This is a genomic window from Legionella nagasakiensis (assembly GCF_900639915.1).
In the GTDB taxonomy this organism is placed as follows: Bacteria; Pseudomonadota; Gammaproteobacteria; order Legionellales; family Legionellaceae; genus Legionella_A; species Legionella_A nagasakiensis.
Map to the genome: position 1 here is coordinate 115344 of NZ_CAAAID010000001.1, position 176747 is coordinate 292090.

Sequence of the window (176747 nt, forward strand, 5' to 3'; positions counted from 1 at the left end):
ATTTATATGCCATCATGGATGCGTTTTCGGTGGCAGATGAGCTATTAAAATTCCAACATCATGTGAGCTTAGCGGAAGAAGATCTTAGCCGTTTGAGGGAGTTGCTAAAATCACCGATGCTTATTCTTCCGGCAGCAAGCCGAGGCCATGCTATGTGCTTTGTGCGGTATCAGCAATGGTGGGCTAAAATTGACCGTGGTGAAAATAGCTTAAAAGAAGGAAGCGTTAACATTTATCGTATCACGCGTCCGGAGGTTTTAACGGTTAATTTTTTACAAGAATTTCTTTATAAGAAGCAATCTCGCCGCTATTTTCATCAAGTGATTAATCAACAATTGGGTCTAATGCCGATTGCAAAAATCCCGATGAGTTCTCAAGTTTCAGGGAATTGTTCATGGGCAAATGTTCAAGCTGTCATCCCGGCCGCGTATGCACTGCAACAGTTGACATCGATTGAACAGTTTTCTTATGAGGAAGCGCTTGAGACTTATCAAACGTGGGTGGAATGGGATAAAGACAGGGCACTGGATGAATGCATCCAACGATTTTACCTGGCGGGTCCAATACGTAAAGCAAGCTTTGCTTCAATGCTGGCAGCGGTGCTCTTTCAATCATGTGATTATAGTAATTTGCACGATGTAGAACGTGCCGAAAAGATATTGGCCATTCTGACACTGCCAGATTATTATTATATATTACAAAGTTATCTTGATATCTATTGCATCAAGCGCTTAACCAGAAAAGGCAACAATTTATTAAAATTGCTCGATGACTGTGGGGTTAATCCCAATATTGGAGTAACGCCAATTGCCACAGGACTACGCTCTCGCGAAGAACGTTAGTTCGGAAGCACATCAAAAACTTGGATATCGCACGAAAAACCAGGCATGACTTTCTGATGATTATGGTATATTCACTAGCCTGCCATGATCTTCTGGATCTTTACCTGGCATAAAGTCTAATTTATTTTTATAAACAAGAAATAAAGCAAATCCAAGCACGCTAAACAAAATGGCCGGTACTCCAAGTGGCAATGTACTGGCTACATCATTATGGATGATTGCCATGCCGGTGAGTGAAGCAAATAAAAAACGTAAGGTGCCACCGAGTGCTGCGGCGGCTCCAGTATGTTTGGCAAAAGGCCACATCAGTCCGCCATTGCCTGCACCCATGCAGAATGTTCCTCCAATGCCTATCAAAAGCATAGGATAGATAAATCCGTGTAATGTTAGATCGGAAGAAATATACCAACCCACCATCCAAAAGCCACCGATGAGTGTAATAAAAAAACCAAGAAGACAAGTACGGTAAACACCGAGCCGCTCAACAATTTGACTGCAGAGCACACTGCCAATAAAAAAGGATAACCCCATATAAAAGAAATAAAAACCATATTGAGATTCAGGAATATGCAGATCCCGAATGATTAAATAAGGGGATAGGGCACAAAACAAATAGAGATAAGATAAACCAAAACAGGTGGCGAGATTATAAATTGCAAAGACAGGATTTAAAAAAATCTCTTTATATTCTTTTAAAGTTTTGCCTAAGGAAAAATCAATTCTATTCTCTTTTGGCAGAGTTTCCGGCAAGAAAAAATGTAATGAAACCAATGAGAAAAATACAATGGAGAGCAAACTTAAAAACGTCATTTGCCAACCAAAATAAATATCCAAATGACTGCCGATAAAAGGAGCAAACATCGGTGAGAAAGAAATAATACCATTTAAATAGCTGTAGATGGTTGCGCTTTTATTTCCCTGGAAACAATCTCTTACAATTGCTAAACCAAGCACCATCATGCCACAACTTCCGACAGCCTGGATGATACGGCCAACAATAAGACATTTTGGACCTGAAGAAGCGGCACATAAAACACAACCAAGTGCAAATAACAAGGTGACAAGATAAGCGATTTTTTTTCGTCCAAAACGATCTGACAGAGGCCCGACAACCAATTGCATGATTCCTGCAGTAAACATGAAGACGTTTAAGGTTAACAGCATAATGCCATCGGAAACTTGAAACAGCTGAGTTAGTTTGGGGATGGCCGGTACATACACATCCATTGCTAAGGCTAAAGCCAGTACAAACGGAGCAAGAGAGAGTGTCAATGTTTGGGGAGAAAGAGTTGCCATGTTTATTTATTACTCAAAGATGGATGTTACAGTAGGCTTCTTACGAAGCTCTACTGTAGCACTATAGCCTATCTAGCCTAACTTAGGTTATGCAGTTTTTACTGTGCTGCATAACATAGGATCCTAACTGTTTATCTCAGGTTTCATTCGGCTCTTTGTTGCTGGGTGCTTTTTTTTTTGATAATTCTGCATTAAGTGGAATAATTTGGCCACTTGTTTTTTCTGCATGATGTTGTCCAGAACTTGAACGCTTACGATTGCCTCCAGAATTACGGTGTTGATAGTGGCTGCTTGAGCGCCGTTTATAACTTGACTGGCTGCTGCTTTGTTTTGTTCGCTTTGAAGTGGATTGATACGATGAATGCGTTTTCTGCGTTTTCTTCGATGAGTCGCTTTGTTTTTTCTCAGACTGAGGCGGCTCGTTTTTATCTGCTTCCGTGGTGTTTGCAAACAAAAAATTCCATAAGCGTTGCAATAACCCGGATTCTTTTGTGGTTGCCATTTGATGTTTGCCTTCGTAAGGTTTAACGATCGGTTGGTCCGGATTTGCACTTTGTTTTTCAGGGCGTGCTACATCAACTTCTGGTTGTTGTATAAGAGAATAACTTGGCTTTCTTGTTTTGCCGACGTTATCTTCCTTACGCCGCGTAATGCTGTAATGTGGTGATTGTAAGTAAGGGTTAGCAATAATAAGAACATTTACATCATGGCGTTTTTCGATATTGATGATGAAATCCCGCTTTTCATTCATGATGAAAGTGGCCATGTCCGGGGTAAGTTGTACCTGTACTTCTGCCGTTTTTTCTTTTAATGCTTCTTCTTCTATCAGTCGAATAATGGATAAGCTATGGGATTGAATATTGCGTACTGTACCTCGACCTTCGCAGCGAGGACAAACTTCTTGCGCTGATTCGCCCAGTGACAGTCGTAAACGCTGCCGCGACATTTCCAGTAAGCCAAATCGTGATATGCGGCCAACTTGAATTCTAGCTCTATCCGCTTTAAGAGCTTCTTTAAGTCGATTTTCCACATCGCGTTGGTTTTTACTTGAATTCATATCAATAAAATCAATAACGACCAGACCACCCAGATCGCGTAGTCGTAATTGCCGTGCTATTTCATCAGCGGCTTCAAGATTTGTATTGAGAGCGGTTGCTTCGATGTCTGAGCCACTGGTTGCTTTTGCCGAATTGATGTCGATGGAAACCAACGCTTCTGTGCGATCAATCACCAAAGCGCCGCCTGATGGTAAAAGGACCTCTCGTTGATATGCAGTTTCTATCTGGCTTTCAATTTGATAGAAATTAAATAATGGGATGGTGCTTTTATAAAGCTTGAGATTTGGTAGAAAATCAGGCTTGACTTGTTCAATATATTGCTTGGCTTTTACATAAGATACTTGATCATCAATGATGATTTCGCCAATTGATTTACGTAAATTATCCCGGATTGAACGGATGATTACATCGCCTTCCTGATGGATAAGGCAAGGGGAAAGCTGTGTATTGTATGCGTTTTTAATGGCTTGCCATTGATTGCGCAGCATATCAAGATCGGCCTGCAACTCTTCTTGACTTTTGCCTACGCCAGCGGTACGGATGATAAGTCCCATGTCTTCATCCATTTGCAAAGAATTTAGGGTTTCTTTCAACTCATTGCGATCGTCGCCTTCGATGCGGCGAGATATACCACCGGATCGTGGGCTGTTCGGCATTAAAACAAGATAACATCCAGCCAAGGTGATGAACGTGGTCAGCGCTGCTCCTTTACTGCCACGCTCTTCTTTATCCACTTGCACAAGCAATTCCTGTCCTTCACGAATCAGCGTGGTAATCGAAGGCTTCTCAGCGCCAAATTCATCCGGATGTTTACTTAGATATTCAGGAGCGATTTCTTTTAATGGCAGAAAACCTTGACGTTTAGCACCGTATTCAACAAATACCGCATCCAAACTTGGTTCACGGCGAGTTACGGTTGCTTTATAGATGTTCCCTTTTTTCTTTGTTTCTGTAGGACATTCAATGTCCAAGTCAAATAATAGATTGTCTCTTACCAAGGCAACACGCACTTCTTCAGTTTGTGTTGCATTTATTAGCATTTTTTCCATCTTAAACCCCATTGCATAGGGCGCTAGACACTCAAGTAAAGACAGTGAAAGGTTGTCGTTTTAAGCATGACCCAAAACCTTAAATAGTTATACAAATTCTGTCATGGATGATATTACTGGTTTATTTTTATGATTATTGCGCTTATGTTTTTTGGTAAGCAGCAATACGCTTCATAAAAATCATCCTGTTTGGAATAATCAGCCTGGCGAATTTGCAGATAAGCCTTACGTTTCTTCCTGTAATCCATTTAGGTACAACGCACGTGATGAACTGTTCTAACATGATGTTAAGAGTTGTTAAATAGAACGAGTGATTCGCCGCAAATGGAGGCTGTTTTAGTCTTGATGCTCCATTTTTTCGTGTAATAAAATAAGTTACAGGCATACTCTTAATGGCAGACCACACGCATATTACCTTCTTGTAATAAGGTACACGCTTCATATTGCTGCATGTTTGCCATGCGTGGGTATCTGATGAGTTTATGTTCAATTTGGCTCTGGTACTGGGTTGCTTCCTTATGTCATTACTTAAGGAAAGCGCGTCTTGTTTTCTTTAAAATAGCCGATAATGTTATTGTTTTATCAGCCGGTAAACTTTGTAGTTGTTTTGCATTATAATTCTGTCACAGAATATTTTTTTCTGTTCAATAGACAATAGTACCAAAAAAATTGCTAATAGAAAATAGAATGTATTGACAATTCGTGGTTATGTTGAATGAGAAGTTGAATGAATGAAGTTCGCTATACCGAAATAAGCGCAGAAGAAGAAGGACAACGGGTGGATAATTATCTGCTGCGATTGCTTAAGGGTGTGCCTAAAAGCCATATATACCGCCTTATTCGCAATGGAGAAGTACGTGTTAACAAAAAAAGAGTCAAAGCTTCTTCACGTCTTATGAAAGGCGACGCAGTACGCATTCCGCCTGTTCGTGTTTCCCATAAGAAAGATCTTTTTGTTGGCACAAAGCTTAGTCAATGTCTGGAAAAAAGTATTATTTTTGAAGATGCTCAATTGTTGATAGTTAATAAGCCGGCGGGATTAGCCGTGCATGGCGGCAGCGGTTTGAGTCTTGGTGTGATTGAGGTGTTACGAAAAACTCGTTCTGATTTGTCCTATCTTGAATTGGTCCATCGTCTGGATAAAGAGACTTCTGGATGCTTGTTACTTGCAAAAAAACGCAGTGTATTACGTGCTATCCAGGCCTTGCTTGCTGCCCGGGAAGTCCAAAAAATCTATTGGGCTTTGCTCATGCATCCATGGCAAGGGAAAAAAATGGTACGGGTTGATGCGGCACTTGAGAAAAATATTCTTAAGTCCGGTGAGCGCATGGTTACTGTCAGTGATGAAGGTAAATCATCACAGACGGAATTTAAATTGCTTGAGAATTTTCCAGCGGCTTGTTTCGTAGAGGTTTATCCTAAAACAGGCCGAACTCATCAGATTCGTGTTCATAGCGCCTATCTTGGGCATCCGATTGTCGGCGATCAAAAATACGGTGAAGTGATTTCTATTGCTGATCTGGAAAGAGAAAAATTGCGATTGCATTTACATGCCAGGGCAATACAATTTACTCTGAATGGCAAACCTTATTTCTTTCAGGCCGATTTGGATGAGAAATTTACTCAAACACTGGCCAAACTACGGTTAGGGAGCAAATAACTCAATGAGTAAGCCTTATCGTTTGGTTGTGTTCGACTGGGAAGGAACACTTGGAGATACTTTAGGGAAAATTATAAATATTTTGACCGTTGAAACTCAACGCATGTCTTTAGGTGAGTTTAGCGAATCACTTGCGCGGCAGCATTTGATGATGGGGCTGATTGTGACCATCAAGAAAATATTTCCTCATTTGTCTTCTGTGAAACAGCAACAATTGTTGCAGGCAGTACAAGCATCATTGGCATCGCGTTCTATGGACGTTTATTTGAATCCAGGAGCAAAGGCCATTGTAAAAAAAATACAAGAAGCAGGCATGGATTTGGCTATTGCAACCAATAAAGGACAGCATTCTTTGTTGCGGGATTTACAAGCTTCAGGTCTAGATGCTTATTTTACCGTCACGCGGTCTGCAAGCCAGGCTCCTGCAAAACCCTGCCCGCAAATGCTTGAAGAGATCATGGAAGCATGCAATGTAACGCCGTCACAAACATTGATGGTTGGTGATTCAGTAAGTGATGTTGTTATGGCAAGGGCTGTGAATGTGGACGCCGTAGGAGTCCAATTTTATCATCAACCAGAGTTGGCAGAAGAACTCTTTGCAGCGGGGGCATTGAATGTGTTTGATGATTATCAGCAATTGGCCAGTTATTTAAATTTAGATAGGCTAACAAGCTTTTAGAGGGAGATGAAGTGAGCTCAGTGAGTACGATAAACAGTTTGCCTAACTTATTAACTTTGATGCGCATTGTGCTCATTCCGGTTTTCGTTATGGTGTTTTATTTGCCCTTCACTTGGGCTCACGCTGCAGCCGCTTTTATTTTCGCAATGGCAAGTTTTACGGATTGGCTTGATGGCTATTTGGCACGGAAATTGAAGCAAATGTCACCCTTCGGTGCTTTTCTTGACCCAGTTGCCGATAAGTTGTTGGTTGCCTCGAGTCTTCTGCTGTTAGTCGGTGCCAAGGATGTGGATTATATAACCTTGCCGGCTATTATTATTGTAGGCCGGGAAATTGTTATTTCTGCCCTGAGAGAATGGATGGCAGAGATAGGAAGTAGGGCAAGTGTTGCTGTTAGCTACGTTGGTAAGATAAAAACTGTGATGCAAATGGTAGCATTGGTGCTATTGCTAGCATTTCATCCGGCAATGTCCTGGTGGGGAGCGCTTGGATTTATTTTGCTTTATTTGTCGGCAATCTTGACCATCTGGTCCATGGTTATTTATCTTATGATTGCTTGGCCATTGTTAACAACAAAAAATAATTAGTTTTCATTGTTGACAGAGTGCTTATTTCCGGTAAAATTCCAATCCGTAGGCGCGGGAATAGCTCAGTGGTAGAGCACAACCTTGCCAAGGTTGGGGTCGCGAGTTCGAGTCTCGTTTCCCGCTCCAGTTTAAGCGACAGCAGGTCGCTTTTTTTTTACCAAGGACTGGCTGTGTGGCAGAGTGGTTATGCAGCGGCCTGCAAAGCCGTGTACGCCGGTTCGATTCCGGCCTCAGCCTCCATGTTGTCTTAACATATGGGTGCAGAAGTGCACGCTCATGATCTGTTAGAATAAGCAGTAAATTGTACATTAGGTACAAGCCCAGGTGGCGAAACAGGTAGACGCAAGGGACTTAAAATCCCTCGGGAGTTAAATCCCGTGCCGGTTCGACTCCGGCCCTGGGCACCAATTAGACAATTTGCAACCATTCGCAAACGTCCAAATTAGTACGTAACTGATTGATAAATAATAAAATAACATTGACTTCTTCTTCTCAAATCCTTCTCAACTATTCGTAATTTTTCGCATATAACCGCGACCACTTTGGGTAAGATTTTGGGTAAGGTTTTTACCTCATCTTTCCAAGTCGTTGCATAGTTGAGGTAATGTACAATGTTGACTGACACTTATATCAAATCTCTAAAGGTTGGAGATAAAAAACGCCACACCGATCGTGATGGTTTAGTCCTAGAATTAAGACCAACTAAAAAGAAGCTCAATAAAGTATTCATCTTCCGCTTTCAATGGAATAAAAAGCCACAGACCATCACGATTGGAAACTATCCAAGCGTTTCTCTTTCAGAGGCACGCAGTATCACTTTGGGTTATCGAGATTTGGTGAATCAAGGAACTGACCCTAGAGAACAAAATGCCGATGATGAACAAACCAAAACAACCTTTGAGTTTGTGGCAGACCAGTGGTTTCAAAAATACCAAAGCTCGTGGAAAGAATTTGCACGCAACCGTCATTTAAAAAGTCTAAAGCGGGATATTTTGCCGTTTATTGGTAATAAACCAATAGATGAGGTAACAAAAGCAGATCTTTTGTCCATTATTAATCCACATGAAATGCAAGGTCATCATGACGTAGCACATCGATTGTTTGCAAGGCTACAAGCTATTTTCGAATTTGCTACGGGCGCATCACTTACAACAAACTATCCATTTATTGGCTTGAAGAAAGCTTTAATACCTAAACCAAAAGCCAAAAGTCAGCCAGCAATCGGTCCAACCGAAGCCCATGAGATGATGTTGGCACTAAGAAATACCCAATCCACCAATATTGTTAAGTTGTATATAGAATTATTAGCTCATTTATTCACAAGGCCAAAGGAGTTGCGTGAAGCAAAATGGAGCGAGTTTGATTTACAAGGTGCCGAATGGAATATTCCAGCAGAGCGAATGAAAATGGGGATGCCTCATTGGGTACCTCTGAGTTCACATGTCCTTGGCTTATTGAAAGAATTAAGACGAATGACAGGTTTTAAGCCATATCTGTTCGACTCACCAGCATTAAAAAAATCCCAGCCGATTAGTGAGGCAAGTGTTCGCAAGCTTTTACATAACGCTGGTTATAAAGACAAACATACAGCGCATGGTTTTCGTTCTTTGGCTTCAACTGTTTTGCATGAGCAAAGCCATTTTAGAACTGATGCTATTGAAGCTCAGCTTGCTCATAAAGTACAGGGTGTTAGAGGCGTTTACTTACGTGCTGATTTTAAACAGGAGAGACGGCAGCTAATGACGTGGTATAGCGAGTGGTTAGATAGCAATACAAAAACATTAGTACATGTTAATAGCAAAGGGGTAATCTAATGAGTTCAATTATTAAAAAATTTACATCACTAAGTGAAGCTGATGACGCCTTAGATAATACTGAATTTGGGCAGAAGATTTTACAAGGTATGTTACCTTATATAAAAGAATATTCTGATAAGAATGCGAGTATTCAAGAAAAACTTTCATCCCTTCTAGGAATCGGTTCACTTCCTGCTGAGATTGTAAATATCTTAATTAGACCATGGCATAGAGCCTTATCGTTATCTCGGTGGTGTATGCAATGTGATTTACCTGAGGAAAAAACAAGAGTTAAAGATAAAATTGAGGAAATAAAACAAATAAAAAAATCATTTAAAAATTGGCCAAAAACAAGTTTATCTTTCATGTGTTTTATGACGTCTAAATTGCCAGACATGGATAGGCTTTTATCTTATTTAGAAGAGCTGCAAGAATATCTTGAAGCGTTTAATGATATCAGTTTTAAAAGAGGTAGCGAATACTCTCCTGAATACTTCGAACGATATGCCATCAATAGTTTATTTTGGATTGGGAAGAAAATAGGACTTAAAGAAAATGGAAAACCAACCCAGTTAAGCAATTTTATCAAAATAATCACTGATCATGCTTATGGTAAAATAAATAGAAACCATTATATATTTAATGATGGCGACTTTGTTGACTTGTTTAATACGAATAAAAACACGGCACTGTCTTTCATTTTCGATCCTCATGATCCATCTATAAATGGCATTCTAAATTTAATAAACACTAGGGTTTCAAACGTTTAATCCAATCCATTCCTGACAGCCCCCTAATTATCAGCCTGTCAGGAATTTTTATCATGGCAGCCTTAATTCATAATGTTCCTTACGAGCCCTTGAGAAGGTTTGTAAAGAAGAGATCTAATTTTAAATTGGAGAAACATTATGAAACAAGAGCCACTATTTCTATATCCAAAGCAAGCCCAGAAATTTTTGGGTGTTGGAACTACTAAATTCTATGAACTAATTAAATTGCCTAATTTTCCCAAAGCAAGAAATCCACTTGGGAAACGGCCGATGTTTGTTCGGGAAGAATTAGAACTTTGGGCAATAAATCTTGCTGCACATTCTGCTTCTGATTCAGATGAGAAATAATTGGGGGATGTTATGGGTAGTTATAGAAAGGACGCTACTCGCAATAAAGGAATAAATATAAGCAAAAGCTTTATTGCGAGTAATAACGCCAGCAAAGGTATTATATTAGAAAACGATGATTTATTTAATAGGCATCAATTGTATTTGCTAGCAAAGCAAGTGGTTTGGGATTGTTACCTTTCATCAAAATCAGCTAAAGAAATAATCCATGATTTTTTAATCGGAATTGAAAGAATAAGAAATGGAGAGGCTAACCATGTATAGCCTTCATGACGTTGAATTATTTTTCAAACAGTCTCTTGAGTCTGTGGGACATCCATTTACTGGAAAAATAGTCTTTGACTCAGAATGGCAGCGCTTTCCTTGTCCAGAATCTAAAAATAGTAAAACTTCTGCTGGATATAAAGCTCATCCAGATGGTAGACCTACATTAAAATTTTGGTGTGGGAAATGTACATTAAGCCATAGTTTTTCATTTAGCGATAAGCTTTTGGAGGGAGACTTTCAAGGTTTACTTCAAGAGAAAGAAAAGAAGGAAAAATTAGCATCTGAACGCCATAAGGTGGCTTATGATGAGATGATAAAATTGTGGGAAATTGCAAAACCTTGTGCTGGTCATCCTTATATTCATTTAAAAAAAATGATGATTTCAGAAACAGATGGATTGCGGGTTGCTCCTAATGGCACTTTGCTGTGTCCGATGTATACAGTTGACGGTAACTTAATATCTTTGCAACGTATTTACTTTGACCAGTCAACAAAAAAGTTCGAAAAGCGCTTTTTTACAGGCCTTTTGAAGCAAAATAGTTTTCATGTGTTTGGTGAGCTAGAGTCTCAATCCCTTATTTATGTTGCTGAGGGCGTAGCCACTGCTCTTGCTATAAGAACTGCAACAAACAAACCCGTGATTTGTGTATATGGGAAAAACTTCGATTCGATTGCTCCAAGTATTCAAAGTAAATACAAAGATAAGCAGTTCGTGTTTTGTGCTGATGTTGAACAGCAGGAAAATGGAAAACAAATCACAAGTGAGCAAAACGCTAAAAAAGCGGCCTCAATTACTGGTGGTAGGATTTTGCTACCAGATTTTTCAGGAATATCAGCCAATACTGCTCCAGAAATAAAAAGAAGCGACTTCAACGACCTTTTTGTTCTTTTACTTGCAACCGGGTTTAGTAGAGCCGAAACCACTAATAAACTTAAGGAACAACTTACACGACAACCCACTTGTCACTCGAGCCTATTAAATGAGTTGGTTAAGAAAATAAATCCTATTAACTTTAGACAATTGGCTGAGGTGGAGGAAAATGAAAACCTTAAACAAAAACATTTTATTGTGCTTGCTATTGAACAAATATTAGCTCTTGCCGAAGCCAATGATTGGGGGATTTGCCGAAGTCATGAGTTCATTTATCTGTTTAATGGTGAATATTGGAATTTACTTGACGTAGAAGAGTTAAAAATTTTTTTAGGTCAAGCCGCAGAAGCGATGGGGGTTGATAAATTAAATGCCAGGCATTTTCAGTTTAGGGAGCATTTATATAAGCAGTTCTTGGCTGTTGCAAATTTACCTATACCGCCATTATCAAAAAACCAAGTTAGCATTAATCTTAGAAATGGTACATTTGATATAACTCCTGAGGGTACGAGGCTAAGGGAATTTAATCGCACTGATTTTATGAGTTATCAATTAGGTTTCGATTATGACCCCGAGGCAAAAGCACCTATGTTTCTTGCTTACTTAGATAAAGTTTTGCCTGATAAAAAAAAGCAACAAATACTATCAGAGTATTTGGGTTATATATTTGTTAGGCCATCTGTTCTAAAGCTAGAGAAAACACTATTGCTTTATGGAACAGGGGCGAATGGAAAATCAGTTTTTTATGAAATTGTCAGAAAATTGTTAGGCGATCATAATACCTCTGAATTTTCGCTTCAAAATCTTACAAATGATAATGGCTACTACCGAGCAATGATTGCCAATAAGCTGGTAAATTATGCCAGCGAAATTAATGGTAAGTTAGAAGCATCCGTTTTTAAACAATTGGTGAGTGGGGAGCCAGTTGAGGCAAGGTTGCCATATGGAAAGCCATTTACAGTTACTGAATACGCCAAAATGATATTTAACTGTAACGAACTGCCCAAAGATGTTGAGCAGACTGCGGCATATTTTAGAAGATTTTTGATTATACCCTTTGATGTAACCATACCTGAGGCTGAGCAAGATAAGCAGTTAGCACACAAGATCATTACAAATGAGCTATCTGGGGTGTTTAACTGGGTTTTGGAGGGATTAAGACGGATTCTAGAACAAAAACAATTTACTGATTGCGAGTCAGTACAACAAGCTCGCGACAAATATGAAAGAGAGTCAGATAGTGTAAAGCAATTTGTTCATGAGTCTAACTATGTGCCAAATGCAAATAACTATATACCGTTAAAAAGACTTTATCAGGAATATCGTGAATTTTGTATTAATGATGGCTTTAAACCAGTTAATAGCACTAATTTTAGAAGTCGCTTGGAAAGTATGAATATTGTTAGCGATCGAAAGAGCAATGGTAATGTTGTGTATGTATCAAAGTCTTACTCATGAAAAAAAGTATTATTCGGGCATACATTATTTACATTATCAGCATTCTTCAGAAATGAAAAAAATGTAAATAGTGCAGGTATAAACAAACATTTTATTTTACGGAAGAATTATTTTTCCTGCTAAATGCAGAGAAAATGCAGAGAACTAGGAGAAAAGATGGCCAAATATAAAAAAGGGCAGTCAGGGAATCCAACAGGCAAAAAAGTTGGAACACTTAACAAACGTACCAAATTGGCAAAACTACTGGAACCTCATGCAGAAAAGCTAGTTGATAAAACAGTGGAACTTGCTCTTGATGGTGATGTTAATGCTTTACGACTTTGTATTGAGCGCTTAATACCGAAGGCAACCAGCCAAAATATAGAGCTTGATATTAAAGATTTTAATATTGAGAGTCTTGATAACTTATCGGCGGTAGGTAAAGAAATAATTTTATCCATTGCATCTGGTGCTATATCACCAGATGATGCCAGACAATTGATGGGGGTTTTAGATGCACAACGTAAGCTTGTAGAGCATGTTGATATCGTCAGGAAGGTCGATGAACTAAGTGAGCATTATGAATCGACTAAAAGTCATATTTAATAAGCGATCAAACGATATTTTTGTAGAATTTCAAGCGTTTCTTGTGCAATGAAATTACTTTCTATTGTAATAGTTTCTGAGCTAGGTTTGAAAAGTAGACGTGCAATTAGTTCTGCCCTCATATCAAGAAATGAAATCAGTTCACTATGTATTAATACCCCTTTTTGTTTACTTGAAAATTCAGCATATTGAATATCGCTTGATACGAAATCATCAAGACATGCTCTTGGTAACATATTGGGGTTAATGCCGTAAGTTCTAAGTTGCTCTTGTAAACATAGTCTCCCAGACTTTTCAAGTGGAGTTAAATATCCAACCATTGGCTTAAGAATATAATTGAAGACCACATACATTGTGATAACGGTAAAAATGATAGTTAACATGTGACAACCCATTTAACAATATTTCAAAAGAAAATTAGGGCATCCATGTCTCTAACTGATGAATTGCTTTTTACGAAAAAGAATACAAATACTAAGGATTCCTAAGTAACATGTCAAGAAAAAAGCAAAAACATTTGTTATAGCCCAAAGAAGCAGTTTACATATATCAACTTAAAAAACGATAAAATCTAGTAGGAGGTTTTGTAGCTTAGGATCCCTAAGTATCGAAAACAATCAAAAACTTAGATTCTCTAAGTACGTTGGTTTGAGAAGATATTTACCTTAGATGGATTCACCAGTTCCTAAAAGACTTAAAGAGGCTAGATTAGCAGCAAATATATCCCAGAAAAAACTCGGTATTGCTGCTGGAATGGACGAGTTCTCTGCAAGTGCGAGAATGAATCATTATGAGTTGGGTAGGCATAGCCCTGACTATTCAATGTTGAGTCGAATAGCATTAGTATTGAATCTACCAGTAGCCTATTTTTATGCGGAATCAGATCAACTGGCAGAGGTTATTAGTGCTTTTAGTCAACTTAGCATGAAGGATAAGGAAGATTGGTTTAATAAATTAATGAAGTATAATCGCTAAAAAACTTCCTAACGGAGTGCCTTCAAATGAACGCGGTCATAATGCCCATAGAAAGGCTTATTTCAGAATGCGACAATTTATACTTTGAAAGTAAGAAATGTTGTTTTACAGGATGTTCTAGAGAATCAATTGTATCCCACACTATTGCTGAGAACTATCTAAGTAAATTGAATCAGCCACTAACTAAAGTGTTAACTTTTCAACCAAGGATCGGGAGAATAGTAAAAAAATATGCCCCTCAATATGTGATGAAAATCGATAAAAGCAGATTTTCAACTTTTAAGGGATTTTGTGAGTCTCATGATAATGATCTGTTTAAATTAATTGATAATTTTAACGGGGAAATGGATAAAGAAAAAGCTGCTTTGGTTCATTATAGAAATATTTGTTACGGAATTTATCACATAAAGACTCAACAACTTAGGGAGAAGCATTTAGCTCAACAAAATTATACATATGATGCTAGTGTTGACGAAGGAATCGCTATAAAAGAATTATTAGAAAAAGGTCATTTGAAGGCTAGGTTGGCTTATTGTTTACAAGAGCACTTATCTAGGAAAGCTCTCTTAGAAAAAATAATGAACTCAGGAAAGTTTGAGGAAGTTGAATTTATTGAAATCAAGGGCGATTTAAACAACAATCCTATTTTTTCTGGAAGATCTGGCTATTTACTACACAGAAAGCATAGATTATTTGACCATCTTGGTTATAGCTCTATGCCGTGGATTACTTACCAAACATTGTTAACGACTAATTGCAATCATTTAGTCTTTTGTTGGCTAAAAAAAGACCGCAACCACAGCAAATACTTTAAAAAAATTTTAAGAAATTTGAACTTTGAAAGTACTCTGGCTGCATTAGCATACAGTTGCAGCGACTCCTTAGCAGTAACAGAAGATCATTACAATACTCATATTGTTGCCATAGATACGTTAATTAAGGAATTTAGAGTCTATTAAATCTAAATTCGTCAAGCTTTGTTGACCTATAATAATCATATATTAAAAAAATAGGTAACATTATGACGACACCATCACATTATTTCCGTAGAAATTTAAGAAAATTATTGGGTAAAAATCAATATTACTTATATCACTGGACTAATATTGACTCTGCTATGAGTATTTTAAAAGACGGTTACATATTTTCAAAAGCCATGTTATTTGGTTTACATTATCATGATAATCCCCAAATATTAAAAAAATTAAAAAGAAATGATGTAATAGCAGAGGCTAAAAATGGATTTATAAACTATGTTTTTTTAGGAAATACGAATTGGCTAGACCAAGGCTCTTCTTTTTATGGTGATGTTTGTTTTGTAATAAGGCCAGAAGCTATCCTTCTTACTAGAGAATTTTTTGTATTTCCTTTTAACACTGGACGTTATTTTCTCTCTCATTCAGATGAGGATAAAACTTGTGATACTAGAACATTGATGGATGCCTTAAATCAAGAACATCCCTGCTTTGAGATCTTGGTGCGTAGGCGAATAAAAATAAACAACAAGAATATTTCTAAATTAATCTGCCCTGAAGAATATAGGGGCATTATTCAAAAGCATCTTCACAATGATAAATCGGACATTGTGGTTGAAAATTCTTATAGGGTAGATGATATGGACAAACAAGAATATATCGAGTTAATCGATCCATTAGATACTGCCAAAAATAAATTAATCCTTAATGGGGATCAGTATATGCGTCAATCTAATCACATATATGTTAAAACAAGCTTTTCTAATTGCCTATTGAAGCTAAGAATTAATGAGTCCAATGAACTTATTGATACTATTACAAACAAACAAGTAGGTAGAATTATTGATAAGCATGACACGCCGACTCCTTTGAGACCATTCCATGGCAATTAAAGAGTTGATAATAAACGCACAATATTTGGAATTATTGTATGGATAATAATCTTCCAGTTTTTAGAAATGAAAGTGGTAAATTAGTAAGGGTGCTAGGAGATAAACGAGATCCCAATAAACGGTATAAGATGGTATCTGATAACAATGCTGGATACCATTTAGAATTTACGGAAGAAGAAGAGCGGCAAAGAGACTTAGAAGAAAAAAAATGGGAAGATGATAGACCCAAACGAGAAGCTGAAGAACTGGATCGCCAAGAAAAGTTTAAGGATTTTTGTGAGTCTCTAGAATACGAAAAGCGTTTTGTAGCTTTTATTGACGTTCTTGGTTGGTCAGATTTAATTGAACAGTCAAAAAACAACCCAAACCTTGTTAAAGATTTAGGTGTTTGTGTTAATAATGCATTAATTATGAAAGAGTTTCATGAGAACTCTGGAAGAATAGGAGTTTCTGTAGGAAATGTGCAGTTTAGCCAATTCTCTGACTGTATTGTCGTATCAGCGTTGCCTCAATTTGGCTTCAATATTACATCTCTAGATATGTTTGTATCTAACATTTGGCCAATAGTTAGTATGTTTTTAAAGTTGGGTTATATTGTCAGAGGAGGGATTACCTGCGGAGATATTGTTCATAGAGGAAACATGGTTTATGGCCCCGCGCTTGTAGATGCATATTTACTTGAAAACCAAGATGCAAAAAATCCAAGAATTATTCTTGATAGGGACTTTGCTAACATGATGGGCTTAAACCAAATTATTACTGGTATTCAAGTTCAAGGATATGAGGGTTATAAAAAAACATTTAGAAAAGATGTTGACGATTATATGTTTTATGATTTTTTACAACCGTTTACAAATATGCCAGGTACACCCACGAATAAGAATCTGTTATTAAATAACCTATCAACACTAAAGCCGGTAATTGATTCTGGATTAAGCAAATATAAAGCAGACACAAGAAAATTAATGAAATATCAATGGCTAGGCCACTATTATAATTCCGTACTTGAAGAATATTCGAATCTTAGGCTTGGTTTGAATAAATACCCAATCAAAGATATGAAGTAATAATTTGTATTTTGAGAAATAACATAATATATGAGGCAGTAATTTTTTTAGTCATTCTTATCTTTTCGCAATACTTCGAATCTGATATCATACCCAAAGTTGGGTAAGATTTTGGGTAAAAATAGAGTCCTTATTATTAATATTATTTAAAATCAATCGGTTAGCATCAGGTTCGACTCCGGCCCTGGGCACCATATTTATTTTGATTTAGGAATTAATCATGCAACAAAAGGCAGAGAACCTACCAAAAGGCTCTTCTGTACTCTCTTTAGATGAGCTCCTTGGTGATGATATTGACAAAAGCAGTATAGAGCTGCTTTGTTCACAAGCGGTCTCGGCTATGCGATTATTAATGTTCCATAAACAAGCACAATATACTACTAAAATAAGTGACCTAGCTAAAACATCCGCTGATTTAATGAAGCAAGGAACAGCATTAACTACGGTCATTAACAAAATTGAAACGAGCATTGCAAATGCTCATGAACAAGCATTAGGACTTCTGGCTCGCGAAATTGGAATGGCAGACTTCCAATTAAAGCGTACTAAAATTGATACCGTGCCTGGACAAGCTTTAAGAAGTCATGTGAATGCGATGAAGGCCTACGCAAAAGCCTCTCTTTCAGAAATACAAAACGCCATCATAACGGATACTCTTGTTCAGGCAAGTAAATTAGGTGCAGATTTAGAGGGGTTCGATTTTATTAATTATAGGCCTACTCCCTCCTAATCATTAATAAGCAGTCTTCATTAAATATCTATAACAGATTTCCGAAACTGTCCTTTTCTCATGAGAGGGCCCTGCGTCAATATGCAAGCCCCGCCTTGCTTCTTCTTATGAAAAATGGATTCAGGTCTATGCAAATAAATGCGCTGTAAAAAGATCTATTTTTAACGCAGAATAAGTTGAAATAAGCCTGGAATGGAAGATGGGATATGTGTTTTAATAACGGCATTATTTAGTGAGGAAGGGGGTTGCTATGACGTTTGTGGTGACTGAAAATTGCATCAAATGCAAATACACCGATTGCGTGGAAGTTTGCCCGGTGGATTGTTTTTATGAAGGGCCTAATTTTCTGGTAATTCATCCGGATGAGTGCATAGATTGTGCTTTATGTGAGCCAGAATGCCCTGTTGAAGCGATTGTTTCGGAAGATGATTTAAGCGACGAACAACGGCCATTTTTAGAATTGAATGCTGAGCTTGCTAAAACTTGGCCGAATATTACTGCCAAAAAAGAAGCGCCAGCAGATGCTAAGGCTTGGGAAGGTGTTGAAAATAAATTGCAACATCTACAAAAAGAGTGGAAGGAATAAAAAGCATCACTCGTGATCTTGTCAGCCATTGCGAACATCTATTGGCCGCAAAAGGACGGCTATCCACAGCGATACCAGGTTATGTTGCTCGTCCTTCCCAAATTAAGCTTGCTGTGGCGATTGCACGTGCTATTTCTGATGCAACCGTCTTGGTTGCAGAAGCGGGAACAGGCACGGGTAAAACCTTTGCTTATTTGATTCCCAGCCTTTTATGTGGCAAGAAAATACTGATTACCACGGCAACTAAAACCCTGCAAGATCAATTATTTCATAAAGACTTACCAATGTTGACACGTGCTTTAGGTCTTGCCGTCCGCGTGCAAAATCTTAAAGGGCGAGCGAATTATCTCTGTCGTTACCGCATTGACCTTCATGCGGAAGAAGGACGATTTATCAGCGCTCAATGCGTTCATGAACTCTTGCATGTGCGTGAAAAATTGCCGCAACTGACGGCTGGTGAACGTGGTGAATTGCCTGAAATCAAGGAGGATTCTCCTGTATGGCCTTATGTAACCTCAACTGGGGACAATTGTTTAGGCAGTGAGTGTCCAAATCATCAAAACTGTTTTTTAGTCAAGGCACGCAAGCGGGCTTTGGAAGCAGATGTTGTTGTGATTAATCATCATTTGTATTTTGCGGATTCACGTTTAAAAGAAGAGGGTTTTGGTGAGCTATTACCAGGTATGGATGTGGTTATATTTGATGAGGCGCATCAATTGGCAGAGATTGCTTCTCATTTTTATGGAGAGCGGGTCAGTACACGTCAATGTCGCGATTTGATGGATGATGTGTTGCGAGAATGGCCGATTTTAGATTTGGCCAATCAGCCGTTAAAAGCATTGAGTTTTAAACTGGATCAATTAATCGAACAATTATTGCACTCTGTACCCGGGGAAGAAGAACGACTTGATTGGGAAAAAGTGGCTCATCATGCATTATTTATAAAGGCGTGGGAAGCCTTGCTGGGTTTCTTCGAGGAATTGATGGCTTGTTTTGAGGCGTTAGAGCTTGAAAAAAATTCAGGTCTTAGTCGTTGTAAACATCGTCTGCAAGCATTGCATCAGCTTTTACACTTGTTTATCACGAAAAAATCCGAACAAATTCGTTGGCTGGAACGATTCAGGCATACGTTGGTTTTTCATGCCACTCCTTTTGAGGTTGCTAAAGCCTTTCATGCTTTACTGACTCGGCAAAATGGCGCCTTTATTTTTACTTCAGCCACATTAACCACAGCATCTTCTTTTGATTGTTTCACGCGGGCATTGGGTCTTGAGCATGCACAGACTTTACAGCTTCCAAGTCCTTTTGATTTTACTCGCCAGGCATTGCTTTACTTGCCCAGAATGTTACCTGATCCTAAGGATGGGCGCTATTATGATGCACTGCTAGCAAAAGCACTGCCAGTGATCAATGCCTGTGGTGGGCGTTGTTTTTTCTTGTTTACCAGTCATTGGGCTTTGAAATTTGTTGCCGAACGATTGGTGGATCGATTGGATTTTCCACTGTTGATTCAAGGAGAAGAGGCAAAACCCATTCTTCTGCAGCGTTTTCGTGAGTTGGGTAATGCGGTACTTTTAGGCACCTCAACGTTTTGGGAAGGGGTGGACGTCAAAGGGGAGGCATTATCTTGTGTGATTATTGACAAATTACCGTTTGCAAGTCCCGCCGATCCTGTTATCCGTGGTAAAATGGCTTATTTTAAATCTCGAGGGTTATCGGGGTTTGATGAGTTGTCTTTACCCAATGCGATATTGGCTCTGAAGCAAGGGGTAGGACGATTAATTCGTGACGTTAACGATCGTGGGGTGCTGATGATTGCTGATCCACGTTTAACCGCAAGAGACTATGGCCGCCAAATTTTTGCCAGTCTTCCTTATATGCGAAAAACACGGGACGAGGAATGTGTTTTGGAGTTTATTAAGACATTGTTTATGAATGATTATTATCTGGCAGAGACATGAATTTACTGGCGATTGATACTTCTACCGAATTGGCAACGGTTGCCATTGCCTCTCATGGAAAAATCTACGAGGAAGAGCAACAGGCAATGCGGCAGCATGCTCAATGTTTGTTGCCTATGATCGATCAATTGCTTAAGATTTCCAACTTGGATTTTAAGCATTTGGATGGCATTGTATTTGGGCGTGGGCCTGGTAGTTTTACCGGATTGCGCATTGCCTGCAGTGTGGCAAAAGCCCTGGCCTATGCCCATGATTTGCCAGTTTACCCAGTCAGTGGACTGGCAGCGATTGCTTTTGAAGTGTTGCAAAGCGTGCATGATTTGCCCCCTGAAACGCAAATACTGGCCATGATTGATGCGCGCATGCACCAATTGTATTGGGGAAATTTTACGAATGGTTTTGCCGTGCTGGAGCAAGTCAGCAACGCGCAGGATATTGTTCTATTGCCGGATAGGCCGATTATGGTGGCTGGTGTGGGTCTTGAACCCTATATTTTGCAGTTGCCCCCAGTGATTCGGGCAAACATGGTTCGGCAACTTGAGGTGTTCCCGCGTGCACAAACCATGATTCATTTGGTACAATCTGGTCACTTTAAAGCCGTTAGTGCGGCGGAAGCACTGCCTGTTTATGTGCGTAATCAAGTCACGCAAGGAGAATCCCGTGGATAGAAAGCTGTTAGAGATTTTAGTGTGCCCATTGTGTAAGGGAAAATTATTGCTTAAACACGAAGAATTGATTTGTCGCTTTGACCGTCTGGCTTACCCCATTCGTGACGGCATTCCGGTCATGCTTGAAAATGAAGCACGCCTGATTTCTCTAGAAGAGAAAGATAAATTATGAGTATCAATTTTTATGTCATTATCCCGGCACGTTATCATTCCTCCCGCTTTCCAGGAAAATTGTTGATGGAATTGCAAGGCATGACGGTGATCGAGCGAGTTTATCGCCAGGCACTAAAGGCAAATCCCCAAAAAGTTATTATTGCGACCGATCATCAGGATTTGTATGATCATGCATGCCGCTTTGGCGCCGATGTGCGCATGACGGCCACTTCTCATCAATCAGGCACCGATCGTATTGCCGAAGTTGTGGCTAAAGGAGCGTTTTCCGCGGATGATATTATTGTCAATGTGCAGGGAGACGAGCCATTGATTGCACCGGCATTGATCACGCAAGTTGCCGAATGCCTGGCTGCTTCTGATGCTCCCATGGCGACCTTGTGCTGGCCGATAACAGACGTTGCAACACGTGATAATCCTAACGTGGTAAAAGTGGTGCGTGATGGTAACCATCATGCCCTATATTTTTCCAGAAGCGCTATCCCTGCCCATCGCGATGCTCTGGATGATTGCCGCTTGGTGTTTCGCCACATCGGCCTCTACGCTTATCGTGCTTCTTTCTTGCTTGAGGTAGTCCGTTGGCCGGTTTGTGAATTGGAATCTTTGGAAGCGCTTGAACAATTACGTGTCTTATGGTCTGGTCATAAGATCAAGGTGGAAGAAGCTCGTGTCCCTCCCTTACAAGACATCAATACCGCCGAAGATTTGGCCCAAGCACACCGTGAGCTTACCGCACAATAACCTTTCCCTTACTGACAAACAGTGTAACCTAGTTTGTCGTTTGTAGCCTGGTTACTTGCAACCAGGAATGACTTTGCAAAAAACTTCGCTAAGAAGATTTAACCAATGTTTTGTAATTGGCTGCTAAATTTATAATAATGCATGCATCTTTTTTATTGAGACAGACGTATTATGACCGCTTGGTTACAAGGCTTAAATGAACACCAACGCCATGCCGTGACGGCACCCTTGGGTAATCTGCTGGTGCTTGCCGGTGCCGGTAGTGGTAAAACACGTGTATTGGTTAATCGCATGGCCTGGTTGATTGAGCAAGAATCCATATCGCCACACGCTATTTTGGCCGTGACGTTTACCAATAAAGCAGCAGGGGAGATGAAGGCTCGCTTAAGCCATTTGCTTTCGTGCCCGGTGCAAGGGTTATGGGTGGGTACGTTTCACGGATTATGTCATCGTTTGTTAAGAAGGCATTATCAGGAAGCGAACTTGCCTGAGCAGTTTCATATTCTTGACAGTGATGACCAGGCGCGCTTGCTCAAACGCGTCATCAGCGCTTTAAATCTTGATGTGGAACAATGGCCGGTTAAACAGGCGCAATCGTTTATTAACAGTAAAAAAGATGAAGGATTGCGCCCACAGCATATACACGCGCCACAATATGGACCAGGCCGCACTCTAATTCGCATTTATTCGGCCTATGAGCAAGCGTGTCAGACGTCGGGCGTTATTGATTTTGCTGAATTGTTATTGCGATGCCATGAATTGCTTCGTGATCATGAAACGCTGCTTGCTCATTATCAGCAACGCTTTCGTGCGATTCTTGTCGATGAATTTCAAGATACCAATACCATTCAATACGCCTGGATTCGGCTTTTGGCAGGCAATCAGACGACCGTGATGGCGGTTGGTGACGATGATCAATCCATTTATGGCTGGCGAGGTGCAAAAATAGAAAACATTCAGCGTTTTTCTCATGATTTTGCGAACACCGTGGTGATTCGGCTTGAGCAAAATTACCGTTCGACCCGCACCATACTCGATGCAGCAAATGCGTTGATTACCCACAATGAAGCACGCATGGGGAAAAATTTATGGACGGCCGGGAGCGCTGGTGAAAAAATCGTGCTATACAGTGCATTCAATGAGCTTGAAGAAGCAAGATTTGTAAGCGAACGCATTGGTTTGGAAATAAGCCGCGGGCGTCGTGCCGATGAAGTGGCCGTTTTATATCGCTCTAATGCGCAGTCACGGTTATTAGAAGAATCTTTATTACGTGCGGGTATTCCCTATCGTATTTATGGTGGTGTGCGCTTTTTTGAGCGTGCCGAAGTAAAAGACACGCTTGCTTATTTACGGTTAGTTGCCAATCCTAACGATGATGCCTCTTTTGAACGAGTGGTTAATTTCCCAACGCGTGGTATTGGTGAAAAAACGCTTGATGATTTACGTGCCTGTGCTAAAGAAGAATCCTGTTCGCTTTGGCAGGCGGCTCAGCAATTACTCTCCTCGCAGCAGTTGCCGCAACGCGCCTCAACGGCGTTATCCAAATTTATTGATTTAATTCAACAAATGCAAGCAAATACCATGGCGCTGACTCTGGATGAGCAACTATGGACTATTATTCAAGATAGTGGTCTATATGGTCATTACGCCAAAGTAAAAGGAGAAAAAGCCGAATCGCGACTGGATAACTTGCAGGAATTAGTGAATGCTGCCAAGCAATTTCATTATGAACAGGATGAAGAAGAACTGCCATTGCTTGTGTCGTTTTTAGCCTATGCTTCCTTGGAGGCAGGGGAAATGCAAGGCGGTGATCATGAGCATTGTGTGCACTTGATGACCTTGCATGCCGCTAAAGGGCTTGAATTTCCTCTGGTCTTTCTTGTCGGGATGGAAGAAGGCTTATTTCCGGGAAAACAATCCATCGAGGAACCAGGCCGGCTTGAAGAGGAGCGCCGGCTTTGTTACGTTGGCATGACCAGAGCCATGGAAAAACTCATCATGACTTATGCCGAAATTCGTCGCCAATATGGCCGCGAAGAATACCATCGGCCCTCGCGGTTTATCAAAGAGTTGCCGCAGGAATTATTGGACGAAGTGCGTCCTAAAGCACATTATCAATTTCCCAAAGGAAAAAGTACCGTGCCTTCTGCCGCTGAAGAGGCTGGATTTAAGCTTGGTCAGTCGGTTCATCATGCAAAATTTGGACATGGCGTTGTATTGGCGGTGGAAGGCAGTGGTGTACATACACGAGTACAAGTTAAATTTGCCGAGCATGGCAGTAAATGGCTGGTGTTGGCCTATGCCAATCTAGCATGGTAAAAAATCTGTGTCGTGCCTTGAATTTAGTGTGCGCTGGTGCTAGGGTTCGTTACTGGGATTTAATTGGAAACTGGGGGGAAATGTGACGTTTAAAAAATTAATGACGGCAGGGGTATTGGCAACCGCTCTGACATCGCCGATGGTGATGGCGGCTGATACATTAACCGCAGATCAAAAAAAGGAAATTGAGCAATTGATCCACGATTATTTGGTGAATAATCCTGAAGTGTTGGTGGAGGCTTCTCAAGCTTTACAGCAGAAACAACAACAAAGCATGCAAGAGCAAGCGAAAGCGGCTATTTCAGACAATGCGGATCAGTTATTTACTGAACACTTGGCGGTTGCTGGTAATCCAAAAGGCAATGTGACCTTGGTAGAATTTTTTGATTACCAATGCATTCATTGTAAAAAAATGAGGCCAGTTATCGACGAACTTATTAAAAAAGATAAAAATTTGCGCGTTATCTATAAGGAATTTCCTATCTTTGGTAAAAGTTCCGAGCTTGCCTCACAAGCGGCTCTGGCCGCAGCGATGCAAGATAAGTATCAACAAATGCATGATGCATTACTGAGTCTTGATAAACGTTTGGATGAATCCGTTATTATGGATACTGCAAAATCCATTGGTTTAAACATCAATCAGTTGAAAAAAGACATGGAGAGTAAAAAAGTAACCGATGCGTTGGAAGAGAATCGTAAACTGGCCGAAAATATGCATTTAATGGGTACGCCAGCTTTTATCATTGCGGCAACGCCAGATGGCAAGTTTAAAACAGACAGTGAGCCTGCGTTTATTCCTGGTGCTGCCAGTGAAGAAGCATTGCAGGATTTGATTCAAAAAGCGGGCAGTTGAACGTCCATTCCTCTCCGCCTCCCTTTGCAAAGGGAGGCGTTAGGGTCTGTCTATGCCCTAAGGCATTCAAATTTTTTGATTAAAACAGCGTTAATTTTGAGAAATACATGACAAAACCGAGCACTTTTCAGGATATTATTCTGACTTTGCAGCAATTTTGGGCGGCTCAGGGATGTGTGATATTACAACCATTAGACATGGAAGTGGGGGCGGGCACATTTCATCCTGCAACCTTTTTACGCGCGATTGGACCTGAGCCTTGGTTTTCGGCTTATGTTCAACCTTCCAGAAGGCCAACTGATGGTCGCTATGGTGAAAATCCGAATCGTGTTCAGCATTATTATCAATTTCAAGTGGTTTTAAAGCCATCCCCTTTAGACATTCAGGACAAATACCTTCATTCGCTGCGTGCTTTAGGGGTTGATCCATTAACCGATGACATTCGCTTCGTTGAAGACAATTGGGAATCACCTACCTTGGGTGCGTGGGGACTTGGTTGGGAAGTGTGGCAAAATGGGATGGAAGTCTCTCAGTTCACTTATTTCCAACAAGTTGGCGGTTTGCCATGCAAACCTGTGACGGGTGAACTTACTTATGGGCTTGAGCGTTTGGCCATGTTTATTTTAGGGGTAGATAACTTATTTGATTTGCCTTGGAGTCAAACGGCAAAAGGGCTTGTGACTTATGGTGATGTGTTCCATCAAAATGAGGTAGAAATGTCTGCCTATAATTTTGAACACGCCAATGTGGAAGTATTGTTTAAACACTTTGATTATTACGAAATGGAAGCGCAGAAGTTGGTTGATCTGCAACTGCCTTTGCCGGCTTATGAAATGGTCATGAAAGCATCCCATACGTTTAATTTGCTTGATGCTCGTCATGCCATATCGGTCACGGAGCGGCAACGTTATATTCTGCGGGTTAGGCAATTATCCAGAGCAGTGGCGCTTGCTTATTATCAGGCGCGTGAAGCGTTAGGTTTTCCCATGCAAAAGGTGTGTGATGTCGAGTGATTTGTTGTTTGAATTAGGCACTGAAGAATTACCCTCTGGTGCTGTGTGGTCGTTGGCAGATGCTTTAGCGAGTAACATGGTAGCAACCCTTGGTAAAGCAGGGTTAAGACACGGGGAAGTGCGACAATTTGCTACACCTCGGCGCTTGGCTGTATGGATTCGTGATGTGCAGGAGAAGCAGCCGAACCAGAATATATCGCGACGAGGTCCAGCGTGTGTTGCAGCCTATGATGCCGATGGCAAGCCAACGGATGCTTTGCTAGGTTTTGCGCGATCTTGTGGTGTATCTCTGGAAGCGCTGACCACTGTGAAGAGCGATAAAGGGGAATGGTTGGTCTATGAATCAAGTAGCCCTGGAGCAGATACCCGTGATTTATTACCGGACATGGTCAATGAGGTCATTTCTGCTTTGCCAATGGTTAAACCAATGCGTTGGGGTGAGGGTGATGCGGAATTTGCCCGTCCAGTACATTGGGCTGTCTTATTGTTTGGCGACAAGGTGATTTCTGCCGACGTGCTTGGCATTAAGACTGGACGACAAAGTTATGGGCATCGTTTCCATCATCCACAAGCGGTAGACATTTCCAGCCCCCATCTTTATGAAGTGTTGTTAAAAGATGCGTTTGTAATTGCAGACTTTAATGTGCGTCGGCAGATGATTGTTGATCAAGTCACTCAGCTGGCAGAGCAACATGGGTTTCAGGCCATCATGCCAGAAAGTTTGGTTGATGAAGTGACTTCGATCGTAGAATGGCCGCAGGCGTTACTGGCCAATTTTGAGCAGGAATTTCTTGACGTGCCAGCAGAGGCTTTGATTGCTGCGATGCAATCTCATCAGAAATGTTTTGCGTTGCGTGACTCGCGAGGGCAGCTGCAGTCTCATTTTATTGCGGTGGCTAATATTGCCAGCCATTATCCTGAGCAAGTCATTGCTGGCAATGAAAAAGTCATGAGAGCGCGTTTAAGTGATGCTGCTTTTTTTTACCGACAAGATCAGAAACGTGCTCTGAGCGAGCATATTCCAGCGACTGCAAACGTCATCTTCCAAGCCCGCTTGGGCAGTTTGCAGGACAAGGCTATGCGCATTCAGGCGTTGATGAATTTTCTAATTCACCCCTTACAACTGAATGAGAAGCAAGCATGGCGTGCTGCCGAATTGTGTAAATGTGATCTAATGACCGGCATGGTAGGAGAATTTCCGGAGTTGCAAGGATTAATGGGGTATTATTATGCTCGCCATGATGGTGAAGATGATCGTGTTGCACAAGCATTAAATGAGCAATATAGGCCTCGTTTTGCTGCCGATGTGCTCCCTAAAACGGATTTAGGGCTTGCTTTATCGCTTGCTGACCGCCTGGATACTCTGGTTGGGATTTTCGCAATTGGTCAAAAACCAACAGGCGTAAAAGATCCATTTAAATTACGGCGACATGCACTGGCTGTTGTAAGGCTCCTGATGGCAACCTCAGCACCGCTTAACCTCTCAACGTTGATAGAGCAGGCATTGCATGGCTACAAAGATCGGTTGTCGCCGGCAAACGAGGTCGTTGTGGAATTACGCACGTTTATCCTTGAGCGGATGCAGTCGTTTTATCAAAGTCAGGGCATTGCCTCGGAATTGGTGTTGGCAGTGCGAGCGCGCCAGGATAATTGGCTTTATGACGTGGACAAACGGGTTAAGGCTTTATTGAATTTTATTCATTTGCCAGAAGCAATCCGTTTATCGGCCGCTTGTAAACGAGTGAATAACATTCTGCAACAGGCTTCTTTCGCGCCCAACGATACGGCAGTTGAACCGCAGCGCCTGGAAGAATCCGCTGAGAGATCCTTGTTTGATCATATTCAAACCATGGAGCAGGTTGTTGCGCCACTCTACAGTGAGGGGAATTATGCGCGGCTCCTTGAACAGCTAGCCAGCCTGCGAGAACCCGTCGATGCGTTTTTTGACCACGTTATGGTCATGGTTGATGATGACGCGGTTAAAATGAATCGGTTACGTTTGTTGTCCCGTTTACAAGCGCTGCTGCAAGGGGTTGCAGACATTTCTTTATTGTCGGTTTAATGAATCGGTTAACCGTAGGTTTTGCTCATGATGATTTGCAGGATGAGGCAAAATCATTGGCGCAACGTTTAGAACTTAACGTCGATAATCAGGCCTTGCCTCGCTTGAACGTTACCTCGGAAAGGCTTGAGCTTTTGCTTGCAGGTTGTGCTCCTTTATACGTTGATTTTACCACGAAGCGCTGGGAAAAGCGTCATGCAGCCGGTAAGAATCAGGGATTGATACGTGCCTGCAAACCTGTAAAAGGAATGCGTATTGTTGATGTGACGGCCGGCTGGGGACGAGATGCTGCAGTACTGGCGAGTTTTGGCGCGCAAGTTGTGATGATTGAACGCAATCCGGTGATGGCTGCTTTGCTTGCAGACGGTCTACGACGTCTTGACAGTCAATCACCGTTGGCTTCATGCTTGTCCTTGCAGCGGGTGGATGCAAGGCAATACTTGCAGGAGTTATCTCGCAAACAGGAGCCAGAAGTTATTTATATGGATCCCATGCACCCTCTTCGGCAAAAATCCGCTTTAGTCAAAAAAGACATGCAAGCACTGCAACAGTTGGTAGGGGTCGATCAAGATGCCTTAGAATTGCTTCATGTGGCTATATCACACGCACGCCAGCGCGTGGTTGTCAAATGGCCACAGCGCCTGCCAGCATTATGGACGCCAAGTGGCAGCATTGAAGGCAAGACTGTCAGATTTGATATTTACACCTGATCGCACCGCCGTCTTTTTTGCTAAGGCTAGCGGTTACGCAAACTCATTTAACTCTTCACGCAAGCGCTTTTCTTCTTCCAGCTCTTCAATGCGCCGCCGCCGCTCAAGCTTGGTGGTTAAATTGGTATGGTGGGTGCTGTCTTGAAAATCGAGTAATTCATCAACGCCAGCTTCAAAATCCTCAAATCGTCGCGCGCTCATGGCTATTCTCCTTTTGCGGCTTGTAAGTCCTTCATTCATCCTGACGGCACAGATTGATACTAGTTTTTTTAGAAAAAATTTAAAATATAGAAAGCCCGTTCACGATAAAAATACCAGATTTTCTTATAAAGGAACAGGATTATTTTTAAGAAGGAGAAGAACGACGAGCTGCAGTCGCTCTGTCATCATCGGCAGGCACGGCCGCTTCTCTCTCGCGGTGTGCTTTCAGCGCTTCTTTAAATTCACGCGCTGCACCGTCTGCTGCTCTACCCTCTAGTTTTGTGGTCATGCCTTCTCGTTGTTCATCATATTTTTCAACTTTGAGTTGGACGGCTTTTAATCTTGACGGAAAGTCCTTGTATAATCCTTTGACTTCTTCGGCAGACAATTGTTTCCCATTGACTTTAATGGTTATTTCGTCGTCTTTGTAACCGGCCTCCAGACAGGCTTCATAAGCTTTACGGGCCATCTCGTCCGCATGTTTGGGATCTTTATGATTTAACGACATGGTGATGGTTTCATAGCCTGACGCTTTAATCGCTAAAACCATACTCATCATGTCTGACTTCAATTTACTGTTCCAGCCGCCATAATAAAATGGGCTGCTTAGCCGGTTGGGAAATTCCATGCTGTAACCGTCTTTAATTTTATTCAACGGCCTGCCAGTAACGGTTTGAAGGTTTTCTATATCTCTTACGTTGATGCCTTTGAGGATGACTCGTTGTAATTGCTGGGCATTTTCTGAGGCTGAAAATTCGGCAGTGATGCCAGCAGTGCCTTTGGGTTTTCTGTTTTGTTCAGCCATCTCATTAATCACCCGCCGCATGGTTTCGTTGTTTTGGTATAAAGCCGCTAAAAAGTGAATGCGATCGCGTTCAAGTTGCGCTTCCTGATGCAGTTTAGTCAGGCGCTCATTCATGGTTTTATCAAAGGTTTCCAATTCCTTGTCATGCGATTCTTTAAGGGCTGCCTTCATGCTGTCATGCAGTTCATCGATCTGCTTCTCAGTCATCCCTATGGTTTGTAGATGTGTTCGAAATTCGCTAGGTGGGGTCTTCTTGAATTTGTCTTCGAGCTGGGCGTTTTCAGCCTTTTGTTGGGCTTCAATTGCTCGATGGGCATCATTCTTGATTTCATGCAATCGTGCGGCCAAGCCCGCTGGGTCATAGCGAAACTTGGGATCGGCGATGGCTCGATGTATGGCAGCAATTTCGTCTTTAAAGGCTTTTTGCGCGGTTGTAGTATCCTCCCGCACAGCAAGCACGGAGTCAATGTCTTCTTTTATTGCATCAACCGCATTTTTGTGATCGGCTTCTGCTTCCTGTAATAGGGTACCAAATGTTTTGTCATCGACTGCTTTGACTGCGGCAAATCCCTCGGCTCCTTTGGTGCGCCCATCCATATACGTCTGAAACGCTTCAGAGCCAGGCAGCCCTTTGCCGAATCCCATGCTTTCTGCATAGTCTTTAAGAAACTGTTCCTGATCTTTTGGCAAAACGCCTTTAGGGTCGCCAGCGACTTTACGTTTTATGGCAGCAACAACTTGCCCGGCTCCATATTGCAAACCTCCCAATCCAACTAAAAGACCAGCGCCTAACCATGACATAGCGTACCTGCGAATTAAGAGAAAACTTAAATAAAGTATAACATTAAATCATTAAGTGAGAATTAAGATTAAGAACCTGTCTTCATAGTCTAACTACGCAGGGCTAAAAGCCTCGATTTTCTGCGCTCCATTGCTCACATACTACTATGTATGCTGCGCTACGGTGCTCTAAAATCAAGGCTTTTAGCCTTAGCCTAGCGACTCTGAAGACAGGTTCTAAATAAGTTTACCTGGTGGGAGGATTTTTAAATACCACTTGTCTTGATAACCACGCCTCTTGGCCTTTACCATGCGGGAATGGCTGCATCGCCGAATAAATCCTTGGCTTTTTCTTTTACTTCCTGCGAGTTGAGCGCTTTAACCAATAATTCCAGCTGGGGTTTTTTGGTGCTGTTGCGACGAATCACGATCAAATTCGCGTAGGGGGAATCTTTGCCTTCTCTAAATAAGGTATCTTTTGTTGGATTGAGTCCTGCTGGTATGGCAAAGGAGGTGTTGATGACAGCGGCATCAACGTCTGCCAGTACTCTAGGCAATTGTGCGGCATCCAACTCTTTAAAACGAAGCTTTTTAGGATTGGTGGCAATGTCTTGCACGGTGGCGTTGCGCGTGTCTTTTAAAGTAATTAATCCTGCTTTTTGTAATAAGAGGAGAGCGCGTGCTTCATTGCTGGGATCATTCGGTATGGCAATAACCGCCTGATTAGGAAGACTGGCCAATGATTTGAATTTTTTGGAGTAAATGCCTGTAGGATAAACAAAGGTTTTGCCAATCACTTCCAAATCATAGCCGTGCGCTTGACTGGCTGCTTCCAAATAGGGCAAATGTTGGTAGACATTCGCATCAAGGCTGCCATCTTGCAATGCTTCGTTTGGCAAATTGTAGTCGCTAAATTCAATAATTTTTACAGTTAAGCCGTAACGATCCTTGGCCACTTTTTGGGCCGTTTCTACCAGTTCGGATTCTGGACCAGAAATCGTTCCCACCACGAGCGTGTTGGGAGAAGGTTTGCTGCAGGCAGTTAATAGTAAAAATAGAGCCAAAATACTTACAATACGCATTCAATAATCTCACTAATGATGTATAAATTGGCGTGCCAAGCGGTCGCCTCCCATTTGCAGCAGCTGCACAATGACAACTAGAATCAAAACAGTCGCCAGCATGACGGTTATATTAAATCGTTGATACCCATAACGAATGGCCAAGTCACCTAAACCGCCGCCCCCAACGGTGCCTGCCATGGCTGAATAATTAACCAGTGTGATGGCGGTTACGGTAATGGCATGAATCAATGGTGGGGTGGCTTCAGGCAATAAAATATGGCGAATCATTTGCCACGTATTGGCCCCCATGGCATGACCTGCTTCAATGAGCCCGCCTGATAAACTCTGATAAACGTTATCGACTAGACGGGCAAAAAAAGGTGTGGCGCCAATGGTTAATGGAACCATGGCCGCATGAATGCCAATCGAGGTTCCTATCAGCAGTCGAGTCAATGGAATTAATGCGACCAACAAGATAATAAATGGGATGGAACGGCTAAAATTGATTAAGCCGGCGATGCAACGGTTGACGAGGCCATTCGGTTTTACTTTTGCACTTGTAAACAAAAGAGTGCCTAACGGAAGGCCGAATAACACTGCAAATAGCGTGCTGATGAGTACCATGTATAAGGTTTCACCCGTGGCAACGAGAATATCAGAAAGCATCGTCAGAGACATAGCAACTCCAGATGGTTTTCCCAAGAGGAACTTAAATGCATCTTATTGTTTGCATGGGGTTTATACGACATAACCTAGAACCTCCACGGTTAGGCCAAACGTTTCACAACGGTTGATGAATTGTGTTAATAAGGGAGGATCGGCGGCCAGTTCCGCGACCAACACGCCACAAGTCACGGTATCAAAACGATCAATATTAGCCAACAAGATATTAATGTCTAGATGAAGATCACGGCTTGTTTGACTGATGAATGGCACGGTCGCGCCTTCACCTTCGAAAAACACGCGTACCAGCGGTCTATTATTTGTTTCTTTCGTAAGCTGGCTGCTTAAACACAAGGGCAGTTCAGGGCTTAACTGCGCATATAACATACTGCGCGCCAGACTGTTTTTATTGCGAAACACATTAGCAATCGCCGTGGTTTCGACGATTTGGCCTGATTCCATCACCGCAAGCCGATGACAAATTCGTTTAACGACATCCATCTCATGCGTGATGAGTACCATCGTGATGCCATAAAGGGCATTGATTTTTTTAAGCAGCGTTAAAATGGCATCGGTGGTTTCAGGATCAAGTGCTGATGTGGCTTCATCACACAATAAAATTTTGGGTGAGCAACTTAACGCCCTGGCAATGGCAACACGTTGTTTTTGGCCACCACTTAACTGCGCAGGGTAGGCGTGTATTTTATCGGTCAACTCGACCAGTGGCAGCAGTTCGTCAATTTTCGTTTTGATAGCAAGCTCATCGATGCCTTGAATGCGCATTGGCAAGGCGATGTTGTCATACACGGTTTTTGAGTCAAGCAAATTAAATTGCTGAAAAATCATTGCCATTTTATGGCGAGCTCGACGTAATGGCTGCCCGGTGAAGGTGGTAATATTTTCCCCGTCAACAATCACATCTCCTTGGTCAGGATGCTCTAATAGATTAATGCAACGCAGTAAAGTGGATTTGCCAGCACCGCTTTTGCCAATAATGCCAAAAATTTCACCTTCTTGAATGAATAAACGAATATTTTGTAGGGCAATATGGCCAGCATATGATTTTGTTAATCCAGAAAGTTCAATCATGTTGTTACCAGAGTGTATATAGCAGGCGGGGGTACTAAAGGGGCGCGTGTCCGCTTTAGCCGTATTTTTCAATGGCTGCAAATCGGTTAGAAAACCAGATCCGCTATCAAACCATTGAGCGCCCGCAAGCTGAGAATTCAAATCGGCGCTGCTGTGATTATACATGAGTTATATCGATTGACAACCTGTCTTTCATGCATCAGCCTTTCGTGCATCAGGCTACTCCTGTAATTCTTGTATGTTTTTAAAATGATCCAATGCTTGCGGGTTAGCCAATGATTGCAGGTTTTGCACGGTTTGTCCGTGAACAACCTGGCGCACTGCAAGTTCTACTACTTTTCCATTAATCGTGCGCGGAATATCAGCCACTTGCAGGATTTTTGCCGGAACATGCCGCGGTGAGGCATGGGTGCGGATGGTTTGGCGAATGGTCGATTTTAGTGTTTCATCCAATGGGTTCCCTTCGTGCAATTTTACAAATAATATGATTCGTACATCATCGTCCCAGTCTTGACTAATCACCACACTGTCCAATACTTCCGGAATTTTTTCAACTTGACGATAAATTTCGGCGGTTCCTATGCGTACCCCCCCGGGGTTGAGTACGGCATCGGAGCGACCATAAATAATCAAGCCATTGTGGGAGGTGATTTCAGCAAAATCACCATGCGCCCAAACGCCAGGAAAACGCTCAAAATAGGCATGTTTATACAATTGATTATCCGGATCTTGCCAAAATCCAATCGGCATGGATGGAAAAGGCTTGGTACAAACCAGCTCTCCGCGTGCCTCACGGATGGATTGTCCCTGTTCATTAAACACATCGACACTCATCCCTAAGCCGAAACATTGTAATTCGCCACGATAAACCGGCAGAATGGGATTGCCAAGAGCAAAACAGGAGACAATGTCGGTGCCTCCCGAAATAGAAGATAATTGGAGGTCTGGTTTAATTTGCTCATACACAAAATCATAATTTTTAGGCAAGAGCGGTGAGCCGGTTGAAAGAATGCATCGCAGCCGCTTCAGTGCGTAGTTATTTTTTGGCTGAACTCCTTCTTTTTCAACGGCAGAAAGAAATTTGGCGCTGGTACCAAAAACACTGATGTTTTCTTCATCAATTAATTTAAAAAGTCGATCGGCTGCAGGAAAAGTCGGTGATCCTTCATACAAGGTGAGGGTGGCGCCCAAGGCTAGTACAGAAACCATCCAATTCCACATCATCCAGCCACAAGTGGTGTAAAAAAATAAATTGTCTTCTGGTTTGAGATCTGTATGTAAACCCAATTCTTTAATGTGTTGCAACAAGGCGCCACCAGCGCTGTGGACGATGCATTTGGGCTTGCCCGTCGTTCCCGATGAAAAGAGTATATACAATGGATGAGCAAAAGGCAGCGATACAAACGGCAATTCATTCGTAGGTTGAATAAAATCGTTCCATAGAATGGTTTTGTCCGTTGCGTTTGCATGGATGGTGTTGTTCATCAAAGGACAGACCACCAAGTGCTGTAAGCTGGGTATCAGCGTGGTAAGTTCGTTTGCTTTTGCCAGATTGTCATGGGTTTTGCCATGATATTGATGCCCATCACAGAGAAATAAAATTTTAGGCGCTATCTGACCTAAACGGTCAACGGCGGCAGGGACACCAAAATCTGGGGAACAGGAAGACCAGATTGCGCCAATGGAGGCGGCTGCAAGAAAGATAATGATGGTATATGCGACGTTGGGCATGAAACCAGCGATGCGATCTCCTTTGCCGATGCCCAGTTTTTTTAAGCCGGCAGCGCACGAGGCTACCTGATGTCGAAGTTCACGGTACGTTAAAACCTCACGTGTTCCTTGTTCATTGATACAGATAAGGGCTATGCGCTCACCAGGTTGGGATAATAGCCTCTGGGCATAATTCAGTGTCGCACCGGTGAACCATCTGGCTTCCATCATATGTGAATAGTGATTTAAGACTTCAGTGGTGGGCTTATCAAAATGAATGGCAAAGAATTCACACAATGCCTGCCAAAAAAGAGCAGGCTGTTGCACAGACCAGGTATGTAGTTGTTGATAATCAACAAATTTCTGTTGGTGAATGTGTTCAACAAAACGCATGAATTGCCACATGCGACTTGCTTCAGGATGTTTGGGTTGCCATACCACCGTGCTCATAATGAATCCTTATGTCTTTAAAAGTCTTCCCCAACCGCTTTAGGTTGTTGCTGCGTAATGCAATGAATACCGCCGCCGCCGGCGAAAACATCCAAAGCCATGATTTGAGTTATCTTATGATCGGGAAATAATTTAATAAAGAGATCATAGGCGGCTTTATCCTGATGATCATGGCCAAAAGCTGGCATGACGATGCCATGATTGGCGCGATAAAAATTAATATAAGACAGGGTTAAGCGTTCGTGCTCTAAATAAGTGGCTGGTGGTTGTTCTACCGTATAAATCTCAAGCGTTCGGCCTTTTGCATCGCTTGCTGACTTTAAAATATCCAGATTTTCCTGAAGAATGTCATAGTTTACATCGGATTTATCTTCCGTAATTAAAGCAAGCACTTTGCCGGGCGCGATAAAACAAGCAATTTCATCCACATGGCCGTCTGTTTCATCACCGACAAGTCCACGGTTAATCCATATTATTTTTTCAGCGCCGAGAAAATCGAATAAGTATTGTTCGATTTTCTGTTGTGATAGCTGGGGATTGCGGTTTGCATTGAGTAAACATTCACGACTGGTTAAGATGGTTCCTTCACCATCCACATGAAATGCACCGCCTTCCATGACCAATGGGGCATGAAAATAGCGGGCATGCGTTTGCTTAATCACCGCTGCGGCAATTTGGTTATCCAGTTCACAAGGTTCATAATTCCCTCCCCATGCGTTGTGTATCCAATCTACGCCGGCCAATTCACCTTGAGCGTTCACTAAGAATGTGGGACCTGTATCGCGTGTCCATGAGTCATTGATGGCTAATGGCAGCAGACGGATTTCTTTTGCGCATAAATCGGCTGCTGAAGTCATGTCTTCAGGATTAACCAGCATCGTCACTGGTTCATATTGGGCAATGGCTTTAGCAATGTTAGCGAAGGCTAGGCGAGCACGTTGCAAGCCAATTTTTTCCCAGGTTGGCAAATGACAGGGCCATGCCATCCAGCAACCTTGATGTGGATACCATTCTGCAGGCATAAAATAGCCGGACTGTTTAGGGTTCATATTATCCTTTATTTGCTGTCAAGATAGGTTAATTGGGAAAAAATACTGCGTAACTCATTCAGATAAGTCTGAACGGTGTCATCAGGTAATTCACTGTTAATCAATTGTTTTTCATACGATTGCAGTAATCGTTTCGAATCAAAATGCGCATAATTCAATACATTAGTGACCGTATCGCCGCTCACCAGATCATTGATTTCAAATCTTCCTTCACCGGTTAACTTGACGTCCAGAGAATTGGTGTCACCAAATAAATTATGTAAATTACCAAGAATTTCCTGATAGGCACCCACGAGGAAGAAGCCAAGTAGATAGGGCTGATTCGCATCATAAGGGGGCAATAGTAATGTTTTGTTAATGCGGCTGCTGCCTGTATATTGCTTTAATGTGCCATCTGAATCGCAGGTCAAGTCTTGCAAAATGCTATGCATATCCGGTGTATGAGTTAATTGCGAAATGGGAGCCACGGGAAAAATCTGTCCAATCGCCCAGGCATCAGGCAAGGATTGGAAAAAAGAAATATTACAAAATACTTTAGTCGCCAATCGTTCATTGATTAAATCGATGAGTTCGCCGTCGCCTGGGTTGCCTTCGTCCAATCGTTGCTGAATGGCAAGACAAATCGTATGATAGAGTTGTTCAACTTTTGCCTTTTCAGTCAAACTGATGACCCCATGTTTGAACATGGAGTTCGCTTCATCCAGAGCATGGGCGGCGTAATGATAAATTTCTGTCGGCGAGCTCTCTGGAATGGCTTGATAGGTATCCCAAATATCATGGATGACGCGGGATTCGCTGGCTTCTATGCTGGGAAGCATCGAGTTGTTTCTTATCTTTTCCACGCCAGTAATATTGGTAACCAGCACTGCATGATGGGCTGTGAGCGCGCGGCCGGATTCGGAAATGATATTAGGTTCTGGCAATTGAGCTTCAAGACATAAATCACGTACAGCCAGGAGTATGTTGGTGGCGTATTCATGGAGACTGTAATTCATGGAGCAGCCAGTATTAGAACGCGTGCCTTCGTAATCAACGCCTAGGCCGCCGCCGACGTCAATGGTATTGATAGGCGCCTGCAGACGGCGCAATTCAACATAATAACGCGCAACTTCCAGCATACAGCTGCGAATATCACGGATGTTGGCAATTTGTGAGCCCAGATGACAGTGCATGAGTTGCAGACAATCCAGGGACTTGTGTGCGTTTAACTGATGAATAAGGTCTAAGACTTGTTCGGCATTTAGTCCAAACTTTGATTTAGCACCGCCTGTATTTTCCCATTTACCAGCGCCTTTAGTCACCAGCCGGATACGTACACCAATCCGTGGTTTTATTTGTAAACGTTCGGCCTCACGTAAAATAACATCAAGTTCTGAAAGTTTTTCAATGACGATGAAAACGGTGTGTCCAATTTGTTGTGCAATTAAGGCAATGCGAATGTAGCCACGGTCTTTATAACCATTGCAAACGATGGTTGATGGACGCTCTCCCAATAATCCTAAGACGGCCATTAATTCTGGCTTGCTGCCTGCTTCAAGACCTACGGCATAATCAGGGGCTTTGAGTAATTCACGCACCACGCATTGTTCCTGATTTACCTTGATAGGATAGACGAGTTGATAACTTCCATGATAATTGGTTTCTTCTATGGCTTGTGAAAATGCTTCATAAAGCCTCAAGACCCGATCATGCAATATATCAGTAAAACGAATCAGTAAGGGCAAGTGCAATCCTGCCCGACTGGCCGCATGAACAATGGCTTGTAATTCCACCCCTTTTTCTACAGGGTTTTTACTGATTTCCATATTACCCTGGGGATTGATGGTGAAATATCCTTCTCCCCAGGTGCTGATGTTATACAAATTTTCATCGGAAATGGCATTTTGATTCATGTTTAACCTTGCTGATGGACGTGGGGGCATTAAGGGCTGGGATGGAGTAATGCATGATAGGTCTCTGGCTGCCTTTGCTGGCTGAAAGGAAACAGGCGCCCCCATAAGGCACGTTGGTCAAAATCCAATTCAGCAACAAGTACGGCAGGTTCATGGCGTGGTGCTTGTGCTAATAGTTCACCCATGGGGGTTGCAATGAAACTGCTGCCATAAAATTCCAACCCATCTTCGCAACCCACTCGATTGACTGCGATGATAAAGGCATTACTCATAATGCCCTGGCCCATCATGACTTTTTGCCACATCGGTTGACTGTCAAATCCTGGTGCTGTTGGTTCATCACCAATTGCAGTAGGGTAGACTAAGACTTCAGCGCCTTTTAAGCCATAAATTCGAGAAAGCTCCGGAAACCATTGATCATAACAGGTTGGTAAACCAAACCGCCGGCCTGCAATGGAATGGATAGGATAATTGGAATCCCCTGGCTTGAAATAATAATCCTCATGGTATTTTTCCCCGCTGGGGATGTGTTGCTTACGGGTAAAACCAATCAATTTTCCCTGATTATCGTAGGCAATTGCTGTATTATAACCTGCCTGTTCAAATAAAGAGGCGGTGATGCAGACGTTTGCTTCTTGGGCGCAAGCACTTATAAAGTGTGCTGTAGGGCCTGAATACAAGTCTTCTTTATACAGCGTGCTGTCTGCGTTTGTGCGTGTGCAAAAATAAGGGGATAACGTCAACTCTTGCAGACAAACAAGTTGTGCTCCTTGTTGGGCTGCAGCAAAAATTCCGGCAGCAAGATGGTCTTGATGTTCTTTAGGATTCTCATACCATCGTTCCTGTACCAGAGCAACTTTTAGGGTGGGTTTCGTCATAAAAAGGCCTGCTAAGATCAAGGTTGTTTATTAATAAAAAGGAGTAATTCATATACGATGCAAAGAATTATATTATAACGGGATTGATTTGTTTATGCACATGAAACATGAGTGTGTTAACAAGGATTTGCAAGCAAAGCATTGGCTACTTTCGATTGATTTTTACGTCCCAGTACTTTACAGATCATTTCGCCGGCGGCAACCAGTTTAAAAATATCGACTCCCGTTTCAATACCCAGCCCATGCATCAAGTATAAGACATCTTCGGTGGCAACATTTCCAGTTGCGCCACGAGCATATGGGCAGCCACCAAGACCGGCCACTGAACTGTCAAAACGACTAATTCCGCATTGAAGGGCTGCATATATATTAGCAATGGCTTGTCCATAGGTATCGTGAAAATGCATGGCCATGTTTGATAAAGGCATACAAGAAGTAAGCGCATCAATTAATTCATGCGTTTGTTTTGGTGTGCCAACCCCAATGGTATCCCCAAAACTGATTTCATCGACCTCGAGCTCAAGTAGCTGGTGTGCGACCTTGATGACTTGCTCGGGCGTGATGTTTCCTTCATAAGGGCAGCCAAGAACGCAGGAAATATAAGCACGAACTCGGATCTTTTGCGCTTTTGCCAGCGACATGACAGGCATGAAGCGAGTAATGCTTTCCTTGATGGAACAATTGATGTTGCGTTGATTAAAGGATTCGCTGGCGGCTGTAAAAATAGCAATTTCCTGAACACCTGCCTCGATGGCTTTTAATAATCCCTGTTCATTAGGAACCAGGGCAGAAAAATGTATTCCTGCCGGTTTGTCGATGCCGTTGAATATGGCACTGCCATCTGCCAGTTGAGGAATTGCTTTTGGTGAGACAAAACTGGTGACTTCAATATGTTGCAATCCACTTTGACTCAGTAAATTGATTAGCTTAATCTTATTTTCTGTGGCAACGAACGAGGGTTCATTTTGTAAACCGTCGCGCGGCCCGACTTCGATAATCGTTACTTGCTGTGGATGATTCATTGCTGTCCTTACAGAAACGCGCGCTTTTCTAACTGGATTTTTCCATGGGATTAATTTCACTCTCTGCACGCATTGCAATTAATTCTGCGCCTTCATTGACCTGCGCACCAATATCATAAAAAATTTCCATCAATATTCCATCACTTGGTGCCTGGATAGTATGTTCCATTTTCATCGCTTCCAAAACCATGATTCGTTCACCTGCCTTAATTCGGTCCCCTTTATTTTTCAAGACGGCTACGACGGTGGCAGGCATGGGCGCGGTAAGTTGTGCTTTGGGGCTGCTGGGTGATACGGCTAAATGCTGCCAGTTAAAACGTTCTACCGTCATCAAGCCAGACTGGGTATAAAAAATCAGACGTTCTGGCAGCGTTTCTACCAAGACTCGCCAGTGTTCGGCACCATTATCAAACTGTAATTGATTACCCGCCAATGTCACTTGCACGTGGGTGGTTTCATCGCCAGATTGAATGATGAGTTGGTCAGAGGCACGTGGAATGACAGTGACGTCAAACGATTCATTTTCAATGAGATAACGAGAGCGCCATTGGCTTTTTAAATGCATTTGCCAAGAAAACGTGTCTTTCTGCAAACCATCTTTTTGTTGAGCGATATTCGCTGCGTAATCAAAAGCTGCTGCCAGGAGCAACGCCAATGGTTTATTAACCGTTGGTAATTGAATGGTTTCCTGGATTAAAAAATCCGTACACAGTTGAGCGTGCACGAATCGAGGGTGGCTGATAATCGCTTGTAAAAAAGCAATGTTTGTTTTTACCCCTCCTAGATGATAGTTCTTTAAACCTTGTTGTAGACGATGCAGAGCTTGCTCACGATCCTCTCCCCAAGCGATTAATTTAGCGATCATTGGATCATAGTGCCTGGTAATTGAGGAATGATAAGCAATGCCACTATCAATGCGTAAACCTTCGCCAGTCGGTTCTTTAAGAAAACGAATTTGGCCGATGGAGGGAAGGAAATTCTGAGTCGGATCTTCTGCATATATTCGACACTCAATGGCGTGCCCCTTGACTTTGAGTGCCTCCTGCTTACAGGGCAAGGATTCGCCAGCAGCAATCCGTAGCTGCCATTCCACTAAGTCCAGACCGGTTATCATTTCGGTGACTGGATGCTCTACCTGCAGCCGTGTATTCATTTCCATGAAATAAAAACACTCGTTTTCATCGACTAAGAATTCAACGGTTCCTGCACCGAGATATTCAATTTCACGGGCGACCGCGATCGCCGCTTCTGCTAGTCCTTGTCGCAAGGATTTTGATAAACCGGGGGCTGGCGCTTCTTCAATGATTTTTTGATGTCGGCGTTGAATCGAGCAGTCACGCTCGTATAAATGAACGATATGGCCATGACTATCGGCCATAATTTGAATTTCTACATGACGCGGATTATGGATAAGTTTTTCGATAAGCATGGTTTCATCGCCGAAACTGGCTTTGGCTTCACGCCGCGCCCCGGCCAGGGACTCAGAAAAATCGGCTTCTTCATAAACAGCACGCATGCCTTTCCCGCCCCCTCCGGCTGCAGCTTTGAGTAAGATTGGAAAGCCCAGGCGTTTGCATTCATCAAACAGGCGCGCGTCCGATTGATCGCTGCCATGATAGCCTGGCGTAAGCGGCACACCGGTTTTTTCAAGCAATTGCTTGGCTAATTGCTTGGAAGCCATGGCTTTCATCGCGGCAACCGTTGGACCAATAAAAATGATGCCTTCTTTTGCGCAGGCTTGTGCCAGATGTGGATTTTCCGATAAAAAACCATAGCCAGGATGAATGGCTTGTGCGCCAGCGGTTTGAGCGGCAGTGATGATGGCGTCGATATTTAAATAACTGGAAGAAGCAGGTGCCTGACCAATGCAAAACGCTTCACTCGCCTGGGATACATGCAGGCTGTTGCGATCGGCCGTAGAATAAACTGCGACCGTCTCAATGCCCATACGGCGTGCTGTTTTAATGATGCGACAAGCGATTTCACCGCGATTGGCAATTAAAATTTTACTAAACATAGATGTGCCTCTTCCTGCTTGGGTAGACAAATTCCGCCAACCCTTCATGCTCTTAATCCCAATTTGGTGTTTCCTTGTTCAAAAACGCTTGTAAACCGTACTGTCCTTCTGCAGATGTTCGTTTTTTGGCAATTAAACACGCTGTTTTATGCATTAATGCTTCATCGATGGATTTTGTGGCTACTTCCTGGACTAATGTTTTTGCTTCGCGAACGGCCAAGGGGGCCTGCTGAGACAATTGCTGAGCGTAGTTAAGAGTATAATCCGAAAGTTCAGCTTCAGGAACACAGTGTTGAACCAACTGCAATTCACGGGCACGTTTAGCATCAAACGTTTCGGCCGTCATAAATAGCCAGGAGGCTGCTCTGGGACCAATGGCTTTGATGACGTAAGGACTGATAACGGCTGGGATTAATCCTAATTTCACTTCAGAAAAGCAAAAACGCGCATTTTCGGCTGCAATGGCAATATCGCATGCAGCAACCAAGCCAGCCCCCCCACCATAGGCGGCACCTTGCACCATGGCAATGGTAGGTTTTGGACTATGATGTAAGGTAAACATGACGTTTGCTAAAACCTTCGCATCGGCCAGATTTTCTTCTTCACTAAAGTTCGTCATGCGTTTCATCCAGGCTAAATCAGCACCGGCAGAAAAATGACGACCATTTGCTTTTAAAACAATGACACGCGCTTTGGAATGTTGGTTCGCTTCATCCAAGAGGTGCTGTAAATTTGCCAGTAATTGATCATCAAAGGCATTGTGTTTACTGACTCGATTGAGAGTAATTATCAATACGTGGCCTTGCAATTCACTTAATACATCATTCACGTTATATCCTTGTGCTTACATGCGAAAAACGCCAAAAGACGTTGATTCTATCGGAGCATTCAATGCTGCTGACAGACTTAATCCAAGAATTTTACGGGTATCCTGAGGGGCAATAACGCCATCGTCCCATAACCTTGCGCTTGCATAATAAGGGTTTCCTTGTGTTTCGTACTGTTCGCGTAACGTTGCTTTAAATTGTTCTTCTTCCTCAAGAGGCCATTGAGTCCCTTGCTTGTTATGCTTGTCACGATTAATTTGCGCAAGTACATTTGCAGCTTGCTCTCCACCCATGACTGAAATACGTGCATTGGGCCAGGACCATACAAAACGCGGAGCATAAGCTCGTCCGCACATGGCGTAATTGCCAGCCCCGAAACTGCCGCCGACAATGATAGTGAATTTAGGCACTTTGGCATTCGCTACCGCTGTTACCATTTTGGCGCCGTGCTTGGCAATTCCTCCTGCTTCGTATTTGCTTCCTACCATAAAGCCGGTGATGTTTTGTAGAAACAATAATGGAATTTTTCGAGTGCAGCAGAGTTCAATAAAGTGTGTTCCTTTTAAGGCACTTTCAGCAAATAAGATGCCGTTGTTGGCGACTATACCAATAGGATATCCATATAAATGGGCAAATCCACAAACCAGTGTGGTGCCGTATAACGCTTTAAATTCCTCAAATTCTGAGCCGTCAACAAGACGTGCAATCACTTCACGGATGTCAAAAGGTTTCCGGCTGTCGGTTGGAATGACGCCATTCAATTCTGCAGGGTCATACGCCGGCTCATGGCTGGCAATACGAGTCAGGCATTCTGGCTTATGGCGGTTTAAGTGGCTGATAATGCGGCGGGCCAGATAAAGTGCATGTTCATCGTTTTCTGCATAATAATCGGCGACACCAGATTCTCGGCAATGGACCTCAGCACCACCCAATTTCTCAGCACTGATTATCTCACCGGTTGCTGCTTTAACGAGGGGAGGGCCGCCTAAAAAAATCGTGGCCTGATTGCGTACCATGATGGATTCGTCTGCCATGGCAGGTACATACGCGCCACCAGCGGTGCAAGAGCCCATGACCACGGCAATTTGCGGGATATTTTGCGCAGACAAGTTGGCCTGATTATAAAAAATTCTGCCGAAGTGATCGTGGTCAGGAAATACTTCATCTTGCAGTGGTAAAAAGGCACCACCTGAATCCACCAGATAAATGCAAGGAAGATGGTTGGCTTGCGCAATTTCCTGGGCGCGTAAATGTTTTTTTACGGTTAAAGGATAATAAGTTCCTCCTTTAACGGTGGCATCATTGATGACAATCATGCATTCCTGATTGGCAACACGGCCAATGCCCGTGATGAGACCTGCGGCCGGCAATTTATCTTCATAAACTTCGTAAGCGGCTAATTGGGATAATTCAAGAAAAGGACTGCCAGGGTCTAATAGTTGTTGCAAACGTTCTCGTGGCAACAGTTTTCCATGTTTTAAATGACGAGCCCGGGCCTTTTCATCTCCGCCTAAGGCAATGTTTGCAATGGTTTTTTCCAGTTGATCCACTAGACGCTGCATTGCCGTCTGATTTGCTTTGAATTCGGAGCTGGCTGGATTCAGTTGGCTGATAATTTTTGCCATGGTTGATCCTTATTGAATAAGTACTTTGCTAAGTACAACAATCAGCCATAATAGCCAAGTGATTTGGATAAAATAAGGCATATTTCGTCCTTTGATCAGTCGATAGGTGAGTGCAGGAATGGCTGCTATGGCCACGGGGATCATCACCAGCGAAAACACTTTACGAATCATGATACCTGCTTCACTTTGACTGAAAATGGGCGATAACTTCAAATTGACGTACATATAAAACATGTCGATATAGACGATCACTAAATGCGCATAGGCAGCAAAGACAACAACCAAAACACTTAAGAAAAGATATATCATACTTTGTCTGAGCATAAACTTCCTCAACATCAATGGGAGCAGGACTTATGCAGACTCCAATGTGTTGGAGAGCCTAAGTCCTAATCAGGTTTAAATCAGTTCCAGTGCAATGGCTGTTGCTTCACCGCCGCCAATGCAGAGAGAAGCAACACCTCGATGCTTGTTCTTTTGCTTTAGCGCATGAATCAGCGTTACCATAATTCTTGCGCCAGATGCGCCAATTGGGTGCCCTAAAGCGCATGCACCACCGTGGATATTCACCGTTTCAACATCCAATTCTAATTCTTTAATGGCAGCCATCGTTACAACGGCAAACGCTTCATTAATTTCATAAAGATCCACGTCACCAGGTTTCCAGCCGGCTTTATTCAAGACATGGCGGATGGCTGAAACTGGCGCAGTCGTGAACCATTCTGGTTCCTGAGCATGACTGGCATGAGCAACGATCCTGGCTAATGGTTGCAACCCGCGCTGTTGTGCATGTTCTGCTGTCATTAAAATCAAACTGGCAGCACCGTCGGAAATCGAACTTGAATTGGCTGCCGTGACGGTTCCATCTTTGGAAAATGCTGGGCGCAATTGTGTGATTTTTGTGATTTTTGCACGATCAGGACCCTCATCTCGGCTGATGATGACATCTTCTTTGCGTCCGTGTACGGTTATGGGCACAATTTCATGCTGGAAGCTGCCGTCTTCTTCTGCCTGCAATGCGCGTGTCATGGAGCGTATGGCATAGGCATCCTGGTCTTCCCGGCTAAAATGATAGCGTTTGGCCGTCGCTTCTGCAAAAACACCCATTAATTTACCACGATCATAGGCGTCTTCCAGACCATCAAGAAACATATGATCTTTTAATTCTCCATGGCCTAGACGATAACCAGCGCGCGCTTTGCTTAATAAATAAGGGGCATTACTCATGCTTTCCATGCCGCTTGCAAGGATCACCTGAGCGGAGCCTGCTTTAATCAGATCGTGTCCGAGCATGACTGCCTTCATTCCTGAGCCACACATTTTGTTAATGGTGGTTGCGCCTTTTGAATCGGGTACATCCGCCAGCTTGGCGGCTTGTCTTGCCGGAGCTTGACCAATACCGGCTTGCAGAACACAGCCACTAAGAACTTCATCAACCTCGGCAGGAGAAATGCCTGCTTGCTCAATGGCAGCACGGTGTGCTGCTGCACCTAATTCCGGGGCGGATAAAGAAGATAGAGTACCAAGCATGTTTCCTGTCGGTGTTCTTTTTGCTGCAACAATAACCACATCATCGTGTTTCATAGGACTGTTCCTTATCTGAGATGGAGATAGATTTATAGTCGTTATTTAGCAATAGGTAAAGTTGTTTGCTTTCTTTAAGTTCTCCCCTTTCTATAAGGGAAAGTTAGAGGGAACTTTGATTAGATCTCTGCATAGCTGATTAATAACGCTCTCTCTTTCAATTATAAGAAAATAAACAAACATAGGCTAATTGGCGGTCTCGTTGAATAGTTCTCTGCCAATTAACATGCGTCGAATTTCAGACGTTCCTGCACCAATTTCATACAATTTTGCGTCTCGCAACAGGCGGCCAGTTGGATATTCGTTAATGTAGCCATTACCTCCTAATGTCTGAATTGCCTGAAGGGCCATTTGAGTCGCTTTCTCAGCCGTATATAAAATAACACTGGCAGCATCCTTGCGACTGACCAGATTGCGATCACACGCTTGGGCAACGGCATAGAGATAGGAGCGAGAGGCATTCAGATCCGTATACATGTCTGCCAGTTTTCCTTGAATAAATTGAAATTCGCCGATCGGTTGTTTGAATTGCTTGCGCTCATGCACATAGGGAACGACAACATCCAGGCAGGCTTGCATAATACCAACGGGGCCTGCGGCAAGGATGGTTCGCTCGTAATCCAATCCGCTCATAAGCACTTGAACGCCTTGATTGAGTTCACCCAATAAGTTTTCAGCAGGTACTTCGCAGTCTTCAAAAACAAGTTCGCAGGTATTTGAGCCGCGCATACCTAGTTTATCGAGTTTCTGGGCGGTGCGAAAACCTGGAAAGCCTTTTTCAATGATAAAGGCACTGATCCCCCGACTACCAGCCTGTTTATCCGTTTTAGCATAGACCACCAACACATCCGCATCTGGTCCATTGGTAATCCACATTTTAGTGCCATTGAGAATAAAATAATTACCTTGTTGGCGAGCATTCATCTGCATGCTTACTACATCCGAACCAGAGTTTGCTTCACTCATGGCCAGCGCACCGATGTATTCACCACGTATCAATTTGGGCAAGTAGCGTTCTTTTTGCTGGGTATTCCCATTTAAATAAATCTGATTGACACACAGATTGGAATGAGCGCCATAGCTTAGGCCTACGGAAGCGGAAGCACGTGAGATTTCTTCCATGGCGATCGCATGAGCTAAATAGCCCATGCCAGCACCGCCATATTCTTCACTGACTGTAATACCGAGTAAACCCAAAGCGCCTAGTTTTTGCCAAAGATGATTAGGAAAAGCATTCTCTCTATCAATCTGTGCAGCAATTGGGGCAATTTCATGACTGGCGAACTGATAGACGCTATCGCGTAGTAAATCATAAGTTTCGCCCAGGTAATGTTTTAGGCCATGGTGCATAATGACTTCCTGAAGCTATCGCAAATACGTTAGACTATACCTGTCCTAGTTGTTGTTGTGAAGATATAAGGGAGAATAACCTGATGCGTGAATTGGTACTTTGGGGTCATCATGTGGATGAATACTCAGAAATGTTTGACCTATCTGAAAAAGATTTCAATGCCCGCTTGCTGGAATATGGCTGTGGACCGAGCGCAATCAATACAGAGCTGCATGAAGCAACGGATCATGTGGTGAGTTGTGATCCTTTGTTTGCTTTAGATAAGTCAACGCTTTCCACTAAGGTTTCTTTAATTTTCGAAGATATGGTTGATAAGGTAAAACAAGTGCAGGACAAATTTGATTTTACCCGATATGGCAGCCTGGATCATTTGATTGCTAAACGTCGAAAGGGAATGGCGGAATTTTTTGCAGATTATGAACGAGGGCGTGTGGAGAGACGTTATCTACCCGTGAATGATTATCATTTGCCTTTTGCGGATTTTTCATTTGATTTTGCTTTAAGCTCGCACTATTTATTTGCTGACTTGGAGGATCAGGATGTTGAATTTCACTTGAAAATCATTCGTGAGCTTGCTCGCGTCGCTAAAGAAGTGCGGATTTTTCCTTTAATTGACCGCCACAGTCAGCCTTCTCCGTTCTTGGGTCCGGTATTGTTGGGGTTGCAGGAAAATAATTATGGTGTGGAAGTGCGTAAGGTGGATTATCATTTACAATCTCAGGGAAATGCAATGCTGCGTGTCTGGGCACAACAGTGTGAGGTTTGAGATGTTGCCATGTATCAAGAAATAATCCGGCCATTGTTATTTCGTTTTGATGCGGAAACGATCCATGAATTGACTTTATTCCTTTTACAGTATCTTCCTAGGAAGTGTTTTGCTCAGCCATTCTCTAAACCGGTGCATGTGATGGGGCTTGAATTTCCTCATCCTATTGGTCTTGCGGCAGGGCTTGATAAGAATGGGGCATGTATAGATGCATTAGCCAAGTTAGGTTTTTCTTTTATTGAAGTAGGAACGGTAACCCCAAGACCGCAGCTTGGTAATCCAAAACCGCGTTTGTTTCGTTTACCACAAGCACAAGCACTTATTAACCGCATGGGTTTTAATAATCAAGGTGTGGATGTCTTGGTGGCCAATGTAAAGAAAGCCAAATACCAGGGAATCTTGGGCATTAATATTGGAAAAAATAAAGACACGCCATTGAGGGAGGCGACCAAGGATTATTTGTATTGCTTACGTCAAGTGTATCTACAAGCTTCTTATGTAACGATTAATATTTCTTCCCCCAATACCCCTGATTTGCGTCAGTTGCAGCAGCGTGACTATTTTAATGATTTGATAGGCCAGTTGAGAAAGGAACAGTTACAACTGATGGATCGCCATCAGCGTTATGTTCCTCTAGTGATTAAATTGTCTCCTGATGAAAGCGATGAAGCGTTGAAAGAAATGGCTGAGGTGATGATATCACATGGTATTGATGGCATTATTGCAACGAATACCACTTGTGCACGTGATGGTGTCAAAGACTTGTTACATGGGAATGAACAAGGCGGCTTGAGTGGCCAGCCTTTAGCATCACGGTCAACGCAATGCTTGCGTCTATTAAAACAAGTGGTTGGCGATGAAGTGACATTAATTGGTGCTGGCGGCATTGATTGCCCAATGGTGGCTAAGGATAAATTGAATGCTGGAGCCTCATTGTTGCAAGTATATACTGGCTTGATTTATCAAGGCCCTACCTTAGTAAAAACACTGGCTGACGGAGTTTGAACACAAGTTCTTAACCGGTTTGTCCGGGCATTATTCCTGGATATTGCTTCGCACTATCCAGGCTGTGATTGAGTGAATTGTAGCCTGGTTAACGCGTCAGCGGTAACCGGGGTTTATTGGAGATTATCCTTTTTGTGATCCAGATAGAAGATTTCTTTTTTTCTTAGCGTCATTGGCATTTACTCTATGCCATCACTCGAAAAAATAGGATATGATTTGCTTATCCAGAAACGCTTGATGGATCTATTTATGAATGCATTTTTTTTCAGGTTATTGGGCCAATTCTTTTTGTTGTTGCCTTTCATCGTTCATGCTTCAGAAAACCAGGTGCCCGCGATGTTAATGTACCAGGGAAAGCCATTGGATTCTTTATGTTTATTTGAAGCAGGAGAATCTGAAGGGATGGCTGATTTGACGCAATGTGGTCTGCATGCCGAGCCTGGAAGAAGCATTTCTGGCCAAAATAAGTTACTTACCACAAAGAAATTCATTGGCTATGATTATCACTGGAAAGTGGATGGTGCCGCTGAGATGCAGGGATATAGCTATTATAAACCATTTGGAACGGTTGCAGACTCTGCGATTGTTGAAACACTGAATAACAGCGGAGGCACGGGGCAGTTTTCATCCATTAGCCTGGTGACGCGTACAGGAAATAAGATAAAAGTGACTTCCTTGCACAGTGGCGATCGTTGTAACGGAGGCATTGTGAATGTTATCAGAAAAAAAAGTGGGGCAGAGGACTATTTGCAATACAGCGTTAACCTAACCTCTTATGACCTTTTATCGCTGGCCGGTGATGATTCTTTACCACTGAAAGCCTATGATGACTTGGAGGCTTGTGCCATATGTTGTAAAGCAATTGCCATTTTTCAACGCCCTATTAACGCTGATTTTTCCAAAGAAAAACTGCTTTACGTAGATTTATCCGCCTATCCTCAATCTGAGGAAAATACTTCAAATGCCAAATATCAAATGTGCTTTAATCAATTTTTACAAGCGTATCAGCGGAAAAATGCATCCAGGTTGGATATAAATGCGCTTCGACAATTTGTTCAGCAATTTAACGAGCAATGCGTCTTACATTCTGCTTCATGAGGTTACCCATGAAAAAGAAGAAGAGCCTTTTTATGGCTCTTCTGGTTCTTTAAGTTTTTCGTAAGTACTGATGATTATTAAATGCTCTCATTAAAGTTTAAAATAGCCCCTAGCCAGTCAGGGACTTCAAGCCATCCTCTGGCCAGTGTTTCGGATGCCTGTTTTTCCGCCTGTTCACCTGGTAAGAAAATTTCATCGAACCCTGGTAATGGCTCACTCGATTTAATCATGTGCTGTAATTGCTCCATTTGTTTCATAAAAAATTTTCGAGTAGATAACAATTCCGGGTCATAAGCATAAATAAGATTGCCCCAGTTGGTCTGAGCATTATTGCTTGTTGCAAAAGCTGCGCCAACTAATGGACCGGTCAGAACTTCAACTAAAAACGATAATGCAGAACTTTTGGGGTGCGCGGCAAAGGTTGTGAGGGTGCCGTTTTGCAATACCATTTCCGGATCTTGCGTTGGTTGTCCTAAATGATCGAAGGCAGCACCTTGCGGCAATAATTGATGTTGGATTTTTGTTGCCATCACTTGGAATAATGGCAAACTGGATGTAGCCATATCAATTACAATGGGGCTGTCTTTAACAGGTAAGCCGACAGCAATAGGGTTAGTCCCAAATAGTCGTTGCATACCCCCATGAGGGGCAACGATCTTTCCAGAGCCTGAAAATGCAAAGGCAATCAAGCCTTTTTCAGCAAGTTTTCTGACGTAATAGCCAATTGCAGCGGTTCCGGGCGGTGCACTTTTATAGCTGCCTGCGATAGCAAATCCATGTAATCCAGCTTTCCGCATGACTTGCTGCATCGATTTATACATCACCCAGATGCCAATATTGTCATTGCCATTAAGAACAATCGATAAACTGGTTTCTTTTCTAATTCGCACAGGACCTTGAGCATGGTATGTTGGCACACCGTTTGCTATTTGTATCAAGCTTTGTAAATTTCCTCGTAGTTGGGCGTATTTTAAGACATCAACAATGACAGGTAGTTGCTCTTCTGGATAACCGGCTTTCCGATAGGTATTTTCTGTAAGCTGCTGAATGTCATTAAGCATGATTTTCATTGAACCCTGCTCCTTCGATTTTTACTTATTTTGCTTATCGGACAATAAATGCAGCATGGCCTCAAGGGCCAGTAGATAACCATGCAGCCCAAATCCAGTAAGCATGCCAATGGCCGCATCAGATAAAACGCAATGAATTTTTCTCGTGGCAATATTGCTGATGTGAATTTCTACATAAGGTAAATTGGCGCCTTTAATACAATCTTTTAATGCATAACCGGCATAAGTAAAGCCAGCGGGGTTCATGACCAGTCCATCGAAACCTTTATCTGCTGCTTCGTATATTTTATTAATGGCTTCGCCTTCAAGATTGGTGTAAAAAATTTCTAGATAATATCCTTTATCCTTAGCATGTTGATGTAATGTTTGATTTAATTCTTCCGCAGTTGTTTTTCCATAAATTTCAGGTTCACGTTTACCCAGATAGTTTAAATTAGCACCTTGCACTAAGAGAATCTTTTCCATGATGTGCTCTCCTGATTTAATTTAAGAGAGGTTCTTTCAAATAAGAATGAATAAATAAAAACGATCTATCCTTAATAATATAAAATATAACGCGAATTCGATATCACTGCTTAAGGATTGAATTGTTCTATAATCTTGGTTCTTGATATTTAGCCGATTCTTCAGCAAATTTTTCCTTAATAAAAAGCGTGCGTCTTGCTAATGAGCCATTGAGGTTAACTAAATGAATTTTATCTAACTCAGAGACTAACGTGTCGTTATCCTTGATGCGACCCTCATCAATTTTTTTGACGATTTGGGCGACTTCTTGGACATGATGGCGATTCCAATGGCCGGTAAAAAAGCGTAGCCACCAGGAGTTGCCTTTGGTGTAATCATCCAATAAGGCGCGCGCACTTTGCAATGGGTCTTTTGATGTTTGATACAATCGATGATAAGACGCTGGTGCTGATAGAATGGCGTGGCTAAAAAACGATGCTCTGGTTCGTGATGGGCGCATTGTTTTAGGTTGCGAATGTTCCGTCTCTGGTTCGGATTCTGGCTTATTCACTGCTGGTTTTTTTGATGGTGTTTTGCTCTCAGGAATAGGCATTCCAGTGACGGCTGGAGCAATTCTTCTGGCAGGTTCAGGGAGATGTTCTGATAACCTTCCCTCAGTGCTTCTGACGCTTTCTACAAGACCAGAGTGTGAAACAGGTTGTGTGTGTCGAAGGGGAATAAACGATGAACTTGCTGTGAGAGGCTGCAGCCATGGATCATCCGGGCGCATTTGTCGCCCTTGTAAATAAGCGGCATAAAAAGGATTGCTGGGATCGGCGGATGCTCGCTGCAATTGTTCATCGTTGGCAAGAGCCATAAAATCATGCAACTTATCCAGTTCGGTGGTATAGTGATTGGCTAGCGGCTTGTTTGGAGTTTTTTGATTTTCTCCCCAAAAGCTTGGTTCTGCCAAACCATCGCTGTATTGCAAACCGGAATCAAAATACGAAGTATCGGTGTGCTCTCGAACAGGAAGCATCAAGCTATAACCTGCGCCAATGGCACGATAAACATCGGCAATTGCGCCTTCAACAATCTGTTGTTGCGTAGAGCTTTTGGACCATTGTTCCATGCTCGTTGTAGGTAAACTAAGAGTGGGATACCCTTTACTGCCAATGTTTTTTGAAGCGGTGGCAAGACCCCCGCCTCCTTTGATTGAAAATAAGGTGATGTTGTGACCATGATGAGTGGAATTGCCAGGAAACAGAAAGACCACTTTTTTTGGATCTAACTTTTGCTCGACGCAAGCTGTTTTGAATGAAGCTGCATCGATGTATCCCGCATAATAAATTATTTTCATAAGATATAACCGGTAATGACCCTGTTTTTAAATTATACATCTTAGGAGTCTCTCAGGACAAATGTTTTGCACACGACGCAGGCCGCTTAGAGCGGCTTAAAACCTATAATGTTATACATCCCTTTAAAATGAACAAGATTAGAAGTGATTTGTGCTTGTAAATCCGGTTTTATTTGCTTCGTATTAACGACTAAATAGGGGGTCGGGTGATTTGAAAATTTTGCAATGATTTTGTAATCATGTTGATTGGATATTTTTTTTTCAAAATGATAATCCCAGATGCCTATGGCAGCGGCTTTTTGCTCTTTCACAGCAGCCAATGCCTGTGTGATGTCGCTATATTGTACCCAGGTTGCATGAACTCCGGCTTTGGATAATTCTTCTTTTAAACGAGTGTAACCTGAGGAAGAGTAAGGGTCTGTGTAGGCAATGGTCTGGTTTTTCAGATCACGCAGTGAGGTAACTCTTGAGTTTTTTTCTACAATGACGTAGCTGCTGTAATTGGTCATTGGGTTACCAGTTTTAGGATTTTTTTCTATGACTTGCGCGATTGCTTTTAATGTTTTGTGATGTTCTATCATGGACTTATTTTTAACATAGGCGATGGTGATTTTGTCTTTCTTTAACGCATTCACTAAGGTGCCCTGATTATTGAAGGTTAATAGTTGTACACAATGCCCGCTTGCTTTTTCTAAGGCGCTGATGAACGTAGACCATTCTTTTTCTACAGCAGTATTTGTGTATTGGGGTTGGCTAATACCAAATTTGAGACAAGAGGTGTTTTTTGCAAAATTTGGTGCAGCCATCAACCCCAGTACAATGATTGAAATTATTTTTTTAAAACGTTCCATGTTGGATGCTCCTGGACGTATGCTATAGATTTTAGTATAACCCAAGATTGTCCGATAAACTGCTGGGTCGAGGTAAATGTTGGATAGGAGCGTTTTCAGGATCAATGTAGTTTCGCCCAATGATCTTACAAAGCTGTCTTTGTAACTGGTGTGGTAAATGGCTGGCAAGTGCTTCCAGAGGGTTGTAGTCGATATCCTCATCCATCTCAGATACATCCAGCTCACAAGGGTAGTCGTCGTTGATGGCTATTCCATCAACCATTGTCATGTAGAGTGCATTAAGAAACAGGCGTGCTTGTTGTATTTTTTTTAACAACTCAGCTTCATTTCTGCTACGAGGGACATTTAATAGCCACAAGGCATAACCTTTCCAGCCGCGAAGAGGGATGTCAGGTGGTTTAACTGTGGTTTTAGCAAACGCTTCATACAGGTTTTTTATGTGGGCCAGCAAGCCTTCCTTATAACGGTTGTATTTTTCATCGAGGGGAGCGTTAATAAATAGCCATTCTAGCGCTTGTAAGCGGCTTGCAGCGAGCTTTGCCTCATCCAGGTATTCTTCGGATAATACAAATTGCCTGCGAGTGGACTCAGAGAGGGCTTCAATTTCTTGTGGCGGTAAAGTCCAGTAGACTTTGACCTGCGGGTGATTGCCATCATGATAATAAACTTTTTGACCATCTCTTTTGCTATGAATGTTATAAGGTCCTTCACTATGCAGCAATATTTTTTCCATTTTGCCGCTAAAGCGAGGGACGGCTAAATGTTGTCCATTTTCGGTCAGTCTTGCCAGTTGTGTCGGTGTTAATATGTTTTGTAAAAGCCTCAATATTTGTGTTTTACATGTATGAGAATGATTTAAACTAGGGCCAAATAAGGTTAGATTTATATTAAAATCAAAAGGTTGAAGTCTAGGTTTACGGTGTTGTTCTAAAGCTTTTGCTTTTTCTATCTTAAAGATAGAGAGCGATAAGTGTTCATACGGATAAAGTTTTGATTCTGCTTTTGGTTCCCCTCTAAGAGAGGCAGCGGCTTCAGCAATGGCGGCGGTTTGTTCTTCTTCCATGGTTCTACAACGTTGCTGCAATTCAGAAAATTTGGTGTCTGTTAATTCAAACGTAACGCCATGGAGACCTTTGCCGCTATTAAGAAAACGTAATCCTTCTCGTTTTAACAAGCCGTGGTTATCATAAAAATCAATATCAAGGCCAATGAATCGCTTTAATCGTTGTTGCATTCCTGACGTTGAGGTTGTTGATGGTACACCGTAAAATCCCCAATATTCACATACTTCTAATTTGTCTTGTCCTTCTTCCAAATGAGATAGGAATAAAAATGCATGCCATAAAGGGTTTGCGCCGGTTTCTTCGTCCATGACGGCGTAAGTTACAAAATATTTCATGGTGAAAAGCAGGACTCAGTCAAAATGAGTGAATCATAACATGATGTTTGATCATTTTTTAGCCCATCTTATCTTGGTATTGCAGTCGCTTTAGGAATGGCAATATATGGATTGGAATAGCCTTCAGCAATGGCAACAGAGGCGGCCCATTTTTTTTCCCATTCGTCAGGGGGATATTGTTTGTTCCATTCTTCAAAAAGCTTGTGTTGAGCATTGCTTAATTTAATGTTGTATCGGTAAGCCATAAATAAATTGGCCCGAGCGACAATGCCTTTGGCGCGGTCGGAGGGTTCGAATTGACTCAAGGTGTTATCTAATTGAATATCACAACCCCAGAAAGTTTCGTTGCTACGAAGTTCCCCATATTGATAAGAGGTTCGTGCCTGCTTGACCAAACCTATAACGGGCCAGAGATTGTAAAGCTCGGCTTCGGCTTGTCTGAATAGTTCACTGATCTGCCGACAGCATTCCCGTCCTTGAAATGCGATGCCATCACGATGGCATAGAGGTTCCTGCCAGCAAGGAAATTCTTGTCCGATGAGTTCGATGGGCATGATGTGTTCCCATTCCACCATATGAGCTTCTTTAAAATGGCCAGATCCCTGCATGTTGCAGCTGGCTAAATCAACCTGATTAAAGCGCTCATAGTGGCAACCGCAATAAAGCGTTTGGCGGTGTGCATTGAAAATGGTTTCAGCGATTTTTTGGGCTTCAAGATAAGAGCGTGGTGAAGCAAAGGTTGTGGCAATGAACATAATGAAAACAGTGAATAGCCATGCCAGCTTGGCCATAGAACCGTTAACAGACCCTGGGAGGATTGGCATAATGATTGTTCTTTTAAGGTCATTTCTAAAAATTATGCCGGGAATTAAAATGCATGGCAAATGCCTGCAAGTCTATACATGGTGAGAGTGTACAGGAGGAAGTACCCATTTAATGAAACGTAAGGCCGCCCGATGGTGTTTCTTCTACTAGGGGTGGTGCGGACGGGAGAGGGAAAGCTCCTGGAGGATGTGGTACGTCAAAGAAAGCAGGTAAGGGATGGTCAACGGTGATGGTGGATGCTTTAGCCAGTGCCCTGGCGGCAGATTGTTCATGCATTGTTATTTCGTATTCAGCGGCGCGTATGGTGGTTTGTGTTTCACCTATTCTTGTATACAGTTGCGGTATTTCCACGCTGATAAGTGCCTGGATGTTACTGCTTTCCCGTTCCATGGTGGCGATATTATCGGTAATGGCTTGTTCATTGCGCGCTTTTTTTCTTGCATCAAGTATATTTTTGACGCCATAGATTGCCGCAGCTATAAATAAGCCCGCCATTGCTAAACCAGCTATTGCGGCCGGAATGAATAACAACGGAAATAGCGTCGTTGATGCAGGGGCGGTTATTAAAAGGGCTGGAACAGCAGCGAGCGCCAGCGTGAGTAGAAAACTAATCATGCCGCCTATGATGATGCGTTTGTTAAGTGCCCGCCGCTTTTGCATGGTTTGATCAAGCTGCTGGTTTTCTTGAGCCAACTGCGCGTTTTGCGACTGAAGTTGCGGAATGTTTGCCTGTAATTGCGCTCGCCGCTCTTGTTTTTGTTTTAACTCAAGTTCTAGTGTGGCAAGTTGATGCTGTAGAGTTGCTAAATGTATTCGTTCGCGTTGTTCAGCGTCTTTTTCCGATAAATATTGTTGCATGCATGCGATGATTTGCTCAAGGGCCTGATTGGCTTGCCATGGAAGGTAAGGCATAGTCGATAATTGCTGTTGAAGCTGTGTTAAATAAAGAGGATAGCACGCTTGCTCTGCCTGCCTTTTTAATTGCCGATATTGTTTATCCAGTGCCACGTGTTGTTCTGATATCTTTTTTTGCAGAATGCGACGATTATCAGCTGATAATTGGATAAAATCAGGATCAGCTTTTAGGCGAGCCTGGGCGCGAATAGCGCGTGCGCAAGCGCGTTCCTGGCGTTGTTTTTGTCTTTCAGGGAGCTGCTCTTTTATCTCGCGGCTGGCTTCCTCATATTCTTCTTGAAGTCGGGTTTTTCTAAGACGTTGCTCACTTAACTGAAGGCGTAATCGTGTAAGTTCTAAAGATAATGATGCATGTTGTCGATTGAGCGCTCTTATTGCTTCCTCTTCCTTCGTTGATGGGTGTGCGTGTGTATGGGTGGCAGCAGGATGGCTGTGATCATGGGTTGTACCATGATCTGGTATTGAATCAGGATGATGAGTTGTTGGGGTGCGTTGAGCTTCACGTCTTTTTCTGCGAACGTGTTGCTCAATCACTATAAGTTGTTGTTCCAAATATCCTATTCGTGACTCAATGTCGCGAATCTCGATGACGTAACTGGTCATTCCGCTTTGTTTTGTTCTCAAGGCGTTTAATAATATGCCTGTGCGGTGCTGGTCATCACGTTCTTGCTTTGTATCCGATGTTTCTTCTCGTTGATCATGTTCTAACTGGTTTCGGTATGCATCTTCTTCAAGCCGTTTTTGAGCTTGATGTTTATCGGCAGCAAGCACAATTTGTAAGGATTCATCTACTCGCTCCATAATCGGTTTGAGAAGAATTCGCGCCAGACAATGTTGCCGCAATGTTTCGTAGGCTGGAGTGGTGCTAAAATAATCCGAAATTTTTTGAGTAAGCAGCGCTTCAATGTGAACGTTTGCAAGAGACATAAAAAACCATTCAGAATCAATTTTGTGCATATTATTTATTTTTGTAAAATAATTCAACAATAATTTGCAGTCATTAAAAATAAGAGCCTGTTCAAAGTCTCCGATCTTTTTAAGACAGTAGGCAGGTTTCGCAGAACATGCAATAATTACTCTTTTTAATTAAAAAGAGTCAAATTTATGTATAAATTATTTACGTATTTATTAATTGCATTGCTGGCTTTTGGGCTGGTGGTGAATGAAGCCTCGGCCAAGCGTTTTGGCGGCGGGCGAAGTTTTGGCGTTCAGCGTTCAAAAAGCAGTCTTTTTTCATCGAATCACGCTAAGAATAGTAAATCTTTAGGGCAGCGTTCTCAGGCAAGCAAATGGGGCGGTGTGCTGGGCGGATTGTTAGTCGGTGGTTTATTAGCCAGCTTGTTTATGGGGCATGGCTTGGCGAATGGTTTAATATCCTGGTTAATTGTCGGTTCATTGATTTTCTTTATTGTAAGTTTCATGCGCAAGAGAATGCAGCCAGGTTTCCAGGCTGCTCATTCTGCTGGTTTTAGTCAAAACCGATTTAGTGATGCTGTAAATTTTTCTTCGGCAAGGGCGGATTATCAGGCGGCGGATTATCCTCATGGCTTTGAACAGGAATCGTTTCTTCGGGATGCTAAAGTCAAGTTTATCCGTTTACAAGCGGCTTATGATCAAAAAAACATGCAGGATTTAAGTGCTTTTACAGCCCCGGAAATATTTGCAGAAATCAAAATGCAGATAGAAGAACGTGGTGATGAGCCTAATACAACCGAAGTTGTCCAGCTTGAGACTGAATTGCTTGATGTTGCCAAACAAGCGGATGGTTGGGTAGCAACGGTGCGCTTTACCGGTTTTATTAAAGAAAACAGTGATCCTATGACCCAACTGGATGAGTTATGGCATTTCCGTCAATTTGCTCACAGCAACGATTGGGTGGTAGGTGGCATTCAGCAATAGTGTAAAGTAAAAAATTTATATCACCAGATTGTAGGTAGCCTGGTTATGATTTATATAACCAGGTTTTGCAAAACATCCCTCCTTTGAATACCCCATGCTCCGCATCGCTTTTATCATCATCAAGCATGGATGGTTAATCGTTCGTTAATGTCGTTTTTGTTATACTTACCATTAGAGTCGACTAATTGAGTAATGGCAATGGCAAGAGAGCACTCAGAAGTATATAAAACCGAAGGTTTAGTTCGTTCTGTCGAAGTAGGTGTACACACAGAGCAGCGCCTTAATAAAGATCAGTTGCATGCCTGGTTAAGAGCGGATGAGCCGCTTAGTTATGAGGCGATGGCGGACTTGTTGCGAGAAGTTAACGATGCGCAGTTTAATATCGTTTCCAAGGTGGTGGGCGACCAGTGGTTGCGGGATGCTACTCACGCTCTCCCTCTTGATCAACGCATGTCGCATGATAAGCCTGTCATTGAAGCCAACAACATGTTGTTGCGTACCTTATCACGTTTGCGACCCATTGACTTTGCCATTGATAAAAAACTGGGCGGTGAGGGTGCTGCCATACGTGGTGAAATGCGAATCAGGTTTGCCGAGTTGAGTAAAGAGATTTTAGCCATTGCGCAGGACCCTGCTAAAAGCAACGAGGTGAAATTAGAAGAAATTAAGGCGCACGAGAAGGTATTTAATACGTTTCTGGTTGAAAAACTGCATGACGCTAATTTGACCGAAGGTTGTAACAGTGCCAAGGACGCCAAAGAATTATTATTTCATTACCGCAATCTCTCGAGTGTTTTAACGCCGGCACGCACCATGGTGACGTTGACCTATGATAGGGACGCTGGGGTATTGCAGCGTGAGACGCAATACCCGGTGACTAAGAAAACCCCCGAGCAAAAAAGAGAACTTGCAAAATTAAAAGAAGTAACGCCTTATCCTGCACATGATGAAAAAAATGCCCATACTCATTTGAGCGTTGCTGAACAAGAAGCGGATAGCTTATTTGCCGAATTGATTGCCAGCGATGACACGGCATTGCCGGCACAGGCGAGGAACACGCACCTGGTAGGCGCAAAAAATGCATTTATTGTCAAAAACGAATTAATCCTCGTTGATGATCCATCCGTCATCGAGAGACCTGCGGATCTCGATGTTTTGAGCGCCGAGGAGGAAAACGTGCTGTGGTTAGCCCGTATGGGCTCGCCAGCTTATGTCGGCGAAGGGGAAAGCGCCGCACAGGTTCAGGTTCATACTCATGAAGCACTGGAGCAAGTCCGGGCAACGGCTAAAGAAAAAATGGGCCGAGAGGAGGCTGAGTTACACCTGCATGTGACGACGCTGAATACTTATACCTTTCTGAAAAGTCAGGCGACCATTGTGAGTAATATTGCTACGGTGACCAGAGGATCTGGCCGTGGAGATGATTATTCTTATTTACCTTCCAACGATGATGGAACATTTCGTGTTGTTGATGTTGCGGAAGGATTGGATTTTGGTGAAGAAAGTCGTCCGTGGGGGTCGGCACCAGGGGCAAAGGCAACCCGTCTTGATAGTGTTTCAAAAGTCATGCGTGCTGCGGCCAAAACATTTCTCAGTGTTGTCAATTGCGCCAGTGGCCAAGATAGAACCGGTACGGCTGTGGAGAAAACAACCCAGGATTGGACCAGAGAGCGTTACATCGCCTTAGGAAAAGACCCAGCCCACATTGAAGAAGTACGGGTACGGGGTGGCAATGCGGCTGAAATTACGACCCATCATGTGCATGGGTCACCTGGAATGAAAGACGATTCCATTGCTAACAACCGCATTGGCAGTGGCGAGACATTCAGTGAGGCCGCTACCCGGGAATTGTACCGTAAGAGTGCAGGGACTAATAAAGAAAATAAAGTCGGTAATGTGGCTTTTCTTAAGCGCCCCAGTGATCGTGCTATTGAGGAATACAGGGCTAAGTTAGGGGCCTTTGAAACAGCATTGAGCGCTCTTAAAGAAAAGCATCGTTCTGAAAAACATCAACAATTTCATGAAAAAGGGTGCGAATTATTAGCGTATGTGAGAAAAACTGCTGGTGATGATCTGAAGTCATTGAAACCAAATCATCTGGCTGATTTAACCCGAGTATTATCTTGTGCGACTCAAACGCTCAACGACGTTGATAATCCTGATAAGACCAAAGAAAACGTCAAAGATCTAGCGAAACTTTCTCAGCATGTTTCTGGAAGAAGTTCAGCCTGGAAAAACGTGGGCATTGGATTACTAGTGTTTGCTTGTGCTGCTTTAGTCTGTATTGGTATTTTGGCCGCTATTCCTTCAGGCGGTAGCAGTTTGCTGTTGACCGTAGCGGGTTCGGCAGGATTGAGTGTTGCAGCAACCGCAGGCATTACAGTCGGTGTTGCTGCCGGTGCACTAACAGGTGCAGGACTTTTTGCTCATGGTCAAGAAAAAGGGCTGGCAAAAGAAGTATCTAAGTTTAAAACGGCTTTACAAGAAATGACAAAAGAAGAAAGAACACCAGAAACTGATGAGGACAAGCCATTACTTTGAGGAACGCTAGGGTTTGTGAAAAATTTTGTTCACAGACCCTAGGTCTAATCTCTATTTTTCAGCGAATTTAAATAAAGCTCTGTGGTAGCTGTCTATAAGCCTATAGGTCCTATCTTGTCTAAAAAATCAAAAAAAATAGTCAGGTTACGATTAATACTGCCTTAATCTTTATGGATTAAACTGATGATAATTTTTATGACCGTAGTTAAATGATGAACTCCGCAAACAGTCAGAAAAATACTGAAGAGAAACATACACCATTCCTGCAGGCAATACCGCCAAAACCGCGTATTGAAACGACTGGATCTTCACCAACTGAAAGAATTGTCAATAAAGAGCAGGATGAGTTTTTTATTGCTTTAGCCAAAAAAGGCGTTCATACCTTTGTCATGCTTGGAGTGATGCAAGAGGGTAGGCCTGTTTTGTTAGCCCGGGTAGGCAAATTTGTGATTGATGATAATCAATCTTGCTGCAGGCTCGGGGGAAAATTACTGTTTACAGGTGCAAAAGCAGAATTACAACCTGAATCTTTACGTCTGGGGGGTGACATCAGTTATGGAGCTTACGTTATCAGTTACCGCCAGTATTTGCAATTTACAAAATTAATGAGTATGGCGCAAGGGTCTCAGTCCATACGTTGTTATTTACCTGAGCGTGAAGACGATACGACCGCTGTTTTAACCTTAAAGGAAATAAAAAAAAGTGAGTCAAGTGATGAAAACACCGAGCAAGAAAGGAAAATAATTGCAAGAACCCATCACACACAATTATCGAATACATGCAGGCATACGGCGATTGATTTAATTGAATACACACAAGGGATTCGTACTTTAACCACTAACGTGTCTCGCTTGTTTTTCCAGTCTTTGCCGTTACAAACCAAGTTTTCCTATGGCGTTGCGCAAGATCATTTTTATGTTTTTCCCCTACCTCCGGAAGCGTATCATGCAGAAAAAGAAAAAAGGGTTATCTTGACCAAAATTTATCGCAGAATGGAAAATCTCCTTAAAAAAGATCCTTACGGAGACAATACAATCGCTAAATTTTCAGCCTTAAAACGACTCTATGTTCAGCAGGCAGGGATTCCCATGGATGATGTAGAGCAGGCATTGGACAGTATTCGACAATGGAAAGCAACGTCTCAGCCGGTGATAGAGCATCTAAGAGCTCAAAGTTTTTTCGGCAAACTGTTTGTTTCTGTATCTTCGACAAAAGTGATGGCGGATGAAATAGAATCGATGTTGCAACACTGTATGAGGCATTCAACGCTCTATTGAATCAATTGGCACTTAAGCACAAGAAGGAGTACAATCTGTTATTTTTACTGCCAATTCCTTGCCATTTTTATGAAAAAAACACCTCATCTTAAAGCCTGGCCTTTATATTGCCGCTTGTTTACCTATGTCAAACCTTTTTGGCCTATTCTCCTTTTGGGCGTATTTGCTAACATTTTTTATTCGGCGATTGATGCTGGGTTCACTTACATGATGCGCCCTTTTTTGGATAAGGGGTTTATTGATATTGATATGTCCTTTGTCAAACAAATTCCCTTCATCGTACTTGTTGGGATTTCGATTCGGGGGCTTGTGAGCTCTCTCGGCAGCTATTGTATGACTTGGGTGGCTCGGTCAGTGGTGAAAGTGCTGCGACAGCGGGTTTTCGCTCATATCATTCGTTTGCCGGCGGATTATTACGATGAAGCCACATCGGGGCAATTATTATCTAAAATTCTTTATGATGTTGAGCAGGTTGCCCAAGTCAGTGCGGATGCCTTAACGGATTTGGTACAAAACATTTGTCTGGTGACTGGTTTACTGATTGTGATGATGGTCGTTTGTTGGCAACTCTCTTTGATGTTTTTACTGACGATTCCATTCGTTGGGTTACTCGTTAATTTTACGAATAAACGGGTGCGGCGAATTAGTCATAAAGTACAAAAAACCATGGGTGAGGTGACAGAAATTGCCGGAGAAGCCATAGAGGGTTATCGTGTTGTGCGCATTTTTGGTGGTGAACGCTATGAAGTGGGTAAATTCAATAAAGCCACGGAGATCTCACGGCAAAATGACATGAAGGTCGCAGTCAGCAAAGCAATTAACGTTTTTGGTGTGCAATTTATTATTGCTTTGGGCATTGCCTTAATTATTTTTGCGGCGATTCAGCTTGCAACGGTGATAACCATTACTGCTGGTTCTTTTCTGGCCATCATTGCCGCGATGCTGCAGCTCATTAAGCCAATGAAAACGTTAACGACATTGAATGCGACTATCCAGCGAGGCCTTGCTGGGGCGGAAAGTGTTTTTAAGTTGTTGGAGCAGCCAATAGAGTCTGAAACGGGCAAACGATCGATAGCAAACATTCGAGGTTCCATTCATTTTGATCGTGTTTCCTATGCTTATCGCCAAGGTCAACCCATATTACATGAAGTGAGTTTTAGCATCGAAGCGGGTGAAACCGTTGCATTAGTGGGACATTCTGGCAGTGGTAAAACAACAATTGCAAGCCTGTTACCTCGCTTTTATGAGCTCAATTGCGGCAAAATTACCCTTGATGGCATGCCAATCAACGAATTGGCTTTAAGTGAGCTTCGTGCCAACATTGCCTTGGTCAGCCAACAAGTCATCCTTTTTAATGATACCTTGGCGAATAATATTGCATATGGTCGTTTTGATATTAGCCGGGAGCGGATTATTGCCGCAGCAAAGCTTGCCTACGCGGATGAGTTTATTCAAAAATTACCACAAGGATACGACACGCGCATTGGAGAAAATGGCGTGCTTTTATCGGGGGGACAACGGCAGCGTCTGGCTATTGCGCGCGCCATTTTAAAGGATGCGCCGATCCTTATTCTTGATGAGGCAACGTCAGCGCTTGATAGTGAATCCGAACAATACATTCAAGCTGCCTTAGATCTGGTCATGCAAAATAGAACGACATTGGTTATTGCACATCGGTTGTCAACCATCCAGCGCGCGAATAAAATTATCGTCATGCATCAAGGACGGGTGGTGGAACAGGGAACTCATCAGCAATTATTGGCTTTGGATGGTCATTACGCTCAATTATATAAAGTACAGAAGTTAGGCATTAAAAACGAACAGGAAGCGGTGGCTTAATGTTATTCGTCAACATGGACAAGCTTTGGTACACACGTCATCCACTGCGTTGGTTCTTGTTGCCTTTTGCTTTATTGTATCAAGTGATTAGTGAATGTCGGCGCTTTTTTCTACAACGTTTTCGACAACCACCAATATCGATCCCAGTGATTGTGGTAGGTAATTTAACGGTGGGTGGCGTTGGTAAAACCCCCTTAGTCATTGCATTGGCAAACCAATTACGTGCTCGTGACGTGCGAGTAGGTATCGTCAGTCGCGGTTATGGTGCAAGGGTGCGTCATTTCCCCTATGAGGTGACCCTGAATTCGAAAACCGATGACGTTGGTGATGAGCCGTTGCTGCTGGCTCAAAAGACAGGGTGTCCAGTGGTGATTGCACCAAAACGAAGACAAGCCGTGCAATATCTTATGGACAACCATCAAAGTCAAATCATTCTTAGTGATGATGGTTTACAACATTACGCGATGGCGCGTGCGATGGAAATTGTTGTCATTGATGGAACACGCGGTTTGGGCAATGGGTGGTGCTTGCCGGCAGGACCTTTGCGAGAAAGTGCCAGGCGTTTAAAATCGGCTGATTTTGTAATTATTAATGGAGGCGAGTGGCCTGGTGCTCATCGTATGGATTTAATGCCTGGAAAACTCACCCGGCTTATTAGTGGCCAATCGCTGGAAGTGTCTAAATTGGAGGGTACTGTAGCGGCTGTGGCTGCCATTGGTAATCCCCAACGTTTTTTTACCACACTCACTAAACTTGGTGTGAAGTTTAATGCTTATCCATTTGCTGATCACCATCGTTTTCAGCTCAATGAATTGCAGTTTGCAGAAAAAGTGATAGTGATGACAGAAAAAGATGCGGTAAAATGCCGAGCGTTTGCTACAGAAACTATGTATTTTTTGCCTGTGGAAGCAAAGATTAGTGACGCATTCTGGAAAAATTTCTGGTCTCATAAACAATTACAGGATTATGTATAACATGGGTCTGATTCAATGGGGAAAACGTATTATTTGTTTTACATTGTTAATGAGTTGTGCGATTCATGCGGATGAAACGGAATCAAAAAGTGGCTTGCCAGAAGTCAGTCTTGAGGAGGCTGAATCAAAAAGTATTTTACCTACAGAAACGATCTACGCAGACTGGATATTTTCTGGCATTGTGAGGAATGAAAGTGGCGAACAGTATGGTTATTTTTTTCAGATGCAAAGAAATAACCATACCTTTCATGCTATTTCCGCGGTATTTGATGGTGAAAATAAGCAAATTCTTCTTTTTGATGAAAATACGGCGACGCTTAATGAATCTAAAACGAGTAACTGGCAGGTTGGTCGGGCTTTTCTAAGTTTTAATCCCATTAATGAAAGCTGGATTTTCGGATTTAAAACCAAGAATAAAGAAGGTTTTAATTTCAAAGTAGACATGTTAAGCCATCCTGAAAATACGCCTGTTATTCAAGATTTACGTCCAGGCATGGAATTGCTGATCAGCCAAACAGGACGTTTAAATGGTCATTTGCAACTTGGCCAAGATGGAAAAGAACTGTTTGTTATGGCAAAAAATGCCTGGTATCGTCATGTTTGGCTGACCAAAGATGAGGATACAATGCATCTTTTTTCCAGTTTATTATGTCGATTTAATGATGGTAGTGGGTTGTATTCAGTGAATATTCCTGAAGAAGATGCATTTCAGGGTGCGGTAGCAGGATTGTGTGATGCTCAGGGTACCTCCAGAGCCATGTCACAATTTATTAATGTCAAAGAAGATGCAAAAGAAGGAGTTTGGCATATCCGTGTTCCATCTCCTGCCCTGCATCTGATTTTATCTGAAGCAATGAAGCAAGGTTCTGTGGTTGCAGGGTTTATTTCCAAGGGAGAGAAAATGGGATTTTGTTTATTGAGCAAAGATAAACTTGGCGGGGTAGCATTAAACCAAACCAAGGATGAACATCAAAACGAAGGTATTCATGCCAGTGAAAACTCAACAGAGCCCAAAGTATAAAATGAATTATTATTAAAAACCCTCTGTGTGAGACTGGTCTCTTTTGTTACCTATGGGCCAGTCACGCAGGAGGTAAAGAACAAAAGCCATACTGAGCAGAATAGGTATTAGATGTTCACTATTAACTCATGGCATGTTGTTCTGTTTTCTATTTTCTCAGGAAGAAAAAGTACCAAAATACTCGCGGTTAGCAATGCCCCTGGGATGGTCAGTAGTGCATGTTGATAATTGCCAAGTGTGTATTGGCCTGTTTGATTAAAAACATCCAGTAGATAGCCAATAAGTGTTTGAAAAATAGGCACGGTGAGCATGGCAAGTGTGTTGGTGAAACCGGTGCATGTGGATAATAAGTTCGGTGGTGCTAATTCATTGGCGATGGTGAAAGCGAGCATGTAGGCACCACAACAACAGCCCATCACAAATAGGAGCAGGCTAATGATTACAGGATTTTGTAAAGGCAGATAAAGCAATATTAGAAATAAAACAGTCGTTGACAGACACGAGCTTAAAATCAATGGCTTTCGTCGTTCAAATTGATTGGAGAGTATGCCAAATAAGGGGCAACTCACGCCTGCACCAAGGAAAAAAAAGGCGACTAAAATGGTTGCTAGTTGCAAACTGGTGGAAAGTTTTATTTGAAGAAAAGGAATCGCCCATAATGCTCCAAAAACGGTGACAATAACAAAACTTAAACCGACAAACAAACCATTAATCCAGGCTTTGCCATTTTTAAGGATTTGTAGGATTTGCTGGCCATAATCAGAGAGTGGCTTTACGGAACGGGGACTGTCTGGAATGTTTGTCCAGCATAAAAACGAGATGAGTAAACCAACCATTCCTGCTGCAAAGATGAAATAACGCCATCCCCAAATGGCAATGAGTTTTCCCATGCTGATCATGCCAATCATCGTGACGATAAACGCCAATGTTTCTGAAAATCCAATCATGAAAGCAAATCGTTTTATAGGAAAATATTCTCGCAGAAGGTGAGAGAAGCCAACAAAGGCAAAGGCAGAGCCTGCACCAATTAAAAAACGTCCCAAAAATAATCCCGTCAGGCTTTCGCTTGAGGCAAATACCAAACATCCTAGACTGCAAAGAAAAGCATTGAAAGCCAATAAGAGACGACTGTTTTGCCGATCAAACAATATACCGACGGGTATCTGCAGACTGGTGTATACAAAATATAAGGAACTGCCAAGTAATCCTGCAGTCAGGGCCGAAAAGTGCATGGTTTGCATAATGGCGCCAATAACCACACCTGAAGAGAGTTGCATAAAAAACTGAAATAAAACAAAAGAAACACCGGCTGACCAAATACCGAAGCGAAACCTTGAAGGATACAAGCTGACTGTCATCATCGTTAAGCTACTTTATGAATTTTAATTAACATCCCTGCTTGCGGGTGATCAAGATAGTAAACAACATTGGGTTTCAGGCGCTGCTTTTGCGAAAATATAAAAGATGTATCATTGGTAGGAGAAGAAAAGAATAGTTCTGTGTCTAGTAAATAATAGTTGCTTTGCCTGACTCGCAGAGTGCCTTCTATATCCCAGCTGTTGCTATGAATAGCGGATAAGGCAACGGGCCGTTGATTATTGCCAGGTTGTAGCCATGTATAATGCAACAATATTCGATATTGCGATTTACGGTTCAAAGCCCAATATTCATTACGTAATTGTGAGGTAGAAACAGGTAAAAGATGATAGGGTGTCATCGCGTTATCCAGACTTCGCAGCGGGATTGCTGCATGTGTATCCGGAGGAATAAGAGGCGCTACCATGTGTTCAGTGTTTTCAGAGCCTTGTTGGTGAGTAAAAACAATCAAGTCAATTTGATAGAGGGTATGATTGCCGGCAAAACCAAGGCAGCAATTTGCTAGTAAACTGATCAGTAAGATAACTCGTAACATAATAAGGGCAATGGATATTCAGTAGCGATATTATACACACTTGGTCTGTTTTGTAATACTTTCGTTGGATGCAGGTAGGAAATAAGTATTCGAAGTAAGGATTGTTTGGTGTTTAAACAGATGGTAAAATGATCAAATTTTATTCTTGTCGACCTGTGAAAAATCCAACCATGCCATATTCACTCAGAAATACTTCTGCCAGAGCCCATGCAGGAAAAAAAAGACGGTCTCGAAACCTTCCAGAACGGTTCCGTGATTATGCACTCACCGATAATCCCTTTGCTTTTCAGTTTTCACTGAGTGACACAAGTCGCAAGCGTCACATCAAGTCAGATCATAAGAAAATCAAGAGAAGGCGTGCAGATGAAAGTAGGGCAATTGATGTAGAAAGCACCATGCATGCACTTGGAATCAGCAATATGGATGTTGCAGATTATCTTCCTTCGCCGTTGGATAAACCTCTTTTATGTGCAGTCAGACCCGTCAACCTTCTAAAAGCATTCGGTGGCTATGGATTGTATGCAACGGGAGATATACCTGCTGGAACTTGCATCGGTGAGTATACTGGAAGGGAATTTAGTATGGATGAGTTTGAACGCTATTTGCAAACAGAGCCTGGAGCGAATCCAAGTTATGCCATGGATATGGAACATAAAATTGTTGATGCAAGGGTAGCTGGAAATTTTACTCGGTTTATCAATTTTTCCGATAGTCAGGCTAATGTAGAATTTAGAGAGGCAAGACGAGGTCATAAAAAGGTAGTCACGGTCGTTACTACTAAACCCATTCATTCTGGCGAACAATTTTTAGTCGATTATAACAAATACGATGAACATGCCTCTAAAGATTATTATTTTTTAAATCCTCAAGACGGTTGGCAATCCACTTGGGAAATGTATGAAGAACATATTGATTGTTATAAGCGTGTCAGACATTCAGTCGTTCTTGATTGTTTCCATATCACGAAGGAAGATAAGTTGTATTCAACCCAAGTGGGCATGTTGGTTTTTGCAGGCATGCTTTTAGACGATTCCGTGGAAGAACATGCAGGCGAGGTGAATTTACCTTATCTAAAAATAGATGGTCATCGCAGGATTCTGGATGCTTGTGAAATGGATTTATTTACACCACTCATGGTGGCCTGTTTTCTAGGACAAGTTGCTAATGTCCAATGGCTCATTGAGCACGGTGCTTGCATCGATCAGCAACAAAATCACTCTGGGAATTGCCCACTTTTTTTTGCATTGGAAGGTTATCGTCATCATGAGAGCATGCGTCCAGCATTCATGGAAATCATCAGGCTGTTGATTTTGCACAAAGCAAATGCCACAGTTCATGATAGAGCGGATTTAACCTTTCTACATAAAGCGGTGTCCGTACTGACCGCGGATGATTTTGCTTCAGTGGTACAGGGGTTGCTGGATCAATCTCACAGTAATTTTATTAATTTATATGAATACCTTGATGATCAGGACAATGATATTATTTTGTATTGCCTAAAACATCATTATTTTGAGCAACTTGGCCTTTTATTGCGTGTTTATCCAACCTATTTTGAAGACAGCTATATTAAAGCCGACGAAGAGAATCAAGCATTCCATACCCAACAATTCAAAACAATCATTGAGACTTATTCTGAGACAGAAAAAGAAGATTTTCTTGAGTTTTTAACACGCATTGGCATTGAGTTGGAGGATGAACTTCGTGAAGCATTAGCATTGCCTTTTGCATCTGCAGCAATGACTCCATAGATTAGTTTAGGAGACTAGGCGTGGCTTGTTTTCTGATTTATCTTGGTTTGCGTGTAATGTGTAAGGTCTTATAAATGTCTGCAACAACCGCTCCTGTGGAATCCGTCACTTCAATATGAAATTCAGGTTCTGCTTTGGTGTCGTCAGCCAGTCGTTTAATATAACTAATCCGCTCTGGTGTAAGCTCGAAGCGCGCAAAGACCGTGCCTCTGGCGGGTTTTTTATAGCGAATTCTGGCAGATTTATCCCAAACGACATAATCGGAACCGAGGATTTTTATCAGCATCAACATATAAAAAGGGTCAGTCATCGTATATAAAGAACCGCCAAAATGCGTGCCGACGTAATTTTTATTCCAGAAGTGTGATTTCATTTGTACTAAAATATAAGAAAAATCTTCGCGATATTCTTTTACGTTGATTCCAGCCCCTAAAAATGGCGGCCAAAACCTCATGAGTTTCAATAATAGTGTGGGTTTCATGAGCATGCTAGAGTAAGGAATAGCCATTAATTGCTTTTATTGGCCTATGATACGCTTGTCTGACGTAAGTTACCATTTAATATAGCCATGCCTGAAGCGTACATATTGTCTTGAAGGATGCTTTTCATATTTTCTAATTCAATATAGACTGAAATAAGATAAGTGTTTCTTTTAATAAAGTAATTACGACATAATTCATTCTATAGAAGATAATATTGTGAAGCCGCATAGAACCTTAAATTGTTCTGGAAAAGCCTTAAAAAGATTTGAACGATGGGTGATATGGTTATTTTTTCTTCTTATTCAAGCCATGCCTGCTGTATTAGCAAGCGATTCAAATCAAATAAAAGATCCTTGGCCAAACAACGAGCAATTGCAAGTCATTGAACAAACCATCCAAAGCTATCCTCTGGAAAAACAGTTGGTTCAGCCACATCGTTATTTTCTTACCAACGCTCAGCCAGTCAATGTCGTAAAGCAAACATTTGATAAAACACAGGATTACAGTCAAACGACCTTTCAAGAGGAAGTGAGTTTTTTTCTGACTACCTTTAAGAAACCCGTTAAATTTATACTCGCTGTATTTATGAAAGACGTTATTTTTTCTAATGTCATGTCACAGACATTCATAAACTTTGAGTGGGCAGTTTTTAAGGAAAATGCGTCTTTTACCTATAATCAGTTTGATAATCAGACTAATTTTTATCAGGCTGTTTTTAAAAAAACAGTCAATTTTTACTCGTCAAAGTTTATGTATAGCAACTTTACTGATGTGAATTTTGACAATGATGCTATTTTTACTAAGGCAACCTTTAAAAAAACGACACTGTTTATTGACGCAAGTTTTGCTGGTCATGCTAATTTTAATGAAGCATCTTTTGCTGGTGAAGCAAATTTTGGTCGGACGATCTTTCAAGGTGATGTAACCTTCAATAGAGCAACGTTCAAAGAGTTTGCCAGTTTTTCCTACGCTCAGTTTCATGGGCATGTTTCATTCAATCACACGGAACTGCCAAAACATCTTGATTTTTCTTATGTTACAACGATTCGAAATATTATTAATTTCAATAATATCAATGAGTTATATAATTATAAAACAAAAATTAATCTTGTCGGTACGGATATCAGTAAATTAAAACTTGATTACAGTTTTTTTTCATTACACTTTCCAGAAGGCACGAGTGATGCTGATGTAAGAAATGTTTATGAAGATCTTATTAAGTTACAGGAGTATTATGGCTACGATGACGGTTATAAAAAAATAATGATTGAATACAATACGTATAATTATCTAAAGAATAAACAATACATTAAGTATTTTTTTGATAAATACATGTGGAACTTTGGATTTGATAAAACCAATCTGATTCTAATTGTTATTTATATTATTATTTTTTGGAGTTTAATAAATAACTTTTTTTATACTACTTTAGAGCAAGAAGTATATCATATTCCTTTTTTGAATATTCAATCAGAAAATAAAGTGATTGAAAATAATGTTTTCTTGCGTTACTTGTTTTATTTGCCACTCTCGTTGATATATACAGTACTGATTATAATGGGAGGATTTCTTTCTTTTCATACCTTTTTTCCGGCAATTAAGAAAAAAAATCTATTTCTTGCAATCTGTCTTTTGCTTATGGTGATAAGCGGAATAGTATCCATATTTTTGATATTGAAGTTTATTGTAAAGTAATACAATGGTTTCCTATGAAAATTAAAATAAAAAGTAGAACTATAGGATAATAATGACTAATAAATCAAAGAGGGTTCTTGCATCTCGTCACAATGACCTGCGAAAAACTCATAGAAAATTGGTGGTCTTATGGGGAGTCGTTCTTTTACTTGCGGTCTTAAATCTTGTATTAACCTTAGAGTTTATTAGCCAAAAAAATAAATTGATAACGTTGATTACTCAATCTGATGAAATGAATGTTAAAGTGATTAAGCTGAGCAAAAAGGTCGATTTGGTGCCGTTCTTGTTGGAAAAATATGTATTTACTTTAAATTCCTTATATCTTCAGAACTATTGGCAGCAATTGGAATTAGATTTTACAGTGGATACTTTGATTCGTGAATTGTCCAAATTTAATGAATTTAGAAGACAAGTTGAAGGCATAAAAGAGACGGATAAAAACTTAAGAGATGAGGAAGTGCTTGCCTTAAAATTGATGTTTTCAGCGTATCACATTCCTAAAGAAGTGATTAATGATAAAATTGAAGCCTATCAGCTTTCCGAACAGCAACAAATGTTATCGGATGCAGAAAAGTTGCAACAAAGTCACGATATTTTATTTGACATCAATCGTCAAAAAAAACTGGTTATGATTCAAAATTCCATTGAAGCATTACGTGAGAAATTAAAACAAAAATTTGCCGATGAAATTCAAGCCGTACAAGAAACAATAGGTTGGCTTGAAGCGTTACTGATTATTTCTTCCATCTTATTGATTTTATGTGTTATTTCTATTGTATGGCTGCGTTTAATTAACAAGTTAATTGTCTTAAGGCTAGATGCATTCAAATTAACAACGCCTTCCAAAAAATAAATCAGGACTTACGAAAAACTCCAATCTCTGAGTTAAAAAGAAATTTTGATGAGTCCATATAAGACACTGGGAATTCTACTCACCTGCGTAAGTTGGGCGACGTGAAGGTTCTCTGAAGGGCATCATTGCGATGCGTCATATTTCCTTAATATTTGCTTGATATGCTTTGGCTATTAACCATTGCCAAGAAGAATTTTATCATGCCAACCAGAAGAACAACGGATGACTATTTTCGCATCATCAAACAAAATCATAAGCGATATCTTGATGATAACATGATTACCCACCTTGAGCTTAGTGGCGGGATCGGGCAAGCGCAGTTGATTGAAAAATATGCAGACAAAATCAAGCTTTACCGTTCTACAAAAGAGCGATATTTGAATCATGCTATTCAACAGATATCTTTAGCATCCAGAATTGGCCATGGTGCTTTAGCAGCCTTGTTAGGGATTGGTGTTGGTGGGCTGGCCTATTATGCGCAAAAAGACAGTACACTTTCTGAGGCATTAAACCCTCTGTCAGGCGCCAAAAATATAGCCGCTGGAGCCTTCAGTGCCGTCATTGGAGCCGGTGTCAGTTATCTTGCTTATCAAGCTTGGCTAAAAAGCGCTAAACATCCAGCGACGGATGATTTCGCACAATTTCAAGAGGCAATGAAGAAGGCAGGTTTTACGGATGAAAAATACGCGCAGCTTTCAGCGGATTTAGTCAAACTGTTTCATTTCAGAGAATGCGTGCTTCTGGGGTTAAAGGATGGCAGTGGTACGGACATGCGGGAAGAGTTTAAGAGAAAATACTCCCCTGATGACGAACCATTTGATGACAAAGCGCTTAATATCGCCATTGAAGCGTACTTTCTCGACCAACTGAATCATTTATTTGACCGTGCTTTTAGAGATATTTACGCCATGCAAGACCATGAAATTCTTGCAGAAGAAGCACAAAACCCAATCATTACCTGGTTAAAAAGCTTTTTTGAAAACCCGGAAGAAAGGCAAAAATTCACGCAACAATTACAAATCCAATTCATGGAACAATGTTTAAATTATCTCGAAGCCGAGATGGCAGAACCCAGTTTTATGGCGAAGCACCCTTATGCCACAACAAGCGTCATTGGGTTAGCCGCGGGTCTGGGGGTATTGACGGTGGCTGCAATGGTTTTAGGAGGGCCCGTTACTATAGGCATCGTTGCAATGGCCTTAATTGCCACGGCGGTAAGTGCTGCAGTCTCTTACTGGGCTGTCCATAACGTCGAAGCATTGCAATACAAACGCAGTAAAGAAAATCGTGATGCTATTCGCCAAACCGTGGATCACGTGACGATGGAATGTACACGTTTGGAGCGCTTAATCAAACAAGTGGTTGAAACAACCCCTGAGGATATTAAGCAGCTAGAAAAATATCGTGAAAATCCTGAGAGAAGATCTTTTTTGGAACACTTCACAACCTTGTTTGATGCTCATGAAGAAGTGGCTATGGGGGCCGGAAAGGCTTGGATAAGAGAACATGCTTCTCGTTATCGTCACAGCAAAGCCATAGAAATTGATTTATCCACAGAACATCGGCAACTCATTGAAAAAGGGGAAGCGCAAACCGCAGTGATGCAGGGCCATTTAAAAACGATGATGGGCGCTGAACGGGCCATGGCCATGCCAGAACCCTTGCAACGCTATATGAACGATACTAAAGCGTATTTGAGTAAACCGGAACATCATGAGTTTATCAAAAAGTTTGAATTGGTTGAAAAAATCCGACAACAAGTGCTGGATATTGTGGCAGCGGTTCCCTTAAACACACCACAAAAACAGTTACCTCAGACATTGATTGATTTTTATACTTTTCCCATTGAAAAAGGTGGACTTGGTGGGATGTCTTATGACTTAGAGCAAGTACGGGCATTAGCTCCGGTCTTGCCTGAACATATAACCGCTGTCAATCAAGACCATCCCTATTACCCACTTCTGGTTACCGCTCAACAGGTTAATTTTGCTTTATCGCGCAATAAGAATCGGGCGTTTATATTCATTGGCGATGCTGATTATCGGGAAATGCTTGGATTACGGGTGGATGCTCCCAGTGAACGAATTGAAAAGAAACTGCATGCAGGAAACATCAGGCAATACTTGCAAGCCTCCTTTGATTTTTTATATTCCCTGAATCAAAGAGATTCATCGGATGCAAGTGATAGCCTGGATAAGCCATTTGAAAACAGCAAGGAATTTACCTTATATCGCATGTTGTTGATTAAGCAGTTGGCTTGCCTTGCTGATCCTAATAATCTGCGAATCGATGAATCGATACGGCGTGAAATCTATAAATTTGCTCAGGAACGATTGCAAATTGACCCAGCCGTTGTTTTTGACGATGTGTTGAATCAGTCCTTGTTTATTCAGCGAGAAACCGATGGGCCAAGCATTCAAGATCCTTTGATGTTTGACCGTTCAATTGCAGGTTTAGAACACGTCGCCGAGGCCATTCGCGTTGATATGGCCTATGCATCAAAACCGCTTACGCCTCGCTTATTAATTGCGATGGAAGCAAACGACTTTTTAACGCAAAAAAGAGATGCCGAGAAGACAATATTTTGTCATGGTCATTCCAAGACGATTTTGATTCCCGAAGCCTCGGAGGCCTATGTTGAAACAGTGAGAAACACCATCGTGGCCACGCGTGCCTTTATCGCTGAAATGGCGAGCCGCGATGTCTTAAAAAAATCCGGTGCATTGGACAGTTATCTGCGTGATTCAATTCAGGAAGTTTTTGCATTGCGCCAAGCGATTGTAAGCCTGGATCAAATGATCGGCGGTGAAGATACCAGAAAACTTAATTCTCCGGAGTTGCGTGCTTCTGCAGATTTATTAAAGCAATACCAGGAAGAGTTGGAGCTTCGATTGGTTGAGCCTGCAGTGTCTGCTGAAGCGACTCCACTTAAAAGAGACCACTCTTTTTTATTCAATTTTTTCAGGAAAAGCCCGAGCCATACAGAGCCTCGTGGAAGTCATACAGACGCTTTGAACGCAGATGGGATGAAATTGCAATAATATAGCCTGGATAGTGCGAAGCAATATCCGGGAAAAATCTCCAACAAAACCTGGTTACCGCTGGCGCGTTAACCAGGCTACAATTCACTCAATCGTAATGGGGATGTGCTGATTTTGCCGCGGAATTACCAAAAGAATCCCAGAATAATGAATAAAATGATGCTCAGCGCAATGAAAAACAATATCATGGCTAAGCGTTTTTGTTGGTGTTCTTTCTTAACCCATGACTCAAATTTGAGATTCAAGCCTAAAAAATCATTGATTGCTTTTGCTATCTTAAGTTTAGGATTTAATTGTGAGTCATAGACATCGGTTAATGGGACTTCAGTGTTATCGTCAAGAATCAGGGCGACGCGATAGCAGGGTTGCCCCTTACTGGTAGTACTTTGTTGAATCACGATGTCATGAATTTTATTCAAAGAATAATGTTCTTCTGATTGGTTAAGCAGGTTTTTACGCAAAATTTTAAGTTGATTGGCGGTTTTATTAAAATTCAGCAGCACCGTTTTTGTCAACAGCAGCATCAGTAACCCAACAGTAGGAAAAATCAGAAGAAACAGCTGCAACCATAACGGATGAAGAGAGGCAAGGTGTAGCGATTGATTTTTGCATTGTTGCAAAAAGGCATTGATTTGATTCACAGCCTCTTGACTGTGAGTGTAACTCGAAGTGTTAATGGAACTTAAATACACTTGTTGATTCGATGTAAGTAATGCAACATTATACGTAAAGTTTCCTTTTGATGTTTGATGAGTGGTTAGTTTTGCTTTTTGCAAATTATTCAGCAAGGTTGTTTTTGAAGAAAAAAATATCTGTTTGGTGATGAACTGACATTGATTGGACGGTTCTTCCGGGTGACATTGGCATTGTAACTCATAAGATTGCATTGTGAACCAGGCCATGCTGCCACCAATCAAAATAAATAACAGCCCTATCAACCGCATCAGCTGCTGAGGTAAGTAGATAAGCAGCTGATTTGGGCGTACATTGATTTTCATGGTCTTTTGCATCCTGGAATAAAAGACTATATAGACAGTATAGACTTCAACAAGGAATGGAATGATGACAACCAAAGAATGGCCTGCTGATGATTATTCGATTGGCTCTTACATACAAGCAACGGTTGCAGAACCTTATCTTGCTGATCTTGTGATTAAACCCAGTGATGCTGTACTGGACATTGGTTGTGGCAACGGTGCGTTTAGTTTAAAAATCATTAAACAGTTTCCCCTGGCCTCCTTTTTAGGAATCGATGCTTCTGAAAATATGTTGGCGCTTGCAAAAAGAGAACTGGCGGGATATACCCATGCTTCTTTGCAGAAAGCGGATGTAGAGACAATGGGATTTAATAATCAGTTCGACTGGATTGTGTCTTTCTGGTGTCTGCAATGGGTGCATGATGTAAAGACCGCGTTTGCCAATATTTACCGCGCCTTAAAATCCGGTGGGCGATTTTTAGCGATCTTTCCAACAGGCGATGATCCTTTTATGACAACGTTTAAAGCAATAAAACAATCGGGTCGCTTTAAAGTTTTGGATAATTTTCACCCTCCCGTCGACTATCAGAAATTTAAACGTTTGGAAGACACGCTTCGTTTTTTGCCGTTTAAAGAACTAAAGGTCGAACGTGTATCACAATCATTACTTCTGCCTTCACTCGATGTTTTCCGTAAGTTTGTCAATGGTATTGCTTTTTATCACGGTCAAGTGCCTGCCGAGCAGATTAAAGACATTAATGAAGCCATGGTTGTGGCGTTTGCTGAGCAATGTGAGCAAACCCATCAAGGGACGTTGTCTTTTGATTTCACTATTTTTTACCTGACAGGTAAAAAATAATATGAATCCAGTACCTCTCAAACGATCGCTGTCTAAATTACTCATTACTTTTTATGGATTGGGAACGATTTTAGGCGCTGGTATTTATGTTCTAGTGGGTAAAGTGGCCACTCATGCAGGCATTTATACCCCACTGGCTTTTTTATTGGCGTCTTCTATTGCCTTATTTACCGCTGTTTCCTATGCCGAATTAAGTTCACGTTTTCCCAAAAGTGCGGGCGAAGCATTTTACGTGCAAAAAGCATTTCAAAAACAATGGCTGTCTGCGTTCATTGGGTGGCTGGTTGTTTTTACGGGTTTAGTCTCTGCTGCCGCAATTACTCGCGGATTTGTTGGGTATTTTCAGCTGTTTATTGATGTACCATCATGGGTTGCTATCGTATTTCTGGTTGTTTTTATGGGAATTATTGCCATCTGGGGAATTAAGGAATCAGCAATGATGGTTATGCTTATTACCTTAATTGAGGTAGGCGGCTTAGTCATCATTATTTTTCTTGCAAGCGACAGCTGGCATCGGTTACCCGGCTTATGGCATGCAGCGCCATCGATGAGTACGCTTGAATGGACAGGCATTTTTTCCGGAGCCTTTCTGGCATTTTACGCCTACATTGGTTTTGAAGACATGGTCAATGTGGCCGAAGAAATAAAAAATCCTGAAAAAAATCTACCTCCTGCAATTTTTTGGGCATTGGGTATTGCCACTTTACTGTATCTATTGGTGGCGTTAGCAATGATTCTGGCCCTGCCTATGGATGAGTTGGCTAAAAGCGATGCGCCACTTGCGACTTTTATTGCAGCGAAAGGATTTTCCCCGAATCTAATTGCCCTGATTAGTTTGGTGGCCATCATTAATGGCGCATTGGTGCAGGTCATTATGGCCTCGCGCGTTATTTATGGTATGGCAAACCAACAAAATGCCCCGCAATGTCTAGCCACTGTCCATCCGCGTACGCAAACGCCTGTGGTGGCTACCCTTTTGGTTGTAACGATTATTTTAATACTGGCTCTATGGTTTAATATTGAAGCCTTGGCAAAATTAACAAGTACCATCATTTTATGTGTGTTTATGATGATTCATTTGGCATTGATTCGGATAAAATGGCAGAAAAAAGTGAGTAGGAACGCTGTGAGCTATTCGGTTTTTTTCCCTATTGCCGGATTTGTTTTATCCACGGGATTTTTATTCGGTCAGTTATTGTTTTGAATGGAGGAGTAAACCAGGAACCGTGCTGTTGCCTGACTCTGGCGGACAAATCACAAGAGCCAGGAATGAAGCCTAACTTAGCCATTGATGCGCTGAAAGCAATAAAAGGTGTTTTCCTCGTTGCAGGGTACTTGTTGGAAAGAGGTCCATTCATCAGTACTGAACCCGCGTCTGCCAATGGTGCCGGAGACTGCACCATCACCATTACTGCTTTGCCAGTTATTGCAAGTATTACCATCAGTGACGCCAGAAGTAGTTGTTGCTGTCCATCCATCTTCGTTAGTGCCATCGATGGAAGCCCCGATGGTAGAGGAAAGAATAGTACTGAACTCGGGGGTAAGCAAGTTACCGGTCGCCCCTATCACAACACCAGTACCTGCTCTGAAATAAATGGTATTAGGCTGCAAAGCATGATCGCGTGCATTGGAGGTGTTTGTCGACAGCCATGCTCGCCAACGAGAGCCAGGGGCTACTGCTTGGCCTTCAAAATTGCAAATTTCATCCGCGCAAGCACGTCCGATACCAGTGCATTGAAATCCGGGACTAGGGTTTACAATGCCAACGGAAATATTGCCGGTTGCTTTCATTCTTGAGCCAAATACCCCACATCGCCTATCTGCTGCGGTGCATGGCGTTGGCGTAGAGCCAGATACTGCAGCGAGATTATCGATTTGTGACTGCAGCAGGGTTTTAAGTTTCAATATTTCATCATCCACGTATTTTTGTGAGGCTGGATTGGTGGCAAATCCCGTACCAGCCAAAGCAAAAGTCGCAAACAGCGCAATAATGCGTCGTTCTGCTACCGTTGACTTACCTCGCAAACACTTCATAAGACTATCCTTATCTGTTTAATTAAATCTAACTGATTCTATAAGGCAACAAAACGATAAGCAACAGGTGTGATAAATTGCTGATCGAGAGGGACGTGAAGTTTAATGAGTCACTAAATATCGGTTGCCTGATTTATTCCATGATTTGATTTTCTTTAGAGCAACCGGCGATTTAGAAAAAGAATCGTTTAATTTCTTATTTGACCATTGCCGCGAATAATCCATTTGTAAGAAGTCAATGCTTCCAGAGCCATAGGGCCGCGGGCATGCAGTTTTTGCGTACTGATACCAATTTCAGCGCCCATGCCAAATTGGCCGCCATCGGTAAAGGCCGTTGAGGCGTTGACGTAGACCGCGGCAGCATCGACATGCTGGAGAAAATAAGCGGCAGCCATGTCATCTTCTGTAATGATGGCTTCACTATGACCAGATGTGTAGGTCATAATATGAGCGACTGCCTTTTCCAGCGAAGGTACTGTTTTGATAGACATTTTATAAGATAGAAATTCGTGGCCAAAATCAGTCGGGCTTGCCTTATGGAGTAAGGTTTGCGGATAAGAGGAGGCAAGCAGCGGATAACTTGTTTCATCGGCAAAGAGTTCAACCTGATTTTCTGCAAGTAGGTCAACCAGTCGATTTAAATCAGCCAGTCTTTGTTCATGAATGATTAAGGTATCCAAGGCGTTACAAACGCTGACTCGCCTCGTTTTGGCATTATTAATGATCAAACGTCCTTTATCCAAATCGCCGCTTTTATCGAAATAAGTATGCACTATGCCGGCGCCTGTTTCGATACATGGTATTTTGGCGTGTTCGCGGACAAAGTTTATTAAGGATTGACTTCCTCTGGGGATGCAAACATCCACCAAATCAATGGCGCCTAGAAGCACGTGCATCGCTTCACGTTCAGGAGGCAATAAATAAAGAGCATGGCTGTTAATCTCACATTGAGTTAAGGTTTTCTGAATCAGCGAGACCAAACACCGGTTACTGTTTTCGGCTTCTTTACCACCTTTTAAGACGCAAGCATTTCCTGTTTTAAAACAAAGTGCGAACACATCAATTGTTACATTAGGTCGAGATTCATAAATGACGGAAACAACACCGAGAGGCACGGAAATTCTTTGAATGACAAGACCATTCGGCATGGTTTTCTCGCTGAGTATCTGACCAAGCACATTAGGTAACGATGCAACCTGTTCAACATCCTCTGCAATGGCATCAACGCGTTCTTTTGTTAATAACAGACGATCGTATCTTGGATCGTCTGTGGCCATTAAGGCCAAATCCTTACGGTTTTCGTCCAGTATATTTGGACAGGCCTGCCGTAAGTTATCAGCAAGTTTCAACAAAACCTTTTTTCGCGTTACGTCATCGATACTGACTAGAAGATGGCTTATTTCTTTTACCATTTTCAGGTGATTCATTAGTTCGGCTTTCACACTAATCATCCTTAGTTTTTCTGGGTTTAGTACAGACCCTAATATAAATGCAATTGATCATAGTGAATAAATGCCGGTTTGTCTTTCTTCCCTAAATAATCCCTTAATTGATTCGTATCATAGCGAGCGATGCCAACGCCAATTTTTTGGTTACCTAACGTGCGTATTTCTACAAGGTCACCTTTTTTAAATATGCCGGTAAACTGTTCTATTCCGATAGGCAATATACTGATGATGCGTTTCTTTTCTTGCAAGATGGTAAGCAAGCAGGAGTTAACATGAATTGCACCGTTTTGTTTATCATCATTATAGGCAATCCATCGTTTAATATTTGATTTTTTCTTACGGGGTAAGATGGTAGTACCCAGCGGTTCATCTTGGATGAGACGCCTAATGACAGAGGGTTGATGGATGCCTGCGATATGGGTTGTAATGCCAAGGTCAGACATTTTTTTTGCGGTTGCTAGTTTGGTGTGCATTCCACCTCGTCCTAGGGTGCTTTTTGTTGAAGAAATATCCGGCCATCTGAGTTCAGGATCAATCACTTTGATCAATTGGGCATTGACGTCATCAGGATGACCAAGGTAGACGCCTTCCACAATGCTTAGAATAATGAGTTTATCGGCGTTGATTTGTGCCGCGATAAGACCGGCCAGTTCATCATTATCCGTGAACATTAATTCTTCAATGGCAACGCTGTCGTTTTCATTGATGATGGGAATGATGTTTTTATGTTCCAGCAGTTCACGGAGCAGTCTTGCAATGTTTAAATAATGTTGCCTGGTTTGAAAATCTTGTTTGGTCAGCAATAGTTGCGATGCAAGGATGTGATGCGACTTAAACATGCGGGCATACAGGTGCATGAGTTCAGGTTGGCCTAAAGAAGCCAAAACTTGTTTTTCGCCGATGGAACTGCCATACCGTCGGCTGAGAAACTGCTCTGCTACTTTCCTGCCTGAACCAACGGCTCCCGAACTGACTAGTACAACTTGGTGTCCAGATTGTTGTAAAAAAGCAATTTGTTTTACTAACTCAAGCATGGTTGCTTCGCATAGTGTGCCATCGTTGGATAAAATGCTTTGCGTACCTACTTTAATCACTATTTTCATAATTGACCCAGCTGCCTGTATAATTTCTATGTCTATAATGGATTTTACGTTTTATAAGTAATACTTTTAATTTAGGATTGTCTAAAGTAGATCATGATATAGGATGAAAAGTTTTTTAGAAAATGAAACAGTTCGCAGTCTTTTGACCGTAACGATAGCATCGCTCAATTATTTTATCATGATGCTAATCAATATCATGCTTGCCAGGTTCTTAGGCGCTCAAGTATTTGGTGATTATGCGATTGCTATAGTCATAGCAAATGTGGGATACATCATCGCGGTCCTTGGCAAAGGACAAATCGCATTAAAAAATGTGCCGATTTATTTAAAAAATAATAAGTATCAAAAAATAAGACATTTCATTCAAATCAATTTTTTTCGAATTATTATCTTTAGCCTTTTATTGAGTATGTTTTTCATTAGTAGTTACTTTTTGATATTGCATTTAAGCGTTCAAGATGTTTTACACCCTGTTTTGTATGCGGGCTTATTAATACCTATTATGGCCGTTGTATATTATATGTCCTGTATTCTTCTTAGCATGCAATATATTGTTTCAACGTTGCTGGTATTGCAAATTCTGATACCTGTTCAATATTTAGCCATCATCCTGCTGTTTCAAATTTACGATAACCTCTTTACCGAACATCATGCGTTATTAGCGGTATTAATTTCGTGGTTAATTGGTTCATTAATATATAGTTATGTGTTGAGAAAATATTTATTTTACCGAGCAAATAAAAAATTATTGATCAACCAGGTTGATTCATTGACCAGTGGATTTTCATTTTTATTCGTTCAGGTGATATTAGGGGCGTTGCAGAGTGTTGGTGTGATTGTAATAGAATTATTAGAAAAAGATGAATCAATTGTAGGCATCTATGCCATGGCTGATCAGCTGTCATTTTTTGTCATACTGCTCTATAACACTACGCTTACTTATATACTTCCTAAGTTATCTGTTCTTTTAGATAACGATGAACATCGGCAAACACAGGCTTTTTTAAATAAAGTGTTTTGCAGATTTTTCATTCTCTGTATTTTTATGAGTTTTATTTATGTGTTTCTTGGTGAGCATATTCTAAAATTATGCGGAGAGAGATTTACTGCTGCGTATCTTCCCTTATTAATTATTTCTTTGGGTAATATGGTAAATATGTTATTAGGCGTTTCATATTATGTTATTCAATATAAGGAAAGCAATGCGGCTGTGATTAAAATGTATGCAGTATTGTTTGCTTTAAATGTTATGTTAACTCTCTTCTTAGTTCCTTATTTATCCGCAATGGGCGCAGCCCTTGGAATAACCATCCCTCTATTGCTTATATTTTTATATCAAGTCGCATACATTCGAACAAAATATGGACTGAGTATCATTCGCATCAGAGCTTAAATTCAAATGTGTTAAAAATTGAGCGAAATTTGACGATGCGTGCCTGCATTGAAAGAGTCATCCCTAAGAATTTATGTATTACCGTAATATCTCTGCTAATATACAAATATGTATTTAAATTACTCTTTTAGAGTATTTTAAATTAATTTTGTTGTTTCATTATGCACAATATGTTTAAAGACCAGATGAACGTTTAGCAGAGAATAGAACTATGCCAACACTTGCAGGGTATCAAAGACATCTTTTAGCCGTCAGGAATACGGCAAAAGAAGCGTCTGCTAAATATGCAGGGGCAGTCGCTAGCCATGGTAAAGAGCGCTTGGTTGATAGAGCAAAGCGTGCATTGGATTTAGAGATTCAACATTATTTATCTAACAGCAGTGCTTATTTGAAAGAGCTGGAAACTTATTTGCGCGGCAGTCATCCAGTTCTACAGAGTATTGATATAGGAATAGCAGTTAGCGCAGACCTTGACTTAGAGCTTTTACGAGAGAAACTGGCTGAAGCCAATAGAGGGATTGTTAATGAAATATGGCGTATGCAAAGGGAGTTTAAGCCAGACGACGAATTCGCCCGCGTTGATGATGATCCGAAATATAAGGAATTGTTTGCTCAGAGCGATGCTATTAATAGATTAGGTGTAGCAATACGAAAAATACCCCAGTTCATTGCACTAAGTGAGCGTATTCTCAAGAAAAACATACCTATAATAGAAGACAATAAACAATCTGAATTAGAGGTGTTGCAGGGACGTTATCTGGAATTAAGTCATACATTATTAGATATTAAGACAATTGCATTACCCAAGCAATTACTTCCGTTAGATAGAGGCAGTGCTCTAAATATGGCATATCAGCAGTACAACGCTCATGCAGGACAGGCGCAACGCTTAGCACAAATGATGTCACGCAGATTAAGAGAGGCGGGTACTAGTGAGACAGGACAAATTCAAGCCTATCAGGAAATTATTCAGATATTCAATGAATATCTTAAAGCCCACCAGCGCTATAGGGCAGTTTATGAAGGGGCTCTTGAACAACATGTTGATGAATTAAACAGGCTGCCTAGAGCCAGAAAATTGTACCAGTATGAGCTTGCGGGGCTTCAACGCGATGTTCGGCAGTTAGTTGAGATTATGAACACCCTCTCAACAAAGCATAGCACTTCAGAATTTACGGCCATGGCACGTAAAGATTATATCAGCGACGTTGATGTATCCTTAGGTGATGAAGTAGACAGGCTTGGGTACGCTACATCGAAAATCATCAAAGCGCGAGAGCAGATTGCTGAGCACATGCAACAGGCACGGGAGGCACAGGAAAGGCAGTTAGAGGCTCAGCGTCTTAGAGTCAGAGAAGAGGTGTCGCAAGCAAGCAGGCAGATAGAGCGAATATCTATCCAGCTTGCTGAAAATCTATTAAGCCTCCAAGAGTTATTAAAACTAGATGAGACTTATAAGGGTGATTTTAATGAGCGGCAGTTGGCTCAAATCAGAGATAGAAATGGCTCGATTCTAGCGTCATTAAAAGGGGCTGAGAGCCTGCAAGATGTTAGAGGATTAGCACAAGAAATTGAACGTCTTGAACGGGATTTTGCAACAGAAAAAACCAAGTTGGTTGGAATCGTTAAACATGAATTAAAGGCAAAACTCGAATCTTTACGCGAGGAGAAAGATAGGCTTGAACGATTGGTTAGCAGTGAGCGTTATACTGAGTTGCGGCAGACCCTAAGTGCCATTCGAATTCAGGATGTTTCAACCGTCGACGCCATCAATGACCCAGTGGTATTAAAGCTTGCCATAGAGGGGTTGGAATCAAGAAAAGCACAATTAATTGAATTCGAGACACACTATGAGCGTGAAAAGGGGCATTGGGATGCTGCAACCCAGCTTTGTTCTGCCAGAAATCCAGCTGAATTTTTAAATAGTAAAGAAGGGGATGTGGAGCACATTTTAAATAAAGCGAAAGTGATGCGTGGATTTTATGCAATGCTTGCGAAGATGAAGATTTCAGAGATGAATATTGAAACCGTAGGAGGATTAAAAGCATTTATTAAAGCATTGCCTCGAGAACAACAACAAAACAGTTCAATTAAAGAGATAGAAGCCAAATTAAATTATGTGGATCTGATTAGTCAGCTAGGTGGGGAAGAGGATGTCCGAGCATACATGAACTATGCGGAAAATCCAGCGATGGTTCGTGTGATTACGGATTTTATAGGGGACATGGATGATGGCAAAGCGGCGAGGTTAGAAGCGTTAAAAGATCCTAAAAGAATTGAAGCCTTGGACGCCATCGCTGAAAAATATGAAGCGTTCGATGAGTGGGATGAGCAATTAATTCCCACCGTCATGGAGGAAATCTTAACCAAAGCACCAGAAGATGTTGCTCAGGCGATTATTAATATTAAGGATAATGATACGCTGTTTACCCCATTCTTTTTACTTGCATTGCAAGAGGATAAATCTTTTGATAAACCTGATGTTTCAATAGATAGTAAGCCTGCAGCGAAACTTAGGCGTTTCTTGGCCTCCGACCAACAAACGCCTAAGCAAAACATTCTGGCAAGCTTATATCTTTTGTTGACTCAACAGGAAGATAGAGAACATCAAGGACAAGATGAGATTACACGACTGAAAGCACAATTCTTTACTCAAAATATTAACAGGCATTACTTGCAATCTCTTGAGAATTATCAGCCTCAAAAAGAACTTAACGTATTGGCTAATTTATTTAGTACAATAAATGAGGCTTTTAGCGCAGCACGCCAGACAGCACCGGATTGCACAAAATTATTAAACGAAGTCCAGAGAGAAGTATTTAGCGAGTTTCTTAAATTTCAAGACGATGATGAAACGCCTAGAAGTATGAAAACACGATACAATGCCGCAAGTAAGATAATTCATGATAAATTAGAGCCAAAAATGGCCGATAGCATTATCAATGCCATCGGAAGATTCTTGATCAATGTAGGGGTGGTTGTAACCTTAAGTGCGCTTGGGCATTATCGAAGATCACAAGGTCAGACATTTTGGGCTAAACGCAGTGAGGCGTCGCGACAACGAGAAGGGGCTTTAGGCCAGATAAAAGAAAGTATAAATCAAGAAGTAGATGATGAAGACGCAGGACAACGCCATGAAATCGGCTCTACCCCAACAAAGGGGGCATTTTAATCAAGCCTATTTTTGTTCAGTTCAAATGCGCCTCAATGCCAGCGATAAAAACAAGGGGCCACTAAATCCGCTGATAGCGGCAGCACCCATCACCACAGGGATGATGGGCCACACACAGGGAGATAGAATGCCTAACACACCGGCCAGCCAGGCAAGTGGTAGTGACGCAAATTCAATGTTTATGACGCACCTGTCAGCGCATTCAATTTTTTGAAAATAACGTTTTCTCTGGTTTCACCAACATTAAACCAAACACGTTTTTTCCTTGATAAAACACTAATGTGCCTTGCTTTGGTGCACTAAAATAACGCACCCATTGTTTATCGTTATCAAAATCCACTCTTAGAATATGTAATTTACTATCAGGATGTGTCTTTTGATGTTTTTTTAGAATCGCGCTTTGCGCCTGACAGGTAGAACATCATGACTCATGAAGCATCATTGATAATAGTTGAAAACTTAGTTCATTTATTTTTAAAAACTTTTTCAGGTTTATTACTTGGCAGAAGTTTTAGTCTTTAAATGAGATAATTGGGTTTAATGCTTAAATCAAAGAAGGGTTATTACAAGTAAATTCTATCATTAATGCTAACCTTGATATATTGATAATAAATTTTTAGATTATTTAAAGGATTAAGTCATGTCAAAATTTCACAATATTTTATTTGTCAGCCATGGATTAGGTGGGGAAGACGAAGGGTTAAAACAAGCGCTCCAACTAGCGATTGCAAACCAGGCCTCATTAACTATTCTCATAGTATGCCCATCATTTCCAGATAATCTTGGTGACTATAAAGCTTCTTATGAACAATCCATCATTGAGCGAATGGAGCAAGCAATTAAATTGACAAAATCAGCTTTAAAGATCAGTAAAAAGAAACTCAACATTCATCTTGAGCTTGAGTGTGGCTCGGCCCCCAATGTTCGTATTATTCAATATGCCCTAAGACATTCTCATGACTTGCTGATAAAACAAGCCGAAACAAGTCCTAATCAAATAGGCTTTAAAGCGTTGGATATGGAATTGTTACGAAAATGCCCTTGCCCTTTATTTATGGTTCGTCCTGCAAAACATACAGATAAAGAAGTCAGGATAGCCGTTGCAATTGACCCTGAAAATGAAGAACCGGTTGGCAAAGATCTTTCTTTAGATCTTCTTAAGTACGCATCTTCTTTAACTCACCACTACTCAGGACAACTCGACATTGTCTCATGTTGGCTTTTTAAACTGGAAGAATATCTGAGGGACAGTATATGGGTAAAGGTTTCAGAATCTGAGTTAAACCAAATGGTTTTGGATACAATGCACGAACATGATAGAGCTTTGCATTCAATTATTCAAGATTCCAATATAGGAGGGAACTACCGGATTCATCTCCAAAAGGGGCTTCCTGAAGAAGCGATTCCTTCTTTTGTTGAAAGTAATGCGATTGACATTCTGGTTATGGGTACCGTTGCACGAACTGGAATATCAGGTTTTATCATCGGCAATACCGCCGAAAATATCCTGCAAAAAATTAACTGTTCATTGCTCGCGTTAAAACCCCAGGGGTTTGTCTCTCCTGTAAAAGCTTATTAAAGGAGGCTCTTCATGCTGGAGAAGCACTTTAAAGAACACAGAGGTAACTGGCATGTGCTGCCAGTTGAAGAGGTATTAACTTGGCTTAATACGGATATCAATGGATTAAATCAAACGGAGTCTCTTAAAAGACAGTCCATGTTTGGTCTAAACCAAATACCTGAAAAGTCAAAAGAATCCATTATTTTACGTTTTTTACAACATTTTAATCATATTCTGATTTATGTGCTTTTATTCGCGGCAATAACTACAGTCTTATTGAATCACTGGATAGATACGTTTGTCATACTTGCCGTTGTCATTGTTAATGCTTGTATCGGGTTTATACAAGAAGGCAAAGCAGAAAAGGCGCTTGATGCCTTACGACAGATGTTATCACTTACGGCGAGGGTTATTCGGCAGGAAGAAAGACAGACTATCCCTGCTAAAGAACTGGTACCTGGAGATGTCGTGCTTCTGGAATCCGGTGATAAAGTGCCGGCAGATGTGCGACTTATTAAAGCGCACGGTATGATTGTAGATGAGTCCATTCTTACCGGTGAATCTGTAGCAGTAGAAAAACAGTCTGACCCTGTTGCAGAAGATGCAGTACTTGGCGAGCGTTCATCGATGGCTTACAGCGGTACGCTGGTGACCAGTGGTCAGGCTAAAGGTGTGGTTGTAGCAACTGGTAAATTCACTGAAATTGGTCAAATCAGCCACCAGCTATCAAAGGTAGAAATGTTGACAACACCTTTGATTCAACAAATGGATGTATTTGCCAAATGGTTAAGTGTTCTTATTGTGATGGTTGCGGGATTATTGCTGGGTTATGGTTATTTTGTGCAGCATCAGGACTTTGGCGAATTATTTATGGCGGTTGTGGGCCTGTCGGTAGCTGCTATTCCTGAAGGACTTCCCGCAGTACTATCGATTACTTTGGCGGTTGGTGTGCAGGCGATGGCGCGGCGAAATGCAATCATTCGCAAGCTTCCTGCTATCGAAACCTTAGGCTCCGTTTCTGTGATTTGCACAGATAAAACAGGAACGCTTACAAAGAATGAAATGACGGTGGTTTCTATTTTAACCGCAGAGCATCAGTTTAATGTTGAAGGCTCAGGCTACGAACCATCAGGCAGTATTAAACTTCATGACCATATCATTGAGAAAGAACAACACCCTCTGCTTATACAAGTGGCGCAAACCGCAGTACTTTGTAACGACGCCGATTTATATGGGCGCAATGAGCATTGGGTAATAGAAGGTGACCCGATGGAAGGGGCGCTACTGACACTGGCAGAAAAAACAGGCTTATCAGTAACCGAAACCCGAAAATCCTGGACACGCACGGATACCATTCCCTTTGATGCGAGGCACCGTATTATGGCAACGCTTAATCATAACCATCAAAAACATGCCTTTATTTTTGTTAAAGGCGCCCCGGAGCAATTGTTAGTTATGTGCCAAAAACAAGAAAATGAAAACGGTGAGTTAGAACCTATCAATCAAACCTATTGGTTGGAACAGATTGAATCCATTGCTAAAAATGGCCAGCGTGTGTTAGCTATGGCTGCGAAGTCAGTTCCTCCAGAACATACGGTGCTGCAATTCTCCGATATAGAAAACGATTTAGTTCTATTAGGAATGGTTGGGATGATTGACCCACCAAGAGAGGAAGCCATAGCCGCAGTAGCCCAGTGCTTGAATGCTGGCATTCAGGTAAAAATGATTACCGGTGATCATGCAGCAACTGCTGGAGCGATTGGCCGGCAAATCGGATTAAAGCATCCTGATAAAATTTTGACTGGTCTTGAGCTTGATAGAATGAGTAATACAGAGCTGGCAAGTGTGGTATTGGAAGATGATATTTTTGCCCGCACCAGTCCAGAGCATAAGTTAAGACTCGTTATGGCGCTCCAGTCTCATGGAATGACTGTCGCTATGACAGGAGACGGCGTGAATGATGCGCTTGCCCTCAAACGAGCCGATGCAGGCATTGCCATGGGGAAAAAAGGAAATGAAGTATCAAAAGAAGCAGCAGTTCTTGTGCTGGCGGATGATAATTTTGCATCCATTGCAGCTGCGGTACAAGAAGGGCGAACAGTTTATGATAATTTAAAGAAAGTAATTAGCTGGACGTTGCCCACCAATGGTGGCGAAGCCATGACCATTATTTTGGCATTGCTGCTTGGTTTGAGTCTTCCGGTAACCCCCGTTCAGATATTATGGGTTAACTTAATCACAGCGGTCACTCTTGGCTTATCACTTGCATTTGAGCCAACGGAAGAAAATACCATGCAACGCCCACCAAGGCCAAGAAGTGAGCCTATATTAACCGGAGCGCTGGTATGGCATATTATTTTAGTTTCCTTCCTGTTTATATGCGGCGTATTTGGTATTTATTACTATGCCATCGATAAAGGGTATTCGATTGAACTGTCCAGAACCATTGCTTTAAATACCTTGGTGGTTTTGGAAATTTTTCATTTGTTTTATATCCGTAATATCTACGATACCTCTTTAACCTGGCAGGCGGTAAAAGGTACAAAAATGGTGTGGATGAGTGTTATTGTGATCACGGTTGCGCAATTTGCCATAACTTATCTGCCACCGCTACAAAGTATTTTTAAAACAGAATCGATTCCTTTTTTTGATGGGGTTCTCATTATCGTCATTGGCATGGTGTTTTTTGCCATGATTGAAACAGAAAAACAGCTTCGATTAAGACTTATATCGCTTCGCCACATGGATATTTTTTCTCATTACGAGGAAGACCTATGATGGGCATCACCTTTTTACACGCTTCTCCCTTTTATGAATTAAGCGCGCTGATGCTCTGTGCCATGATTATTGGTTTTTTGAGCCTTTTATTGCGCCAACCAATGATAGTCAGTTTTATTATTGTGGGTATACTGGTCGGTCCGAATTTTTTGGGTATCGTACAATCTTACGAAAATATTGAGCTTTTGGCAGAACTTGGAATTGCGGTATTACTTTTTCTGGTGGGGCTGAAGCTAGACTTACAGCTTATCAAAACATTAGGACTGGTATCGTTAGCAACGGGTATTGGCCAGGTCATTTTTACCGCAATCATTGGCTTTTTTATAGCAATCACTCTAGGCATGACTATGATGAATGCCGTTTATGTTGGGGTAGCACTAACATTTTCCAGCACCATCATTATTGTTAAGTTGCTTTCGGATAAACGAGAGGTAGATTCACTGTATGGACGAATAGCTATTGGCTTTTTGATTGTGCAGGACATTGTCGTTGTGTTTGCCATGATTGTCCTATCTGCGTTTGGGCTGGGTATTGAGAGCAGCACAACCTCTGATGTTCTGGTCAATCTGGCTATGATGGCCTTCTATGCTGTAATTATCTTGATTCTTCTTTGGCTTTTCATTCGTTACGTTGCTGATTCTTTGGTGAGCAGTATTGCACACTCCTCTGAATTATTAGTTATTTGCTCCATAGGCTGGGCCGCACTATTGGCAAGTCTTGGCCATTATTTTGGTTTCAGCAAAGAATTGGGCGGGTTACTTGCCGGCATATCATTGGCGTCAACACCATTCAGGGATGCGATTGCATCAAGACTATCTTCCGTTCGAGATTTTTTGCTGTTGTTTTTTTTCATATCCTTAGGCTCTCAACTTAATTTAAACCAGCTTGGCAATCAGATTTTGCCAGCCACAGTTTTTTCACTATTTGTGCTAATCGGTAACCCACTCATTGTCCTCATTATTATGGGATATATGGGCTATCGCAAACGTACAGGTTTTTTAGCAGGACTTACGGTCGCTCAAATCTCTGAGTTCTCTCTCATTTTTATGGCTATGGGACTTAAACTTGGTCATGTTTCTACAGAATCACTGGGATTAGTAACCTTGGTTGGATTAATAACCATTGCGGCTTCAGTCTACATGATTACATACTCCTACACGCTGTATCGATGGCTTGAGCCATTATTAATGCCTTTTGAGCGCAAGATACCTTATCGTGAAAAATCGGATGTGGCTGGGAATTTTAACCATAAAAAATATGATGTGCTTCTGTTTGGCCTGGGTCGTTATGGCCAGGCCATTGCAGAGCATTTGCTTCAGAATAATTATAAAGTACTTGCTGTCGATTTTAATCCGGATGAAGTCAACAGCTGGCGCCTAAAAGGTTATTCGGCCATTTATGGTGATGCTTGTGATATCGAATTCATGGCTTCACTTCCCTTAAAAAATACTCAATGGGCCATATGTGCGATCCCGCAGCATACACCGGGTTTGACACATGACGATCCAAGAATTATGTTGCTTCAGGCTCTTAAAGAGCATCACTATATGGGCAAAATTGCCGTATCAACTCAGCATGCCAGTCAAGTTGAAGCTTTGAAAGCAAAAGGAGTGGATATGGTCTTTTTACCTTTTGATGACGCTGCAGATAGAGCTGTTGAGAAAATCATCCATGGTGGTTGTTAGGGTATGTATATGCTATTGGAAATCAAGAAAATCAATGGTTTGTACCTCGATATTTTTATACTTGGCATTTTCTTTGAAATCATGTACTAACTCAACTACATCGTATGCAATCGATTTAGAATTGGAGCCGTCAATGATAACCTTTGCCCCTGATGGAATAGCGTCTAAAGCCTGCATAATGTTTGCTTTGTTAAAAAACGAAACTTCCTCTGCCAAAACCAGGTGATAAACAATGTCACCATTCTCTTTTTGAGTGATTGTTTTCATATAATAGGCATTGCGGTAACTGTGCTTTAATGTGAAGAAAACACCAAAAACAATACCGATGATAATTCCTTTCAACAAGTCAGTTGCGAGTATGCCTATTGCTGTAGCTATAAATGGAATAAATTGTTCTGAGCCGAGCTGATACATTTGTTTAAACAACCTTGGGTTTGCAAGCTTATAACCTACAATGATCAATATTGCAGCAAGGCAAGATAACGGAATCATATTGAGAAGAGGCGCAAGTAATAAAACTGATAACAAAAGAAAAACACCATGAAGAATTGTCGATAATTTTGTTTTGCCGCCAAAGTTAATGTTTGCTGAACTGCGAATAATAACTTGTGTAATAGGTAGTCCACCGAGCAGTCCGGAAATTAAATTACCCAGACCTTGGGCCTTCAACTCTCGATTAACAGGCGTAATACGTTTATGGGGATCCAGTTTGTCTGTTGCTTCAACGCACAATAGTGTTTCAAGACTAGCCACAATAGCGAGCACTACGGCTATTTGCCATACTGAAAATTGCTTTAAGGCTGTAAAATCAGGATGTGTAAGTTGGTTAAAAAAATCGATAATGTTTTCAGCTACAGGAAGTTGGACCAAATTATCCTTATCAAGACTCAGTTCCCAAAAGCCAATTTGATAAAATTTATTCAATAAGATGCCAACAATAACCACCACAATGGGTGCCTGTATGATCTGTAACAATCGGTTTTTCTTTATAAGCCTGGTATCCCATAAGATGAGAATCGCCAATGAAATGAAAGAAATGAGTATTGCCCCATAATTGAAGGCATTCAGTGCATTCAAAATATAATTAACAGTGATATCGATACTAAACTGAAATGACGACAAATCACCTATCGTATCCGGGTCAAAACCTAAAGCATAAGGGATTTGCTTTAAAATAATTAATAGCCCAATGCCTGTTAGCATCCCTTTAATCACCGATGATGGAAAAAAATAAGCGATAAACCCTGCTTTTGCATATCCCATAAGGAGTTGAAAACATCCGGCTAAAACGACGGATACAAGAAATGCTGACCATGAACCAAGGCTTTCAATAGCTAATAATACAATAACCACCAAACCAGCTGCTGGTCCGCTAACTCCAAGGTTTGAACCACTGGCAATTCCAACAACGATTCCACCAATAACACCTGAAATGATACCCGAAAACAATGGGGCGCCTGAAGCTAGGGCGATACCAAGGCATAATGGCAACGCGACAAAAAAAACAATTATGCTTGCTGGAAGATCATACTGGATTCTTTTAAAAGATACTTCCCCAAAGATATTTAACATGTGCTATCCATTATCGAAAAAAATGGTTGAGAAAGGGTATTGGCCATTTGCTGTCTCGTTGATCTCCTGTAAAAGGTTTCTATTAAAGCCAGATTTTGTATAAAGCGTTGATTTCCTTTTTGTAAAAGCTCAATCGATTGCTCTGGAGTAATTTGTTATTGTAACTCTTTTGTTATTGTTTTCATTATCAACCTTATATCTATTTTCGAGGTTCATCAATTCGGAGGTACGGCCAGCATATCAATATTGCTCAATTGTAATAATCGTTTAGCTACGCTGCCCATCAAAAAATAGTGCAGCTTAGATCGTCCTTGTGTTCCGAATACTAATAAGTCGGCACCCCAGTTTTTTGACTGCATGTTGATGGCATCAGCCAGATAACCTCCAATAATTTTTTTCTCAAATTTATCGTGTTTGACCTTGCAACTTTTTAAAAAATCATCCAACTTTTCAAAAATATCCTTAGTTGGATGATTCCTTTGATTCTTGCCGACATCATCAACGTTTAAGAACTGTCGGTAATAGATATCCACAATATGCAAGAGTTGAAACCTGGCCTCAGGAAAGCATTGAAAAGCAAATTCAACGGCTTTTTTACTGGCTTCAGAGAAATCGGTGGCAATTAGTATTTTATTGTAAGAGAAAGAAGGCTCTTTTTTAATGAGCAAGACAGGCGTATTTCCCTGCCTGACAATATCACCGGATGTCGTACCTAATATATGGTCACTGATATAATACTGACCATGTGCGCCAGCAATAATTAAATCGCCCTGATTATCCTTTGTAAATCGAATGATTTCATCTACTGCTCTACCCAAAAGCACAGATGTATTCACTGAGATAGCAGATGAAAATGGCTTCACCATACTCTGTAGCTTTTCTTCCATGCCTTTTTCTAACTTCAGCAATTCTATTTGTTGATCTTTAGCAGAGAATTGGACAAAGTTTGCAGGCCAGGGCTGCTTTAATACATGAATGAGTTCCAGCATGATATCGTGGCTCTCGGTTAAAGAAACAGCCCTTTTAAGCGCATATTCAGCATGTTTTGAAAAATCCGTTGCTATAATTGCTTTTTTTATTGACATTGAATCATCCCTTTTAATAATAGTTTATTATTTCTTTAAAGCTTAGCAAAGAATAATAATTAACCCCTTATGTTATAACCGCCATCCACAAAAATGACTTGACCGGTAATGTATTTTCCTTCTGGCGATATAAGAAAGACAGCGGCTTCTCCAATAGCTTCTGTAGTAACTAACTGGTGTAGAGGTGCATCTTTTGCTGCTTTTTCCATTAAATGATCAAAATCGGCTAACCCTGATGCAGCTCGTGTTTGTATGGGACCTGGTGAAATAGCATTGACACGAATTTTTTTATGACCGAGCTCGGCTGCCAGATAGCGAACGGACGCTTCTAGTGCAGCTTTAACTGGCCCCATTAAGTTATAATTTTTGATAACCTTTTCTGCACCATAATAACTCATGGTAATTAAACTCCCGCCGTTTTGCATTAAAGGTTCAAAAGCCTGGGCAAGCCGTATAAAGGAGTGGCAGGAAATATCCATCGCAATCGTAAAGCCTTCACGCGAACAGTCAACGACTCGACCTTGTAGGTCTGCTTTAGGTGCAAAGGCAATGGCATGAATGATGAAATCCAATGTTCCCCATGTCTTTTTGATACTCTGAACCAAGTTATCTAACTGAGTTTCATCTCTCACATCAAGTGGCAGGAAAATAGGGCAGGAAACTTTATCGATTAATGGTTCAACGTATTCTTTGGTCTTCTCATTTTGGTAGGTGATGGCAAGTTCAACCCCTTTTTTATCTAAAGCCTGGGCACATCCCCAGGCGATGGAATGCTCATTAGCTATACCTACAATTAGTCCCTTTAAAGAATTCATAGTTCGATCCTTATTCTTCATTCAAAATCCTCATAGCATGCATTGCCATTATTCTTTCTTCATTTGCCCTGATCACATGGATTTTAAAGGGTTTTAGGAATGCAAGGTGGAATAGGATACGTTGTCGTATAAATTGAGAGTTTTCGCCTATTCCTCCTGTAAATACAATACCGTCGATACCTCCAAGTGAGGCAGACATCATACAAATATATTGAGCCGTTTTTATGCAGAAATAGTCTAGGGCAAATTTTGCGGCGGAGTTATCGCTTTCTTGTAGCAGACGAACATCGTTTGTCCAATTTGATAATCCTTTCAAGCCAGATTCATTATAAAGCATGGATTCTACTTCATCTGCAGATAAACCAAGTTCTCGGATGAGGTAAATGATGACTCCAGGGTCAAGACTGCCGCAGCGTGTCCCCATAGGTAAACCATCCAGTGCTGTCATGCCCATGGTTGTATCTATACTTATGCCGTTATGTATAGCACACAGACTGGCTCCATTGCCAAGATGAGCGGCAACAATTCGTCCTTTCGCAAGCTCAGGTTCATTTTCTTGTAAAGTATACACTATCCATTCATAAGAAAGACCATGAAAACCGTATCGACGAACACCTTTATTACGGATGTCTTCAGGCAGGGCATATTCGACAAAAACCCGATCGTGGCCGAAATGAAACGCGGTATCAAAACAGGCTATCTGAGTTGTTTTTGGCTGCAATTCAGCCAAAAGCTCAATTGCAGCTAGATTGTGCGGTTGATGTAAAGGAGCCAGTGAGCACAAGCTTTTGAGCTTAGAAAAAACCTCTGAGGTGACCCGAGTGCTTTTGGTAAAATATTCACCACCATGAACAACTCGGTGTGCAACAATACTTATTTTTCCATTCTGCTCATCTGTTCCAATCCAGTTTAAAATATAATTCAAAGCTTCTTTATACGTATATTGCCCAGGAAGTTTTTTATCTATCTTTTGAGGTTTTTCTTCACTTGTTCTTGTTTTCATGGCTGTGAAGCAAGGAGCATTACCAATATGGGTCATTTTACCTCTGACAAGAAGATGCAAATGAGGCGCTTTAAACAGTTGAAATTTTATACTGGATGAACCCGTGTTAATGACAAGTATGCTATCGCTTGTTTCATTGTTCATTTGATGTTTCCTTTACGGCGCGCCTCTGCTAATTTTACCGCTAAAGCACAGGATAAAAGTCGGACGCGTAGTGAATCTGCTCGACTTGTTAGAATAATAGGAATACGGGCACCCAGGACAATGCCTGCGGCATCTGCGTGCCCAAGGAATGTTAATTGTTTAGCCAAAATATTCCCCGATTCTATTTCAGGCACCAGTAAAATGTCTGGATCGCCTGCAACTGAGGATTGAATACCTTTTTCCATGGCCGCTTGTTTATTGATGGCACTATCAAACGCAAGCGGTCCATCTAAAACAGCGTTTATTATTTGGCCTCGATCAGACATCTTGCATAAAGTCGCGGCATCAACAGTGGCCTGCATCTTAGGGTTGATTAGACCAATAGCTGCCAGTATGGCTACTTTTGGTTTTTTGCTCTCACCAAATACTGTACGCCAGAGATTAATCGCGTTTTGGCAAATGTCCGCCTTTTCAGACGTGTTTGGAGCAATATTGACGGCGGCATCCGTAATAATGAGGGGTTTGTGATAAGAGGGAATATCCATAAGATAAGCATGACTAATACGATATTTTGTACGTAAAGCTTTGACTGATACAATGGCTGATAATAACTCATTGGTTGAAAGTGCCCCTTTCATAATAGCGTCTACTTGACCTTCTGCCGCTAATTCCGCAGCTTTTGCTGCCGCGGCATCGCTATGTTCAGTATTAATTAATTTCCATTCGGAAATATCGATATCTTTTTCTTGTGCTGCTGATTTGATTTTCTTTACAGGGCCAATAAGGATCGGATTGATTAATTTTGTTTTGACAGCGTCATTGACTGCTTCTAACACACTGGCTTTAACGGGGTGGACAACTGCAGTAGAAATTACTTTCTTGCGCTGGCAGGATTGAATAATGGACTGAAGTCGGTCATGGGTATGTAATTCAACGTCTGGTAAATTAATTTTTGGAGCACGGACTTTTTTTGTAGGAGCAAGAACGGTGGCCAATCCTTCCATTACAGTTTCCCCACGCTGATTTACACCCTTGCAATCAAAAATTACGATGGGTTTGTCATCCTTTTTTTCGTGTACTATTACTGTCACTGTAATTGTATCGTTAATGCGTACTGGCTTTTTGAATTTGATGTCCTGTTCAAGATAAATCGTTCCTGGCCCAGGTAAAACAGTTCCAAGCAGTGTGGATATAAGGGAAGCTGACCACATTCCGTGTCCAACGATACCTTGAAAGATATCACTTTTTGCATACTCCGGATCCATGTGTGCAGGGTTGATATCACCTGAAACAGCCGCAAAAAGCTTAATGTCTTTCTGAGTCAGTAGCTTATTTAAACTGGCTTGTTGGCCCACTGTCAGTTCATCAAAGACAACATTTTCTAAGAATTCCTTACTCATATTTATCCCTTTCTACTTCTGCAGTACATAAGTTTAGTTTCAATTACTGGAGGAAGCGAGGTAATACCCTGTGGATATTATAAAGCATTTGAGTAGCCTACGTATTCCAGGGGATTCAATCAGTCATGTTCATCGCGGCCCGTGATTTAGTCCTGCACTACTTAGGCCCTACTCCAACAACATATTTTTGGAAAAATTCACTTGAGAGGAAACACAACTCAAGGCGCTGTGCAAAGTATCCGCAATATTACGACACGCATAGAAGAGCATGCTGAACTACAAAGATCCTATGAACAACTCGCTATCGGTATGAAAGCTCTGGAAATTAAAAATGAACAGATTACCCTTCTCGTTGAAATGAGCGACATCATGTTAGCCTGTAGTTCACAAGGCGAGCTGACAAAGGTCATGGAAAATTATTCCAAACAGCCTCTTCAATTTGCAAGTGGTTACTTATACATCATGCATCCTTCTAAAAATTACTTGGAAAAAGCGGTCATCTGGGGAAACCCTAGCACCCAGGAAGCAACCTTTTCACCAGATAAATGTTGGAGCATCCGACTGGGGCGCATCCATCAAATTGACTTATCTCATCAAGCATTACTATGTGAACATATCCAGTCCTTTGAAGAGAAAAATACCTCGATACTTTGTATTCCTTTGATGGCGCAAAATGATATTTACGGATTGCTATACCTTGAAACGATACAAGGAACTTCACCACTTGAAGATGGAAACCAAAGGCTGCTCATTACCGCATTTTCCGAAGTAATAGACGCTGCAGACAAAGCTTTGTATTACGCCAAAAATCATGGAAGAAACCAAGCAGTGCTGTTTTATGAATTAGATCAAAAAAACCAGTAGTTAATCATTTACCCGTGTTTTTTGCCCCTATTTGGCAGCTATGGCCAAAGCTATTGTTTATCATCATATTGCCTTATAGAATCAGCTAGATTTAATTAAACAGATAAGGATGGTCTTATGAAGCGTTTGCGAGGTAAGTCAACGATAGCAGCCGTTCGCTATGGAATTCTGGCAACTGGGATAATATTATCTTTACCAACGTTTGCAGGCAGTATGGGCGGAGTAGATCTTCCTGCCTCTCACCCCTGGTCGGTGACGGGCAGTCTTGGTTATACAGTGTATGAAGACATGTACCGAGACGATGGTCAAACGGCTCTGGGTCGCTTTGCCATTGGGCGTGATGTATACACTGGTAATTCCCTGACTTGGGGGTTTGAGGTTGGTGTGCAAAGCGGTAACACCATGCGTTATTTTCCCTCGTTTGAGGCCATTGATGCGCTTGGCGGACTTCCAATCCAAACGACGGTAAAACCCATGTTTGATGCGCTGGTGACTTTGAAAACGGCTTCTTTCGGCACGACCCCCATTTTTGCCCAACTCAAAGGCGGGATTGCCTATCGCCACTGGCAGTTTAATGACCGCGACAGCATTAACGATAAATCGCAAATTGCCGGTGAAGTGCAGGCGGGTTTGGGCTGTTCCATCAGTGAGCGGGCAAGCTTGAGTTTGTCTTACCAAGGTATTTTTGGCAGCAATCCTGATTTTCGCTTCAATGCCGATAGTGCTACCGGTCGAGTGTCTAATATCCCTGTACAAAATGGTGTATTGCTTGGTTTAACCGTTACCGTATAACGTTTGGATAAGGAATTTCGCATGACTAAGACACAATGCAACATTGCTCTTTTTTTAGCCAGCGCTTTGACAGGTGCAGGCTATACTGCTAATCCGGCAACCAAGGAATACGTGGATGCGCAAGTCACGATACTGCAATCGCAGATTGCCGCGATTCCCTCTGGGAAACAGGGGCCTGCCGGAGCAGAAGGTCCTCAGGGTGACCCGGGTCCAGGGGTTGCTGCTGGCGGCACGACCGGGCAAATTCTTGCGAAAGCATCAGATAATGATTTTGATACCCAGTGGGTTGATGGCCCTGCGGCTTATACGGTAGGTCAGCAGGCTATGGGCGGCATTGTGTTTTACGTGGATGCGACAGGCCTGCATGGGTTGATTGCAGCAAATGCAGATAATAATGGCGGTGTTGGCATACGGTGGAGTGTTAACGGGGAAACATTTGCAACGGGAGATGGTATTTTTTCTGGACAAGGAAATGCTCAGCTGGCTATAGCTTTGCAAGCTGCAGCTATTGCTGCTGGCGGGGGCGACATCGACAATACCGCAGTTAGAGTATGTAAAAATTATGCTATCCAGGCCAATGGTGTGACAGCCTGTGATGTCCCCGGTGCAGCAGGCGCCACTTGCTACGCTGACTGGTATTTGCCGTCAAAGTTTGAGCTGCATCAATTGTATGAACAGAGAAATGCGGTGGGTGGTTTTGCCAATGACATCTATTGGAGTTCTACCGAGTTCAACGCGACTCATGCGTTCAGCCAGGACTTCTTCGGCCGTGGCGGCCAGGGCTTCGACGATAAGGGCCTTGAACTTCGGGTTAGGTGTGTCCGGGCTTTTTAACGCTTAATCCTTTTACCCTTTTTGAGGTCGCGTAGCGACCTCATTAGATTTTAGAACTATTTTTAACGTGACGTACCCCGGCTATGTATTTTACAATCTTTACGCACCATGGAAGATGGCTTTTTAAAAAAATCTCGTTAATTGATGGGAGAGAAATATACCGCAATATAGAAGAAAGTCTTCTGGCGAGGAGTCTTTTAAAAAACCGATCGGTTTTTAACTTTGGTGAAATCGCCCTGAAAGTACTTCTTTGGGCTCTGAAAAATAGGCCAGATTATTCCTATTGACTGTATTGGTCGGAGTGACAAGAATCGAACTTGCGACCCCTGCCTCCCGAAGGCGATCCCGATTGTTTCTTAATGCATTTCTATACATCTCCATGAACAATAACTCCTTGTAATACTAGGGTTAATGGCGTTTTTATGATGTACAGTGATATATTGTTATGTTACATTCCACAATGAAAATGCACCCTATATGCACCCTGTAATTCAAAAATAGGATTTTTATTACATGAATGTGATATTAACTATGATAAAGTCCAGGGTATTAAAAAAGCAAGGATTAAGCAGTAGAAGAATTTCACGGGTGCTATAAACCAAAAAACCACCGAAAAGGTGGTTCTTGGTCAACTGCTAAAAGGGGCGCTTTCGCGGATCCCTAAAAGCTTACGTTGTAATTATGAGTCATTTTACATGGATATGTCAATTTTTTTTGGTTATTTTTTGGATAACTATTCTAATTTGATGCAACAGGATAGGGTATGAAAGAATATATTAGTGCATTATCAATAGATAGGCTTACAAGCTATGAAATATTATGTCCAAGTAAAGTGGATACGGATATTATAGGAGCTTATCATTGGAATTTATTGATAAGCCAAGCATTTTATCCCTTCATACATTCAGTAGAAGTTGCATTACGTAATTCAATTCACCACGCAGCCACCAAGAAATTTGAAAATGAATTTTGGTTCGATATCGTTGTAACTGATGGGAAGTCAAGATCAATTCTTGAAGATACCAAAAACGATTTACATCGTAGATTTGGGCAAGTAACAGCGTCAGACATTGTTGCAGGATTAACATTTGGATTTTGGACAAATTTAATAAAACAAAAAACATACACTGATCAATTTAATCCAAATCGACTATGGCCTGACTTAATTCCTTCGGTTTTCCCCCATTATGCAAGAGGGCATGATGATAGAAAGAATATTTCCAAGCGATTTGAAGAAATAAGACTGATTAGAAATCGCTTGTTTCATCACGAGCCTATCTGGAAATTTAAAAATGCCCAAACACCGCAAGAATGCATTGCTGAATTGCGTCGTAAGTTCAATGACACATTTAAAGCGATTGGCTGGATATCAAAATACAAACGAAATTGTTTAAGAGAATTTGGTTTTGTTGAATCGTTTAAAAACAATTGCACTCTTGAGACCTTGGAAAGCTATAAAGTGAAGGGTGCTGAAATATTACAACAATTAGCAGATTAATTATGAAAGCAAAAATCAATAACACGCTTATTAAAAAACTGCTTCCTAGAGATAAAGAATACGAAGTTCATGATCTTGATCTAAAAGGATTCATGATAAGAGTTTTTCCATCAGGAACCATGCGTTACGTCTGCCAGTACAAAAGAGGCAAAAAAATTAATCTTGGAACAGTCGGCGTTATGACAGCAGCTCAAGCTCGTGAAAAGGCTATTGAAGTGCTAAGTAATGCCAATAAGGGGATTGAGCCAACCGCACAAAAAGGGATAAATAAGCCTAAGACACTACAAGAATTTATTGAGAGTGATTATAAGCCATGGGTTTTATCAACGCATAAACGAGGTCAAGAAACGCTAGCAGGGCTTATTAGATGTTATAAGGCTTTTTTTTCAAAGCCGTTGGGTGAAATTACGCCTGCTCTTGTAGAACAATGGCGCGTTAAACGTCTTAATGAAGGCACTTCTCAGGCAACCTTAAATCGTAATATAACCATGCTGAAATCACTGATGACCAAGGCAGTTGAATGGGGCTTTTTAAAAGAAAATGCACTTGGTAAGTTAAAACCTTATAAAATCGATCGTTCACCTAAAATTCGATACCTGTCATTTGCAGAAGAAGCACGTTTACGCGAAGCATTAATCGAACGAGACAATCAACTCCGGCTGATGCGAAAAAATGGAAACCTCTGGCGAGAAAAGCGAGGTTATGATTTATTACCCGAGCTTTCAGAAGACGATGCTTGTGATTACTTAATGCCGATGGTGCTATTGTCGATTAATACAGGATTAAGACGAGGCGAATTATTTCATTTGACCTGGGATATGGTGAATCTGTCAGAAGGTTCATTAATTTTGTCTGGTGAAATTACAAAAAACAAACATTCTCGTTATATTCCGCTCAATGATGAGGCTTATAAAATTTTGGATAATCTGCATAAAAAAGCAGAGAGAAAAGAAGGCTTAGTTTTTCCAAGTAAAAATAATCAACCATTTAACCATGTGAAACGCTCATGGGGATCGTTATTGAAAAAAGCGAATATTACGCAGTTTCGATGGCATGATTTACGACATCATTTTGCGAGTAAGTTGGTGATGGCTGGGGTAGATCTAAATACCGTTCGGGAGTTATTGGGGCATTCTGATATTGCCATGACGCTGAGGTATGCGCATTTGGCGCCGGAGCATAAAGTGAATGCCGTTAGAAAAATAGATTGGTCAATGCAGGGATAGGAAAATGAATAGTCATACTTCAAAATATGCAGAAAGAAACAGGCCCATAAGAAGAGTTGAGCGATTTATTCTCAAGATAATGATTTTTGTTGTCATACCCATTAGCTGCATATTGGGAATAGTTTATCCAACTAGCAAAATAAGTAATTCTTTACCGGTATTATTTTCATTAGCTGGTTTGATCCAACTCGAAGTAGCAGGCTTGTTTGAGTATATAGATTATCTGGGTAATGAATTAGAAAAAATATATGACAAATCGGGTCGTGTTCCTAGTAACATTACAAGAGCAATCTATGAATATTATAATCCTGAGCCAACTGTAAAAGCATTTATTAATAACCAACTTTACTTAAACAAACGAGTTGGCTTCTATCTATTGTTGATTGGCGGATTGATTCAATTATTCACTATCTGGCTTGAATAGCCATTCCTTCTGTATCAATCGAAATTAGTGATCCACTTGTGTCAGAATATACAGAGAGTAACTAGTTGATTTTTAGGGGTAGATTGGGTTGATCGTATGCCCTAGTTTGATAAGGCATCAAATTTCCATCGATGCCAAATAACTGGGGCAATAGATAAAATTGAATCTGCTGACATAACGGGATCACTGACTGAAGTTCTATTGTTATTACAAACCAATAAATACTTATCTTCACTTTTTATCAATCGTCGAAAAAAGGTGCCTTCGGTGGTTTCCACTATACAATTGTGCCCTACGCATTGATTTTTTTTATTTTGATTTATAAATTTAATCCCGCCAACAATGTCTCCAACTTTATACTCCGGCTCCATCGCATCATCTGAGACCGTTATTACAACAGCATTTGGGTTATTTGTTTTAAAGAAGTCTATCTCTTTTTGTATGGCTTGTTCTGAGGCGAGAAGATTACCAACTGTATCTGCAAGAAATGGATAATTTTGAAATTCATTTTCGATTACTGATGGGCCTTTTCCTATGCCTTCTAATAACCAATCAATTGAACAACTCACATCATATTGATTAAGTATTTCTACTAAAGAAGCAGCTTTGGCTTTATTTAATGGGTTTCTTCCAAGCTCCCATGATTGGAGCGTATGGATACTGATTCCATGCTTTTCTTCCAAATCTTTTCGAGATAAGCCAGCAAGCATGCGTGCTCTTTTGATGCGGTGTCCCATTGCAGAACTATCTTTTTTTACTTTAGTAGCATTTTTCATAAATATGTCTTTACATTTATACGCTTTATATGTATATAATAAATTATTATACGTGATTCACGTATATGAAGTGTGGATTTATACGCGTTATGAGTGTAAGGATGCCTCTAAAATTAATTATTTTCAACACTTTAAAGAGGATTCTGTTTTGAAGGTCAATTTCAGATAGGAATGTAAGTAGTCAATGGACATGTTAATAAACCAGGATGAACTGGCAGCAATGAGTGGCTTACCTCATATCCAGCAATTGGCTTATCTAAGAGGAATCAGACCGTATATGGATGTTAAAACAGGAATAACAGGTATCAAGCGACGAATCAGCTATCAATCGATATCTGAACAGTTATATATCGAGCCACATCAGGGGATTAAAAGCCAAAGCTTTTCTCGTGATCAAGTACGTCGTGCAGTTTCAGGTTTGGTACGTGCGGGAATGATTGAAGTTCAATCTGACGGCATGCAGCTCATTTTAAAATGTCCCTTAGCTTCAAGGCATTATTCTGCCCAAAATAAAGCCGCCATAAACCCGCCACAGAAAGCCACCATAAAGCCGCACGGGGAAACCCTTGTACACAATGAGTTTTCTGAAGGTGAGGCCATAAAAGCCGACATAGCTGAACCCCAAAAAGCCGCCACACCTCTTAAAGATAATAATTATATTTATTTATTAAGCCGCTTCGAACAATTTTGGAATTTATACCCCGAGAAAAAATCCCACGAGCGTGCTTTTGAAGCCTTCAGACAAATCAGCCCTGACGAGCATCTATTGCGAATGATGTTGCAAGCACTGGAAAACCAAATCAAAGCACGAAATGTAAAAATAGCCCACGGCGAATGGGTGCCACCCTGGAAATATCCAAGCAACTGGTTGGTTCAAAAATGCTGGGAAGATGAAGTCAAAATCGAAGTAACGCAGGAGAAAAGGAATGCAAAGCGCCGCCCAAATACTGAACTCACAACCGTTGATCCATTCTGGAACCCAGAAGGAGAAGACACAGCAAGCACCAGTGAAGACGAGTACGAACAAAGCAATGTCATCAACCTGCGATGCTACCGACAGAAATAAAAAGCGGATTGAGAGTTTGTTTACGCGCTTTGCAGTTTTTTATGGGCATTTGTGGCGCAGTCAGTTCAAAAGCGATGGGTTTTTGGAGTTTGCCAAAAAGGAATGGATGGAGGGGGTAAGCAAGTTTAGTGATGACGTTTTGAATCAAGCCATCGTTGAGTGTCGTGATTTTTGTGAAATGCCGCCAAGCTTGCCTCAACTGATTCGCATTTGTCGTGACATAAAAAAACGAAATAACGTTTATGTTACGCCTGAAGAAGTTGCTTCTGCGAGTGCCGAAGTGGCGGAAGCGAATATTAAGCAATGTAAAGCATTTTTATTTTAAAACCTGATAGGAGAGAAGACATGTTGGTATTAACAAGAAGAGTTGGGGAGTCTGTTGTGATCAGTGAGGATATTTACTGCACGATTGTGGGGTATCAAAACGATGAGGTCCGCCTTGCTTTTGATGCGCCTAAGTCCATCCCAATCCATCGTGATGAAATTCAACGCCGCATTTACCGCGATCAGATTAAAGATAACAAGTTTGTAGATAAAGCAGCTAACAACGAGAGCATTGTCGACAGGCTTATTAATAAGTTCAAAAGCAGTGCTTCTTCAACAAATTCCTGAGAATTGAGTCATGACTATCGATGAAGAACAGCTGATTACGGTTAAAGACCGAGCCAAAGAAAAGTTAAGGCGTGATCTGGGTGGATTGATTGAACGGGCTTTAAACGATCCAAAAACCGTTGAAATCATGCTCAATGCGGATGGCAGGCTTTGGCAGGAACGTCTTGGGGAAACAATGCGTTGCATTGGAAGTATCAATGAGGTGCGTGCCGAAAGCATCATCAAAACTGTTGCAGGCTTTCATGGTAAAGAAGTGACCCGATTTAAGCCGATGCTTGAAGGGGAATTACCACTGGATGGTTCCCGTTTTGCAGGACAACTGCCACCGGTTGTATCACGCCCTACATTCGCTATTCGTAAAAAAGCCCTATCCGTTTTTACACTGGATGAATATGTTCGAGCAGGAATTATGACGGATGAGCAAAACGAGATAATTCAACAAGCGGTTTCGAACCACCGGAACATTTTAGTGATTGGCGGCACAGGTTCAGGCAAAACAACATTAGTGAACGCCATTATTCATGAAATGGTAAAAAGCGCACCACATGAACGCATTTTTATCATAGAGGATACCGGCGAAATCCAGTGTTCAGCTGAAAACTGCGTTCAATACCATACCACCATGGATGTCAACATGACCCAACTTATAAAAACCACACTCAGAATGCGCCCTGACCGAATCCTTGTCGGTGAGGTTCGAGGCAGTGAAGCTTTAGATTTATTGGATGCCTGGAATACCGGCCACGAAGGAGGAGCGGCTACCTTACATGCGAATAACTGTCTTGCAGGGCTTCATCGTTTGAAATCATTGATTACCAGAAATCCGGCAGCACCCGCTGAAATTGAACCTTTAATTGGCGAGGCGGTTCATTGTGTGGTGCATATTGCAAGAACGCCAGATGGTCGCTTTGTCAAAGAAATCATATCTGTCGAGGGTTTTAAAAATGGTCAATACAACATCAAGAAACTTGTTTAAGGAGAATATGAATGAATCAGTTAAGCAGTTTTAATCACAAGAAAATTTGGATGATGGGGGCAGTCATATTATTTCTATTTTTAATGACTCATCCGGCTAGCGCCTCCACAGCAGGTGGAGGACTTCCATTCGACTCATGGTTGACCAAAATCCAGAAGTCCATTACAGGTCCATTTGCCTTTAGTGCGGCGATTATTGGTCTGGTTGCTGCCGGTGCCACACTTATTTTTGGTGGTGAATTAAATGGTTTTATGCGAACCCTTGTCTTTTTTGTATTGGTGCTTTCATTCCTGGTAGCGGCACAAAATACCATGACAGCGATTACTGGCAAAGGGGCGGAAATTTCCAAGCCATCTGTTGAGATGACAGCAATCGAGTCTCAGCCATGAGCCTTCGCACTATCTCCATTCGTAGATGTGGAAATCGTCCAAGTCTCTTTATGGGCGGAGACCGTGAGCTTGTCATGTTTTCAGGATTGCTATCAGCCATTTTGGTATTTGCCGCTCAGGATTGGCTGGCGGCGATTGCTGGTATCGTCATGTGGTTTTTATCTCTGAAAGGACTTCGCTTAATGGCGAAATCTGATCCCTATATGAGAGCGGTTTATCTGAGGCAAAGACGTTATCAGGCTTATTATCCGGCTCGTTCAACCCCTTTCAGGGAAAACAAAAGAGGTTATCAATGATTGAATTAATCGCCTTTTTGATTAGTACTACAGGGCTTGTCATTTTGGGTACTTTGTTTTGGGAAATTCGAAGTAAAAGCTGTGGGCACCATGTCAAAAAGCATCGAAGCCATACAGCTGGACTGGTTGATTTACTTAATTATGCGGCGGTTGTAGATGATGGCGTAATTGTCGGAAAAAACGGCTCTTTTATGGCGGCCTGGCTTTATCATGGCGAAGACAATGCCAATACTACCGATGAGGCGCGTGAGATGGTGTCATTTCGGATCAATCAAGCCTTATCCGCTATGGGTAGCGGTTGGATGATTCATGTAGATGCCATGAGGCGTACTGCACCTGGTTACAGTGCACGGGGTTATTCTCACTTTCCTGATCCCATATCAATGGCAGTTGATGAAGAAAGAAGGCAGCTATTTGAACAGTTGGGAACCTTATATGAAGGATATTTTATTATCACGTTAACCTGGTATCCGCCTGTATTGGTACAAAAACGTTTTGTTGAATTGATGTTTGATGATTCAGGGGAGCGCTTAAGCCAGAAAGCAAAAACGCATCAATTGATTGAGACCTTCAAGCAATCTTGCCGCAATTTTGAATCACGCATGAGTTCGGCAGTTCATCTGGAAAGGCTTGGCTCAGATGATAAAGGCGATACAGTAATGCAGGATAACTTTCTAAGGCACTTACAGTATTGTGTCACAGGACTTAACCATCCCGTCAATCTGCCTAAAAACCCGATTTATCTTGATGCCTTGATAGGCTGTCAGGAATTAACGCCAGGCATTACTCCGAAAATTGGTCGGAAGTTTGTTCAGTGCGTCGCGATTGAAGGTTTTCCCATGGAATCTTACCCTGGAATTTTAACCGCGCTATCGCAACTACCCATTGAATATCGCTGGAACTCCCGCTTCATATTCATGGATGCGCATGAAGCTGTCGCACATTTCACTAAATTCCGTAAAAAATGGAAGCAAAAAGTCAGAGGATTTTTTGATCAGATTTTTAATACCAATTCAGGCATTGTCGACGAAGATGCGCTTAGCATGGTCAATGATGCGCAATCAGCCATTGCTGAAACCAATTCTGGCATGGTAGGGCAAGGTTATTACACTTCGGTTGTTGTTTTAATGGATGAAGATCGCGCACAAGTTGAAAAAGCAGCGCTGTTTATTGAAAAGAACATCAATGCGTTGGGTTTTGCGGCCAGAGTAGAAACCATTAATACCATGGATGCTTTTATGGGCAGCCTGCCAGGCCATGGCGTTGAAAATATCAGACGACCATTGATTAACACCATGAATCTGGCGGACTTATTGCCAACATCCAGCATCTGGACAGGTGAGAATAAAGCACCGTGCCCACTGTTCCCACCCTTGTCACCACCTCTGATGCATTGCGTCACCAGTGGTAATGCACCGTTTCGCCTGAATCTTCATGTCAGAGACTTAGGCCATGGCATTATGTTTGGTCCAACGCGTTCTGGTAAATCAACTCACCTTGGTTTACTCGCATTGTCTTGGCGTCGGTATAAAGATGCCCGTATTTATTCATTTGACAAAGGACTATCCATGTATCCAACCTGCAAGGCGACAGGTGGTGAGCATTACACCATTGCTGATAAAGACTCAAAGCTTGCCTTTGCGCCCTTGCAGTTTTTAGAGTCCAAGGCAGACAGGGCTTGGGCTATGGAGTGGATTGATACAATACTGGCATTAAATGGTTTGGATACCACCCCAGCACAGCGTAATGAAATCGGCTATGCCATTATCAGCATGCATCAAAGTGGCTCTAAAACCTTATCCGAATTTGTCATGACCATTCAGGACGAACACATTCGTGAAACCCTAAAGCAATACACCATCGATGGATTGATGGGGCATTTATTGGATGCTGAATGTGATGGTTTAGGTCTGTCCTCGTTTATGACCTTTGAAATTGAGCACTTAATGGGATTAGGCGAAAAATTTGCACTGCCTGTGTTGCTCTATCTGTTTCGACGCATTGAAACCTCACTGGATGGCCGCCCAACGCTCATCTTACTGGATGAAGCGTGGTTGATGCTCGCGCATCCTGTCTTTAAAAACAAGATTGCTGAATGGCTTGATTCCATGGCCAAGAAAAACTGCGCTGTATTTATGGCAACTCAACATCTTTCCCATGCAGCAAAATCCGGCATTTTAGACATCATTGTTGAATCCACAGCCACCAAAATCTTTTTACCCAATCTATATGCAAGAGATCCTGAAACCTGCGTGATTTATGAACGCATGGGCTTAAATCCACGTCAGATTGACATCATAGCTCAAGCCCAACCCAAGCGTGATTACTACTATGTCAGCGAAAAAGGACAACGTCTTTATCAATTAGCATTAGGCTCTATGGCTTTGGCTTTTGTAGGGGCTACTGATCCCGATTCTATCGCTCGGATGAAACAGCTTGAGTTGAAGTACGGTGATGGATGGGTATCTCAGTGGCTTACGGAAAAAGGAATCCAATTGGAACAGTACGGAGAAGCAGCATGAAAAAAATAAAACAATGGCTTAATACCAAAAGACCTGAAAAGAAAAATGAAGCGTTAACGGAGAATCCCTTTCTTAATGCCAGACGCGCCTGGAATGTTCATACCGCAGGGCTTATGAAATCGGTACAGGTTTGGCAACTGGTGGGCTTAAGCAGCCTTTTATTGGCACTGGCCGCTGTTGGTGGGCTAATATCCATTGGCAGCCAGTCCAAATTTATCCCTTTGGTATTTCAGCAGGACGCTAATGGCAATACCTTGTCAGTCACCCGTGCAGATAGGGTTGGACAAGCCAATATTGATGATTATCGGGCGGCTGCTGCACATTTTATTGAAAATATCCGCATGGTAAGTAGCGATGTTGAACTACAAAAGAAGGCTGTGTTTCAAGTTTATTCCTATTTAAATCAGAATGATGCGGCTCTAGCCAAAGTTCAGGAATTTTACAGTAATAAACAGCAGTCTAATCCCTTTGAAAGAGCGACGCATGAAATCGTCAGTATTGAGATTCGATCAGTTCTACAAGAGTCTGATGAGACCTGGCAGGTTGATTGGGTTGAGACGGTGAGAAATCGTGACGGAACGCTTAAAGAAAAGCCCTATGTGATGAAAGCCATGATCACGATGTATCAGGACAACGAACTTAATGATGTCTCCAGTGAGTCTATTTTGAAAAACCCACACTTAATTTTTATCCGTGATTTTAACTGGTCCTATGAATTAAAGCATGGAGAACAGCGATGAAAAAAATAATGCTCACCTTTTGTTTATTGATGCCATTGACAGGTTTTGCCCTGGATAATAATGAGCTGGCCACTCGTTATTTTTCCGAAAACGATCCAAAACTGTCAAATCAGGAAAAGCAGGCTTTAGATATTGCAGAGCGTTGGCAAAAGGGAGACAAAACCAGCAAACCATTTCCATCCTCGGATGGATCAGTCAGTTTTGTTTATGGCTCAGGGCAAATCAGGGTAGTATGCGCTCCCTTGCAGGTTTGTGATATTGCTTTGCAGGCAGGTGAGCAGTTTAACGATATGAATGTTGGTGATCCACGCTTCATTGTTGAGCCATCCATTACGGGTTCAGGAGCTGCGCAACAAATCCACTTATTGATCAAGCCTAAAGATGTTGGACTTGATTCCTCTTTGGTCGTAACTACAGACAGAAGAACTTATCATTTCAGGTTAAAGTCCGACCGCACTGAGTTTATGCCTTACGTATCTTTCATTTATCCCGATGAAGCAAAAGCAAAGTGGCAGTTCATTCAGCAAATTCAAGCAGAAAGACGGAAAGCGGATACCCTTCCAGAAACCAATGAATATCTTGGCAATCTTAATTTCAACTACCGAATTCAGGGCCATGCACGATTTAAGCCGGTTCGGGTTTACAACAATGGCGTTAAGACCATTATTGAGATGCCGAAAACGATGGCACAAAGCGAAGCCCCTGCTTTATTGATTTTAAGAAGCCGTGGTTTGTTTCAAAAATCAGAGTCCGTCATGGTGAATTATCGTCTGCAAGGTTGTCGTTACATCGTCGATAGCGTTTTTGATAGGGCAATATTGGTTATCGGAAGTGGAAGCGCTCAAGAAAAAATTACGATTACGAGGTGCTAAAGATGAAGAAACTAAGCGTTTTATTGCTCGCTCTATTGTTATCAAGCTGTGCAAGTCAGCGTTATGGGAATTTTACTCAAGTATCTCAAGGCCGAGACGTTTATTTGGCACAAGACGCGGCATCCCAATTAACACGTGTCTATCCACCTGCTCAAAATACGTTTTGCATCAGTCAAAAGGTAAGGGATGCTTTTGGCATCAGCCTGATTCATGAAATGCGAAAAAAAGGTTATGGCGTGATTGAAAACAATTGCCCCAAACAAAAGGCCAATTTTTTCTATGTTGTCGATGAGATTAAAGCAACCAACCTTTACCGAGTCAGCCTTTTTATTGGCTCACAGACCCTCAGCAGAATTTATGCCAAAACTGCTGGAAAAATTTCCCCAGTTAGCGCATGGACTCGTAAGGAGTGAGACTGATGAATCAAAACAACGATTTTTTATCAAAAGACTACTCACCGCAAAAACTCCAGGCAGCCGGTGTGAAGCGGGTGAATAACGTACCATTAATCATTGTCATTAGTATTTTGACTGTGTTTGTGATGTTGATAGCGCTCGTTGCCAATAAACGGGCAAATGCACAGAACCAATCTCCCGAAATAGTAAAGATTAAAAGTCAGAAAAAAAACACCATGAGTCTGGCTTATGAAGTGGTAGGAAATCACAAAGTACCAGTCGTAGCTCCTCAAACTGAAACGATCACAATCAAGCAGGAGGCTTCCCTACCCATACTTGAGCAACAAGACTTGCCTCAAAAACAAGAGATGTTGGATCAAAATGTGACTGATGCTGCAATAGAACGCATTCGCCAGGAAAAAACACAAGAATTTGAAGAGGCGGTCAAAGCAAAAACATCCATTATGGTGGATAACGTACGGCTGAATAACAGAGCAAGTGTAAGGACATCCATGAGCGGGAATGACGTGACATTCAATGTTGACCCATCTACGGCCTTTAAAGAGCAACTCATGTTGGTACAAGGCAGACACAACAAACCCATGCCGCAAACCTTAGGTGGTGAAGAAAATGAAATGCGTTGGCATTTAAACTCAAGACTTGAAAGTCCAAACAGCCGATATGAACTCAGATCGGGTGGGGTGATTCCAGGAGTAATGATCAGTGGCATCTCCTCTGAATTACCAGGGCAAATCATCGGTCAGGTATCACAAAACGTCTATGACACCGCAACGGGTAAATACCTTCTCATTCCTCAAGGAACCAAAGTATTTGGTATTTATTCCAGTGATGTGAGCTTTGGCCAGAATTCCGTATTAGTGGCTTGGCAGAGACTGGTGTTTCCTGATGGCAAGGCATTGGATATTGGCTCCATGCCAGGCGCTGATAGTGCGGGATTCGCCGGATTTCGTGATCAAGTGGATCATCATTACGCAAGAATTTATGGCTCAGCGCTTTTAATGTCTGGCATTGTTGCGGGTATTACCTACAGCCAGAACAGTAATCAGCCTAACCAGTTCGGTTACAGCCAACCAACAGCGGGTTCTGTCTTGAGTCAGGCATTAGGACAACAGTTAGGTGAGGTGACATCACAACTGGTTTCAAAAAATTTGAACGTATCCCCGACCATTAATGTCCGTCCGGGTTACCGTTTCAACATCATTGTAGTGAAAGATTTAACCTTTAAACAACCTTATAGACAGTTTGCTTATTGATACAGGAGGAGTGCAATGAAATTTAGAATCATGCTTATTTATTTATGGACACTACATGTTTTCGCCAGCGGTGCGCCCGTATTTGATTTTGCCAATTGGATTGAAAATGGAAAAATCATACTGAATCAGGTGAGTCAGTATAAAACTCAGATCGATCAATACAACAATCAGCTGCAGCAATACCAAAATATGTTAGAGAACACTAAGTCGCTCACTTCCTTCCAGTGGGATAATGCCAACTCTGTCATTAATAATCTGCTTGAATCGACTAATACAATTGATTATTACAAGCAGGAAGCAGGCAGCCTTCAAGGTTATCTGGACCGATTTCAGAGCCAGGAATACTATCAGAAAACTCCTTGTTTTAATGGTAATGGTCATTGCTCACCCGAAGAACTCAGGAAAATCAAACAAAGTAGACTCTCAACTTCTGTTGCCGAAAAGCGTGCTAATGATGCCATGCTCAAAGGGATTGATAAGCAACAACAGAGCTTGAAAGATGACTCAGAAAAACTACGGGTCTTGCAATCTCAGGCGCAAAGTGCCGTTGGGCAAAAGCAAGCACTACAGGCTGCTTCACAATTAGCCAGCAATCAATCACATCAATTACTTCAAATCAGAGGGCTTTTATTAGCACAACAAAACGCGCAGGCGGTAAAAGATGCGGCAAACGCCAATAAAGAGGCCATACAGGCCGCGGGTGATGAGCAATTTCGAGCGGGTACGTATCATAAAAGTTCAGGTAAAAAATGGTAATTCAGTCATAACGACAAGGAGAAGAAATGAAACGCTTAAGTTTATCCATCATGGTGTTCGCTTGTTTGCTTTCAGGCTGTGAAAGTACAGAAACCAAAGCAAGGAAAAAGCCAGAGCACTTGGCCTCGTTAACCTGTGAGAGTCCAAGAGAAGGCCGCACAAAAGAAGAACTCCAGGCCATTGGCGAGGCTTGTTTCAGAGGGGGAAGCTATTCAAAAAGTTCAGGGAAAAAGTGGTAATACTATGAATAAAAAGACAACCACCTCTCTACTCATACTCTGTTTGCTCGGCTTTTCTGTATGCTGTCATGCCCAGGGCCATGGTATAGACAGCAGAGATTTGCTAGACAATATCTTATATCGTTTTTCCAGCACTGCCTCGATGTGGAGCCAAACTATTTTAAGTTATGCTCGTTACCTTTTTTGGTCTTTGGCCACCATCAGCATGGTATGGACTTATGGTCTCATGGCTTTGCGAAAAGCAGACATTCAAGAGTTTTTGGCAGAAACCGTAAAATTTTTAGTGGTTGTCGGTTTTTTCTATTGGATTTTAGATAATGGGCCTGCGATTGCAACTGCAATCATGGATTCTATGCGACAGCTCGCTGCAAAAGCTTCTGGAATTAACGAACATGTGTCGCCTTCTGACATTGTGGATGTGGGGTTTGATATTGTATCAAAAGCAATCGACAGCTCATCAATCTGGTCACCGGCTGCAACGACGGTAGGATTAATTGTTGCGGGGCTTATTCTGATTATATTGGCGTTGGTCAGTATTAATATGCTCATTATCCTGATTACAGCCTGGATCTTGACTTATGGTGGCATCATTTTATTAGGTTTTGGTGGCGGACGCTGGACACAGGATATTGCGATTAACTATTACAAAACAGTACTAGGGATCGCCTTACAAGCCTTTGCCATGATTTTGATTATCGGCATAGGAAAGTCTTTTGTAGATCAATATTACGCGGCAATGTCAGAAAACATCATGCTAAAAGAAATGTTTGTCATGATGGTTGTTGCCGTACTTTTGTTGGTACTTATCAATAAAATTCCCCCTGTTTTATCCGGCATCGTTTCAGGTGGAGGATCAGGTGGCGGTGGTGGACTTGGTCTTGGAGGCGCGTTAGGGGCTGCGGGAATTGCAGGAACAGCCTTAGCAGGCGCTGCGGGTTCTGCAGCTGTGCAGAGTGCTGGGGGATTATCCGCTTTACAGGCTGCATTCAAGGCTGCTTCTCATAGTATCGGCGCAAGTGGCGCTGGCTCCGTGTCAGGAGATAGCCCAGGCTCAAAACAAGGTAGTTTGGCTCAGGCCATGGGACAAGCTTCTAAATTTGCTGGTTCCTTTGGTTCACATTTAGCTTCTGGGGCGTTTGATGTCGCCCGTGAAAAAGCAGCAAGCATGAAAGATGCTTTTTCTGCAAAAGCGGCTGATACCACAGGCGGTAAAATTGCTGATGCCATTCATCAGCGCATATCTTCCAATGCTGAATCGCCAACTATTAATCAACAGGTATCCGAGTCTCAAAATGTCACTTCTATGGGTGCTCCAGAAGGCAGTTTTAGTTCATGGAACATAAACAGTGATGATGAGATCAGTCAATTTGTCAATCAAAAATCATCTGGAGACGGTCAATGAGCTTGAATAAACCCAACAAAGCCATTGGCCCACAGGTGAGGCAAAAGCATAATGAAAAAACGAATAAACAACTTGTTATTTTAGTTGCCCTCTCGTTTTTCATCAGTATGCAGGTTGGCACACAATTTGTGGCTTATAAGTTGCATTTTAGTGATGAATTAGGGTTTTCGCTGAATCATGTCTACTTTCCATGGCAGTCCCTTTGGTGGAGCTTGAAATACCATCATTATTATCCTGATTATTTTAATGCAGCCTTTGGTTTGATGGCGATGAGTGGCAGTCTTTTTTTAATGTTGATTGTTTTTGTTGCTAAGCATTTAAAAAAAGAAAACATCAGTGAATACCTGCATGGTTCAGCCAGATGGGCCAACAGAGATGATTTAAAAAATGCTGGACTGTTTGGCAATGAGGAAGGCGTTTATGTCGGTGCTATTGAAGATGAAAAAGGGGATATTCATTATTTACGCCATAATGGCCCAGAGCATATTTTAACTTATGCCCCAACACGTTCTGGTAAAGGGGTGGGTCTTGTTATTCCCACCCTCCTATCCTGGAAACAATCCTGTGTGATTACGGATTTAAAAGGAGAGCTTTGGGCATTGACGGCAGGGTGGCGTCAAAAGCATGCCGACAACAAAGTCATTCGTTTTGAGCCGGCGACATTAAAAGGCTCAGCCCGTTGGAATCCGCTGGATGAAATCAGGGTTGGTACAGAATATGAGGTTGGTGACGTACAAAATCTTGCAACGCTTGTGGTTGATCCCGATGGTAAAGGACTTGAAACCCACTGGCAGAAAACATCCCAAGCGCTTTTGGTCGGTTTTATTTTGCATGCGATTTACAAGCTTAAAAATCAAGGAGAACCGGCTACTTTTCCAAATATTGATCGCATGTTGGTCGATCCAAATACCAACATCGCCGATTTATTGATTGAAATGACTCAATACCCGCATGTCGATGGCAAAACACATTTTGTTATCAGCGCATCGGCTCGCGATATGATTGATAGGCCGGAGGAAGAAGCAGGTTCTGTCTTGTCCACCTTAAAATCGTACCTGGCTTTATACCGTGATCCGATAGTTGCTTACAATGTCTCTGCATCAGATTTCTGTATTAAAGATTTGATGCATCATGCAAGCCCTGTCAGTCTTTATATCGTGACCCAACCCAATGATAAAGCACGATTACAGCCTCTAGTTCGGGTTATGCTGAACATGGTTGTCCGTCTTTTGGCGGATAAAATGGAATTCGAGCGAGTCGATGATGGGCGAGGGAATTGTTTTGTAAGAACCAAAAAAACCTATAAACATCGCCTGTTGTGCATGATTGATGAATTTCCAAGCCTTGGGAAGCTTGATATTTTACAAGAGTCATTGGCGTTTGTTGCAGGTTATGGTTTGAAGTTTTACTTAATCTGCCAGGACATTAACCAGCTTAAAAGTCGTGAGCGAGGCTATGGACCGGATGAAACCATTACCTCGAACTGTCATATCCAAAATGCCTATCCGCCCAACCGAATTGAAACCGCCGAGCATCTTTCAAAACTAACCGGCCAGACTACTATTGTAAAAGAGCATACCACTACTAGCGGTAAACGGTTTTCAACCTTTCTAAATCAGATTTCAAAAACAAAACAAGAAGTTTCTCGACCGCTTTTAACGGTTGATGAATGTCAACGTATGCCTGGACCAAAAAAAGATGAAAACGGTTTAATCAAGGAAGCAGGCGATATGGTGGTGTATGTGGCAGGATTTCCTGCCATTTATGGCAAACAGCCGCTTTATTTTAAAGACCATGTGTTTATCGCCAGAGCTTCTGTTGAAGCGCCAGAGCAATCAGATATCTTACGCGCCCGCCTTCATGAAGATGAGGAAATCAGACTATGAAAAAGTTCACTTCCTGGATTGCTGTTCTTATGTTAAGCATCATCGGCATGGCATTTCTTTTCATGCTGATGGGCTTTCGCGTGAACACTACAGATTCCATTCCTTTTGGCCTTTATCGCATTACAAATATAAAAAACATCAAAAATGCCTATGTGATTTTTTGCCCTGATGATCGACCGGCTTTTAAACAAGGATTAGATAGAGGCTATATCGGAAGTGGCCTTTGCCCTGGCGGTTATGGGTATTTAATGAAAAAAGTGGTGGCAACAAATGGTGATCAAATATCTATCACCTCCGACGGCGTTTTTGTTAATCGCCAACTTATTCTCTTTTCAAAACCGACATTAATAGATGGAAGGAAACGACCTTTGCCTCAATGGCGCACCATAGATTATCAGATCAAAGAAGATGAACTCATAACCATGACTAGCCAAAGCGAATGCTCTTTTGATAGTCGTTATTATGGCCCTATTCGGATAGGGCAAATTAAGGGAGTAATTAAACCCATATGGGTAAATGCAACAAGTGGAGAAATAGCATGAATAAAGAAGCTGAATTAATGGATGTAATTTCAGAAAAATTAGATGATTTGATGGTTCCGGGTTTTATCGCCGAAGTCACTCCCATCGAGGCAGAAATCATGGGTGCCTTTTCTGAGGATGCGCTTAGTGAAGATGACGCTAAGGAGGCAGCCTATGACTAAATTGTCTCACCATCAGGTTGTGGCCAACCAAATCATTGAAAGCCTCAAACAAGGAACCGCACCCTGGGTAAAACCATGGGAGCCAGGCACGGGCGGCGGCCAAATCCCGTTTAATCCAGTCACAGGAAGGCGGTATCGCGGCATTAATGCCTTGTATTTGATGTTAAATCAAAGCGGGGATAACCGCTGGCTCACCTACAAACAGGCGCAAAGCATTGACGCCCAGGTTAGAAAAGGAGAAAAAGGCACGACGGTTCAATACTGGAAGTTTCAGGATGAAAAAATCAAGAAAGATGATGCGGGAAATCCAGTCCTCGATGAGCAGGGAAAGCCTGTCAAAGTGCAGGTTAACCTTGAAAGACCCAAGATATTTTACGCAACGGTATTTCATGCCTCACAAATTGATAATATGCCGGAACTTGTACAAAAAGAGCAAAACTGGTCTTTAATTGAAAGAGCAGAAAACCTGCTACTTAATTCCGGTGCTGCCATTTTTCATTCGGAGGCTGATAGAGCATTTTACAGGGTATCAACCGACAGCATTCACCTCCCTCCCAAAGAGCAATTTAAATCAGCCGCTCATTATTACGTCACAGCCCTTCATGAGCTTGGTCATTGGAGCGGGCATCCTTCAAGGCTTGATCGAAACCTACGCCATCCCTTTGGCAGTGAAGCTTACGCCAAAGAAGAACTAAGGGCTGAAATCGCCAGTATGCTGTTGGGTTCGGAGCTTGGCATTGGCCATGACCCTTCCCAACACATGGCTTACATCAAATCATGGATTCGCGTTTTAGAAGGTGATCCGCTGGAAATATTCAGAGCGTCAGCGGATGCTGAAAAAATTGTCAATCACATTTGCTCATTGGAACAAGCACAAGACATCCAGCATGAGCAATCTATTGTAAACAGGGATGAAAAAAATAATGAGGAAACTCTAATGGAATCCGAAAAGAATATCCCAGAAAAAGTCTGGCTTAGCATCCCATTCAAACAAAAAGAGTTAGCCAAATCCGTGGTAGGGAAGTTGCCCGATGGAACACCTGGCATTGCCTGGGATAAAACACAGAAGTGCTGGTATGCAAAACCAGGTGTTTCCATTGAAAAAATCAAAGCCTGGCTTCCAGAAAATCAAAACTCACCAGAAGACAAAGCACTTTCACCAGCCGATGAATTCAAGGAAGCGTTAATCAGTTTGGGTGCAGTATTGACAGGTGAGCATCCTATCATGGATGGCAAGACTCATCGTATACAAATGGAGGACGATAAAACTGGTGAAAAGGCAGGATTTTACGTGGCTCATTTGGATGGCATTCCCGCAGGCTATATCAAAAATAACCGCACAGGCGCTGAGCTAAAATGGAAAAGTAAAGGTTATGTTTTAACCGATGAACAAAAAGCAGCACTTAAGGCTCAGGTACTCGAAAATCAAAAAAATCGCGAGCTTGAATTGGTGGAAAGGCACAAAAGCACCGCATTAAGGCTCAAGCAAAGGCTTTCTAAAATGAGTGAGATCACCGAGCCAACACCCTATTTGAAATCAAAAGGCATTCAGGTTCATCCAGATGTTTATACTGATGATGACAAAAAATTAACGTGTATTCCTGCAACCGATATTGAAGGTACAATTTGGACGGTTCAATATATTGCAGAAGATGGCACCAAGCGCTTCGCTAAAGATTCAAAAAAGGAAGGCTGCTTTCATGTTCTGGGCGGCATGAACAAACTTTTTGATGCGCCGGTTATTGTCATTGCGGAAGGATATGCAACTGCTGCAACGATAAAAGAAGCATGTGGGCTGCCTGTTGTCGTTTCTGCCTTTGATTCAGGTAACCTGAAATCGGTAGCGAAAGCATTGCATGAAAAATATCCATATACTCCCGTTATGATCGCATCTGACGATGATAAGCACTTGGAGTTAACGCAAGGCATCAATCCAGGTAAAGAAAAAGCTTTGGAGGCTGCGAGTGCAGTTAATGGCTTTATTGTTATGCCGACTTTCGCACCCCATGAACAATCTTTAAACCCTAAAAAATTCAGCGATTTTAATGACTTGGCAAATCACAGTATGCTGGGCTTGGATGGGGTTAAGCGTCAACTCAAACCAAAAATTGAAAAAATTGCCAAACGATGCAATCGTCTGCGCTTATTGCAAAAAAGTAATGTGATTCACATTGCTTAGGTTATTTGATAAGGTGAAGTTTCTTACTTTCATCAATTAACCAGCGGAGGCCATCAGTAATCTTGGTTTGTAATAAAATATGGGCGCTTTCATTAAAGAATCGCGGCAAGCCTTCATAACAACCCGTTATTGTTCCTTCCTTATCATGCCAGAAAAAAGTATGTATCAATTCTTTATGCTTCGAAATAGATTCTGTGATAGCACCAAATGATACGAGCTCTTTGAGCTTTACATTACCGCCTAACTCTTCCTTAAGCTCACGGATTACAGCTTGTTCTGGCGACTCATTATGTTCTATTCTGCCGCCAAATTCACAAAGATAATCAGGGTATGTTGGCCAGTCATGAGGGCGTTGTTGTAATAGAATTTTATTATCTTTGGTTAAAACAAGGCAGCCTACATATTGATTTGGGTAGCGGTCTATATTGATATTGAAATTTTTTATTAATTGAACAGTCATAGTATAAAGGTTACTTGGCCAACTCACTATTACCTATTGTTATTTCACCATTAATATTATAAGAATAACAACCCAAGAATTCGTCTAGATAATCGATGTTTAGAACCAGTATCGAAATCGAGTCATATTCTATTTCATATTTCGGAGCAATGAATAAATTATTTTTTATTTTTACTTTATGTAAAACCCATTTATGTTGGCTAACTCCAGGTTCTGAAGATTTATTGTAATCAATTACCCATATTTTTGCATTTGTGACAATCATAGGAATTATAATCGGAAAATCTTTTGATTTATCTTTATCTGTATCCGTTAATGATATGGCTTTTATTGCTGACAAAATTTGATATTGGGCTTTGAAAAAATTATTTTCAGAATCGTTCTTAGATATTTTTTTTAATTGCTGGCCTGTTTTGTTAAAAAAATCACCGGTAAAGGTGAAGAAATATTGATTTTCATCCGGCTTGAATTGAGCAATCCGATAATTGGAATCTTGAATAGCGTGTCGTTTTGTGTTGTAGCTCTTTGGGTCATTGCTACTATCTTCTTTAATCAAAATTAGATGTGATGAATCAGATGATCCTTTACACTCAATTAACCACTCCCTACCTGTATATTGCGCTGCCCTAATATCGATTTCAACAAACTCATCCCCACTTTTCATTAACTGGTTCATCAAAACAGAAAAATTTTTCTCTTCTAGTACCTTTTTTGTTCTGAATTCTAAGTTAAAACCATATCTGTTAGCTGCATCCAAAATTAATTTTTTATCATCCATAATTTTTCCTAAATTACCAATTATTAATCCAAAAATCAGTGCACTTCCTAATTATTCCCTTTAATTATAATTATAGGGTTACAGGGTGAATTATCCCAATTCATTTATTATTTGTGCTCTACCTTTCTGCTTAATCCAGAAACTTTCCGTCGCACATAGTTATCAGATTTGAGTCTTTGCCACTCCAGCTGATCATGTGCATTATCCGGCAATAGCACTTTACTTCTTCTGGCGAGCTGAACCATATCGAGTTGGGACAAGTCTCGCAAGCTGTTTTGACCTTTGGCTGGCGGGCCTTGTCTAATGCTGTCAGCGTTGGGCTTCGTACTGGAAAGTGCTCCTCTTTCTCCAATGGCTGCTCCAGCAGCTTCATTGCTTCTTGGAGTTCTTCCTCCATCATTAAATCTGTATCGTCTTGATTGCTCATAGCGTCTCTCCTGTTCTAAGACCATTTTTTGGCGTTGTGCTTCGATTTCTGAATCAGCAAAGGTGATCGGGATATTATTCTGGATAGTTATTTGAAGAATGATCTTTTTAAAAAGTGGCGAGCCATTTACCTGGATGCAGTTGCCGAATCTCTGCTGTGCCATCTCAATGGCTTTTTTCAGTGTGGCAATTGAACCACCTTTAGAAATTTTGATTTCCTTGGCGGTACTTCTAATGACAGCCTTGTTCACTTTATAAATCTCTGTTCCTTCTTTGGTAATGGAATCAACTTGCTTAATATCCGCTAATGAAAAATTAGACGACGTGCCAGATAAGGAATAATTATTTTGGTTTTTTCGATCGCGATAACGCATGGCTGTTAAAGCTTCTTCGTCACCTCCCTGAGCTTTATGGCGCAACCAATCAGCCCAGGTTTTGTTTTGGTAAAAATCAATCAGATTCTTTCGCTCTTTGGCGTAATTTTGGCTTATTTTTTCAATGTCGTTCAAAAGAGTTTTACTGATTTGCTGGTAAAGATATTTTTTTTGAGTCCTTGAGGCTTTCATTAGGTTCAAAGCAGCACGTTTTATTCTGCCGCGCTTTTTGGCCTTATCAATTAATCTGGTCTTAGCCTCACGCAGGTGCCTAAGTTTTTGGGAAAGAAGTGTTTTACCGTGCTCTCTTTCATGGAGGTAACGCGCATAAATTTCTGAACCGATAACTTTCCTATTTAGTGGTTCATAACGATAAATATTTTTCCCGGATCTTTCAGTACGAAATGGTGAGGGCTTAAATTCACCCAACCTGGATTCCAGGTTCTTTTTGGAAAAGCATCGTGAAACGGAGCTTGCTTTAACCATAAGTCCTGCTTCATTACAAAAGACCAGACCATTAGCTTTAATATGAATTTCCAAGCCATGAAGGGATAGGATTTTATGAATCTCATTCCAATGGTTGGTCTGGTTAATCTGTTCCAGACAATTTCTCTTTATCCAGTTAATCAAGCTTTCAATGCCAGAATGTTGTTCCATATCATCGGCAAGATTCTCTGAACGACTTTTTCGGGTTCGATGATTGGTTATTTCAAGACCATACTCAATTTCTAGTTTCGATGCCACATCTGCAAAAGCTCTATAAGCTCTATATGGCTCAATCATGTTAAAGGTTTTTGGATGAATTTTATTGATGGCAACATGAATATGAAGGTTGTCTGTGTCGTGATGAATAGCGCTAATCCTTTGATGATCTTTGAATCCAATAGATGATACGACACTTTTCTCTATAGCTTTCAATACCTCGTTGGAGGGATTTTCCCCTGGGGCAAAAGATATGAGCATGTGGTAGGTTTTATCGCTTTTAGCTCTTTGGTTTCTCGCCTGAGTTGCCAATACTTCATAAATAGCCCAGGTAGGATCAACACTGTTACAGTTTGATATCCTGACTTTACCTACTCGTTCCTGTTTATTTTGTTCATCAGTAATGTATTTTACCAGAGCTGAATAGCTGCTCAGTCTTGCTGACTTCATTGGGATATGGCGAATAATCATAATTTTTTCACCACTTCAAACATTGCATCCTGCGTTGTTTGAATGCGATCCAACAAAGCTTTAACCCTTCGATGATCAAAATATACGACACGTCTATCCTGGGTAAGCCAGAGCTTAAACAGACCGCCGAGCCTTCCCATGTCTGCATTTATTTTGGATAACTGGAGAATATAATCCTTATCAATGGCACTTTGGATTTGATAGCCCAACCCAATCCGACGTAAATATTCGGCAACAGAAAGTCCTGCTTGGGCGGCATGGGATTTAATTGCAATTTCTTCATCGGGAAGAACGGGAACACGTAGGTGGCGGCCGTGTTTTCTGGTAGGTAGTTTATTCTTATCGTCCATAAGGATGCTGACCTCTTAACAAGTGGTTTGCAATCCTTTAGGTACTGATTAATTGTTTTCTTTTTGATCTCAAAAAGCAAGATACCCGTTGAGCACCGAAGGTGCGAATAAGGTTTGTGAAGATTGATAGCCAGCTTGCTGGTTAGCTAACTTCACCTATCTTGCCCTGCTTTTCCAGAGCACTTTAAAGAATCATATCAGGAACTTTTTGGAACTTGCAACGATTTTTAAAGAACTTTTTTGCCTATAGAACTAAAATAATCCAAATTATTCCTAAAAGTTCTTTTATAATGCTAAAATACTCATTTTTATATTCTAGTAAATTCTTAATAGTTCTAAAATATTCCTTTTTTCTTGTTCCAATCCTAATTATGATTTAGACTTTTTAAAATAAAAAAATTGACGCCAAAGAAGAATGAAAAAACTACTTTCCGAACGGGTAATCCAAAATCAGTCAGAAAAAAAGAACGGGCGAACCAATGCCAAGATTCAATTTATCGCACTGAAAGAAGACATTCGAGAAGCCCTTGATAAGGGCTGTTCGATGAAAGCTGTTTGGGAAACTTTATCTGATGAAGGACAAATTTCATTCGGCTACAAGGCATTTAGGCATTACGTACTTAAGTTAATTAAGTCAGAGCAGGAAAACATCAGGGATGATAAACAAAGCAAAAGTAAAACTACCAATGAAATCAAAGGTTTTACTTTTAATCCAATACCCAACCCGGAGGAACTCTTGTAATGGCAAAAATACATATCACGATGCAGGGCAAAGGCGGTGTCGGTAAATCTTTTGTCTCGGCAACTACCGCTCAGTACAAACTTAATAAAGCACAATCCCCACTTTGTATTGATACCGATCCCATTAACGCCACCTTTCATGGCTTTAAGTCACTTAATGTCGAACGCCTAAATATTATGGAAGGCGATGAAATCAATCCGCGCCATTTTGACACCTTAATTGAAAAAATTGCAAATACACAAAATGACGTGATTATTGATAATGGCGCCAGTTCTTTTGTGCCTTTATCGCATTATCTCATCACCAACCAAGTACCCACCTTGTTAAAAGACATGGGGCATGAACTTATCATCCATACCGTTATCACTGGTGGTCAAGCGTTACTGGACACAATAAATGGTTTTGCTCAGCTGGTAAATCAATTTCCAGGAGATGTTCGCTATGTTGTGTGGCTAAATCCCTATTGGGGAAAGGTTGAGAGTGAAGGAAAACCTTTTGAGCAAATGAAGGTATACAAAGAGACCAAAGATCGAATCGCAGCAATAATCAATATTCCTGATTTAAAGGAAGAAACTTTCGGCCATGATCTCTCAAATATGCTTCAACAAAAAATTACATTTAATGAGGCAATCGATTCCCCTGAGCGAAATATTATGACCAGGCAGCGATTAAAGCTGATACGGGATCAACTATTCAGCCAGATTGATAACGCTATGGTGATCTAATGTCAGAGAAAATTAATGAGGCTATTCAAGACATTGCAGGCAAGCATGGTGTTGTTCTGGGTAGAGATGATCCAGTTCTTATCTTCCAAACCATGAATGACAGGCTGCTTGAGGAAAATCGAAAAGCACAACAGGAAATGCTGACTCAATTCAAAGAGGAAATGGAGAGCATTTCCTCTCAATGGAAGGTTGATGCTAAAGACAAAGCTGAGAAAGTACTAAATGCTGCATTGGCTAGTAGTAAAGAAGCTATGAACAAAATACTGAGGGAAGCCACCAATGAATTCGTTCAAGTCATGAAAAACGTGGTATCAGATTCACTAACGGAAGCAAAGGATTTGACTCAGCAGACGCGTAAAGCAAATCGATTTACATTATTAACATTAGTTACAATGCTGACTGTTTCTTGCGCATTTATGTTGTTCTTACTTATTAATTTTTCGAGGTAACTCATGCATTCAATTGGAACCAAAGATGAAGAATGAAAATAATAAAAAGATACAAAATCTGAGTACATTTTCATGGTCTATAGCTGAAATACTGCGAGGCGATTTCAAACAGTCAGAATATGGTAAGGTTATCTTGCCATTTGTTGTTTTGCGTCGATTGGATTGTATTTTAGAACCTTCAAAAAATGCTGTAGTAAGTGCATACGAGAATTTACCTGAAGGAATAGATGATCATACCAAAGACATGATGTTATTTAATGCTGTTGGTGGTGGTCTGAAAGTTTATAACTACAATATGCTTACCTTTAGTAAAATTCGAAATCAAGATCCAGGTGATGTACATAAGAATTTATTAGACTATATTACCAGTTTTAATAGCAGCGTCCGCGATATTTTTCTTGAAAAGTTTCTTTTTACTGATCAGCTTAAGCGCCTAAAGGATGGTGGAATTTTATGGCAAGTATTCGATCTTTTCTGCCAGATAGATTTACATCCTGATAATGTTTCCAACATGGAGATGGGGTATCTCTTTGAAGATTTGATTCGCCGCTTTTCTGAAATTTCGAATGAGACGGCAGGGGAACATTTTACACCTCGTGAAGTCATTCGTTTGATTGTGGATCTTTTGTTGATTAATGATGCCGAAGCATTGGCTGGTTCAGGAATCATTCGCACAGTTTATGATCCCGCTTGTGGAACAGGCGGTATGCTTGCACTTATGGAAGAGGCAATGAAAGAATATAACTCTAAAATTCGTGTTGAGCTCTACGGGCAGGAACTAAACCCAGAATCCTTCGGTATCTGCACGTCTGACATGCTGGTAACAGGTCATAACCCAGAGCAAATTGCTTTCGGTAACACGTTAACAGAGGATGCTCACAAGGATAAAAAATTTCACTACATGCTTTCCAATCCTCCGTATGGGGTTGATTGGAAAAAGTACCAAGATCCTATTAAGCAAGAAGCACAAGAAAAAGGTATGGATGGTCGTTTTGGTGCAGGACTACCTCGTATATCTGATGGGCAGTTGCTTTTCCTGCAGCACATGATTTCAAAAATGCGAGATGATGAAGTAGGCTCACGTATCGGTATAGTGATGAATGGTTCACCTCTTTTTACAGGTGGGGCAGGATCTGGTGAAAGTGAAATCCGTCGCTGGATGCTGGAAAATGATTGGGTAGAGGCGATTATCGCATTACCTACGGATTTGTTTTACAACACAGGCATTCAAACCTATGTTTGGATGCTTACGAATAAGAAGGATAAGAACCGCCGTGGGAAGGTGCAGCTCATTGATGCAAGTAGCGAACGATTTTGGCAATCCATGCGAAAAAGTCTTGGTAGCAAACGTCGTGAGATTCCAGAACATGCGCGTAGCGAAATTGTTAAAATTTATTATGAAATGCTCAATGGTGGTGGTGATTGGAGCGAATTTTCTAAAATTTTTGATAGGCAAGAGTTTGGTTATCGAGAAATACGCATTGAGCGGCCTTTGAAGCTAAATTTTGAAGGAAGCAAAGAGCGGTTAGACTTGCTTCAACAAGAAAATGCGTTTCTAAAACTTTCCGAAATTGAGCAACAAGAGCTATTAACCGCACTTAATAACAAAACATTAAAACAGCAATTTAAAAATCGTGATGCATTTGAAGAAGCGCTTAAAACAGCATTAAAAAATTTAAGTTTTAAATTAACTGCACAATTGAAAAAAGTGATCCTTACGGCTCTCTCAGAGAAAGACGAAACTGCTGATGTTTGTTGTGACGCTAAAGGCAATCCTGAACCTGATACTGATTTACGCGATCATGAATTAGTGCCGCTGAAAGAAGATTGGCGAGATTACGTTGAACGAGAAGTAAAGCCTTTTGTTGCCGATGCTTGGGTAGATGAAAATCACAAGGATACCACCGATGGCAAGGTAGGTCGTGTAGGGTATGAAATTAATTTTAATCGTTATTTCTATAAATATGTTCCACCGCGTCCTGTGGCTGAGATTGATGGAGAACTTAAACAATTGGAAGCAGAAATTGCCAATTTGCTGAAAGAGGTAGTGGCATGAGGACAAAAGCCGCAAGCATAGCAGCATGGAAAAAAATAAGGCTTAAACGAGCTGTTACTATTAATAATGGTAAAGATTACAAGTCAGTTGAATCTGTGGATGGATATCCTGTTTTTGGATCTGGTGGGGTTTTTGCATATTCATCAGAATTTCTTTATAACGGTGAAGCGATTTTATTAGGTCGGAAGGGAACTGTAGATAAACCTCTTTATGTGAATGGGGCATTTTGGACTGTTGATACAATGTTTTACGCTATTCCCTTAAGGGGGTACCATGCAAAATTTATTTTTTATTGTTCTCAAACGATACCTTTTGATCAGTATCAGAGTGATACAGCTATTCCAAGTATGACACAGTCAGTTCTTAATAATCATGAATTTTTGGTGCCTGATTATAAGCTTCAAAAAGAAATTGCAGACTTTCTGGATCGTGAGACTGATCTAATTAACCAGCTTATTGAGAAGAAGGAAGCCTTTTTACTAAAAGCTTCTAAACGTATAGAGTCGCTTGTAGATAAAGCAATTTCTTGTCAACGTGTGCCTCGTATAAGGTTTGAGAATGTCGTCCAGCGAATGCAAAGGTCTGTAAATCTATCTGAATATGATGAACTTATTCGGTTGGGTCTCTACAATAAAGGTCGAGGAATATTCAAGAAACCTGCGGCTGATGAAGAGGGAATGGGCGACTCCAAGTTTTTCTTTGTAGAGCCTGGCGATCTAATTTTAAGCGGACAATTTGCTTGGGAGGGCGCAGTTGCTCTAGCAACTTCAAAAGAGGATGGTTGTGTTGTTTCGCATCGTTATCCGATATATCGAGGTAAAGGAAGTGTAAATACAGCATATTTATTTGGGTTGCTCAGAAGTAATTTTGGTGATTTTATACTTAACGAAGCTTCTAGAGGCTCAGCTGGACGGAATAGGCCTTTGAACACTTGGCGTCTGGGTAAGGAGAAAATTCCAATTCCTGAGATCTCCTTGCAAGAAGAAATTGAGCAAGCTGTAATTTTTGAACGGCGCCTAAGAGAAAAGACGCAACGGTCAATTGATATTTTAGAAGAGTTTCGGACATCACTAATCACCGAAGCCGTAACAGGTCAATTAGACATCAAATCATGGAAAAAAAGAGGTAGCACTGATGAGCGCCTCGATAATATCGAGGAGTCAATGCAGACATGACAGATACAACTAATCGAACCTACTCTCAGGACACTATCCGCCGAGAAAATGTGCTGCAATATCATGTCATCGATCGGCTGGTTAAAAAACTAGGTTATGTCCATCGTAGGACAGAAGATTTTGATCGTGCTTCAGCACTCGACAAAGTGCTAGTAATACAATTCATTAAATCCACGCAGCTTGATGAATGGAAACGGTTGCAAGATCAATATTCTGCTAGCGCCGAAGCCGAATTTTTCAAGCAACTGGAAAAGGCGCTGAAATCTCGCGGAACGCTGGATGTGCTGCGCCAGGGTATTAAGCTCATTCCTGGTATTAAATTCTCCCTTTGCTTTTTCAAGCCTGCTTCAGGCATTAATAAAGAACTATTACAACTCTTTAAGGCCAATATTCTCTCGGTGATTGACGAGCTGAAATATAGCAGTAAACATGATAACCGTATTGATATTGGCCTGTTTGTTAATGGTATTCCCCTAGCGACTATCGAATGTAAAAATCTATCAACGGGTACGACGTTCCGTCATGCTGAAAAACAATATCGTACTGATCGTTCCCCAGCAGGTGAGCCATTACTAACCTTTAAACAAGGTGCATTGGTTCATTTCGCAATGGACGAAGACAATGTTTCTATGACGACACGATTAGCAAACGGTAAAACTCGATTTTTACCATTTAACCGAGGCCATAATGGTGGCGCAGGAAACCCTGATATCGTTGATGAGTTTCGTGTTGGTTATCTTTATGCTGACCAACCAGAAGGAAAAGCCATCCTCTCGCGAGATATTCTGCTTGATATCGTTGGACGATTTATGCACCTGGAAGTAAAAGATGGTAAAGAGGTCATGATATTTCCACGCTTTCAGCAGTTAGATGCTGTATTGAAGTTATTAAGACATGCAAAACAACATGGCCCAGGTCATAGCTATTTAATTCAGCATTCAGCAGGTTCAGGTAAATCTAATACCATTGGTTGGACAGCTCACCGTATGATTACTCTACATGATGAAAAAGACCAACCAATTTTTAACACAGCCATTATTGTGACTGATCGTATAGTGTTAGATCGTCAACTACAAAATACTGTGGCCCAATTTGAGCAAACTAAGGGTGTGGTGAAAAAGATTGATGGCACGTCACGACAGTTGAAAGAAGCCATTAAGCAAGGTGCGCGTATTATCATTACTACTATTCATAAATTTTCGACTGATCATCTAAAGGAAATCTCGGGTCAAAGCAAACGCCGTTTTGCTGTGCTAATAGATGAAGCGCATGGCTCTCAGTCCGGTAAGTATGCTGATAACCTCTCAAAAACTTTGACACGTGAAGAAGGCAATAACACTCCTTCGGATATAGAAGATATGATTGCTGAGTATCAGCGCCAACGTGGGCCACAGGCTAATATCAGTTATTTCGCTTTCACGGCTACACCACGTAATGTCACATTGGAACGCTTTGGTACAAAAGGATCAGACGGTTTGCCATATCCGTTCCATCTTTATTCTATGCGCCAAGCAATTGAAGAGGGCTTTATTCTTGACGTGTTGCAGAATTACATGACCTACAAACAGTACTATAAGCTGGAAAAAGCCATCGAAGATGATCCGGAATTGCAAGGACGAAGAGCGCATCGCCGTGTTGCCAGATTTGCGATATTACACCCAACAGCAATTGCCCAGAAAGTGGAGGTTATTGTTGAGCATTTCCGTCGCCATGTGATGCAAGAGATAAATGGTAAAGCTAAAGCAATGGTTGTCACCCAAAGTCGCGAACACGCACTTAAATATTATTTTGGTATAAAAAAATATATTGAGGAGAAGCAGTATGTAGGTGTGAAAGCCTTGGTGGCTTTTTCAGGTGAGCTAGAAATCGATGGTGAAACCTACACTGAAGCAGAATTAAATGGCTTTGCTGAAACCCAATTGCCAGAAAAATTTGATAAGGATTTTCAATTATTGATTGTGGCAGAGAAATATCAAACAGGCTTTGATCAGCCAAAGTTATGCGCCATGTATATTGATAGAAAATTGGATGGTTTACAAGCAGTACAAACCTTATCAAGGCTAAATCGTACTACCCCAGGAAAGATTAATACATACGTGCTCGATTTCCAGAATACGATTGAAGACATTCAAAATGCATTTCGACCATTTTATGAAGTCACGTCGCTAGAGGAGATATCTGACCCTAATCAAGTTTATGAGTTGGAAGGTCGCATTAAGTCTTTTTCTATTATCGACGAAGATGAAGTCAACCGTTTCTCAGAGGTTTTCTACAAAGGAGCGCTTGATCCACACGATAGAATCGCGCTAGAAAAATTGGTTAAGAATGCTGTCCAACGTTTTGAATATGAGGAAGACGAAGGAAAGCGTGAAGAATTTCGACAATTGCTGAAGAGCTATATGCGTTTTTATTCATTTGTCGCGCAGGTGATGAGTTTGCAAGACACTTGGCTGGAAAAACTTTTTTCCTATGTATCATGGCTTAATAGATTACTGCCTAACCGAGAAGTGCCGCCGGAAATTGAGATTACAGACGATATGATTCGTTTACAGGCATTCAGAATAGAGAAAAAAGAACAGGGTTCAGCTTCGTTATCTCCTGGCACAACTTCACCCCTATCTGCTATCAAAGAGTTTGGTGCTAATGCTTACACGGAAGATGAGGAGCGTTCATTATCTGAAATTATTGAGTCTTTCAATCAGCGTCATGGCACTGAATTTACTAAAGAAGACTTTTTGCGTTTTGAGAAAGTTAATCAAGAAATACTAAGTGATGAAAACTTAAAGGATATGCTGAAGAATAACCCGCCGGATGTGGTTTTTGGTGCTTTTTCTCAGGCATTTTTTGAAAGCGCGATCCAATTATTCCAGCGCGATAATCAATTGCAAAATATAATCATGACAGATGCTGAGGCACGGAATCAGGCGATTAAACATTTCTTTAGTCGGGCGTTGAAGGAAGTTAGAGATGATAGTTAATGGACTTTGAGAAGGAGTTTATACAGTGCCGACCAAATATAATATTTATAAAGTAATTTCTAATAAAAAAGATGAATTGATTAGTAAGCTCAGTTTCGTTGGATTAGAAAAGATTGGTTCAAAATCATATGAAAATTGGCAGATGGATTTCTATTTCTCATCTCAACCGGATAGTGTTGATATATGGTGGACAGATATTTACTCTGATTTTTTTGGAGAAGAAGAAAAACCAAGAAATCAGATATATTTCGCTGTTTTATTAGTTCATAAGGAACATATTTGCTATGCGATTAGCTTAGGAAAAAGCCATTTCTATCTTAAGAATTTTTGTGATTTAGATTTTGGGTTAAATTTAGCAGAAAGAATAGTAGATCCGAATAATATAAGAATAAAAAATTCGAAATTTTATAAAAGTAAAAAAAATAAAGTGGTTACTACTTACCAAGAAGGTAGTGATATGGATTTAGATAGTGGGGAATCAACACACTATTTAAAAGCCATAACAATTAACAAAGAAATTTGGGGAAAGACTGCCAGCTTTGGCCATTCTGTTTTGCTTAATGTAAACCTAAAACCCGATGAATTACCCAGTCTTATTGAAAATATTGAAAAAAAATTGACTCAAGAGAGATTGCTGAGCATCCCAAGAGTTATAAAAATAGATGACGAAAAAGAAATAAAACGACTTGACGATCTGTTAGCTGATAAAATTATTCAACAGGGTGAAGCTAGTTTACAGGAAAACAGTATTTCACTTTCAGGGATTGATTTTATATTTTCTGATCAGTTTGAATATAGCCTTTACACTAAAGGGGAGTCTAATAATAAAAGTGAAAAAGGCGATATTACCCTCAGCGCCTTAATTAACTTTGTTAAATCAAATAATATCGATCTTAAAAAAGACCTTAATAATATCAAGGTTAAAATTCATAATGAGTATGGTCGAGATAGAACAGTTTCCTTAAAGGAGTTGTTAGACTTTATTGATGAGGAAAAACGTTGCTGTTTGCTTGACGGATCATGGTATCAGTTTAATCAGAGTTATATCGAATTTGTAAACAAAGAGATTGACACCATAGATTTGGAATGTGATGAAAAGGAAGTCACTGCGCTTAATGAAGAAGAATTTAACAAAAGTAAAGCTGCACAAGGATTTATTAATTGTGACAAAGTGTTTAGGCAAATTGATAAAAAGTACAAAGTAGAGCATATGGATCTTTATAAAGACGAAACACTTTATTTTGTTAAATTTGGCAAGCCGCAAAAACTCAATTATGCAATTGATCAAGCTAATAATACAATTAAGTTACTGCAAAATAATCAACATGAAATAAAGATTGATGATCAAATAATAAAACCCAAGACTATGTGTTTATGGTTTGTTTTAGATAGAAAATCTAAACTTGATAAGTTATCTCAGATAAATTCTTTGATTTTTCATATGAAATTACTGGAATGGAAGCGGTTGACTAGGAACGCAGGTTATACGCCTAAGATTATCATTTCGTATAAATCTTGTGATGACTAAGCATTTCTAATTAAGACATATTAAATATGCAAAATATAAATAAAAAACTTTGTTTCTCACCAACTGATCTAACCCTCTTTATGCGTAGCCCTTTTGCATCTTGGATGAATCGTTTCTCTTTAGAGTTTCCTGATAAAGCACCAAAAAAAGATTCAGATGATGAGTTAATGGGAGTTCTTCAAAATAAAGGGTTCCAGCATGAAAAAGCACAAGAAGAATTATTCAAATTTCGAGAGTTATTTGTTCAGAAAATAGAGGCAGATACAATCGGGTTAAAGCAGCAATTAACTTTAGAAGCCATGAAAAATGGCACAGACGTTATTGCTCAGGGTTATTTGGAAAATCAACAGTTTTTTGGATATGCAGACTTTCTAGTTAAGGCGCCTGGCGAAAGTAAATTTGGTGATTATCATTACGAAGTCTGGGATGCAAAATTATCACACAAAGCAAAACCTGAATTTATTATTCAGCTATGTTGTTATGCTGAAATGCTAGAAGCCATTCAAGGTAGGCGACCTGATAATATTATTATTGTCCTCGGAAATGGTAAAAATGAAGCATTTAAAGTTGATGATTATTTCTATTATTACCTCTCATTAAAAGAAAGTTTTTTGTTGAGCCAAGAACAATTTGATTATCGAAATATACCAGATCCCGCAGATTCAAAGGAATGGGGCTGCTGGTCGAGTTATGCAGAAAAGCTTTTGATTGAAAGGGATCATTTATTTCAGATTGCTAATATTACAAAAAGCCAGATTAAAAAATTAAATAAAGCTGGTATTCAAACAATGCAGCAACTAATTGATATAAAGCTAAATCGTATACCTGGTATTAATTCTGATGTTTTAGAGCGTCTCAAAGCGCAGGCTACTATACAAAAAGAAAGTATAGGAAAAGAAAGGCCGCAATATAAAATTATTGCACCGGCACCCAATGAAAAATCAGGACTTGCGTTGTTGCCACCACATTCGCCACTCGATGTTTTTTTTGATATTGAGGGATACCCTTTAGAAGAGGGTGGTTTGGAATATTTGTGGGGTTGCACCTATTTTGATGAGAAGGGTAATCGATGCTTTAAAGATTATTGGGCGCATAATGAGGTGCAAGAAAAAGAGGCTTTTAAACAGTTTATTGAATGGGTTTATGCAAGATGGCAACGTGATCCAATGATGCATATTTATCATTTTGCCAATTATGAAATAGCTGCGTGTCGTAAATTAATGGGGCGCTATGGTATATGTGAGTATGAGCTTGATCAGCTATTGCGAAATGAAGTTTTTGTTGATCTATATAAAATCGTGAAGGGCAGCCTTTTGCTGGGCGAACCAAGGTATTCTATAAAAAACGTCGAGCATCTTTACCGTGATAAACGTGAAACCGAAGTTGGGACTGGTGGTGATTCAGTTGTATTTTATGAACAGTGGCGAGACCTGCACTCGCGTGATGAACAAGGTGAGACTTGGGAAACCTCTAACATATTAAAGAATATTCGTGATTATAACATTGATGATTGTAATTCAACTCAGGAGTTGGTTGCTTGGCTGAGAGAACAGCAGAAAACTAATTGTATTCTTTATCTAGGTAAAACAGAAATAGTAGAACCTGAACCAAAAGAAGAAATAACCCAATGCATTGAATTACGAGACCGCTTGTTAACCAAGGCAAGGCAGAGATTATCTGACGATCCAGAGTATGCAGCATTAACAGAAAATTTAGCTTGGATGTTGGAATTTCACCGCCGAGAGTTAAAGCCACTTTTCTGGCGTTTATTTGATAGATTAGGTTTGAGCGAGGAAGAATTATTTGATGATTTAGACTGCTTGGCATTTTGCAAGAGAACCGAGAGAGCGCCATTTAAGCCAACACCAAGAGCAAAAAATTTAGCTTATGAATATCAATTTGATCCCATGCAAGAATTTAAAGGGGCAGCTGATTATTTTTATTTATTAGGGTTAGAAGACGAAAATGGCAAAAATGCTAAGGTGAAATTTTGTAGTGAAGAGAGCAGTTTAGAAAATGGGATAATTGTATTACAAGCTAGAGAAGAGCCCCCAACTTTAATTACTTTAATTCCCGATGAATATATTAATCCAGACCCTATTCCACAGGCCATTTATCAAATAGTTTCTGATTATGACAACGACCGAGTGGGTAATTGCGCTATTTTAGATTTTTTAAGACGCTCAAAACCTCGTATTAAAAACCATTGTGGTGGTGCTATAGCTCCGAGTCATGATCCAAATATAAAGCTGCAACAGACAATTCAAGCTGTAAGAAATTTAGATTATAGTTATTTAACTATACAAGGACCACCAGGGGCGGGGAAAACGCATACTGCAAAACATATCATAGCAGATCTTATTAAAACTGGCGCGAAGATTGGTATAGCAAGTAATAGTCACAAAGCCATCAACCATTTATTGTTAAAAACAAAAGAATATTGTTTTGAGCAAAGCATTAATGGGATTTTTGCTTGTACCAGAGATACGGATTCTAACTTGCAGGCAATAAATATATCTATTTTAAAAAATAGTGACCTTGTTAATAATATAGCGGCATCCTGCGTTATAGGCACTACTACATGGGGATTTGCCAGGGATGATATGTTGGATAAACTTGATTATTTATTTATAGATGAAGCAGGGCAGGTTTCAGTGGCTAATCTGGTTGCTATGAGCCGCTCTGCTAAGAATTTAGTGATTATGGGTGATCAAATGCAATTAGGACAGCCATCACAAGGCACACATCCTGGTGAAAGCGGTCTTTCTATTTTAGATTATTTATTACATGAAACACCTACGATTGCCGATGATATGGGAGTATTTTTAGGAACCACTTATCGAATGCATTCAGCAGTCAATCAGTTTATCAGTAAATTTATATATGATAATAACCTTGAGCCACATCCTGATAATGATGTGCGTGTTGTTAAAGTACCTGATGGTTACCAAGGAAAATTAAACAAAGAGGCTGGCTTAATCTTTGTTCCTGTGGAGCATGAAGGTAATACCTACGCTTCAGATGAGGAAGTCAGTGAAATAAATCTATTAGCTCAAGAATTAATTGGCAGGACATTTATAGAAAAGCTGGGAGAAACTCGTAAAATTAGTTGGAATGATATATTGTTTGTTGCTCCATATAATTATCAAGTTAATAAACTCAAGCAAGCTCTTGGTGAGCAGGCACGTGTTGGCAGCGTTGATAAATTCCAAGGGCAAGAGGCACCCATTGTATTTTTGAGTATGTGTACCAGCGATGCGAATGAATCACCTAGAGGGATTGATTTTCTCTTCGATAAGCATCGAATTAACGTTGCCATTTCAAGAGCTCAAAGTTTAGCAATAGTAGTTGGCAATCCCCAGCTCTGTACTATTACAGTAAATAGGGTTAAACAGCTCAAGTTGGTTAATTTATTTAATGCTCTTGTAAATCAATCAGAATCATAAGCCCTAACCACGTCATCCTTCTAAAGAGGTTATACACCCATGCATTAATTTCTTTAAGTCATAATTTTTTTCCAATAACAAATACCTTGCTAGATCATGATCTCTATGTTCAGTCGCCATTACAAATATATATTTTTTGTCATTGAATTTACTAACAATCGATACACCATTATAAAGCCCAAACGCGGCACGGCCAGACATGGTTCGTTTTTCATGCTTATTCATAAAACTGGCTTGATTCCATGGGAGTATTGAAATGTTTGAATTTTCTACAATTCTTTTTAATGGATCATTTTCGATTAATTTTTCTTCATAATAGAAATCCATCCAATCTTCATGGGTGCAGAATCGGTAGGATTTGCTTTTTGAAGTTTGATCTGAGACTAGATAATAGAAATAATCACACCCCAAGGCATTTAGTGGTCGTAATTGTTTGTTGAAAAGAAGTTCTTGTTTTTCATCGAAGGGAAGGAAAATCCTTTTGTGTACATCATGTATCATAACAAATCCTTAGAGCTACAGCTTAAATCTATTTAATGCTAAAATAATGTACGACACAATGAAGTGAATGTAAATGACAAATCTGGCTAGGATATCCGTTTTTATCAGTACCGCTATTGAAGTTTTTGATTTAAGTATCTTTGCTTTTCTTATTCCAGTTTTATCTTTCGTATTTTTCTCATCCCATTCACAAAATTCAGCGATAAATTTTACCATTTTGGCTTATGTAGTAAGCTATGCAGTGAAACCCTTTTCTGGAATGGTTTTTGGGTATCTGTCCGATAGTTATGGTCGTAAGCAGGTACTGTCAGTTACTACTTTGTTGATGACCGTTTCCACAGCGGTTATTGGTTTATTGCCCACCAGCTTACCTGACATCGATTTATGGGTAGTGTTATTTAGTTGCCGGATTATTCAGGGGCTATCAATATCAGGAGAGTTTTCTAATGGTTTAATATTGGCTGTTGAACAAGGGAAAGATCGCCCGGCATTTTCTGGCAGTATGGCATTTATGGGTGGAATTCTTGGATTGTTGCTGGCAAATTTATCGGTTTTTATATTACTAAACCTTTTACCTTATGAGCAGATGATTCAATATGGCTGGCGTATACCATTTTTAATTAGTGCTATTATTTGGTTGGCACTCTACCAGATTAGAAGGTTTATTAATGAGCCATTTGCGCAGAGGATGAATGATACTAAACATTTTTCATCTTTGGTAAAAAAATATAGAAAGGAGCTGGTTATTTGTTTTGTAGCTGCAAGTTTATCTGCTTCTGCTTTCTATATGACCTTTGTTTATATGCCAACTCTTTTATCTTCAGTGATTCAAAATCAGACTCACCATAAATCTGTATGGGTGACGTTGATTGCTTTGTCAGTTTATTTCATCTGTTTGCCCCTGTTTGGTTCTTTGGCCGATCGGGTAGGTATTACTAAGCAAATTACTGCTGCTTCAGCATTGTACCTTTTATTTTCCTATGTCTGTTTTGACTATATTAGCCATTTTAACTATGTCGTTATATTTTGTAGTTTGATATTACTGGCTTTGATTCAATCATTATATAATTCGGCTTTGCCTGCATTTATGGTTTCTTTGTTTCCCGCCATTCATCGAGGTAAGGCTTTAGCAATATCTTATAATACCAGCCTATCAATTTTTGGTGGTTTAATGCCCTATGTTATATTAAGCCATAAAAGTTTTATGAATCCGGGAATTGTTATTAGTATTTGTGCGATATTAACATTGGTTGTATTACGTTTTGTGAGGGAGTAAACATGGTTGTATATGAAGTGAATCTATCTATTGATAATGAAATATATAGAGATTATAAGGATTGGTTAGACGAGCATATTCTTGAAATGCTTAAATTTCCCGGTTTTTTGAATGCTACAGTGATGCACCAATCAATGGATGGTGATAGCTCAGATAATCAAAAACATTTAACTGTTCAATATCAACTTGAAAGTGCCGAGGATTTGCAAAATTATTTTGAGGAACACGCGCCAAAAATGAGAGGGGATGGGATGAATCGATTTAAGGGGAGATTTACAGCCACTCGCCGAACTTTTGAAGTTGAAGCTGTTATCACTGCTGTTAATGAATACGTAAATCGCGTATAAATTTATTGATAAATACTTATATTTGGTATATATTGGTGTTGTTTTATGATGTTACACCAAAATATACGGAGGTATTTATTGTGGAGAAGAGAGTCTTTAAAGAAGCTGAAGCTGCTAATTATATATGCATGAGCCGTTCTTTTCTTTCTCAAGACAGGGTAAATGGAACCTTAGCAAATAGAACTCCAGGCCCTAAATATATTAAAATCGGACGATCAATACGCTATTTGAAGGATGACCTTGATTCATGGCTGGAACAGCACAGAAAGTGTGGTTAGTGCCGATAAAGTATCTACTGATTGAGTTAGCGCAATAATGCTTTTGCGCTAACCCATACAATTTATTCGATTGTTATATTTTTAAATTGCTTAGGTAAATGTTCTTTTAATAGAGCATCTATCTTACGTGCATAAGGCTCATATGCTGAAGGGCGTCTAGGATAAATTCTATCATTGACCCAGTGTTGTTCAGGCCAGTTATCCGTAGTTAATATACATTCTTTAGCAAAATCTTTTATATTAAATTTTTCTTCAATTTTAATGCAACCTCTAATAAAAATATCGACATATGATTGTGTAATGGGAAACTCACGGCTAGGTTGATCATTCTGTGTTGATTTTGGATAGTAAATCCATACCTGTTTTTTTTCAGGAATATTTTTTGTATATATTTTAATTTGTTCGGCGCGTAACTCTTTCCTACAATAAACAGTTTCTCTAGTGTCATATAGCTCTATTTCTTTGGGATCACTGATTCTATAAATTACGCCGTTAAATGTCCCTTTTTTGTTTTCATTTAAAGACAAAAAAGTTGCATTGAATCCTGGCAAATTACCGTGTGCACACCAACTTCTTTTAAAGCCTTTAATTAAAACAGGAATGTTTTCATAAGCTATTGAGTCTGTAGTCTTTTTAGATTGCTCATCAATCAAACTTCCATAACCAGCAATATATTGGGGTAATCTTGGGTTTATTTTGGGATGGCATGTATCTGAGGCTGCTTTTATCTGAGGGGAAACTATCAACATTAAGCTAATGTAAATTGATTTTAATATCTTACACATGATTCCAGATATATTCTTTTTTCAATAAAACACATTCAATTTGCACCCTGTGTGCACCCTGTAATTGAATTTTGGTTTTGTAAAAATGCTTATAATCCTTTATTTATATGGTCGGAGTGACAGGAATTGAACCTGCGACCCCTGCCTCCCGAAGGCAGTGCTCTACCAGGCTGAGCTACACTCCGTTTTAAATCTGATCTTAATGATCGCGTTGAATGGCATATCGGGCGAGATCGGCAAGGGCTTCTTTATACACCGAATCTGGGATCACTTGCAAGGCAGAGAGTGCTTTATCTACTTCTGCTGCCGCAACACGGCGAGTGTAGTCTATGGCACCAGTTGCTTCAATAGCTTCCAATATTTCGGGTAAATATTGCAGTGTGCCTTGTTTTAAACTTTCCTTAATTTTATCCTGTCTGTTGGTTTTGTCATGCTTTAGGACATGAATCAAAGGTAACGTGGCTTTACCGTCGGCCAGATCGTCACCGATGTTTTTTCCCAGTGTTTTTACATCTGCACAATAATCCAAGGCATCATCGATCAATTGGAAAGCATTCCCCAAATGAAGGCCATAAGTATACAACCCATTATATATTTCCTCATTTGAATGGCTAATGAGTGCACCAAGTGAGGCGGACGCTGCAAACAGCAGTGATGTTTTGGAGCGAATGATATCAAAGTATTCTTCTATGGTGAGTGTGTGATTGTGTCGGTTCGCCAATTGTTTGATTTCGCCACAGCTGATTTGATGGGAGATATCGGTCAATAAACGCATGATATTCAGATCACCAACACTGATCATCAGCTGCATGTATTGGATAAACAAATAGTCGCCGACTAAAATACTGGCCTTACTGCCCCATATTTCATTAGCGGTCTCCTGGCCTCGTCGTAGTGTGGACTCATCAATGACATCATCATGTAATAGTGTTGCCGTATGAAAAAATTCGATCATTGCGGCAAGATTGATGTGATCTCGGCCTTGATACCCACAAGCGTGAGCGGCCAGAAGGACCAGCAACGGTCTTAATCGTTTGCCCCCACTTTGCACAATATGGTGAGTTAAGTTATCAATTAAAGAAATTTCAGACTGAATTTTTTTAATGATTAAGGCATTGACCTCATCAAAGTCTTCAGTCACCAGCATGCGCAAACGGCGAATCGCCATTGGTATTTCCTAAAGTAAACAATGCAAGAATCCTAAGCGTCGTCTACTTCAATGTCAAGATTGCTTTCCTAGATAATGGGCAAAATCATACTTTGATTGCATTTGGTGTCGTTCGCATGGGCGGACATCCGTGTTCACATTTAACTTAGGGCCAGATATTAGCGTGGCATTTTTATTGGTAATCTATAAAGGTTATGTATTTCCGTAACTCCCCACCCCGTTATCCCGAGCGTAGCGAGGGATCTCCTGTCGGGTGGTACAATTTTTAAAGAATCGATTGATATAAATCGTTCCACTCTGGGTTGAATGCATTAATCAAATCATGCTTCTTTTTTCGTGACCAACCCTTGATTTGTTTTTCTCGTTCAAGAGCAACAACGATACTTCCACAGGCTTCATAGTAAACAAGTCTATCCACGTTGTATTTTTTGGTGAATCCAGCTACCAGTTTGTTTTTGTGTTCATAGACACGACGTATCAAATCATTGGTAACGCCAGTATACAAAACATTATTGTGCTTGTTAGCCAAAAGGTAAACGTATGATTCCGTTTGCATGTTTTTATTCCCTGTTCGATTGGACTTTATGTTGTCTAGCTTCCTGACAACAGGGGAATCGTACCAGAAAAGATAGACTCGATGGAATTGATAATACTCAATTCCTGCTTTCGCAGCGTACTAATAAATCCTCTGATGCGGGCAAAGTATTCAGCACCCATCGACGTTCTAAATCCACCAGATATTTTCTGTTTGCATTTGACCATGCGTAGGTCGCGTTCAGCATCGTTATTTGTAAAGGGTACTCTTGGATCATACAAAAAGCGCAAGACTTCTTCACGGTGATTGCTTAAACGAAGAAGTCTTGCGCTTTGATGACACATGGTAATAAGTGCAGTCAGATGTCGATAGCGTATGCATCCATTGTGTTTTTCCACTCACACGAAAACCTGTTTCATCCAAATTTTTCACGGGCGCTTCTTTAGCAAATGTCAAGACCTGCGTTTCAAAAGCTTCCAATTGCTCATAAGCCATTTTGTTAAATGTAGCAATAGAAGCTGTCGCTATAGGGAGGTTATACATATCCATAAACAACTGCTGCATTCGGTCTTCCAATATCAGGTGCTGATTTTGATAGTACACAACTTAAGAACGGACTCTGTTGCCATATTGGGTATACGCTTTTACCTCTGGGGGAAAAGAAGCGGACTTGCTTTTGACAGCAAGTGCAAAACTTCATTTCCGCGCGATGCTCTGTCACTTCAACTTGCACAGCTGGCAAATCAAAAACTTGTCGTTTGACAATGCCTTTGGCGACTTCTTGCACCAAAGATCGACCACAGTCAGGGCATTGCTCTAACTCATGTGTAACAACATGATTCGGATGGACTACCTGTTTGAGTGTTGTGCCTCGATGGCCTTTTTGACCGCCACTTGGGTGTTTGCCTTGCTCCCTCAACGAGCTCGTACGAGAAGGTTTCTTTAGCCCATCACTTGATGGCGGTTTTGAGCTGTTGCTGCTGTCCTTATTCAGGCGCTTCTTCAACTCTGCTATCTCGGCTGCTTGTTGTGCCACTATCTTCTCCAGTTCCGCAATCTTGGCTAATAGCGTGCTAATCATTTGTGCGTAATCTTTCATGCAGCTATTTGATCATAACCACATCATTTTTCAAGTGTTTTTCATTATTTTTATTTTATACGTGCCACTCAGCAGAAGATCCCTCACCCTCGCTGCGCTCGGGTTCAGGATGACGGGGTTGGGAGTTACGTATTTCCTATGAATTGAAAAATAAATGATCATGAAATTTAATAAGGATTATTTGTTTTATTCATAAGAAAACTACCTAACTTCCGTGAAAATAATGATGTTTTTTTGATGTTTTTTATGAGGTCATTTCAAATCGATCTTGGCCGATGAAAGGAATTAATTTTATTCACTAAAAATAGGTTGACGTTTTGCAGGATATTTCTTAATAATGGAATTATCATGGGCCGAATAGTGAGTGAACATCATGCTTTGCGAATTATTTTCCTGGGTAAATAGCCGTGATGGTTCTATGGAGGCTATTCATGGGGTGGTTGCTCGTGATGCGTTTAGGGCGGAGCAAGCGCTTGCACTGGCGAAAAGACGAGAATTAGTGGCGAAGTTACGGGTATTAAGGTATGAAAGCCCATCCGATTCAACTGCTATTGCTGAAGCGCTTAGGCAAATAGAAATTCATGAATCTTTTTTGGTTTTTATTCGATTTTGTGAAAGGAAACTGGAAACGCATGACACTTATTCTCTTATCCAATTGGGTTTAGAATACGTTCTTTCCTTGGAGGCAGATGCCTTAATTGATGTCCAGAAAAACGAACAATGTGCGCGGCTTTTTCAAGCGTTTTTGGTGCATGAAAAAGAGCGTGCTTGTGCTTTTTATGAGGAAAACAAACCACGGCTAAATAAAGTAATACATGAGATCATGGCGGTTGAACGTGTAAAAGCGTTTTTGGCTGATTTATCAGACGCTTTAATGCATCAAAGAGAGCCAAAAGGTGTTGCCCATTTGTTTAAAGGTTATATCGATGATACGGAAAAGTTAGCGGCTTCAGTGCTATGGCTTGTCCAGCGTGGGGTTTCGGCTGAAGACATCATCAAAACCGGCTTGCTGCACGATTTTATGCTGTATCATTTAAGTTATTTGCATGATTCAGACAGCCCTGTATCACATTTATATGCGTTATTGAATCACTTTCCTGAAGCAAGAACGTTGATTGAAGAGGCGGCTAAGGTTCGCTGTGAAGACAGAGGATTTCAACGGTATGCATTAACTGGTGTGCTCTCTGAAGAAGAATTAGAAAGCGTTGAGTCTCAAATGTGTCCGGCTGAATTTACGGCAGCTTCAGAAAATTTTACGGTACTTTATCGATTGTTTGAAGAGCCTTTTCTGTATACGGCATTAGCATGGTACGCCAAGACGAATGATGAAGTTTGTGCTGCTTTTTTGCGAGAAACCTTAAATCAAACTTTTCATCCAGAGCAATTATCAACGTTAATTAATGGCATTGCCTCAATAAGTTCGCCAGAATTATTAGAAAAATTAGCGTCACTTCTTGAGGATGAAACGCTTGAGCGTTTGGTGTCTTTGCAGCATGGTTCTGTCTTCCATTTGGTTGCTTATAAGCCTTCACTATGTCATAAGATAAGCACAATAGACATCAGGGATTATCTGCAAAAAATGCCTGCAGGGGCTTCTTCATTTGAAAGCATTTCCCAGTTGATGGCTTTATTTGCAGTGTTTCGTAACATACATAGCTCTGCAGCTGTCCCGGTATTTGAAGCAATCATCGACAAGCTCCTGTTGCATCCAGAATTTATGGATGATTATGAATTGGTCATGGAATTAAGAAAATTTGCGAAAAAAAATACGATCATTGCTGATAAACTATCTCGCTTGGAAGCACTGCTTGATGAATGCATTGCAGTGCAGACTCTTACTGCGCCTTTTATGAAAGAACAGTATTACGCCATTGAAGATACCTGGTATAGTGTAGCCAGACAAATCACTTCTCTAAGAGAAATATTGCCGCTGCCTAGCCATTACCCGCATGATAAATATGCTTTGCAAGCCTATGTTGCCAAAGTATTTTGGGCCCGGCATCCTGGAGAGTTTGTTTTAAGTGATTTCATTCAAGCGTTTGAGATAGAGCCTTCCTTAGAAGCCGATGAGATTAATGCCTATGAGCGTATTCTTATCGAAATCATGACGACTGTTGATGATGCGGCTCTTCGGGCCGACGTCATCAGGATATTAGCCGGCAAATACACAGACAATGAATGGATAAGTCAAAATTATGGCGGGGTAAGTCTATTTAACCGGGTTATCAGGCAAGGTAATGTTGGATGTCTTGCCTGGCTTATTGAGGTAGGACACATAGAGCCCAGTCGATTTGCTGTAAGAAGCATTGTGGTTCAGGCAGTGGAGTGTGCTCAGTGGAATGTGGTTGAATTTTTTTGCCGCACTATGCCTGAAACACTTGACCGCCACACGATTAAAAAATTATTTAAACAAGCGGCTGAATATGGTGAATTGGGGTGTGTACAACTTATTCATGAAAAAGCCTCTCGTCTTCTTGATAAAAGATCGATTGAGCAGGCATTTAAAGAAGCCGTTGGCAATGGCCATTTGTCAGTCGTGCAGTTTTTATGTGGTTTGGAACGCAGTGAAGCACCCTGTGATGCTGTCCAGGTTAAAGGATTTAAGCAGGCTCTGGCATCGAACCAATTAGCTATGACGCACTATCTTGCCAGCATGCCTGAAAATAGATTGATGCAGCAGGAAGTCGAGCTTGCTTTAATCGAGTTTTCTGGTAAGAACGACGTGGTAACAGTGAGGTCTCTTTGCAGTTTAACAGAACATGCGCCACGGCAGGTCGCCATAGAAAGAGCATGCGAAAAAGCGGCATCTCAAGGAAGTTACGATGCCTTGGTTTATCTTTGTGGTTTGCCGGAAAACGCGCCAAGACTGCGAACGGTCGAAAATGCTTTGCGATTGGCCGGTGGCAAAGGGCAGGTAAGGGAAGTGGATGCTTTATGTCATTTGCCTCTTAATCCACCGCGCCTTTGTGCAATTGAACAAGTGTTTATAGGGGCAGCGAACACAAATGATCAGGAAATGGTTCGTTACTTTTGTTCACAAGAGGCATTACTAAGCCGCAAAGCGGTAGACTTAGGTTTACAAGCCGCTGCCAAGGCAGGCCATCTTGCCATTGTGCAAGACATCTATCGTTTAACACCAAGTGCTAAAGCCGTACGTTACGCCCTTCATAAGGCTTCCTCCGCCGGTCATGGTGCGATTGTTGAGTTTCTTCGTCATCCAGTAGTATCCATTACGGCTCCTCGTAGTGAAACGAAGCCAGTCATTGCGGCTCCACGAACGCCACAAAGTGCAGGGACGGGATTAGCCACGTTTGGATTATTTTCTCCCGAGGCGTCATTACGACGGGTGATGAGCTATGGTTGTGAGCTGTCGCGTCTTAAGACAGAATCGCCTCGTACTCCTACTGTTTTTGCCTAATAAATATCTTGTTTGCTGCTTGAGCACTTCTGTGGGATAATTTTTTTCTTTGTATCTCCTACACGGGTAAACTTATGGAAGACAATAAACACAAAGCACTTAATGCTGCTCTCGCTCAAATAGAACGTCAATTTGGTAAGGGCTCGGTTATGCGTATGGGTGATAGTATGGCTGTGCGTGATATTGAGGCCATTTCAACAGGGTCGCTTGGTTTGGATATTGCACTTGGGATTGGTGGCTTGCCCAAAGGGCGTATTGTTGAAATTTATGGACCAGAATCTTCAGGTAAAACCACACTGACTCTGCAAGTGATTGCCGAATGCCAAAAAAGTGGTGGTACGGCGGCATTTATCGATGCGGAACATGCGTTGGATCCAAGTTATGCTGAAAAACTGGGCGTCAAAGTCGATGAATTGCTTATTTCTCAACCAGATACTGGTGAACAGGCGCTTGAAATCACGGATATGCTGGTGCGTTCTGCTGCTGTGGATGTGGTGATTATTGACTCGGTTGCGGCATTAACTCCAAAAGCCGAGATTGAGGGAGAGATGGGCGATGCGCATGTTGGGTTGCAAGCGCGTTTGATGTCCCAGGCATTACGTAAATTAACGGCAAACATTAAGCGCTCAAATACATTGGTCATTTTTATTAATCAGATCCGTATGAAAATTGGGGTGATGTTTGGCAATCCGGAAACAACCACCGGCGGCAACGCGCTTAAGTTTTATGCATCCGTCCGTCTTGATATAAGACGAACAGGGGCAATTAAAAAAGGTGAAGAAATATTGGGCAATGAGACGCAAGTTAAAGTGGTTAAAAACAAAGTTGCCCCTCCATTTAAAAGGGCAGAATTTGATATTCTTTATAATGAAGGTATTTCCCGGGAAAGTGAAATTATTCATCTTGCGACAGAATTAGGACTGATAGATAAATCAGGCGCTTGGTATAGCTATAAGCAAGAAAAAATTGGTCAAGGTAAAGAAAATGTACGTCAGTACTTAAAGGACAACCCCCAACTTGCCGCGCAATTGGAGCAACAAATAAGAGCTGAATTGTTGAATAAAAAACTCGCTGCAGTCAAGGAGCCGGTTGATATACTTGATGAATAAAGCATTGTCTTCTGCACTTCGTCTTTTAACCAGGCGCGAACATAGTGTGTATGAGCTTGCTTGTAAGCTCACGCAAAAAGGGTATGCAAGTTCTGAGATAGAAGCAGCTATTGCAGAATGTCAGCGCCTTGGCTTGCAGAGTGATGAGCGTTTTGTCGAAACAATTTGCCGTACGCGAATTCGGCAGGGGTATGGACCATTAAGAATACAGCAGGAATTGCGAAGTTTGCGGATTGAGGAAACCTTGATCAATACCGTCCTGCAGCAGAAGCAAGATCATTGGTTGGCTCATGCGATTGCAGTCAAGAAAAAGAAATATAAAAATCAAGGTGAATTGACGTTTAAACAAATGCAAAAACAAAAACAATTTTTACTGTATCGTGGTTTTTCTGCAGATATTATTGCGATGGTTTTTAATGAAACTATGATTGAATGACAACTATTTAGTTGATGAAGAAAATAAGGATGCCATACTCCGCCTATATGGAGTATCCAGACTGTCTCAGTAATGTATAAAATGATTAATGTGAAGTTGTAAACATGAAAAGCTCAGAAATAAGACAAGCATTTTTTGATTATTTTGCTAAAAATGGTCATCAGATTGTTGAATCCAGTTCATTAGTGCCTGCGAACGATCCAACCCTATTATTCACCAATGCCGGAATGGTGCAATTTAAGGAAACCTTTTTGGGGCTTGAATCACGTCCTTACAGCCGTGCAGTCAGTGCACAGCGTTGTGTACGTGCAGGTGGTAAGCATAATGATTTGGAGAATGTAGGTTATACAGCGAGACATCACACTTTTTTTGAAATGCTGGGTAACTTCAGTTTTGGTGATTATTTTAAACGGGAAGCGATTGCTTTTGCCTGGGAGTTTTTGACGACGGTATTAAATTTACCTGCTGAGCGTTTATGGGTAACGGTTTTTGAGGATGATGATGAGGCCGCAGATATTTGGTTAAAAGACATCGGGGTTTCTCCCAAGCGATTTTCACGTTGCGGCGAGAAAGATAACTTTTGGTCCATGGGAGATACTGGTCCTTGTGGTCCTTGTACGGAAATTTTCTATGATCATGGCGAAGAGATAGCTGGTGGACCACCAGGAAGCCCGGATGCAGACGGTGATCGATACATTGAAATCTGGAATCTTGTTTTTATGCAATATAATCGTGATAAAGAGGGTCATCTGCATCCACTTCCCACACCTTCTGTCGATACGGGCATGGGGCTTGAACGTATTGCAGCGGTTGTGCAAGGAGTCCATAATAATTATCACATAGACAGTTTCCAACATTTAATCCGTGCCATAGCAGACCTTTCTGATATCAAGGACATGGAACATCCATCTTTGAAAGTGATTGCTGATCATATTCGTGCTTGTGCGTTTCTAATAGCGGATGGTGTGATGCCTGGTAATGAGGGGCGGGGTTATGTTTTGCGGCGCATTATCCGGCGAGCGGTGCGTCATGGAAATAAGCTTAGGCTGCCGATTCCATTTTTTTACAATCTAGTTACCCCTTTGATTGACGTGATGGGGGAGGCTTATCCTGAGCTTGTGGCCAATAAAGTACAGATTGAGCGTATTTTGAAACAAGAAGAAAATCAATTTGCCCGCACGCTTGAACAAGGATTGCAATTGTTACAGGAGCAAATTCAATCGTTGTCTGGTAAGGAAATACCTGGAGAAGCTGCATTCAAACTGTATGATACTTATGGTTTTCCAGTGGATTTAACGGCTGATATTGCGCGTGAACATGATTTACAGGTCGATATGCAGGGATTTGAGCATTGCATGCAGCAACAACGCGCGCAATCCCAATCAGCCAGTCATTTTCAGGCCGATTATTCTGTACCGGTTGAATTGATTGATGTTTCGGTTTTTCAAGGCTATGAGCGTGATACGTTGCAAAGTAACGTCGTGGCCTTGCTTGTTGATAATCAGAAAGTCAAGCAATTGACTCCTGGCGTAAAAGCTGCTGTGGTGTTGCAAGAGACGCCTTTTTATGCAGAAAGTGGTGGGCAGGTCGGTGATCGTGGTCAGTTACTCGCGCCAGAGATGGTTTTTCGGGTCAATGATACGCAACGTCTTGGACAGGCCATTGTCCACTACGGTGAATTGCTTTCAGGTGAATTAACTCTTGGGCAAACGGTAACTGCTCAGATAGATGCTGCAAGACGGGATGCGATCCGTTTGAATCATACGGCAACTCATTTATTACACGCTGCTTTAAAAATCGTGGTGGGGGAACATGTACAGCAAAAGGGATCGTTGGTAGATGCAGAGCGAGCTCGCTTTGATTTTTCTCATTTTGAGGCACTGTCTTCCTCTCAGATAGAGCAATTGGAAATCCTGGTGAATGATAAGATACGTGCCAATCATGAAGTGATAACCGATGTGATGAGTCTGGGTGAGGCAAAGCAATCTGGCGCGGTAGCGCTCTTTGGTGAAAAATACAATGAAGAAGTCAGAGTATTGTCGGTGGATCGTTTTTCAAAAGAATTATGCGGAGGCACGCACGCCAGAAGAACCGGCGATATCGGATTATTCAAGATTACGGCTGAGTATGGGATAGCGAGCGGTGTCAGGCGCATTGAAATGGTGACAGGCGCTTATGCGTTGCAATGGGTCAATCAACAACTAGGATTGTTGCAAGAGGCGGCAGAGAAGTTGAAAACGACCGCAAGCAGCGTAACCGAGAAATTATCACAATTTTTACAAGACAGTAAGCAGCAGGAAAAGGAATTGGAACGTTTGCAAGCAAAGCTTGCAGCACAATCTGGCAACGCCTTATTGAATGAAGTGAAAAAAGTGGGCCATATCAATTTATTGATCAAGAAACTAGATAGCATAGATGGTCAAGGACTCAGGACAACTCTGGATCAATTAAAAGCCAATCTCGATACCGCGGTTATCGTGTTATATACGATAGATCAGGAAAAAATAAGCGTGGTGGCAGGTATCAGCAAATCTATTTTGGGTACGGTGCCCACAGCGGCTGAATTAGTGCGCCATTTGTGCGGTAAAGGAGGGGGGCGTGATGATATGGCTCAAGGCGGAGGTATGGTCCCTAAAGATTTGGATGCCAAGATTGAGCATATTCCTGCCATGATTACCAGCGGGAAATCCTAACTTGCTTTATCGACAAAACCCTTAAATTAAATTCTGATTTGCCGATAATAAAGTAAGAACTTATTTTGACGAGGCGCTGACATGGCATTGCTTGTGCAAAAATTTGGGGGAACATCGGTTGCCACGCAGGCACATATCAATCATGCCGCTGATATAGTAGCCAAGGCAAAACATGCTGGACATGATGTCGTGGTTGTTGTTTCAGCAATGAGCGGTGAAACTGATAAATTAATTGGTCTTGCTCATCAAATGAGTGAGAGCCCTGAACCACGAGAATACGCTGCTCTGATTGCTACCGGTGAACAAGTGTCTATGACCTTAATGGCAATGGCATTAATCAATCGTGGTATTTCGGCGCGCTCTTATACCGGAGGGCAAGCACGAATACAGACCTGCAGTCAATTTAAAAAAGCACGTATTCACGCCATTGATACACAACCCATACTTGAAGACCTTAAACAGGGAAGAGTGGTTGTCATTGCAGGATTTCAAGGGGTAGATAAAGAGGGCAATATTACCACATTGGGAAGAGGTGGTTCGGATACGACGGCCGTTGCCATTGCTGCTGCCCTAAAGGCGGATGAATGTCAGATTTATACAGATGTAGATGGTGTGTATACCACCGATCCGCGGGTGGTTCCCGATGCAAGACGCCTTGAACAAGTGACGTTTGAGGAAATGCTGGAATTATCCAGTTTAGGCGCCAAAGTGTTGCAAATTCGTTCTGTAGAATTTGCCGGAAAATACAATATTCCTCTACGGGTTTTATCGTCTGCGAAAGAAGGCCCAGGAACGCTAATTACCACCTATCAACAAGAACGACGCATGGAGTCTTATTCTGTGACCGGCATTGCCTTTAGTCGTAATGAGGCCAAAATTTCTCTATTGGGTGTGCCGGATTCTCCAGGAATCGCTTCTGTAATTCTTAATGAAATCAGCAGCATAGGTGTAAATGTAGATATGATTCTGCAACATTTGTCTGCGGATAACAAAACGGATTTTACGTTTACAGTGCATCGGGATGAATACCAGGTGACGTTACAGCAATTGTGTAAAATAGCAAAAAACATGAAGGCAAGAGAGGTGATTGGTGTTGAGAAACTTGCCAAATTATCTTTGGTTGGTGCTGGTTTGAAAAGTCACCCGGAAGTGGCACCCATGATGTTTAAAACATTGGCAGAGAATGGGATTAATATTCAACTGATCACGACCTCGGAAATCAAAATATCGGTGGTGATTGATGAAACTTTGCTGGATGAAGGTGTTCGGGCTTTGCATCATGCGTTTCATTTGGAAAAAGAGGTAGTCGATGAATCGCGGCAACAAGCGGTTGATGCGCAGCTACCTTCTGTAAAAGTACTATACTAAGTAATGAATAAATAGGGATATTGCCATGAACGACCTCTTGAATCTATTTGCCATCATCATTGTTTTTGGTGTTGTTTTGGGATTGATTAATGCATTTCTTCCCATGGCGCGCGCCATTAAAAGTCTATTAAATATTTTGGTTTTGATTGTATTAGTCTTATATATACTGCAATTTTTTGAAATCATTCCAACGATTATACCTATGTTCAGAGTGATTCGCTGATTTGGTGTCAAAGGGGATGTTTTGTAAAGAGCTTGACGAATCCATCTTTTTGACGAATTGGCTTACTTGCCCATTAGGATCACAACTTCCTAAGAGCTATTAAATCGTTATACTGTCACTATTTAATCAATAGACAATTGCTTTTGGTGGAATTCATGTTTTTCATAAGAGCGATTATGAAAGATTGACTATACTTAACGTAAGACACTGTTATCAGTTTATCATGTCTAACATGATGTTACTGTGATTCACATGGAAGATTTAATCATGAAACGAATTCTATGGTTGCCTTTTTTCTTTTCCTTCTCAGGCGTGCTGCAGGCTGCCGATATACCTACCATTGATATTGGCGCTGAGCAATATAACCAAGACATGTGCGTTGAACGTTATGCAAATGAATGCATCAATACCATTTGTCTGACTTCAGAAGAGCGTGATTGTCAGGATCAATGTCGGACAGATGCGGTAGATAAGTGCGAAGAACAAATGGAAGAATAAAGCTCTTTCGAAACGCTAAGAGTATGTCATATGTTGAAACTTGTGCTTTAATCAAAGTAAAGAACAAGACTTTGATAAGTTAAACCATAGCATTGACGAGCATTCAATCCCATTATAAATTGAACTAATAAAAATAAGGAGAACGTCGTGGATGATGCTTTGGCTTCAGACGGCAAAGTGGAAAAGAAAACGCAGGAAGCATTAATAAAAACTCATGCATACATGGTTAAGCGCATTGCCCATCATTTGCTGGGAAGGTTACCACCTTCAATTCAATTAGATGACTTATTGCAGGCAGGTATGTTAGGGCTTTTGGAGGCGGCGTTGCATTATGATGAAGGAAAGGGGGCGTCTTTCGAAACGTACGCAAGCATCCGTATTCGCGGTCATATGCTTGATGAAGTAAGACGTAATGACTGGGTGCCACGTTCAGTCTATCGTAATGCGCGTATGATTGCTTCTGCTGTGCGTGAGGTTGAGAACCGATTGGGTAGGGATGCTAAAGATCATGAAGTGGCCGAAGAGCTGGGAATCAGTCTGGAAGAATATCATGAAATATTGAATGATTCTGCTGGTGGTCATTTGTATACCTTTGAGGATTTGGGCGTTACCGATGATGTATTGAGGGACGAAGCAGACGGTCGTTCAACAGAACCGCATGTTAGTGCCTTACAAGCTGATAGAACGTCACAATTATCACAAATTATTGATAGCTTGCCCAAAAAGGAGCAATTGGTCTTGTCCTTATATTATGAACAAGATTTAAATTTGAAAGAAATTGGTGAAGTGCTGGGCGTTAGTGAATCACGAGTTTCGCAAATTCATTCTCAAGCCACGCACCGTATTAAATCACGTTTACCTGAACTGTAAGGAAGCGTATTGTTTTGTGCGACAAATCGCAATGTATGATTTTAAAAATTAATGATAAAACAATGGGATCAATGCGCTGCCTCTTAAGGAAAGGATTCTCTGTCTACCGGTTCTGAATTTTCCATTCATTCTCATCTTCATGAGGTATATTTTCAAAGTGTTCCTTCAACGCATTTAGCGGTTGGTTACCGGTAATATCATCCCTATAGTTTGCAATGAATTGTTTTCCGAACGCATTACTCTGATAACACAAGTCTGGGTTTTCATGTTCAATGGCTTTTGCAAAAATCTCCGCTACTTCTGCTCCCATTTGGAATGGGGTATTTGTTTGATACCATTGATAGGCCTGTTCCGTAAAATTTTTATAATACTTATTGATAATATCCGTTCTGGAGCCTTCAAATCGGGTTAATTCGGTAGCGATTGGACCTGCTTGGAAATTGATCACCTTTATATTCCATGGCGCAAGCTCTATTGCCAGAGATTCTTGCAGTCTTTCAAAAGCTGCCAACGCCGAAAAATAAACAGACACACCAGGGATACTGATTGGCATCGAAGTAAAGATTGAGGATGTGGTGGTTAATAATCCTCTGCGGCGTTCACGCATCACCGGTACAAAACCTCTGATTAAGGCTAATGGGCCAAATACTTTAGTTTGGTAAGTCGTTAAAATGTCTTCCTCAGTCGCGGCTTCCACTGGCCCAATCGCCACATTGGCTGCATTATTGACCAAGACATCAATATATTGATATTGCGATAAGACATTTTTTATAAACTGCTCAATTGAATCTTTTTGACAAAGATCTAAAACCCGGATATCTAAATTCTCAGCGTTAGGAACAGCGGATTTATTCAATTCTGAGCTTGTTGCATTCCGCACCGTGGCGATGACTTTGAATCCTCGTTTTAATAGCTCGCAAGTTAAATTGTAACCAACGCCTGATTTTTTTGAACATCCGGTAATGACCGCAATTCTATTATCCATAATCTTTTGTGCCTTTAAGAGTAAAAAATCAATTCTATGGCCAGAATAGGCCTTTCCTTGTAGAATATTGCCCTAATTAATGATCATTAAGGCTGATTACTTATGTTAGAAGTAAATCAAATTAATATTACCCTGACTGATTTGGAAAAGCGAATTGAAGCGCTTCGGGGGTATCTTTGACTTCGATAAAAAGCGTGAACGTTTGGAAGAAGTGGAACGTGAGCTGGAATCTCCGAGCATATGGGAGAATCCTGAAGAAGCGCAAGCATTAGGACGTGAGCGTGCACAGCTGGAAGGAGTAGTGCATCAATTACAAGCTTTAAGCCAAACTATTTCTGATTTATTGGAATTGTTTGAATTGGCGCGTGCTGAGGAAGATGAACAGGCCATACACGATGTCGCGGAAGAAATGACCATCATTGCGCGACAAGTGGAAACACTCGAATTTCGTCGTATGTTTTCTGGTAAAATGGATAATGCTAATGCCTTTCTTGATATTCAATCTGGTTCTGGTGGCACTGAAGCTCAGGATTGGGCCGAAATGTTACTCAGGATGTATTTACGCTGGGGAGAGCAGCACGGTTTTAACACAGAATTGGTAGAATGTTCTGCCGGCGAGGTTGCTGGCATTAAAAGCGCCACCATTCATTTTACCGGTGAATTTGCCTATGGTTGGTTGCGTACTGAAACTGGTGTGCATCGTCTTGTAAGAAAATCGCCATTCGATTCAGGTAATCGCCGCCATACCTCTTTTGCGGCGGTGTTTGTCTCACCAGAAGTGGATGATGACATTGATATTGAGATTAATCCCGCTGATTTACGTATTGACACGTATCGTGCGTCGGGCGCTGGTGGTCAGCACGTAAACCGGACAGATTCAGCTGTGCGCATTACCCACGAGCCAAGTGGCATTGTGGTGCAATGTCAGACCGATCGTAGTCAGCATAAGAATAAAGATCAAGCAATGAAGCAATTGCGTGCTAAGCTGTATGAAATGGAAATGCAAAAGAAAAATGCCGCACAACAGGCTTTAGAGGCAACCAAATCGGATATCGGCTGGGGTTCCCAGATTCGATCGTATGTGCTGGATCAATCACGTATTAAAGATTTACGTACTGGTGTAGAAACAAGTAATACTCAGGCGGTTCTCGATGGCGATCTTGATCCTTTTATCGAAGCCAGTCTGAAAGCAGGAGTAGGGGCAGTATGATAGAAGAACACATTGATGAAAGTGAAGTTTACCAAATTCGCAAGAAAAAATTAGCCGAATTACGTGAACAAGGGTTTAATTTTCCTAATCAGTTTAAACGTCAGCATTTAGCACAGGATTTAATGAGGCAATACGGTGAAATCGCCAAGGAGGAAATGGCTGAAAAAGGGATTAAAGTCGTTATTGCTGGTCGTATTGTATTGCGTCGCATTATGGGTAAAGCCAGTTTTTTTCATATACAAGATGTTTCCGGACGGCTGCAAGCTTACCTGCGGCAAAATGATTTACCGGACGTTTATGAGCAATTCAAACATTGGGATTTAGGTGATATCGTTGGGATTAGGGGCGAGTTATTTAAAACCAATACAGGCGAGTTAACGGTTCATGCTGAGCATGTTGAACTATTGACCAAATCATTGCGGCCATTGCCTGATAAGTTTCATGGTCTTGCGGATCAAGAAATGCGTTATCGTAAACGTTATGTGGATTTGATTGCCAATGAAGAGAGTCGTAACGTTTTTTTAACCCGCTCGCATTTAATCCATGTCTGTCGTCAATTCATGGATCGCCACCAATTTCTTGAAGTGGAAACACCGATGATGCATCCCATACCAGGCGGGGCTTTAGCTCGTCCTTTTATTACGCATCATAATACGTTGGCGATGCAGATGTTTTTACGTATCGCTCCAGAGTTGTATTTAAAACGATTGGTGGTTGGTGGTTTTGAGCGAGTGTATGAAATTAATCGTAATTTCCGTAATGAAGGGATTTCGACACGTCATAACCCAGAATTTACCATGATGGAATTTTATGAAGCGTATGCGACGTATCATGATCTGATGGATTTTACCGAAGAATTAATGCGTTTTCTCTGTGATGAAGTGGCTGCCAGTCGTCAGATTGATTATCAGGGGCAATTGATTGATTTTTCTAAGCCCTTTGTCCGTATGAGCATTAAGGAGGCTGTCTTAAAATTTCATCCGCAATTACATGCCGCACAACTGGAAAATATTGAAGAATGTCGGGCGTTGTTGGATGGGTTTGGTTTTGGCTATAAAAAAACGGACGGTTTAGGAAAATTGCAAATGATTTTATTCGAAGAAACCGTTGAACATCAGTTGATTCAACCAACGTTTATCACGGAATACCCCACGGAAGTATCTCCTTTAGCACGTTGCAATGAGATAAATCCCGAGGTTACTGATCGCTTTGAATTTTTTATTGCCGGCCGTGAAATTGCGAATGGTTTTTCAGAACTTAATGATCCAGATGACCAAGCGGCTCGTTTTCAAAAGCAGGTTGAGGAAAAAGAGGCGGGTGATTTGGAAGCCATGCATTATGACAGTGATTATATTGAAGCGCTGGAATATGGAATGCCACCAACCGCGGGTGAGGGCATTGGGATTGATCGTTTGGTGATGTTATTTACGGATTCACCTTCCATTCGCGACGTGATCTTGTTTCCCCATTTACGCATAAGCGTTTGATTTTTAGTAGCAACCGGGTTGTCGAAGTATTCTTCGGCTGCAAGCAGCGGGGCTACAATGGTGATTAACTCCCAGTCCGGTAGCCTGGATAGTGCGAAGCAATATCCGGGAAGAATCTCCAACAAAACCTGGTTACCGCTGGCGCGTTAACCAGGCTACAATTCATCCGATCTGTAATCTGGATAGTGTGCGAAGCAATATCCGGGGATTACCCACAACAGAGCTTAATTATCCTCGTCATCCCAGCTTAAGGTGCCACCAGCTTGATACTCGATGACTCGAGTTTCAAAGAAGTTCTTCTCTTTTTTCAAATCCATCATCTCGCTCATCCAGGGGAATGGATTTTCTGCACCGGGATACTGTTCTGGTAAGCCAATTTGATTTAAACGACGATTGGCAATGAAGTGCAAATATTCTTCAAACATGCCGGCATTCATTCCCAGGATACCATGCGGCATCGTGTCTTTGGCGTATTGATATTCCAATTCAACACCTTCTTTAATCATTTGAATCATTTCTTCTTTAAATTGCGGCGTCCATAAATGTGGATTTTCAATTTTAATTTGATTAATCACATCAATACCGAAATTCATATGCATGGATTCGTCACGCAGAATATACTGGAACTGTTCCGAGGTTCCGACCATCTTGTTGCGTCGGCCCATGGACAGAATCTGAGTGAAGCCGACGTAGAAGAAAATACCCTCAAAAACGACGTAAAAGGCAATCAAGTCCCGCAATAAGCGTTGATCGTTTTCAGGTGTACCCGTATGGAAATTCGGATCGCTTAAACTTTGGGTAAATGGTAATGCCCAAGCGGCTTTGGTCGCCACGGACGGAATTTCACGATACATATTGAATACTTCGGCTTCATCCAAACCTAAGCTTTCAATCACGTATTGATAGGCGTGTGTATGTAGTGCTTCTTCAAACGCCTGGCGCAAGAGATATTGCCGACATTCAGGATTAGTGATGTGGCGGTAAACGGCTAACACCAGGTTGTTGGCAACCAAGGAATCCGCCGTTGAGAAAAAACCCAGGTTGCGTTTCACAATGAGACGTTCATCTGCGGATAAACCATTTGGATCGTTCCATAAGGCCAGATCAGCACTCATGCTGATTTCATTGGGCATCCAATGGTTAGCACACCCCGTCAGGTATTTTTCCCAAGCCCATGTGTATTTGAACGGCACTAATTGATTTAAATCAGCCCGACAATTGATGATTTGTTTATCATCAACATGGATTCGACCAGCCCCCATTTCGAGGGTTTCCAGGCCAGTTGCACCAAGTGGTTTCGCAGCTTTTGATTGTTGTAATTGTTCGCTGGTCATCGATTTCTCCTTATTGGCAAGCTTCACAGTCAGGATCTGTAATGGAACAGGCCTTGGGCTCATTGAGTTTCACAGCATTCAATGTGCCATCTGTGACGGTTGATTTTTCAGCATTACTTGCACCTACACTTCGTAAATAGTAAGTGGTTTTTAAACCACGAATCCAAGCCAGGCGATATAATTCATCAAGTTTTTTGCCAGATGGTTTCGCCATGTAAATGTTTAATGATTGAGCCTGATCCAGCCATTTTTGTCGGCGTGAACCGGCTTCGACCAGCCAGATTGGATCGATTTCAAAAGCGGTTGCATAGCGTGCTTTTAGTTCTGTTGGCACACGACTGATTGGTTGTACGCTGCCATTGAAATATTTCAAATCATTGACCATCACTTCATCCCATAGATTCAGCGCTTTCAAGTCTGCTACCAGGTAAGGATTTACAACGGTAAATTCTCCGGACAGATTCGATTTCACATACAAGTTTTGATAAGTTGGTTCAATGGATTGTGAGACACCGCAAATATTAGAAATGGTTGCGGTTGGGGCAATGGCCATAACATTGGAATTACGCATGCCTTGTGTGCGGACTTTAATACGTAATGACTCCCAATCCAGACGTTGTGAACGGTCTTGCTTTAAATGTTGTCCGCGTGCTTGCTGCAGCAAATTAATAGAATCAATGGGGAGAATGCCTTTACTCCACAAAGACCCTTCGTAACTTGAATAGCAACCGCGCTCTTGGGCCAACTCGCAAGAAGCTTCAATAGCATAGTAGCTGATGAGTTCCATAGACGTATCAGCAAACTCAATGGCTTCCTCCGACGTATAATCCAGCTTAAGCTGATACAACGCGTCTTGAAATCCCATCAAACCTAGGCCAATTGGGCGATGCTGCAGGTTGGAATTGCGTGCTTGAGGCACGGAATAGTAGTTAATATCAATGACGTTATCCAGCATGCGAATAGCTGTTTTAATGGTTTGTTGTAATTTTGCGCCATCCAGTTTGCCCTCTTTGATATGGGCCGGCAGGTTTATACTACCTAAGTTACAAACAGCAATTTCATCTTTCGATGTATTGAGTGTGATCTCTGTACATAAATTTGAGCTGTGAATGACTCCTGCATGTTGCTGAGGAGAACGCAGATTACAGGCGTCTTTGAAGGTTAGCCAAGGATGGCCAGTTTCAAAGAGCATCGATAGCATTTTGCGCCATAATTTAACCGCCGAAAGAGTTTTTACGTTTTTAATGTTGCCAAGACGAGCGTTTGCCTCATATTCAAGGTATAAGGCCTCAAAGGCATGACCGTATTGATCATGTAATCCAGGTACTTCGTCTGGTGAAAATAAAGTCCAGTCTCCTTGTTCATAGACACGCTTCAGGAACAAGTCCGGAATCCATAAGGCTGTATTCATATCATGAGTACGGCGACGATCGTCGCCTGTGTTTTTACGCAATTCAAGAAATTCTTCTACATCGCGGTGCCAGCATTCAAGATAGGCACAAACCGCTCCCTTGCGCTTGCCTCCTTGGTTAACGGCAATGGCGGTCGCATCAGCAACATTCAAGAAAGGAACGACACCCTGTGATTTACCATTGGTACCCTTGATGTGCGATCCCATGGCTCTTACTGGCGTCCAATCATTCCCAAGTCCGCCGGCAAATTTGGATAATAAGGCGTTGTCTTTAATCGCACTGTAAATGCCATCCAGATCGTCAGGAACTGTCGTTAAATAGCAGCTGGATAATTGCGGGCGCACCGTCCCCGAATTGAATAGGGTCGGCGTTGATGCCATATAATCAAAAGAAGAGAGCAAGGTATAGAATTCAATGGCTTTCTTTTCCTTCTCTTGCTCACGAATCGCAAGCCCCATGGCAACGCGCATGAAAAAAGCTTGTGGTAATTCATAACGTACGCCATGTTCGTGAATGAAATAGCGATCATAAAGCGTTTGCAAGCTCAGATAAGTGAACTGCATATCACGCTCAGGCAACAGTGCTTTTGCGAGTTTATCTAAATCGAATTCGTTGAGCTTGGGATCAAGCATGCCTTGCTTGATGCCTTGGGCAAGATAGTGTTTAAAATAAGTTGGATAAAGAGCAGCCATTTCATCAAATGTTGCCTCGCTTTGCATTTCAAGTTTGCTTAGTGCTTCAGAACGTAAACTATCAAGTAATAAACGTGCACTCACATACGTGTAGTTAGGTTCGGTTTCAACGAGCGTGCGGGCTGCCATAATTAAGGCTTTATGGACATCCTGTAAATTGGCTTGATTGTAGAGATTTCGCAGAGCATCTTTGATAACCGGGTCGGTTTTTACATGAGTCAGATTACGGCATGCTTCAGCAACAATGGTTTTAACACGCTCCATATCTAACGGCATCAATTCGCCATTCGGCATGGTGATTAACGGGATCTTGCTATCACTGGCTTGTTGCTTTAATTCGGTGGATCGAGCTTTACGGCGCTCTTCACGATAAAGAACATAGGCGCGGGCTACCTTGTATTGGCTGTTGCGCATTAAGGCTAGCTCTACCTGATCTTGAATGTCTTCGATGTGAATGGTTCCACCGCTTGGCAAGCGTCGCTTGAATGTTTGGGTAACTTGTTGGGTTAATTCATCAATTTGCTGATGAATGCGGTTAGATGCAGCGGCATTACCACCTTCAACTGCAATAAACGCTTTGGTAATCGCTACTTTTATTTTGCTTTCGTCATAATGAACGACTTTACCATTTCGCTTAATTGTTTTTAGCAAACCAGGCGTATTTGCGGTCAATTCCAGTTGACTTTGCTGTGGTAATTTTGTTACCGGTTCAAGTATCTCAGACATGTTTTCTCCACAGTGAAGATGAATATTGTCAACAGCTTATGGCAATATCATGTATTAATAGTATAGCAAAAAAACACAATATATGGGTATCATACGGCTTGAACTAACAAGATAATGTGTTTTGATGTGAATTTCAAGAGAATAACCACAGGATATTCTGTGGATAAAATGTGGGTATAGGAGCTTGTTGGCAAATTCTACTAAGAATGAACACTAGCCGTCATTTCCTGTGCTCCGCTGCTCATGTACTAGGAAGACGTGGTTTAACGATAATTGCATCACTAATATTGGAAAAGCCATGTACATTCAATTGAAAGGAACCGATATTTGCTGTTAATTGGCTGGAACTTCCGCCATCCAGATTTAGGGCTTCTTTGCAGTTTAGCGGAGAAGATTTCATAATTTCAGCCAATGTTTTAGTGGTCATGGGCGTATTATCGGTCACAAGGATGATTACTTCATCGTTTGAGTTAATGCCAAGGGCGGTGCGTTCAGCAAGGCCAGGTTTAAGCGATGGAATTTTCCCATTGATCAGTAGACGTGGACCACTTTGCAACGCAAAACTGACGTAATGATTATTTTTAAATTGTCGTGGCGCAGATAAATAAGGTTTTTGACCTTTGATGTAAAATACGCCCCACCAGCTAATGTGTTTTATTGGATTATGTAGTTGATGGTTGCTAATACGCAAGCCTAATGAGTGATAATTTTTATCAAAAAATCCACCGTTAATAGCAATCAGGGCGTTACTATGTTGAGCAAACTCTTCGGTTGAAGCGTGTTTTCGCGATAAATGATTGGCCATCACCAGGTCGAATTGATTTTTTTGCAAATTAATGCGAAAGACATGAATGTGTGCCCAAGGATTTAATAGGCTCGAACTAAGATCGCGGTATTGAATACCTGGTGCAAGCTCTCGCCAGTTATCAGCGATACTTAAAGAAGCCATTGATAACAGTATAATCAATAAAACAATGGGTTTTACCATCCTAATGGTTTGCCTAAGCTTATTAATCTTGTATCCTTGTGTACAAACGTTCAATGCGATGGGGCCGTCATGCAAACATTACCGCAAAATAGCAATTCAGCCTTAGTTAAGTCAACCGCTGAGTTAAAGGAAATCATGCAAAACGTACTAGAATGTGCACGTCGGCAAGGTGCCAGTGACGCAGCTGTAGGCATTAATATTGATCGTGGTTTCTCGGTTGATGTGCGGATGGGAGAAGTGGAAACGGTCCAATTCAGCGAAGATAAAGGCATCAGTGTCACAGTATATATTGGGCAGCGTAAAGGTGGTGCCAGCAGTACCGATACCTCAGCAAGTGCCATTGAAGCCATGGTGTCGGCCGCTTGCGATATTGCACGGGTTAGTGCCGAAGATCCTTGCTTTGGACTTGCCGATCGTGACTTAATAAATAATGATTACCCTGATTTGGATTTGCATCACCCCTGGGGCATTAAACCACCTGAAGCCATTGAAAAAGCGCTGGCTTGCGAACAAACGGCTTTAGCGGTAGACAAACGAATTAGCAATTCGGATGGCGTTCATCTGTCGACTTATACATTTTCGCATGGTTATGCCAACAGTTATGGCTGTGAAGGCATCATTCACAGCAGTCGTCATAGTGTCAGTTGCTCCCTCATCGCTAAAGACAAGGAGGTCATGCAACGTGATTATGATTATACCACAGCAAGGCATTTTAAGGACTTGCTGCCGCTTGAGTTTTTGGCTAAAAGTGCAGCCGAACGTGCAGTTAGCCGTCTCGGCGCACGAAAAATAAAAACTCAAAAAATCCCGGTGGTTTTTTCTTCACGATTATCTCATGGGTTATTTTCAACGTTTATTAGTGCCGTCAGTGGTTCAAATCTTTATCGTAAAAATTCTTTTTTGCTGGATTCGGTCGGAAAGCAGATTTTTCCGGAAGAAATCCATGTGTATGAACAACCCCATTTACTGCGTGGTTTGGGGAGCTCGCCGTTTGATGGAGAGGGTGTGCCTACACGAAACAATGTGTTTGTCGATGAAGGTAAGCTTTGCCAATATGCTTTGGGCAGTTATTCGGCACGTCGATTAGGATTAAAAACAACCGCAAACAGTGGGGGTATATTTAATTTAACCATTGACCCGACTGCTGGAGATTTGCAAGATGTATTAAAAAAAATGGATAAGGGGTTGTTAGTCACCGAATTGATGGGACAAGGGATTAATATTCTGACCGGTGATTATTCTCGAGGAGCCAGCGGATTTTGGGTGGAAGGAGGTGAAATTCAATACCCGGTTGAAGAAATAACAATTGCAGGGAATCTGAAAACCATGTTTAGCACCATTGCCGCAGTTGGACGGGATATCAATCCAAATGTGGCAACGCGTTGTGGATCTGTGCTGATAGAGGAAATGACAGTCGCGGGCAGCTAATTTCGAATGCCCTAAAGGAAGGTTGATAACACGCTCTAGTTTTTGTCGCGAAAAATAATTCGGCCTTTGGTTAAATCGTATGGGGTGAGTTCAACCTTTACCTTATCACCTGTCAGAATTCGAATATAATTTTTACGCATACGTCCTGAAATATGCGCCGTAATGATGTGGCCATTTTCAAGCTCCACACGAAACATGGTGTTAGGCAGTGTGTCAATGACAGTCCCCTGCATCTCAATGTGATCTTCTTTTGCCATAGCTCTCCTGGAAATCAATAAATTCCGCACGGATATTATGCGGAATAGACAATAAAGTGCAAATAGTGCCCTAAAATGGAGAAAATGGCAATGAATGCCTGTTTTAACTCTAAAAAAACCAGGACGTCAGGGTCAGTTTGACCATAATCCTTGTCGTGTTGGATATTGCAAGCTGTTTTTTAACAACCCAAGAAATTGATGGCGACTAATGATTTCGGCGCCTAAACGTTGCAGATGCTTTGTTGGTAATTGGCAGTCAATAAAATCAAACTTCCAAGCCGATAGTGTTTCGCATAAATGATAAAGGGCGAGTTTCGATGCATCTCGAATGTGATGGAACATCGATTCTCCAAAAAACACATGCCCCAGACTGACCCCATATAATCCTCCAGCCAGTTGATTTTCATGCCAGATTTCAAAGGAGTGGGCATAGCCCATGGTATGTAGTTGTGTATAGGCTTCAATCATTTCCATCGTTATCCAGGTATTATTCTTCCGGCCTCTGCTGGTAGCACAGGCATTGATTACCATGGAAAAAGCGGTATCGATCGTAAAATGAAATGGTTTTTTTAAAGATTGCTTTAAGCTGCGTGATAATTTAAATGCTTGGGGCTTTAAAATAAGACGAGGATCAGGAGACCACCATAAAATTGGATAGCCTGGATTAAACCAAGGGAATATCCCCTGACGATAGGCGGCTAATAGGCGTGCTGTTGATAAATCACCGCCGACAGCTAGTAAGCCTTGCACGTCACTGGTCTCAGGATGTGGGAAGGTGAGATCGTCCTTGGTCAACAGTACGGGTTTGATGATTAACCACCCAAAGAATCAAGATATTTTTCAGCATCAAGTGCTGCCATGCAACCAAAGCCCGCAGAGGTTACTGCCTGTCGGTAGACATGATCAGCAACGTCACCGCAGGCGAATACTCCGGGAATGTTAGTGGCTGTTGCCATGCCGTTTAATCCCGAACGAATGATTAAATAGCCATCTTTCATATCGAGCTGTTCTTTAAATAATTCAGTATTCGGTGTATGCCCTATTGCAATAAATACGCCATCGATTTCCATATCTTCTTGTTGGTTCGTGATGACATTATTTACCCGAATGCCAGTTACTTTTACACCGTCTCCAAGTACTTCTTGCAACGTGTGATTCCATAATAGTTTCACATTTCCAGTATGAGATTTTTCAAATAATTTATCTTGTAAAATTTTTTCTGAGCGCAATGTATCGCGTCGGTGGATTAACGTCACGGAAGCGGCAAGATTTGACAGGTATAACGTTTCCTCCACAGCCGTGTTACCGCCTCCTACGACACAAACGTGTTTGTTGCGGTAAAAAAATCCATCACAGGTGGCACAGGCGGAAACACCGCGCCCTTGGTAAGCTTTTTCCGATTCAAGACCCAAATAGCGGGCTGATGCTCCTGTAGCAATGATCAAGGCATCGCAGGTATATTGTTCGCTGTCACCAGTTAAGACAAATGGTCGTGCGTGAAGATCAGCTTTGATAATATGATCAAAGATAATATTCGTCTGAAAGCGTTCAGCGTGTTGTTGCATGCGTTCCATTAATGCTGGTCCTTGCAGTCCTTCAACGTCGCCAGGCCAGTTATCGACATCGGTCGTCGTTGTTAGCTGTCCTCCTGGCTGCATTCCTGTAATTAACACCGGATTCAAATTCGCACGGGCAGCATAGACAGCTGCCGTATAACCTGCAGGTCCTGAGCCAAGAATGATGAGGCGATGATGATTGGTTGAGCTCATATTTTCTACCTTTGATAATCTATTTTGTTAGAGCTTGTTAATTCATTCTACTTGTTAATTCATTCTACTAAAAAGGAACACTAGCCATCATTTATTGTGCTTCGCTGCTTGTCAATAACATCTATTGCTCTATTTTTAGCGAATTTTAACAAGCTCTTATTCTGTGCAAAATTATTTATGTTAAGATGACGATAGTATGATAAATCACGTTGCTTTAAAATACCTATGACAAAACAGCGAAAGGGTAATAAGGCTGGTCCCCCTAAAACAGCTATGCCGCATTTATTCATGAAACGAATCAGTGAGGGCAGTTTTATTTTGGTGCTGACGGTGGCTTTATTTGTGTTGCTGTCTTTATTAACGTATCGCATGAATGATCCTGGATGGATGCGCCTTGCAGACTCTTCTGAAATAGCCAACGCCGGCGGTCAGGTAGGCGCTTATATAGCGGATGCACTTTATTTGGGTTTTGGATATTTTTCCTATTTTCTGCCTGTTTGTTTTGCTTACATCGCCTGGTTGATTTTAAAAGATCATCGTGCTTTACGTACGGTGAATAAAGCAATGTTGTTGTTGCGTGGTGTGGGCCTTTTATTTTTAATAAGTGGTGGCTGTGGATTGCTTGCTTTGAAGCTTCATGTGGCGCCACTTGGGATTATACCTTTTCCAGGCGGTTACCTTGGTCTTTATATTGCGATGTTCTTAACGAAAGGCTTGAATGCTCAAGGGGCTACACTTCTTCTTTTTGCCATGCTGTTGGTTGGGGTGACTTGGTTAACAGGACTTTCTTGGGTATACGTTACTGAATTTATTGGTTGTTATACTTTAGTTATCATTCGTTGGTTGACGCGTGCTGTTGTCATCAGTTTCAGCCTTTTGTCATCTGGAATTGCTCAACTTAAAAAAATCTTTACGCAAAAACGTTGCGAAAAAGCAGCTATTTTTGTTGCACCGCCGACTAAAACCATTAGGGAAGCGCCGGTTATAAAGAAAACTGTAGTCCAGGAAGAAACGGCGCCTATCAAAAAAGCGAAAGAACGGTTGACGGGTAACATAGAAACGTTTGGTACGATGCCATCCTTAAGTTTACTCAATAAAGGACAACCGGGTAAGCCTATGGCGGGATATACTCATCAAGAACTTGAAACCTTGTCGCGTGATGTTGAACAATATTTATTAGATTTTGGCATACAAGCGGATGTGGTTGCCGTGCATCCAGGGCCTGTTATTACGCGTTTTGAATTGCAACTGGCTGCCGGTGTAAAAGTAAGCAAGCTCACAGCGCTCTCTAAAGATCTTGCGCGTTCTTTATCGGTAACCAGTGTGCGGGTTGTTGAAATTATTCCTGGAAAAACGGTGGTTGGCATTGAATTGCCAAATCAAAACCGTGCTACCGTATGTTTATCTGAAGTATTATCTGCAGACGTGTATCAGAAAGCACACTCGCCATTAACGTTGGCATTAGGCGTTGATATTGCCGGCAGTCCGATGGTGGTTGATTTGGCAAAAATGCCTCATTTACTGGTGGCAGGAACGACTGGCTCAGGCAAATCTGTGGGAATTAATGCGATGATTTTAAGTTTATTATTTAAATCATCGCCACAGCAGGTGCGTTTGATTATGGTTGATCCAAAAATGTTGGAATTATCGGTTTATGATGGTATTCCGCATTTGCTCACCCCCGTCGTGACCGATATGAAAGAAGCCGCTAGTGCCTTGCGCTGGTGTGTAGGAGAGATGGAGAGACGATATCGTCTAATGGCTTTCTTTGGTGTACGCAATCTATCCGGATTTAATACAAAATTAGCCGAAGCTGCCGCGAAAGGGGAGGCGTTGACGGATCCTTTATGGAAGCCTACCCATTCTGTGGAGGAGCAAGCACCAGAATTGCAGCCGTTGCCATACATCGTGGTGATCATCGATGAGTTGGCGGATATGATGATGGTGGTTGGCAAAAAAGTAGAGCAATTAATCGCTCGAATTGCTCAGAAAGCAAGAGCTGCAGGAATTCATTTGATTTTGGCAACCCAAAGACCTTCTGTTGATGTATTGACTGGACTGATTAAATCGAATATCCCAACCCGGATTTCTTTTCAGGTGTCATCAAAAATTGATTCAAGAACCATTTTGGATCAACAGGGCGCGGAACAATTATTAGGATATGGAGACATGCTGTTTCTGGCGCCGGGCACTGGCGCGCCTCTACGTGTGCATGGGGCTTTTGTGGACGATAAGGAAGTGCATTGTGTTGCAGATGATTGGCGTGCACGTGGCGTGCCTGAATACATTGAAGAAATTACTCAGCACAGCGGCGATGGGCTTGAGGGTAGTTGGGGTGAAGACGGTGAGCAGGTAGAAGAATCGGATCCGCTTTACGATCAGGCGGTCGAATTTGTTATTCAAACTCGTAAAGCAAGTATATCCGCTGTGCAGCGGCGATTTAAAATTGGATACAATCGCGCTGCTCGTTTGGTTGAAGACATGGAAAGAGCAGGGTTGATAGGCCCTATGGAAGGTGGTTTTAGAGATGTATTAGTAGCGCCGCTTGAAAATTAAACATGAATTTTGCCTATTTTACAAACCTGGATTTTTATTTAGAGAGATATTATGAAAAAATTTGCTTTGTTTGTACTTCTGTTTTGCCTGCAAAAGGCATTTTGTGGTACAGCCAGCGATAATTTACAGGAAAAACTAAATTCAATTAAAACGATGAGCGCTGACTTTAGTCAGGTCGTTAAAGCGAAGAAAAGGAAGGTATCGAGTTCTTCTGGTACCATGGCTATGGAGCGGCCAGGACGATTTCGTTGGCAAACTAAAAGCCCGATGCCGCAATTGGTTGTGGCAGACGGCGAACGTCTTTGGGTTTATGATGTGGATCTTGAACAGGTTACAGTCAGGAAACAGGAAAAAGGCATTGGTGGAACGGCGGCTCTTTTTTTAAGTGGCTATAATGATACCGTGGCTCGGGATTTTGAAGTGACTGCGGGCAAAAAAGGGAATATGGAATATTTTGATTTGCATGCGAAATCCAATAAAGCAAATTTTCAGCAAGTCAAGCTTGTTTTTGCGGGCAAAACGCTAAATGGCATAGAATTATTTGATCAATTGGGTCAACATACCAAAGTACGTTTAAGTCGTATAAAAACAAATCAAAAGCTTGCAGCAAATTTGTTTAAATTTAAGATTCCAAAAGGCGTCGATGTGGTGAAACAATGAATGATTCATCATCTGGTTCAGTCGTAACGCCGCTGGCGGAATCTTTGCGCCCGACAACCATTGATGAGGTCATTGGGCAAGGCCATTTGCTTGGGGAGGGCAAGCCACTGCGTCTTGCCTTTGAGTCAGGAAAACCCTATTCCATGATCTTGTGGGGGCCTCCAGGCGTTGGGAAAACGACCATAGCAAGATTGACTGCCAATGCGTTTGATTGTGAATGGATTGCACTCTCTGCAGTTTTTTCCGGGGTTAAAGATATTCGCGCTGCCATCGATACTGCTAAGGCCTATGCATTAAAAGACCGCCATACGATTTTGTTTATCGATGAGATTCATCGCTTCAACAAAGCACAGCAAGATGCATTGCTGCCTTATACTGAGTCAGGTTTAGTTACATTTATTGGAGCAACCACCGAGAATCCTTCTTTTGAAGTGAATGCATCCCTTCTTTCTCGGGCGCAAGTGTATGTGTTGAAGTCCTTATCGGATAATGAACTGAAAGAATTGCTGCTGCGCGCGCAAAAAAAAGTTCTTGCGCATTTACAATTTGTACAAGAGGCAATAGACATATTGATTGCTTATGCAGATGGTGATGCAAGGCGTTTGCTTAATTTATTGGAACAAATTAATACAGCTGCAAGCACGTTAAAGGTCACTGAAGTTGATCGAGCATTTGTCCAGCAAGTACTTATATTAGGACCCAGGCGCTTTGATAAAAGCGGTGAATATTTTTATGATCAAATTTCAGCGTTGCATAAATCAGTGCGAGGCTCGCACCCTGACGCTGCTCTTTATTGGTTATGCAGGATGTTGGATGGCGGTGTGGATCCGCGCTATCTTGCCAGGCGAATCATTAGAATGGCGTGGGAAGATATTGGACTGGCCGATCCACGTGCCATGCAGTTGGCTAATGAGGCTGCTGATACTTATGAGCGCTTAGGTTCGCCAGAAGGAGAGTTGGCTTTGGCTCAAGCAGTTATTTATATGTCTGTTGCTGCAAAAAGCAATGCAGGATATAAAGCGTATCAACAGGCTGCAACGTTTGTAAAACGTGATAAATCACGTGAGGTGCCTTTGCATCTTCGTAATGCTCCAACCGCTCTAATGAAAAAATTAGATTATGGTAAGGCGTATCGTTATGCTCATGATGAACCACATGGCTATGCTGCAGGGGTACACTATTTCCCTGAAGGAATAGAAGAACCGGGCTGGTATCAGCCGGTAGATAGAGGATTGGAAAGCAAAATTGCTGAAAAAATGGATTTTTTACGGAAGCTAGATGAGCAAAAACGATAAAATCATATCCAAATGGATTAAGCGATGCTGGATGACTTGTGCCATCGTTATTATCAGTTTTGCCATTCTTTTTAGTCTTTTTCGTGCTTTAACACCGTGGGCTAGGCAATATAAAAGTGAAATTGAGCAGCATTTATCGACGTTAATTGGCCAACCCGTCAAAATCAGTAGTATGGAAACCAGTTGGTATTGGTTTGAGCCGGTGTTGAAATTAAACCAGGTCACAGTTTCAGATGCTCAACAGCCCATCTTAAAATTGAACAAATTACTCGTTGGCATTAATTTGTTAAGTTCTATTTGGCATTGGCAGATACAACCAGGAATTCTCTACATTGATAACTTACATATCTCACTGCGCGAGATCAATGACCGTTGGCAGATTGATGGTTTAGGGCTTGGACAACAACTGACGACGCTTGATTCTGATTCTTATTTGCCCTTACTTGCCTGGATTTTGGGACAGCAGAAAATTATGCTGCATCATGTTTCAGCGCTGGTTCATTTAAAAGATGGTTCTCTTTTACCCTTGAAAGAAATTAATCTCACCATTGTAAATCGTTCAGGCCGCTATCGTCTTAAAGGCAATGCCAGATTGGCCCAAACGATGGAAACCCAGTTGTCTATTCTGGCGGATATGCATATTGACACCGATGACTTAGATAAAACAAACGGCGAAATGTATATTTCAGTATCCAATTTTTTACCGGCGCAATGGCAAGGCTTCTTACCCAAATCTTCTTATTATCTGGAAGGGGGGCGCGGTGATGTTGAATTATGGTTGGATTTTTTTCATGGCCGCTTGAATAAAATTCAATCGCGATTAAATTTTCGACATCTTGCTTGGCATGACCGAGGTAGGGGAATCAGGTATTTTATTCAATCATTAGGGGCTAATCTAGCCTGGCAGCCTAACACAGATGGATGGCAAGTCAGTGCTGATCATATTAACCTGCGCCTGATGGACTTGCGTTGGCCGGAAAACAAGTTTCTTATAGAATATAGCAAGTCACAAGATGCTTATCGTCTGTTTGCCGAGACGTTATTTCTTGAACCTATTTTAAATCTGAAACTCGATTGGCCAGAAGCGATTCATCCTTTCTTAGCAGCCAACCCCTATGGAACCCTGCATAATACCCAACTTGAGCTGAAAGATCATCAGCTGTCTTATTTGTTGACTCGTTTTACCAAGGCTGGTTGGCAGGGAACGACGAATGTTCCTGCTGTGGGTAATCTTGCAGGGGTGTTGCATTGGCAGCCCACAGAAGGTCGTTTGGAACTTGATGCTGAAGCGCCATGGATTAAACCTCATGACTTACCGCCGGTGAAATTTGCACAAGTCAATGCAGCCTTTGATTGGAAGAAATTTAGTCATGGGTTACGTCTCAATATGGAGAGAATCGTCCTGGCCCGTCATGATTTAGTGCTAAGTGCCCGTGCTGCGTTGGATAAGCCTTCTTCGTCCTCTCCGGGGTATTTGCGCATGCAAGCTGAATTTTCTGCAGAGGAGGCGCAACAATGGCTTGCGTATGTTCCGTCAACTTATTTAAAACCAAAACTTAATGACTGGTTGAAGGAAGATGTAAAACGAATTGCTAAAGCCAGTGGCCGATTAAACGTCGAGGGCGTTCCAGCGAATTTTCCTTTTGATAAGAGCGAAGGTGATTTTTCCATAGATACGCATCTAAGCGGCGTTGATTTGTACATTAATAAAAATTGGCCGCTTAGCCGTGATATTGAAGCCTATTTGCGTTTCAATAAAAGAACAATGGAAGCGGATATTGTGCAGGCTGATTTACAAGGTGTTCCTGTTGACCAATTAAATTTACGTATTGATGACGTTGGATTGGATCGAGAAACGTTGCTCATGCATGGCAAGACGAATGCTTTGGCGGATAAAGTAATCGCTTTTGTGCTGGCATCGCCTTTGCGTCATCATTTATCAAAATTAAACACACTGGATTTACAAGGAAGGTTAGGTTTGGATTTGCGTTTGGAAATCCCGCTGTACCCTGAAAATGATAATGTATTAGCTCATGGTCATGTAACATTCAATAAGAATAACTTGATTTTTCATCACACGATGGATGATGTTGAATTAGAACATTTATCAGGGAATTTGCGGTTTGACGAGCATGGAATAATAGATAGCGCATTACAAGCCACTTTATTAGGCGATTCTGTAGTGATGTATATCCAATCTTTTCAACAGCCTCAACCATACACGGAAGTTCTTATTAAAGGAAATACAACGATTGATTTATTGAAAAAGAAGTTAAACCTTCCAATCTTTTCTTTGCTTCATGGTCATTTAACCATGGAAAGTCGTCTGATGTTAACGGATGATCCAAATGATTTGGATCATGTTCAGATAAGTTCTTCATTACAAGGCGTTTCAGTGGATTTACCCCCCCCTTTGGGAAAATCATCAGAGGTTTCTGCTCCATTAATGATTAATATGGATTTTAACCCCGAGAAGGCAATCCGAGTACGTCTCGATTATAATGATCGATTAAGCAGCGATTTGTGGTTTGAAAAGTCAAAGCAGTCCTTTTTATTGACAAAGGGTGAGGTACGCTTAGGAAGTGGTCATGCAATCGAACCAAAGAAAAATGATGTGTTGTTGGTTGGTTCATTGCCTTCTTTCGACTTCCAGCAATGGTTTGTCGCGTTGTCAAAAATTCCTGAAGATGCAAGAACTCCTGGCTTAGCGGATAGCATTCGTTTTATTGATATAAAATTCGGGAGAGCCAGATTTTGGACGCATGAATACGAAAATCTCATTATTAAAGCAACTAAGCGGGGTAAGAATGATTGGTTTGTGGATTTAAGACAAAAAGATGTTGCAGCGAGTTTAAGATATCAACAGGCAAAGAATATGCTAAGTGGGCATATCAAGTACATGAAGTTCGCCAAATCGTCGTTTTTAGACAAAAAAGATCAGGATTCCATTGGCCCGATTGAACCAGAAACGATCCCCAGCATGGATCTTGTTATTGATCAATTTAATCTTGGTGATGTTCATGTAGGACAAGTGAATTTAAAAACAACCAGCAATAAAAAACATTGGCAGCTTGACTCCTGTAAAATTAATTCTCCAGCTTATCAGCTTTTCTTGAAGGGTGATTGGCATTTTTCAGGTCAAAAAAGTGAAACTAATTTATGGGGGCGTTTGGAAATTAAAGATTTGGCCCAAAGCCTAAAACAATGGAATATTACACCGGTAGTGGAAGCTCATCATGGTGAAATTGAATTTAAAGGCAGTTGGCCTGCTGCTGTTTATGATGCTTCACTGGCGAAACTTAATGGCAATCTTCACATCATTTTCAAAAATGGGCGCATCACTAATTTGAGTCCTGAAACGGAAGAAAAGCTAGGGCTGGGAAAATTACTTAGTATTTTAAGCCTACAAACCATTCCTCGACGTCTTAAGCTGGATTTCAGTGATTTGTCCAAAAACGGGTATAGTTTTGATATTTTTAAAGGTAATTTTGTGCTTAAGAAGGGCATTATGACGACCGACGATAGTTATATTGATGGGCCGGTTGCTTATGCGAGCATGAAAGGTGATTTGGATTTAATCAGGCAATTGTATGATCTGGACTTAAGAGTTTCACCTCATATTACGGCCAGTTTACCGGTGGTCGCTACGATTGCCGGGGGGCCTATTGCAGGCATTGCAACTTGGGTAGCCAGTAAACTCATTCATCATGGCATGCAAAAAATCAGTGGATATACTTATAAAATTTCTGGACCATGGTCGGATCCGATTGTGCAGCAAGTGAGTATCATCAAGCACAAGCGTTTAAGCAATTAATCGAAGGACATACTTATGTGGGCTGCCTTAATAAAACAATATTGGCAGGTGAGTTTATTTAAGGAAACACCCGCCAATACACCGTATTCCCCGTTCTTATTGGCGG

The 176747-nt window shown here is 41.4% G+C and carries 153 protein-coding genes and 4 tRNA genes (1 of these 157 only partly in view); 98 read left to right on the forward strand and 59 right to left on the reverse strand.

Translation table 11 applies throughout. The features are described from left to right. Positions 1–842, forward strand: the 3' portion of a protein-coding gene (gene ankH, locus E1O52_RS00560; protein WP_133126801.1) for a Dot/Icm T4SS effector AnkH/LegA3. Its footprint begins 580 nt before the window's first position; the window shows 842 of its 1422 coding nt (coding positions 581–1422); the start codon falls outside the window, past its left edge; the stop codon is at positions 840–842. Between the two features lie 60 nt (positions 843–902). On the opposite strand, the gene E1O52_RS00565 is transcribed toward ankH, so the two are convergent. Both E1O52_RS00565 and E1O52_RS00570 read right to left on the reverse strand, forming a co-directional pair. Beyond that, on the reverse strand, positions 903–2138 hold the full coding sequence (locus E1O52_RS00565; RefSeq protein WP_133126802.1) for a multidrug effflux MFS transporter: 1236 nt from the start codon (positions 2136–2138) through the stop codon (positions 903–905). A gap of 136 nt (positions 2139–2274) precedes the next feature. Beyond that, the gene (locus E1O52_RS00570) at positions 2275–4245 is read right to left on the reverse strand and encodes an Rne/Rng family ribonuclease (protein ID WP_133126803.1); all 1971 of its coding nucleotides are present in this window, start codon (positions 4243–4245) and stop codon (positions 2275–2277) included. Between the two features lie 727 nt (positions 4246–4972). Between E1O52_RS00570 and E1O52_RS00575 the strand changes: the two genes are divergently transcribed. From E1O52_RS00575 to E1O52_RS00630, 12 genes are all read left to right on the forward strand, one after another. Beyond that, the gene (locus tag E1O52_RS00575) at positions 4973–5905 is read left to right on the forward strand and encodes an RluA family pseudouridine synthase (protein WP_133126804.1); all 933 of its coding nucleotides are present in this window, start codon (positions 4973–4975) and stop codon (positions 5903–5905) included. 4 nt (positions 5906–5909) lie between these two features. Beyond that, positions 5910–6584 carry an HAD family hydrolase gene (locus E1O52_RS00580; protein WP_133126805.1) on the forward strand — a complete coding sequence of 225 codons (675 nt, stop codon included), beginning with the start codon at positions 5910–5912 and terminating at the stop codon, positions 6582–6584. Positions 6585–6604: 20 nt separating this feature from the next. Then, on the forward strand, positions 6605–7171 hold the full coding sequence (gene pgsA, locus E1O52_RS00585) for a CDP-diacylglycerol--glycerol-3-phosphate 3-phosphatidyltransferase (protein ID WP_133126963.1): 567 nt from the start codon (positions 6605–6607) through the stop codon (positions 7169–7171). Between the two features lie 51 nt (positions 7172–7222). Continuing rightward, positions 7223–7297 (forward strand) — tRNA-Gly (locus E1O52_RS00590). A 40-nt stretch (positions 7298–7337) separates the two neighbouring features. Further along, a tRNA-Cys gene (locus E1O52_RS00595) sits at positions 7338–7411 on the forward strand. Positions 7412–7489: 78 nt separating this feature from the next. After that, positions 7490–7578, forward strand: a tRNA-Leu gene (locus E1O52_RS00600). Positions 7579–7782: 204 nt separating this feature from the next. Continuing rightward, the gene (locus E1O52_RS00605) at positions 7783–8985 is read left to right on the forward strand and encodes a tyrosine-type recombinase/integrase (protein WP_133126806.1); all 1203 of its coding nucleotides are present in this window, start codon (positions 7783–7785) and stop codon (positions 8983–8985) included. Next, positions 8985–9737: a hypothetical protein gene (locus E1O52_RS00610; RefSeq protein ID WP_133126807.1), complete on the forward strand. Its 753-nt coding sequence runs from the start codon at positions 8985–8987 to the stop codon at positions 9735–9737. Before E1O52_RS00605 ends, E1O52_RS00610 begins: the two co-directional genes overlap by 1 nt. 138 nt (positions 9738–9875) lie before the next feature. Then, a complete protein-coding gene (locus tag E1O52_RS00615; RefSeq protein WP_133126808.1) occupies positions 9876–10085 on the forward strand; it encodes a helix-turn-helix transcriptional regulator in 210 nt (69 codons plus the stop codon). Positions 10086–10097: 12 nt separating this feature from the next. After that, positions 10098–10349, forward strand: a complete 252-nt coding sequence (locus tag E1O52_RS00620) for a hypothetical protein (protein WP_133126809.1) — start codon at positions 10098–10100, stop codon at positions 10347–10349. After that, a complete protein-coding gene (locus tag E1O52_RS00625; protein WP_207384150.1) occupies positions 10342–12681 on the forward strand; it encodes a phage/plasmid primase, P4 family in 2340 nt (779 codons plus the stop codon). Before E1O52_RS00620 ends, E1O52_RS00625 begins: the two co-directional genes overlap by 8 nt. A gap of 156 nt (positions 12682–12837) precedes the next feature. Then, entirely contained in the window at positions 12838–13266 is a 429-nt protein-coding gene (locus E1O52_RS00630; protein ID WP_133126810.1) for a DUF5681 domain-containing protein, read from the forward strand. On the opposite strand, the gene E1O52_RS00635 is transcribed toward E1O52_RS00630, so the two are convergent. Next, complete coding sequence (locus E1O52_RS00635) at positions 13263–13649, reverse strand: hypothetical protein (protein ID WP_133126811.1); 387 nt, start codon at positions 13647–13649, stop codon at positions 13263–13265. The genes E1O52_RS00630 and E1O52_RS00635 overlap by 4 nt on opposite strands. A 286-nt stretch (positions 13650–13935) precedes the next feature. On the opposite strand from E1O52_RS00635, the gene E1O52_RS00640 reads away from it, so the two are divergent. From E1O52_RS00640 to E1O52_RS00710, 15 genes are all read left to right on the forward strand, one after another. Further along, on the forward strand, positions 13936–14241 hold the full coding sequence (locus E1O52_RS00640; RefSeq protein WP_133126812.1) for a helix-turn-helix domain-containing protein: 306 nt from the start codon (positions 13936–13938) through the stop codon (positions 14239–14241). 26 nt (positions 14242–14267) lie between these two features. Further along, on the forward strand, positions 14268–15200 hold the full coding sequence (locus tag E1O52_RS00645; protein WP_133126813.1) for a hypothetical protein: 933 nt from the start codon (positions 14268–14270) through the stop codon (positions 15198–15200). Positions 15201–15262: 62 nt separating this feature from the next. Next, on the forward strand, positions 15263–16108 hold the full coding sequence (locus tag E1O52_RS00650) for a hypothetical protein (RefSeq protein WP_133126814.1): 846 nt from the start codon (positions 15263–15265) through the stop codon (positions 16106–16108). Between the two features lie 38 nt (positions 16109–16146). Beyond that, a complete protein-coding gene (locus E1O52_RS00655) occupies positions 16147–17175 on the forward strand; it encodes a hypothetical protein (RefSeq protein ID WP_133126815.1) in 1029 nt (342 codons plus the stop codon). Between the two features lie 220 nt (positions 17176–17395). Then, the gene (locus tag E1O52_RS00660) at positions 17396–17905 is read left to right on the forward strand and encodes a hypothetical protein (protein WP_133126816.1); all 510 of its coding nucleotides are present in this window, start codon (positions 17396–17398) and stop codon (positions 17903–17905) included. A 250-nt stretch (positions 17906–18155) separates the two neighbouring features. Beyond that, on the forward strand, positions 18156–18491 hold the full coding sequence (fdxA, locus tag E1O52_RS00665) for a ferredoxin FdxA (RefSeq protein ID WP_133126817.1): 336 nt from the start codon (positions 18156–18158) through the stop codon (positions 18489–18491). Next, a complete protein-coding gene (gene yoaA, locus E1O52_RS00670) occupies positions 18479–20452 on the forward strand; it encodes a DNA repair helicase YoaA (RefSeq protein ID WP_423202687.1) in 1974 nt (657 codons plus the stop codon). The genes fdxA and yoaA overlap by 13 nt, the downstream gene beginning before the upstream one ends. Further along, entirely contained in the window at positions 20449–21120 is a 672-nt protein-coding gene (tsaB, locus tag E1O52_RS00675) for a tRNA (adenosine(37)-N6)-threonylcarbamoyltransferase complex dimerization subunit type 1 TsaB (protein WP_133126818.1), read from the forward strand. The genes yoaA and tsaB overlap by 4 nt, the downstream gene beginning before the upstream one ends. Continuing rightward, positions 21113–21292, forward strand: coding sequence for a Trm112 family protein (locus E1O52_RS00680; protein WP_133126819.1), 180 nt, complete (start codon positions 21113–21115; stop codon positions 21290–21292). The genes tsaB and E1O52_RS00680 overlap by 8 nt, the downstream gene beginning before the upstream one ends. Further along, entirely contained in the window at positions 21289–22032 is a 744-nt protein-coding gene (gene kdsB / locus E1O52_RS00685) for a 3-deoxy-manno-octulosonate cytidylyltransferase (protein ID WP_133126820.1), read from the forward strand. The genes E1O52_RS00680 and kdsB overlap by 4 nt, the downstream gene beginning before the upstream one ends. A gap of 171 nt (positions 22033–22203) precedes the next feature. Then, complete coding sequence (gene uvrD, locus E1O52_RS00690) at positions 22204–24351, forward strand: DNA helicase II (RefSeq protein WP_133126821.1); 2148 nt, start codon at positions 22204–22206, stop codon at positions 24349–24351. Between the two features lie 100 nt (positions 24352–24451). Next, entirely contained in the window at positions 24452–25204 is a 753-nt protein-coding gene (locus E1O52_RS00695) for a DsbA family protein (RefSeq protein ID WP_423202694.1), read from the forward strand. A gap of 107 nt (positions 25205–25311) precedes the next feature. Continuing rightward, entirely contained in the window at positions 25312–26217 is a 906-nt protein-coding gene (glyQ, locus tag E1O52_RS00700; protein ID WP_133126823.1) for a glycine--tRNA ligase subunit alpha, read from the forward strand. Beyond that, on the forward strand, positions 26207–28279 hold the full coding sequence (gene glyS, locus E1O52_RS00705; protein WP_133126824.1) for a glycine--tRNA ligase subunit beta: 2073 nt from the start codon (positions 26207–26209) through the stop codon (positions 28277–28279). Before glyQ ends, glyS begins: the two co-directional genes overlap by 11 nt. Beyond that, positions 28279–28989, forward strand: coding sequence for a class I SAM-dependent methyltransferase (locus tag E1O52_RS00710; protein WP_133126825.1), 711 nt, complete (start codon positions 28279–28281; stop codon positions 28987–28989). The genes glyS and E1O52_RS00710 overlap by 1 nt, the downstream gene beginning before the upstream one ends. Positions 28990–29022: 33 nt before the next feature. On the opposite strand, the gene E1O52_RS13100 is transcribed toward E1O52_RS00710, so the two are convergent. The 16 genes from E1O52_RS13100 to E1O52_RS00785 form a co-directional block, all read right to left on the reverse strand. Then, on the reverse strand, positions 29023–29190 hold the full coding sequence (locus tag E1O52_RS13100) for a PA3496 family putative envelope integrity protein (protein WP_165474660.1): 168 nt from the start codon (positions 29188–29190) through the stop codon (positions 29023–29025). Positions 29191–29335: 145 nt separating this feature from the next. Further along, complete coding sequence (locus tag E1O52_RS00715; RefSeq protein WP_133126826.1) at positions 29336–30796, reverse strand: hypothetical protein; 1461 nt, start codon at positions 30794–30796, stop codon at positions 29336–29338. A 284-nt stretch (positions 30797–31080) separates the two neighbouring features. Beyond that, positions 31081–31857 carry a MetQ/NlpA family ABC transporter substrate-binding protein gene (locus tag E1O52_RS00720; RefSeq protein WP_133126827.1) on the reverse strand — a complete coding sequence of 259 codons (777 nt, stop codon included), beginning with the start codon at positions 31855–31857 and terminating at the stop codon, positions 31081–31083. Positions 31858–31869: 12 nt separating this feature from the next. Further along, positions 31870–32517, reverse strand: coding sequence for a methionine ABC transporter permease (locus E1O52_RS00725; RefSeq protein WP_133126828.1), 648 nt, complete (start codon positions 32515–32517; stop codon positions 31870–31872). 60 nt (positions 32518–32577) lie between these two features. Next, a complete protein-coding gene (locus E1O52_RS00730) occupies positions 32578–33591 on the reverse strand; it encodes an ATP-binding cassette domain-containing protein (RefSeq protein WP_133126966.1) in 1014 nt (337 codons plus the stop codon). A gap of 219 nt (positions 33592–33810) precedes the next feature. After that, a complete protein-coding gene (locus tag E1O52_RS00735; protein WP_133126829.1) occupies positions 33811–35751 on the reverse strand; it encodes an acetoacetate--CoA ligase in 1941 nt (646 codons plus the stop codon). Positions 35752–35768: 17 nt separating this feature from the next. Further along, positions 35769–36800: an agmatine deiminase family protein gene (locus E1O52_RS00740; protein ID WP_133126830.1), complete on the reverse strand. Its 1032-nt coding sequence runs from the start codon at positions 36798–36800 to the stop codon at positions 35769–35771. Positions 36801–36808: 8 nt separating this feature from the next. Next, positions 36809–38692, reverse strand: coding sequence for a biosynthetic arginine decarboxylase (speA, locus tag E1O52_RS00745; RefSeq protein WP_133126831.1), 1884 nt, complete (start codon positions 38690–38692; stop codon positions 36809–36811). Positions 38693–38721: 29 nt separating this feature from the next. Next, complete coding sequence (locus E1O52_RS00750) at positions 38722–39570, reverse strand: carbon-nitrogen hydrolase (RefSeq protein ID WP_133126832.1); 849 nt, start codon at positions 39568–39570, stop codon at positions 38722–38724. Positions 39571–39686: 116 nt separating this feature from the next. Beyond that, a complete protein-coding gene (locus E1O52_RS00755) occupies positions 39687–40592 on the reverse strand; it encodes a hydroxymethylglutaryl-CoA lyase (RefSeq protein WP_133126833.1) in 906 nt (301 codons plus the stop codon). Positions 40593–40620: 28 nt separating this feature from the next. Then, positions 40621–42609: an acetyl/propionyl/methylcrotonyl-CoA carboxylase subunit alpha gene (locus E1O52_RS00760; RefSeq protein WP_133126834.1), complete on the reverse strand. Its 1989-nt coding sequence runs from the start codon at positions 42607–42609 to the stop codon at positions 40621–40623. Between the two features lie 52 nt (positions 42610–42661). Further along, positions 42662–43438 carry an enoyl-CoA hydratase-related protein gene (locus E1O52_RS00765; protein WP_133126835.1) on the reverse strand — a complete coding sequence of 259 codons (777 nt, stop codon included), beginning with the start codon at positions 43436–43438 and terminating at the stop codon, positions 42662–42664. A 15-nt stretch (positions 43439–43453) separates the two neighbouring features. Then, positions 43454–45061, reverse strand: coding sequence for a carboxyl transferase domain-containing protein (locus tag E1O52_RS00770; protein WP_133126836.1), 1608 nt, complete (start codon positions 45059–45061; stop codon positions 43454–43456). 9 nt (positions 45062–45070) lie between these two features. Continuing rightward, positions 45071–45385 carry a hypothetical protein gene (locus tag E1O52_RS00775; protein WP_133126837.1) on the reverse strand — a complete coding sequence of 105 codons (315 nt, stop codon included), beginning with the start codon at positions 45383–45385 and terminating at the stop codon, positions 45071–45073. 75 nt (positions 45386–45460) lie between these two features. Next, positions 45461–46645 (reverse strand): acetyl-CoA C-acyltransferase, encoded by a 1185-nt coding sequence (locus E1O52_RS00780; RefSeq protein ID WP_133126838.1) that lies wholly within the window; start codon positions 46643–46645, stop codon positions 45461–45463. A gap of 186 nt (positions 46646–46831) precedes the next feature. Then, a complete protein-coding gene (locus E1O52_RS00785) occupies positions 46832–47995 on the reverse strand; it encodes an isovaleryl-CoA dehydrogenase (protein WP_133126839.1) in 1164 nt (387 codons plus the stop codon). Between the two features lie 83 nt (positions 47996–48078). Between E1O52_RS00785 and E1O52_RS00790 the strand changes: the two genes are divergently transcribed. The 3 genes from E1O52_RS00790 to E1O52_RS00800 all read left to right on the forward strand — a co-directional run bounded on the left by E1O52_RS00790 (position 48079) and on the right by E1O52_RS00800 (position 50865). After that, positions 48079–48762 carry a class I SAM-dependent methyltransferase gene (locus E1O52_RS00790; RefSeq protein ID WP_133126840.1) on the forward strand — a complete coding sequence of 228 codons (684 nt, stop codon included), beginning with the start codon at positions 48079–48081 and terminating at the stop codon, positions 48760–48762. Positions 48763–48771: 9 nt separating this feature from the next. Beyond that, the gene (locus E1O52_RS00795) at positions 48772–49767 is read left to right on the forward strand and encodes a quinone-dependent dihydroorotate dehydrogenase (protein ID WP_133126841.1); all 996 of its coding nucleotides are present in this window, start codon (positions 48772–48774) and stop codon (positions 49765–49767) included. 249 nt (positions 49768–50016) lie between these two features. Then, positions 50017–50865, forward strand: a complete 849-nt coding sequence (locus tag E1O52_RS00800; protein WP_133126842.1) for a hypothetical protein — start codon at positions 50017–50019, stop codon at positions 50863–50865. Between the two features lie 77 nt (positions 50866–50942). Here the strand turns inward: E1O52_RS00800 and E1O52_RS00805 are convergent, their stop codons facing one another. The 7 genes from E1O52_RS00805 to E1O52_RS00830 all read right to left on the reverse strand — a co-directional run bounded on the left by E1O52_RS00805 (position 50943) and on the right by E1O52_RS00830 (position 58656). Then, the gene (locus E1O52_RS00805; RefSeq protein ID WP_133126843.1) at positions 50943–51935 is read right to left on the reverse strand and encodes an Ldh family oxidoreductase; all 993 of its coding nucleotides are present in this window, start codon (positions 51933–51935) and stop codon (positions 50943–50945) included. A 21-nt stretch (positions 51936–51956) separates the two neighbouring features. Continuing rightward, on the reverse strand, positions 51957–52400 hold the full coding sequence (locus E1O52_RS00810) for a type II 3-dehydroquinate dehydratase (protein ID WP_133126844.1): 444 nt from the start codon (positions 52398–52400) through the stop codon (positions 51957–51959). Positions 52401–52527: 127 nt separating this feature from the next. Then, positions 52528–53739 (reverse strand): DUF5617 domain-containing protein, encoded by a 1212-nt coding sequence (locus E1O52_RS00815; protein WP_133126845.1) that lies wholly within the window; start codon positions 53737–53739, stop codon positions 52528–52530. 86 nt (positions 53740–53825) lie between these two features. After that, complete coding sequence (locus E1O52_RS00820) at positions 53826–54590, reverse strand: phosphate/phosphite/phosphonate ABC transporter substrate-binding protein (protein WP_165474662.1); 765 nt, start codon at positions 54588–54590, stop codon at positions 53826–53828. Between the two features lie 31 nt (positions 54591–54621). Then, entirely contained in the window at positions 54622–55989 is a 1368-nt protein-coding gene (locus E1O52_RS13105) for a hypothetical protein (protein ID WP_165474663.1), read from the reverse strand. 68 nt (positions 55990–56057) lie between these two features. Then, positions 56058–56813 (reverse strand): endonuclease, encoded by a 756-nt coding sequence (locus E1O52_RS00825; protein WP_242602119.1) that lies wholly within the window; start codon positions 56811–56813, stop codon positions 56058–56060. A 109-nt stretch (positions 56814–56922) separates the two neighbouring features. After that, complete coding sequence (locus tag E1O52_RS00830) at positions 56923–58656, reverse strand: hypothetical protein (protein ID WP_133126847.1); 1734 nt, start codon at positions 58654–58656, stop codon at positions 56923–56925. Positions 58657–58833: 177 nt separating this feature from the next. Between E1O52_RS00830 and E1O52_RS00835 the strand changes: the two genes are divergently transcribed. The 6 genes from E1O52_RS00835 to E1O52_RS00860 all read left to right on the forward strand — a co-directional run bounded on the left by E1O52_RS00835 (position 58834) and on the right by E1O52_RS00860 (position 67280). Then, positions 58834–59628, forward strand: coding sequence for a Tim44 domain-containing protein (locus E1O52_RS00835; protein ID WP_133126848.1), 795 nt, complete (start codon positions 58834–58836; stop codon positions 59626–59628). Between the two features lie 198 nt (positions 59629–59826). Beyond that, positions 59827–62169, forward strand: coding sequence for a hypothetical protein (locus E1O52_RS13260; RefSeq protein WP_207384151.1), 2343 nt, complete (start codon positions 59827–59829; stop codon positions 62167–62169). A 209-nt stretch (positions 62170–62378) separates the two neighbouring features. Then, positions 62379–63446, forward strand: a complete 1068-nt coding sequence (locus tag E1O52_RS00845; protein WP_133126849.1) for a hypothetical protein — start codon at positions 62379–62381, stop codon at positions 63444–63446. 69 nt (positions 63447–63515) lie between these two features. Then, the gene (gene msbA / locus E1O52_RS00850) at positions 63516–65285 is read left to right on the forward strand and encodes a lipid A export permease/ATP-binding protein MsbA (protein ID WP_133126850.1); all 1770 of its coding nucleotides are present in this window, start codon (positions 63516–63518) and stop codon (positions 65283–65285) included. Then, a complete protein-coding gene (gene lpxK / locus E1O52_RS00855) occupies positions 65285–66259 on the forward strand; it encodes a tetraacyldisaccharide 4'-kinase (RefSeq protein WP_133126851.1) in 975 nt (324 codons plus the stop codon). The genes msbA and lpxK overlap by 1 nt, the downstream gene beginning before the upstream one ends. Before the next feature lies 1 nt (position 66260). Further along, positions 66261–67280: a hypothetical protein gene (locus tag E1O52_RS00860; RefSeq protein WP_133126852.1), complete on the forward strand. Its 1020-nt coding sequence runs from the start codon at positions 66261–66263 to the stop codon at positions 67278–67280. A gap of 107 nt (positions 67281–67387) precedes the next feature. Here the strand turns inward: E1O52_RS00860 and E1O52_RS00865 are convergent, their stop codons facing one another. Next, a complete protein-coding gene (locus E1O52_RS00865; protein WP_278043900.1) occupies positions 67388–68641 on the reverse strand; it encodes an MFS transporter in 1254 nt (417 codons plus the stop codon). Between the two features lie 2 nt (positions 68642–68643). Continuing rightward, positions 68644–69192 (reverse strand): CsiV family protein, encoded by a 549-nt coding sequence (locus E1O52_RS00870; protein ID WP_133126853.1) that lies wholly within the window; start codon positions 69190–69192, stop codon positions 68644–68646. 128 nt (positions 69193–69320) lie between these two features. Here E1O52_RS00870 and ankI point away from each other — a divergent pair, with 128 nt between their 5' ends. Then, a complete protein-coding gene (ankI, locus tag E1O52_RS00875) occupies positions 69321–70943 on the forward strand; it encodes a Dot/Icm T4SS effector AnkI/LegAS4 (protein WP_133126854.1) in 1623 nt (540 codons plus the stop codon). Between the two features lie 37 nt (positions 70944–70980). Here ankI and E1O52_RS00880 read toward each other — a convergent pair whose 3' ends face one another. After that, positions 70981–71424 carry a DUF4442 domain-containing protein gene (locus tag E1O52_RS00880; RefSeq protein WP_133126855.1) on the reverse strand — a complete coding sequence of 148 codons (444 nt, stop codon included), beginning with the start codon at positions 71422–71424 and terminating at the stop codon, positions 70981–70983. Between the two features lie 217 nt (positions 71425–71641). Between E1O52_RS00880 and E1O52_RS00885 the strand changes: the two genes are divergently transcribed. From E1O52_RS00885 to E1O52_RS00895, 3 genes are all read left to right on the forward strand, one after another. Next, the gene (locus E1O52_RS00885) at positions 71642–73120 is read left to right on the forward strand and encodes a pentapeptide repeat-containing protein (protein ID WP_133126856.1); all 1479 of its coding nucleotides are present in this window, start codon (positions 71642–71644) and stop codon (positions 73118–73120) included. A gap of 52 nt (positions 73121–73172) precedes the next feature. Then, complete coding sequence (locus E1O52_RS00890) at positions 73173–73973, forward strand: hypothetical protein (RefSeq protein ID WP_133126857.1); 801 nt, start codon at positions 73173–73175, stop codon at positions 73971–73973. 200 nt (positions 73974–74173) lie between these two features. Then, positions 74174–77014 carry a sulfite exporter TauE/SafE family protein gene (locus E1O52_RS00895; RefSeq protein WP_133126858.1) on the forward strand — a complete coding sequence of 947 codons (2841 nt, stop codon included), beginning with the start codon at positions 74174–74176 and terminating at the stop codon, positions 77012–77014. A 125-nt stretch (positions 77015–77139) separates the two neighbouring features. On the opposite strand, the gene E1O52_RS00900 is transcribed toward E1O52_RS00895, so the two are convergent. Further along, positions 77140–78012, reverse strand: coding sequence for a hypothetical protein (locus tag E1O52_RS00900; protein WP_133126859.1), 873 nt, complete (start codon positions 78010–78012; stop codon positions 77140–77142). A 61-nt stretch (positions 78013–78073) separates the two neighbouring features. On the opposite strand from E1O52_RS00900, the gene E1O52_RS00905 reads away from it, so the two are divergent. Together E1O52_RS00905 and E1O52_RS00910 are read left to right on the forward strand one after the other, a co-directional pair. Next, positions 78074–78850 carry a class I SAM-dependent methyltransferase gene (locus E1O52_RS00905; RefSeq protein ID WP_242602120.1) on the forward strand — a complete coding sequence of 259 codons (777 nt, stop codon included), beginning with the start codon at positions 78074–78076 and terminating at the stop codon, positions 78848–78850. A 1-nt stretch (position 78851) separates the two neighbouring features. Further along, a complete protein-coding gene (locus E1O52_RS00910; protein ID WP_133126860.1) occupies positions 78852–80054 on the forward strand; it encodes an APC family permease in 1203 nt (400 codons plus the stop codon). A gap of 77 nt (positions 80055–80131) precedes the next feature. On the opposite strand, the gene E1O52_RS00915 is transcribed toward E1O52_RS00910, so the two are convergent. From E1O52_RS00915 to proB, 3 genes are all read right to left on the reverse strand, one after another. Beyond that, a complete protein-coding gene (locus tag E1O52_RS00915; RefSeq protein ID WP_133126861.1) occupies positions 80132–80884 on the reverse strand; it encodes a DUF1554 domain-containing protein in 753 nt (250 codons plus the stop codon). A gap of 188 nt (positions 80885–81072) precedes the next feature. Beyond that, positions 81073–82326 (reverse strand): glutamate-5-semialdehyde dehydrogenase, encoded by a 1254-nt coding sequence (locus E1O52_RS00920; RefSeq protein ID WP_207384152.1) that lies wholly within the window; start codon positions 82324–82326, stop codon positions 81073–81075. 38 nt (positions 82327–82364) lie between these two features. Beyond that, the gene (proB, locus tag E1O52_RS00925; RefSeq protein WP_133126862.1) at positions 82365–83435 is read right to left on the reverse strand and encodes a glutamate 5-kinase; all 1071 of its coding nucleotides are present in this window, start codon (positions 83433–83435) and stop codon (positions 82365–82367) included. A 103-nt stretch (positions 83436–83538) separates the two neighbouring features. Between proB and E1O52_RS00930 the strand changes: the two genes are divergently transcribed. The 6 genes from E1O52_RS00930 (at position 83539) to E1O52_RS00955 (ending at position 94024) form a co-directional block, all read left to right on the forward strand. Beyond that, positions 83539–84828, forward strand: a complete 1290-nt coding sequence (locus E1O52_RS00930) for an oligosaccharide flippase family protein (RefSeq protein ID WP_133126863.1) — start codon at positions 83539–83541, stop codon at positions 84826–84828. Between the two features lie 211 nt (positions 84829–85039). Beyond that, a complete protein-coding gene (locus E1O52_RS00935) occupies positions 85040–88000 on the forward strand; it encodes a coiled-coil domain-containing protein (protein ID WP_133126864.1) in 2961 nt (986 codons plus the stop codon). Beyond that, a complete protein-coding gene (locus E1O52_RS13110) occupies positions 87963–88214 on the forward strand; it encodes a hypothetical protein (protein WP_165474667.1) in 252 nt (83 codons plus the stop codon). Before E1O52_RS00935 ends, E1O52_RS13110 begins: the two co-directional genes overlap by 38 nt. Before the next feature lie 426 nt (positions 88215–88640). Further along, complete coding sequence (locus tag E1O52_RS00945) at positions 88641–89579, forward strand: universal stress protein (protein WP_133126865.1); 939 nt, start codon at positions 88641–88643, stop codon at positions 89577–89579. Between the two features lie 12 nt (positions 89580–89591). Next, positions 89592–92339 carry a cation-transporting P-type ATPase gene (locus E1O52_RS00950; protein WP_133126866.1) on the forward strand — a complete coding sequence of 916 codons (2748 nt, stop codon included), beginning with the start codon at positions 89592–89594 and terminating at the stop codon, positions 92337–92339. Then, a complete protein-coding gene (locus tag E1O52_RS00955; RefSeq protein ID WP_133126867.1) occupies positions 92336–94024 on the forward strand; it encodes a cation:proton antiporter in 1689 nt (562 codons plus the stop codon). Before E1O52_RS00950 ends, E1O52_RS00955 begins: the two co-directional genes overlap by 4 nt. Positions 94025–94036: 12 nt before the next feature. Here E1O52_RS00955 and E1O52_RS00960 read toward each other — a convergent pair whose 3' ends face one another. The 5 genes from E1O52_RS00960 to E1O52_RS00985 form a co-directional block, all read right to left on the reverse strand. Beyond that, positions 94037–95596, reverse strand: a complete 1560-nt coding sequence (locus tag E1O52_RS00960) for a SulP family inorganic anion transporter (protein WP_133126868.1) — start codon at positions 95594–95596, stop codon at positions 94037–94039. A 215-nt stretch (positions 95597–95811) separates the two neighbouring features. Beyond that, positions 95812–96681: a universal stress protein gene (locus tag E1O52_RS00970; protein ID WP_133126869.1), complete on the reverse strand. Its 870-nt coding sequence runs from the start codon at positions 96679–96681 to the stop codon at positions 95812–95814. A gap of 59 nt (positions 96682–96740) precedes the next feature. Next, a complete protein-coding gene (gene fabI / locus E1O52_RS00975) occupies positions 96741–97496 on the reverse strand; it encodes an enoyl-ACP reductase FabI (protein WP_133126870.1) in 756 nt (251 codons plus the stop codon). A gap of 10 nt (positions 97497–97506) precedes the next feature. Continuing rightward, positions 97507–98643 carry an acetate/propionate family kinase gene (locus E1O52_RS00980; protein ID WP_133126871.1) on the reverse strand — a complete coding sequence of 379 codons (1137 nt, stop codon included), beginning with the start codon at positions 98641–98643 and terminating at the stop codon, positions 97507–97509. Then, a complete protein-coding gene (locus tag E1O52_RS00985; protein WP_133126872.1) occupies positions 98640–100043 on the reverse strand; it encodes a bifunctional enoyl-CoA hydratase/phosphate acetyltransferase in 1404 nt (467 codons plus the stop codon). The genes E1O52_RS00980 and E1O52_RS00985 overlap by 4 nt, the downstream gene beginning before the upstream one ends. A gap of 201 nt (positions 100044–100244) precedes the next feature. On the opposite strand from E1O52_RS00985, the gene E1O52_RS00990 reads away from it, so the two are divergent. The 3 genes from E1O52_RS00990 (at position 100245) to E1O52_RS01000 (ending at position 102533) form a co-directional block, all read left to right on the forward strand. Continuing rightward, positions 100245–100907, forward strand: a complete 663-nt coding sequence (locus tag E1O52_RS00990; protein ID WP_133126873.1) for a hypothetical protein — start codon at positions 100245–100247, stop codon at positions 100905–100907. A gap of 117 nt (positions 100908–101024) precedes the next feature. Next, a complete protein-coding gene (locus E1O52_RS00995) occupies positions 101025–101699 on the forward strand; it encodes a hypothetical protein (protein ID WP_133126874.1) in 675 nt (224 codons plus the stop codon). Between the two features lie 21 nt (positions 101700–101720). After that, positions 101721–102533: an Lcl C-terminal domain-containing protein gene (locus tag E1O52_RS01000; protein ID WP_133126875.1), complete on the forward strand. Its 813-nt coding sequence runs from the start codon at positions 101721–101723 to the stop codon at positions 102531–102533. Positions 102534–102749: 216 nt separating this feature from the next. On the opposite strand, the gene E1O52_RS13115 is transcribed toward E1O52_RS01000, so the two are convergent. Continuing rightward, complete coding sequence (locus E1O52_RS13115) at positions 102750–102914, reverse strand: hypothetical protein (RefSeq protein WP_165474669.1); 165 nt, start codon at positions 102912–102914, stop codon at positions 102750–102752. Positions 102915–103296: 382 nt separating this feature from the next. On the opposite strand from E1O52_RS13115, the gene E1O52_RS01005 reads away from it, so the two are divergent. From E1O52_RS01005 to E1O52_RS01015, 3 genes are read left to right on the forward strand one after another with little or no spacing between them, the layout of a single operon-like run. Then, on the forward strand, positions 103297–104031 hold the full coding sequence (locus E1O52_RS01005; protein WP_011945677.1) for an Abi family protein: 735 nt from the start codon (positions 103297–103299) through the stop codon (positions 104029–104031). Between the two features lie 2 nt (positions 104032–104033). After that, entirely contained in the window at positions 104034–105257 is a 1224-nt protein-coding gene (locus E1O52_RS01010; protein WP_035892713.1) for a site-specific integrase, read from the forward strand. A gap of 4 nt (positions 105258–105261) precedes the next feature. Further along, positions 105262–105681, forward strand: coding sequence for a hypothetical protein (locus E1O52_RS01015; RefSeq protein ID WP_129827384.1), 420 nt, complete (start codon positions 105262–105264; stop codon positions 105679–105681). Positions 105682–105782: 101 nt separating this feature from the next. Here the strand turns inward: E1O52_RS01015 and E1O52_RS01020 are convergent, their stop codons facing one another. Then, the gene (locus E1O52_RS01020) at positions 105783–106457 is read right to left on the reverse strand and encodes an XRE family transcriptional regulator (protein ID WP_133126876.1); all 675 of its coding nucleotides are present in this window, start codon (positions 106455–106457) and stop codon (positions 105783–105785) included. Between the two features lie 184 nt (positions 106458–106641). Between E1O52_RS01020 and E1O52_RS01025 the strand changes: the two genes are divergently transcribed. The 18 genes from E1O52_RS01025 to E1O52_RS01105 are packed head-to-tail and all read left to right on the forward strand — an operon-like array spanning position 106642 to position 122764. Continuing rightward, complete coding sequence (locus E1O52_RS01025; RefSeq protein WP_129827381.1) at positions 106642–107523, forward strand: hypothetical protein; 882 nt, start codon at positions 106642–106644, stop codon at positions 107521–107523. Positions 107524–107539: 16 nt separating this feature from the next. Beyond that, on the forward strand, positions 107540–107848 hold the full coding sequence (locus E1O52_RS01030) for a Vir protein (RefSeq protein WP_129827385.1): 309 nt from the start codon (positions 107540–107542) through the stop codon (positions 107846–107848). A 20-nt stretch (positions 107849–107868) separates the two neighbouring features. After that, the gene (gene csrA / locus E1O52_RS01035) at positions 107869–108135 is read left to right on the forward strand and encodes a carbon storage regulator CsrA (protein ID WP_027226391.1); all 267 of its coding nucleotides are present in this window, start codon (positions 107869–107871) and stop codon (positions 108133–108135) included. Positions 108136–108145: 10 nt separating this feature from the next. After that, on the forward strand, positions 108146–109111 hold the full coding sequence (gene trbB / locus E1O52_RS01040) for a P-type conjugative transfer ATPase TrbB (protein WP_011945684.1): 966 nt from the start codon (positions 108146–108148) through the stop codon (positions 109109–109111). A gap of 11 nt (positions 109112–109122) precedes the next feature. Next, a complete protein-coding gene (locus E1O52_RS01045; protein WP_011945685.1) occupies positions 109123–109500 on the forward strand; it encodes a TrbC/VirB2 family protein in 378 nt (125 codons plus the stop codon). Further along, positions 109497–109796, forward strand: coding sequence for a conjugal transfer protein TrbD (locus E1O52_RS01050; protein WP_027226389.1), 300 nt, complete (start codon positions 109497–109499; stop codon positions 109794–109796). The genes E1O52_RS01045 and E1O52_RS01050 overlap by 4 nt, the downstream gene beginning before the upstream one ends. Next, positions 109793–112318, forward strand: a complete 2526-nt coding sequence (locus E1O52_RS01055; RefSeq protein WP_129827380.1) for a VirB4 family type IV secretion/conjugal transfer ATPase — start codon at positions 109793–109795, stop codon at positions 112316–112318. The genes E1O52_RS01050 and E1O52_RS01055 overlap by 4 nt, the downstream gene beginning before the upstream one ends. Next, positions 112315–113058, forward strand: coding sequence for a VirB8/TrbF family protein (locus E1O52_RS01060; RefSeq protein ID WP_011945688.1), 744 nt, complete (start codon positions 112315–112317; stop codon positions 113056–113058). Before E1O52_RS01055 ends, E1O52_RS01060 begins: the two co-directional genes overlap by 4 nt. Continuing rightward, positions 113055–113930 carry a P-type conjugative transfer protein TrbG gene (gene trbG / locus E1O52_RS01065; RefSeq protein WP_129827379.1) on the forward strand — a complete coding sequence of 292 codons (876 nt, stop codon included), beginning with the start codon at positions 113055–113057 and terminating at the stop codon, positions 113928–113930. The genes E1O52_RS01060 and trbG overlap by 4 nt, the downstream gene beginning before the upstream one ends. 2 nt (positions 113931–113932) lie before the next feature. Continuing rightward, complete coding sequence (locus E1O52_RS01070; RefSeq protein WP_035892767.1) at positions 113933–114343, forward strand: conjugal transfer protein TrbH; 411 nt, start codon at positions 113933–113935, stop codon at positions 114341–114343. 5 nt (positions 114344–114348) lie between these two features. Then, entirely contained in the window at positions 114349–115599 is a 1251-nt protein-coding gene (locus E1O52_RS01075) for a TrbI/VirB10 family protein (protein ID WP_129827378.1), read from the forward strand. 15 nt (positions 115600–115614) lie between these two features. After that, a complete protein-coding gene (trbJ, locus tag E1O52_RS01080; RefSeq protein WP_011945692.1) occupies positions 115615–116355 on the forward strand; it encodes a P-type conjugative transfer protein TrbJ in 741 nt (246 codons plus the stop codon). A gap of 26 nt (positions 116356–116381) precedes the next feature. Beyond that, a complete protein-coding gene (locus tag E1O52_RS01085) occupies positions 116382–116594 on the forward strand; it encodes a hypothetical protein (protein WP_129827377.1) in 213 nt (70 codons plus the stop codon). A gap of 4 nt (positions 116595–116598) precedes the next feature. After that, positions 116599–117996: a P-type conjugative transfer protein TrbL gene (gene trbL / locus E1O52_RS01090; RefSeq protein ID WP_129827376.1), complete on the forward strand. Its 1398-nt coding sequence runs from the start codon at positions 116599–116601 to the stop codon at positions 117994–117996. Then, on the forward strand, positions 117993–119882 hold the full coding sequence (locus E1O52_RS01095) for a type IV secretory system conjugative DNA transfer family protein (protein ID WP_129827375.1): 1890 nt from the start codon (positions 117993–117995) through the stop codon (positions 119880–119882). Before trbL ends, E1O52_RS01095 begins: the two co-directional genes overlap by 4 nt. After that, positions 119879–120424, forward strand: coding sequence for a conjugative transfer signal peptidase TraF (gene traF / locus E1O52_RS01100; RefSeq protein WP_129827374.1), 546 nt, complete (start codon positions 119879–119881; stop codon positions 120422–120424). The genes E1O52_RS01095 and traF overlap by 4 nt, the downstream gene beginning before the upstream one ends. Further along, positions 120421–120585, forward strand: coding sequence for a hypothetical protein (locus tag E1O52_RS13120; RefSeq protein ID WP_013101104.1), 165 nt, complete (start codon positions 120421–120423; stop codon positions 120583–120585). The genes traF and E1O52_RS13120 overlap by 4 nt, the downstream gene beginning before the upstream one ends. Continuing rightward, entirely contained in the window at positions 120578–122764 is a 2187-nt protein-coding gene (locus E1O52_RS01105) for a zincin-like metallopeptidase domain-containing protein (RefSeq protein ID WP_129827373.1), read from the forward strand. Before E1O52_RS13120 ends, E1O52_RS01105 begins: the two co-directional genes overlap by 8 nt. Before the next feature lies 1 nt (position 122765). Here the strand turns inward: E1O52_RS01105 and E1O52_RS01110 are convergent, their stop codons facing one another. The 4 genes from E1O52_RS01110 to traJ all read right to left on the reverse strand — a co-directional run bounded on the left by E1O52_RS01110 (position 122766) and on the right by traJ (position 126325). Continuing rightward, on the reverse strand, positions 122766–123224 hold the full coding sequence (locus E1O52_RS01110) for an NUDIX domain-containing protein (protein WP_129827372.1): 459 nt from the start codon (positions 123222–123224) through the stop codon (positions 122766–122768). A 10-nt stretch (positions 123225–123234) separates the two neighbouring features. After that, a complete protein-coding gene (locus E1O52_RS01115) occupies positions 123235–124002 on the reverse strand; it encodes a hypothetical protein (RefSeq protein WP_129827371.1) in 768 nt (255 codons plus the stop codon). Between the two features lie 107 nt (positions 124003–124109). Beyond that, on the reverse strand, positions 124110–125975 hold the full coding sequence (gene traI / locus E1O52_RS01120) for a TraI/MobA(P) family conjugative relaxase (RefSeq protein WP_129827370.1): 1866 nt from the start codon (positions 125973–125975) through the stop codon (positions 124110–124112). After that, a complete protein-coding gene (gene traJ / locus E1O52_RS01125) occupies positions 125972–126325 on the reverse strand; it encodes a conjugal transfer transcriptional regulator TraJ (protein WP_129827369.1) in 354 nt (117 codons plus the stop codon). The genes traI and traJ overlap by 4 nt, the downstream gene beginning before the upstream one ends. A gap of 415 nt (positions 126326–126740) precedes the next feature. Here traJ and E1O52_RS01130 point away from each other — a divergent pair, with 415 nt between their 5' ends. Genes E1O52_RS01130 through E1O52_RS01165 form a run of 8 tightly spaced genes read left to right on the forward strand, consistent with a single transcriptional unit; the run spans position 126741 to position 139424 of the window. Next, positions 126741–127067 carry a TraK family protein gene (locus E1O52_RS01130; protein ID WP_129827368.1) on the forward strand — a complete coding sequence of 109 codons (327 nt, stop codon included), beginning with the start codon at positions 126741–126743 and terminating at the stop codon, positions 127065–127067. Further along, positions 127067–127792: an ArsA-related P-loop ATPase gene (locus E1O52_RS01135; protein WP_058470667.1), complete on the forward strand. Its 726-nt coding sequence runs from the start codon at positions 127067–127069 to the stop codon at positions 127790–127792. The genes E1O52_RS01130 and E1O52_RS01135 overlap by 1 nt, the downstream gene beginning before the upstream one ends. Next, positions 127792–128241: a conjugal transfer protein TraM gene (locus E1O52_RS01140; protein ID WP_035889645.1), complete on the forward strand. Its 450-nt coding sequence runs from the start codon at positions 127792–127794 to the stop codon at positions 128239–128241. Before E1O52_RS01135 ends, E1O52_RS01140 begins: the two co-directional genes overlap by 1 nt. A gap of 25 nt (positions 128242–128266) precedes the next feature. Next, on the forward strand, positions 128267–130297 hold the full coding sequence (locus tag E1O52_RS01145; RefSeq protein ID WP_133126877.1) for a type I restriction-modification system subunit M: 2031 nt from the start codon (positions 128267–128269) through the stop codon (positions 130295–130297). Next, positions 130294–131472, forward strand: coding sequence for a restriction endonuclease subunit S (locus tag E1O52_RS01150; RefSeq protein WP_133126878.1), 1179 nt, complete (start codon positions 130294–130296; stop codon positions 131470–131472). Before E1O52_RS01145 ends, E1O52_RS01150 begins: the two co-directional genes overlap by 4 nt. Continuing rightward, a complete protein-coding gene (locus tag E1O52_RS01155; RefSeq protein ID WP_133126879.1) occupies positions 131469–134450 on the forward strand; it encodes a type I restriction endonuclease subunit R in 2982 nt (993 codons plus the stop codon). Before E1O52_RS01150 ends, E1O52_RS01155 begins: the two co-directional genes overlap by 4 nt. A gap of 25 nt (positions 134451–134475) precedes the next feature. Beyond that, positions 134476–135978, forward strand: a complete 1503-nt coding sequence (locus tag E1O52_RS01160) for a DUF6119 family protein (RefSeq protein ID WP_129827364.1) — start codon at positions 134476–134478, stop codon at positions 135976–135978. Positions 135979–136004: 26 nt separating this feature from the next. After that, the gene (locus tag E1O52_RS01165; RefSeq protein WP_133126880.1) at positions 136005–139424 is read left to right on the forward strand and encodes a TM0106 family RecB-like putative nuclease; all 3420 of its coding nucleotides are present in this window, start codon (positions 136005–136007) and stop codon (positions 139422–139424) included. 12 nt (positions 139425–139436) lie between these two features. On the opposite strand, the gene E1O52_RS01170 is transcribed toward E1O52_RS01165, so the two are convergent. Beyond that, positions 139437–139925 carry an autoinducer binding domain-containing protein gene (locus E1O52_RS01170; protein ID WP_129827362.1) on the reverse strand — a complete coding sequence of 163 codons (489 nt, stop codon included), beginning with the start codon at positions 139923–139925 and terminating at the stop codon, positions 139437–139439. Between the two features lie 73 nt (positions 139926–139998). Here E1O52_RS01170 and E1O52_RS01175 point away from each other — a divergent pair, with 73 nt between their 5' ends. Further along, on the forward strand, positions 139999–141201 hold the full coding sequence (locus tag E1O52_RS01175) for an MFS transporter (protein WP_133126881.1): 1203 nt from the start codon (positions 139999–140001) through the stop codon (positions 141199–141201). Between the two features lie 2 nt (positions 141202–141203). Further along, positions 141204–141548, forward strand: a complete 345-nt coding sequence (locus tag E1O52_RS01180) for a DUF4286 family protein (protein ID WP_011945714.1) — start codon at positions 141204–141206, stop codon at positions 141546–141548. A gap of 340 nt (positions 141549–141888) precedes the next feature. Here E1O52_RS01180 and E1O52_RS01190 read toward each other — a convergent pair whose 3' ends face one another. The 7 genes from E1O52_RS01190 to E1O52_RS01220 all read right to left on the reverse strand — a co-directional run bounded on the left by E1O52_RS01190 (position 141889) and on the right by E1O52_RS01220 (position 145413). Next, the gene (locus E1O52_RS01190; RefSeq protein WP_133126882.1) at positions 141889–142611 is read right to left on the reverse strand and encodes a gamma-glutamylcyclotransferase family protein; all 723 of its coding nucleotides are present in this window, start codon (positions 142609–142611) and stop codon (positions 141889–141891) included. A 108-nt stretch (positions 142612–142719) separates the two neighbouring features. Then, positions 142720–142796: transfer RNA gene (locus tag E1O52_RS01195), tRNA-Pro, on the reverse strand. 14 nt (positions 142797–142810) lie between these two features. Continuing rightward, complete coding sequence (locus E1O52_RS01200; RefSeq protein ID WP_133126883.1) at positions 142811–143779, reverse strand: polyprenyl synthetase family protein; 969 nt, start codon at positions 143777–143779, stop codon at positions 142811–142813. Positions 143780–144044: 265 nt separating this feature from the next. Beyond that, the gene (locus E1O52_RS01205) at positions 144045–144335 is read right to left on the reverse strand and encodes a GIY-YIG nuclease family protein (protein ID WP_133126884.1); all 291 of its coding nucleotides are present in this window, start codon (positions 144333–144335) and stop codon (positions 144045–144047) included. Between the two features lie 35 nt (positions 144336–144370). Further along, the gene (locus tag E1O52_RS01210; protein ID WP_242602121.1) at positions 144371–144712 is read right to left on the reverse strand and encodes an IS66 family transposase; all 342 of its coding nucleotides are present in this window, start codon (positions 144710–144712) and stop codon (positions 144371–144373) included. Next, entirely contained in the window at positions 144612–144878 is a 267-nt protein-coding gene (locus E1O52_RS13445; protein ID WP_133126886.1) for an IS66 family transposase, read from the reverse strand. Before E1O52_RS13445 ends, E1O52_RS01210 begins: the two co-directional genes overlap by 101 nt. Next, the gene (locus tag E1O52_RS01220; RefSeq protein WP_133126887.1) at positions 144850–145413 is read right to left on the reverse strand and encodes a DUF6444 domain-containing protein; all 564 of its coding nucleotides are present in this window, start codon (positions 145411–145413) and stop codon (positions 144850–144852) included. Before E1O52_RS01220 ends, E1O52_RS13445 begins: the two co-directional genes overlap by 29 nt. 373 nt (positions 145414–145786) lie before the next feature. Between E1O52_RS01220 and E1O52_RS01225 the strand changes: the two genes are divergently transcribed. From E1O52_RS01225 to E1O52_RS01260, 8 genes are all read left to right on the forward strand, one after another. Beyond that, positions 145787–148831 (forward strand): hypothetical protein, encoded by a 3045-nt coding sequence (locus E1O52_RS01225; RefSeq protein WP_133126888.1) that lies wholly within the window; start codon positions 145787–145789, stop codon positions 148829–148831. Positions 148832–148905: 74 nt separating this feature from the next. Continuing rightward, complete coding sequence (gene recA, locus E1O52_RS01230) at positions 148906–149940, forward strand: recombinase RecA (protein ID WP_133126889.1); 1035 nt, start codon at positions 148906–148908, stop codon at positions 149938–149940. Continuing rightward, entirely contained in the window at positions 149933–150376 is a 444-nt protein-coding gene (gene recX / locus E1O52_RS01235; RefSeq protein WP_133126890.1) for a recombination regulator RecX, read from the forward strand. Before recA ends, recX begins: the two co-directional genes overlap by 8 nt. Positions 150377–150480: 104 nt before the next feature. After that, complete coding sequence (alaS, locus tag E1O52_RS01240; protein ID WP_133126891.1) at positions 150481–153069, forward strand: alanine--tRNA ligase; 2589 nt, start codon at positions 150481–150483, stop codon at positions 153067–153069. A gap of 81 nt (positions 153070–153150) precedes the next feature. Further along, positions 153151–154437, forward strand: a complete 1287-nt coding sequence (locus E1O52_RS01245; protein ID WP_133126892.1) for an aspartate kinase — start codon at positions 153151–153153, stop codon at positions 154435–154437. Between the two features lie 25 nt (positions 154438–154462). Next, positions 154463–154660 (forward strand): Thivi_2564 family membrane protein, encoded by a 198-nt coding sequence (locus E1O52_RS01250; protein WP_133126893.1) that lies wholly within the window; start codon positions 154463–154465, stop codon positions 154658–154660. A 267-nt stretch (positions 154661–154927) separates the two neighbouring features. Beyond that, positions 154928–155158 carry a hypothetical protein gene (locus E1O52_RS01255; protein ID WP_133126894.1) on the forward strand — a complete coding sequence of 77 codons (231 nt, stop codon included), beginning with the start codon at positions 154928–154930 and terminating at the stop codon, positions 155156–155158. Between the two features lie 147 nt (positions 155159–155305). After that, positions 155306–156028 (forward strand): RNA polymerase sigma factor FliA, encoded by a 723-nt coding sequence (locus E1O52_RS01260; protein ID WP_242602122.1) that lies wholly within the window; start codon positions 155306–155308, stop codon positions 156026–156028. A 103-nt stretch (positions 156029–156131) separates the two neighbouring features. Here the strand turns inward: E1O52_RS01260 and E1O52_RS01265 are convergent, their stop codons facing one another. After that, on the reverse strand, positions 156132–157013 hold the full coding sequence (locus tag E1O52_RS01265; protein ID WP_133126895.1) for an SDR family oxidoreductase: 882 nt from the start codon (positions 157011–157013) through the stop codon (positions 156132–156134). Between the two features lie 102 nt (positions 157014–157115). On the opposite strand from E1O52_RS01265, the gene prfB reads away from it, so the two are divergent. Further along, positions 157116–158223 (forward strand): peptide chain release factor 2 gene (gene prfB / locus E1O52_RS01270; RefSeq protein ID WP_133126896.1). Its coding sequence is split into 2 segments (ribosomal slippage): positions 157116–157190 and positions 157192–158223, totalling 1107 coding nucleotides; the frame shifts between segments, so codons are not numbered across the junction. Then, complete coding sequence (gene lysS / locus E1O52_RS01275; protein ID WP_133126897.1) at positions 158220–159710, forward strand: lysine--tRNA ligase; 1491 nt, start codon at positions 158220–158222, stop codon at positions 159708–159710. Before prfB ends, lysS begins: the two co-directional genes overlap by 4 nt. Positions 159711–159934: 224 nt before the next feature. Here the strand turns inward: lysS and E1O52_RS01280 are convergent, their stop codons facing one another. From E1O52_RS01280 to E1O52_RS01290, 3 genes are all read right to left on the reverse strand, one after another. Continuing rightward, complete coding sequence (locus E1O52_RS01280; protein WP_133126898.1) at positions 159935–161044, reverse strand: ribonucleotide-diphosphate reductase subunit beta; 1110 nt, start codon at positions 161042–161044, stop codon at positions 159935–159937. 10 nt (positions 161045–161054) lie between these two features. Further along, positions 161055–163874, reverse strand: a complete 2820-nt coding sequence (locus E1O52_RS01285; protein WP_133126899.1) for a ribonucleoside-diphosphate reductase subunit alpha — start codon at positions 163872–163874, stop codon at positions 161055–161057. A gap of 241 nt (positions 163875–164115) precedes the next feature. Further along, positions 164116–164862, reverse strand: a complete 747-nt coding sequence (locus E1O52_RS01290) for a phosphodiester glycosidase family protein (RefSeq protein ID WP_133126900.1) — start codon at positions 164860–164862, stop codon at positions 164116–164118. A gap of 69 nt (positions 164863–164931) precedes the next feature. Here E1O52_RS01290 and pmbA point away from each other — a divergent pair, with 69 nt between their 5' ends. Next, positions 164932–166290, forward strand: coding sequence for a metalloprotease PmbA (pmbA, locus tag E1O52_RS01295; protein WP_133126901.1), 1359 nt, complete (start codon positions 164932–164934; stop codon positions 166288–166290). A 35-nt stretch (positions 166291–166325) separates the two neighbouring features. Here the strand turns inward: pmbA and infA are convergent, their stop codons facing one another. From infA to trxB, 3 genes are all read right to left on the reverse strand, one after another. Next, complete coding sequence (gene infA, locus E1O52_RS01300; RefSeq protein ID WP_133126902.1) at positions 166326–166547, reverse strand: translation initiation factor IF-1; 222 nt, start codon at positions 166545–166547, stop codon at positions 166326–166328. 132 nt (positions 166548–166679) lie between these two features. Continuing rightward, the gene (gene aat / locus E1O52_RS01305; RefSeq protein WP_423202695.1) at positions 166680–167345 is read right to left on the reverse strand and encodes a leucyl/phenylalanyl-tRNA--protein transferase; all 666 of its coding nucleotides are present in this window, start codon (positions 167343–167345) and stop codon (positions 166680–166682) included. A gap of 14 nt (positions 167346–167359) precedes the next feature. Then, positions 167360–168316: a thioredoxin-disulfide reductase gene (gene trxB / locus E1O52_RS01310; RefSeq protein WP_133126904.1), complete on the reverse strand. Its 957-nt coding sequence runs from the start codon at positions 168314–168316 to the stop codon at positions 167360–167362. Positions 168317–168541: 225 nt separating this feature from the next. Here trxB and E1O52_RS01315 point away from each other — a divergent pair, with 225 nt between their 5' ends. From E1O52_RS01315 to E1O52_RS01330, 4 genes are read left to right on the forward strand one after another with little or no spacing between them, the layout of a single operon-like run. Further along, positions 168542–170872, forward strand: coding sequence for a DNA translocase FtsK (locus tag E1O52_RS01315; RefSeq protein WP_133126905.1), 2331 nt, complete (start codon positions 168542–168544; stop codon positions 170870–170872). A gap of 51 nt (positions 170873–170923) precedes the next feature. Next, positions 170924–171532 (forward strand): outer membrane lipoprotein periplasmic chaperone LolA, encoded by a 609-nt coding sequence (lolA, locus tag E1O52_RS01320; protein WP_133126906.1) that lies wholly within the window; start codon positions 170924–170926, stop codon positions 171530–171532. Beyond that, the gene (locus tag E1O52_RS01325) at positions 171529–172827 is read left to right on the forward strand and encodes a replication-associated recombination protein A (protein WP_133126907.1); all 1299 of its coding nucleotides are present in this window, start codon (positions 171529–171531) and stop codon (positions 172825–172827) included. The genes lolA and E1O52_RS01325 overlap by 4 nt, the downstream gene beginning before the upstream one ends. Continuing rightward, complete coding sequence (locus tag E1O52_RS01330; protein ID WP_133126908.1) at positions 172811–176641, forward strand: YhdP family protein; 3831 nt, start codon at positions 172811–172813, stop codon at positions 176639–176641. The genes E1O52_RS01325 and E1O52_RS01330 overlap by 17 nt, the downstream gene beginning before the upstream one ends. Positions 176642–176747 lie beyond the last annotated feature (106 nt).

What these genes read in the sequence shown, in the direction of transcription:
- E1O52_RS01010 (WP_035892713.1), top strand. Translation starts at nt 104,034, where the DNA reads ATGAAAGCAAAAATCAATAACACGCTTATTAAAAAACTGCTTCCTAGA.
- E1O52_RS00795 (WP_133126841.1), top strand. Translation starts at nt 48,772, where the DNA reads ATGTATCAAGAAATAATCCGGCCATTGTTATTTCGTTTTGATGCGGAA.
- csrA (WP_027226391.1), top strand. Translation starts at nt 107,869, where the DNA reads ATGTTGGTATTAACAAGAAGAGTTGGGGAGTCTGTTGTGATCAGTGAG.
- E1O52_RS00720 (WP_133126827.1), bottom strand. Translation starts at nt 31,857, where the DNA reads ATGCGTATTGTAAGTATTTTGGCTCTATTTTTACTATTAACTGCCTGC.
- E1O52_RS01150 (WP_133126878.1), top strand. Translation starts at nt 130,294, where the DNA reads ATGAGGACAAAAGCCGCAAGCATAGCAGCATGGAAAAAAATAAGGCTT.
- E1O52_RS00655 (WP_133126815.1), top strand. Translation starts at nt 16,147, where the DNA reads ATGGATAATAATCTTCCAGTTTTTAGAAATGAAAGTGGTAAATTAGTA.
- glyS (WP_133126824.1), top strand. Translation starts at nt 26,207, where the DNA reads ATGTCGAGTGATTTGTTGTTTGAATTAGGCACTGAAGAATTACCCTCT.
- E1O52_RS00725 (WP_133126828.1), bottom strand. Translation starts at nt 32,517, where the DNA reads ATGTCTCTGACGATGCTTTCTGATATTCTCGTTGCCACGGGTGAAACC.
- E1O52_RS00565 (WP_133126802.1), bottom strand. Translation starts at nt 2,138, where the DNA reads ATGGCAACTCTTTCTCCCCAAACATTGACACTCTCTCTTGCTCCGTTT.
- E1O52_RS01005 (WP_011945677.1), top strand. Translation starts at nt 103,297, where the DNA reads ATGAAAGAATATATTAGTGCATTATCAATAGATAGGCTTACAAGCTAT.
- trbL (WP_129827376.1), top strand. Translation starts at nt 116,599, where the DNA reads ATGAATAAAAAGACAACCACCTCTCTACTCATACTCTGTTTGCTCGGC.
- E1O52_RS01245 (WP_133126892.1), top strand. Translation starts at nt 153,151, where the DNA reads ATGGCATTGCTTGTGCAAAAATTTGGGGGAACATCGGTTGCCACGCAG.
- lpxK (WP_133126851.1), top strand. Translation starts at nt 65,285, where the DNA reads ATGTTATTCGTCAACATGGACAAGCTTTGGTACACACGTCATCCACTG.
- E1O52_RS00760 (WP_133126834.1), bottom strand. Translation starts at nt 42,609, where the DNA reads ATGTTTAGTAAAATTTTAATTGCCAATCGCGGTGAAATCGCTTGTCGC.
- E1O52_RS00810 (WP_133126844.1), bottom strand. Translation starts at nt 52,400, where the DNA reads ATGGAAAAGATTCTCTTAGTGCAAGGTGCTAATTTAAACTATCTGGGT.
- E1O52_RS00820 (WP_165474662.1), bottom strand. Translation starts at nt 54,590, where the DNA reads ATGGAACGTTTTAAAAAAATAATTTCAATCATTGTACTGGGGTTGATG.
- E1O52_RS00960 (WP_133126868.1), bottom strand. Translation starts at nt 95,596, where the DNA reads ATGTTAAATATCTTTGGGGAAGTATCTTTTAAAAGAATCCAGTATGAT.
- E1O52_RS00575 (WP_133126804.1), top strand. Translation starts at nt 4,973, where the DNA reads ATGAATGAAGTTCGCTATACCGAAATAAGCGCAGAAGAAGAAGGACAA.
- E1O52_RS01180 (WP_011945714.1), top strand. Translation starts at nt 141,204, where the DNA reads ATGGTTGTATATGAAGTGAATCTATCTATTGATAATGAAATATATAGA.
- E1O52_RS01315 (WP_133126905.1), top strand. Translation starts at nt 168,542, where the DNA reads ATGACAAAACAGCGAAAGGGTAATAAGGCTGGTCCCCCTAAAACAGCT.
- E1O52_RS00950 (WP_133126866.1), top strand. Translation starts at nt 89,592, where the DNA reads ATGCTGGAGAAGCACTTTAAAGAACACAGAGGTAACTGGCATGTGCTG.
- E1O52_RS00865 (WP_278043900.1), bottom strand. Translation starts at nt 68,641, where the DNA reads ATGATGACAGTCAGCTTGTATCCTTCAAGGTTTCGCTTCGGTATTTGG.
- glyQ (WP_133126823.1), top strand. Translation starts at nt 25,312, where the DNA reads ATGACAAAACCGAGCACTTTTCAGGATATTATTCTGACTTTGCAGCAA.
- E1O52_RS01055 (WP_129827380.1), top strand. Translation starts at nt 109,793, where the DNA reads ATGATTGAATTAATCGCCTTTTTGATTAGTACTACAGGGCTTGTCATT.
- E1O52_RS00895 (WP_133126858.1), top strand. Translation starts at nt 74,174, where the DNA reads ATGCCAACCAGAAGAACAACGGATGACTATTTTCGCATCATCAAACAA.
- E1O52_RS00785 (WP_133126839.1), bottom strand. Translation starts at nt 47,995, where the DNA reads ATGCACCATGGCCTAAAACATTACCTGGGCGAAACTTATGATTTACTA.
- E1O52_RS00735 (WP_133126829.1), bottom strand. Translation starts at nt 35,751, where the DNA reads ATGAGCACGGTGGTATGGCAACCCAAACATCCTGAAGCAAGTCGCATG.
- E1O52_RS00915 (WP_133126861.1), bottom strand. Translation starts at nt 80,884, where the DNA reads ATGAAGTGTTTGCGAGGTAAGTCAACGGTAGCAGAACGACGCATTATT.
- recA (WP_133126889.1), top strand. Translation starts at nt 148,906, where the DNA reads ATGGAAGACAATAAACACAAAGCACTTAATGCTGCTCTCGCTCAAATA.
- E1O52_RS01165 (WP_133126880.1), top strand. Translation starts at nt 136,005, where the DNA reads ATGCAAAATATAAATAAAAAACTTTGTTTCTCACCAACTGATCTAACC.
- E1O52_RS01085 (WP_129827377.1), top strand. Translation starts at nt 116,382, where the DNA reads ATGAAACGCTTAAGTTTATCCATCATGGTGTTCGCTTGTTTGCTTTCA.
- E1O52_RS00800 (WP_133126842.1), top strand. Translation starts at nt 50,017, where the DNA reads ATGAATGCATTTTTTTTCAGGTTATTGGGCCAATTCTTTTTGTTGTTG.
- E1O52_RS01000 (WP_133126875.1), top strand. Translation starts at nt 101,721, where the DNA reads ATGACTAAGACACAATGCAACATTGCTCTTTTTTTAGCCAGCGCTTTG.
- E1O52_RS00945 (WP_133126865.1), top strand. Translation starts at nt 88,641, where the DNA reads ATGTCAAAATTTCACAATATTTTATTTGTCAGCCATGGATTAGGTGGG.
- E1O52_RS00870 (WP_133126853.1), bottom strand. Translation starts at nt 69,192, where the DNA reads ATGTTACGAGTTATCTTACTGATCAGTTTACTAGCAAATTGCTGCCTT.
- E1O52_RS00775 (WP_133126837.1), bottom strand. Translation starts at nt 45,385, where the DNA reads ATGCTCAGACAAAGTATGATATATCTTTTCTTAAGTGTTTTGGTTGTT.
- E1O52_RS00935 (WP_133126864.1), top strand. Translation starts at nt 85,040, where the DNA reads ATGCCAACACTTGCAGGGTATCAAAGACATCTTTTAGCCGTCAGGAAT.
- E1O52_RS01280 (WP_133126898.1), bottom strand. Translation starts at nt 161,044, where the DNA reads ATGACCAGCGAACAATTACAACAATCAAAAGCTGCGAAACCACTTGGT.
- E1O52_RS00645 (WP_133126813.1), top strand. Translation starts at nt 14,268, where the DNA reads ATGAACGCGGTCATAATGCCCATAGAAAGGCTTATTTCAGAATGCGAC.
- E1O52_RS01070 (WP_035892767.1), top strand. Translation starts at nt 113,933, where the DNA reads ATGAAGAAACTAAGCGTTTTATTGCTCGCTCTATTGTTATCAAGCTGT.
- traJ (WP_129827369.1), bottom strand. Translation starts at nt 126,325, where the DNA reads ATGGACGATAAGAATAAACTACCTACCAGAAAACACGGCCGCCACCTA.
- E1O52_RS00625 (WP_207384150.1), top strand. Translation starts at nt 10,342, where the DNA reads ATGTATAGCCTTCATGACGTTGAATTATTTTTCAAACAGTCTCTTGAG.
- tsaB (WP_133126818.1), top strand. Translation starts at nt 20,449, where the DNA reads ATGAATTTACTGGCGATTGATACTTCTACCGAATTGGCAACGGTTGCC.
- E1O52_RS01130 (WP_129827368.1), top strand. Translation starts at nt 126,741, where the DNA reads ATGAAAAAACTACTTTCCGAACGGGTAATCCAAAATCAGTCAGAAAAA.
- trbB (WP_011945684.1), top strand. Translation starts at nt 108,146, where the DNA reads ATGACTATCGATGAAGAACAGCTGATTACGGTTAAAGACCGAGCCAAA.
- uvrD (WP_133126821.1), top strand. Translation starts at nt 22,204, where the DNA reads ATGACCGCTTGGTTACAAGGCTTAAATGAACACCAACGCCATGCCGTG.
- E1O52_RS13120 (WP_013101104.1), top strand. Translation starts at nt 120,421, where the DNA reads ATGAATAAAGAAGCTGAATTAATGGATGTAATTTCAGAAAAATTAGAT.
- fabI (WP_133126870.1), bottom strand. Translation starts at nt 97,496, where the DNA reads ATGAATTCTTTAAAGGGACTAATTGTAGGTATAGCTAATGAGCATTCC.
- E1O52_RS01115 (WP_129827371.1), bottom strand. Translation starts at nt 124,002, where the DNA reads ATGGATGATAAAAAATTAATTTTGGATGCAGCTAACAGATATGGTTTT.
- E1O52_RS00715 (WP_133126826.1), bottom strand. Translation starts at nt 30,796, where the DNA reads ATGTCATGGTTAGGCGCTGGTCTTTTAGTTGGATTGGGAGGTTTGCAA.
- E1O52_RS00890 (WP_133126857.1), top strand. Translation starts at nt 73,173, where the DNA reads ATGACTAATAAATCAAAGAGGGTTCTTGCATCTCGTCACAATGACCTG.
- E1O52_RS00695 (WP_423202694.1), top strand. Translation starts at nt 24,452, where the DNA reads ATGACGGCAGGGGTATTGGCAACCGCTCTGACATCGCCGATGGTGATG.
- E1O52_RS01075 (WP_129827378.1), top strand. Translation starts at nt 114,349, where the DNA reads ATGAATCAAAACAACGATTTTTTATCAAAAGACTACTCACCGCAAAAA.
- E1O52_RS01015 (WP_129827384.1), top strand. Translation starts at nt 105,262, where the DNA reads ATGAATAGTCATACTTCAAAATATGCAGAAAGAAACAGGCCCATAAGA.
- E1O52_RS00815 (WP_133126845.1), bottom strand. Translation starts at nt 53,739, where the DNA reads ATGAAAATAATTTATTATGCGGGATACATCGATGCAGCTTCATTCAAA.
- E1O52_RS01110 (WP_129827372.1), bottom strand. Translation starts at nt 123,224, where the DNA reads ATGACTGTTCAATTAATAAAAAATTTCAATATCAATATAGACCGCTAC.
- E1O52_RS00825 (WP_242602119.1), bottom strand. Translation starts at nt 56,813, where the DNA reads ATGCCAATCCTCCCAGGGTCTGTTAACGGTTCTATGGCCAAGCTGGCA.
- E1O52_RS00930 (WP_133126863.1), top strand. Translation starts at nt 83,539, where the DNA reads ATGAAAAGTTTTTTAGAAAATGAAACAGTTCGCAGTCTTTTGACCGTA.
- E1O52_RS00790 (WP_133126840.1), top strand. Translation starts at nt 48,079, where the DNA reads ATGCGTGAATTGGTACTTTGGGGTCATCATGTGGATGAATACTCAGAA.
- E1O52_RS00830 (WP_133126847.1), bottom strand. Translation starts at nt 58,656, where the DNA reads ATGTCTCTTGCAAACGTTCACATTGAAGCGCTGCTTACTCAAAAAATT.
- E1O52_RS00905 (WP_242602120.1), top strand. Translation starts at nt 78,074, where the DNA reads ATGATGACAACCAAAGAATGGCCTGCTGATGATTATTCGATTGGCTCT.
- trxB (WP_133126904.1), bottom strand. Translation starts at nt 168,316, where the DNA reads ATGAGCTCAACCAATCATCATCGCCTCATCATTCTTGGCTCAGGACCT.
- E1O52_RS00805 (WP_133126843.1), bottom strand. Translation starts at nt 51,935, where the DNA reads ATGAAAATCATGCTTAATGACATTCAGCAGCTTACAGAAAATACCTAT.
- E1O52_RS00900 (WP_133126859.1), bottom strand. Translation starts at nt 78,012, where the DNA reads ATGAAAATCAATGTACGCCCAAATCAGCTGCTTATCTACTTACCTCAG.
- E1O52_RS00750 (WP_133126832.1), bottom strand. Translation starts at nt 39,570, where the DNA reads ATGACGAAACCCACCCTAAAAGTTGCTCTGGTACAGGAACGATGGTAT.
- E1O52_RS00660 (WP_133126816.1), top strand. Translation starts at nt 17,396, where the DNA reads ATGCAACAAAAGGCAGAGAACCTACCAAAAGGCTCTTCTGTACTCTCT.
- pmbA (WP_133126901.1), top strand. Translation starts at nt 164,932, where the DNA reads ATGCAAACATTACCGCAAAATAGCAATTCAGCCTTAGTTAAGTCAACC.
- E1O52_RS00640 (WP_133126812.1), top strand. Translation starts at nt 13,936, where the DNA reads ATGGATTCACCAGTTCCTAAAAGACTTAAAGAGGCTAGATTAGCAGCA.
- E1O52_RS01175 (WP_133126881.1), top strand. Translation starts at nt 139,999, where the DNA reads ATGACAAATCTGGCTAGGATATCCGTTTTTATCAGTACCGCTATTGAA.
- E1O52_RS00740 (WP_133126830.1), bottom strand. Translation starts at nt 36,800, where the DNA reads ATGAACCCTAAACAGTCCGGCTATTTTATGCCTGCAGAATGGTATCCA.
- E1O52_RS00835 (WP_133126848.1), top strand. Translation starts at nt 58,834, where the DNA reads ATGTATAAATTATTTACGTATTTATTAATTGCATTGCTGGCTTTTGGG.
- E1O52_RS01220 (WP_133126887.1), bottom strand. Translation starts at nt 145,413, where the DNA reads ATGAAAGATTACGCACAAATGATTAGCACGCTATTAGCCAAGATTGCG.
- lysS (WP_133126897.1), top strand. Translation starts at nt 158,220, where the DNA reads ATGATAGAAGAACACATTGATGAAAGTGAAGTTTACCAAATTCGCAAG.
- E1O52_RS13105 (WP_165474663.1), bottom strand. Translation starts at nt 55,989, where the DNA reads ATGAAATATTTTGTAACTTACGCCGTCATGGACGAAGAAACCGGCGCA.
- E1O52_RS00860 (WP_133126852.1), top strand. Translation starts at nt 66,261, where the DNA reads ATGGGTCTGATTCAATGGGGAAAACGTATTATTTGTTTTACATTGTTA.
- E1O52_RS00615 (WP_133126808.1), top strand. Translation starts at nt 9,876, where the DNA reads ATGAAACAAGAGCCACTATTTCTATATCCAAAGCAAGCCCAGAAATTT.
- E1O52_RS00955 (WP_133126867.1), top strand. Translation starts at nt 92,336, where the DNA reads ATGATGGGCATCACCTTTTTACACGCTTCTCCCTTTTATGAATTAAGC.
- E1O52_RS01060 (WP_011945688.1), top strand. Translation starts at nt 112,315, where the DNA reads ATGAAAAAAATAAAACAATGGCTTAATACCAAAAGACCTGAAAAGAAA.
- traI (WP_129827370.1), bottom strand. Translation starts at nt 125,975, where the DNA reads ATGATTATTCGCCATATCCCAATGAAGTCAGCAAGACTGAGCAGCTAT.
- lolA (WP_133126906.1), top strand. Translation starts at nt 170,924, where the DNA reads ATGAAAAAATTTGCTTTGTTTGTACTTCTGTTTTGCCTGCAAAAGGCA.
- E1O52_RS00605 (WP_133126806.1), top strand. Translation starts at nt 7,783, where the DNA reads ATGTTGACTGACACTTATATCAAATCTCTAAAGGTTGGAGATAAAAAA.
- alaS (WP_133126891.1), top strand. Translation starts at nt 150,481, where the DNA reads ATGAAAAGCTCAGAAATAAGACAAGCATTTTTTGATTATTTTGCTAAA.
- E1O52_RS01155 (WP_133126879.1), top strand. Translation starts at nt 131,469, where the DNA reads ATGACAGATACAACTAATCGAACCTACTCTCAGGACACTATCCGCCGA.
- msbA (WP_133126850.1), top strand. Translation starts at nt 63,516, where the DNA reads ATGAAAAAAACACCTCATCTTAAAGCCTGGCCTTTATATTGCCGCTTG.
- E1O52_RS00980 (WP_133126871.1), bottom strand. Translation starts at nt 98,643, where the DNA reads ATGAACAATGAAACAAGCGATAGCATACTTGTCATTAACACGGGTTCA.
- E1O52_RS13260 (WP_207384151.1), top strand. Translation starts at nt 59,827, where the DNA reads ATGGCAAGAGAGCACTCAGAAGTATATAAAACCGAAGGTTTAGTTCGT.
- E1O52_RS01250 (WP_133126893.1), top strand. Translation starts at nt 154,463, where the DNA reads ATGAACGACCTCTTGAATCTATTTGCCATCATCATTGTTTTTGGTGTT.
- E1O52_RS01255 (WP_133126894.1), top strand. Translation starts at nt 154,928, where the DNA reads ATGAAACGAATTCTATGGTTGCCTTTTTTCTTTTCCTTCTCAGGCGTG.
- trbJ (WP_011945692.1), top strand. Translation starts at nt 115,615, where the DNA reads ATGAAATTTAGAATCATGCTTATTTATTTATGGACACTACATGTTTTC.
- E1O52_RS01170 (WP_129827362.1), bottom strand. Translation starts at nt 139,925, where the DNA reads ATGATACATGATGTACACAAAAGGATTTTCCTTCCCTTCGATGAAAAA.
- E1O52_RS01025 (WP_129827381.1), top strand. Translation starts at nt 106,642, where the DNA reads ATGGACATGTTAATAAACCAGGATGAACTGGCAGCAATGAGTGGCTTA.
- E1O52_RS01200 (WP_133126883.1), bottom strand. Translation starts at nt 143,779, where the DNA reads ATGGCGATTCGCCGTTTGCGCATGCTGGTGACTGAAGACTTTGATGAG.
- E1O52_RS00630 (WP_133126810.1), top strand. Translation starts at nt 12,838, where the DNA reads ATGGCCAAATATAAAAAAGGGCAGTCAGGGAATCCAACAGGCAAAAAA.
- E1O52_RS01330 (WP_133126908.1), top strand. Translation starts at nt 172,811, where the DNA reads ATGAGCAAAAACGATAAAATCATATCCAAATGGATTAAGCGATGCTGG.
- E1O52_RS13445 (WP_133126886.1), bottom strand. Translation starts at nt 144,878, where the DNA reads ATGCAGCAGTTGTTTATGGATATGTATAACCTCCCTATAGCGACAGCT.
- E1O52_RS01290 (WP_133126900.1), bottom strand. Translation starts at nt 164,862, where the DNA reads ATGGTAAAACCCATTGTTTTATTGATTATACTGTTATCAATGGCTTCT.
- E1O52_RS00620 (WP_133126809.1), top strand. Translation starts at nt 10,098, where the DNA reads ATGGGTAGTTATAGAAAGGACGCTACTCGCAATAAAGGAATAAATATA.
- E1O52_RS00580 (WP_133126805.1), top strand. Translation starts at nt 5,910, where the DNA reads ATGAGTAAGCCTTATCGTTTGGTTGTGTTCGACTGGGAAGGAACACTT.
- E1O52_RS13110 (WP_165474667.1), top strand. Translation starts at nt 87,963, where the DNA reads ATGAAATCGGCTCTACCCCAACAAAGGGGGCATTTTAATCAAGCCTAT.
- E1O52_RS00635 (WP_133126811.1), bottom strand. Translation starts at nt 13,649, where the DNA reads ATGTTAACTATCATTTTTACCGTTATCACAATGTATGTGGTCTTCAAT.
- E1O52_RS01135 (WP_058470667.1), top strand. Translation starts at nt 127,067, where the DNA reads ATGGCAAAAATACATATCACGATGCAGGGCAAAGGCGGTGTCGGTAAA.
- E1O52_RS01190 (WP_133126882.1), bottom strand. Translation starts at nt 142,611, where the DNA reads ATGTGTAAGATATTAAAATCAATTTACATTAGCTTAATGTTGATAGTT.
- E1O52_RS13115 (WP_165474669.1), bottom strand. Translation starts at nt 102,914, where the DNA reads ATGGAGATGTATAGAAATGCATTAAGAAACAATCGGGATCGCCTTCGG.
- E1O52_RS00880 (WP_133126855.1), bottom strand. Translation starts at nt 71,424, where the DNA reads ATGAAACCCACACTATTATTGAAACTCATGAGGTTTTGGCCGCCATTT.
- E1O52_RS00780 (WP_133126838.1), bottom strand. Translation starts at nt 46,645, where the DNA reads ATGAAACACGATGATGTGGTTATTGTTGCAGCAAAAAGAACACCGACA.
- traF (WP_129827374.1), top strand. Translation starts at nt 119,879, where the DNA reads ATGAAAAAGTTCACTTCCTGGATTGCTGTTCTTATGTTAAGCATCATC.
- E1O52_RS01050 (WP_027226389.1), top strand. Translation starts at nt 109,497, where the DNA reads ATGAGCCTTCGCACTATCTCCATTCGTAGATGTGGAAATCGTCCAAGT.
- E1O52_RS00970 (WP_133126869.1), bottom strand. Translation starts at nt 96,681, where the DNA reads ATGTCAATAAAAAAAGCAATTATAGCAACGGATTTTTCAAAACATGCT.
- E1O52_RS00610 (WP_133126807.1), top strand. Translation starts at nt 8,985, where the DNA reads ATGAGTTCAATTATTAAAAAATTTACATCACTAAGTGAAGCTGATGAC.
- E1O52_RS00730 (WP_133126966.1), bottom strand. Translation starts at nt 33,591, where the DNA reads ATGATTGAACTTTCTGGATTAACAAAATCATATGCTGGCCATATTGCC.
- E1O52_RS00755 (WP_133126833.1), bottom strand. Translation starts at nt 40,592, where the DNA reads ATGAATCATCCACAGCAAGTAACGATTATCGAAGTCGGGCCGCGCGAC.
- E1O52_RS01020 (WP_133126876.1), bottom strand. Translation starts at nt 106,457, where the DNA reads ATGAAAAATGCTACTAAAGTAAAAAAAGATAGTTCTGCAATGGGACAC.
- E1O52_RS00845 (WP_133126849.1), top strand. Translation starts at nt 62,379, where the DNA reads ATGATGAACTCCGCAAACAGTCAGAAAAATACTGAAGAGAAACATACA.
- E1O52_RS01265 (WP_133126895.1), bottom strand. Translation starts at nt 157,013, where the DNA reads ATGGATAATAGAATTGCGGTCATTACCGGATGTTCAAAAAAATCAGGC.
- E1O52_RS01325 (WP_133126907.1), top strand. Translation starts at nt 171,529, where the DNA reads ATGAATGATTCATCATCTGGTTCAGTCGTAACGCCGCTGGCGGAATCT.
- E1O52_RS01285 (WP_133126899.1), bottom strand. Translation starts at nt 163,874, where the DNA reads ATGTCTGAGATACTTGAACCGGTAACAAAATTACCACAGCAAAGTCAA.
- ankI (WP_133126854.1), top strand. Translation starts at nt 69,321, where the DNA reads ATGATCAAATTTTATTCTTGTCGACCTGTGAAAAATCCAACCATGCCA.
- E1O52_RS00985 (WP_133126872.1), bottom strand. Translation starts at nt 100,043, where the DNA reads ATGAGTAAGGAATTCTTAGAAAATGTTGTCTTTGATGAACTGACAGTG.
- E1O52_RS01105 (WP_129827373.1), top strand. Translation starts at nt 120,578, where the DNA reads ATGACTAAATTGTCTCACCATCAGGTTGTGGCCAACCAAATCATTGAA.
- recX (WP_133126890.1), top strand. Translation starts at nt 149,933, where the DNA reads ATGAATAAAGCATTGTCTTCTGCACTTCGTCTTTTAACCAGGCGCGAA.
- E1O52_RS00570 (WP_133126803.1), bottom strand. Translation starts at nt 4,245, where the DNA reads ATGGAAAAAATGCTAATAAATGCAACACAAACTGAAGAAGTGCGTGTT.
- E1O52_RS13100 (WP_165474660.1), bottom strand. Translation starts at nt 29,190, where the DNA reads ATGAGCGCGCGACGATTTGAGGATTTTGAAGCTGGCGTTGATGAATTA.
- E1O52_RS01045 (WP_011945685.1), top strand. Translation starts at nt 109,123, where the DNA reads ATGAATCAGTTAAGCAGTTTTAATCACAAGAAAATTTGGATGATGGGG.
- proB (WP_133126862.1), bottom strand. Translation starts at nt 83,435, where the DNA reads ATGAAAATAGTGATTAAAGTAGGTACGCAAAGCATTTTATCCAACGAT.
- E1O52_RS00910 (WP_133126860.1), top strand. Translation starts at nt 78,852, where the DNA reads ATGAATCCAGTACCTCTCAAACGATCGCTGTCTAAATTACTCATTACT.
- E1O52_RS01095 (WP_129827375.1), top strand. Translation starts at nt 117,993, where the DNA reads ATGAGCTTGAATAAACCCAACAAAGCCATTGGCCCACAGGTGAGGCAA.
- kdsB (WP_133126820.1), top strand. Translation starts at nt 21,289, where the DNA reads ATGAGTATCAATTTTTATGTCATTATCCCGGCACGTTATCATTCCTCC.
- E1O52_RS01140 (WP_035889645.1), top strand. Translation starts at nt 127,792, where the DNA reads ATGTCAGAGAAAATTAATGAGGCTATTCAAGACATTGCAGGCAAGCAT.
- trbG (WP_129827379.1), top strand. Translation starts at nt 113,055, where the DNA reads ATGAAAAAAATAATGCTCACCTTTTGTTTATTGATGCCATTGACAGGT.
- speA (WP_133126831.1), bottom strand. Translation starts at nt 38,692, where the DNA reads ATGAATCAAAATGCCATTTCCGATGAAAATTTGTATAACATCAGCACC.
- E1O52_RS00650 (WP_133126814.1), top strand. Translation starts at nt 15,263, where the DNA reads ATGACGACACCATCACATTATTTCCGTAGAAATTTAAGAAAATTATTG.
- fdxA (WP_133126817.1), top strand. Translation starts at nt 18,156, where the DNA reads ATGACGTTTGTGGTGACTGAAAATTGCATCAAATGCAAATACACCGAT.
- E1O52_RS00770 (WP_133126836.1), bottom strand. Translation starts at nt 45,061, where the DNA reads ATGGCAAAAATTATCAGCCAACTGAATCCAGCCAGCTCCGAATTCAAA.
- E1O52_RS00710 (WP_133126825.1), top strand. Translation starts at nt 28,279, where the DNA reads ATGAATCGGTTAACCGTAGGTTTTGCTCATGATGATTTGCAGGATGAG.
- E1O52_RS01205 (WP_133126884.1), bottom strand. Translation starts at nt 144,335, where the DNA reads ATGCAAACGGAATCATACGTTTACCTTTTGGCTAACAAGCACAATAAT.
- E1O52_RS01145 (WP_133126877.1), top strand. Translation starts at nt 128,267, where the DNA reads ATGAAGAATGAAAATAATAAAAAGATACAAAATCTGAGTACATTTTCA.
- E1O52_RS00995 (WP_133126874.1), top strand. Translation starts at nt 101,025, where the DNA reads ATGAAGCGTTTGCGAGGTAAGTCAACGATAGCAGCCGTTCGCTATGGA.
- E1O52_RS01225 (WP_133126888.1), top strand. Translation starts at nt 145,787, where the DNA reads ATGCTTTGCGAATTATTTTCCTGGGTAAATAGCCGTGATGGTTCTATG.
- infA (WP_133126902.1), bottom strand. Translation starts at nt 166,547, where the DNA reads ATGGCAAAAGAAGATCACATTGAGATGCAGGGGACTGTCATTGACACA.